The 230,686-nt window shown below is 74.2% G+C and carries 200 protein-coding genes, 3 tRNA genes, 3 pseudogenes and 1 riboswitch (2 of these 207 only partly in view); of the genes and pseudogenes, 115 read left to right on the plus strand and 91 right to left on the minus strand.

Annotated elements, in window-relative coordinates:
- The 4 genes from KKR89_RS03405 to KKR89_RS03420 all read left to right on the plus strand — a co-directional run.
- Positions 1-186 carry the 3' portion of a hypothetical protein gene (locus tag KKR89_RS03405; RefSeq protein WP_208197865.1) on the plus strand. Its footprint begins 369 nt before the window's first position, so only the last 186 of its 555 coding nucleotides appear in the window; its start codon lies beyond the left edge, outside the window; its stop codon occupies positions 184-186.
- 84 nt (positions 187-270) lie between these two features.
- Entirely contained in the window at positions 271-933 is a 663-nt protein-coding gene (locus KKR89_RS03410) for a signal peptidase I (RefSeq protein WP_208197866.1), read from the plus strand.
- Positions 888-1,514, plus strand: coding sequence for a hypothetical protein (locus KKR89_RS03415; RefSeq protein ID WP_208197867.1), 627 nt, complete (start codon positions 888-890; stop codon positions 1,512-1,514). The genes KKR89_RS03410 and KKR89_RS03415 overlap by 46 nt, the downstream gene beginning before the upstream one ends.
- Positions 1,511-2,017: a SipW-dependent-type signal peptide-containing protein gene (locus tag KKR89_RS03420; protein ID WP_208197868.1), complete on the plus strand. Its 507-nt coding sequence runs from the start codon at positions 1,511-1,513 to the stop codon at positions 2,015-2,017. Before KKR89_RS03415 ends, KKR89_RS03420 begins: the two co-directional genes overlap by 4 nt.
- Before the next feature lie 3 nt (positions 2,018-2,020).
- Here the strand turns inward: KKR89_RS03420 and KKR89_RS03425 are convergent, their stop codons facing one another.
- On the minus strand, positions 2,021-2,866 hold the full coding sequence (locus KKR89_RS03425) for an SGNH/GDSL hydrolase family protein (RefSeq protein WP_208197869.1): 846 nt from the start codon (positions 2,864-2,866) through the stop codon (positions 2,021-2,023).
- A gap of 66 nt (positions 2,867-2,932) precedes the next feature.
- Positions 2,933-3,607, minus strand: coding sequence for a uracil-DNA glycosylase (locus KKR89_RS03430; protein ID WP_208197870.1), 675 nt, complete (start codon positions 3,605-3,607; stop codon positions 2,933-2,935).
- Positions 3,608-3,766: 159 nt separating this feature from the next.
- Here KKR89_RS03430 and KKR89_RS03435 point away from each other — a divergent pair, with 159 nt between their 5' ends.
- The 3 genes from KKR89_RS03435 (at position 3,767) to KKR89_RS03445 (ending at position 5,145) form a co-directional block, all read left to right on the plus strand.
- Complete coding sequence (locus tag KKR89_RS03435; RefSeq protein ID WP_208197871.1) at positions 3,767-4,087, plus strand: DUF3263 domain-containing protein; 321 nt, start codon at positions 3,767-3,769, stop codon at positions 4,085-4,087.
- Between the two features lie 99 nt (positions 4,088-4,186).
- Positions 4,187-4,801: a LytR C-terminal domain-containing protein gene (locus KKR89_RS03440; RefSeq protein ID WP_208197872.1), complete on the plus strand. Its 615-nt coding sequence runs from the start codon at positions 4,187-4,189 to the stop codon at positions 4,799-4,801.
- A 140-nt stretch (positions 4,802-4,941) separates the two neighbouring features.
- Positions 4,942-5,145, plus strand: a complete 204-nt coding sequence (locus KKR89_RS03445; RefSeq protein WP_208197873.1) for a cold-shock protein — start codon at positions 4,942-4,944, stop codon at positions 5,143-5,145.
- 65 nt (positions 5,146-5,210) lie between these two features.
- Here KKR89_RS03445 and KKR89_RS03450 read toward each other — a convergent pair whose 3' ends face one another.
- Positions 5,211-6,677, minus strand: a complete 1,467-nt coding sequence (locus KKR89_RS03450; RefSeq protein ID WP_251140999.1) for a glycoside hydrolase family 15 — start codon at positions 6,675-6,677, stop codon at positions 5,211-5,213.
- 228 nt (positions 6,678-6,905) lie between these two features.
- Here KKR89_RS03450 and groL point away from each other — a divergent pair, with 228 nt between their 5' ends.
- Complete coding sequence (groL, locus tag KKR89_RS03455; RefSeq protein WP_208197875.1) at positions 6,906-8,531, plus strand: chaperonin GroEL; 1,626 nt, start codon at positions 6,906-6,908, stop codon at positions 8,529-8,531.
- A gap of 104 nt (positions 8,532-8,635) precedes the next feature.
- Here the strand turns inward: groL and KKR89_RS03460 are convergent, their stop codons facing one another.
- The 9 genes from KKR89_RS03460 to KKR89_RS03500 all read right to left on the minus strand — a co-directional run bounded on the left by KKR89_RS03460 (position 8,636) and on the right by KKR89_RS03500 (position 16,323).
- Positions 8,636-9,202: a hypothetical protein gene (locus KKR89_RS03460; RefSeq protein WP_208197876.1), complete on the minus strand. Its 567-nt coding sequence runs from the start codon at positions 9,200-9,202 to the stop codon at positions 8,636-8,638.
- 103 nt (positions 9,203-9,305) lie between these two features.
- Complete coding sequence (locus tag KKR89_RS03465; RefSeq protein WP_208197877.1) at positions 9,306-10,538, minus strand: pyridoxal phosphate-dependent aminotransferase; 1,233 nt, start codon at positions 10,536-10,538, stop codon at positions 9,306-9,308.
- Between the two features lie 95 nt (positions 10,539-10,633).
- Entirely contained in the window at positions 10,634-11,374 is a 741-nt protein-coding gene (locus KKR89_RS03470) for an urease accessory protein UreD (RefSeq protein WP_208197878.1), read from the minus strand.
- A gap of 55 nt (positions 11,375-11,429) precedes the next feature.
- Entirely contained in the window at positions 11,430-12,224 is a 795-nt protein-coding gene (locus tag KKR89_RS03475; protein ID WP_208197879.1) for an urease accessory protein UreD, read from the minus strand.
- Positions 12,221-13,045 (minus strand): urease accessory protein UreG, encoded by an 825-nt coding sequence (ureG, locus tag KKR89_RS03480; protein WP_208197880.1) that lies wholly within the window; start codon positions 13,043-13,045, stop codon positions 12,221-12,223. Before ureG ends, KKR89_RS03475 begins: the two co-directional genes overlap by 4 nt.
- Positions 13,038-13,823 carry an urease accessory protein UreF gene (locus KKR89_RS03485; RefSeq protein ID WP_251141000.1) on the minus strand — a complete coding sequence of 262 codons (786 nt, stop codon included), beginning with the start codon at positions 13,821-13,823 and terminating at the stop codon, positions 13,038-13,040. The genes ureG and KKR89_RS03485 overlap by 8 nt, the downstream gene beginning before the upstream one ends.
- A gap of 78 nt (positions 13,824-13,901) precedes the next feature.
- The gene (locus KKR89_RS03490) at positions 13,902-15,605 is read right to left on the minus strand and encodes an urease subunit alpha (RefSeq protein WP_208197881.1); all 1,704 of its coding nucleotides are present in this window, start codon (positions 15,603-15,605) and stop codon (positions 13,902-13,904) included.
- On the minus strand, positions 15,605-15,943 hold the full coding sequence (gene ureB, locus KKR89_RS03495; protein WP_208197882.1) for an urease subunit beta: 339 nt from the start codon (positions 15,941-15,943) through the stop codon (positions 15,605-15,607). The genes KKR89_RS03490 and ureB overlap by 1 nt, the downstream gene beginning before the upstream one ends.
- Before the next feature lie 77 nt (positions 15,944-16,020).
- Positions 16,021-16,323: an urease subunit gamma gene (locus KKR89_RS03500; RefSeq protein WP_013115945.1), complete on the minus strand. Its 303-nt coding sequence runs from the start codon at positions 16,321-16,323 to the stop codon at positions 16,021-16,023.
- Between the two features lie 221 nt (positions 16,324-16,544).
- Here KKR89_RS03500 and urtA point away from each other — a divergent pair, with 221 nt between their 5' ends.
- The 6 genes from urtA (at position 16,545) to KKR89_RS03530 (ending at position 22,397) form a co-directional block, all read left to right on the plus strand.
- Positions 16,545-17,831, plus strand: a complete 1,287-nt coding sequence (gene urtA / locus KKR89_RS03505; RefSeq protein ID WP_243883433.1) for an urea ABC transporter substrate-binding protein — start codon at positions 16,545-16,547, stop codon at positions 17,829-17,831.
- A 114-nt stretch (positions 17,832-17,945) separates the two neighbouring features.
- Positions 17,946-18,830 carry an urea ABC transporter permease subunit UrtB gene (gene urtB, locus KKR89_RS03510; protein ID WP_208197883.1) on the plus strand — a complete coding sequence of 295 codons (885 nt, stop codon included), beginning with the start codon at positions 17,946-17,948 and terminating at the stop codon, positions 18,828-18,830.
- Entirely contained in the window at positions 18,827-20,038 is a 1,212-nt protein-coding gene (gene urtC, locus KKR89_RS03515) for an urea ABC transporter permease subunit UrtC (RefSeq protein WP_208197884.1), read from the plus strand. Before urtB ends, urtC begins: the two co-directional genes overlap by 4 nt.
- Positions 20,035-20,958 carry an urea ABC transporter ATP-binding protein UrtD gene (gene urtD, locus KKR89_RS03520; RefSeq protein ID WP_208197885.1) on the plus strand — a complete coding sequence of 308 codons (924 nt, stop codon included), beginning with the start codon at positions 20,035-20,037 and terminating at the stop codon, positions 20,956-20,958. The genes urtC and urtD overlap by 4 nt, the downstream gene beginning before the upstream one ends.
- Positions 20,958-21,650 (plus strand): urea ABC transporter ATP-binding subunit UrtE, encoded by a 693-nt coding sequence (urtE, locus tag KKR89_RS03525; protein WP_208197886.1) that lies wholly within the window; start codon positions 20,958-20,960, stop codon positions 21,648-21,650. Before urtD ends, urtE begins: the two co-directional genes overlap by 1 nt.
- Before the next feature lie 66 nt (positions 21,651-21,716).
- Positions 21,717-22,397: a GntR family transcriptional regulator gene (locus tag KKR89_RS03530; RefSeq protein ID WP_208197887.1), complete on the plus strand. Its 681-nt coding sequence runs from the start codon at positions 21,717-21,719 to the stop codon at positions 22,395-22,397.
- Between the two features lie 7 nt (positions 22,398-22,404).
- Here KKR89_RS03530 and KKR89_RS03535 read toward each other — a convergent pair whose 3' ends face one another.
- The 3 genes from KKR89_RS03535 to KKR89_RS03545 all read right to left on the minus strand — a co-directional run bounded on the left by KKR89_RS03535 (position 22,405) and on the right by KKR89_RS03545 (position 24,745).
- On the minus strand, positions 22,405-22,866 hold the full coding sequence (locus tag KKR89_RS03535) for a hypothetical protein (protein WP_208197888.1): 462 nt from the start codon (positions 22,864-22,866) through the stop codon (positions 22,405-22,407).
- Positions 22,867-23,000: 134 nt separating this feature from the next.
- Positions 23,001-23,135 carry a methionine/alanine import family NSS transporter small subunit gene (locus KKR89_RS03540; protein ID WP_208197889.1) on the minus strand — a complete coding sequence of 45 codons (135 nt, stop codon included), beginning with the start codon at positions 23,133-23,135 and terminating at the stop codon, positions 23,001-23,003.
- On the minus strand, positions 23,132-24,745 hold the full coding sequence (locus KKR89_RS03545; RefSeq protein WP_208197890.1) for a sodium-dependent transporter: 1,614 nt from the start codon (positions 24,743-24,745) through the stop codon (positions 23,132-23,134). Before KKR89_RS03545 ends, KKR89_RS03540 begins: the two co-directional genes overlap by 4 nt.
- A 243-nt stretch (positions 24,746-24,988) precedes the next feature.
- Between KKR89_RS03545 and uca the strand changes: the two genes are divergently transcribed.
- A complete protein-coding gene (gene uca, locus KKR89_RS03550; RefSeq protein WP_208197891.1) occupies positions 24,989-28,624 on the plus strand; it encodes an urea carboxylase in 3,636 nt (1,211 codons plus the stop codon).
- A gap of 8 nt (positions 28,625-28,632) precedes the next feature.
- Here uca and KKR89_RS03555 read toward each other — a convergent pair whose 3' ends face one another.
- A complete protein-coding gene (locus KKR89_RS03555; protein WP_208197892.1) occupies positions 28,633-28,920 on the minus strand; it encodes a DUF4031 domain-containing protein in 288 nt (95 codons plus the stop codon).
- Positions 28,921-29,121: 201 nt separating this feature from the next.
- Between KKR89_RS03555 and KKR89_RS03560 the strand changes: the two genes are divergently transcribed.
- Positions 29,122-29,412 (plus strand): WXG100 family type VII secretion target, encoded by a 291-nt coding sequence (locus tag KKR89_RS03560; protein ID WP_208197893.1) that lies wholly within the window; start codon positions 29,122-29,124, stop codon positions 29,410-29,412.
- A 39-nt stretch (positions 29,413-29,451) separates the two neighbouring features.
- Here KKR89_RS03560 and KKR89_RS03565 read toward each other — a convergent pair whose 3' ends face one another.
- The 3 genes from KKR89_RS03565 to KKR89_RS03575 are packed head-to-tail and all read right to left on the minus strand — an operon-like array spanning position 29,452 to position 32,540.
- A complete protein-coding gene (locus KKR89_RS03565) occupies positions 29,452-30,264 on the minus strand; it encodes an HD domain-containing protein (protein ID WP_243883434.1) in 813 nt (270 codons plus the stop codon).
- A gap of 9 nt (positions 30,265-30,273) precedes the next feature.
- A complete protein-coding gene (locus tag KKR89_RS03570; RefSeq protein WP_307802243.1) occupies positions 30,274-31,824 on the minus strand; it encodes a sensor histidine kinase in 1,551 nt (516 codons plus the stop codon).
- Positions 31,821-32,540 (minus strand): response regulator transcription factor, encoded by a 720-nt coding sequence (locus tag KKR89_RS03575; protein WP_208197894.1) that lies wholly within the window; start codon positions 32,538-32,540, stop codon positions 31,821-31,823. The genes KKR89_RS03570 and KKR89_RS03575 overlap by 4 nt, the downstream gene beginning before the upstream one ends.
- A 185-nt stretch (positions 32,541-32,725) precedes the next feature.
- On the opposite strand from KKR89_RS03575, the gene KKR89_RS03580 reads away from it, so the two are divergent.
- Complete coding sequence (locus KKR89_RS03580) at positions 32,726-33,508, plus strand: type 1 glutamine amidotransferase (RefSeq protein WP_208197895.1); 783 nt, start codon at positions 32,726-32,728, stop codon at positions 33,506-33,508.
- Positions 33,509-33,569: 61 nt separating this feature from the next.
- Here the strand turns inward: KKR89_RS03580 and KKR89_RS03585 are convergent, their stop codons facing one another.
- The 6 genes from KKR89_RS03585 to KKR89_RS03610 all read right to left on the minus strand — a co-directional run bounded on the left by KKR89_RS03585 (position 33,570) and on the right by KKR89_RS03610 (position 42,739).
- A complete protein-coding gene (locus tag KKR89_RS03585; protein WP_208197896.1) occupies positions 33,570-34,349 on the minus strand; it encodes a PspA/IM30 family protein in 780 nt (259 codons plus the stop codon).
- 88 nt (positions 34,350-34,437) lie between these two features.
- Positions 34,438-36,498 carry a TPM domain-containing protein gene (locus tag KKR89_RS03590; RefSeq protein WP_251141001.1) on the minus strand — a complete coding sequence of 687 codons (2,061 nt, stop codon included), beginning with the start codon at positions 36,496-36,498 and terminating at the stop codon, positions 34,438-34,440.
- A gap of 159 nt (positions 36,499-36,657) precedes the next feature.
- Positions 36,658-37,698, minus strand: a complete 1,041-nt coding sequence (locus KKR89_RS03595; RefSeq protein ID WP_208197897.1) for a GNAT family N-acetyltransferase — start codon at positions 37,696-37,698, stop codon at positions 36,658-36,660.
- A 170-nt stretch (positions 37,699-37,868) separates the two neighbouring features.
- On the minus strand, positions 37,869-39,515 hold the full coding sequence (locus KKR89_RS03600; RefSeq protein ID WP_208197898.1) for a DNA repair helicase XPB: 1,647 nt from the start codon (positions 39,513-39,515) through the stop codon (positions 37,869-37,871).
- Positions 39,516-39,587: 72 nt separating this feature from the next.
- Positions 39,588-41,981 carry a helicase-associated domain-containing protein gene (locus tag KKR89_RS03605; protein ID WP_208197899.1) on the minus strand — a complete coding sequence of 798 codons (2,394 nt, stop codon included), beginning with the start codon at positions 41,979-41,981 and terminating at the stop codon, positions 39,588-39,590.
- A gap of 74 nt (positions 41,982-42,055) precedes the next feature.
- A complete protein-coding gene (locus KKR89_RS03610; protein ID WP_208198207.1) occupies positions 42,056-42,739 on the minus strand; it encodes a hypothetical protein in 684 nt (227 codons plus the stop codon).
- A 377-nt stretch (positions 42,740-43,116) separates the two neighbouring features.
- Between KKR89_RS03610 and KKR89_RS03615 the strand changes: the two genes are divergently transcribed.
- A complete protein-coding gene (locus tag KKR89_RS03615) occupies positions 43,117-44,376 on the plus strand; it encodes a M20 metallopeptidase family protein (protein ID WP_208197900.1) in 1,260 nt (419 codons plus the stop codon).
- A gap of 7 nt (positions 44,377-44,383) precedes the next feature.
- Here KKR89_RS03615 and KKR89_RS03620 read toward each other — a convergent pair whose 3' ends face one another.
- The 17 genes from KKR89_RS03620 to KKR89_RS03700 form a co-directional block, all read right to left on the minus strand.
- Positions 44,384-45,973 carry a sugar transferase gene (locus KKR89_RS03620; RefSeq protein WP_208197901.1) on the minus strand — a complete coding sequence of 530 codons (1,590 nt, stop codon included), beginning with the start codon at positions 45,971-45,973 and terminating at the stop codon, positions 44,384-44,386.
- A 50-nt stretch (positions 45,974-46,023) separates the two neighbouring features.
- Positions 46,024-47,055, minus strand: a complete 1,032-nt coding sequence (locus KKR89_RS03625) for a glycosyltransferase family 4 protein (RefSeq protein ID WP_208197902.1) — start codon at positions 47,053-47,055, stop codon at positions 46,024-46,026.
- Positions 47,048-48,214: a hypothetical protein gene (locus tag KKR89_RS03630; protein ID WP_208197903.1), complete on the minus strand. Its 1,167-nt coding sequence runs from the start codon at positions 48,212-48,214 to the stop codon at positions 47,048-47,050. Before KKR89_RS03630 ends, KKR89_RS03625 begins: the two co-directional genes overlap by 8 nt.
- Positions 48,211-49,209 carry a glycosyltransferase gene (locus KKR89_RS03635; protein WP_208197904.1) on the minus strand — a complete coding sequence of 333 codons (999 nt, stop codon included), beginning with the start codon at positions 49,207-49,209 and terminating at the stop codon, positions 48,211-48,213. The genes KKR89_RS03630 and KKR89_RS03635 overlap by 4 nt, the downstream gene beginning before the upstream one ends.
- A gap of 172 nt (positions 49,210-49,381) precedes the next feature.
- Positions 49,382-50,686 (minus strand): Wzz/FepE/Etk N-terminal domain-containing protein, encoded by a 1,305-nt coding sequence (locus tag KKR89_RS03640; RefSeq protein ID WP_208197905.1) that lies wholly within the window; start codon positions 50,684-50,686, stop codon positions 49,382-49,384.
- A 33-nt stretch (positions 50,687-50,719) separates the two neighbouring features.
- Positions 50,720-52,441 (minus strand): glycoside hydrolase family protein, encoded by a 1,722-nt coding sequence (locus KKR89_RS03645; RefSeq protein ID WP_208197906.1) that lies wholly within the window; start codon positions 52,439-52,441, stop codon positions 50,720-50,722.
- Positions 52,438-53,904, minus strand: a complete 1,467-nt coding sequence (locus KKR89_RS03650; protein ID WP_208197907.1) for a hypothetical protein — start codon at positions 53,902-53,904, stop codon at positions 52,438-52,440. Before KKR89_RS03650 ends, KKR89_RS03645 begins: the two co-directional genes overlap by 4 nt.
- Positions 53,901-55,115 (minus strand): glycoside hydrolase family 5 protein, encoded by a 1,215-nt coding sequence (locus tag KKR89_RS03655; RefSeq protein ID WP_208197908.1) that lies wholly within the window; start codon positions 55,113-55,115, stop codon positions 53,901-53,903. The genes KKR89_RS03650 and KKR89_RS03655 overlap by 4 nt, the downstream gene beginning before the upstream one ends.
- Before the next feature lie 14 nt (positions 55,116-55,129).
- Entirely contained in the window at positions 55,130-56,236 is a 1,107-nt protein-coding gene (locus tag KKR89_RS03660; protein WP_208197909.1) for a polysaccharide pyruvyl transferase family protein, read from the minus strand.
- A gap of 26 nt (positions 56,237-56,262) precedes the next feature.
- Positions 56,263-57,222 (minus strand): glycosyltransferase family 2 protein, encoded by a 960-nt coding sequence (locus KKR89_RS03665; protein ID WP_208197910.1) that lies wholly within the window; start codon positions 57,220-57,222, stop codon positions 56,263-56,265.
- Positions 57,219-58,136 carry an alpha/beta hydrolase gene (locus KKR89_RS03670; protein WP_208197911.1) on the minus strand — a complete coding sequence of 306 codons (918 nt, stop codon included), beginning with the start codon at positions 58,134-58,136 and terminating at the stop codon, positions 57,219-57,221. The genes KKR89_RS03665 and KKR89_RS03670 overlap by 4 nt, the downstream gene beginning before the upstream one ends.
- Positions 58,133-59,371 carry an acyltransferase family protein gene (locus KKR89_RS03675; protein WP_208197912.1) on the minus strand — a complete coding sequence of 413 codons (1,239 nt, stop codon included), beginning with the start codon at positions 59,369-59,371 and terminating at the stop codon, positions 58,133-58,135. The genes KKR89_RS03670 and KKR89_RS03675 overlap by 4 nt, the downstream gene beginning before the upstream one ends.
- Entirely contained in the window at positions 59,364-60,275 is a 912-nt protein-coding gene (locus KKR89_RS03680) for an alpha/beta hydrolase family protein (RefSeq protein WP_208197913.1), read from the minus strand. Before KKR89_RS03680 ends, KKR89_RS03675 begins: the two co-directional genes overlap by 8 nt.
- Positions 60,272-61,864: a lipopolysaccharide biosynthesis protein gene (locus tag KKR89_RS03685; protein ID WP_208197914.1), complete on the minus strand. Its 1,593-nt coding sequence runs from the start codon at positions 61,862-61,864 to the stop codon at positions 60,272-60,274. Before KKR89_RS03685 ends, KKR89_RS03680 begins: the two co-directional genes overlap by 4 nt.
- Positions 61,861-62,988 (minus strand): glycosyltransferase, encoded by a 1,128-nt coding sequence (locus KKR89_RS03690; protein WP_208197915.1) that lies wholly within the window; start codon positions 62,986-62,988, stop codon positions 61,861-61,863. Before KKR89_RS03690 ends, KKR89_RS03685 begins: the two co-directional genes overlap by 4 nt.
- Before the next feature lie 241 nt (positions 62,989-63,229).
- Positions 63,230-63,568, minus strand: coding sequence for a TraR/DksA family transcriptional regulator (locus KKR89_RS03695; protein WP_208197916.1), 339 nt, complete (start codon positions 63,566-63,568; stop codon positions 63,230-63,232).
- Positions 63,569-63,597: 29 nt separating this feature from the next.
- A complete protein-coding gene (locus tag KKR89_RS03700; RefSeq protein WP_208197917.1) occupies positions 63,598-65,325 on the minus strand; it encodes a coiled-coil domain-containing protein in 1,728 nt (575 codons plus the stop codon).
- Between the two features lie 190 nt (positions 65,326-65,515).
- Between KKR89_RS03700 and KKR89_RS03705 the strand changes: the two genes are divergently transcribed.
- Genes KKR89_RS03705 through KKR89_RS03720 form a run of 4 tightly spaced genes read left to right on the plus strand, consistent with a single transcriptional unit; the run spans position 65,516 to position 70,783 of the window.
- Positions 65,516-65,899 carry a cold-shock protein gene (locus KKR89_RS03705; RefSeq protein ID WP_208197918.1) on the plus strand — a complete coding sequence of 128 codons (384 nt, stop codon included), beginning with the start codon at positions 65,516-65,518 and terminating at the stop codon, positions 65,897-65,899.
- Positions 65,900-65,901: 2 nt separating this feature from the next.
- On the plus strand, positions 65,902-66,885 hold the full coding sequence (locus KKR89_RS03710; protein WP_208198174.1) for a DUF3027 domain-containing protein: 984 nt from the start codon (positions 65,902-65,904) through the stop codon (positions 66,883-66,885).
- Complete coding sequence (locus tag KKR89_RS03715) at positions 66,882-69,977, plus strand: sacsin N-terminal ATP-binding-like domain-containing protein (protein ID WP_208197919.1); 3,096 nt, start codon at positions 66,882-66,884, stop codon at positions 69,975-69,977. The genes KKR89_RS03710 and KKR89_RS03715 overlap by 4 nt, the downstream gene beginning before the upstream one ends.
- Positions 69,978-70,003: 26 nt before the next feature.
- Entirely contained in the window at positions 70,004-70,783 is a 780-nt protein-coding gene (locus tag KKR89_RS03720; RefSeq protein WP_208197920.1) for a CAP domain-containing protein, read from the plus strand.
- Between the two features lie 40 nt (positions 70,784-70,823).
- Here the strand turns inward: KKR89_RS03720 and KKR89_RS03725 are convergent, their stop codons facing one another.
- The 3 genes from KKR89_RS03725 to KKR89_RS03735 form a co-directional block, all read right to left on the minus strand.
- A complete protein-coding gene (locus KKR89_RS03725; protein ID WP_208197921.1) occupies positions 70,824-71,114 on the minus strand; it encodes a DUF2530 domain-containing protein in 291 nt (96 codons plus the stop codon).
- An 83-nt stretch (positions 71,115-71,197) separates the two neighbouring features.
- Entirely contained in the window at positions 71,198-71,767 is a 570-nt protein-coding gene (locus KKR89_RS03730; RefSeq protein ID WP_208197922.1) for an arsenate reductase/protein-tyrosine-phosphatase family protein, read from the minus strand.
- Between the two features lie 21 nt (positions 71,768-71,788).
- On the minus strand, positions 71,789-72,079 hold the full coding sequence (locus tag KKR89_RS03735) for a hypothetical protein (RefSeq protein WP_208197923.1): 291 nt from the start codon (positions 72,077-72,079) through the stop codon (positions 71,789-71,791).
- 416 nt (positions 72,080-72,495) lie between these two features.
- Between KKR89_RS03735 and KKR89_RS03740 the strand changes: the two genes are divergently transcribed.
- The 9 genes from KKR89_RS03740 (at position 72,496) to KKR89_RS03780 (ending at position 84,755) form a co-directional block, all read left to right on the plus strand.
- The gene (locus KKR89_RS03740) at positions 72,496-74,268 is read left to right on the plus strand and encodes a DUF4012 domain-containing protein (protein WP_214765672.1); all 1,773 of its coding nucleotides are present in this window, start codon (positions 72,496-72,498) and stop codon (positions 74,266-74,268) included.
- A gap of 71 nt (positions 74,269-74,339) precedes the next feature.
- The gene (locus KKR89_RS03745) at positions 74,340-74,876 is read left to right on the plus strand and encodes a peptidase (protein ID WP_208197925.1); all 537 of its coding nucleotides are present in this window, start codon (positions 74,340-74,342) and stop codon (positions 74,874-74,876) included.
- A 156-nt stretch (positions 74,877-75,032) separates the two neighbouring features.
- Positions 75,033-76,610 (plus strand): polysaccharide biosynthesis tyrosine autokinase, encoded by a 1,578-nt coding sequence (locus tag KKR89_RS03750; protein ID WP_208197926.1) that lies wholly within the window; start codon positions 75,033-75,035, stop codon positions 76,608-76,610.
- 55 nt (positions 76,611-76,665) lie between these two features.
- Positions 76,666-77,823, plus strand: coding sequence for a glycosyltransferase (locus KKR89_RS03755; RefSeq protein ID WP_208197927.1), 1,158 nt, complete (start codon positions 76,666-76,668; stop codon positions 77,821-77,823).
- A gap of 32 nt (positions 77,824-77,855) precedes the next feature.
- The gene (locus KKR89_RS03760; protein WP_208197928.1) at positions 77,856-78,797 is read left to right on the plus strand and encodes a glycosyltransferase family 2 protein; all 942 of its coding nucleotides are present in this window, start codon (positions 77,856-77,858) and stop codon (positions 78,795-78,797) included.
- On the plus strand, positions 78,791-80,098 hold the full coding sequence (locus KKR89_RS03765) for a hypothetical protein (protein ID WP_208197929.1): 1,308 nt from the start codon (positions 78,791-78,793) through the stop codon (positions 80,096-80,098). The genes KKR89_RS03760 and KKR89_RS03765 overlap by 7 nt, the downstream gene beginning before the upstream one ends.
- A complete protein-coding gene (locus tag KKR89_RS03770; protein WP_208197930.1) occupies positions 80,095-81,171 on the plus strand; it encodes a glycosyltransferase family 4 protein in 1,077 nt (358 codons plus the stop codon). The genes KKR89_RS03765 and KKR89_RS03770 overlap by 4 nt, the downstream gene beginning before the upstream one ends.
- Positions 81,172-82,435: 1,264 nt before the next feature.
- Complete coding sequence (locus tag KKR89_RS03775) at positions 82,436-83,509, plus strand: glycosyltransferase family protein (protein WP_208197931.1); 1,074 nt, start codon at positions 82,436-82,438, stop codon at positions 83,507-83,509.
- 121 nt (positions 83,510-83,630) lie between these two features.
- Positions 83,631-84,755, plus strand: a complete 1,125-nt coding sequence (locus KKR89_RS03780; RefSeq protein WP_208197932.1) for a glycosyltransferase — start codon at positions 83,631-83,633, stop codon at positions 84,753-84,755.
- Between the two features lie 130 nt (positions 84,756-84,885).
- Here KKR89_RS03780 and KKR89_RS03785 read toward each other — a convergent pair whose 3' ends face one another.
- Together KKR89_RS03785 and KKR89_RS03790 are read right to left on the minus strand one after the other, a co-directional pair.
- The gene (locus tag KKR89_RS03785) at positions 84,886-85,965 is read right to left on the minus strand and encodes an acyltransferase family protein (RefSeq protein ID WP_208197933.1); all 1,080 of its coding nucleotides are present in this window, start codon (positions 85,963-85,965) and stop codon (positions 84,886-84,888) included.
- A gap of 183 nt (positions 85,966-86,148) precedes the next feature.
- The gene (locus tag KKR89_RS03790) at positions 86,149-87,684 is read right to left on the minus strand and encodes a sugar transferase (protein WP_251141003.1); all 1,536 of its coding nucleotides are present in this window, start codon (positions 87,682-87,684) and stop codon (positions 86,149-86,151) included.
- A 370-nt stretch (positions 87,685-88,054) separates the two neighbouring features.
- Here KKR89_RS03790 and KKR89_RS03795 point away from each other — a divergent pair, with 370 nt between their 5' ends.
- Complete coding sequence (locus KKR89_RS03795) at positions 88,055-89,539, plus strand: NCS2 family permease (RefSeq protein WP_208197934.1); 1,485 nt, start codon at positions 88,055-88,057, stop codon at positions 89,537-89,539.
- Between the two features lie 193 nt (positions 89,540-89,732).
- On the opposite strand, the gene KKR89_RS03800 is transcribed toward KKR89_RS03795, so the two are convergent.
- Positions 89,733-90,881, minus strand: coding sequence for an acyltransferase family protein (locus KKR89_RS03800; RefSeq protein WP_208197935.1), 1,149 nt, complete (start codon positions 90,879-90,881; stop codon positions 89,733-89,735).
- Positions 90,882-91,315: 434 nt separating this feature from the next.
- Here KKR89_RS03800 and KKR89_RS18155 point away from each other — a divergent pair.
- Together KKR89_RS18155 and KKR89_RS03805 are read left to right on the plus strand one after the other, a co-directional pair.
- Positions 91,316-91,504: pseudogene (locus tag KKR89_RS18155) on the plus strand (GDP-mannose 4,6-dehydratase); the annotation flags it as partial.
- Between the two features lie 148 nt (positions 91,505-91,652).
- A complete protein-coding gene (locus KKR89_RS03805) occupies positions 91,653-92,222 on the plus strand; it encodes an NAD-dependent epimerase/dehydratase family protein (RefSeq protein ID WP_251141088.1) in 570 nt (189 codons plus the stop codon).
- Between the two features lie 8 nt (positions 92,223-92,230).
- On the opposite strand, the gene KKR89_RS03810 is transcribed toward KKR89_RS03805, so the two are convergent.
- Positions 92,231-92,665: a VanZ family protein gene (locus KKR89_RS03810; protein ID WP_251141004.1), complete on the minus strand. Its 435-nt coding sequence runs from the start codon at positions 92,663-92,665 to the stop codon at positions 92,231-92,233.
- Positions 92,666-92,767: 102 nt separating this feature from the next.
- On the opposite strand from KKR89_RS03810, the gene KKR89_RS03815 reads away from it, so the two are divergent.
- On the plus strand, positions 92,768-94,093 hold the full coding sequence (locus tag KKR89_RS03815) for a UDP-glucose dehydrogenase family protein (protein WP_208197937.1): 1,326 nt from the start codon (positions 92,768-92,770) through the stop codon (positions 94,091-94,093).
- A gap of 9 nt (positions 94,094-94,102) precedes the next feature.
- Here the strand turns inward: KKR89_RS03815 and KKR89_RS03820 are convergent, their stop codons facing one another.
- Together KKR89_RS03820 and KKR89_RS03825 are read right to left on the minus strand one after the other, a co-directional pair.
- Positions 94,103-94,660, minus strand: a complete 558-nt coding sequence (locus tag KKR89_RS03820; RefSeq protein WP_208197938.1) for a CAP domain-containing protein — start codon at positions 94,658-94,660, stop codon at positions 94,103-94,105.
- The gene (locus tag KKR89_RS03825) at positions 94,657-95,952 is read right to left on the minus strand and encodes an EAL domain-containing protein (RefSeq protein WP_208197939.1); all 1,296 of its coding nucleotides are present in this window, start codon (positions 95,950-95,952) and stop codon (positions 94,657-94,659) included. Before KKR89_RS03825 ends, KKR89_RS03820 begins: the two co-directional genes overlap by 4 nt.
- A 135-nt stretch (positions 95,953-96,087) precedes the next feature.
- Here KKR89_RS03825 and KKR89_RS03830 point away from each other — a divergent pair, with 135 nt between their 5' ends.
- The 4 genes from KKR89_RS03830 to KKR89_RS03845 all read left to right on the plus strand — a co-directional run bounded on the left by KKR89_RS03830 (position 96,088) and on the right by KKR89_RS03845 (position 100,681).
- The gene (locus KKR89_RS03830) at positions 96,088-96,555 is read left to right on the plus strand and encodes a MarR family winged helix-turn-helix transcriptional regulator (protein WP_208197940.1); all 468 of its coding nucleotides are present in this window, start codon (positions 96,088-96,090) and stop codon (positions 96,553-96,555) included.
- A complete protein-coding gene (locus tag KKR89_RS03835; protein ID WP_208197941.1) occupies positions 96,552-97,934 on the plus strand; it encodes an MFS transporter in 1,383 nt (460 codons plus the stop codon). The genes KKR89_RS03830 and KKR89_RS03835 overlap by 4 nt, the downstream gene beginning before the upstream one ends.
- Before the next feature lie 95 nt (positions 97,935-98,029).
- Positions 98,030-99,871: a DUF4012 domain-containing protein gene (locus tag KKR89_RS03840; protein WP_208197942.1), complete on the plus strand. Its 1,842-nt coding sequence runs from the start codon at positions 98,030-98,032 to the stop codon at positions 99,869-99,871.
- A gap of 93 nt (positions 99,872-99,964) precedes the next feature.
- Positions 99,965-100,681 carry an LPXTG cell wall anchor domain-containing protein gene (locus tag KKR89_RS03845; protein ID WP_251141005.1) on the plus strand — a complete coding sequence of 239 codons (717 nt, stop codon included), beginning with the start codon at positions 99,965-99,967 and terminating at the stop codon, positions 100,679-100,681.
- Between the two features lie 3 nt (positions 100,682-100,684).
- Here the strand turns inward: KKR89_RS03845 and serC are convergent, their stop codons facing one another.
- Positions 100,685-101,827 (minus strand): phosphoserine transaminase, encoded by a 1,143-nt coding sequence (serC, locus tag KKR89_RS03850; protein ID WP_251141006.1) that lies wholly within the window; start codon positions 101,825-101,827, stop codon positions 100,685-100,687.
- 126 nt (positions 101,828-101,953) lie between these two features.
- Between serC and KKR89_RS03855 the strand changes: the two genes are divergently transcribed.
- The 5 genes from KKR89_RS03855 (at position 101,954) to KKR89_RS03875 (ending at position 107,290) form a co-directional block, all read left to right on the plus strand.
- A complete protein-coding gene (locus KKR89_RS03855) occupies positions 101,954-102,643 on the plus strand; it encodes a metal-dependent transcriptional regulator (RefSeq protein ID WP_208197944.1) in 690 nt (229 codons plus the stop codon).
- 201 nt (positions 102,644-102,844) lie between these two features.
- A riboswitch (cyclic di-AMP (ydaO/yuaA leader) is annotated at positions 102,845-103,072 on the plus strand.
- Positions 103,073-103,075: 3 nt separating this feature from the next.
- Positions 103,076-103,870 (plus strand): C40 family peptidase, encoded by a 795-nt coding sequence (locus KKR89_RS03860; RefSeq protein WP_208197945.1) that lies wholly within the window; start codon positions 103,076-103,078, stop codon positions 103,868-103,870.
- A gap of 199 nt (positions 103,871-104,069) precedes the next feature.
- Positions 104,070-104,615 carry an HNH endonuclease gene (locus KKR89_RS03865; protein ID WP_243883484.1) on the plus strand — a complete coding sequence of 182 codons (546 nt, stop codon included), beginning with the start codon at positions 104,070-104,072 and terminating at the stop codon, positions 104,613-104,615.
- Between the two features lie 161 nt (positions 104,616-104,776).
- Complete coding sequence (locus KKR89_RS03870; RefSeq protein ID WP_208197947.1) at positions 104,777-105,709, plus strand: universal stress protein; 933 nt, start codon at positions 104,777-104,779, stop codon at positions 105,707-105,709.
- Between the two features lie 402 nt (positions 105,710-106,111).
- A complete protein-coding gene (locus KKR89_RS03875; RefSeq protein WP_208197948.1) occupies positions 106,112-107,290 on the plus strand; it encodes a spore germination YkwD domain-containing protein in 1,179 nt (392 codons plus the stop codon).
- Here the strand turns inward: KKR89_RS03875 and rocD are convergent.
- From rocD to KKR89_RS03890, 3 genes are all read right to left on the minus strand, one after another.
- Complete coding sequence (gene rocD / locus KKR89_RS03880; protein WP_208198177.1) at positions 107,277-108,500, minus strand: ornithine--oxo-acid transaminase; 1,224 nt, start codon at positions 108,498-108,500, stop codon at positions 107,277-107,279. The genes KKR89_RS03875 and rocD overlap by 14 nt on opposite strands.
- 2 nt (positions 108,501-108,502) lie before the next feature.
- Complete coding sequence (gene ddaH, locus KKR89_RS03885; protein ID WP_208197949.1) at positions 108,503-109,330, minus strand: dimethylargininase; 828 nt, start codon at positions 109,328-109,330, stop codon at positions 108,503-108,505.
- 69 nt (positions 109,331-109,399) lie between these two features.
- On the minus strand, positions 109,400-109,900 hold the full coding sequence (locus KKR89_RS03890; protein ID WP_208197950.1) for an SRPBCC family protein: 501 nt from the start codon (positions 109,898-109,900) through the stop codon (positions 109,400-109,402).
- A gap of 33 nt (positions 109,901-109,933) precedes the next feature.
- On the opposite strand from KKR89_RS03890, the gene KKR89_RS03895 reads away from it, so the two are divergent.
- Positions 109,934-110,926 (plus strand): aldo/keto reductase, encoded by a 993-nt coding sequence (locus tag KKR89_RS03895; RefSeq protein ID WP_208197951.1) that lies wholly within the window; start codon positions 109,934-109,936, stop codon positions 110,924-110,926.
- 102 nt (positions 110,927-111,028) lie between these two features.
- Here the strand turns inward: KKR89_RS03895 and KKR89_RS03900 are convergent, their stop codons facing one another.
- Genes KKR89_RS03900 through KKR89_RS03915 form a run of 4 tightly spaced genes read right to left on the minus strand, consistent with a single transcriptional unit; the run spans position 111,029 to position 114,273 of the window.
- Positions 111,029-111,778 carry a hypothetical protein gene (locus KKR89_RS03900; RefSeq protein ID WP_243883438.1) on the minus strand — a complete coding sequence of 250 codons (750 nt, stop codon included), beginning with the start codon at positions 111,776-111,778 and terminating at the stop codon, positions 111,029-111,031.
- A 1-nt stretch (position 111,779) separates the two neighbouring features.
- The gene (locus KKR89_RS03905) at positions 111,780-112,262 is read right to left on the minus strand and encodes an OsmC family protein (RefSeq protein WP_208197952.1); all 483 of its coding nucleotides are present in this window, start codon (positions 112,260-112,262) and stop codon (positions 111,780-111,782) included.
- Between the two features lie 49 nt (positions 112,263-112,311).
- Positions 112,312-113,694 (minus strand): GntP family permease, encoded by a 1,383-nt coding sequence (locus tag KKR89_RS03910; RefSeq protein WP_208197953.1) that lies wholly within the window; start codon positions 113,692-113,694, stop codon positions 112,312-112,314.
- A gap of 45 nt (positions 113,695-113,739) precedes the next feature.
- The gene (locus tag KKR89_RS03915) at positions 113,740-114,273 is read right to left on the minus strand and encodes a gluconokinase (protein WP_251141007.1); all 534 of its coding nucleotides are present in this window, start codon (positions 114,271-114,273) and stop codon (positions 113,740-113,742) included.
- A gap of 135 nt (positions 114,274-114,408) precedes the next feature.
- Between KKR89_RS03915 and KKR89_RS03920 the strand changes: the two genes are divergently transcribed.
- Both KKR89_RS03920 and KKR89_RS03925 read left to right on the plus strand, forming a co-directional pair.
- The gene (locus KKR89_RS03920) at positions 114,409-114,819 is read left to right on the plus strand and encodes a transferase (RefSeq protein WP_208197954.1); all 411 of its coding nucleotides are present in this window, start codon (positions 114,409-114,411) and stop codon (positions 114,817-114,819) included.
- Between the two features lie 87 nt (positions 114,820-114,906).
- Entirely contained in the window at positions 114,907-115,578 is a 672-nt protein-coding gene (locus KKR89_RS03925) for an AIM24 family protein (RefSeq protein ID WP_208197955.1), read from the plus strand.
- A gap of 76 nt (positions 115,579-115,654) precedes the next feature.
- On the opposite strand, the gene KKR89_RS18160 is transcribed toward KKR89_RS03925, so the two are convergent.
- Positions 115,655-116,047, minus strand: a complete 393-nt coding sequence (locus tag KKR89_RS18160; protein ID WP_372438595.1) for a DivIVA domain-containing protein — start codon at positions 116,045-116,047, stop codon at positions 115,655-115,657.
- A gap of 127 nt (positions 116,048-116,174) precedes the next feature.
- Here KKR89_RS18160 and KKR89_RS03935 point away from each other — a divergent pair, with 127 nt between their 5' ends.
- A complete protein-coding gene (locus KKR89_RS03935; protein ID WP_208197956.1) occupies positions 116,175-116,408 on the plus strand; it encodes a hypothetical protein in 234 nt (77 codons plus the stop codon).
- A gap of 120 nt (positions 116,409-116,528) precedes the next feature.
- Here KKR89_RS03935 and KKR89_RS03940 read toward each other — a convergent pair whose 3' ends face one another.
- Positions 116,529-119,270, minus strand: a complete 2,742-nt coding sequence (locus KKR89_RS03940) for an AAA family ATPase (protein ID WP_208197957.1) — start codon at positions 119,268-119,270, stop codon at positions 116,529-116,531.
- Positions 119,271-119,547: 277 nt separating this feature from the next.
- Between KKR89_RS03940 and KKR89_RS03945 the strand changes: the two genes are divergently transcribed.
- The 6 genes from KKR89_RS03945 to KKR89_RS03970 all read left to right on the plus strand — a co-directional run bounded on the left by KKR89_RS03945 (position 119,548) and on the right by KKR89_RS03970 (position 123,613).
- Positions 119,548-120,114 (plus strand): RidA family protein, encoded by a 567-nt coding sequence (locus KKR89_RS03945; RefSeq protein WP_208197958.1) that lies wholly within the window; start codon positions 119,548-119,550, stop codon positions 120,112-120,114.
- The gene (locus KKR89_RS03950; RefSeq protein ID WP_208197959.1) at positions 120,111-120,836 is read left to right on the plus strand and encodes an alpha/beta fold hydrolase; all 726 of its coding nucleotides are present in this window, start codon (positions 120,111-120,113) and stop codon (positions 120,834-120,836) included. The genes KKR89_RS03945 and KKR89_RS03950 overlap by 4 nt, the downstream gene beginning before the upstream one ends.
- 160 nt (positions 120,837-120,996) lie before the next feature.
- The gene (locus tag KKR89_RS03955; protein WP_208197960.1) at positions 120,997-121,581 is read left to right on the plus strand and encodes a type IV toxin-antitoxin system AbiEi family antitoxin domain-containing protein; all 585 of its coding nucleotides are present in this window, start codon (positions 120,997-120,999) and stop codon (positions 121,579-121,581) included.
- A gap of 172 nt (positions 121,582-121,753) precedes the next feature.
- Positions 121,754-121,826: transfer RNA gene (locus KKR89_RS03960), tRNA-Arg, on the plus strand.
- Positions 121,827-122,109: 283 nt separating this feature from the next.
- A complete protein-coding gene (locus tag KKR89_RS03965) occupies positions 122,110-122,601 on the plus strand; it encodes a hypothetical protein (RefSeq protein WP_208197961.1) in 492 nt (163 codons plus the stop codon).
- Between the two features lie 562 nt (positions 122,602-123,163).
- Positions 123,164-123,613 carry a hypothetical protein gene (locus KKR89_RS03970; protein WP_208197962.1) on the plus strand — a complete coding sequence of 150 codons (450 nt, stop codon included), beginning with the start codon at positions 123,164-123,166 and terminating at the stop codon, positions 123,611-123,613.
- Positions 123,614-123,803: 190 nt separating this feature from the next.
- Here the strand turns inward: KKR89_RS03970 and KKR89_RS18165 are convergent, their stop codons facing one another.
- A complete protein-coding gene (locus KKR89_RS18165; protein ID WP_243883439.1) occupies positions 123,804-124,424 on the minus strand; it encodes a tyrosine-type recombinase/integrase in 621 nt (206 codons plus the stop codon).
- 130 nt (positions 124,425-124,554) lie between these two features.
- Positions 124,555-124,779, minus strand: a pseudogene (locus KKR89_RS18605) (tyrosine-type recombinase/integrase); the annotation flags it as partial.
- A 128-nt stretch (positions 124,780-124,907) separates the two neighbouring features.
- On the opposite strand from KKR89_RS18605, the gene KKR89_RS03980 reads away from it, so the two are divergent.
- The gene (locus KKR89_RS03980) at positions 124,908-126,131 is read left to right on the plus strand and encodes a Fic family protein (protein WP_208197963.1); all 1,224 of its coding nucleotides are present in this window, start codon (positions 124,908-124,910) and stop codon (positions 126,129-126,131) included.
- A 100-nt stretch (positions 126,132-126,231) separates the two neighbouring features.
- On the opposite strand, the gene KKR89_RS03985 is transcribed toward KKR89_RS03980, so the two are convergent.
- Together KKR89_RS03985 and KKR89_RS03990 are read right to left on the minus strand one after the other, a co-directional pair.
- Positions 126,232-126,651 carry a hypothetical protein gene (locus KKR89_RS03985; protein ID WP_208197964.1) on the minus strand — a complete coding sequence of 140 codons (420 nt, stop codon included), beginning with the start codon at positions 126,649-126,651 and terminating at the stop codon, positions 126,232-126,234.
- A 1-nt stretch (position 126,652) separates the two neighbouring features.
- On the minus strand, positions 126,653-127,252 hold the full coding sequence (locus KKR89_RS03990) for a hypothetical protein (RefSeq protein WP_208197965.1): 600 nt from the start codon (positions 127,250-127,252) through the stop codon (positions 126,653-126,655).
- A gap of 384 nt (positions 127,253-127,636) precedes the next feature.
- Between KKR89_RS03990 and KKR89_RS03995 the strand changes: the two genes are divergently transcribed.
- The 6 genes from KKR89_RS03995 (at position 127,637) to KKR89_RS04020 (ending at position 137,326) form a co-directional block, all read left to right on the plus strand.
- Positions 127,637-129,454 (plus strand): endo-1,4-beta-xylanase, encoded by a 1,818-nt coding sequence (locus KKR89_RS03995; RefSeq protein ID WP_208197966.1) that lies wholly within the window; start codon positions 127,637-127,639, stop codon positions 129,452-129,454.
- 123 nt (positions 129,455-129,577) lie between these two features.
- Positions 129,578-130,633: a 3-oxoacyl-ACP synthase III gene (locus KKR89_RS04000; protein WP_208197967.1), complete on the plus strand. Its 1,056-nt coding sequence runs from the start codon at positions 129,578-129,580 to the stop codon at positions 130,631-130,633.
- Positions 130,630-133,440: an alpha/beta fold hydrolase gene (locus tag KKR89_RS04005; protein ID WP_251141008.1), complete on the plus strand. Its 2,811-nt coding sequence runs from the start codon at positions 130,630-130,632 to the stop codon at positions 133,438-133,440. The genes KKR89_RS04000 and KKR89_RS04005 overlap by 4 nt, the downstream gene beginning before the upstream one ends.
- Positions 133,437-134,438 (plus strand): NAD-dependent epimerase/dehydratase family protein, encoded by a 1,002-nt coding sequence (locus KKR89_RS04010; protein ID WP_208197968.1) that lies wholly within the window; start codon positions 133,437-133,439, stop codon positions 134,436-134,438. The genes KKR89_RS04005 and KKR89_RS04010 overlap by 4 nt, the downstream gene beginning before the upstream one ends.
- Positions 134,439-134,474: 36 nt before the next feature.
- Positions 134,475-134,876 (plus strand): OsmC family protein, encoded by a 402-nt coding sequence (locus tag KKR89_RS04015; protein WP_208197969.1) that lies wholly within the window; start codon positions 134,475-134,477, stop codon positions 134,874-134,876.
- Between the two features lie 302 nt (positions 134,877-135,178).
- Positions 135,179-137,326, plus strand: a complete 2,148-nt coding sequence (locus KKR89_RS04020) for a DEAD/DEAH box helicase (protein WP_208197970.1) — start codon at positions 135,179-135,181, stop codon at positions 137,324-137,326.
- A gap of 16 nt (positions 137,327-137,342) precedes the next feature.
- On the opposite strand, the gene KKR89_RS04025 is transcribed toward KKR89_RS04020, so the two are convergent.
- The 5 genes from KKR89_RS04025 to KKR89_RS18505 form a co-directional block, all read right to left on the minus strand.
- On the minus strand, positions 137,343-137,954 hold the full coding sequence (locus KKR89_RS04025) for a hypothetical protein (protein WP_208197971.1): 612 nt from the start codon (positions 137,952-137,954) through the stop codon (positions 137,343-137,345).
- Positions 137,955-137,982: 28 nt separating this feature from the next.
- A complete protein-coding gene (locus KKR89_RS04030) occupies positions 137,983-139,785 on the minus strand; it encodes a thiamine pyrophosphate-requiring protein (protein WP_208197972.1) in 1,803 nt (600 codons plus the stop codon).
- A 27-nt stretch (positions 139,786-139,812) separates the two neighbouring features.
- Entirely contained in the window at positions 139,813-141,291 is a 1,479-nt protein-coding gene (locus KKR89_RS04035; RefSeq protein ID WP_208197973.1) for an FAD-dependent monooxygenase, read from the minus strand.
- A gap of 232 nt (positions 141,292-141,523) precedes the next feature.
- On the minus strand, positions 141,524-141,970 hold the full coding sequence (locus KKR89_RS04040) for a cupin domain-containing protein (protein ID WP_208197974.1): 447 nt from the start codon (positions 141,968-141,970) through the stop codon (positions 141,524-141,526).
- A gap of 66 nt (positions 141,971-142,036) precedes the next feature.
- Positions 142,037-144,610: a helix-turn-helix transcriptional regulator gene (locus tag KKR89_RS18505; protein ID WP_208197975.1), complete on the minus strand. Its 2,574-nt coding sequence runs from the start codon at positions 144,608-144,610 to the stop codon at positions 142,037-142,039.
- Between the two features lie 101 nt (positions 144,611-144,711).
- Here KKR89_RS18505 and KKR89_RS04050 point away from each other — a divergent pair, with 101 nt between their 5' ends.
- A complete protein-coding gene (locus KKR89_RS04050) occupies positions 144,712-145,605 on the plus strand; it encodes an SDR family oxidoreductase (RefSeq protein WP_208197976.1) in 894 nt (297 codons plus the stop codon).
- A gap of 43 nt (positions 145,606-145,648) precedes the next feature.
- Entirely contained in the window at positions 145,649-146,524 is an 876-nt protein-coding gene (locus KKR89_RS04055) for a L,D-transpeptidase (protein WP_251141009.1), read from the plus strand.
- Positions 146,525-146,546: 22 nt separating this feature from the next.
- Here KKR89_RS04055 and KKR89_RS04060 read toward each other — a convergent pair whose 3' ends face one another.
- Entirely contained in the window at positions 146,547-148,430 is a 1,884-nt protein-coding gene (locus tag KKR89_RS04060) for a glycoside hydrolase family 15 protein (RefSeq protein ID WP_208197977.1), read from the minus strand.
- A gap of 117 nt (positions 148,431-148,547) precedes the next feature.
- Positions 148,548-148,721, minus strand: coding sequence for a hypothetical protein (locus tag KKR89_RS04065; protein ID WP_208197978.1), 174 nt, complete (start codon positions 148,719-148,721; stop codon positions 148,548-148,550).
- Between the two features lie 205 nt (positions 148,722-148,926).
- On the opposite strand from KKR89_RS04065, the gene KKR89_RS04070 reads away from it, so the two are divergent.
- From KKR89_RS04070 to ligD, 4 genes are all read left to right on the plus strand, one after another.
- Positions 148,927-155,685 carry a DUF7927 domain-containing protein gene (locus tag KKR89_RS04070; protein ID WP_208197979.1) on the plus strand — a complete coding sequence of 2,253 codons (6,759 nt, stop codon included), beginning with the start codon at positions 148,927-148,929 and terminating at the stop codon, positions 155,683-155,685.
- Between the two features lie 142 nt (positions 155,686-155,827).
- Complete coding sequence (locus KKR89_RS04075; RefSeq protein ID WP_208197980.1) at positions 155,828-156,748, plus strand: SDR family oxidoreductase; 921 nt, start codon at positions 155,828-155,830, stop codon at positions 156,746-156,748.
- Between the two features lie 92 nt (positions 156,749-156,840).
- Positions 156,841-156,978 (plus strand): hypothetical protein, encoded by a 138-nt coding sequence (locus tag KKR89_RS04080; protein ID WP_208197981.1) that lies wholly within the window; start codon positions 156,841-156,843, stop codon positions 156,976-156,978.
- Entirely contained in the window at positions 156,959-158,602 is a 1,644-nt protein-coding gene (gene ligD / locus KKR89_RS04085; RefSeq protein ID WP_255540125.1) for a non-homologous end-joining DNA ligase LigD, read from the plus strand. Before KKR89_RS04080 ends, ligD begins: the two co-directional genes overlap by 20 nt.
- A 30-nt stretch (positions 158,603-158,632) precedes the next feature.
- Here ligD and KKR89_RS04090 read toward each other — a convergent pair whose 3' ends face one another.
- On the minus strand, positions 158,633-159,727 hold the full coding sequence (locus KKR89_RS04090) for a YihY/virulence factor BrkB family protein (protein ID WP_208197983.1): 1,095 nt from the start codon (positions 159,725-159,727) through the stop codon (positions 158,633-158,635).
- Positions 159,728-159,941: 214 nt separating this feature from the next.
- On the opposite strand from KKR89_RS04090, the gene KKR89_RS04095 reads away from it, so the two are divergent.
- Positions 159,942-161,594 carry a GH39 family glycosyl hydrolase gene (locus KKR89_RS04095; protein WP_208197984.1) on the plus strand — a complete coding sequence of 551 codons (1,653 nt, stop codon included), beginning with the start codon at positions 159,942-159,944 and terminating at the stop codon, positions 161,592-161,594.
- A gap of 102 nt (positions 161,595-161,696) precedes the next feature.
- On the opposite strand, the gene KKR89_RS04100 is transcribed toward KKR89_RS04095, so the two are convergent.
- From KKR89_RS04100 to KKR89_RS04110, 3 genes are all read right to left on the minus strand, one after another.
- Positions 161,697-162,395, minus strand: coding sequence for a response regulator (locus KKR89_RS04100; RefSeq protein ID WP_208197985.1), 699 nt, complete (start codon positions 162,393-162,395; stop codon positions 161,697-161,699).
- Positions 162,392-163,645 carry a sensor histidine kinase gene (locus tag KKR89_RS04105; protein ID WP_208197986.1) on the minus strand — a complete coding sequence of 418 codons (1,254 nt, stop codon included), beginning with the start codon at positions 163,643-163,645 and terminating at the stop codon, positions 162,392-162,394. Before KKR89_RS04105 ends, KKR89_RS04100 begins: the two co-directional genes overlap by 4 nt.
- An 86-nt stretch (positions 163,646-163,731) precedes the next feature.
- Complete coding sequence (locus KKR89_RS04110) at positions 163,732-164,121, minus strand: hypothetical protein (RefSeq protein WP_208197987.1); 390 nt, start codon at positions 164,119-164,121, stop codon at positions 163,732-163,734.
- 100 nt (positions 164,122-164,221) lie between these two features.
- Here KKR89_RS04110 and KKR89_RS04115 point away from each other — a divergent pair, with 100 nt between their 5' ends.
- Entirely contained in the window at positions 164,222-165,268 is a 1,047-nt protein-coding gene (locus KKR89_RS04115) for a CPBP family intramembrane glutamic endopeptidase (RefSeq protein WP_208197988.1), read from the plus strand.
- 56 nt (positions 165,269-165,324) lie between these two features.
- A complete protein-coding gene (locus tag KKR89_RS04120; RefSeq protein WP_251141010.1) occupies positions 165,325-166,620 on the plus strand; it encodes a helix-turn-helix domain-containing protein in 1,296 nt (431 codons plus the stop codon).
- Positions 166,621-166,999: 379 nt separating this feature from the next.
- Here KKR89_RS04120 and KKR89_RS04125 read toward each other — a convergent pair whose 3' ends face one another.
- The 3 genes from KKR89_RS04125 to KKR89_RS04135 all read right to left on the minus strand — a co-directional run bounded on the left by KKR89_RS04125 (position 167,000) and on the right by KKR89_RS04135 (position 169,727).
- Complete coding sequence (locus KKR89_RS04125) at positions 167,000-167,230, minus strand: hypothetical protein (RefSeq protein ID WP_191780029.1); 231 nt, start codon at positions 167,228-167,230, stop codon at positions 167,000-167,002.
- 65 nt (positions 167,231-167,295) lie between these two features.
- Positions 167,296-168,438: an SLC13 family permease gene (locus tag KKR89_RS04130; RefSeq protein WP_208197990.1), complete on the minus strand. Its 1,143-nt coding sequence runs from the start codon at positions 168,436-168,438 to the stop codon at positions 167,296-167,298.
- Positions 168,435-169,727, minus strand: a complete 1,293-nt coding sequence (locus tag KKR89_RS04135; RefSeq protein ID WP_208197991.1) for an MFS transporter — start codon at positions 169,725-169,727, stop codon at positions 168,435-168,437. The genes KKR89_RS04130 and KKR89_RS04135 overlap by 4 nt, the downstream gene beginning before the upstream one ends.
- A 426-nt stretch (positions 169,728-170,153) precedes the next feature.
- Between KKR89_RS04135 and KKR89_RS04140 the strand changes: the two genes are divergently transcribed.
- Positions 170,154-174,569, plus strand: coding sequence for a hypothetical protein (locus KKR89_RS04140; RefSeq protein ID WP_208197992.1), 4,416 nt, complete (start codon positions 170,154-170,156; stop codon positions 174,567-174,569).
- Between the two features lie 35 nt (positions 174,570-174,604).
- Positions 174,605-174,961 carry a hypothetical protein gene (locus tag KKR89_RS04145; protein ID WP_208197993.1) on the plus strand — a complete coding sequence of 119 codons (357 nt, stop codon included), beginning with the start codon at positions 174,605-174,607 and terminating at the stop codon, positions 174,959-174,961.
- A gap of 24 nt (positions 174,962-174,985) precedes the next feature.
- Here KKR89_RS04145 and mscL read toward each other — a convergent pair whose 3' ends face one another.
- Positions 174,986-175,570, minus strand: a complete 585-nt coding sequence (gene mscL, locus KKR89_RS04150; RefSeq protein ID WP_243883440.1) for a large conductance mechanosensitive channel protein MscL — start codon at positions 175,568-175,570, stop codon at positions 174,986-174,988.
- Between the two features lie 90 nt (positions 175,571-175,660).
- Positions 175,661-176,350, minus strand: coding sequence for an SAF domain-containing protein (locus tag KKR89_RS04155; RefSeq protein WP_208197995.1), 690 nt, complete (start codon positions 176,348-176,350; stop codon positions 175,661-175,663).
- A gap of 151 nt (positions 176,351-176,501) precedes the next feature.
- On the opposite strand from KKR89_RS04155, the gene KKR89_RS18550 reads away from it, so the two are divergent.
- On the plus strand, positions 176,502-176,705 hold the full coding sequence (locus KKR89_RS18550) for a hypothetical protein (protein ID WP_307802247.1): 204 nt from the start codon (positions 176,502-176,504) through the stop codon (positions 176,703-176,705).
- Between the two features lie 14 nt (positions 176,706-176,719).
- On the opposite strand, the pseudogene KKR89_RS18555 reads toward KKR89_RS18550, so the two are convergent.
- A pseudogene (locus tag KKR89_RS18555) lies at positions 176,720-177,031 on the minus strand (FmdB family zinc ribbon protein); the annotation flags it as partial.
- An 84-nt stretch (positions 177,032-177,115) separates the two neighbouring features.
- Here KKR89_RS18555 and KKR89_RS04165 point away from each other — a divergent pair.
- A complete protein-coding gene (locus KKR89_RS04165) occupies positions 177,116-179,686 on the plus strand; it encodes a penicillin acylase family protein (RefSeq protein WP_208197997.1) in 2,571 nt (856 codons plus the stop codon).
- Between the two features lie 5 nt (positions 179,687-179,691).
- On the opposite strand, the gene KKR89_RS04170 is transcribed toward KKR89_RS04165, so the two are convergent.
- Complete coding sequence (locus KKR89_RS04170) at positions 179,692-180,372, minus strand: 5-formyltetrahydrofolate cyclo-ligase (RefSeq protein ID WP_208197998.1); 681 nt, start codon at positions 180,370-180,372, stop codon at positions 179,692-179,694.
- Positions 180,373-180,494: 122 nt separating this feature from the next.
- Here KKR89_RS04170 and KKR89_RS04175 point away from each other — a divergent pair, with 122 nt between their 5' ends.
- The 5 genes from KKR89_RS04175 (at position 180,495) to KKR89_RS04195 (ending at position 185,300) form a co-directional block, all read left to right on the plus strand.
- Complete coding sequence (locus tag KKR89_RS04175) at positions 180,495-181,739, plus strand: molybdopterin molybdotransferase MoeA (protein WP_208197999.1); 1,245 nt, start codon at positions 180,495-180,497, stop codon at positions 181,737-181,739.
- A gap of 2 nt (positions 181,740-181,741) precedes the next feature.
- Entirely contained in the window at positions 181,742-182,344 is a 603-nt protein-coding gene (locus KKR89_RS04180; protein WP_208198181.1) for a GNAT family N-acetyltransferase, read from the plus strand.
- A gap of 93 nt (positions 182,345-182,437) precedes the next feature.
- A complete protein-coding gene (locus tag KKR89_RS04185) occupies positions 182,438-183,580 on the plus strand; it encodes a hypothetical protein (protein WP_208198000.1) in 1,143 nt (380 codons plus the stop codon).
- 111 nt (positions 183,581-183,691) lie between these two features.
- Positions 183,692-183,764, plus strand: a tRNA-Ala gene (locus KKR89_RS04190).
- Between the two features lie 156 nt (positions 183,765-183,920).
- On the plus strand, positions 183,921-185,300 hold the full coding sequence (locus KKR89_RS04195; RefSeq protein WP_208198001.1) for a UTP--glucose-1-phosphate uridylyltransferase: 1,380 nt from the start codon (positions 183,921-183,923) through the stop codon (positions 185,298-185,300).
- Between the two features lie 62 nt (positions 185,301-185,362).
- Here the strand turns inward: KKR89_RS04195 and KKR89_RS04200 are convergent, their stop codons facing one another.
- Positions 185,363-185,632 carry a GlsB/YeaQ/YmgE family stress response membrane protein gene (locus KKR89_RS04200; protein WP_208198002.1) on the minus strand — a complete coding sequence of 90 codons (270 nt, stop codon included), beginning with the start codon at positions 185,630-185,632 and terminating at the stop codon, positions 185,363-185,365.
- Positions 185,633-185,820: 188 nt separating this feature from the next.
- On the opposite strand from KKR89_RS04200, the gene KKR89_RS04205 reads away from it, so the two are divergent.
- On the plus strand, positions 185,821-187,290 hold the full coding sequence (locus KKR89_RS04205; protein WP_208198003.1) for a family 20 glycosylhydrolase: 1,470 nt from the start codon (positions 185,821-185,823) through the stop codon (positions 187,288-187,290).
- A gap of 24 nt (positions 187,291-187,314) precedes the next feature.
- Here KKR89_RS04205 and KKR89_RS04210 read toward each other — a convergent pair whose 3' ends face one another.
- The gene (locus KKR89_RS04210; RefSeq protein ID WP_243883501.1) at positions 187,315-189,129 is read right to left on the minus strand and encodes a dolichyl-phosphate-mannose--protein mannosyltransferase; all 1,815 of its coding nucleotides are present in this window, start codon (positions 189,127-189,129) and stop codon (positions 187,315-187,317) included.
- A gap of 375 nt (positions 189,130-189,504) precedes the next feature.
- On the opposite strand from KKR89_RS04210, the gene rsmI reads away from it, so the two are divergent.
- The 18 genes from rsmI to KKR89_RS04300 all read left to right on the plus strand — a co-directional run bounded on the left by rsmI (position 189,505) and on the right by KKR89_RS04300 (position 208,963).
- Entirely contained in the window at positions 189,505-190,353 is an 849-nt protein-coding gene (gene rsmI, locus KKR89_RS04215) for a 16S rRNA (cytidine(1402)-2'-O)-methyltransferase (protein WP_243883502.1), read from the plus strand.
- 158 nt (positions 190,354-190,511) lie between these two features.
- Entirely contained in the window at positions 190,512-191,768 is a 1,257-nt protein-coding gene (locus KKR89_RS04220; RefSeq protein ID WP_208198005.1) for a PQQ-dependent sugar dehydrogenase, read from the plus strand.
- A gap of 166 nt (positions 191,769-191,934) precedes the next feature.
- The gene (locus tag KKR89_RS04225) at positions 191,935-192,102 is read left to right on the plus strand and encodes a hypothetical protein (RefSeq protein ID WP_208198006.1); all 168 of its coding nucleotides are present in this window, start codon (positions 191,935-191,937) and stop codon (positions 192,100-192,102) included.
- Between the two features lie 52 nt (positions 192,103-192,154).
- Positions 192,155-193,303: a PH domain-containing protein gene (locus KKR89_RS04230; protein WP_208198007.1), complete on the plus strand. Its 1,149-nt coding sequence runs from the start codon at positions 192,155-192,157 to the stop codon at positions 193,301-193,303.
- Between the two features lie 9 nt (positions 193,304-193,312).
- Positions 193,313-195,100: a methionine--tRNA ligase gene (gene metG / locus KKR89_RS04235; protein ID WP_208198008.1), complete on the plus strand. Its 1,788-nt coding sequence runs from the start codon at positions 193,313-193,315 to the stop codon at positions 195,098-195,100.
- Between the two features lie 3 nt (positions 195,101-195,103).
- On the plus strand, positions 195,104-196,045 hold the full coding sequence (locus tag KKR89_RS04240; protein ID WP_208198009.1) for a TatD family hydrolase: 942 nt from the start codon (positions 195,104-195,106) through the stop codon (positions 196,043-196,045).
- A 150-nt stretch (positions 196,046-196,195) separates the two neighbouring features.
- Entirely contained in the window at positions 196,196-197,392 is a 1,197-nt protein-coding gene (locus KKR89_RS04245) for an aggregation-promoting factor C-terminal-like domain-containing protein (protein WP_208198010.1), read from the plus strand.
- Positions 197,393-197,650: 258 nt separating this feature from the next.
- Positions 197,651-198,934, plus strand: a complete 1,284-nt coding sequence (locus KKR89_RS04250) for a resuscitation-promoting factor (RefSeq protein WP_251141012.1) — start codon at positions 197,651-197,653, stop codon at positions 198,932-198,934.
- Positions 198,935-199,105: 171 nt separating this feature from the next.
- Positions 199,106-200,092, plus strand: a complete 987-nt coding sequence (locus tag KKR89_RS04255; protein ID WP_208198011.1) for a ribosomal RNA small subunit methyltransferase A — start codon at positions 199,106-199,108, stop codon at positions 200,090-200,092.
- Positions 200,089-201,027, plus strand: a complete 939-nt coding sequence (locus KKR89_RS04260; RefSeq protein WP_208198012.1) for a 4-(cytidine 5'-diphospho)-2-C-methyl-D-erythritol kinase — start codon at positions 200,089-200,091, stop codon at positions 201,025-201,027. The genes KKR89_RS04255 and KKR89_RS04260 overlap by 4 nt, the downstream gene beginning before the upstream one ends.
- A gap of 2 nt (positions 201,028-201,029) precedes the next feature.
- The gene (locus KKR89_RS04265) at positions 201,030-202,478 is read left to right on the plus strand and encodes a sensor histidine kinase (RefSeq protein ID WP_251141013.1); all 1,449 of its coding nucleotides are present in this window, start codon (positions 201,030-201,032) and stop codon (positions 202,476-202,478) included.
- Positions 202,475-203,134, plus strand: a complete 660-nt coding sequence (locus KKR89_RS04270) for a response regulator (protein WP_208198014.1) — start codon at positions 202,475-202,477, stop codon at positions 203,132-203,134. The genes KKR89_RS04265 and KKR89_RS04270 overlap by 4 nt, the downstream gene beginning before the upstream one ends.
- Before the next feature lie 131 nt (positions 203,135-203,265).
- Positions 203,266-204,174 carry an ABC transporter ATP-binding protein gene (locus KKR89_RS04275; protein WP_208198015.1) on the plus strand — a complete coding sequence of 303 codons (909 nt, stop codon included), beginning with the start codon at positions 203,266-203,268 and terminating at the stop codon, positions 204,172-204,174.
- On the plus strand, positions 204,174-205,289 hold the full coding sequence (locus KKR89_RS04280) for an ABC transporter permease (protein ID WP_208198016.1): 1,116 nt from the start codon (positions 204,174-204,176) through the stop codon (positions 205,287-205,289). Before KKR89_RS04275 ends, KKR89_RS04280 begins: the two co-directional genes overlap by 1 nt.
- 130 nt (positions 205,290-205,419) lie before the next feature.
- The gene (locus tag KKR89_RS04285; RefSeq protein ID WP_208198017.1) at positions 205,420-206,214 is read left to right on the plus strand and encodes a TrmH family RNA methyltransferase; all 795 of its coding nucleotides are present in this window, start codon (positions 205,420-205,422) and stop codon (positions 206,212-206,214) included.
- Between the two features lie 93 nt (positions 206,215-206,307).
- Complete coding sequence (locus KKR89_RS04290) at positions 206,308-206,778, plus strand: SRPBCC family protein (protein WP_208198018.1); 471 nt, start codon at positions 206,308-206,310, stop codon at positions 206,776-206,778.
- A gap of 7 nt (positions 206,779-206,785) precedes the next feature.
- Positions 206,786-208,621, plus strand: coding sequence for an ABC-F family ATP-binding cassette domain-containing protein (locus tag KKR89_RS04295; protein ID WP_208198019.1), 1,836 nt, complete (start codon positions 206,786-206,788; stop codon positions 208,619-208,621).
- A 3-nt stretch (positions 208,622-208,624) separates the two neighbouring features.
- Complete coding sequence (locus tag KKR89_RS04300) at positions 208,625-208,963, plus strand: ArsR/SmtB family transcription factor (RefSeq protein WP_251141014.1); 339 nt, start codon at positions 208,625-208,627, stop codon at positions 208,961-208,963.
- Positions 208,964-208,996: 33 nt separating this feature from the next.
- Here KKR89_RS04300 and KKR89_RS04305 read toward each other — a convergent pair whose 3' ends face one another.
- Positions 208,997-209,515 carry a MarR family winged helix-turn-helix transcriptional regulator gene (locus KKR89_RS04305; protein ID WP_208198020.1) on the minus strand — a complete coding sequence of 173 codons (519 nt, stop codon included), beginning with the start codon at positions 209,513-209,515 and terminating at the stop codon, positions 208,997-208,999.
- 74 nt (positions 209,516-209,589) lie between these two features.
- Positions 209,590-210,228 carry a TetR/AcrR family transcriptional regulator gene (locus KKR89_RS04310; RefSeq protein ID WP_372438596.1) on the minus strand — a complete coding sequence of 213 codons (639 nt, stop codon included), beginning with the start codon at positions 210,226-210,228 and terminating at the stop codon, positions 209,590-209,592.
- 93 nt (positions 210,229-210,321) lie between these two features.
- Between KKR89_RS04310 and KKR89_RS04315 the strand changes: the two genes are divergently transcribed.
- Positions 210,322-210,393 (plus strand) — tRNA-Gln (locus KKR89_RS04315).
- A 21-nt stretch (positions 210,394-210,414) separates the two neighbouring features.
- Here the strand turns inward: KKR89_RS04315 and KKR89_RS04320 are convergent.
- Positions 210,415-211,698: an MFS transporter gene (locus KKR89_RS04320; RefSeq protein ID WP_251141015.1), complete on the minus strand. Its 1,284-nt coding sequence runs from the start codon at positions 211,696-211,698 to the stop codon at positions 210,415-210,417.
- Positions 211,699-211,759: 61 nt separating this feature from the next.
- Positions 211,760-212,362 carry a TIGR00645 family protein gene (locus KKR89_RS04325; RefSeq protein ID WP_251141016.1) on the minus strand — a complete coding sequence of 201 codons (603 nt, stop codon included), beginning with the start codon at positions 212,360-212,362 and terminating at the stop codon, positions 211,760-211,762.
- Positions 212,363-212,641: 279 nt separating this feature from the next.
- On the opposite strand from KKR89_RS04325, the gene glmU reads away from it, so the two are divergent.
- The 12 genes from glmU to KKR89_RS04385 all read left to right on the plus strand — a co-directional run bounded on the left by glmU (position 212,642) and on the right by KKR89_RS04385 (position 224,757).
- Positions 212,642-214,309, plus strand: coding sequence for a bifunctional UDP-N-acetylglucosamine diphosphorylase/glucosamine-1-phosphate N-acetyltransferase GlmU (gene glmU / locus KKR89_RS04330; RefSeq protein ID WP_208198188.1), 1,668 nt, complete (start codon positions 212,642-212,644; stop codon positions 214,307-214,309).
- Positions 214,306-215,289 (plus strand): ribose-phosphate diphosphokinase, encoded by a 984-nt coding sequence (locus KKR89_RS04335; RefSeq protein ID WP_208198021.1) that lies wholly within the window; start codon positions 214,306-214,308, stop codon positions 215,287-215,289. Before glmU ends, KKR89_RS04335 begins: the two co-directional genes overlap by 4 nt.
- 1 nt (position 215,290) lies before the next feature.
- Entirely contained in the window at positions 215,291-215,968 is a 678-nt protein-coding gene (locus tag KKR89_RS04340) for an SIMPL domain-containing protein (RefSeq protein ID WP_208198022.1), read from the plus strand.
- A gap of 237 nt (positions 215,969-216,205) precedes the next feature.
- The gene (locus KKR89_RS04345; RefSeq protein WP_208198023.1) at positions 216,206-216,832 is read left to right on the plus strand and encodes a 50S ribosomal protein L25/general stress protein Ctc; all 627 of its coding nucleotides are present in this window, start codon (positions 216,206-216,208) and stop codon (positions 216,830-216,832) included.
- 106 nt (positions 216,833-216,938) lie between these two features.
- A complete protein-coding gene (gene pth, locus KKR89_RS04350) occupies positions 216,939-217,559 on the plus strand; it encodes an aminoacyl-tRNA hydrolase (RefSeq protein ID WP_208198024.1) in 621 nt (206 codons plus the stop codon).
- Positions 217,560-217,720: 161 nt separating this feature from the next.
- Complete coding sequence (locus KKR89_RS04355; protein ID WP_208198025.1) at positions 217,721-219,250, plus strand: sugar transferase; 1,530 nt, start codon at positions 217,721-217,723, stop codon at positions 219,248-219,250.
- 80 nt (positions 219,251-219,330) lie between these two features.
- Positions 219,331-219,774, plus strand: a complete 444-nt coding sequence (locus KKR89_RS04360; protein WP_208198026.1) for an adenylyltransferase/cytidyltransferase family protein — start codon at positions 219,331-219,333, stop codon at positions 219,772-219,774.
- A 38-nt stretch (positions 219,775-219,812) separates the two neighbouring features.
- On the plus strand, positions 219,813-220,970 hold the full coding sequence (locus tag KKR89_RS04365; protein WP_208198189.1) for a DUF1972 domain-containing protein: 1,158 nt from the start codon (positions 219,813-219,815) through the stop codon (positions 220,968-220,970).
- Complete coding sequence (locus KKR89_RS04370; RefSeq protein WP_208198027.1) at positions 220,967-221,740, plus strand: CDP-alcohol phosphatidyltransferase family protein; 774 nt, start codon at positions 220,967-220,969, stop codon at positions 221,738-221,740. Before KKR89_RS04365 ends, KKR89_RS04370 begins: the two co-directional genes overlap by 4 nt.
- A complete protein-coding gene (locus tag KKR89_RS04375) occupies positions 221,737-222,714 on the plus strand; it encodes a DUF6492 family protein (protein WP_208198028.1) in 978 nt (325 codons plus the stop codon). The genes KKR89_RS04370 and KKR89_RS04375 overlap by 4 nt, the downstream gene beginning before the upstream one ends.
- The gene (locus KKR89_RS04380; protein WP_243883514.1) at positions 222,714-223,802 is read left to right on the plus strand and encodes a glycosyltransferase family 4 protein; all 1,089 of its coding nucleotides are present in this window, start codon (positions 222,714-222,716) and stop codon (positions 223,800-223,802) included. Before KKR89_RS04375 ends, KKR89_RS04380 begins: the two co-directional genes overlap by 1 nt.
- Entirely contained in the window at positions 223,792-224,757 is a 966-nt protein-coding gene (locus KKR89_RS04385) for a glycosyltransferase (protein WP_208198030.1), read from the plus strand. Before KKR89_RS04380 ends, KKR89_RS04385 begins: the two co-directional genes overlap by 11 nt.
- Here KKR89_RS04385 and KKR89_RS04390 read toward each other — a convergent pair.
- Positions 224,731-225,765: a glycosyltransferase family protein gene (locus KKR89_RS04390; RefSeq protein ID WP_243883442.1), complete on the minus strand. Its 1,035-nt coding sequence runs from the start codon at positions 225,763-225,765 to the stop codon at positions 224,731-224,733. The genes KKR89_RS04385 and KKR89_RS04390 overlap by 27 nt on opposite strands.
- A 120-nt stretch (positions 225,766-225,885) precedes the next feature.
- Here KKR89_RS04390 and KKR89_RS04395 point away from each other — a divergent pair, with 120 nt between their 5' ends.
- Positions 225,886-226,869 carry a glycosyltransferase family 2 protein gene (locus tag KKR89_RS04395; RefSeq protein ID WP_208198031.1) on the plus strand — a complete coding sequence of 328 codons (984 nt, stop codon included), beginning with the start codon at positions 225,886-225,888 and terminating at the stop codon, positions 226,867-226,869.
- The gene (locus tag KKR89_RS04400; RefSeq protein WP_251141017.1) at positions 226,866-228,206 is read left to right on the plus strand and encodes an oligosaccharide flippase family protein; all 1,341 of its coding nucleotides are present in this window, start codon (positions 226,866-226,868) and stop codon (positions 228,204-228,206) included. Before KKR89_RS04395 ends, KKR89_RS04400 begins: the two co-directional genes overlap by 4 nt.
- On the opposite strand, the gene KKR89_RS04405 is transcribed toward KKR89_RS04400, so the two are convergent.
- Complete coding sequence (locus tag KKR89_RS04405) at positions 228,108-229,358, minus strand: glycosyltransferase family 4 protein (protein ID WP_208198032.1); 1,251 nt, start codon at positions 229,356-229,358, stop codon at positions 228,108-228,110. The genes KKR89_RS04400 and KKR89_RS04405 overlap by 99 nt on opposite strands.
- A gap of 234 nt (positions 229,359-229,592) precedes the next feature.
- Here KKR89_RS04405 and KKR89_RS04410 point away from each other — a divergent pair, with 234 nt between their 5' ends.
- Positions 229,593-230,285 carry a hypothetical protein gene (locus tag KKR89_RS04410; RefSeq protein ID WP_208198033.1) on the plus strand — a complete coding sequence of 231 codons (693 nt, stop codon included), beginning with the start codon at positions 229,593-229,595 and terminating at the stop codon, positions 230,283-230,285.
- A 201-nt stretch (positions 230,286-230,486) separates the two neighbouring features.
- Positions 230,487-230,686 carry the 5' end (the start) of a PKD domain-containing protein gene (locus KKR89_RS18560; protein WP_208198034.1) on the plus strand. It continues 5,668 nt past the right edge of the window, so the window shows 200 of its 5,868 coding nt (coding positions 1-200); the start codon lies at positions 230,487-230,489; the stop codon falls past the right edge of the window.

Here is a 230,686-nt window from a genome sequence, read left to right on the forward strand (position 1 = left end):
CACAGGTCGACCAGCATCTTCGCCGGCACCACGCCGGCCACCGCCACGGTCGCCGGTCCCGTCCCGACGCTCGCGGCCGGGGCGACCACCACGGCGACGCTGCGCGTCGTCACGCCGCGCGACTGGCCCGCCACGTACCAGGGCAGGACCGGCACCCTCGCCGTGACGTTCACCGGCCAGTCCTGACCGACCAGTCCTGACCGGCCAACCCGACCAGGTGTGAGCACGCGCGTCCGCGCGGCCACGCCGACGACCCGGAGGTGATGGAACGTGCGAGCACTGCAGATCGCAGCCGACGTCCTCGTCTGGGCGCTCGCCGTCCTCGGCGTCGTCAGCGCGGGTCTGTGGGTCGCCGGTGCCGTCGGCCTCGTCAAGCCGCTGGTCGTGATCTCCGGGTCGATGGAGCCGGAGATCATGACCGGCGACCTGCTGCTCGCCACACCGGTGCCCGTCGACGAGGTCGAGGTCGGTGACGTCCTGTCGCTGCCGAACCCGGTCACCGGGGCGCTGGTCACGCACCGCGTCGTCGACGTGGCGCAGCAGGCCGACGGGGCGTGGCACGTGTGGATGCAGGGCGACGCGAACGACGCCGCCGACGGCGGGGCGTACGTCGTCACGGACGACACCGTCCTGCGCCCGCGCTGGCAGGTCGGGGGGGCCGGTACCGCGCTCGTGCGGCTCACCACGCCCGGCACGGCCGTCCCGCTCGTCGTGGCGCTGGTGGCGCTGCTCGGGCTGAGCCAGCTGCCGCGCTCGTCGTCCGGCCCCGCCCGGGGGCGGCACGCCGCCGCGTCGACCACGGCGGCCCGGAGCACCTCGGTCGCGAGCGTCCCGGAGCCGCACGCCGTCGCCGACCCGACCGATCCCACGAGCGCCCAGGAGGACGCATGCGACCCGCTCGTCGACTCGTCGCGGCCACGCTCGGTGCGCTGACGGTCGTGGGCGCGAGCCTGCCGACGGCGGCCGTCGCGGCCGTCGACGTCATCCCTGTGACGTTCGGGCTCCTCGACCTGGTGCCGGGCGAGCACCGCTCCCGCGACCTGACCCTGGACGTGCGGGAGGACGCGACGGTCACCGCCGTCGACCTGCGCAGCGACGGTGCTCCGACGTTCGCGTGGGACGCGCGGCTGTGCGACGCGCACAGCGCCTGCCGACCCGTCGACGGCGCGCTCGTCGGCCTGGAGATGGCACCCGGCACGTGGACCCTCACCGTGACAGCCGCGGCCTCCGACGACCTCGCGCCCGGCGACCGGTCCGACATCGTCGGGCGTCTCGTGCTGCAGGGCGGTGACGTGTCGACGGCCGTCGGGACCGGACGGCCGGGGCCGCAGGACGCGGCGCGGGAGGCATCCGACACGCTCCCGGCCGGCCGGACGGGACCGCTGGCCCTCACGGGGGCCGCCGCACCGGCGTGGCTCGCACTGGCGCTCGCCGCCACGGCGACCGGTGCCTGGCTCGTCGTGCTGGCCCGGCGACGACGCGACGACGCGACGCCGGAAGGAGCAGTGCCGTGACCCGCCCCGCTGCGCGCACGCGGCTGGTCGTCGCGGCCGTCGTCATCGCCGTGCTGCTCGCCCTCGGCGCGGTGACCTCCCGGACCACGGCAGCATGGACGGACACCGCCGTCTTCACCGCACCGGCGAGCTCGGGCACCTGGGGCCCGCAGGAGTCCTGCGAGATCCTGTCGGCCACCTCTGCGGTGCTCGGTACGTGCCAGATCGTGTCGGTGACGAAGACGAACGAGTGGTCGCAAGCGGCTCCGGGAACGGTGCCGCGCGACGGCGGCGTCCAGATGGCGATCGCGCTCCAGGGGTCGCGGCTCTCGTCGGGCAGGGTCCGTCTGACGGTCGACCTCTCCCGGCTGCAGGGCTCCGCCCACAGATGGAGCTGGTCGTCGGGAGACGTCACCTCGTGGGACGCGGTCGTCGAGCGCTGGGAGCCACCGATGCTCACGCTCCGCACCTACGACGTGGGCAGGACGCCGGTGGCCGCGCAGTTCAGCGTCCGGCAGGGCTGACCCTCACTCCACCGACGTCGGCACCGGACGCTTCGCGGTCAGCAGGTCGCCCGACGAGCGCCGCTGCAGCCGCCGCGTCGCCCACGGGTACGCGTGGTCCCGCAGCCACCGGGCGTCGGCGCGGGCCCGCTCGAGGCGCGGCACGGGCGGCAGCGGCGCGAGCGGGTCGTCCCAGTCGGCGCGGTCGGGCGCCTGGCCCAGCGCCACCAGCGCACCCTGCGCGACGCGCGTGTGCCCCTCGGTCGTCAGGTGGATGCGGTCCTCGGACCACATGCGCCAGTCGAGCAGGCTGCGCATGCCCCACGGGTCCAGCACGTACGCGCCGTGGCGGCGCGCGATCGACCAGATGTGCGCGTTGTAGATGCCGACACGCGCCCGCGTCGTGCGCACCAGCGGGTTCCCCCGCACGTCGAACCCGGTACCGAGCAGCACGTCGACGCCGCGCGACCGCACGCCCGCGACGACGCGCTCGAGGTCCGCGGCGACGCGGTCGACGTCGACCGACGGGCGCAGGATGTCGTTGCCGCCGCCGATCACGCTCACCAGGTCCGGCTCGAGCGCGAGCGCGGCGGGCACCTGCTCGTGGAGGATCGGGCGCATCAGGCGGCCGCGGACCGCGAGGTTCGCGTACTCCAGCGGGTCCAGGCCCGCCGCCGTGCGGCGTCGCGACAGGTGCGAGGCCAGCTGGTCGGCCCAGCCGCGCAGCGGCGCGTCCCGACCGTCCGGAGCGTCCCACAGCCCCTCCGAGAAGGAGTCGCCGCAGGCCACGTAGCGGGTCCAGCGCGGGGGGTCGACGGGCAGGGCCTCGGTGCCGGCGGTGGTGGGGCGTGCCCCGTCGTGCGACGTCATCACCACATCATGCGACGGATCGCCGCGCCACGGACCCGATCGGGTGACGATCCGCGGCAGGGCCCGTCACGGCAGGCGCCAGTCGACCGGGTCGCCGCCCTGCTCGCGCAGCAGCGCATCGACCCGGGAGAAGGGCCGCGAGCCGAAGAACCCGCGCGAGGCCGACAGCGGGCTCGGGTGCGGGCTCGCGACGACGGGCACGTCGCCGAGCGCGGGGCGCAGCGACTGCGCGTCCCGCCCCCACAGGACCGCGACCAGGGGTCCGCCGCGCTCGACGAGTGCCGCGATGGCCCGGTCGGTGACCTGCTCCCAGCCCTTGCCGCGGTGCGACGCGGGTGCGCCCGGGCGCACGGTGAGCACGCGGTTGAGCAGCATGACTCCCTGCTCCGCCCACGGCGTCAGGTCGCCGCACGTGGGGCGCGGCACGCCGACGTCCGCGACGAGCTCGCGGAAGATGTTGTCCAGCGACCGCGGCACCGGGCGCACGTCCGGCTGGACGGAGAACGACAGCCCCATGGCGTGCCCGGGCGTGGGGTAGGGGTCCTGGCCGACCACGAGCACGCGGACGTCGGCGAGCGGCCGGTGGAACGCGCGCAGGATCGCGTCCGATGCGGGCAGGTACTGCCGACCGGCGGCGACCTCGTCGCGCAGGTACTGCCCGGCGGCGCGCAGCGCAGGCTCGACGGGGGCGAGCGCGCGGGCCCAGTCCGGCGCGACCAGGTCCTGCAGGGCGGCGTTCACGTCGCGGAGGCTACCCGCGCGACGGACGGGCCGCACCGGCCGGGCGGGCGCCGGACAGGTGGTCCGGCCGTGTGCGCGTCATCCGCACGCGCGAATGACACCCGTGTGGTTCGCCGCGTACGATGCCGGGCGGAGCACCCGCGCGCGAGGAGGAGAGCCATGGACGGCACAGCCGGCACGGCGACCCAGGTGGGCGTCGAGGACCTGCGCGCGGACGAGCGCGGCGCCGACGGTCTCAGCGAGCGCGACCGGCAGGTCCTGGCGTTCGAGCGGCAGTGGTGGAAGTACGCGGGGGCCAAGGAGCAGGCCGTCCGCGAGCTGTTCGACATGTCCGCCACTCGGTACTACCAGCTCCTCAACGCCCTCATCGACGACCCGGCGGCGCTCGCGCACGACCCGATGCTCGTCAAGCGGCTGCGGCGCATGCGCTCGTCCCGTCAGCGCGCCCGCACGGCACGCCGCCTCGGCGCCGACGCCTGAGCGTCGCGTGCCCGGTTCGCACCGCTCGCTCCCGGATCGCCGCAGGTCGGACGGCGGGGCAGGCCCTGGGCGTCGCGTCGAGCAGCTAGCCTTGCGGCCGTGAGCAAGGCCGACTACCCCTACCCCGAGGACGAGTTCGACGCGATCTCGCCCGACGCGCCGACCGGTGTCCACCGTGCACCCCGGTCCGCGTGGAGCCGGTGGTGGCCGTTCGTCGTCGTCCTCGTCGTCGTGCCCGTGCTGGCCTACGGCGCCGTGGCCTACCTGTCCCGCACCGGCGACCTGCCGGTCGTGGGCAGCCCGACGCAGGGCCAGGACGCGCCGGTCGCGCCCGACGACGGAGCGGTCGACGAGGGCGCCGGTGAGGAGGACCCCGCGTTGGCCGAGGGCGAGCCGACCCCCGAGGCCGAGCCGACGGCACCGGCCGCGGAACCCGTGCTCACCACCCCGGTGGCCGTCCTCAACGGCGCGCGCGTGGGCGGTCTCGCCGGGCGCGTGGCGGACGAGCTGGAGGCCGCGGGCTTCACCGCCGTCTCACCCGACAACGCGACGGGCACCCCCCCGGCGACGTCCGTCGTCTACATGGCGGGCGAGGACCTGCGCGCGACGGCCGAGCTGGTGGCCACGACGGTCGGTGTCACCACCGTCGAGGTGAATCCCGCGCAGGCCGGCCCCGGCATCACGGTGCTCCTCGTCACCGACCCGGACGCCTGAGGCCGAGCCCCACCCGGGGGGCCGCGGAGGGCCTGCGGAGGGTCCGGCCGACCCTGGTCGCGGGAGCGCGTCGCCACTAGGCTCCACGCACCGGGGCGACGGTGGAGCGGCCCGGTCCACCGCACCTCGAGGAGCACCGGATGGCCCAGGGCACGGTCAAGTGGTTCAACGCGGAGAAGGGCTTCGGCTTCATCACCCCCGTGGGTGGCAGCCAGGACCTCTTCGTGCACTTCAGCGCGATCCAGGCGGACGGCTACCGCACCCTCGAGGAGGGTCAGGCCGTCGAGTTCGAGGTCGGGCAGGGCACCAAGGGGCCCCAGGCCGAGCAGGTCCGACCCGTCTGACGTCCACCGGCGCGCCCGTCGCGTCCGCGACGCGACGGGCGCGTGGCGCAGGCGCGTGACGCGGCTCAGGTGTCGCGGGTGCCCAGCGCGTCGATCGCGAGGAGCACGCACGCCGCGCTCCAGCCCAGCGGTGCCACCGCGGCGGGCGTGCCGTCCGCCAGGAGCTTCTCCGGGATCGCCCCCGACGACGTGCGGTGCCGGTCGACCACGCCCAGCCAGTGCTCCGCACGGTCCACCTGCCCCTGCTCCGCGGCCACCCACGCGTACAGCGTCGTCTGCGGCGTCCACGACACGCCGTCACGCCGCCAGCCGCCCCCGGGGGCCAGGCCGTCCGCGGGCCGCAGCATCGACGGCACGGACGCCCGCCACGCGGCGTGCGCGCCGGGGGCCGGCTCGGTCCAGAACGGGGGCAGCACGAAGGCGCTCGCGGCGTCGGGCACCGTGCGGGTGGCGTACCGGCCGTACCCCTGGGGGGCGAACGCGTCGACGACGGACCGGCGCGCCGCCACCGCGCCCGCTGCCGCCGCGGCCGCCGGACCGGGCCGCCCGGCGGTGTCCAGCACGACCACCGCCTGCTCCAGCCCCGCGACGAGCGGCGCGGCGGTCCCCAGCGTGACCTCGCGCTCGGGCACCTCCCAGTAGTCCGGCGACGCCGGCGGCAGGCCCCCGGCGACCAGGGACAGGGCGCGGACCGCCGACCGCTCCACGAGCGGGGCGAGCCGCCGCGCGACGGCAGCGCGGTCCGCGTCGTCGACCTCGGCCAGGACGAGGCCCGCCGCCCACATCGCCCAGCCCGTGCCGTCGGTCTGCACGCCGCGGGCGTCCGGCGGGCCGGACCCGTCCGTGAGGTAGCGCGCCTGGAACGACCCGTCGGGGGACTGGACGCGCGCGAGGAAGTCGAGCACCGCGAGGGCGTCGTCGACGTGACCGGTGCGGGCCAGCGCGACGGCCACGAACGCGGAGTCCCGGGGCCACACGTAGCGCCACATCGACGACCAGCCCGCGACGACGACCCCGTCCGCGACGGTCAGCGAGTGCAGGTCGAGCAGTGCGGCGCGCGCGAGCGCCTCGTGGGGCCCGCCCGCGCCCGGGACCTGCCCGGCGGCGAGCCACTCCTGCTGCTCGGCGGCAGCGGCAGCAGCGGCGCGGGGCCCCACGACGACGGTCGTGGTGGGCGTCGCGCCGACCGCGGACGCCAGCACGGCAGCCGCCGGGTCCGCGACGCGCGTGCCCGGCAGGTAGACCGCGAGGGCGTCGGAGGGGACACCGGCACGGGCGCCGTCCGGCAGCACGGACACGGCCTGCTGGTACAGGGGGATGTGCGCGTGGGTCCCGGTGTCCACGCTGCCCACGCCTCTGCCCACGCCCCCGACCGCCCCGGCGCCGACCGCGAGGGCCGCCCCGGGCTTCCCGGCCGCCTCGCCGCGGGGTGCCGTGGTCCCCGCGACGGCGAGCAGCAGGGCGGCTCCCAGCACGAGGACCGCGCGGGCGCGGGTGCGCCGAGCGCGGCTCACGACGACGGCGTCGGACACACCGAGCACCTTAGGGCTTCGCGCAGGGCGGACGTCCAGGACGCGTCCGCTGCTTGCACTCGAGGGGGTCGAGTGCTAACCATTGACTTAGCACTCTCCGGTGGAGAGTGACAGAACACCCGGCCGTCAGGTGAGGGTCGTCGCGAGCGGGACGTGAGCGCGCGCGGCGGTCCGTCCGTCGCGGGCACCGACCGGCCACCCACGAACTGGAAGAAGGATCACAGCCCCATGGCCAAGATCATCGCCTTCGACGAGGAGGCCCGACGGAGCATGGAGCGTGGGCTCAACGTCCTCGCCGACACCGTCAAGGTCACACTCGGCCCGAAGGGCCGCAACGTCGTGCTCGACAAGAAGTGGGGCGCGCCGACGATCACCAACGACGGCGTCTCCATCGCCAAGGAGATCGACCTCGAGGAGCCCTTCGAGCGCATCGGCGCCGAGCTCGTCAAGGAGGTCGCCAAGAAGACGGACGACGTCGCCGGTGACGGCACGACGACCGCCACCGTCCTGGCCCAGGCGCTCGTGCGCGAGGGTCTGCGCAACGTCGCCGCCGGCGCCAACCCGATCGCCCTGAAGAAGGGCATCGAGAAGGCCGTCGAGGCTGTCACGACGCAGCTCCTGGCCCAGGCCAAGGAGATCGAGACCAAGGAGGAGATCGCCGCCACGGCCGCCATCTCCGCCGGTGACCCCGCGATCGGCGAGCTCATCGCCGAGGCCCTCGACAAGGTGGGCAAGGAGGGCGTCATCACCGTCGAGGAGTCGAGCGCCCTGGGCCTCGAGCTCGAGCTCACCGAGGGCATGCGCTTCGACAAGGGCTTCCTGTCGGCGTACTTCGTGACGGACCCCGAGCGTCAGGAGGCCGTCCTGGAGGACGCGTACGTCCTGCTCGTCGAGTCCAAGGTCTCGAACGTCAAGGACCTGCTGCCGCTGCTGGAGAAGGTCATCCAGGCCGGCAAGCCGCTGCTCATCGTGGCCGAGGACGTCGAGTCCGAGGCGCTGGCGACGCTCGTCGTCAACCGCATCCGCGGCATCTTCAAGTCCATCGCCGTCAAGGCGCCGGGCTTCGGCGACCGCCGCAAGGCGATGCTGCAGGACATGGCCGTCCTCACCGGTGGCCAGGTCGTCTCCGAGACCGTCGGTCTGAAGCTGGACCAGGTCGGCCTCGAGGTCCTCGGCACGGCGCGCAAGGTCGTCGTCACCAAGGACGAGACCACCATCGTCGAGGGTGGCGGCGAGGCCGGGCAGATCGCCGGTCGCGTCAACCAGATCCGTGCCGAGATCGAGAACTCGGACTCGGACTACGACCGCGAGAAGCTCCAGGAGCGCCTCGCGAAGCTCGCCGGTGGCGTCGCCGTCATCAAGGCGGGCGCGGCCACCGAGGTCGAGCTCAAGGAGCGCAAGCACCGCATCGAGGACGCCGTGCGCAACGCCAAGGCGGCCGTCGAGGAGGGCATCGTCGCCGGTGGCGGCGTGGCGCTCATCCAGGCCGGCAAGGTCGCGTTCGAGAAGCTCGAGCTCGAGGGTGACGAGGCGACCGGTGCCAACATCGTGAAGTACGCGATCGAGGCCCCGCTCAAGCAGATCGCCATCAACGCCGGCCTCGAGGGCGGCGTCGTGGCGGAGAGGGTCCGCAACCTCCCGGCCGGGCACGGCCTCAACGCCGCGACCGGCGTGTACGAGGACCTGCTGGCCGCGGGTGTCAACGACCCGGTCAAGGTCACGCGCTCGGCGCTGCAGAACGCCGCGTCCATCGCGGCGCTGTTCCTCACCACGGAGGCCGTCGTGGCCGACAAGCCGGAGAAGTCGGCCCCGGCCGGCGGCGGCGGTGGCGAGGACTTCGGCGGCGGTTTCTGACCCAGCTGAGCACCACCTGAACGGTCCGACGGCCGGTCGCCCCCAGGGGCGGCCGGCCGTCGGCGTCGTCGGCCCGTGCGCGGTGCCGCACGTGCCGGGACGAGTCAGCGCGGGGCGTCCGGCGCGGGGGGCGCAGCGGGCGGCGCCCACGGCGAGGACGCGCTGCCGGGCGGCGTGCCGGGAGCGTCGGGTGCCGCGCCGAGGCCGGGATCGCCGTGGCCCGGGTCGCCGTACGCGGGGGCGCCAGGGGACGGGACGCCGTACGCAGGCGCGCCGTACGCGGGCGCGCCGTACGCGGGCGCGCCGTACACAGGCGCACCGTAGGCGGGTGCGCCGTAGCCGGTACCGCCGTACGCCCCGGTGGGGTAGCCGGCGGGGCCGTCCACGTACGGTCCGGCGCCCAGCGCGGCGAGCCGCGCCTCGGCCTCGCGCAGCCGTCGCTCGATCGGCCACTCGGTGAACGCGAACATGATGAGGAACACGACGTTGGCGAGCGGCACGAGCATGAGGAGCCCGTGCCACAGGGTCCACCCGGCCTTGCGTGCCACGCGCATGTAGAGGTAGACGCCGAAGGCGATGACGGCGACGTACAGGACGGCCATCAGGGCGACGGCGATGATGCCGCCGACACCCGGTCCGGCGTCGTAGCCGGACGTGGAGCTGCTGATCACGGAGCATGTCCTCGGTTCGCTGGGGCGGCTGGCGCGCCAGGCTACCGCTGGGCGGTCGTCCCCGTGCTCGCGGGACGACGCACGGGCGACGCGCGCCCGGCCGTCAGCGGGGCGTCTGCCGGTACGACGCGAGGAAGTTGCCCATGCGCTCGACGGCCTCGCCGAGGACGCGGGCCTCCGGGAGCGTGACGATCCGCAGGTGGTCCGGTGTCGGCCAGTTGAAGCCGGTGCCCTGCACCAGCAGGATCTGCTCGCTGACGAGCAGGTCGTACACGAGCTGCGCGTCGTCGAGGATGCCGAAGTGCTCGGGGTCGAGCCGCGGGAACAGGTACAGCGCACCGTCGGGCTTGACGCACGAGACGCCGGGGATGGAGTTCAGGCCCTCCCACGCGACCTGCCGCTGCTCGTGCAGGCGACCGCCCGGGGCGACGAGCCCGTTGATCGACTGCACGCCGCCGAGCGCGGCCTGGATCGCGTGCTGCGCGGGGACGTTCGGGCACAGCCGGGTCGACGCGAGCAGCGTCATGCCCTCGAGGAAGCCCTTCGCGTGCGCCTGCGGGCCGGTCACCACGACCCACCCGGACCGGTAGCCGGCGACCCGGTACGTCTTCGACAGGCCGTTGAACGTCAGGCACAGCAGGTCCGGCGCGACGCTCGCGAGCGGGATGTGCTGCGCACCGTCGTACAGGATGCGGTCGTAGATCTCGTCGGCCAGGAGCAGCAGGCTGTGCTCGCGCGCGATGTCGGCGATCTGCTCGAGCACCTCGCGCCGGTACACGGCGCCCGTCGGGTTGTTGGGGTTGATGACGACGATCGCCTTGGTCCGCGGCGTGATCTGCTCGCGGATGTGCTCGACGTCCGGCTCCCAGCCGCTCGCCTCGTCGCACCGGTAGTGCACGGGCTTGCCGTCGGACAGGCTCGTCATGGCCGTCCACAGCGGGTAGTCGGGCGACGGGATGAGCACCTCGTCGCCCTCGTCGAGCAGCGCCTGCAGGGTCATCGTGATGAGCTCGGACACGCCGTTGCCGAGGTAGATGTCGTCGACGTCGAACGTCGGGAAGCCCTCGACGGTCTCGTACCGCGTGACGATCGCGCGGCGCGCCGACAGGATGCCGCGCGACTCGGTGTACCCGTGCGCGTGCGGGACCGCGGCGATGACGTCCGCCACGATCTGGTGCGGCGCGTCGAACCCGAACGCCGCCGGGTTGCCGGTGTTGAGCTTGAGGACGCGCCGGCCCTCGGCCTCCATGCGTGCGGCCTCGTCCAGCGCCTTGCCCCGGATCTCGTACAGGACGTTCTTGAGCTTGGCGGACTGGTCGAGGGGGCGCAGCAACATGTCCTGCAGGGTATCCCCGTGCCCCGGGCGGGCGCTGCGGCCACCTGGCTGCAGGTGGCCTGGTCCCTCGTCCGGCCCCCTCCCGGGCGGGCTCGCTAGGACGCGGGACGGACCAGGGCGCCTGTGGCCCGGCCGGCCGCCGGGACGAGCGCGGCGAGGTCACCGTCGTGGACGCGGGCCGCCGGGCCGCGCAGCATCGTGCCCTCGCGCTCGAGCTGCATGGCCTCGGGGTGGTCGAGGCGTGCGCCCAGGACGAGCAGGGTCTCCAGGCGTCGTTCGGCCGGTGCCCCGACCAGGAGCGGCGCCGGTTCGGCGACGAACGTCTCGGCGAGCAGCGGCCGGTCGTCCAGGCGTGCGCGGATCGTCGAGCGGATGCGACCCCCCGCCGCGCCCGCGCCACCCAGCACCAGCGTCTCGCGCAGCACGACGCGTGCGCCCGTCGCGAGGTCGACGTGCGTCAGCCGCAGGACGTCGGCACCGTCGGCGACGACGATCGGCAGGCTCGGCCACACCAGCACCGCGTCGCGTCCGAGCCGCACGTCGAGCAGCCACTGCGTGCGCGTGCGTCGCACGTCGTGGGTCCCGGTGCCGGTGACCTCGACGATCTCCAGCCCGCGACCGGGTGCGACCTCGACCTCGATCCGCCCGTTGCGCTCTGCGCAACCCGCGGAGACCAGAGCGACGCGCACCCGGCCGCGCTCGTCGGGCAGGCGGCAGGCCTCGAGTGCCTCGCCCGCCACCTCCAGGTCGCCGTCGGCGGTGAGGGCGACGCGCGTGCACGTCGTCCCCGTCGTGCCCGGCGCGTGCTCCTCGGTCATGACCTGCAGGACGTCCACCCCCGTGTGCTCGTGCCGCCGACCTCCGCGTGGGCGGGCAGGCACGGGGCCATCCTCACCGAACCGCGGGGACGGCGCCAACGGGCCGGGCCGCTGCGGCCACGGCCGGGCGGGCGGCGGTGGCGGCCGCCCGGCGCGCGTGCGTGACCGCCGCGGCGAGGTCGCCCGTGTGGGCGTCCGAGCCGAACGTGCGGACCAGCGTGCCGGGCCCGTCGAGCTGCAGCACGTCACCACCGGCCGGCGCGTCGGCGTCGTACCGGGCGCCCAGGACCGTGACCGTGTCCAGGCACCGGGCGCCGCCCAGCAGGGCCGGGTCGGCGCGCGCGGCCGGGTCGACGGTCAGGGTCTCGACGAGGAGCGGTCGCCCGGCCAGGTCCGCACGGGTCGTCGTGGTCAGGTGCCCGCCGGACTCGCCCGTGCGGCCGAGCACGAACGTCTCGCGGAGCACCGCACGCGCCCCCTCGCCCAGTGCGAGGCGGCTCGTGCGCTGCACGTCGGCGCCGGTGGCCACGACGAACGGCAGCGCGTCCCAGACCAGCAGCGCCCCGGCGCCGAGGTGCACGTCGACCGCCCAGGTCGCCGCACCGCCCTGCATGTCGTACGCCACGGTGCCGCCGACCTCGACGACCTCGAGCGCCAGGCCCTCGTCGACCTCCACCGTGATCCGCACGTCGTCGCCCGCGAGCAGCAGGGCCTGCGTCGCGACGAGCGCGACCCGGACCGTCCCCTCCTCGTCCGGCAGCCGCCGGCACGTCAGCAGACCGCCGACGAGGTCCACGCGCGGCCGGCCGCCGCGTGCCCGCGTGACCGACGCACGGGTCCTGCCGGCCGTCCCCCCGGACGTGCTCACACCGCCGGGCGCTCGTGCGCGAGCGCGTGCGGGTGGCGCTCGTGCGGGTGCGCGTGCGTGTGGGACATCCGCTCGTGCGGGTGGTCCGCGTCGTCGTGACCCGCCGTGCCGTGGCTGTGGACGGTGACGTGGCCGTCCTCGTCGGCGTGGCTGTGGGGCGCCATCGGGCCGGGGTCGACGGGGGTGTGGCCCCCGCCGCGAACGAGGGCCGTCATGCGTCGCACCCAGTCGGTGAGCGCGTCGACGGACGCCGGGTCGTGCCGCGACAGCCCGATCACGGGCCCGCCGTCGCGCGCCGCGGACGCGTCGGACAGCATGCGCTCGACGTCGACGTCCACGTAGGGCGCGAGGTCGGTCTTGTTGACGACCAGCAGGTCGGCGCGCGCGATGCCCGGGCCGCCCTTGCGCGCGACGTCGCCGCCGCCGGCGACGTCGAGGACGAAGATCTGCGCGTCGACGAGCGCGGGGGAGAACGTGGCGGTGAGGTTGTCCCCGCCGGACTCGACGAGCACGAGGTCGAGCGGGCCGTGGTCGCGCTCGAGGTCCTCGACCGCGATGAGGTTGGGGGTGACGTCGTCGCGGATCGCGGTGTGCGGGCACGCGCCGGTCTCGACGGCTCGGATGCGGTCGATCTCCAGGACGCCCGCCGCCCGCAGGATCTGCGCGTCCTCGTCGGTGTAGATGTCGTTGGTGACGACGCCCATCTCGATCTCGTCGGCGAGCTCGCGGCACAGCAGCGCGATGAGCGACGTCTTGCCCGTGCCGACGGGGCCCGCGACACCGAGCCTGAAGGCTCGTGCGGGGACGGTGGTCTCAGCCATGGAACAGCCTCCGGGTGGTGCGGGCGTGGGTCTGCGCCCACGCGTCGGTCATCGGTGCCCCGGCCGACGGGATGTCGTCCGGGTCGGTCAGGTGGGCGACGTCGGCCGCCATGGCCGCCACGGCCGGGTGCAGGTCGAGCACCCAGCGCGTCGTCGTCGCGGGGTCCAGCGGCGTGAGCTTGAGCGCGGCGGACGCGATGGTCTGCACGTCGTCGTAGCCGACGAGCAGCGCGACCTGGAGCGCGTCGAGGCCCGTGACCGCGCCGATCGCACCGGCGACGAGCGGCCGCGGGGGCGCCGAGCCGGCCGGGAACGCGCCGTCGAGGTCGTCGGGCCACAGCGCGAGCGCGAGCCGCAGGTAGCCGCGGCCCAGGCGCCGGGCCGCGTCGCGCACCGCGGGGCTGGGCGTCCGCGCCGCCCACGCCTGCTCGACGGGCGCGAGGTCGCGCCGGTCCAGCCACAGGTGGCGCGCGACGACGGCCGCACCGGCCTCGGTCGCGGTCACCGTCCGCAGCCGCGTCGCCGCGAGCGTCGGGATCCTCCCGACGTCCTCACCACCCCTGGGTGGTGACAGAGCGATCCGGTCGCCGGCGCGGTGGGTGGATCGCTCTCTCGCGGGCGGGGTGGCGTGGGCGGTGAGGAGGCCGGCCTGGACCGCGGGTTCCAGGCCGGCCGAGTGGGCGTGCGCGCCCGTGGGCAGGCGCGCGTCGGCGAGCATCGCGAGCACGAGCAGCGCGCTCGCCTCACCGCCCCCACGCCCGCCGACGACGTCCGTCACGTCCACCTCCGACACTCGGTCAGCCGTGAGAGCGAGGGATCCGGGGCTCGGACGCCCCGGAAGCCCGCTCTCACGGGGCTAGAACAGGGAGTACAGCTGCGCGAGCGGCAGGACGTCGGCCGGTGCGGGCTCGACCACGTCGCCGTCGATGCGGATGGTGAACGTCTCCGGGTCCACCTCGATGCGCGGCAGGACGTCGTTGTTGACCATCTGCGCCTTCCCGACGTCCCGTGTGGGCCGCACGGCCTCCAGGCGGCGTCGCAGGCCGAGGCGGTCGGCCAGGCCGTCCTCGAGCGCGGCCGGCGCGACGAACGACACGGACACGTCCGCCCCTGTCGCGTCGGCGAACGAGGGACGCATCAGCACCGGCTGCGGCGTCGGGATCGACGCGTTCGGGTCGCCCAGCGCGGCCCACGCGATCGCCCCGCCCTTGACGACGACGTCCGGGCGGACGCCGAAGAACCGCGGGTCCCACAGCACGAGGTCCGCGAGCTTGCCGACCTCGACCGACCCGACGACGTGGTCGATGCCGTGCGCGACGGCCGGGTTGATCGTGTACTTCGCGACGTACCGGCGGGCGCGCTCGTTGTCGGCGGGCTGCGCCGACGACAGCGGCCCGCGGCGGTGCTTCATGACGTGCGCGACCTGCCACGTGCGCGTGATGACCTCGCCGATGCGGCCCATCGCCTGCGCGTCCGACGACGTGATGGACAGCGCCCCCATGTCGTGCAGGACGTCCTCGGCCGCGATCGTCGTGGCGCGGATGCGGGACTCGGCGAACGCGAGGTCCTCCGGGACCGCCGGGTTGAGGTGGTGGCAGACCATGAGCATGTCGAGGTGCTCGGCCACGGTGTTGACGGTGTGGGGGAGCGTCGGGTTCGTGGAGCCCGGGATGACGTGCGGCAGCGACGCGACCGTGAGGATGTCCGGCGCGTGCCCGCCCCCGGCGCCCTCGGCGTGGAACGCGTGGATCGAGCGGCCCGCGATGGCCCCGACCGTCGACTCGACGAACCCGGCCTCGTTGAGCGAGTCGGAGTGCAGCGCGACCTGCAGGCCCCAGTCGTCGGCGGCGCGCAGCGCGGCGTCGATCGCGGCGGGCGTGGAGCCCCAGTCCTCGTGCACCTTGTAGCCGCCGGCCCCGGCGAGTGCCTGCTCGGCCAGCCCCTCCGCGCTGACGGTGTTGCCCTTGCCCAGCAGCAGCAGGTTGACCGGAGCCGTGTCGAGCGCGCGGTGCAGCGCGCGCAGGTGCCACGCGCCGGGCGTCACGGTGGTCGCCTTGGACCCCTCGGACGGTCCCGTCCCGCCGCCCGCGAGCGTCGTCAGGCCCGTCGCGAGGGCCTCGTGCACCTGCGACGGGGACAGGAAGTGCACGTGCACGTCGATGCCGCCCGCGGTGAGGATGCGCCCCTCGCCGCTGATGACGTCGGTCGACGGCCCGATGCGCAGGTCCGGGTGCACGCCGTCCGCCACGTCGGGGTTGCCGGCGCGGCCCAGGGCCACGATGCGCCCGTCGCGGATGCCGACGTCGGCCTTGACGACGCCCCACCAGTCGAGCACGAGCGCGTTGGTGACGACGGTGTCCGGGGCGCCCTGCGCCCGGGTCGTCGTCCCTTGCGCCATGGACTCGCGGATCGACTTGCCGCCGCCGAACACGGCCTCCTCGCCCCCGACGGTCAGGTCGCGCTCGACCTCGATCCACAGGTCGGTGTCACCGAGGCGTACCTGGTCGCCCGTCGTCGGGCCGTAGAGCGCGGCGTACCGCGCGCGGGAGATCTCGACCACTAGAGCGCACCCCCGTCGGACTTGCCGCGCTGGATGCCCGGCACGCGGCGGGCGCCCCGGATCGCGACCGCGTCGACCGAGCGCGAGGCGCCGGGCTCGAAGCGCTGCGACGTGCCGGACGGCACGTCGAGCCGGAACCCGTGCGCGGCGGCGCGGTCGAACGCGAGCGCCGCGTTGGCGTCGGGCAGGTGCAGGTGCGACCCGATCTGCACGGGGCGGTCCCCGGTGTTCTCGACGACGAGCGTGAGGCGCTCGCCGGCGGTGCGGTCGCCGTTGAGCACGACGGTGCCCGGGCGGGTGCGCACCGCGCCGGGGCCGTCGGCGGACGTGCCTGCCATGGGTCTTCCTCCGGGGGGTCGGTCTGGTGAGGTAGCGGGATCCGGGCCACCGAGGCCCCGATCCCGCTACCTCGCGGTCAGGCGATCGGGTCGTGCAGCGTCACGAGCTTGCGGCCGTCGGGGAACGTCGCCTCGACCTGCACGTCGTGCAGCATCTCGGCGACGCCCTCCATGACCTGGTCGCGGCGCAGCACCGAGCGGCCGTCGGTCATGAGCTGCTCGACGCCGAGCCCGTCGCGGGCGCGCTCGAGCACCCAGGTGCTCAGCAGCGCGACCGCCTCCGGGTGGTTGAGCCGCACGCCACGGGCCAGCCGGTCGCGGGCGACCATGCCGGCGACGGCCAGCAGCAGCTTCTCGGTGTCGGCAGGTGTGAGCCTCATGGACGGCACCCTAGGCCCGTCGACACGTGCGTATCCGCGCCTGTATACGGCCGAAACGCGATGTTTACAGAGGGTGTGCGATCCGCGAAACACGTCCTCCCTAGCGTCCTCGGCCATGGGCACCGGCCTGTATACGCCGCGGGACACAGCGCGGTGGCACGCGGTGGGTCGGGGCCCGGACCAGCACCCTCGCCAGCACGTCTGAAGCGAAAGGCACACCGTTGACCACACACACCTTCCCCCTGCGGACGACCCGGAAGCGCGCGCTCGCCCTGTCGGCCGCCGCGCTCGCGGCCGCCCTGTCGCTCTCGGCGTGCGGCGGTGCGCGCACGGCCGACGCCGCGGACGGCACCGCCTCCGCGTCCGGCGGAGCCTCCTGCGTGGACACGTCCGGGGACACCGTGAAGATCGGGTTCCTCAACTCGCTGTCCGGCACGATGGCCATCTCCGAGCAGACGGTCCGTGACTCCCTCGACCTCGCGGCCGAGGAGATCAACGCCGCCGGCGGCGTGCTCGGCAAGCAGCTGGAGATCGTGGCCGAGGACGGCGCGTCCGAGCCCACCGTGTTCGCCGAGAAGGCCGACAAGCTGATCTCGTCCGACTGCGTCGCCGCGGTCTTCGGCGGGTGGACGTCCTCGTCGCGCAAGGCGATGCTGCCCGTCTTCGAGTCCAAGAACTCGCTGCTGTTCTACCCCGTGCAGTACGAGGGCCTCGAGGCGTCGAAGAACATCTTCTACACCGGCGCGACGACGAACCAGCAGATCATCCCCGGCATGGACTACCTCAAGGAGCAGGGGAAGAAGAAGGTCTTCCTCGTCGGGTCGGACTACGTCTTCCCGCGCACGGCGAACAAGATCATCAACGCCTACGCCGAGGCGAACGGCATCGAGATCGTGGGCGAGGAGTACGCGCCGCTCGGGCACACCGACTTCGCCACCATCGTCAACAAGCTCAAGTCGTCCGGCGCGGACGCGGTGTTCAACACCCTCAACGGTGACTCCAACGTCGCGTTCTTCAAGGAGTACAAGAACGTCGGCCTGACGGTGGACGCGACCCCCGTGGTCTCGGTGTCGATCGCCGAGGAGGAGGTCGGGGGCATCGGCGTCGACAACATCGTCGGCCAGCTCACCGCGTGGAACTACTACCAGACGGTCGAGTCGCCCGAGAACACGACGTTCGTCGCGGCGTTCAAGGACAAGTACGGCGACGACCGTCCGACGTCCGACCCGATGGAGGCGGCGTACACGTCCCTGTACCTGTGGAAGGGCATGGTCGAGAAGGCCGAGTCCTTCGCGGTCGCGGACATCCAGGAGGCTGCGGACGGCGTGTCGTTCGACGCCCCCGAGGGCACCGTCACGGTGAACGGCGACAACCACCACATCGCCAAGACGGCGTACATCGGGGAGATCGGGCCCGACGGCCTCATCTACTCCGTCTGGGAGTCGGACGGCCCGATCGAGCCGGACCCGTTCCTCGAGGGCTACGACTGGGCCGAGGGCCTGTCCTGACCCGCGTCCTGCACGCCAGCACGCACCCCTGAGCGCGGTGGCCCGGTCCGACCTCCACCGGACCGGGCCACCGCCCCGGCGGGTGCGTCGACCACACACGGAAGGCGGCGCCGCATGGACGCCCTGTTCTCCCAGCTCTTCGCGGGCCTGAGCCTCGGCTCGGTGCTGCTGCTCGCGGCGCTCGGCCTGGCCCTGACGTTCGGTCAGATGGGCGTCATCAACATGGCGCACGGCGAGTTCATGATGGCCGGCGCGTACACGGCCTTCGTCCTGCAGGCGTTCATCCCCGACGCGGGGGTCTCGCTGCTCGTCGCGCTGCCCGTCGGGTTCGTCGTGGGTGGGCTGCTGGGTCTGCTCCTGGAGGTCACGCTGATCTCCCGGATGTACCGAAGGCCGTTGGACACGCTGCTCGTGACCTTCGGCGTCGCGCTGGTGCTGCAGCAGCTGGCGCGGGACGTGTTCGGCGCCCCCAACGTCGACGTGCGCGCCCCGGCGTGGCTGTCGGGGGCCGTGCCGTTCCTCGGCATGAACCTGCCGAAGACGCGGCTGTTCATCCTGGGTCTCGCGATCGCGTGCGTGGTCGTGCTGGCCCTCGTCCTGAAGATGACGTCGCTGGGCCGCCGCATCCGCGCGACCGTGCAGAACCGCGACCTCGCGGAGACCTCCGGCGTCTCGACGCGCGCCACCGACCGCCTCACGTTCTTCGTCGGCTCGGGCGTGGCCGGGGTCGCCGGCGTCGCGCTGACGCTGCTCGGGTCGATCGGCCCGACGCTCGGCACCAACTACATCGTCGACGCGTTCCTCGTGGTCGTCGTCGGCGGCATCGGCCAGCTCAAGGGCGCCGTCATCGCGGCGTTCTCGCTCGGGATCCTGCAGGCCACGTTCGAGTACTCGACGACCGCGAGCCTGGCCAAGGTCCTGCTGTTCGTCGTCATCGTCGCGTTCCTGCAGGTCCGGCCGCAGGGCCTGGTCTCGGTCCGCACGCGGAGCCTGGCATGAGCGCGGCGACCGGCACCGGCACGGGCACGGACACGCCCGCCCCGTGGTGGCGGCGTCCCGCGCTGCGCGTGTGGGCGGGCGTCGCGGTCGCCGCGGTCGTGCTCTTCGGCCTGGCGCCCGCGCTCCTGTCGGACTTCCGGCTCAACCTGCTCGCGAAGTTCCTGTGCCTCGCGATGGTCGCCGTCGGGATCGGCCTGGCCTGGGGGCGCGGCGGCATGCTCGTGCTCGGGCAGGGCGTGTTCTTCGGCATCGGCGGCTACCTCATGGCGATGCACATGAAGCTGTCCGACGCGGGCCCCGGTGGCGTCCCCGACTTCCTGCTGCTGTACGGCGACGGCGTCGTGCCGGGCTGGTGGGAGCCGCTGCGCAGCCCGGTCGTCACGATCCTCGCGATCCTCGTGCTGCCCGCCGGCATCGCCGCGCTGCTGGGGCTCGCGGTGTTCCGCCGCCGCGTGCGGGGTGCGTACTTCGCGATCCTGTCGCAGGCGCTCGCGGCCGCGTTCGCGATCCTGCTGGTCGGCCAGCAGAAGGTCACGGGCGGCACCAACGGCCTCAACGGGTTCCGGTCGTTCTTCGGGTACGACCTGGCCGACCCGGTCAACAAGCGGATGCTCTACTTCATCGCCGCGGGCGTGCTCATCGCGATGGTCGTCACCGTGCGGCTGCTCATGGGCTCGCGCTACGGCGAGCTCCTGGTCGCGGTGCGTGACCAGGAGAACCGCGTGCGGTTCCTCGGGTACGACCCGGCGAACGTCAAGGTCGTCGCGTACGCGATCGCCGCGTGCTTCGCGGGCATCGGCGGGGCCCTGTTCGCACCGGTCGTCGGCATCATCTCGCCGGCCGACGTGGGCGTCATCCCGTCCATCGGGTTCCTCGTGGGCGTCGCCATCGGCGGGCGCGCCACGCTGCTCGGCCCCGTCCTGGGCGCCGTCGCGGTGTCCTGGGCCGAGACCGGGCTCTCCGAGCAGTTCCCCTCGTTCTGGACCTACTTCCAGGGCGCGCTGTTCATCCTCGTCGTCGCGTTCCTGCCGCAGGGCTTCGCGTCCCTCGGCGGCCTGTGGCGGCGGCGTCGGGGGACGTCGCAGGACGCCCCGTCCGACCCGCCCGCGGGCGCCGGCACGTCGGCCGTGGCCGATGCACCGCCCGACGACGACGACGACGCGCAGCACGCCGCCGACGCGGCCCGCACCGCAGGGAGGCACGCATGAGCGAGCACACCGACACCGGGCCCGTCGTCCCGCCGGACGCCACGGGCAGCCTGGACCCCGAGGCCCTCGAGGCGGTGCTCGCCGCCCCCGGTGAGCGCTTCCGCCACGACTACCTGGAGATCCGCGACCTGCGTGTCGTGTTCGACGGCTTCGTCGCGGTCGACGGCGTGGACCTGACCGTGACGCAGGGGGACCTGCGGTTCCTCATCGGTCCCAACGGCGCGGGCAAGACGACCATCGTCGACGCGATCACGGGCCTGGCGCCCGCGACCGGGTCGGTGCAGTTCGGCGGCGTCGAGCTGCTCGGGCGGGCGTCCCACAAGGTCGTGCGCGCGGGCGTCGGGCGGACGTTCCAGACCGCGAGCGTCTTCGACGAGCTCACGGTCCTGCAGAACCTCGACATCGCCGCCGGTGCGGGCCGCCGGCCGTGGACGATGCTGCGGCGCCGGCAGGTCGTGCCGCCCGAGGTCGAGGCGGCGCTCGAGACCGTCGGCCTGACGCACGTGCGCGACCTGCCCGCGGGCGTCCTCGCGCACGGGCAGAAGCAGTGGCTCGAGATCGGCATGCTCCTGGTCCAGGACGCGCGCCTGCTCCTGCTCGACGAGCCCGTCGCCGGCATGAGCCAGGCCGAGCGCGAGGAGACGGGCCTGCTGCTGCAGCGCATCGGCGAGCAGCGCACGGTCGTCGTCGTCGAGCACGACATGGAGTTCCTGCGCTCGTTCGCGTCGTCCGTCACGGTGCTCCACCAGGGGCGCGTGCTCTCGGAGGGCACGGTCGCGCAGGTGCAGGCCGACCCGCGGGTCGTCGAGGTGTACCTGGGGTCGGGGGCGCACGGGCGCGGGCGAGGCGCGGCGGCGCAGACGGATGGCACGACGTCCCACCCGGGCGCCGCACCCGCCGCGAGCACGGAGGTGGAGTGATGCTGGAGCTGCGCGGGGTCCACGTCGGGTACGGCCGCACGTCGGTCGTCCACGGGGTCGACGTCGAGGTGCCGGACGGCGCGGTCGTCGCCGTCATGGGCCACAACGGTGCGGGCAAGACGACGCTGCTGCGGGCCGCGGTCGGGCTGCTGCCCGTGCGGTCGGGCACGGTGCTGCTCGGCGGCCAGGACGTCACGCGGTGGCGCCCGCACCAGCGGGTGCGCGCCGGGCTCGCGTACGTCCCGCAGGGGCAGCAGTCGTTCGGCCAGCTCACCGCACGGGAGAACCTGCAGCTCGTGGCCGACGTCGCCGGGTCGGCGGGGGCTCGGCGGCTCGACGAGGCGCTCGACCTGTTCCCCGCGCTGCGCGAGCTGCTGGGGCGGCGGGCGGGGCTGCTGTCCGGCGGGCAGCGCCAGCAGCTCGCGATCGCGCGCGCGCTCATCACCGGGCCGCGCGTGATCGTCCTCGACGAGCCGACCGAGGGCATCCAGCCGTCGGTCGTCGCCGAGATCGAGGACGCGATCGTGCAGCTCGCGGGGGACGGGCTGTCGGTGCTGCTGGTCGAGCAGCACGTGGGCTTCGCGCTCGCGGCGTGCTCGCGCTACTACGTCCTGGAGTCCGGGCGGGTGACGGCCGACGGTGTGGGAGGCGTGGCCCAGGAGGGTGACGTGCGTGCCGCGATGGCCCTCTGAGCGGCATCGTGCGGGTGGCCCCCGGGGTGTGGACCCCGGGGGCCGAGGGGGCGGAGGGCTGACGTCATGAGCATGACCAGCGGGTCGTTGCGCGAGCAGGTGTACCAGCAGCTGCGCGACGAGATCCTCAACGGCCGGGTGTCCCCGCGCGAGCGGCTCACCGAGCCGAAGCTGTCCCGGACGTTCGAGGTGTCCCGCACCCCGGTGCGCGAGGCGCTGTCCCGGCTGCTATCCGACGGGCTCGTCGAGCGCACCGACTTCGGCTACGCGGTCGTCGTGCCGTCGCTCGCGGCGCTGAAGGACCTGTACGAGCTGCGCATCACCCTCGAGCTGCGCGGCATCGCCCGCGCCATCGAGAACGCGCAGATCCGGCACGACCGGGACCTGCTGGGCGCCGAGCTGGCGCGCTGGCAGGAGCTGCGCGACGCCGTCCCCGACCCGGACCCGAGCTTCGTGGTCCTGGACGAGGGCTTCCACCGTGCGCTGTCGCAGGCGTCGGGCAACGCGCAGCTCACCGACGCCCTGGTCACCGTGAACCAGAAGATCCGCGCCGTCCGCATGCACGACTTCATCGAGGACGAGCGCATCACCGCGACCATCGCGGAGCACATCGAGATCCTCGACCTCGTGCTCGACGACCGCCTGGGCGACGCGCTCACGGCGCTGCACAAGCACGTGGGGGAGTCGCTCGAGGTCGTCATGGAGCGCGCGTCGCACGCGATGGCGCGCATGGCGGTCGCGGGCTGAGGCGCGGTCAGTCGAGGATGGCCGAGCAGTCCTCCTCGACGAACGTGACCGTGGTGCCGTCGAGGAACCCGACCCCGGGGAACGCGCTGGGCCACAGCTCGGTGAGGTCGACGCGACGGCCCTCGCCCGACCGGAAGAAGCCGTAGTCCACGTAGTCGTAGCCCGCCAGGTGCTCGCAGATTGCCCGAGCACCCGCGGCCACGTGGTCCGCGTCCAGCACCTGCTCGTCGGGCCACGTGACGGTCATCTTCATCCGGTAGGCGAACCCGTCCAGCCCGGAGCGCGGGGTCACGTCGACGGCGTCCGGCAGCGCCTCGCCCAGGGCGTCGATGACCAGTCGGCTGATGGGGACGCCGTTCTCGTCGACCGGAGGACCGGAGAACTGGTCTCGGGCGGCGTTGCACCCGCCGAGCAGGACGGTGAGCGCGACCGTGACGACGAGGGCGGTGACGAGGCGGGGGCGGGGCATGGAGAGGGGGTCCTCCGGGTCGGACGGCTGGAGCCGCCAACCTAGACGCCCGTCGGGCCACCTCGCGCCGTCCGCGTCGCGCCGCAGGGGTGAAACAGCGCGCTGCCCCGTGACCGGCGCGGGAGGCGCAAGGCTCAGAGGTCGCGACGCACGCCCTCGTCGCGGTCCTCGACCGCGCCGTGCCGCACCAGGCTGACGATCGCCAGGGCCAGGCCGCCCCAGATCACGACCATCGCCACCAGCATCATCACGATCGCGCTCGCGCTCATCGGTGGTCTCCCTCGTCGTGCGTGACGCCGGGTCCGGGGGCCGGGTCCGTGGCGGGTGCCGCGGGGTCGGAGCCCGGTGGTGGCCCGTCCAGGTGGGTCCCGGCCCGCCACGGCATCCGGGCGAGCAGGAAGCCGACGACCGGCAGCAGGACGACCATGAGCCAGCCGAACACCATGAGCAACCAGCCGGGGTAGTCCTCGTACGGAGCGCCGAGGTCGTCGCGGAGCGCGAAGACGAGCACGACGGTCAGGCCCACCGGGGCGACGACGCTCGTCAGGACGCGCCACGTGCGACCCACGCGCGGGCGACCGTGGACGTTGAGGTGCGCGCCGAGGGCGGGCAGGGCCCGCAGCGCCCACGCGACGACCAGCATGCTGACCAGCGCCACCACGAGGATGCCGTACTGGTTGACGAAGTGGTCGACGACGTCGAGGACGTAGATGCCGCTGGTCGTGCTGAACAGGGCCAGGCTCAGCAGGGCGCACGGCACGACGACCACGAGGGTCGCGGTGAGGCGTCGGGTGTCGAACTTGTCGCGGACGGCGGAGATGACCACCTCGATGACGCTGACGAGCGACGTGATCCCGGCGATGACGAGGGACGCGAAGAACAGGACGCCGATGAGGGCGCCGGCCGGGGCCTCGCTGATGATCGTCGGGAACGCGATGAACGCCAGGCCGATGCCGCTGCTGGCGACGTCGGCGACCGCGACCCCGTTGGCCTGGGCCATGAAGCCGAGGGCGGCGAACACGCCGATGCCGGCGAGCAGCTCGAAGCTGGAGTTCGCGAAGCCCACGACGAACCCCGAGCCCACCATGTCCTCGCGGCGGCCCACGTACGACGCGTAGGTGATCATGATGCCGAAGCCGATCGACAGCGAGAAGAAGATCTGGCCGAACGCGGCGGCCCACACGGATGCCGAGGTGAGCGCCGACCAGTCCGGTGTGAAGAGGGCGTCGAGGCCGGCCGCCGCGCCCGGGAGGAGCAGCGCCTGCACGACGAGGGCGGCGAACGCGAGGATCAGCACCGGGATGAAGACCACGGAGCTCGCGCCGATCCCGCGCTGGACGCCGAGGGCCATGATCACCAGGACGCCGAGCCAGACGACCGCGAGCGGCACGAGCACCCCGGGCACCACGTCGGTGGTGACGCGGACGTCGCCGGCCTGCAGGAACTCCCCGAAGAAGAAGCCCTCGGGGTCGGAGCCCCAGGCCTTGTCGAGGGAGAAGAAGGTGTAGCGCAGCGCCCACGCGACCACGGCCGCGTAGTAGACGGCGATGACGAAGCAGATGCCCACCTGCCACCAGCCGAGACCCTCCGTGCTGCGGCGCAGGCGCGCGAAGGACAGGGGCGCGGACCCGCGGTGACGGTGCCCGATCGCGTAGTCCAGCAGCAGGAACGGCAGGCCGGCGGTGAGCAGCGCGACGAGGTAGGGCACGACGAACGCGCCGCCACCGTTCTCGTAGGCGACGTACGGGAACCGCCAGATGTTGCCGAGCCCGACCGCGGAGCCGATCGCCGCGAGGATGAAGACGCGCCGGGAGCCGAACGATCCCCGCCGACGCTCCGTCGCGGCCTGCGCGGCGGCACCCCCCGCTGTTGTGCTCATGCTGCCCCCCGCCGTCGTCGCGCGCCCCGCCCGCGTGGTCCTCCGCGTATCGGACAATACGCCCGGGGGGACGTCCGCGCCGACGTGCCCACGGCGTGGCGCGCGCCCGGCGGATCACCCGGTGCCGCCGCGGACGCAGGTACGTTACGTACCGTTCACGCCTCCGCGCGTCCCCGGCAACAGCGGCTTCCTACGGTCCGGGTGCCGAAGTGCAGACACGCCGGTCCCGACCCGGAGGACGCCGTGCTCGACACCCTGCTCGTGGCCGACCGCGGCGAGATCGCCGTGCGCGTGCTGCGCACGGCGGCCGAGCTGGGCCTGCGCACGGTCGCGGTCCACTCCGACGTCGACGCGGCCGCCCCGCACGTGCGGCTCGCGGACGTCGCGGTGCCGCTCGGGTCGCCCGACGCCTACCGGCACGTCGGCCGGGTCCTCGACGCCGCGCTCGCCACCGGGGCCGGGGCGATCCACCCCGGGTACGGGCCGCTGTCGGAGGACGCCGCCTTCGCGACCGCCGTCGAGGCGGCCGGCCTGACGTTCGTCGGCCCGACGCCCGGGCAGCTCGCCCTCCTCGGCGACAAGCACCGTGCCCGCCGCGCCGCGCACGACCTGGGGATCCCGCTGCTGGACGGCAGCGGTCTGCTCGCGGACGTCGCGGACGCGCTGGCCGCCGCCGAGCGCATCGGGTACCCCGTGATGCTCAAGGCCGTCGGCGGGGGTGGGGGTGCGGGCCTGCGCGCGTGCCGGACGCCCGCCGACGTGCGCGCCGCGTACGCGCACCTCGCACGCCTCGCGGCCGCCCGCGACGGCCTGTTCGTCGAGCGCCTCGTGCGCCGTGCCCGGCACGTCGAGGTGCAGGTGTTCGGCGACGGTGCCGGACGCGTCGTGAGTCTGGGGGACCGCGACTGCTCGCTGCAGCGCCGCCACCAGAAGGTGGTCGAGGAGGCGCCCGCGCCCGCGCTGCCGGCCGACCTGCGCGAGCGGCTCGCGTCGTGGGCCCGCGCGCTGACGGCGTCGGTCGGGTACCGGTCGGTCGGCACGGTGGAGTACGTCCTCGACGTCGAGCGCGGTGACGCCGCCTTCCTCGAGGTCAACCCGCGGCTGCAGGTCGAGCACACCGTGACCGAGGAGGTCACGGGGGTCGACCTGGTCGCGTGGATGCTGCGCCTCGCGCGCGGCGACGACGACCTGCGCACCGAGCTCGCCGCGCTCGCGGACACCGGGCCGCCGCTGCGCGGGCACGCCGTCGAGGCGCGTGTGCTCGCGCAGGACCCGCGCCGCGACCACCGCCCCGGTGCCGGGCTGCTCACCGCCGTCACGTTCCCGCCCGGGGTCCGCGTCGACACGTGGGCGGAGGCGGGCCAGGAGGTGACGACGCACTACGACCCGCTGCTGGCCAAGGTCGTCGTGCACGCCGCCGACCGTGCGGGCGCGCTGTCCGCCGCCGCGGCCGCCCTGGCCGGCACGGCGGTGCACGGCATCGCGACGAACCTCCCGCTGCTGCGCGCCGCGGTCGCTGCCGAGGACGTCCGCGCCGCCCGCCACACGACGACGACGCTGGCGGGCGTGAGGGACGACGAGCCGTGGGTCGAGGTGCTGCGCCCGGGCGTCCTGACGACCGTGCAGGACTGGCCCGGGCGCCTCGGGCACTGGGACGTGGGCATCTGCCCGTCGGGGCCCATGGACGACCTGTCCTTCCGGCTCGGCAACACCGCGCTCGGCAACCCCGAGGGCGCGCCCGGGCTCGAGTGCACGCTCGCCGGCCCGCGGCTGCGGTTCAGCCACGCGAGGGTCGTGTGCGTCACGGGTGCGCCGGCGCCCGTGACGCTCGACGGTGCGCACGTCCCGCTGTGGGAGCCCGTCGACGTGCCGGCCGGCGGCGTCCTCGACGTCGGCACCCCCGACGGGCCCGGCCTGCGGACGTACGTGCTCGTGCGCGGGGGCCTCGACGTCCCGCGCTACCTGGGCTCCTCGGCGACGTTCGCGCCCGGCGGGTTCGGCGGGTACACCGGCAGCGCGCTCGCGACGGGCGACGTGCTGGTCCCCGCGCCTGTCCCGGGCGACGCGCGGCCCGCGGCGCCCGTGCCTCTCGACGTGCGTCCCGGGTTCACGCACGCCTGGGAGGTCGCGGTGCAGGAGGGGCCGCAGCCCGCACCGACGTACCTGACCCGCGAGGACATGACGACCCTGTACGGCGCGACGTGGCGCGTCCAGGCGCACACCGACCGCAGCGGCATCCGGCTGTCCGGGCCCCGGCTGCGCTGGGCGCGGTCCGACGGCGGCGAGGCCGGTCTGCACCCGTCGAACCTGCACGACAACCCGTACAGCGTCGGTGCGCTCAACCTCTCGGGCGACACCCCGATCCTGCTCGGCCCGGACGGCCCGTCCCTCGGCGGGTTCGTGTGCCCGGTGACCGTCGTCGCCGGGCACCGCTGGCGCCTGGGTCAGATCAGGCCCGGCGACACCGTGCGCCTGGTCCCGGTCGACACCGCCGCGGCCGAGGTGCTGCGGACGTCGGTGGTCCGGCGCGCCGCCGCGACGCTGCCCGAGGCCCTGCGCAGCGGACCCGACCGCGACGACGGCGTGCTGGCCCACGTCCACGCCGACGGCGACGACCCGCTGGGGTGCCCCGAGGTGGTCTACCGGCGTGGTGCCGACGACAACGTGCTCGTCGAGTACGGCCCACCGGTGCTGGACCTGGGGTTTCGGCTGCGCGTGCACGCGCTCGGCGAGGCGCTGCGCGCCCGGGGGGTGCCCGGCGTCGTCGACGTCACGCCCGGCGTCCGCAGCCTGCACGTGCACGTCGACCCGGCGCAGCTGCCCGTGGGCGAGCTCGTCGAGGTCCTCGGTGCCCTCGAGGCGGACCTGCCGCCGACCGACGCGCTCGTCGTGCCGTCGCGGCGCCTGCACCTGCCGATCGCGTTCGACGACCCTGCCGTGACCGAGGCCGTCGAGCGGTACACGGTCGGCGTGCGCGCCCGCGCGCCGTGGCTGCCCTCGAACGTCGAGCTGGTGCGCCGCATGAACGGGCTGGCGTCGGCGGACGACGTGCTGGCGACCGTGGCCGCGGCGGAGTACCTGGTGGTCGGCCTGGGCGACGTCTACCTCGGGGCGCCGCTCGCGGTGCCGCTCGACCCGCGGCACCGGCTCCTGACGACCAAGTACAACCCCGCCCGCACGTGGACGGCGGCGGGCACGGTGGGGCTGGGCGGGCAGTACCTCTGCGTCTACGGCATGGACTCCCCGGGCGGGTACCAGCTGGTCGGGCGGACGCTGCCCGTCTGGTCGGCCTACCGCCGGCACGGGCCGTTCGCGGCGGGCGTGCCGTGGCTGCTGCGGTTCTTCGACCGCATCGTGTGGCACCCCGTCAGCGCGTCCGAGCTGACGGAGCAGCGGGCCCTGTTCGCCGCCGGGCGGCTCGACGTGCGCATCGAGCAGGGGGCGTTCTCCGCTCGCGAGCACCGCGCGCTGCTCGCCGCGCACGCGCACGAGATCGCCGCGACCCGCAGCCGGCGCGCGCAGGCCTTCGCGGCCGAGCGCGCCGCGTGGGCGGCGGCGGGCGAGCTCGACGTCCGCGCCGGCGCCGACGTGCCGACCGAGCGCCGCCCCGGGCCCGCGCGGGACGGCGACGTCGCGCCCGCCGACCTGCGACCCGGTCACGTCCTCGTCGAGTCGCCCGTGGTCGGGACCGTCTGGCGGGTGGCGGCCGCGGTCGGCGCCGACGTCCGGGCGGGTGACCTGCTCGTCGCCCTGGAGGCCATGAAGCTCGAGCTGCCGGTCGCGGCGCCCGCGGACGGCCGGGTCGTCCGCGTGCTCGTCGAGCCGGGGCACGCCGTGGCACCGGGCACGCCGCTCGCGGTCCTGCAGGTCCCGGCGTGACGGCGGGCTCAGCCGCCCAGGGGTGAGGGGGCGCGGCGCGCGCGGGCGGTGACGCGCAGGCCCGACGCGCGCAGGCGGCGGACGAGGTCGCGCGTGCCGACGGGCTCGGCGCCCAGCGCGACCACCTCGTCCCACCGCTCGACCGGCACGTCGTAGTGGTCGTGGTCGAACGCGCGCCGCGGGATGCCGGCGCGGGCCGCGAAGGCGTGCAGCTCGTCGTACGAGGTGTCGCTCACGAGGTGCCCCCACACCGTGCCGTGCCGGGGCCACAGCGGGGGGTCGACGAGGACGGTCACCACCCGAGGCTACGAGATGCGGGGGGCGGACCCGTCCGGGGCGACCGCACGCCGGTCCCGTCCCTCGAGCCGACCCCAGGTCCCACCCCGGGCCGGTCCGTCCACCGGCGCGGGAGGGGGCCGCCCGTCGACGCGCCCTGTTCCCTAGCGTCGGGGTGGTCGGTGCCGCGCACGGCGGCACCCCGCACCAGGAGGACGTCCATGAGCAGGTACGAGGTCGACGCCGCACAGCTCGACGGGTCCGCGGCGGCGGTGCTGGCGCGCTCCGCGAGCATCCAGGCCGAGGTCGCCGCGATGCAGCGCCAGCTCGTCGAGCTGCAGGCGACGTGGCGTGGCGGTGCCGCCGGGGCGTTCGGGGCGGTCGTCGCCGAGTGGAACGTGACCCAGGCCCGCGTCGAGCAGTCCCTCGCGCAGATCGCCGCGGCGATGCAGGCGGCGGCGCGCACGTACGCCGACGCGGAGGCGCACGCGGCGCGGCTGTTCGCGCACTGACGTCGGCGCGCGTGGCGGTGTGCCCGCGCGGTGCGCTCCTCAGTCCCGGCGGGTGGACGGCGTCGTGGTCGCGTTCGTCGCGTCCGCCGTGCCGGCCTGCTGCGTGTCAGCGTCCTGGCCGGCCTCGGCCTTCGCTGCCTCGGCGTTCTCGGCCTCGGCCTTCTCGAGGCGGGCGATCTCCTTCTCGAGGCGCTGCAGCTCCGCCGAGACGTTCTGCCGCGCGGGCTCCTCCCAGGGCTGGGCGAGCGGGCTGACGAACAGCGACGGCCGTGCCAGGAGCTTGCGCAGGATGCGCAGGCGCGCGCGCACGTAGTCCGCGACCGGCAGGTGGGCGTACTCGGCACGGACGTCCTGGAGATAGGCCTTGTACCGCTGCGGCTCGGTCGCCAGCATCGCGAGGTCCGCGTCGCACAGGACCGCGCAGTCGGTGTCCTTCACGTCGGGGGAGTGCCGGACCAGCGCGGAGACGAGGTCCGCGACGCGCTGCGCCTGCTTCTCCGGCACGCCCAGCCCGGTGAGCTGCTCGCGGGCCAGGACGGCGCTCGCGGCCTCGTCCTCGCCGCCGCGGTTGGCGTACGCCTTGCGCTCGGCGGAGTCGAACACCGCGCCGTGGTACCAGGCGGCGAGCCGGACGAGCTCGGGGTGGTGCGCCTCCTCGTCGAGCTCGTCGACGCGCGCGAGCACGTCGACCAGGTGCCGGAGGTTGTGGAAGTGGCGCTCGGGCCGGGTCCACCTCTCCAGGAGGTCCTCGGCGGTGCGCCGGACCTGCTCGACCGGTGCGGTGCCTCCGGCCTCGGCGACGTTGCGGGTGAAAGCCGGGACCAGCCAGGCGGGTGCGTCATGGACGCCCATGGATCAGCCTCACGACGTTGACGACGGACCCGTCATCGTAGCCACCTCCGCGGCAGGCGGCGCACCCGAGGGTCGGGATGCGTGAGGGGGACCGGCCACGGGCAGCTCGACACGCACGGTCGCGCCACCGCCGGGGGTCGGGTGCACCGCGACGGTCCCGCCGTGGGACGCGACGATCGCGGCCACGATCGCCATGCCGAGGCCCGACCCTCCCGAGTCGCGCGTGCGCGACGCGTCGATGCGGTAGAACCGCTCGAAGACGCGTTCGGCGTGCTCGGGGGGGATGCCGGGGCCGTGGTCGCGCACCTCGATGACGGCCGTCTCGTCGCCCGCGGCGCCCACGGCGATCTCGACGGGCGTCGCGGCGGGCGTGTGGCGGGCCGCGTTGCCGACGAGGTTGGCCAGCACCTGCCGGAGCCGCTCCTCGTCGCCGACGACGACCCGCGGGGCCGTCAGCCCGTCGAGCGCCACGAGGCGCACCGGACGCTGCGGGTCCAGCGCGCGCAGGTCGCTGACCGCGTCGGCGGCCAGCACCGTCAGGTCGACCGGGCCGATGCTGCCGCGCCGCCCCTCGTCGAGCCGGGCCAGCGCGAGCAGGTCCTCGACGAGCGAGCCCATGCGTGCCGCGGAGCTCTCGATGCGCCGCATGGTGTCCGCGATCTGCTCGGGCGTCGTCGTCGCGCCCATGCGGTACAGCTCGGCGTACCCGCGGATCGCGGCCAGGGGCGTGCGCAGCTCGTGGGACGCGTCGGCCACGAACCGCCGCATCCTCGCCTCGGACGCGGTGCGCGCGTCAAACGCCTCCTCGATCTGCGCGAGCATGCCGTTGAGCGCCGCGCCGAGACGGCCGACCTCGGTGCTCGCCGGCGCGACGGGCACGCGCTGCGACAGGTCGCCCGCGGCGATCTCGGCGGCGGTCCGCTCGATCTCCGCGAGGGGCCGCAGCGACCGCCGGACCGCCCAGCCGCCCGCGACGACCCCCGCCACGACGATGAGCAGACCCGACGCGGCCAGGCTCCAGGCCATCGCGACGACCGTCCCGTGCAGGTCCCGCAGCGGCAGGCCGACGACGACCGACCCGGCCGTGCCGTCCGACGCCTGGAACGGGTAGGCGACGACGCGCCAGGGGGAGCCGGTGCGCGTCGAGGGCACGGTGAACGGCTCGCCGCTGATCGCCGACGCGTCGACCGCCGTCAGGTCGGCGACCCGCGGGATGCCGTACATCTGCTCGGTGGCGGGGCTGACGACCGCGGCCTCCTGAGCGCGGGTCTGCACCCGCACGTAGTAGTCCGTCGGGCCGATGTGACCGCGCTGGCTGGTGAGGTACCCGAGCGCCTCCCCGGCGACGGACTGCGCCTCGGTGGCCAGCTTCTCGTCGACCGGTGCGAGCAGGTTCCGCTCGAGCAGCGTCGTGGCGGTGACCCCGGCGACGACCAGACCGGTCCCGAGCAGGACGGCGGTGATCGTCACCAGCCGCCAGTGCAACGACATGCCGCGCCACACCCTGCGCGCCGCCGCGACGGGCCGAGCGCCGCGCAGCGTGCCCGCGCGTCCGGTCACGCGGACTCGCGCAGCAGGTACCCGACGCCTCGCCGGGTGTGGATGAGCGGGGGCAGCCGGTTGCCCTCGGCGTCGGTGAGGTGGTCGATCTTGCGGCGCAGGTAGGAGATGTAGGACTCGACGATGTTGGCGTCGCCGCCCCACTCGTACTGCCACACGTGGTCGAGGATCTGCGTCTTGGACAGCACGCGCTGCGGGTTGAGCATGAGGTACCGCAGCAGCTTGAACTCGGTGGGGGACAGGTCGACCGCCTGCCCCGCGCGGCGCACCTCGTGGGTGTCGTCGTCGAGCTCGAGGTCGGCGTAGCGCAGCACCGACGAGCCGATGCCGTCGTCCGGGGCCGTGCGCCGCAGGATCGCCCGGATCCGCGCGACGACCTCCTCGAGGCTGAAGGGCTTGGTCACGTAGTCGTCCCCGCCGACGGTCAGGCCCTGCACCTTGTCGGCCGTGTCGTCGCGCGCGGTGAGGAACAGCACGGGGACGTGCTCGCCCTTCTCGCGCAGCCGGCGGGTGACGGTGAACCCGTCCATGTCGGGCAGCATGACGTCGAGCACCACCAGGTCCGGCTCGATGTCGCGCGCGAGTCGCAGCGCGGACATCCCGTCAGCGGCCGCGTGCACCTCGAACCCCGCGAAGCGCAGCGACGTCGCGAGCAGCTCACGGATGTTCGGCTCGTCGTCCACGACGAGCAGGCGGGCCTCGGGCGTGCTGGTCATGCTCCCATTCTCGCGCCGGATCCTGGGAGCCGCCTGGGTGCGGGGCAGGTGGTCGCGGTGCCACCTGGGGGCCTTCTGGACGCGTCGCGCGGGCGGCAGGCGGGCGGATCCGGCAGGACGCAGATCGTTGTGGACACGTGACCTGGACATGCGGCGCAGCGGCCTGACGCCGCTACCGTTGAATCGTGACCGTTCCCTTCAGCGACCACGCGCTCGACGCTGCGGACGCCGGGGCGAGGCCCCGCGTCACCGTCGTGCAGAGCTCCCCCGACTGCGGCCTGGACCGCTTCGCCGAGTGGTGGACGGGGATCGACGTGCACCTCGTGCGCGCCGACCTCGGTGACGCCCTGCCCGGCCCGACCGAGGTGGGTGACGGGCTCGTCGTCCTGGGCGGCCCGATGTCCGCGCACGACGACGCCGCCGCACCGTGGCTCCGGCCGCTGCGCGACCTGCTGGCCGTCGTGAGCGCGACCGACGTCCCGGCCCTCGCCATCTGCCTGGGTGCCCAGCTCCTCGCGGTCGCGCGCGGCGGACGCGTCGAGCTCGCGGCGCCCCCGGGGTGCGAGGCGGGCGTCGTCGACGTGCGCTGGCGCCCCGAGGCCGCGGCCGACCCGCTCGTCGGCCCGCTCGTCCGGCACGCCGGGGCGGCGCGGACCAGCCCCCAGCCGAGCATGCACGGCGACGCCGTCGTCGACCTCCCGCGCGGCGCGGTCTGGCTCGCCTCGACCGCGATGTACCCCTTCCAGGCGTTCCGCATCGGCAGCGCCTGGGGCGTGCAGTTCCACCCCGAGGCCGGGGCCGCGACGATCCGCACCTGGGCGGAGGGGAACGACGCCGTGGACACCGAGGCGGTCGTCGCGCAGATGACCGCGCGCGCCGACGAGCTCGCGACGTCCGGACGCGCCGTCGCCGACGCGTTCGCCGGCCTGGTGCACGAGCGCGCCGCGGCCCACCGCGTGAGCGTCTGAGAACCACGCCGACGACGGCCCCGGTCCCGCGACGTGCGGGGACCGGGGCCGTCGTCGTCCGTCAGGCGTCCGAGGTGCCGGTGCCGATCTCGGGCGTGACCGTCGTCGCCTCGATCTCGCGCGGGTTGGCGCCCTGCTTGAGCGCGGCGAGGCGGGCCTCGATCTCGATCTCGGTGCCGGCCGACTCGAGCTCGGCGAACTGCGCGTCGAGCGACGACGCCGCCAGCTCGGCCTGGCCCGCCGCGTAGGCCTCCTCGCGGCGGACCTTCTCCTCGAAGCGCGCGATCTCGCTCGTCGGGTCGAGCACGTTGATCGAGCCGATCGCCTCCTGCACCTGCCGCTGCGCCTGCGCGGACTTCTGGCGGGCGACGAGGGTGTCGCGGCGCGACTTGAGCTGCGCGAGGCGGTCCTTCATGACCGCGAGGCCGGACTTGAGCTTGTCGACCGTGTCGCGCTGCGAGGCGATGACGGGCTCCGCGTCGCGGACCTCCTGCTCGGCGGCGAGCTGCTTGCCGATCGCGATCTTGGCGAGGTTGTCGAACTTGTCGGCGTTGGCCGCGTCCCCGGCGGCGCGGAACTGGTCGGCGCGCGACGACGCCGCCACGGCCTTCTGGCCCCAGTCGCGGGCCGCGGCGACGTCCTCGTTGTAGTCCTGCTCCGCGAGGCGCAGGTTGCCGATGGACTGCGCGATGGCCTTCTCGGCGTCCGCGATGGAGCCCGTGAAGTCCCGCACGAGCTGGTCGAGCATCTTCTGGGGGTCCTCGGCCTGGTCGATGAGCGCGTTGATGTTCGCGCGCGTCAGCTGCGCGATCCGTCCGAAGATCGACTGCTTCTCGGTCATCGTGTCGTGCCCTCCTGTGGTGCCGACCCGGACCGTCCGCCCGGTGTCACGTGCCGCGCCCGCCGTCGTCGGCGGGCGTGTGTGGTCGTCAGAACCCGCCGCCGCGCCCGCCGCCGCCGAACCCGCCGCCGCCGCCGAACCCGCCCCCGAAGCCGCCGCCGCGCCCGCCGCCGCCGAACCCGCCGCCTCCCCAGCTGCCGCCACCACCGCCCCACCCGCCGCCGCCGCGGCCGCCGCCGCGCAGGATCGAGTCGATGAGGATGCCGCCGAGGATCATGCCGCCCACGTCGGTGCCGCCGCCCTGGCCGCGGTGGTGGTCGTCGTCGTCGTACCGCTGGGCGTGCTCGACGTCGGTGCGGGCGAGCCGCTGCGCCTCGGCGACGAGCTGCTCACCGCGCTGCGCGGTGGCCAGGGCCGCCTCGGGGTCGGTGGTGCGCTGGTCGAGCGCGCGCAGCCGCAGCCGGTCGGCCTCCGCGAGCCGGGTGCGGGCCTGCGGCCCGACGGCGCCGCGGCGGGTGCTGATGTAGTCGGTGGTCGCGCGCACGGCGGAGTCGAGCCGTCCGAGGGTGTCGTCGAGCAGCGCCAGCGCGCGCCGACCGCGCTCCTCGGCGTCGCGTCGGGGTGCGAGCGCGGCGTCGAGCGCGGCCTCGGCGGTCGTGAGCCGGCGCAGCGCGGCGAGCGGGTCGCCCGTGCCGCTGCGTGCGGCCTGCGCGGTCTCGACGGCCGCGCGGGCCTCCTGCGCGTGCGGGGCGACCTGCGGGTCACCCGGCGCCAGACGGGCCGCGTCGGCCAGGTCCGCGGTGATCGACGCGATGCCGGCCTCGAGGCGGGCGCCCGCGGCCGCGAGCTCGCTGTCCGCGGACGCGACCGCGTCGAGCATCGTCGTGGCCTGCGCCAGCGCCTCCTCCGCGGCGCGGGCGAACCCGACGGCACCGCCCTTGTCGCCCTGGGCGGACCGGGCGCGGGCCTGGGTGAGCGCGGCGTCGACGTCGTCGAGCAGCCGGGCGGCCTGGTCCGGGTTGCCGGCGACGGAGCCCAGCGTGTCGGGGGAGTACCTCGCCGCGAGCGCGGTGACGGCGGCCCGGGCGGGCTCGACGCGCGTGCGCAGCCGCTGCGCCTCGCGCTGGTGGGCCTCGATGGCGTCGTCGACGCGGGCCTCGATGGCGCGCAGCCGGTCGAACGCGTCCTTCTGCTGGTCGAGGGCGTCCTCGACCTGCCCGCACAGCCGCAGGATCTGCGCGGACGTGGCGCGCACCTGCTCCTCGGTGTCGGGGACGTCGTCGTCGAGCGTCTGGCGCAGCCGGAAGGCCTCGGTGAGCGTCTGCTTGCCCTGCGCGAGGACCGTCTCGAACTCGCGCGTGGGCTCGGTGCCGAACTGCGCCTGCGCGAACCCCAGCTCCTCCTCGGACGAGCGCAGCGCGTCGTCGAGCGCGACGAGCGCAGACGCCGAGCGGTGGTCCAGCTCTGCGGTCGGCAGGGCCGCGAACTCGTCCGCCGCGCCCGCGACGCGCGTCGCCCCCGCGGTGTCGCGCAGCACGCCCGCGGGCCGCTGGGTGCGGCGGCGCAGGAACGTGAACAGCAGCACCGCGCCGATGACGGCGGCACCGACGAGCAGCAGCGCGGTCAGCGCGCCGCCGGAGATCCCGCCGCCTGACGTGGCGCCGGAGGCGCGCCCGCCCGCCGCCTCGACGATCCCGTCGGCGGCCGCGACCGCGGCGCCGTCCCAGTCGCCGTCCGACAGCTCGGTCCGGACGTCGTCCGCGACCCGGTCGAGCTGCGCGGGCGTGATCGAGCCGAGCGAGGTGGGGGCCAGCGTGTACTGCGCGTCCTCGACGGCGACGGCGAGCACGGCGTCCGACTGCCCGAGCCCCGACTCCTCGGCGGTGCGCTGCACCCACGTCTCCGCGCCGAGGCCGTCGAACGTGTCGACGTAGACCACGGTCAGCCGGTACGGGGTCTCCTGCCCGACGCGGTCCACGGCCTGCTGCACGGCCGCCGGGTCCTGGAGCACACCGGCGCGGTCGACGACGGTCTCGCCCCCGAGGTCGAACGGCGCCTGCGCGGCGGCGCCTCCTGCTCCGGCGACGACGATCACCGCGCCGGCGGCGAGGGCGCAGAGCGGGCGGAGGGCGCGACGGGCCAGGGGCACGTGTCGATCCTTTCTCAGGGTGTCACCCAGGGCAACGCGACACCGGTGCGGGAGGTTCCGGCGGGGTCCCGCGTGTCGCAGCCCGCAGGCCCGGTCAGCGCACCCGGAAGCCGGCGCGGTACAGGTCGCGCAGGAGGCCGACCTCGCCGGCCGTGCGACTCAGCGGACGTCGACGTACCGGTGCCAGGACTGCGTGACGTACGACGTCGTGTAGCCGGAGGACAGGTACAGGTCCGCCGCACCCGTGGGGGAGTCCGCGTCGACCTCGAGCCCGACGTACGCCCGGCCGCGCTCGGCGGCGTCCGTGACGACCGCGTCGAGGAGCGAGCGCGCGACGCCGCGACCGCGGGCCTCCCGCCGGACGCCGAGGTACTCGACGTAGCTGCCCACCGCGCGGCCACCGGCGTCGGTCGACGCGCTCGCGATGAGCACCCCGACCGCCTGCGGCTCGTCACCGTCGACGAGCTCGGCGAGCCACCAGTGGTCCCACCGGTGACCCGGGTCCGACCGCAGCCGGGCGAGGAACTCGTCGAACGTCTCCTCGTGGTAGTTGAAGTGGTCGCCGAACGCCTGCTCGAGGACGTCGTGCGCCGCTGCCAGGTCGCGCGTCCCGGGCATCGCGCCCTCCTCGCGGTCCAGCCGGCGGACCACCACGCCCGGGCCGGTGGGGCGCAGGCCGTGGTCGGAGTCGACCACCGGGCGGCGCATCTGCCACCACGTCCGGACGTGCTCGTAGCCCGCGGCGGCGAGCCGGCGCTGGTGGCGCGCGTCGGGCTCGAAGGCGCCGCTGTCGAGCTGCGTGCGGGTCAGCCCCCGGGCGCGCGCCTGCGCCACACCGGCGCCCTCGGCCCACGCGAAGAGCACCGCCGCGACCTCGTCACCCGTCGCGTCGTCGAGCTCGGGGTCGACGACGACGGCCACGAGCACGCGACCCGCGGCACGGTCCTGCGCGGTCGCCCACCCGCGCGCGGCACCGGAGGCGTCCCGCACCACCATGTGCGCGCGGCTGGCGGCTGCGTCCCCCGTGAGCTCGGCGCGGGTCGCGTCGAGCCCCGCCGACTCCGCACCCCGCGCGGCGACCTCGTGCCGTGCGCGCAACGCGTGCAGTTCGGCCACGTCGTCCGGTCCTGGCAGGGCGGCGTGCCACCCGGCGGGCAGAGCTGTCGACAGGAGGTCAGGGTCCAGCAGCAGAGAGGTCATCGATCCCTAGTTTCTCGCAGGTCCGCGCCCGCGTGCGCCGACCCCGGGTGCGGTACGGCGCCCGCACCGGCGAAGTGGGCACATCTGCGTCGTGCCGAGCATGGAGTGGTCACACGTGCGACCACGTCCGCGGTGGGTTCAGCGGGGCGTGAGCTCAGCGGGCGTGGGGTTCAGCGGGCGACGCCCAGGTCCTCGGCGTCGACGATCGTGTAGGCGTAGCCCTGCTCCGCCAGGAAGCGCTGGCGGTGGGCGGCGAAGTCCTGGTCGACGGTGTCGCGCGCGACGACGGTGTAGAAGTGCGCCGTCTTGCCGTCGGCCTTGGGGCGCATGATCCGGCCGAGGCGCTGGGCCTCCTCCTGGCGCGAGCCGAACGACCCGGAGACCTGGATGGCGACCGACGCCTCGGGCAGGTCGATCGAGAAGTTCGCGACCTTGGACACCACCAGCGTCGTGATCTCGCCCGTGCGGAAGGCCTCGAACAGGCGCTGGCGCTCGCGGACGGTCGTCTCCCCGGTGATGAGGTCGGCTCCCAGGTGCTCGGCCAGGTCGTGCAGCTGGTCGAGGTACTGGCCGATGACGAGCGTCTGCTCACCGGCGTGCTTCGACACCAGCGAGTCGACGACCCGGTTCTTGCCCGCGGCGGTCGCCGCGAGCCGGTACCGGTCCTCGGGCTCGGCGGTCGCGTACGTCATGCGCTCGTGGTCCGGCAGCGTCAGGCGCACCTCGACGCACTCGGCGGGGGCGATGTACCCCTGGGACTCGATGTCCTTCCACGGCGCGTCGAACCGCTTGGGGCCGATGAGGGAGAACACCTCGTCCTCGCGGCCGTCCTCGCGCACGAGCGTCGCCGTCAGCCCCAGGCGGCGGCGCGCCTGCAGGTTCGCGGTCATGCGGAAGATCGGCGCCGGCAGCAGGTGGACCTCGTCGTAGACGATGAGGCCCCAGTCGCGGGCGTCCAGCAGCTCGAGGTGCGTGTAGACGCCCTTCCGCTTGGTCGTCAGCACCTGGTACGTCGCGATCGTGACGGGCCGGACCTCCTTGCGGGTGCCGGAGTACTCGCCGATCTCGTCCTCGGTCAGCGTCGTGCGCTTGACGAGCTCGTCGCGCCACTGCCGCGCGGAGACGGTGTTGGTCACCAGGATCAGAGTGGTGGTCGACGAGCGCGCCATCGCACCCGCGCCGACGAGCGTCTTGCCGGCCCCGCAGGGCAGCACCACGACACCCGACCCGCCGTGGAAGAACCCGTCGACGGCCTGCTTCTGGTACGGCCGCAGCGACCAGCCGTCCTCCAGCAGCCCGATCTCGTGGGCCTCGCCGTTGACGTACCCGGCGAGGTCCTCCGCCGGCCAGCCGAGCTTGACCAGCACCTGCTTGATGTTGCCCCGTTCGGACGGGTGCACGATCACGTCGGTGCTGTCGATCCGCTCGCCCAGCAGCCCCGCGGTGCGCCGCGACTTCATGACCTCGGCGAGGACGGCCGCGTCGAGCGCGTGCAGCACGAGCCCGTGCACCGGGTCCTGGACCAGCTGCAGCCGCCCGTAGCGGGACATCGTCTCCGCGACGTCGACGAGCAGCGCGTGCGGCACGGGGTAGCGGCTGAACTCCAGGAGGGTGTCGACGACCTGCTCGGCGTCGTGCCCGGCGGCGCGCGCGTTCCACAGCCCCAGCGGCGTCAGCCGGTAGGTGTGGACGTGCTCCGGCGCGCGCTCCAGCTCGGCGAAGGGGGCGATGGCGCGGCGGCACGCGTCGGCCTGGTCGTGGTCGACCTCCAGCAGGAGGGTCTTGTCGGACTGGACGATCAGCGGGCCGTCGGGCACTCGGTTCTCCCTGGTTGCGTCGTACTCGCGGGACCGACGGTCCGGACGCGCGCGCGCCCGGCGGTCCCGGTCTCATGAGGCAGGTGTGTCGGCAGGCTCGACGCCCGCGATGCGGTGGACGGCGACGGTGAGCTCGGCCTCGCGCTGCGGGTCCAGCGCGCGCAGCCGGCCGCCCTCCACCCTCAGCGGCCGCACGAGGCGACGCTGCGACCGGCCGTCGGGGCCGACCATCTCGACCCACACGGACGTGCGCGCCTGCGCCGCCTCCCGCAGGACCACCAACAGGTCGGCGGGCTCGGATGTTCCGCCGGCCGCGCGCGCCCGGCCGGGTCCCGCCGCCTCGGCGGTGCGCGGCGCGCGTGCCCGGCGGCTCGCGGCCGTGGCGTGCGCGACGTCGACCGAGCGCGTCAGGTACGAGCCGGGGGCGTCGGTGGCGTGCCGCGCGTCGGGGGTGCGCGACGCGGGCTCGCCGACGTCGCCCCGGCGCAGCGTCGCGACGACGGACGCGGCGCGCTCGGGCAGCGGACGCTCGCGCACCGGGGACGTGCGGGCGGCACGTGCACGGACGCGCCGCTCGGGTGCGACGGCGTGCACGACCGAGCCCTGCGCGTCCTCCGCGACGGGCGCCAGGCCGCGCGCGCGCAGCGCGGCGAGCAGCTCGCTCGGCGAGGCGTCGGCGACGAGCACGGTCGGGGCCAGGAGCCGCAGCCGCAGCGACGCGAGGTGGGGGTCGTCGGCGAGCCCGGCCAGCAGCGCGGGGTCGTCGGCGCGGACGTACGACGACGCCGCACCGGCCCGCAGCCGGCCGTGCCGCCGCGCGACGTCCCGCACCAGGTACTCCAGCGGCTGCGGGACGCGTCCCCGTGCGGCGGCGGACAGCCGCGAGAGCAGGTCGTCCGCCGTGGTGCCCGCGTCCAGCGCGCGCAGCACGGAGTCGGCGGTGAACCGCACCGTCACCGCGCCACCGCGGGACTCGACGACCGCGGCCAGGTCCAGCAGGTCCTCGAGGTCCGCCCCCGGGCGTCCGGGCACGACGCCGGTGAGGTCGCCCTGCAGCAGGATCTCCTCGACGGGCGCGGGCAGGTCCGCGGCGAGCGCCTCGACCGCGTCGTCGCCCGCGAGCAGCGCGCGGCCCGCGGCCGCCAGCGCACCGGCGCCGAGCACGCCCAGGCGCGTCGCGTCGGTGAGCACCGCCTCGACCGCGGACAGCGGCGGCACCGACCGCGGTGAGCGCCACTGCAGCGCCGCGTGGACGTCCGCGGCGGACAGGCCGGCGCCGACGGGTGCGGCCGCCAGCACGTCGAGGACCGCGCGCCGCAGCCGCGGCACCCAAGGCCGGCTCAGCTCGGGGTCCAGCGCGGCACGCAGCGCACCGCGCTCGTCGCGCGCCCCGACGAGCCACGGCGTGCGGGCTGACGCGAGCCACGCGCGCGCGAGCGCACCCCACCGCGGCGCGACGTCCTGCGCGGACCACGCGTCGGCCTCGAGGGTCGGCACGAACGACGGGGTCTCCTCGCCGTCGTCGGCCAGCAGCCCGGCCGCCGCGGCGGTCTCGACGAGCCACGCGGCGTGCGCGTCGTCCACGTCGAGCCCCTGCGCGGTGCGGCGCAGGTCCCGCGCCCCCAGGCCGCCGCCCCGCAGGACGTGCGGCGGCGACTGCTCCCAGCGGGTCAGCAGCTGACGGACCAGGCGCACGGTGTGCTCGGCCGCGCGGGCCGACTCCGCGGCGACGGTCTGCGGGTCCCGCACGGGCGCGTCGGCCGACGTCGGCGCGAGGGCCGGCGCGCGGTGGGTGCGCCCGCCCCGCAGCGCGAGCGCCACGTCCCGCGGCAGCAGCACGTGCCGGCCGTCGCCGCGGACCAGCAGGCCGTGCGCGAGCAGCCACGTCACGGCGTCGGCGGCGGTGGTGCCGGGAGGCGGCACGAGCCCCACGGGCGGGCCCCACGTGAGGGCGTCGAGCACCGGGCCCGCCGCCGGGGGTGCGTCGGCGAGCACCGCGAGCGGCCCGTCGTCACCCGTGGCCGGTCCCGTAGGCCCGCCCGGGCCGTCGACGTCCTCGGTCCCCGGGGCGAGGCCTGCGACGGACCCGCCCAGCGCGTCGACCAGCCCCGGCGCCGGGTGCAGCGCCCCGTCGTCGTCGGGCCACAGCAGCAGGAGCGCGACGGCGTCGTCGAGGGCGCGCGTCACGGCGGACGCGTCGTCCGGGCCCGCCCCGACGGCGGTGAGCACGTCCTGCCGGGAGGGGGCGCCCGTGCGCGGGGTGAGCACGACGACCGCCTCGAGCACCTGCAGCACGAGCGCGTCCACCCAGGTCAGCGCGCGGTCGAGGCTCGAGCGGCTGGTGGCGCGCGCGGCGAGGGACGCCATCGTCGCGGGGTGCGGCGTGGCCAGGTCGGGGCGGCGCACGAGCAGCGCGACGAGCTCGTCGTCGCTGCGTGCGCGCAGGTACCCGGTGAACGTGGCCATCCGCTCCACGATACGTGGGCGTCGCACCTGTGGTCCCGCGCGCCGGGACATGCACCCCGCGAGGGGCACGGACGTCAGGGGGTCGCGGGCGGGCCGGCGTCGCCCGACGGTGCGGTCGGATCGGCCGGCGGCAGGGGCTCCGGCGCGGGGGACGGTGACGCCGGTGCGGGGGACGGCGACGCCGGTGCGGGGTCGGCCGTCGAGGGTGCGGGGGACGGTGCGGCGGGCGTCGGGTCGGCGACCGGCGCGGACGTGGTGCGTGGTGGGGCGCCGGCCGGGCGTGCCGGTGCCCGCGTCGCCGTGGCCCGCGGCGCGGGCGTCCCGGGTGCCGCACCGGGCGGCGTCGCGTCGGGCGTGCTGCCGGACGTCGGCGTGGCCCCGACCTGTCCCACCCGGGCGAGCAGCGTCGCGAGCACCTCACGGTGGGCCGAGGCCTCGCGGTGCAGGCGGCCCGCGTCCTGCGCCGTCGACGGTGCGACGTAGCCGTCGAGCCACGCCTGGGCGGCGTCGACGGCCGCCTCGAGGTCCTCGCGGGCGGACGCGTCGCCCTGCGCCGCACCGGACCAGGTCGCGCGCGCCACCGCGAGGTCGACCCGCAGGCGGCCGATCTCGCGGTCCAGGGACGCCGTGCCCGGTGCGCTCGCGGTCGCGCTCGCGGTCGCCGACGACGTCGCGTCGGCGCCCGTGGCACCGTCGGCCCGGTCGCCGCCCACGAGCGACACCGCGGCCACAGCGGCGGACACGACGAGCGCAGCCACTGCGGCGGCCACCGTCACCGGCCGCGTCCGCACGCCCCGACGGGGGCGGCGACCGCGCGGCCGGCCGGGGTCGCCGGGCGCCGGTGGGGGTGGTGGTGCCGCGGCCGGCGCGGCGCCACGGGGAGGCGTCGACGCCCAGGCGCTGTCCCAGCCCGGGGCGATCGTGACGGGCGCGGGCGCGGGCACGGGCGCGGGCACGGGAACGGGCGCGGGTCCGCGGCCATCGGCGTCGGGACTCGGGGGCACCGGCCCAGGGTAGGGACCGGTCGGGTGGCGACGTGGGACCTCGTGGTCGGCGGACGAGGGACTGCCGATCGTTGACGTCACCCGTGTGGAGCACGTGCTCGACCACCCGTGCGCTGTGGCAGGGTGGCCGCATGCTGCACGACGAGGGCACGACCCGGGACCGGGCCAGCGGGCTGGCCGACGACGTGCTGGCGTCCCTGCGCGACGACGCGCTCGCGGACCTGCCGCGCACGGCGGCGCTGCGCCACGCGCTGCACCGGGTCCCGGAGCGCGGCCTGGACCTGCCGAGGACGCAGCAGCTCGTGCTCGACGCGCTCGCGGACCTCGGCCTCGAGGTGTCGACGGGGCGCGCGCTGTCGTCCGTCACGGCGGTGCTGCGCGGTGCCCGGCCCGGGCCGGCGGTGCTGCTGCGCGGCGACATGGACGCCCTGCCGGTGACCGAGCGGACCGACGAGCCCTTCACGTCCGAGCACGAGGGCGTCATGCACGCGTGCGGGCACGACCTGCACGTCGCGGGCCTCGTGGGGGCCGCGCGGCTGCTCGCGACGCGCCGGGAGCAGATCGCCGGGCCCGTCGTCCTGATGTTCCAGCCGGGCGAGGAGGGGTACCACGGCGCGCGGCTCATGATCGAGGAGGGCGTGCTGGAGGCGGCCGGCACGCCGGTCGTCGCCGCGTACGGCGTGCACGTCATGTCCTCGACGCTGCCGGCGGGCGTCGTCGCGTCCCGCGCGGGGACCTTCATGGCGGCGTCGGACACCGTGCGCGTCACGGTCGAGGGGCGCGGCGGGCACGGGTCCAAGCCGTACCTCGCGGCGGACCCCGTGCCGGTGGCGGCCGAGATGGTGCTCGCGCTGCAGGCGATGGTCACGCGGCAGTTCGACGTGTTCGACCCGGTGGTCGTCACGGTCGGCCGCGTCGAGGCCGGGACCAAGGACAACATCATCCCGGACACGGCCTACCTCGAGGCGACGATCCGCACGTTCAGCCCGGCCACGCACGCGGCGGTGCCCGAGCGGATCGCGCGCCTGTGCGAGCACGTCGCCGCGGCGCACGGGCTGTCCGCGACCGTCGAGTACACGCGCGGCTACCCGGTCACGGAGAACGACGCGGGCGAGGTCGCGCGCGCCCGCCGCCTGACGCAGGGCCTGTACGGCGACGCGGGGTGGGTCGAGGCGGACGTGCCCGTGCCCGGTGCCGAGGACTTCTCCTACGTGCTGCAGCAGGTGCCCGGTGCGTTCGTGTTCGTCGGCGCGACGGCCACGGGGCTGGACCCGGCGGACGCGCCGTACAACCACTCGCCGCGGGCCCGCTTCGCCGACGCGGCACTCGCCCCGAGCGCCGCGGTCCTCGCGGCCCTCGCGCTGGACCGGCTCGCGCAGGACGCGGGCTGACGCCCCCTCAGTACGCGCCGGCGCGTGCCAGCACGCACCGGAAGGTCCGCAGGATGATCATGAGGTCGCCGGACAGCGACCAGTTCTCGACGTAGGACAGGTCGAGCTGCACGCTCTCCTCCCACGACAGGTCCGACCGGCCGCTCACCTGCCACAGCCCCGTGATGCCCGGCTTGGAGAGCAGGCGCCGGTGCACGTCGCCGTCGTAGAGCGCGACCTCGCGCGGCAGCGGCGGTCGCGGTCCTACGACGGACATCGTCCCCACCAGCGCGTTGAGGAACTGGGGCAGCTCGTCGAGGGACCAGGCCCGCAGGACCCGTCCCACGCGCGTGACGCGCGGGTCGTCCGTCATCTTGAACAGCACGCCCGCGCCCTGGTTGCGCTCCTGCAGCGCGGCCAGCCGCGCCTCGGCGTCGACCACCATCGTGCGGAACTTGTACATCGTGAAGAGCTGCTCGTGGTTGCCGACGCGCTGCTGGCGGAACAGCACGGGCCCGCCGTCGTCGAGCTTGATGGCGACCGCCACGGCCAGCAGCACGGGGCCCAGCACGACGAGCGCGGTCGACGCCACCACGACGTCCATGACCCGCTTGGCGACGTACGCGACGCCCGTGTACGTGGGCAGCGACAGGTGCACGAGCGGCATGCCCTCGACCGGACGCAGGTGGATGCGCGGGCCGGCGACGTACGTGAGGCGGCTCGGCAGGATGAGCTCGGTCGCGGCCCCCTCGAGGGACCAGCCGAGCCGGCGGATGGCCGCACGCCCGCCCGGCAGGTCGCCCGCGAGCACGACGGTGGTGACGCGCGGGTGGTGCGCGCGGTCGACCAGCTCCTCGAGGCCGAACGTCTCGACGTCGTCGATGCGGGCGTCGGGCGCGGGGTCGGCGTCGGTGAGCGCGATGCCGACGACCCGGAAGCCCGCGCGGTGGTTGCGGCGTAGGTCGGGCAGGAGGCGCTCGACGTCGCGCCGCGGCCCGACGAGCAGGGCGTTGCGCTTGCAGCGCCCGGCGGAGCGCCACGCGATGAGGCGGTGCCGCCACGCCAGGCGCGTCACCATGAGCCCCAGCAGGCCGAAGCCGAACGCGCCGGCGAGCGTGTCACGGGCGATGTCGGCCTCGCCGAGGAACGCCGTGCTCATCACCGCGCTGAGCGCGAAGACCGACGCGTTGAGCACGCGCTGCAGCTCGGTCACGCCGACGGCGAGGATGAGCTCGGACCGTGACCGCACCGCCGCCAGGGCCACGAGCCACACCGCGACGACCGCGGCGAGCCACGAGACCATGGGCACCTGCGCGCCGAAGAACCTGACGGCCGGGTCGTGGCGCCCCCACGTCCACGCGGCTGCGGCGGTCGCGACGACGAGCACCGCGACGTCGCTGACGAGCAGCAGCGCGTGGAACCGCACGACCCACGCCGGGCGCCGGGGACCGCGGGTGTGCGTCCGCGACGGGTCCCAGCGCAGCGCGTGCGGCTGGGGCGGTGCGGGTGCCGGGGCCGGCGGCGGTGGCGCGGCGGGGTGCACGGCCCGCCCGGACCGCTCGGACCGTCGTCGCGCGGCAGCCCGTGCCTGCGCGGCCGTCTCGTGCTCCACGACCATCGTGTCCCCGTCCGGTCGGGCCGGCGTCGTGCCGGCACGGTGTGCTGGTCTCAGGCGGTCGCGCCCTCACGGGTCGACAGCCAGAGGTCCTCGACGCGCGGGTACACCGCGGGTGCGGCGTACGTCGCGGTGAAGCGTCGGCGTGCGCGCGCGACGATCGACTCGCGCACGTCGTCGTCGGTGGTCACGTGGCGCAGCGCGGCCGCGAGGGCGTCGACGTCGGCGGGCGGCACGACGACGCCGCAGCCGTCGTCGAGCACGGCAGCCATGCCGCCGACGTCGGTGGCGACGACGCACGCGTCGCGGGCCATCGCCTCGAGCACGAACATCGGTAGCGCCTCGTCGCGCGACGGCAGGACGGCGACGGCGGCCGCGTCGAGCAGCGCCATGAGGTCCGCGTGGTCGAGCGCACCGACGAACCGGGCCTGCGGGGTCGTGGGGTCGACCACCGACGGGTCGGGCACGGGACCGGCGACGAGCAGCTGCCAGCCGGCGGGCGGCCCGGCGCGCCGCCACGCCGCCTGCAGGACGTCGACGCCCTTGCGGTGCCCGACGACGCCGCCGAAGACGACGGTGCGCCGCTTGGGCACGGGGGTGCCGGGCGGGACGGCGTTGGGCACGAGGGACACGCGGGAGGCGTCGACGAACCGTCGGACGACCTGCGCGGTCTCGTGCGAGAGCGCGATGACGTGGTCGGCCGCGCCCAGGACGTCCCCGACCAGGCGCGGGTGCGCGGCGGCGAACGCGACGAAGTCGGCGCCGTGCAGGTGCGCCACGACGGGCAGCCCGAGGCGGTGCGCGTACCGCAGGACGACGCCCTCGCGCAGGAAGCTGCCGCGCTCCGACAGGTGGACGACGAGGACCCGCGGGCCGGGCGCCGTCGTCAGGCGCCGCACGGCCCGCAGCGCGCGGACGAGGCCGCGGGCGGCGGCGACGTGGTCGCCCGGGTCGCCGCGGGACTCGATGACCTCGACGTCGCACCGCTCGAACGGCCAGGCCAGGTACGCGTTGACCACCTGCGTCATGCCGCCGGGGACGTCCCCGCTGCGCCCGACGTGGTGGACGACGGCGCGCCTAGCCAACCCGCACCTGCGCCGGGCGGCTCGTGGCGTCGCCGACGTGCGCCGGGCTCGCGGGTGCGTCCGGGCCCGCGAGCAGCCGCACGACGTCGCCGCGGACGTCCTCGAGCCGTTCGCGCGCCACGAGCAGCGCGTCGAGCGCCTCGGCCCGTCGCCCTGCTGCCGTGCGGACGCGCTCGAGCACCGTGTCGGCGTCGAGGCCCCTCGCGTCGACCGTCACGTCGTGCACGCCGACGGTCGACAGGTGCCGCGCGGCCTTGTCCGAGCCGTCGAGCTGCAGGGACACCGGCGCGGCACCCTCGGTGAACGCGGCGATGACGACGTGCAGACGGTCGCTGAGCACGACCCGGGCGCGCCGGTACAGCGCGCGCAGCCGCGCCTCGTGCACGTCGTGCCCGGTGGCCTCGGGCCACCCGAGCACGTGCGCGTCGAGGTCCGCGGCGAGGCGGTGCGAGCGCTCGTCGTCGACGGACACCTGCGTGACGACCCAGGTCTCGAGCCCCTCCTGCGCGGCGTACCGGCGCAGGGCCTCGACGACCGCGGGCGTCGGGTACGGGCGTGGGGCGACCTCGGCGTCGGCACGCAGCGACACGACGAGCACGTCGCGCTCGTCGGCACCGTCGCGCGCCGCCCGCAGCACGGCGGTGCCGGCGCCCTCGGCGTACCCCAGGTCGGGCATCGCGGGCCCGCCGCCGAGGTAGGCGGCGGTCGCCTCGTCGCGCCAGCGCGTGAACGTGGTCAGCAGGATCGAGGGGCGCACGAGCGCGCGCGGCAGGGGCGCGAAGCCGCGGGCCCCGGCCCCCACGCGCAGCACCGCACCGCCGCGCGCCCGTACCAGCGCGACCGCGGGCAGCATGACGAGGTGCTCCTTGGTGCCCACGAGGGTCAGCTGGATCTCGCCGGGCTTGAACAGCGACGACGCGCGTCCGGCCCACGCGGAGCGGACAAGCGCGGCGTACCAGCGCGCGAACGACCGGTACACGACGTCGTCCGGCTCCAGCGCGAGGCCCTCGTCGTACCCGTCGGGGGAGCGGCCGACGTACACGTGCAGCCGGCTGCCGCTCTCGCGCGCCCAGCGCAGCAGCGGACGGCGCAGCAGCACGTCGCCGACGTTCTCGTACTGGCCACGGGCGACCGCGAACACGTCGCGGCGGGGCGTCATGCGAACCTCCGGTGCTGCTGCGGGAGCGGGGGCGTGCGGAGCGGCTCGACGCGGCGGGTCGCGGCGTGCTCGAGGACCTCGCGCGTGACCTGCGGGCCCTCGACGGGGACACCGAGGTCGCGGTCGCGCACGAGGTCGGCGATCTGCGCCTGGTGGTCGTCGACGTGCTCGCCGCGGGCGGCGCACCGGACGGCCTGCACGGGGTAGACGCCGAGCGCCAGGAGGTCGAGCAGGGTGCCTACGCCGCCGTGCGCGACGACGACGTCCGCCTCGACGGCGCACCGGGCGAACTCCTCGGGCGGGAGCTGGTGGACGACCCTGCCGGGCAGGTCGTCGCGGGAGGTGTCCCCGAGCTGCCAGACGGTGCGCTCGTCGGCGAGCCCGGACGCCAGGACGGCGTCGACGGCGGAGTCGAAGCGGTAGCCCTGGATGGTCCCGAGGGTGACGAAGAGCCCGCCGCCGGTGCGCGGTCGGTCGCGTTCGACGGAGCGGTACTCGTCGAGGACGCTGGGGTGGGTCCGCCAGCGTTCGTCGGCCCAGCTCTCGTGCTGCGTGCGCAGCGCGACCCGCGGCACGCAGGCCAGGATGCGTCCGGTGACGGAGGGGCCGACGACCCGGCAGACGGACTCGATGTACGTGCTGGGCACCCCGGCGGCGACGGCGACGGGCAGCGCGCCGACGGCGATCGCGGCACCGGTGCTGACGGCGAGGTCGAAGTGCTCGCGTCGCAGCAGGTCCCGCACCTGCGGCACCGCCCGGAGCGTGCCGCGCAGGTCGCGCGGGCCGATGTACGGCAGGTAGTGCACGCGGCGGCCCTCGAGGAGGGTCTCGCTCTGCGGGGTGCGGAACGTGACCCACAGCGACTCGGGGTCGGGCTCGAACGTCGGGACGAGCCGGAGCAGCTCGTTCAGGTGCCCGCCCGTCGAGGCGATGAGCAGGGCCTTGCCCCCGGTGGGCTCGGTGTGGGTGGACGGTAGAACGGCGCTGGCAGCCATGCGTGCTCCCCCTCGGCGTGCGTCTGTGAGAACCGACGCCGCGGTGGTCCCCACGGTGTCGGCAAGGCCCCGACGCACCATCGAGCGGTTGCCCCCTGTGGGACGATGCTCACATATCCGGGCATTCGAGGCCACCAGTCAGTACCAATGTCGACCAGAGTTCATGGTTTTGTTACGTGGTGTACGCACGGCCCCCTCCCGACACCCAGACCACGCCGCCGACCGACGTCCCCGCGGTCTGCAGCGCGTGGGCGGCCGCACGCACGTCGTCGCGTCGCGTCCGGCCGGGAGCGACCAGCAGCACGACCTCGTCGCACGCAGCCGCCAGCACCGCTGCGGCGACGTCGACCGGCCCGGTGGCGAGGACGACGACCTCGGCGCTCGCGCGCACGTCGTCCCAGGCCTTCTCGGACTGCCGGGACGCGACCAGGTCCGTCCGGTCGCCCTCGGCGTCGCCCGCCACGAGCACCCGCAGGCCCGGCACGCGTGTCGCGTGCGCCGCCTGGACCACGGACACCGCCCCGGCCAGGACGTCCGCCAGCCCCGGACCCTGCAGCCCCAGCCCTGCGGCCAGCCGCGGTGCGGCCAGGTCGCCCTCGACGAGCACGGTGTCGCGGCCCGTGCCCGCGTACGCGCGGGCCAGCGCCGCCGCGACCTCGAGCGACGCCGCCGTCCCGCAGGCCACGAGGGCGACCGACGCGTGGGGGCGCTCGCCCGCCCGCGCCAGCAGCGCCGTGCGCAGGCCGGCGACGTCTCCCGGCGGCTGCGTGAGCGCGTCCGCGAGCGTGCGGCGCGCGGGCACCCGCACGTGCGCGAGCACAGGTGCCGGCGTCGCCGCCGCCAGGTCGTGCTCGTCGTCGACCACCTGGTCGGTGCGGGCCCGCCACGTCAGGAGCAGGGCGGCCAGGAAGAGGCCGACGAGCAGCGCACCCGCCATCGTCAGCAGCGGGTCGGGCGAGCTCGGGCGCTCGGGCTCCGCGGCCGGCGCCACCACCGCGAGGTCGAGCGTCACGACGGGGGCGTCGGGGGCGGTGGGCGTGGGGGCGAGCTGGTCGTCCGCCGCCCGCAGCGCCAGCTGCGCGACCACCGACTCGGCCACGCGCGCGGCCACCGCGGGGTCGCCCAGCCCGACCTCCACGTCGAGGAACGTGCCGGTCGCGGTGGCCTGCACGGCCGTGGCGAGCTCCTCGGCCGTGACGTCCTGCAGGCCCAGGCCGTCGATCACCGGCTGGAGCACCGCGGGCGAGGCCACGAGCTCGGCGTCCTGCGCGGCCCGCGCCGCGGCCAGCGCACCCGCCGGCACCCCCTGGTCGACGCCCGTCAGGCCGGTGACCGCGTAGAGCACGCGCGTCTCGGCGGTCCAGGTGGGCGGCACGAACCGCAGCACGGCCCACCCCGTGGCGAGCGCCAGCAGGACGATCAGGGCGGCCCACACGCCGTGCCGGCGCAGCGTCCGCATCGCGACGTCCAGGTGCATGGTGTCTCCTCTCGGACCCCGAGGGGTCGCAGGTCAGCCGGTGGGCGGCGTGGTCGGGTCGACGGGGCCGACGCCGTCGGACCAGCCGACGCCCTCGACGTGCTCGCCCGCGTCGAGCAGGCGGACCTGGCGCACGGCGCACGGCAGGTCGGTGTGGCGGCCGGGCCGGTCGCCCTCGCCGCGCCACAGGAGCAGCGCGGCGGGAGCGGCGGGCAGGGTGACGGTGAGGCGCACGGCGCCCGTCGCGGTGGTCCGCACGGTGGTGCGCGCGGCGGGTGACACGCGCCCGTCGGCGTCGCGCACGGCGGCCCAGTAGGTGTGCTCGCGGCGGGCGCGCAAGCTGCCGCGACCGTCGCGGCCGTCGGCCGGTGCGGGCTTGGCCAGGGTGGGCGCCGGGGGTGCGCCGGGCGCCGCCACGGCCGTGGCCGACGTCGCCTCGGCGCCCCAGGTGCCGGTGCGCCGGCTCACGGTGAAGCCGCGCGCGACGAGGGCGACGCCCTGGACCGCCTCGCCCACGGGCCCGGCACCGGTCAGCCGGGGTCCCGCGGTGCCGACCCACGTGCCGGGGTCGGCGGTGTCGACGCTCACGGCGCGGACGTCCTCGGCGCGCACCTCGGTGAGGTCGTGGGCCGACGCGACGTGCAGCAGCGGGCCGTGGGCGGCGTCGGCGTCGCGCGCGTCGTGCAGGTGCACCTCGATGCACGCGTCCAGCCGGACCTGGGAGGCGTCGGGCTCGGCGGGGTCGTCGTCGACGAGGATCGCGGGCGTGCTGCCGTCGCGTGCGCAGTAGAAGGCGGTCTGGCGGAACGTCACCTGCGAGCGCCGCACGACGACGGCGGTGTGGTCGCCGATGCTGCACTCCTGGTGCCCGCCCTGGACGAGGACGCCGCTGCAGCGGTCGAGCTCGAGGCGGCCGGTGACGTTGGCGTCGACGACGGCACCGCGGCAGCGGCGCAGGCGAGCGGTGAACAGGCCCGCGTCCGCCTTGCAGCCGCTGATGACCAGCCCGTCGCCGGGCGCCACCTGCTCGAGGAGCGCGCCGTCGCGCCGCTCGCCCTCGCCGTGCCGGGCGTGGCAGCCGGTCAGCCGCGTGCCGTCGCTGTAGTCGTGCCACGTGACCAGGGCGCGCGCGCCGACCATCGTGATGTTGGTGAGCTCGGTCCCGGTGCGGTGCGCGAGGACCAGCCCGGCGGCCGTCCCGCGGCCGTCGAACGTGCCGTCGCGCACCGCGAGGGTCTGCAGCGCGCCGACCGCGTCACCCGTCGCGCGCGTGCCGACGGCGACGTCGACGGTGCCGGCACCCGCGTCCCACGCGCTGCGCAGCGTGTTGGGCCACAGCAGCCAGCGCGTCGTGGGGTCGGGGCGGAACACCTCGCTCGTGGGCAGGTGGTCCCCCGCGACGAGGGTGCCGCCCGCGAGGTCCAGCACGACGCGGGCGTGCGGGTCGCCACCGTCGAGGAAGACCGGCGTGTCGACGAGGTAGTCGCCCGGACCGGGCAGCACGACGTGCCCGCCCGCGTCGAGGTGCCGCTGGAGCGCGGGTCCGTTGTCGGTGGTGCCGTCGCCGACGAGGTCCGCGGCGAGGCGGGCGGGTGCCTCGCCGGGGGTCGGCGTGGGCGTCGGGACGGCCGACGTGGGCTCGGGTGCGCCGGCGCGCGTGCACGCGGTGAGCAGCGCAGCCGCGGCGGCGCCGAGGCCGCCGAGGACGGCGCGGCGCGGCACGCCGGTGCGGTCGCTCGCCCGGGGTGCGCTCATGCGCCGACCTCCGCGGGGGTGCGCGGACCGGCGTCCGCGCGGACGTCGGCACCCGCACCGGCGCGCACGTCGGCGCGCATGCTCGCGACGATGCCGGGGGCCAGGTGGATGAGGACGTACGACGGCGGCGAGGAGAACGCGGCGGCCCCCACCGAGTCGAGCAGCACGAGCACGAGGCAGCACACGCCGCTGATCCGCAGCCAGCGGGTCAGCGCGCTCTCCTCGGGGCGCACACGGCGCAGCAGCACCGCGAGCGCGCACAGGGTCCCCGCCGCGTAGCACGCGGCCCCGAGCCACCCCGTCTCGCCCAGCAGCGCGGGCCACTGGGTGTCCAGCAGGAACGCGCCCCAGCCCTCGGCCCGGCCCAGGCCCCAGACGTGCTCGAACCCCAGGCTGACGTACTCCGGGCTGTAGTGCTCGGCCGCCGTGGCGCTGCCGTAGCGGCCCAGGCCCGCCCCGAGCGGGAAGTCGCGGGCCGCGAGGGCGAGCCCGCCGGCGGTCAGCAGGGCGCGCGCCGAGTAGCCGCCGCCGTAGTAGAGCTGCACGTCGTCGACGACGTACCGCCACGCGGTGGGCCCGGCGACGAGCAGCACGGCGGGCAGCGCGACCAGCACGAGCCGCACGACCCAGGGCCGTCCCGCCCGCAGCACGACGCCCGCGGTGGCCAGGACCAGCCCGACGAACGACTTGACGCGGAACGTCAGCAGCGAGAGCCCGCCCAGCGCGAGGACGAGGGCGTACCCGCGGGCCGACGCGCGCACGACGAGCTGGTAGGTGAGGGTCGCCGCGGCGAGGATGACGGCGATGCGCCCGTACGCGGCGGGCAGGCGGAACGGCCCGACGACCGCCGCGAGGGGTCCGTGCATCTCCGGGGTGGACTGCGCGACCAGCGCCGTCCACGGTCCGGGGAACGCGACGTTGAGCACACCGGTGACGACGAGGACGACGGCGACGACGGTCCCGGCGCGCACGATGCGCGCGAGCTCGAGGTCGCCCCAGTGCAGCTGCGCCGCGGTGTGGCCGACGAGCACGGCCTTGAGCAGCAGCAGCCCGCCCTGCAGCCACAGGGTCGTCGGCACGTCGTGCAGCAGCGACGACGCGACGCCCGCGAGGCCGAACGCGGTGAACCAGAGCAGCCCGGGGAACCGCACGACGTGGCCCTCGCGCACCAGGCGGCGCACCGTGACCACGGCGGCGCCGACGACGATCATGCCCTCGTCGAGCGCGCCGCCCGCGGCGCCGAGCTGCGTCACCAGCAGCGCGGACGCGACCGTCGCGAGCAGGCCCGCGCGCGGGCGCCACCAGAACAGCGCGACGAGGCCCGTCAGCGCGACGGCACCGGCCACGGCGAGGGGCGCGAGCAGCGCCGCCGCGGTGACGACCACCACGACGAGCGCGCCCGCGGGCACCGCGACGTACGCCGGCAGCGTGCGGCGCGGCAGCGGCGGTGCGACCGGGGTCACGGCGCCCGCCGGGACGGGTGGCGCTCGATGACCTCCGCCTGGGACAGGGCCGTGTCGAGGCCGCTGGGCGACGGGTAGCCGGGGCGGCTCGCGACGTAGGCGAGCAGCGTGCCGGTGGTCTGCGACGACGACGCGGCGAAGTACGTGACGTCGAGCCCGTACTGGTCGGCGAGCCGGTAGAACTGCTCGAAGACCAGGTTCCAGCCGCGGGCCGACGCGGCCGACTGCACGCCGCCGGGGCCGCCCGACGGCCAGCCGACCTCGCCCGCGACGCACCGCACCTTCCACTTGCGGCACCACGTGCCGAACCGGTCGACGTCCATGAGGACGGCGTGGTTGCCGGCGAGCGGGTCGAACGTGGAGCCGATCGGCGAGGGGTAGAAGTGCTGGGAGTACATGACCTTGCCGAGCGGGTCGCTCACCCACGGGCCGTCGGGTGCCATGATGTCGAGCCGTCCGCGCTCGCCGAGCATGCGCTGCACCCACAGCGTCTGCTCGGCACCCGCGCCGCGCACGGCGTCCGCGGCGGCCTGCGTGAAGAGCTTGTAGCGCGCGACGGGCACGCCGTCCAGGCGGGTCTCGTTGAGCAGGTCGAACGCGATGACGCGCTCGTCGGCGGCGAACCGCGTGGCCACGGCTCCCCAGACCTTCGCGACGTCGGCGCGCGTGACACCCGCGCCGCACGTCAGGGAGCCTTTGGCGGTGATGTTCGGGTAGCTGCACGCGTTGTGCAGCCCGACGACGGTGCGGATGCCCGCGCGGGCGGCCCGCCGCACCTGCTCCTCGACGACGTCGAGGTACGCCTGGGAGACCGGGGCGTCGAGCCCGGCCCGCAGGTCGCCCGACGCGGGCACCGGTTGCAGCCGCACCCACGACACCGGCAGCCGCGCGACCTTGACGCCCCGGCTCGCCAGGTAGTCCCAGCCGGCCTGGCTCTCGCCGACCTGGCCGGCGGGCCGGTCGCCGCCGAACACGAGGCTGTACACGTTGACGCCGCGCAGGTAGCTGAACCCGTTGAGGTAGGTCCCGGTGCCCCAGCGCTCGCCGCCGGACGCGGGCCGGTGCCGGGCGGGCGTGTTGCCCCCGGACGGGTCGTCGGCGGCAGCCGCGGGCACGGCGGGGACGAGCAGCGCGCCGACGAGCGCGACGAGAGCGGTCAGGGTCGCGGCGACCCGCCGGGTCGCGGTGGCACGGACGTGTGGTTGCTGCACGTGGTTCCCCCCAGTCACGGTGCGGCCCCTGCCGGCACCGGCGGCACGCGCACGTGCCCGGCGGCGGCGTGGATCCGGTCCCCGAGCGCGTCGAGCCGCGCGCGGGAGTCGAGGACGGCGCCGACGACGGTGTCGCGGCTCGCGGCCGCGAGCATGCCGACCGCGCCGTCGACGTCGGTGAGGTCGCCCGGCAGGCACGTGCCGGTGATGCCGGCGGCGACGAGCGTGCGCTCGACCTTGTCGGGTGCGTCCCCGGGGGCGCCTGCGGTGGTGAGGCCGACGGGCACGGCGCCCTCGGTGGCCGCGACCACGGCGACGTGCAGCCGGTCGCTGAGGACGTGGCTGCAGCTCCGGTACACCTCGCGCAGCCGGTCCTCCTGCGCGGCGTGGTCGTCGCCGTCCCACCCGACGTGCTCGGCGCCCAGGTCGCGGGCGATCCGGTCGCCCAGCGGTGCGTCGCGCCCCACCTGCGTGACGACGACGGGCGTCAGCCCCAGGCCGTCCGCGAGAGCACGCACGCGGCCGGCCCACGCCGCGTCCGGGGGGTCGCGGCGCACGGTGCCGGTGCCCTGCCGCACCGAGACGGCGAGCAGGGGCCGGTCCGTGCCCGCGAGCAGCGTGCCTGCGTCCGGCCCGAGCGCGAAGGCCCAGTCCGGTGCGACGCCGCCGACGCCCATGAGGTCCCGGCTGTACGCGTCGCGCCAGGAGACGACGTCGCACAGCCGCAGCACCGCCGCGATGGGGACGCGCCACCGGTGCGACGCGCGCACGCCCGTGCCGACCTGCACGGCCGCGCCGCCGCGCGCGTGGTTGACGGCGAGGAGGGGTGCGAGCCGCGCGTACCGGCGCGCGTACGGGCGGCGCACCTCGGTCTCGCCGCTGTCGAAGCCGTAGAAGGACCCGGCGAGCAGGCCGTCGCGGACGCACCGGCGCCAGGACGCGGGTGCGCGGTGGACGACGTCGCCGGGCTGCAGCCGCAGGCCGGCGACGTAGCCGTCCGGCTTGTCGCCGACGAACACGTGGAGGCGTCCCAGGGGTCGCACGACGTCCAGGTACGCACGGCGCAGCACGGTGTCACCGATGTTGTCGTGCTGGCCGACGGCCGAGACGAAGACCTCCATGGGCGCGGTCCTTCCGGTCGGGGCGGTCATCGGGCGGCCAGCGCGAGCAGCACCCGGTGGGCGGGCAGGGAGCAGCGCGCGGTGAGGGCGAGCGCGAGCCGGCGCGTGTCACCCCGCGCGGCGAGCGCACGCAGCTGTGGCAGACCGATCTCGGCGCGCAGCGTCGCCAGCCGCGCGACGTCGGGCTCGTCGGTCGCGGTGACCAGGTCCTTGACGGCCGACAGCGTGATGAACCGGCAGCGGAAGTAGTCGTAGTCGGGGTCGCCTGGCCCGATGCCGTGCGCGGCGGCGGTCCGGGCCACGGCGTCGCCGACGACGCGCAGCGACTCGCTGCGGCTGCGCCGCGTCGTGATGATCGACCCCGCGCGCAGGCGGTAGTCGTACACGTGCGCGTCGATGCTCACGGCGCTGCGTGCGCGGCCCAGCGCCGCGGCGGCGAGCGCGAGGTCCGAGTGCGTGCGTGCGGTGACGAAGTCCTCGGGGTGCAGCAGGTCGCGGCGCAGCAGCTTGTTCCACAGGTGCCCGGACGCCTCGCCGCGCAGCAGCGCCCGCAGCACGTCGGGCCCGCTGCGGGTGCCGGGCGCGGGCGACGGCACGGGGCGCGCTGTCGCGTCCGGGTAGACGAAGCGCGCGCGTGCCAGGACCACGTCGGCGTCGTCGGCGCGGGCGGCGGCGAGCAGGCGTGCGGCGGCACCGGGCACCACGTGGTCGTCGGAGTCGACGAACCACACGTGCTCGCCACGGGCCTGCGCGACCGCGACCTGCCGCGCGTGCGAGACGCCGGCGTTGTGCTCGAGCGCCACGACCCGCACGCGCGGGTCCTGTGCGGCGACGTCCCGGCAGACGTCCACGGTCGCGTCGCGGGAGCCGTCGTCGACGACGACGACCTCGAGGTCGTCGACGTCCTGGGCCAGGACGGCCCGCAGCGTGCCCGCGACCCACCCGGCGGCCTCGTACGTCGGCATCACGACGGACAGGGCGGTCATCCGGCCGCTCCCGGTGCGGCGAGGCGGGTGTCGAGGAACCCCAGGACCCGCGGCCAGACCGTCTCGTCCAGGAGGTGGGCGCCGTGCGCGTCGCCCTCGACGGTCACCAGCTCGTGGGTCACGCCCGCGGCGGCCAGCGACTGGCTCATGCGCTCGGCGTGCGGCAGCGGGATCGACTCGACGGTCCCGTTGACCAGCAGCGCCGGGCTCGACGCGGGCGTGACGGTCAGCGCGGGCGAGGCCGGCTCACCGACGGGGCACGCGTCGACCTCGGGGCAGCCGAGGTAGGCGAGCGCGGCGCGGACCTCCTCGGGGGCGGTCGTGCCCAGGCTCAGGCCGTCGGCCGTGAGCAGCGTCGCGGCGGACAGCGCGACGACGGCCTTGACCCCGGTCTCGGCGGCGGGCCGGGTGCCGAGGGTGAGGGCGAGGGTCGCGCCGGCCGACGTGCCGAGGACGCCGACGCGCTCGGGGTCCACGCCGTAGGCGGTCTGCTGCGCGGGGTCGCGCAGCCACGCGACGGCTGCGGCGACGTCGTCCACGGGCGCGGGGTACGTGTGCTCGGGGGCGAGGCGGTAGGAGACGGCGAACGCGGCGATGCCGTGGTCCTGCAGGCGCCGCGCGACACCCACCATGCCCGCGCTGTCCTTGGACCCGCCGACGAACGCACCGCCGTGCACGAGCACGACCGCGGGCACGGTCCCCTCGCCGCGGCGCGGCAGGTAGGCGTCCAGGGCGAGCGGCACGTCGTCGGGCGCCGCGTAGGTCACGTCGCGCTCGATCGACGCGGGGTGCTCGTACGCGCCGACGGCCAGGACCGGGTCCGGCGGCCCGGCGCACGCGGCGAGGCCGGCGGCGACGGCCAGCGCCCCGGCGACGGCTCGCCACGCGACGCGGACGGTCGGTGCGGGTGTCATCGGTCCTCCGTCTGCAGCTCGGGTACGGGCGCTCCCGCGGTGGCCGGCGCACGCGGGGCGTCGACGGGCACGTCGGCGGGCACGTCGACGTGCACGGCCGGGACGGCGGCGGGCGCGGCGGGGACGTCGGCCTGCACGTCGGCAGGCACGTCGGCCTGCACGTCGGCAGGCGCGGCGGGAACGTCGGCGGGCACGTGGGGGCGTGCGGCGGGGCGGGAGCGCAGCAGGGACGCGGGCAGCTGCAGCAGGCGCCAGCGGGTCGGCAGGACCTGCGCGACCAGCAGGGAGGCGAGCAGGGACAGCACGGTGACCAGCGCCACCAGCGGCATCCCGCGCGCGGGCGTGCCGTGCAGCGCGGGCACCTGCCGGGCCGCGATGGTCAGCAGCGCGACGGGGTACAGGTGCACGAGGTACACGGGCAGGCTGCGCCGTCCCAGGTCCCGCAGCGGACGCGTCCACCGCCGCTCGCCGAGGAGGTGCGCGGCACCGAGGGCGGCGGCGAGCACGGCGGCCTGGCCGAGCAGGGCCGCGCCGGGCACGCGCCGCGTGAGCGGCACGGCGACGAGGGCGGCGAGGACGAGCAGCACGACGCCGCCGGCGAGCGCCACGCGGCGCCACGTCATCGCGGCGACCGCCCGCACCACCCACGGCCCCGCGTGCACGCCGACGACGTACGGCGCGAGGAACGCGAGCGCGCGGTCCCACGCGAACACCCCGGTGACGACCAGCCCCGACGTCACGGCGCCGCTGACGAGGACCGCCCCGACGACCGACGCGACCGGGTGGCGGCGCAGCAGCCACGTCAGGACGGTCACGGCCGCGAGCGCCCAGAGGAACCAGTAGATGCTGTCGGGCGCGACGAGCACGAGCAGCAGGCGCGAGGCGTCGCGGCCCGAGCGCGGCGGCCCGTCGGACCGCACCATCGGCAGCGCCGTGAAGAACGCGAACCGCACGAGCGACCACACGACGAGCAGGTACACCAGCGGCAGCACGCGCCGCTGCCACACCTGCGCCCAGCGCGTCGTGACGAGCCGGCGCTGCATGACCCCGGCGAGCAGGAAGAACGCGGGCATGGGGTAGAGCTCGAGCGCGAGGCGCGCTCGGCCGAGCGGTGCGACACCCACGTCCGCCGTCTCGAGGAACAGCAGCGCGTGGTACGCCACGACCATGATGATCGCGACGCCCTTGGCGAGGTCCACCCAGCCGTGACGGCCGGCGGTGGCGCCCTCAGCCACGTGACCGGTCCGCCTGCCAGGCGCGGAACCAGCGCGTGAAGTAGATGGGCACCTCGTTGCCGACGAACGGTGGCGTGGTGTGCCCGAGGTCGTGGGTGCGGATCGTCACGTCGGCCCCCCGCTGGCGTGCGCGCTCGTAGAACGGGATGGCGTGGACCTGCGGGGGTGTCACGAGGTCGAGGCCGGTGGTGTGGACGATGCGGATGCGGTCGCCGGCCCACGCGGACGCGGGGTGCCGGGCGGGGTTGGTGCGGTCGACGGTCGCCGTGGAGTACCCGTAGGCGGGGCCGATCTCGGCGCGGCCACCCAGGTCGTACGACCGCCGCACGTCCCAGATGGCGTTGACGAAGTACAGGCCCACGACGTCCGGGACCAGGCCCGCCCCGAGCACCTCGGCGGCGAGCGCGCCACCACCGGACGTCGCGCGCAGGAAGTTCGCCCCGACGTCCGCCAGGGACGACACGTACCGCCACCCGGCGGCCTGCGCGGACATCGCGTAGGGCCCGGCGTACCCGTTGCCGCCGGCGTCCTGGCAGATGCACACCAGGCCGCGGTCCATGAGCTGGCGGGACTCGTACCCGAAGCCGTCGAGCAGCGCCCCGTGGTCGGACCCGGCGCCGTGGTAGAACCACGCGAGGCCGACGGGCTCGTCGAGCCGCAGGCCCTGCGGGACCATCAGCCACGCGCGGTCGCCGGAGATGTCGACCTGGACGGCGTCGTAGCGCGTGCCCGCGGCGGTGCGCTGGTCGGCGCGGCGGCTGATCTCGCCGGGCAGGCGCGGCAGGCTCGCGGCGCGCGCCGCGGGGGCGCCGAGCAGTCCCGCGGCCCCGAGCCCGGCCACGGCGGCACCGGCGAGGAAGGCCCGCCGGCCGGGGTGCGGCGCACGGTGGGTCGTGTCGGTCATCGCGGCTCCTCGTCGGGCGTGCGCACCGGGTGGTGCGGCGGGCGGGCGGCGGGTGCGGTGCTGGTGGCGGGTGTGCGGACGGGGGCGGGCCGGGCGGCGTGGCCGGCGCCCGGTGCCGCGGGCGGGCCGCCGCGTCCCCGGAGCTGGTGGCGCAGGCCGGCGACGGTCCGCAGGTCGCGCCGGTAGGCGGGCACGACCAGCGCGGCGAGCGCGAGCGCCGCGAGGAGCGCGAGCGCACCGGTCGCCAGCGCGGGCCACGTCGACCCGGGCGGGAGCCAGCGGGTGGCCGCCGCGCTCGCGACCAGCGCCCAGCCGTAGACGAGGACCGTGCGGGCGCCGTTGCGCCAGATCTGGCCCACCGGGGCGTCGGAGACGCGGTGCAGCCACCACAGGTTCGCGGGCCACTGCAGCGCGACGGCCGCGGCGTACGCCCACGCGACGCCGTACAGCCCCCAGTGGGCGCCGGCGACGATCATCGCGATCTGCAGGGGCCGCGTCACGAGCGACAGGTGCAGGTGCTCGCGCATCAGGCCCTGCGACAGGTAGACCCAGTAGCAGGCGTAGCCGGCCATGGTGAAGAACCCGGCGATCGACAGGACCTGGAAGAGCCCGGCCGTCTCGAGCCAGCGCGGGCCCAGCGCGACGAGCACGACCGCCGGGGCCTGCGCGGCGGCGAACGCGAGCATCGCGCTGACGAGGTTGAGCATCGCCGTCTGGGCGGTCAGCAGGTAGTGGCGGTAGCGCGGCGGGTCGTCGACGAGGCGCGCGAGCACGGGCAGCGCGACGCGCGTCACGGGCGCGTTGATCTGGTAGAGCGGCAGCACGAGCAGCTGGAACGCGCGGTTGTACAGACCGAGGGGTCCGGCCCCGAGCGTCGAGCCGATGACGACGGAGTCGACGTTGTTGCTCGCGTGGGCCAGGAACTGGCTGCCGACGAGGTTCGCCCCGAACGACACGAACGGCCGGACCGGCTCGTCGCGGGCCCAGCGCCCGGGCAGCCACCGGCACACGACGAGCAGCACGACGAGCTGCGCGGCCAGCTGGACGACCTGCTGCGCGACCAGCGCCCAGTACCCGCCGCCGCCGGCGGCGATCGCGACGGCCGCGGCGAGCCCCACCGCCTGCCCACCGAGCTCGAGCCCGGTGAGCGCCCCGAAGCGCAGGCGGCGCTGCAGGTCGGCCTTGTACTGCGTCATGACCCCGTTGAGCACGAAGGTCACCGAGAGCAGCGCGGTGACCCCTCGCAGTCGCGGCTCGTCGTAGAACGCCGCGAGCAGGGGCGAGACCGCCAGCACGAGCAGGGCGAGGACGATCCCGGTGCCGGTGCTCAGCCAGAACAGGTTGCTGCGCTGGCCGCGGCTCAGGGTGCGGGCCTGCACGGCGGCGCTCCCGAGGCCGAAGTCGCGCATGATGTCGGCGAGGCCGGTGACGGCCATGACCATCGCGAGCAGGCCGTAGTCGTGCGGCGAGAGCAGCCGCGCGAGGACGACGACGCCGGTGAGCAGCAGCACGATCCGTGCGCCCTGCCCGACGAGCGTGACGGCGGCGCCGCGGGAGGCGGACGTGCCCAGGCCCGCCGCGGCCGTCATGCACCACCCCCGTCCCCTGCGGCGCGACCACCGCGGACGAGCGCGAGGGCGGTGCGGTAGGCCTGCACGTGCGCGGCGCCGACGGTGTCCCAGTCGCGCGCGCTCAGGTCGGGGCGGTCGGCCCGCGGCGTGGTGCGCGCACGGTGCAGCCCGTCGGCGAGGACGGCCGCGTCGACGTCGCCGTCGTACTGCAGGACCCAGCCGTCGCCGACCTCGGCCGCGACGGCGGCGTTGGCGGGGGAGGCGGGCACCAGGCACGGCCGGTCGAGGGACAGCGCCGCGAGGAGCACGCCCGAGTTGGTCATCTGCCGGTAGGGCAGCACGACGAGCTCGGCGGAGGTGACGTGCTCGACGAACGTCGCATCGGGGACGAAGCGCAGGTCCGTGCCGATGCGCGGGTCGCGTGCCGCCGCTGCCTCGATCGTGGGGGCCAGGTCCGGCGTCGGCTTGCCCGCGACCGTCAGGCGCAGGTCCGGGTCCGGCAGCGCCGCGAACGCGTCGAGCAGCTCCTCGACACCCTTGTAGGGGCGCAGCAGCCCGATGGTCACGAGGTGGCCGGACGTCGCGGTGGCCTGCGGCAGGGGCGCGAAGACGTCGCGGTAGTGGCCCAGCGGGATCCGCACGCTCGGGGCGCCGCCCGGTGCCGGCGTCGCGGGGGTCAGCAGGACGAAGAGGGTCGTCGCGGCGTCGACGGCCGCGAGCGCGCGGGCCTCGGCGCGGCTGACGGACTCGTGGGGGACCGTGTTGTGCAGCGTCCGGACCACGGGGACGCGACGTGCCCGTGCGAGGGTCAGCAGCAGGCGCAGCGCGACCCGGCGGCCGAGGCGCCGCACGGGACGCGGGTGGCGGACCAGCAGCTCGGGCCAGTGCACGTGCAGCACGTCGTACCCGCCGCGCAGGGCCGTGCGCCACGAGAACACCCGGGCGTCGACGTCGCCGCCCGCTCCGCCGAGCATCTGGTCGACGTAGCGCGTGGTGCCGTCGGGCGGCTGCAGCGAGTGCAGGACGCGGAGCCGGCGCGCGCCCGTGGGGGGCGTGGCACCGTCGGTCGTCGCACCGTCGGTCGTCGCGTCCGGGGTCGCCGCAGCACGTGCGTCGGCCGTGGTCGTGCGTCCCTGCTCCATTCCGTGCCCCCCGCCGGTGGAGTGACCGCACCACGTCCGCAGCGGGCCGCGGCGGACGTACCGCACGGTCGGCGAGGGGGACGGGCGCCATCGTCGATCCGGACGATCATAGGGGCGTGTAACGGGAGAAATAACCCCGTTCTGTGTGAATTGTTCGTTGCGCGGACGAGTCGGGCGAGTCGGGCGCGACGTCGCCGGGGGCGCGCGGCGACCCGGCCGCAGGTCCTCCCGCGGCGTCGTCTCAGGAGTGCTCGACGCAGGTGGTCGCGGTGGGCCGCGCCTCGAGCCGGGCGTCGTCGATCGGCTCGCCGCCCACCGCGCAGGTCCCGTACGTCCCCGCGGCCACGCGCGCGAGGGCCGCGTCGACCTCGACCAGGCGCCTGCTCGCCGCGGCACCGAGCGCGTCGAGCTGGGCGCGCTCGAACGCGATGGTGGCGCCCTCGGGGTCGTGCTCGTCGTCGACGTTGGCGTCGCGCGCGGCGTCGACGACGTCCTGGCGCGCGTCGCCGACCCCGGTCAGCCGCCCCAGGGCGTCGGCGCGCAGCGCCTCCAGCAGCTCACGCGCGCGCTCGTCGTCCACGGCCCCGGTCTACCACCGCGTGCGGCCGCTCACGCGTCGACGGGCGCGTCCGTGGTGGCGGCGTCGGGCCTGCCCGCGGACGCGGTGGCGTCCGGTGCGGCGAGGGACGGGCCCGTCGCCGGCCGGCCCAGCGCCGCGACGACGTGGGCGTGCTGCTCACGGGCCTCCTGCCGCGAGGACTCCACCACCCGGGTGACCTCGGTGATCCGGTCCTGCAGGCGCTTCGCCTCGCGTCCGACGAGCTCCGCACCCCGCGTCGCGCGCGTCGCGTCCTCCCGCGTGCGCCGCACGCGCCGGGCGACGAGCACGCCCGCGGTGATGGTCAGCGCCACGGCCACCGTGCCGTGGAGCCAGCGCAGGTCCGACCCGTCGATCGCGGCCGCGAGCCAGAGCACGGCGGCGCCGACCGCGACGCCGACCGTGGTCCACGTCCCGCGCGGCGTGCGCGGGTGCTGCGGCGTGCGGGCCCTGACCAGCGCCGCGTCCACACCGTCGACGGGGCCGGTCGGGCGGGCCTGCAGCGTGACCCCCATGACGGGGCCCTCGAGGTGGGCGGGCGGCGGCACGTTCGACTCCGTGAGGAACGTGTCCGCGACCGTGACCAGCCAGGACGCGCACGCGTCGCGCGCGGCGGCGCCCGTGGCGTCGCGCCGGGTCAGGGCGTCCTGGCGCAGGAGCGTGAGCAGGTCGCCCGCGGGGGCGTCCCACCCGGGCCCCGGCGCGTCGCGCCCGGTGACGACGGCCTCGAGCTCGGCGGTGCGCGTCATCAGCGCGCGCTCCTCCTCGGCGCCCTCGTCGACGAGGGCGCGCAGCACGGCCACGAGCTCGTCGAGCGTCACGTCACCGGGCACGACCTCGTCCTGCTCGGTGCCGGCGTCACCGGGGGACCCGGCGGGCGTCCCGTACACGGGGACGGCGGCGGGGGCGACGGGCGCGTCGACGAGGGCGCGCAGCGCGGTCAGCGCGGCGGCGGCCTGCCGGACCTGCGGTACCGGCGGGGTGCTCGCCTCGGTGGTTCTGGAGGTCGTGCCGGCGCCGCCGGTGGACAGGCGCACCTCGGCGGTCCACGTGCTGACCGCCTCCTCGACGGTCGTGGCCGGCAGTGCGCCGACGGCGGCGCGCAGCCGCGCGAGGAGCACCGCCCGGGCGTCGTCCCCGAGCCGCCCCTGGGCCGCGGCCACCCAGACGGCACGCTGCGCGCGCGTCACCGGGTGGGCGGGATCCAGGGTGCCCAGGGCGTCGGACGCCCACCGTGCGACGAGGTCGGCACGCCCGCACGCGGCACCAGCCACGGCGAGGAACGTGGCGGTGCGGCGGCGGTCGACCGCGGCGGCACGCTCCGCCGCGCCCTCGTCGTCGGGGCCCAGGGCGCCCAGGGCGTCGGCCAGCCAGTAGCCGGGCGCCAGCGGCGTGCCGCTGACGTCGAGCAGCGGGCCGCCGTCGCGGGGTGCCGTGCCCAGCGCCGCGAGGCGCGCCCGGGTGGCCTGGCGCACGAGCGCGGGTCCCGCGACGAGCGACAGCTGGTCGCGCAGCGAGCTGAGCTCGACGAACGCGTCGAACGCCTCGGTCAGCCGCACGAGCCGCGTCTCGATGGATCCGCGCAGCGACGCCAGGTCGCTGCGGAGCGCGGAGGCGGCGCGGCTGTGCTGACCCAGGGACGACCTCATGTAGTCCAGGTCGTCGGTGAGCTCGCGGATCCGGCGCGACTGCGCGCCGTCCGACTCCTGGATCCAGCCGCCGAACAGGTCGCTCGCCATGTCCACGCTCCTCGGGTTCGGGCGCGAGAGTAGCGGCTCCGTGCACCGCCGGGCCGCCCTCGTCACCCGTGGGTGGTCACCCGTCGGACCGGGCCGCGGTGCTCCGGAGGGAATCGGCGTGCGCAGCCCGGTAGCCTGGTCACCGTCTGCGGGAGTGCTCGTGGACGTGCCCGGCGCTGAAGGAGCAGGAGTGCCCACCGGCAAGGTCAAGTGGTTCGACACCGAGCGTGGATTCGGCTTCATCGCCAGCGACGACGGCGGTGAGGTGTTCCTGCACGCCTCCGCGCTGCCCGTGGGGGTCAGCGACCCCAAGCCCGGCACCAAGGTCGAGTTCGGCGTGGCGGACGGGCGGCGTGGACCGCAGGCCCTGTCCGTCACCGTCCTGGACCCGGTGCCGTCGGTCGTCAAGGCCCGACGTCCTCCGGCGGAGGAGATGGCGGTCGTCGTCGAGGACCTGATCAAGGTGCTCGACAAGATCGGCAACGACCTGCGCCGCGGCCGCTACCCCGAGGGTCAGCGCTCCGCCCAGTACGCGGCGCTGCTGCGCGGCGTGGCCGACAAGCTGGAGGCGTGAGCGTGGCCGCCGTCAAGGACGCCGTCCTCGAGCGAGCCGTCGACCTCGCGCGCGAGGTCGCGCTCGAGATCGCGGAGGAGCCCGAGTACGTCGGCGAGTACCTGGGCGCGGTGCGCGAGGCGGAGCGGCTCGTGTCGCACCGGTTCGCGTGCACGGCGCGCGGCTACCGCGGCTGGGCCTGGACCGTCACCGTGGCGCGCGTGCCGCGCGGGCGCACCGCGACGGTGTGCGAGGCCGAGCTGCTGCCGGGCGAGGACGCGATCCTCGCCCGCACGTGGGTGCCCTGGTCCGAGCGGCTGCGCCCGGGCGACATCGGCCCCGGTGACGTCCTGCCGTTCCGTCCCGACGACCCGCGCCTCGAGCCGGGCTACACCCCGACCGGCGACCCCGAGGTCGACGAGGTCGCGATCGACGAGCTCGCGCTCGCGCGCGTCCGCGTGCTGTCCCCGCAGGGCCGCGACGAGGCCGCCGAGCGCTGGTACCGCGGGTCGCGCGGCCCGGCGACGCCCGGTGCGGTCGCGTCGGCCGCCGCGTGCTGGTCGTGCGGGTTCCTCGTGCCGCTGCAGGGTTCGCTGGGCCAGCTCTTCGCGGTGTGCGCCAACGCGTGGTCGCCCGACGACGGCAAGGTCGTGAGCCTCGACCACGGCTGCGGCGCGCACTCCGAGACGGACGTCGAGCCGGTGCCCAGCGAGTGGCCCGCCTCCGACCCGCTGTTCGACGAGACGGCCATCGACGTCGTCGAGCGCGCCCCGTCGACCGCGCCGGCGACGGGCGGTCCGGCGGCGGCCGAGCCGGCAGCGACCGACCCGGCACCGACCGACCCCGCACCGACCGACCCCGAGCCCGCCGAGCCCGCGCCCGTGCCCACGGACCCCGCGCCGACGGACCCCGTCCCCGGCGAGCCGGCACCTTCCCCGACCGAGCCCGCCGACGAGCTCACCACCGAGGTCACGGACGCCGACGCGCGTCCGTCCGACGGGGCGTGACCACCGACGTCTTCGGCACCGCCGCGCTGCGCGCGGCCGTGCTGGAGGCGTGGCGGGCGTCGCCCGCGCGGCTGCGCGAGGACGCCAACACCGAGGAGGACCACGCCCGCGGGTACTACCGCGACCGCGTGCTGGTCGAGCTCGCGCAGAACGCCGCCGACGCGGCGACGCGCGCGGGCGTCGGTGGCCGCCTGCTGCTGCGCCTGGGCACGGCGGACGACGGCACCGCCGTGCTGGTCGCCGCCAACACGGGCGCACCCCTGGACGAGGCGGGCGTCGCGTCGCTCGCCTCCCTGCGGGCGTCGGCCAAGCGCGACGCCGGGACGGGGACCGTCGGCCGGTTCGGCGTGGGCTTCGCGGCCGTGCGGGCCGTGTCCGACGAGGTCACGGTCGCCTCGACGACGGGTGCGGTGCGGTTCTCCCTGGCCGACACGCTCCAGGTCCTCGAGGAGACCGCCGCGCACGAGGCCGCGCAGGGTCGCGGGACGCTCGCGGACGAGGTGCGCCGGCGGGACGGCTCGCTGCCGGCGCTGCGGCTGCCGTGGCCGGCGGAGGGGCGCCCGCCGTCGGGGTACGACACGGCCGTGGTCCTGGTGCTGCGCGACGAGGTCGTGCGTGACGAGGTCCGCTCGCTGCTGGAGGCCGTCGACGACGTGCTGCTGCTGGCGCTGCCCGGCCTGGTGGAGGTGCTGGTCGACGTCGAGGGGGACGCGCCGCGACGCATCGCGGACGTCCACGTCCGGTGGGACGTCCTGACGGCCGAGGGTGAGGTGCCGCTGGCGCTCGTGGCGGACCGCCCGGTGGAGCAGCGCGCCGCGCGGTCGTGGCGGGTGACGTGGGCGCTGCCGCGCGGCGGCGACGCGCAGGCGGCGTGGCGCGGCGGGTCGCTGCCGGTGCCGCACGTCGTGCACGCCCCCACGCCCACGGACGAGCCGTGCTCGCTGCCCGCGCTGCTGGTCGCGACGCTGCCGCTGGACCCGTCCCGCCGGCACGTGGCGCCGGGGCCGCTGACCGACGAGGTGCTGGCCCACGCGGCGCGCGCGTACGCCGAGCTCGTGGGGCGCGTGGCGGCGTCGGGGCAGGACGCGACGGCGCTGGTCCCGACGGGCCTCGCGGCGGGGGAGGTGGACGCCGTGCTGCGCGAGCAGGTCCTCGAGGCGCTCGTCCGCACGCCGATGCTGGTCCCGGCGTCCCCGCAGGACGGTCTGGTACCGCCGCTGCGCGCGACGACGGTGCGCGACCTGACGGACGGCCCGGCGGCCGCGGCGCTGGGTGCGGTGGTCTCGGGCCTGGTGCGGGTGCCGCCGTCGGGTGCGGCGGCGGTGCGCGCGCTGGGCGTCGAGGAGCGCACGCTCGCGGAGGTCGTCGACGAGCTCCCGACGGGTGGCGACGTCGACTGGCCGGCCCTGTACGACGCGCTGGACGTCGCGGCGCAGGACGCGACCGCGCGCGAGGGCCTGGCGTCCCTGCCGGTGCCGCTCGTGGACGGCCGGGTGGTGCGCGGGCCGCGCGGCGTCGTGCTGCTGGACGACGACGTGACGGCCCTGGCGCCGCGGACGCTCGAGGCGCTGCGCGAGTGGGGCCTGCGGGTCGTGGACCCGGCGGCGGTGCGTCCGCTGCTGACGCGGCTCGGCGCGCAGCGGGTGGACGCCGCGGGCCTGCTGGCGCACCCGGGCCTGCGGGCCGCGGTGCTGGGCCAGGCGGACGACGACGACCTCGAGCACGCCGACGACGTGACCGCGGCGGTGCTGGACGTGGTGCGCGCGGCGGGCACGGTGCCACCGGACGCGGCGGGCTTGCTCGGCCTGCTGACGCTCGACGCGGCGGACGGCGAGCCGGCCCCCGCGCACGGGCTGGTGCTGCCCGGCGGCCCGGCGGCGCGCCTGCTGGACGACCGGGTCCTCGCACCCGTCGCCGTGGACGTCGTCGAGCGCTGGGGGCGCGACGTCCTGGCGGCCGTGGGGGTGCGGGACGACCTGGTGGTGACGACCGTGCCGGACGTCGTGGCGGGCGTGGTCCCGGACGACGACGGCGACGACGGCGCGTCGCTCGCGGCCGCGTCGCTGGACGGCTGGGCGCAGTACGTGGACGACCTCGCGGACGTCCTGGACGTGGGCGCGTACTGCGGCGACGTCCCCGCGGTCGCGGACCTGGACGCGGTCGACGACGGGCGCTGGCCCGAGCTGCTGGTGCACCTGGCGGGCACCCCGGCGCTGCGGGCGGCGCTCGTGACGCGGGTGCGCGGCGAGGGCGCGACGGCCACCGGCCCGTCGTACACGGCGTGGTGGCTGCGCACGCGCGCGGGCCTGCCACTGCCCGACGTGTTCGCGCTGCCCGGGGCGGCGGGCCTGCCGGCGGCGCTCGTGCCGCCGTTGCCGGACGTGCTGGTGGGCCTGGACGCCGAGGTGCTGCGGGCGCTCGGCGGGGTCGGGTCGCTCGCGGACCTGCCGGCGACGCGGTGGCCGGCCGTGCTGGAGCGCCTGGGGCCGGTCGGGACGTCGGTGCCGCTCGACGTGGCCGGGCAGGTGTGGCGCGCGTGGGCGGCCGGTGCCGGGCCGGACGAGCCGCCCGCGGTGGTGGTGGCGCTGACGGCCCCGGGCGTGGCGCACGTCGTCGAGGACGCGGTCGTGGCCGACGACCCGCGGTGGTGGCAGCGCGCGGGTGCGGACGACGTGCCGGTCGTGCCCGTCCCCGCGGCGTCCGACGGCGACGCCCCGGGCCGGGTCGCCGACCTCCTGGACCTGCCGCTCGCGTCGTCGCAGGCGGACGAGGACGTCGCGGGCGACGGCGAGCCGGAGGACGTGCCCGACGCGCTGGTGGCGCTGCTGCCGGACGCCCCGACGGTGTGGTGGCGGCACGACGAGCTGCGCGTGGGCGGTGCGCCGGTCGGCTGGTGGGTGCTCGGTGCGGGCGCCGACGCGCAGGTCCACGCCGTGCACGTCGCCGGGCTGGCCGCGGGGCTCGCGTGGGCGACGGGCCGGTGGGGTGCGCGCGGCGCGGTCGAGGCGCTGCTGACGGACCCGGACGACGGCGACGCGGCGCTCGACCTCGTAATGGGAGGAATCGCCCAGCCGGGTACGAACTACCGATAAAGGTCACGTTCGGGTAACGTCCGCGTGTGCCCGTCGCCCGTCGCCGCGAGATCCGCCGCTGGCGGCAGCGTCGAGCCCACCGACGTCTCCGGGTGCGGCTGATCGGGTCAGCGGGAGTCCTCGTCGTCGCGCTGGCGCTGATCCTGGTCGCTGCACCCGGCGCGTACGCCCCGGCCGAGCAGGTCACGGCCGCGTCGGCGGGGTCCGGCGACCTCGGCGACCGCCGGCAGGACGCGGCCTCGCGCGGGGCGGAGCGCAGCCCGGAGCCGGAGCCGACGACGCCGCTGCCGGCCACGAGCTCGGCGGTGCCCGAGACGACGCCCGAGCCGGTCCCGCCCACCACGCCCGCCGGCACCGCGGACGCCGCCCCGGACCCCGCGCCCGCCGCCCCGGCGCCGCAGCCGCAGGCGGCACCGGCCCAGCAGGCCGCGGCACCGTCGGACAAGGGTGCCGCCATGTCCGCCGAGATCGTCGCGCTCACCAACGCCGAGCGCGCGGCCGCCGGGCTCCCCACGTTCGCGGACTCGGCGTGCGCGACGCAGCAGGCCGCGGCGAGGGCGGCGCTGCTGGTGGCCGAGGGTCGCTTCGAGCACGACCCGCTGGGCCCGGTCCTCGAGGCGTGCTCGGCGCGCACCGTGGGGGAGAACCTGTCGCTCGGCTACGCGTCGGCGCAGGCCGCGGTCACGGGGTGGATGAAGTCGCCGGGGCACCGCGAGAACATCCTGCGGACGTCGTTCTCGCAGATCGGCGTCGCGTGCGCGCAGGGCAGCCGCGGGTGGCTGTGCGCGCAGGTGTTCCTGGGCTGACGCGTCTTCCTGGGCAGCCGCGGCCTGGGCTGCCGCGGCGTCAGCCGCTGACGTCCTGGCGGCCCGGGCGGATCATCGCGCCCGTGCCGTCGGCGGACAGGTGCCCGTTCCTGCGCGCCCACAGCACGCCGATGAGCCCGAGCACCGCACCTGCGGCGCACATGCACGGCCACCTGCCGGGGATCGCGCCCGTCAGCCACAGCACGCCCGTGACCAGCAGCGCGGCCGTCCACACTGCCGTACCGACGCCCATGACGCGCGCGAGGTCCACGTCGATCGGCGGGGGCGGCGTGCGCTGCGGGTGCATCAGGGTGGACAGGACGGTGGGCACGGTCCCGATGGTAGTGGCGGCGGCCGACGCCCTCGGCGCCGCGACGTCCTCGGTGCGGCAGCGGCGTCGGTGCAGCCGCGGCCTCAGTGCAGCAGCGCGGCCGCCAGCGTGTCGACGGCGGGCGCGAGCTCGTCGTACGACGCCCGGTAGACGGCGTCGGAGCCGCCGATGGGGTCGGCGACGTCGGTCGGGCCGGATCCGGCGACGTGCCGCACCCCCGCGGCCAGTGCCGGCAGCGCGCGGACCCGGGCGCCGGGCGTGCCACCCGCGTCGTGAAGGGCCTGCGGGTCGACGTGCGCGACGAGCCGCGCGAGCTCGAGCAGCGTGAACGTGCGCCGCACCGCACCCGGCACCAGCTCGACGATCTCGGAGCGGTGCGTGCGCGTCAGCGCGATGACGAGGTCCGCCTCGCGGATCAGGTCCGCGGTGAGCTGCCGGGCGGCGAACCCGTCGGTCTCGGCCCCCGCTGCGGCGACCAGCGGGATCATCGGCGCCGACACCGCGTGCCCCACGACCGCCCGCGTCCCGGCGGAGGACACCTGCACGTCAGTCCCCGCGAGGCGGGCTGCGAGCAGCCGCTCGACGGCGGGGGAGCGGCAGATGTTGCCGGTGCAGACGGCCAGGATCTGGGCAGGTGCGGGGGGCTCGGACACGGTCGTCATCCTGCCCGACCGTCACGCGGTGGCAGCGCGGCCGCGCCCGCACGTCACCCGACTGACCTGCCGACCACGTGCGCCGCGCCCTGTTTGTCGCCGATGCGTAGACGCGCGGCGCCGGCGCGGGACGGACCCGTCGGCCAGCGTGCCGGCGGTGGAGTTGGCGACGGCGCTCGCGATGCGGGGGTCGGGGCTGGTGGCCCAGATGTTGATGAGCGAGCGCTGCTGCCGGGACTCCGCCGTCAGCGACCACGCGAGCTCGTCGGGCGTGGTCGGCAGGTCGAGGTGCGCGATGACGGGTTCGAGCACGCGGGCTGTGCGCAGTCATGCTCACACCCGATCTGTGGTCGCGCGAAGGGGTTCGTCGGGGATGTTCGGAGTGCCGCGGGCGAGGCACATCGGGGCGGGGTCGGGGGTGCGCGCGTCAGGGTGGTGTTCGTGCGTCATGCGGGGGGCGTCGTACCGGGCGGCTCGCCGATGGATAGGATCGCCGCCGGATGCGCCGGGCCCTATCGCCTGGTGACCGTGCCTCGAAGGGGGCTGCGAGCGTGGCTCATCCCGGTTGGGGACCGGAGTGGACGACGCAGCAGATCCCGGTGGTGCCCGAATCGTCCGTAAAGCCACGTTCCTCGGGCGGGCGCCCCGCGAAGCGGCGGCGCGGGCGGCCCGCCCGCACGCCGTCACGACGACGACGGGGGCGTAGGCAGTTGTCGACGGTCGAGATGATGCGCGAGGCGCACCCGCGCCGCCGGGCGGTGTGGCTGACGGTGATCGGGCTGGCGTTCGTGCTCGGTGGGTCCGTGGCGTGGCTCGGGTGGTCCGCGATGGAGGCCCGCGACGCGCTGCTGGCGGCGCGCACCGAGGTCGGACAGCTGCAGGCCCAGGCCCGTGCCGGTGAGATCGACGACGCTCGGGCGACCCTGACGGACGTGCAGCGGCACGCGTCGCTGGCGCGGGAGCGGACGTCGGGTCCGCTGTGGGCCGTCGCGGGGGCGCTGCCGTGGGCAGGGCCCCACGTGGACGCCGTCCGCGCGGTGGCCGAGGCCGTCGACGAGCTCGCGACGCATGCGCTCCCGCCGCTGGTCGAGGCGACGGCTCTCGTCGACCCGGCGGCGCTGCGGCCGGTGAACGGTCGCGTGGACGTCCAGCCGCTCGCCGAGGTGGCGCCGCAGATCTCCGGCGCCGACACCGCCGTCCGCGCGTCGCTGCAGCGCATCGAGGACGTCGACACCGCTGGCCTGATCGACGCGGTGGCCGGGCCGGTCGCAGACCTGCGCGGGCAGCTCGCCGAGGTCGCCGCTGACACGGCGACGGCCTCACGGGCCGCCGCGCTCCTGCCGGCGATGCTCGGGATCGACGGTCCGCGGACCTACCTGGTGCTCGTGCAGAACAACGCAGAGCCTCGTGCGACCGGCGGGATCGCAGGGGCCGTGCTGCTGCTGCGGGCCGTGGACGGGCGGCTCGAGGTGCTGGAGCAGCGTCGCGGCGGCGACCTGTCGGGTCTGGCGGAGCCCGTGGTCACCCTGAGCGACGCCGAGAAGGACCTCTTCGGCCCCTTGCTGGGCACGGACATGCGCGACGTGAACTTCACGCCGGACTTCCCGCGCTCGGCGCGGATCGCCCAGGCGGTCTGGGAGGCGCAGGTCGGTGGCTCCGTCGACGGGGTTCTCTCGGTCGACCCCGGGGCGTTGGCGCTGGTGCTGGGCGCGACCGGCCCGATCATGCTGCCGGACGGCACCGAGCTCAACGCTGACAACGTGGTCCCGAGACTCCTCAACGAGGTGTATCTGGAGCTCGCGGACCCCGTCCTGCAGGACGAGTTCTTCGCTGCGACGGCAGCGGCGGTGTTCGGTGCCGTCTCGGGCGGGCAGGGCGACCCGGTCAGGGTCGTCGATGCCCTTGCTGAGGCGGCGCGGCGCGGGCGCCTCATGGTGTGGTCCGCCGACGAGGACGAGCAGGGGCGGCTGAGCGGGACGGTGCTGTCGGGCGAACTCCGGGGGCGCAGCGGGGACGACGCCGTGATCGGTCTGTACCTGAACGACGGGACCCAGGCAAAGCTCGGCTATTACCTTAACGTGGATGCTGAAGTCAAGGTTCTGGAGTGCCTGGCGGGTGGTGCACAACGTGTGCGGGTCAGCTCGACCTTCATGTACGCCCCGCCGGATGACGTCGTAGATCTTCCGCGCTACCTGCTGGGCCTGGACGGCATCGTTCCCCTGGGCGACTTTCGAACAAACGTGCTGCTGTACGTCCCGGCCAAGGGCTCCTTGGAAGCGGTGCGGGTGAATAACGAGCCGGCGTCTCTGCACGCCCAGATCCATGAGGGACTTGCCGTCGGCGCTCTGACCTGGACATTTACCCCTGGACAGGTGTATAAGATGGAAGCGGACATTACGACCGGCCCCGGGCAAAACGGCACAGTACAACTGCGTACATCGCCCTTGGCTACAGGTTTCGATCATGTTTCCGCGGTTTCAAAATGTGTCGAGGCGCGCTAGCCTCGCATTGCCGGCAGGAGACCACGCGTCACACTGCCGCACACCATGCAGACTTTTGGGGAGCTCAACGTATGAAGATCAGTCGCACGGTCGCCACGGCCGTCATCGCAGGAGCGCTCGCGCTCGCGCCGACCGCCGCTTTCGCCTACGGCGCCGCGGACTACACGAACACCGGAACGGTGTCGGACACGACTCCGGCTGTGGGTGAGAGCTTCTCGATCACGGTCGTGGGACCGGGCAACACGCCGGTTGCCCTGACCATCACGAGCAATCCGGCTTCAATCCCGGACTCTGCGATCCAGATCGCTGGCACGCGCTCGCTGACCAAGACCACCAACGCGGCTGGAACGGCGGTCTTCACCGTGACGCTCGCACAGGCTGCCACCTACACGGCTGTCGTGACCGACAGCGTCTCGGGTGAGGTTCTGAGCACTCAGACGTTCAGTGCGTCCGCTACTGCCGGGGGGGCCGCGGCTGCTTCCGGGGGGCAGTTGAGCGCCACGGGCTCGAACGCGTTGCCGCTCGCGATGGGTGCCGGTGCGCTGCTGCTCGCGGGTGTAGGTGGCGTGGTCTACGCGAACAGGCGCCGCCAAGGCGCTGGCGTCTGACGAGTCAGAGGGTGCGCAGACGCTCGCCCGTGACGGAGGGCCCTCGCGCAACTGCGGGGGCCCTCTTCCGTGGAACAGCCGCAACGGCTTCTAATGCTCCCTCACCTGGTGACTCTACGTGGTGCAGTTCCGCTTGGCTGATCGATTGGAAGACTTGTGGATCTTAGGGACTATCTGGAAGTGGTCCGAAAGCACTGGCTCTCCACCGTCGCTATAGCAGCGTTTGGAGCGTCAGCGGCACTTGTGGGGAGCATTCTGACTACGCCCGTCTACGTATCGACGACACAACTCTACGTGTCCGTTCAGAGCGGTAGCACGACAAGTGACATGTTGCAGGGTGCCAATTTCACCCGCCAGCAGGTCTCGTCCTATGCCCGCCTCGTCACAAGCCCGTTGGTGCTCGCCCCCGTCATCGACGAACTGGCTCTTGATACGCGCGTAGACACGCTGGCGGCGCGGGTGACAGCCGAGTCCCCTCTTAACTCGTCCCTGATCAATATCGGCGTCAAGTCAGAATCCAGCGCGATGTCGGCGGCGACCGCAAACGCAATCGCGGACCAATTTCGCGCGGTGGTCAGCGAACTCGAGCGCCCGAATGACGGAGGGCCTTCCACTGTCAAGTTGACGGTAGTGCGGACTGCAGTCGCGCCTGAAGCTCCGACAGAGCCGAAGACAACAATTAATGTCCTCCTGGGCGGTCTGGTGGGTGCCGCCCTCGGGGCGTTGATTGCCCTACTTCGCAATCTGCTCGACACCCGAGTTCACGATAGTTCCGTTGCCTCTCAAATCGTCGACGCATCGGTCGTGGGAGTGATCGGCTTCGACAGTGACGCGGCGGATAGTCCGCTCATTGTACAGTCAGACCCGCACAGCCCCAGAGCCGAAGCATTTCGAAGACTTCGCACAAATGTGCAGTTCCTGGGGGCTGGAGGGCGGCGAAAGTCGATCGTTGTTGCCTCGTCCTTGCCGGGCGAGGGTAAATCGACAACCTCAATCAATCTGGCCATCGCCCTGGCGGACGCCGGCGTCAGGGTCGCGTTAGTAGACGCCGACCTGAGGCGCCCCTCAGTCGCACGCTACCTAGGTATCGAAGGTTCTGCCGGCCTGACAACGGTACTGATAGGACGCGCAAAAGTGGGGGACGTCATCCAGCCATGGGGCAATGGCCTACTGGACGTGCTCCCCTCGGGCCAGATCCCTCCGAACCCGAGCGAGCTGCTCGGCTCGAAGCAGATGGCCCAAGTTGTGGCATGCCTCGAGGAGACGCACGACCTCGTCTTGATCGACACCCCGCCTCTGCTTCCCGTGACTGACGCAGCCGTGCTTGCCAAACTCGCAGGTGGAGCCCTCGTCGTTGTCGGCGCCGGCCGGGTGCGTCGCCAGCAGCTCAGTGAAGCCATAGCCGCATTGAACAGCGTCGACGCGCACGTGCTGGGCCTGGTCGTCAATCACGAACCGCGTCGTACTGGATCGGGCTATGACTACTATCGCTATGCTGAAATGTCCGGTCCGCAGAAGTCCGATGCGAGGCGGCATACGGGAAAGCGCAACCAGCGGGGCTGGGGCCGCCGAAACAGCGCGCCGGACACGAACCGTGTAGCTGGCATTGTCCCGCCGGGTGACGTAGGAACAGGTCACGCAGGGACAGCTTGGCCTCCGACGCAGCCGCTGGGCGGTGTCGACGCCGCCGGATCGAGTCCATCGCCAGCGCAGCACGCGCAAACCACTCACTGACGCGGATGGATGCGTTCAGGAGATGTGGAGCTCACTCTCACCAGGCGGCGCTGATATGAGCAGCGCGGCGGGCCCAAAGACCGTCCTCGTACACGAGTGGCTTTCCGAGTTTGGCGGTTCAGAGCGGGTCTTCGATGCTCTCGTTGCGGCAATAGGTGATGCTGACGTCCTTGCGTTGTGGGACGACGCGTCAGGCGGGCGCTATCCGGGCAGACGCCTGCGCGAGACATGGCTGGCGAGCACACCGCTGCGACGCAATAAGGCCCTGGCGATGCCGCTGATGCCACTGACCTGGCGGCTGCGGCGAGGCGACTACGACCGCGCCGTCATCAGTTCGCATGCGTTTGCCCACCATGTGCGCTTCATGGGCGCCAGGCGCCACCTACGAAAATTCGCCTACGTCCACACGCCCGCCCGCTATGTGTGGACTCCTGATCTGGACCGGCGGCACAGCGTTCCGTTTCAATCACTACTCGCCCGGCCGTTTCGCGCGCTCGACAAGAGCCGGGCGCAGGAAATCTACTCGATCGCTGCCAACAGCGAGTACATTCGTAGCCGCATACAGCAGTGCTGGGGTCGCGCATCCCATGTCATCTATCCTCCGGTCGACACGGAACTCATCGGATCGCAGACAGACTGGGCATCACTGCTTGCGCCTCAGGAAGCGGAGATTCTGAACGGCCTACCGGACCAATTCCTTCTAGGTGCGTCGCGTCTGGTGCCATACAAGCGGCTGGATATGGTCATCCAGACGGGCGAACAATTGAGTATGCCGACCGTTATCGCGGGGGGCGGCCCTGAAGCAACCAAACTCGCACTTGCGGGGGAGTCAGCGCGGCAGGAAGTGTTCATGGTGCCGGATCCCTCTGACGCGCTGCTGTACTCGCTGTACCAGAGGGCCTCTGTCCTGATGTTCCCGCCGATCGAGGACTTCGGGATTATGCCCGTCGAGGCGCTCGCTGCAGGCACGCCCATCGTGGTGAATCCGCGCGGGGGGGCCGCGGAGATTCCCGAGCACGGCGTCTCCGGCGTCGTGAGCGCCGGCGATGATGTCGGGAGCTTCGCAGTCGCAGTAAAGCTGGCGCTGACGCTCGACCGACAGGCCTGCAGGGATCGGGCGTCGCGCTTCTCCACGTCACGGTTCATCTCAGAGATAGACCAGTGGCTGGATATGCCGGCTCCGGACAATGAGTACCGGGCTCGTCGGGCATGAGTGATTCAAGGAGCATCAGCGGGTGTTCCGTCGTGCTCGTCGTGAACTACCGATCATCTCACGAGATAGCCCACCTCGTAGATTCAATTGTTGAATGTACGCCACTCGGTCAGCTGGAGAAGCTGTCGCTCTCTGTAGCAGATAACAGTGAGGACCCCACGGAGTTTCGCCAGCTGGAGAAGATAGCCCTGAGGGCCAAGCTCGGTGGCCTGGCGATGCACCTCACGGATAGCCGGGGCAACCTCGGATACGGAGCAGGCAACAATCTGGCTTGGAGTGTGATCAAACATCTCACACCCGATGTTGTCATTGTGGTCAACCCCGACGTGCGTGTGCTGAGGTGGGACCTTAGCCGCGTTCACGACACGCTGCAGCGCGCGCCGGGAAGAATGCTGGGGGCTCCGACGCTGCAGGGCGACCGCTACAGCGGACTGTCAATGCTTGAAATCCGAACCGCGAAGTCGGTCCCAGTCAAATGCGACCACCTGGCAGGTGTGGCAAATGCGAGCGGGCTGCTGTACCCGGGCGGACACTTCCTGGCGATGAGTTCACGGCTCTGGGACGCGATGGGCGGTTTCGATGAGAAGTACTTTCTGTACTGTGAGGAAATTGATCTAGTAATGCGAGCGAGCCGCCACAAATTGTTCTCTCGGGTTGCCTCGAGCGAGGACGTGGCCGTAGCTCACAACGGCGGCGTCACGACCGGCGAGGTTGTGCACGGTAAGCGCGTCCCATCACGGCTCGCAGCGATGGAGGCATTCCGGAGCCGAGTTCTGCTCTATCGGGCGCATCGGCCGTTGCGTCCATGGTTGCCAGCGCTGGTTCTCACCCGGTCCGCCTACATACTGCTCGACCTTCCCAATACGGGCGCGGACGTTGCGTGGGCGAGGGTTCGCGGGTTGGTCGCGGGACTCTTGGGGCGGTCACGCCGGAGCCCAGGGATCGTACGGGAACTTCCGGAGCCATCGTGGTGACGACCGCGCTGGCACTCACGGCCGTGGCGATCATGCTCGTATGCGTCGCAGCCTTCGGCCGCCTGAACTTATTCTCATTAGTTCTGGTCGGGTCGCTTCCCGCTGCGGTGGGCGTTTATCAGATGTCTTCTGAGCGTGGCACCGGAGTGGCTGGGGCGAGTGCCTACATTGGCTGCCTAGTCGCATTCGCAGCGGGCTGGGCGGTCATGCGGACAATAGCGTGGCGTGCATCTCCGCGGGTTACGGAGCAGCCTGCGTCGGATCGCCCGGGGCTCAACGACAACGCAGTTCTAATTACCGTGCTCGTGACAGCCGCGCTTGCTCTGTACCATCTAGCACGGGCCGGTATTCCGCTGTTCGCATCAGACATCGAGGTCTCGCGCTTCGACTTTACGTCATCTGGCTTGTTCGGCATACCCGGGCGCATGTTCCTTTTTGGCACCTCCGTAGCGTGGGCGTTTGCCACCGCCAGCGCACAGCATCGCGGCGCCGTATGGATCCGAGACAGGACGTGGTGGGTGGCGACGCTGTCCCTCGCCCTGACGTCGCTCCTGGGGGGGTACAAGAGCGGCGCAGTTGCGTTCGTGACTACCTTGATAGTGATGGGCAGCATCGTCGCTGGTCGGGAAATCCGCATATCGACAGCAATACGGAAGTTCTGGTGGATGGCGGGCGCAACCCTCCTCTACGCGTTCGCTGTCGCACAGAGGTACGTCACCTACCAGGTGCAGGCCGGCGGCTTCCTATCTCAGCTAGCGAGCCGACTTTCTGTTGTCGGTGCAGAGCCCAAGTGGTACGCCGTAGAGCGTCAGTTCGAAGTTCCAGCGAACGGCTTCTGGAATGATCTGACCTACTATCTGATTCGGTACACCGGAGGCGACACGTCCGGCAGGTACTCGATCGAGAGAGCGGTGTCGGCCGCGATGATTGGTGCCGACCCGGCGAGCGACGCTTGGACGACCCCGGTGACCGTCGGCGCCTTCCCCGAGTTGATTCTGGTGCTCGGCGTTCCCCTGGCGGTGGTAAGCGCGGCATTGGTTGGCGTCGGCGCGGCAAGTCTCTATGTGCGTGCCCCGCAGGGTCCGGCCCGGAATGTTGTGATGGCGGTCGTCGGCCTCGGTCTATCGACGTGGGTCTCCCGCGGCGGCCTGGTCTACTATATTGCTAATTACGCTGCTGTAACGGTCATACTCTTTGGAGTTTATATTGCGGCTGCGGCGTTGGGCAGCCGAATAGATGTGCGATCCCCAGAACGGCCAGGTCGGGCGTTCCGGACGGAACCAATGACGGGGTTGAAATGACGCAGATCACGGCGCTCTCGAGCGCCGAGGACCCTTGGGGTGCGGAGCAGAGTCTGGCGCTGATTCTCGGTGAGTTGGCGGCCGGAGGCATGCACTGCACCATTATCGTCTCCAGTGATGCCGCCGAAGAATTCTTCGGCCGAACCGCGGGTGTGTCAGTTGTGAGGGTGAGCTACCGCGACAATGCGCGGGTCGCGCGTTGGGTGGCTTTCCTCCGAGCAATGCGTCGCACGGGCCGCGCAGATGCGATCATCGTTGCAAGCGTCGACCTCTACATCCTTGGCTGGGTGTGCCGGCTTACCAGCGGTGGCTCCGCCAACGTGATCGCGGACCTGCACGACACGTTTGATCGTGGCATCGACCGTTGGAAGGTCCGCGCCCTACTCTTGGGGTTCAGTAGGGTTATCGCGATCAGCCGGTATGTGGCTACGGAGTTACGGCTGTTGGATCACTGCAGGATTGTCGGAAGACCGACAGACAAAACAGCATGGTCAGGCAGTGAGCCCGGAGTTGGTGGACAAGCGCTGCGCGTGGGCGTTGTGGGGCGGCTTGTGCCTGAGAAGCGCCTTGAGGTGGTCATCGAGGCATTTGATCGCCTGCCACAGGCCGAGTTGCACGTCTACGGTGCGGCGTTTGGGCGTGACGAGGGATACGCGGCGCGTATCGTGCAAGAGATACAGGGCGCCGGGAAGGGTCATTTCTACCATGGCCGGCAGGAGGCAGCCGTCATCTACTCGTCGATCGACGTCCTCGTTGTAGCGAACGAAACGGAGGCAAGCGGCCGGACGGTGGTCGAGGCGATGTCGCGAGGCGTGCCAGTAGTTGTCCCAGATGTGGGCGGTGCTTCCGAGTACATCGTGGCGTGCCCGGGCGGCGGTATTACATGGAGTACTCGGCGAGGTCCTGCTGCGTTACGCGAGTGTATAGAGATCTTGGCCGGCGACCCCGACCGCCTCCGCAGCATGGGCGTGGCGGCTCGGGCTTGGGCCAATGCGGAGCGTTCACCCACTGTGGTGGCGCGGATGTACGCGGCCGCGATCGGTGTGGGCGGAGACTTGGGAGAGGCCGGTTGATGCAGGGGAGAGCGCCTCACGGGCAAGGGGTTGCGCGGGTGTTACGAGTCGGCTGGCTCACCAGCGGGTACGGTGCCTCGGCCCTCGTCACTGCAGTAGGGAGCCTCGCGGTCGTTCCGCTTCTTACGCAAGCAATCGGCCCTGCTTCGTGGGCGGAGCTGGTCGTCGGGCAGGCTGTCGGCGCGATGTGCGCCGTGGTCAGCACCTGGGGATGGGGAATGGTTGGACCCGCTGCCGTAGCTGGCGCACCGCATGGTGAGAGGCGCGCAGTCTTCCGGACGTCTATGCTCGCGCGGGCGTTCCTTCTGCCCGCGGCGGTGGGCGTGGGCGTTCTTGCCGTGGCGTTGATGCCCTTCAGTGACCCTGTCGCCGTGGGCATTGTTTGCCTGGCAGTTGCGCTCCAAGGCCTCACGTCTCCCTGGTATTTTGTCGGAGCGGTCGCACCAGGTCGCCTGCTGGTGCTTGACACGATCCCTCGCACAGGCTTTGCGTTCGCGGGCGCGGTCGTCTCAGCGCTGACAGGCAACGCGGTTCCCTACGCGCTTTCTGTGCTGGCCGGGGTCGGTTTGACAATCGTCCTCACATGTCTATATGTGTGGCGTACGACGCAACGCCTTCCTATGCGATCGCTGAGCGATGAAGCGTCAGCCGCCCTCAGTTCCATCGTGGGTCAGCGGCATGCCGTAGCAACGGCGGCTGTCGCCGCGTTGTACCTCATAATGCCGCTGGCACTGATGCCGTGGATCGCACCTGCGGTGGTTACTCAGTTTGCATTGGGTGATCGACTGTTGAAGTGGTCGATTACTGCAGCGGCACCGTTCACGCAGTTCCTCCTGGGGTGGGTGCCGCGTAGGTCCGCAGCTCCGTCGCGACGCGGGATCGTGGGCATTGCAGGTGCGGGCGCCCTGGGCTTCACTGGGGCGATAGGTTTGGTTCTGCTCGGCCCATCGATCGCACGCACCTTGACCCATGGGACCGTTGATCTGTCGCGAGAAGCATGCTTCGCTGTGGGTGTCTGCGTCCTGATGACGTCCATCACGCGGGTGAGCGGCCCGGCGGTTCTGATTCCTGGAGGACGCGTCAAGTTGGTCTTCACAAGCGCAGTCTTGGGGGCCGTCACCTGCGCAGTAGCCATTGTGCCCCTGACGCTCGCCCACGGATATACCGGTGGCCTCTGGGCAATAGCTCTCGCCGAGACGGCGGTCTGCGTTCTCCAACTGGGCGGCCTCTCGCATGGCAGGCGCGGCGGGATCGCGGGAGCATGATGACCCAGAAGCGCCCATTCGTCGCCGCCGTGGTGACGTACGGCGCGCGTACGGAGATGGCACTTCGCCTCCTGGAGCGGTTGTGTGCTGAAGATGTCGGCGGCCTGATTCTCGTCCTGAACGGGAGTGCACTTGCGGCGGACGACGCGCGACGCGTCGTGGATCAGCGACTAGCAGTGCACACCGAAGTGGTCGATCTTGGGGCCAACGGAGGATCTGCGCGCGGCTTCGCAGGAGCAATCGCGACAGCGCGGGCGAAGTTTGCCGGAGTAGACCTGCTGCTGCTCGACGACGATGCTGTGATCGAGAACGGGATGATGGGCGAGTACCGTCGGCACGCACACGACTTGGGCGTCATGACCGGCGGCCTCTTCGCGTTTGCTCCCTTTAATCCCTCAAACGAGCCCCAGGCGAAGGTCGTCTCCGATGGAGTACCCGCGCCGAGAGCGTTCGCGGTGGTACGTCCGGGCTGGTTCGAGGGATTTGACATTCGCGACCGCATCAAATGGGCACAGCGGGAATCGTCAAGGACCAACATGGCCGCCGGTCTCGACGGGAGGGGGCTCGAAGCGCGTTGGCTTTCGATACCCGTGGCGCCTTACGGCGGTCTCTATCTCTCTGCGCACGCCGTGGCAACCGGAGTCTCGCCAAACCCCGACCTCGTCCTATACTTCGATGACTATGACTTCACCTTACGTCTTCGCGAGGCCGGCGTCGGCCTCTACCTGCAGGCAGCTCTGAGGATGACGACCCTCGAGGACGGGCGGAAGGCGGCAGGGCCCTCGTCTTTCACTGGTCGCGCGGTCTCGACACCCCGGCGTGAAGAGTGGCGGGTATTGTATAGGGTTAGGAACACGGCCTATGTCCAGCGACGGATAGCAGGTTCGGCGGGTGTCCGTGCTCGATTCGCAGTGAACCTCCTGATTCGCTCGGCCGCCTACCTGGCATATGGTTTTGCTTTGGGCCGGCCCGCTGCCGGGATCCGCGCTGTGGCCGCTATCTCGGCGGGCCTGCGCGGCCGTTTGGGGCCCTCGTACTCGCTCCCGGGCCTGGCGTACGACTTGGAGGATTGAGTCGATGTCGAGCGAGCGGGAATCTTCGAAGCGGATGCGAGTAGTGTCCGTCACCCAATTTGCCGGGTACGCGGGCGTGCCACACGCTGGCGGTGAGTTCGTATATCGGCACTATCGTGTTATGCAGGAGTTCGCAGACATCCGTGCGTTTGCATCGGCGGGAGAGGTTGCACTGGCGTCGGCTGGCACGGGCGAGATGAGCAGGGTTTATCAATCGCTCTGGCGGCGGCCCCAGCGACGATTCGGTCGGGTACTGGACTCGACATGGAAGGCCCTGAGAGGCGTCAGCCTCGGCCTGTTTGCGGAACTCGCGGCGAACCGTTCACGCGTTTTTGCTCTCGCATGCTCAGACGCGGACATTGTAGAACTCCAATGGACAGAGGCCGGTGCCCTCTGCAGGTCTCGCCGCTGGCGTGGCACGGGGAAGCCGACAGTTATCTTTGTGCACGACGTCCTGTTCCAAAGGTGGTCCCGTAGGGCGAGCGCGGCCGGTTCCCTTCTTGGCATGGCCTACTATAGGGTGCGGGAATTACAGGCGCGGCGGGCCGAGCGGGACATCTATGCCGATGCGCGCGCCATTATAGTATTCTCTGCAAAAGACCAGGCGCTGATCGAGGGGATTGCGCCGTCGGCGACTGTGCATGTTCTTCCTCCGCCCCTGGGTGCCGTCGGGGGGCGACATTCCCACACTCTCAGAGTCAACGCCTCGGGGCGCAAGACGGTGCTCTTCACAGGTGCTATGAGTCGTCCCGAGAACGACCAAGGAGTGCGCTGGTTCTTGGCGAACGTTTGGCCCGGTGTCAAGCAGCGTGTCCCCCTTGTCGAGTTTTGCATTGTTGGCGCAAATCCATCCGAGAAGCTTCTTGCGTCCGCAGCGGGGGATCCGTCGATCCGAGTCGTCGGGTTTGTCGAGTCGCTCGAGGAATCCTACGCCAGCGCGGACGTATTCGTGGTTCCCCTTCTGTCCGGCGCGGGTGTCAAGTTCAAGACAGTCGATGCGATGTTGCGCGGCATCCCGCTTGTGGCCACAACGATTGGCGCCGAAGGAGTCGGTGACAATGATTTGTACGTGGGCGTCACGGACTCTGCTGAGAGTTTTGAGGATGCTGTTGTAGAGGCGCTTTTGTCGTCGGCGTCTCGTGATGTCGCGGCACGGGCGAAGGAGTGGGCCCGGCGTGAGTACGATCCATCGAGGTACGCACAGCGGCTGCGCGAGATCTACACCACTCTCCTGTCTTCTCGATAACTGTGCCGCGCGTGCAGCCCAGGCGATTCAGCGTGTTCCTGACGGAGGTAATAACGGTTGGCATCGTTATGGCGGAGCTGATGCGCGACCGGCGCGTCACCCGCTGCTCGAGTTTTACCCTAGGCCGGCACTACCGGCGTGCGTTGACACGACGGGAGCCGCGTAGCCGGCGTTCCATCGGCCGCTCCACCACCAGGTGTAGGACGGCCGCGACGCCGATACTCACTAGAGCGGCGCCAAAGATGGGCGCGACGAGCGAGAGACCTGACCACGTCTCTCGGTCGCGGCTCAGCCGTTCAACGACGCTCACGACGACGCCGATCACCGTCAAGTGGGTCAGGTAGAAGGCGTAGGACCACTCGCCGAGCGTCACGAGCCGCGGGTGCGCGAGTGCGCTGGCGGTGCCGCACATGTCGCGTTGAGCCGCGGCACACACGATGATGAGGAAGGGAACAAAAGTGACGGCGGCGGACATGAATGCGACAGGAGCAAACGCTGCCGCAACTATGCTGAGTGCACCGAGAAACACGGCGGGGCCGAGCGGGATTCGCGGCAGGCGGTCGTGCTGAACGATGCGCGCGAGCGCCATGCCCGCGATGAATTCGACCAGTCGGGTCAGCGGCAGGACTGAAGAAGCCCAGTTTCCCGTCGAGCCGCGCTCAACAGGGTGCGCGAGCGCGGCGACGGTCGCCACAGCTATTGCCGTCCCGGCAAGGCATATCCACAGCGATGATCTTGGCATCCGCCGGATCACGCGGATCAACAGTGGAAAGAGTGCATAGAAGAATGCTTCTACGCTGAGGGTCCAGAAGACTGCACTTGTGGCAAAATATGCCGATTCGTCGGGCACCCACGACTGAAGTAGTGTCAGTGCGAAGAGGTCGCGAACAGATGCGCCGTCGCCACTGATGAGGTTAATGGTCATGACGCCCACCCATGCCGCGGCGTATGCGGGGTAGACGCGCGCGAAGCGGCGTCGCCAGAACAGGGGAGCAGTGTCGTCGTCGCGAGCTGTCCACGTGAGGATAAAGCCGCTGAGGATGAAAAAGAACGACACGCCAGCTGCGCCGGGCCGTAGGAAATTGAGCGACTCGTTGGTCATGACGCCAAGCGCCGAGACATGGTGGCCGAAAACAAGCAGTGCGGCGATAAATCTAAGCCCGGTCAGGGAGTCGAGGCGGGGTGCTGCGGTGAGCGGCGTCGGATGCACATGACAAGTGTGCCTCATCAGGCGGTCACGATTCCGCGTCGTTGCTCCCGGTCGGCGGGTGCCGCACGTTGTGCGATTGGTGCGAGGCGGCACGCATTCTCAGCCTCGCGGTGCCGGCCTCTGATGCGTCTCATGCTCGCTGAGGCGAGGGCCAGGTTGTGTCGCGGGCGTGGTGCACCGCCATTACCTTGCGCCTTCGGCTGCCATCATGGCCCGCGCAGTGCGTATGATGATGAGAATATCACCGAACAGGGTCCAATTCTCCACGTAGGCCACGTCAAGTCGCATGGCCGTGCGTGGGTCGAGGTTGGAGCGCCCCGATACTTGCCAAAGTCCGGTGAGGCCAGGTTTGACGAGGAGCCTGCGGTGGGCGGCGCGATCGTATGTTGCGACCTCCGCAGCGATCTGGGGCCGGGGGCCAACCAAGCTCATGTCACCGCTCAGAACGTTGAAGAGCTGCGGCAGTTCGTCGAGGGAGTAGCGCCGCAGTACGCGGCCGATCCTGGTGACTCGCGGGTCATTCCTGGGCTTGTAGAACGCGCCGACGCTCCCGACGCCCTCAGCCGCAAGCACTTCAGCCAGGCGGTCGTGGGCACCCACCTGCATGGAGCGGAACTTGAGCATTCGGAACGTCTTGCCGTCCTTGCCGATCCGCTCCTGCGCGTACAGGACGGGCCCGCGGCTCGTCGTGCTGACGAGGATGGCAAGCATTAGGAGGAGCGGAGCGACGAGCACGGTGATGACGGCGGCTCCGGTCCAGTCGAAGAGGGACTTCACTACGTACTTGGACCCTCGGAACTGCGGAGCGTCGACGTACATGAGCGGAAGGCCGTTGACGGGCTGCATGAGGACGCGGGGGCCTGCGACGTCGGTCAGCGAGAGAGTGAGCGCCAGGTCGATGCCTGTGCCCTCGAGGTCCCAGCCGAGACGTCGGACCACATCGCCCGTCATGGCATCGGAGCCGGCCACCGCCACGGCCGTGACGCCGTGGCGCTTCGCGAGGTCCGCGGCCTCGGCGTGCGTCCCGAGCACGGGCACGCCGCCGATCTCCTTCACGGCCGGCTGCGCGCCCTCCGGCAGGCAGACGCCCACGACCATGTAGCCGGCTCGCGGGTTGCGGTGGAACTCGCCGATGAGCGACGCGGCCTTATGCCACGGGCCGATGACCAGCACGGGATGCCGGTCCATACCCGCGTCGCGGCGGCGGTGCAGCCGCTTCCGCCAGGCCGCGCGGCTCAGCAGCAGGAGCACGAGCCCGAGGGGTGCCGCGATGCCGAGGTACCCGCGACCGATCTCCATCCGGAAGAGGAATGCCACGACGGCAACACCTGCGAACAAGTGCCACGTCACCTCGAAGACTCGTGAGAACTCCGCCGGGCCGGCACCCATGAGGCGCCGGTCCCGGGTGCGGCCGACCGTGAGAACCGTGAACCACGCGAGGAGCAGGGTGACGGAGACGGCGAGGTAGCTGGGGGAGAACTCCCCGGACACCAGGACGGGGCCTTCGTCGAGCGGGAACCGCACGGCATACGCCACTCCGACGGCAACCGCGACGGCCGCCACGTCGGTGATCGCCACCCGGTTCGCGTGTGCCGCGACCCATGAGGTGTCGCGCGGAATGTCGCGCAGCGCGCCGGGCGGCTGTTGGTGACCGGTCGTGACCGCGCCGTCGCGCGTCGTCGACGTCATTTGATAGGCCCCCTCGGGGTTTATCGCCACCAGCTCTGCCGGCGAGGGGACGCTAGCATTCTGCGCCTTCTCTACGCGACGATGGATTCACCATTCGGAACCGGTGCAAATGGTCCGAAAACGGCGTTGTCGCAGGTCAGGCGGCCCGGGCGGGGGACGATTCGCAGCAGATTTAACCTCCCGGACACGCGTCCAGCGGTTCCTGGAGAACGGCACCCGGTGGCTCGCGTGCGCGTGCACCGGGATGGCGAACCGCCAAAAACCGGGCAAATACGATTCCATCCCGGGTGGAGGTGGTCAGGAGTCTCCGGGCGCTCCTCCACGCGTCCCGCACGCCGCCGTGTCATCGCCCCCGCGAGGAAGTCCCGCACGAGCTCCGCGCTCTGCAAGACTTCCTCCCATGTCGACAACTCCGCCCCCCCAGGAGACGCGCGACGACGCACCCGCGGCCCCCCGCAGCGCCGTCGACCGGTTCTTCAAGATCACGGAGCGTGGCTCCACCGTCGGGTCCGAGATCCGCGGTGGTCTCGTCACCTTCTTCACGATGAGCTACATCATCGTGCTCAACCCGCTCATCATCGGCACCCTCCCGGACAGCACCGGGGAGTTTCTCGGCGGCGGCGACGCCCCGAACCTCGCGATGATCGCCGCGGCGACCGCGCTGGTCGCGGGCGTCCTGTCGATCCTCATGGGCGTGGTCGCGAACTTCCCGATGGCGCTGGCCGCAGGCCTGGGCCTCAACGCCGTGGTCGCCTACACGGTCGCGCAGCTGCCGGGCATGACGTGGGCGGATGCGATGGGCATCGTGGTGCTCGAGGGTCTGGTCATCCTCGTGCTGGTGCTCACGGGCTTCCGTGGCGCGGTCTTCCGCGCCGTCCCGCGTGAGCTGAAGATCGCGATCGGCGTCGGCATCGGCCTGTTCATCGCGCTCATCGGGTTCGTCAACGCCGGCTTCGTCCGTCAGGGCCAGGGCACGCCGCTCGAGCTCGGGTCCGGCGGTTCGCTCGCGGGCTGGCCCGTCGCCGTGTTCGTCATCGGCCTCATCGCCGCGATCGTCCTCATGGTGCGCAAGGTGCGCGGCGGCCTGCTGATCGCCGTGATCGGCACCACGGTGCTCGCACTGATCGTCGAGGCGATCGCCAAGGTCGGCGCGGCGGGCGAGGACAACGTCGGCGGCTGGCACCAGAACGTCCCGGCGGTCCCGGACTCCCTGGTCGACCTGCCCGACCTGTCGCTCATCGGCCAGTTCTCGCTGTTCGGCGCGGTCGGCAAGATCGGCGTCCTCGCGGTCGTCGTCCTGGTGTTCTCGATCCTGCTCGCGGACTTCTTCGACACGATGGGCACGATGGTCGCCGTCGGCCAGGAGGCCAAGCTCCTGGACGAGGACGGCAACCCGCCGCGCAGCCAGCAGATCCTGGTCGTCGACTCGCTCGGCGCCGTCGCCGGCGGCATGGGCTCCGTCTCGTCGAACACCGCGTACGTGGAGTCCACGTCCGGTGTCGCGGACGGCGCCCGCACGGGTCTCGCGTCCGTCGTCACCGGCATCGCGTTCCTGCTCGCGACGTTCCTGTCGCCCCTGGTCGCGATGGTCCCGTCCGAGGCGGCCGCGCCGGTCCTCGTCGTCGTCGGGTTCCTCATGGTGGCGCAGGTCGCCGACCTGGACTGGAAGTCGCCCGAGGTTGCCATCCCGGCGTTCCTCACCCTCGCGCTCATGCCGTTCACGTACTCGATCAGCGTCGGCATCGGCGCGGGCTTCATCGCGTTCGTCGTCGTGAAGCTCGCGCTCGGCAAGGTCCGCGCGATCCACCCGCTCATGTGGGTCGCCGCCCTCGCGTTCATCGTGTACTTCGCGCTCGGGCCGATCAGGGACCTGCTCGGGGTGTGACGGCGGAATGGGCCGGGACCCGCGCACTGCGCGGGCCCCGCCCCATTCCGTTCCGAGTTGCACTTCGATGCCTGTCGGCGACGCTTCCCGTTGCCGCGAGGCGCCGCTCGTGGGGCATCCCTTTGGTGTTCCCCCAGGGCCATCGATCGGACGCTCGGGCGGGCGCCGTCTTCGACGAGGGGCGGGCAGAGAATCACCGAGGGCCCAGGCGACGGCCCACCCTGTTGGCCAACTGGTGGCTGGGTCGCTCCACAAATCTCGCAAAGAGCCAAGCGATTGCGATCGAAGCCGGCACGGAAATCGCCACTCCCACCCAGGGCGTGAGTGGGAATGTCGCGTGTCTGGCGGCCAGGACAAGTGGCTCGTGCACGAGGTAGAGCGAGAAAGAGATCGAGCCGAGCCAGGCCGCAGGACGTGTCTCCAGCAGTCGACGTGTGGGTGCGTGACAACCAGCGGCCAGAACAAATAGTGTTACGCCCACGACTGGCATCCAAGATGTGAATCGATTCGCTTCGCTCCATTCAATGTCTGCGGCCGCCGCTACGATCCAGGCCGAACAAGAAAGCACCAGGGAAGCCAGGAGCAGGCTCGGCCACGCCCACGGTTTGCCGTTGAGACGTCGAGCACCGAGTTGGATCGCATCCCAACCGACCGCCAATAGCGACCCGATCGCGAACATCGACATGTAGAAGATGTACGGTGATTGAATCGCTGACCCTGTTGCGACGAGGGCGACTGCGGCGAGGACCCCCCCGAGCCAGCGCTTCCTGAGTTTCAGGGCGCCGACAACGAACAGTGGCAGTAGTACTGAGAACAGAACCTCCCACCGAAGAGACCAAAGTGTGCTGATGACGCCTGATGGCCCGGTCACAAGCACCAGATCCTTAACCAGTCCATGCAGCGTGTACGAGTCTGCCCTGTTGTTGACCCAAGCGCCCAATCCTTGAGATCCTGAGCGAGGAAAGAGTGCGACCAGGGCCGCGCCCAAGGCTACCGCTGCGAAAACTGGAAGGTACAGTCGCACAAATCGTTTTGAGTAGTAGGAGCCCCAGGAATATTCTAATCCCGACCGCACGGCAGGAAGTGTCAGGACGAGTCCGCTCAGAACAAAAAAGAGGTAAACGGCTTCTGTGCCGGCCCAGACGATGTGTAGTGGCGTGTATGTCATGGCCCACGCAAGCATGCCGGTCGCTTTTGATCCGTAGTAGGGCGCGGCGAGTGATGGGAACGTCAGCAGGCAATGATGGATGAGGACGATTACGGCCGCCGCGCCGCGCAGGCCATCGAGTGACCGCAGGCGCTCCTGGGTAGGGCGGATCGTATCGGTCGTGGGTGAGGTCAAAGCGGGTCTCCTGCGCTGATTGCCCATCGAAGGCGGGCGCTTCGAGGCTCGGCGGTGCTCTGGGGTGGTGGATCGGCGATTAACAGGCTAAGGGCACATCGAGGCGATTCTGGCCCGCTTGGTCCCAGCGAGTCCCGGGCCCGGGTCGCACCTGTGATATCGGGAGGGAGCGCCGGCGACTTGACGCTGCCCGTCGTAATTGCTGGCTCGCGCTGTCTCGGCAACGGCACGGGCCCCGTAGGTGCCGGGACAGCCTTTGTCCGTGCCGACCGGAGACGCGTGCGGGGCGTGCCACTTCGCGCAATCGCGGCGGCGATTGACACCGTGGTCCTCAAGGGGCTGGTCAAGCTCGTCCTAGTGCTCGCCGGGCAGCCGGTGCTCTGTTCGCCCGTCTCACTGGGAGGCACTCGCTGCTGCTGGTGAAGGGCTACGAGGTGCACGGCCTGATCCGACGGGCCTCGACGTTCAACACGTCACGCATCGACCACCTCTACGTCGACGCGCACGACCCTGACGCCCGGCTGTTCCTGCACTACGGCGACCTGAGCGGCGGCTCGCGGCTCGTCACGCTCATCTCGGACATCCGCCCCGACGAGGTCTACCACCTGGCGGCGCAGTCCCACGTGCGGGTGTCGTTCGACGAGCCCGAGCACACGGCGGACACGGCCGGAACCGGGACACATCCGGCTGCTGGGGGCGGTCCGGCCCTCAGGTATCACCACCCGCTACTAACAGGCGTCGACCTCGGAGCTGTGCGGCGCGACGCCCCCGCTGCAGAACGAGGCGACCCCGTTCTACCCGCGCTCGCCCTACGGTGCCGCCAAGCTCTACAGCATGCAGATCCAGGCGGTCCGGCGGCAGTACGGGCTGCCGTGGATCTCCGCGATGCCCACGAACCTCTACGGCCCCGGCGACAACTTCTCGCCGACCGGGTCGCACTTGCTGCCGGCGCTGATCCGCCGGTACGACGAGGCGCGGATCGCCGGGACGCCGAGCGTCACGAACTGGGGGACGGGCACGCCCCGACGCGAGCTGCTCCACGTCGATGACATGGCAGCCGCGTGCCTCCACCTGCTCGAGCACTACGACGGCCCGTCGCAGGTGAATGTCGGCACCGGCACGGACGTGACGATCCGCGAGCTCGCCGAGACAGTCGCGCGCGTCGTCGGCTACGAGGGCGAGACGCAGTGGGACACGTCGAAGCCCGACGGCACCCCGCAGAAGCTCCTCGACGTCAGCAGGCTCGCGGACGCGGGCTGGCGCGCGTCGATCGGTCTCGAGGAGGGCCTGCGCTCGACCGTCGAGTGGTACCGAGCCCACGGAGACGACATTCGGCGGTAGCCGCCGCCTCAGCCGGCGGGCCGGGAGCGCCGAAGCCGAGTGGCTCCCTCGGCTTCGGCGGCAGCTCGCCCGGCACGGAGGCGGACGGCGAGCGTCAGCACCAGCACCCCCACCGCCGCCCCCAGCGTGTTCATCACGACGTCCTGCAGCGTCGGGAAGCGCGTCGGCAGCCACCGCTGCACCGTCTCGATGAGACCCGACGTCGCCGCGCCCAGCAGCACCACCACCCACGACGGCCGGCGCAGCAGCAGCCCCACGAGCACGCCGAACGGCACGAACATCACGACGTTCGCGGCCGCCTCGATCCCCGGGAACGACACCGGCAGCCCGGTCGCCTCCAGCCACGCGATCACCTGGCGTGCCAGGCCCAGGGTCGCGTCGTCCGGGGGCGCCGGGCGCAGCGTCACGACGCCCACCGCCGCCAGGTAGACCACGAGCGCCACCCGCAGCCACCGCCGCGCACGTCCTGTGACCGGGGTCACTCTGCCGGGCGGGGGCCCGCCGGTACGCTTCCCCGAAAGTGGTCCTGCAGCGGGGGAGTCGACGTGCGCATCTCGGTCATCGGTTGCGGGTACCTCGGGGCGGTGCATGCAGCCAGCATGGCGTCCCTCGGGCACGACGTGGTGGGGATCGACGTCGACGCCGACAAGGTCGCCCGTCTCGCGGCGAGCACGGCGCCCTTCTACGAGCCCGGCCTTCCCGAGCTGCTGGCCGAGGTGTCCGGCACCGGCCGCCTCACGTTCACCACCGACATGGCGCAGGCCGCCGGTGCGCAGGTGCACTTCCTGTGCGTCGGGACGCCGCAGAAGCACGGCGAGTTCCGCGCCGACCTCAGCTACGTCGAGTCGGCGTTCGAGGCGCTGCGCCCGCACCTCGCGCCGGGCGACGTCGTCGCCGGCAAGTCCACCGTGCCCGTCGGGACCGCCGAGGACCTGGCCGCGCGGCTCGTCGGCTCCGGTGCCGTGCTCGTCTGGAACCCCGAGTTCCTGCGCGAGGGCTTCGCGGTGCAGGACACGCTGCACCCCGACCGCCTGGTCTACGGCCTGCCGACGGACGACGAGGGCGTCCCGACGCCCGACGGTGAGGCGGCCCGCGCGCTCCTCGACGAGGTCTACGCGACGCCGCTGGGGGAGGGCACGCCGCTCGTCGTCACCGACTACGCGACGTCCCAGCTGGTCAAGGTCGCCGCCAACTCGTTCCTCGCCACCAAGATCTCCTTCATCAACGCCATGGCCGAGCTGTGCGAGGCCACGGGCGCCGACGTCACGAGGCTCGCCGACGCGATCGGCTACGACGCGCGCATCGGCCGCAGGTTCCTCAACGCGGGCCTCGGCTTCGGCGGCGGGTGCCTGCCCAAGGACATCCGCGCGTTCATGGCCCGCGCGGGGGAGCTGGGCGTCGACCAGGCGCTGTCGTTCCTGCGGGAGGTCGACGCGATCAACATGCGTCGCCGCGTCCGGATGGTCGACCTCGCGCGCGAGGTCAGCGCCGGCTCGATCGTCGGCAAGCGCGTCGCCGTCCTCGGTGCGGCCTTCAAGCCGAACAGCGACGACATCCGGGACTCCCCGGCGCTGTCGGTGGCCGCGCAGATGCAGCTGCAGGGCGCGCACGTCACCGTGACCGACCCGCAGGCCGTCGAGAACGCGCGGGTCAAGTGGCCGGACCTCAAGTACGCGGCCAGCGCGCTCGAGGCAGCGCAGGACGCCGATGTCGTCGTGCTCGCCACGGAGTGGGACGAGTACCGCAACCTCGGCCCCGACGAGCTCGGGGAGGTCGTCGCCCACCGCGCGATCGTCGACGGTCGCAACGTCCTGGACCCGAAGGCGTGGCGCGGGGCCGGGTGGACGTACCGGGCGCTCGGGCGTCCCTGACCTCCGCGGCTACGGGCCGACGAGCAGCAGCGAGCACAGCGCCTGGTCGCCGTCCCACGTGCACGCGGCGGCGGCCTGCGTGAACGTGGGGTCCTCGAGGTTCGCCCGGTGCCCCGGCGACCCCATCCAGGCCTCGACCACGTCGGCAGCGGGTGCGGCCGCGCGCGAGAGGTTCTCGCCGGCGGTCGACAGGGGTGCGCAGGCGGCCAGCACCGGGTCGAGGGCCGCGTGCTCGAGGTCGGCGTCGACGAGCCCCAGCGCGCGCTCGGCGGCCCACGGCTGCGCGCAGTCGGCGGCCTCCCACGCAGGGAGCCCCGCGGCGACGTGCGCGGCGTTCGACTCGGCGAGCAGGTCGGCCGCGTAGCTCTCGAGCTCGACCTCGTCCGCCACCCACGTGCTCGTCGCCGTCGCGTCCGTCGGCCCGCTGGTCCGCACGCCCACGACCACGGCTGCGACCGCGAGCGCCGCACCGGCCAGGAGCAGGGCGGTCGCGGCGTTGTTGCGCCGTCGCCCCGGGCGCCCGGCGGGCGCGTCCGGCGTCTGCTCGTCCACGTCGTGCTGGGTCACCGGGACGTCAGCGCCCAGTGCGTCGCGACGTCGTACCGGTCCCACCGTGCCGCCGTCGGGCCCTGCCCCTGGACCGCGTTGACGAGGACCGCGGTCTGCCGCAGCGTGAGGCCGACCATGCGCGCCCGCTCGAGCAGCTGGCCACCCGGTGCGGCGGTGCGCGGGAGCACGGGGGCCGGGCTGCGGTGCAGGTCGGCTGTGGTGCTCGACGTGGACAGGACGGCGACGTCGTTCCGGGCGGCGTGCTCGACGGTCGCCAGGAGGACGGCGCTGTCCTCGGCGGTGATCCGCGCACCGGCCTCGAGGTGCGGGTCGAGCAGGATGGCGTCGATCGGCAGCTCGTCGAACGCGGCGAGCGGCTCGCGGCCCGAGCCGTAGCGGGTGATCACGATCCGGTGCCCGCGGGTGCGCAGGACGCGCAGCGCCTGCTGCACCTCGTCGAGCGCGGCGAGCCACGCCGCGACGCCGATCCACACCCCCGGAGGGCTGCGGTCGGCCAGGATCTCCGCGAGCACCTCCCGTGCGGGCCCGGTCCCAGACAGCACGGCGGAGACGTCCCACAGGAGCGGGGAGTCGTCGGGGTGGGCGGCGAGGATCTGCGGCAGGGCCTCGTGGGCCGCGACAACCGCGTCCACGCACCGCGGCGAGCGCGTGACGGCCAGGAGGGCCTCGGCCCGCTCCGCCTCGGCGTCGTCGAGGCTCTCGGCCTGCAGCCGTACCTGCGTGCCGAACCGCCGGCCGGTCGTGGCGTCCCACAGCGGGCGCATCCGGGCGGTCCCGGCCGCCCAGTGGTCCTGGTGCGGCAGCACGCCCCCGGGCATGACGAGGCGCTCGACGGCGCGGGTCATCACGTCGGACGAGTTGCGCGAGGGGCCCTGGGCGGCGGACGCGCACGGCACGGCGCCGGCGCCGCGGGCCACCTGCGCGCGCAGCTCGGGCAGGTGGCCGCGGATGGCCTGCGCGTCCTCCGCCGTGCTCATGACGAGGTAGGCGACGGCGGCCTCGCCGATCGCGACGACGGCGCCCGGCGGGTCGGCCCACCGCTCGAGGTCGCGGCAGAGCGCCCGCTCGGCGACGTCGAGCCCGCGTGCGCGCCCGCGGAGGGCGTGGGTCGTGGCGGTGTCGTACGCGAGCGTGACGACCGTCAGGACGGCGTCCTCCGCGCGCATCCGCGCGCACTCCGCGTGCAGGGAGACGGCGGTCGCACGGCTCGTCACGGGATCGGTGGTCGATGCCAAGAGGCCCTCGACCACGAGGGCGTCGTTGGCGATGCCCCAGCTCGGTCCGTGCATGTGCGCTCCCCCCCGGGGCCATGACTCTGACGTATGACACTGTCACGCGCAAGGCGCGACGGGCGATATTCACCTGCGTGGTCCGGATCACAGGTCATGACTCCGGGTAATGACGTAGAGTAAGTACTTGTGTCCATGATCTCGCAGCCTGCCGCCGACGCCCCCGTGATCGGGGGCCCCGGGTCGCCCGACCTGACCCTTGCGGCCGAGTTGCGCGTGACGCTGGGCCGGGCCACGCGTCGCATCAAGGCCGAGCGCGGCGAGGCCGGGTTGTCGGACCCCCAGTTCAACGTCCTGGCGATCCTGCTGCGCGAGGGGCCGACGAGCCCCGGCCGGCTCGCGGAGCACGAGCGCATCGCCGCCCCGGCGATGACCCGCACGGTCGGCTGCCTCGCGGACCGCGGGCTCGTCCGCAAGACCGAGCACCCCACGGACGGGCGCCAGGTCGTCGTCAGCCTCACCGAGGAGGGTCACGCCGAGGTCGTCGAGACCCGTCGGCGCCGCGACGCCTGGCTGTCGGCCCGCCTCGCGGGCCTCGGCGCCGCCGACCGTGCCGTCCTCGTCCAGGCCGCCGAGATCCTCCGGAGGATCACCTCGTCGTGAGTGCCACCTTCTCCTCCCTCTCCTTCCGCAACTACCGGTTGTGGTTCGTCGGCGCGCTCGTCGCCAACGTCGGCACGTGGATGCAGCGCGTCGCGCAGGACTGGCTCGTCCTCACCGAGCTCTCGGACGAGTCCGGCGTGGCCGTCGGCATCACCACGGCCCTGCAGTTCGCGCCCACCCTGTTCCTCTCCGCGTGGGCGGGGCTGCTCGCCGACCGCTTCGACCGCCGCAAGCTGCTCATCGCGACGCAGGTGGGGCAGGGTGTGCTCGCCGCGGGCCTCGGTCTGCTGGTCCTGTCGGGTCACGCCCAGCTCTGGCACGTGTACGGGTTCGCCGGCCTGCTCGGCGTCGTGACCGCCATCGACGGGCCGGTCCGCCAGACCTTCGTCGCCGAGCTCGTCCCCGCCGCACGGCTGTCCAACGCCGTCGGGCTCAACAGCGCCTCGTTCAACGCCGCACGGCTCATCGGCCCCGGCGTGGCCGGACTGCTCATCGCCGCCGTCGGCAGCGGCTGGGTGTTCCTCATCAACGCCGCGACGTTCGCCGCGACCATCGTGTCGCTCGTCGTCATGCGCCGCAGCGACCTCTACCCGATGCCGCACGCGTCGCGCGCCAAGGGTCAGATCCGCGAGGGCATCGCCTACGTGCGCAACCGCTCCGACATCGTCGTCATCATGGTCGTCGTCGGCGTGGTGTCGACGTTCGGCCTGAACTTCCAGCTCACGAGCGCGCTCATGGCCCGCACCGAGTTCGGTCGTGGCGCGCAGGAGTACGGCATCCTCGGCTCGATCCTGGCCATCGGCTCGCTCGCGGGTGCCCTGCTCGCGGCCCGCCGGGAGCGGCCGCGCGTGCGCCTCGTCATCGGGTCCGCCTTCGCCTTCGGCATCACGACGGGCGTCATGGCGCTCATGCCGACGTACGCGACGTTCGCCGTCGCCTGCATCCCCGTCGGGTTCGCGTCGCTGACGATGATGACCGCCGCCAACACCAGCATCCAGATGACCACCGACCCGAAGATGCGCGGACGGGTCATGTCCCTCTACATGATGGTGTTCCTCGGCGCGACGCCCGTGGGCTCGCCCATCGTGGGGTGGATCGGCGAGACGTTCGGCGCCCGCTGGTCCATCGGCGTGGGCTCGATCAGCGCGCTGCTCGTCTCGGTCGGTGCCGCCTGGTGGGTGCGCCGGCACTGGGACGTGCGCGTCCGCTACAGCGTCACGTCGCGCCCCCACGTCGAGGTCACGTACCCCGGGGACCGGACGCCGCCGCCGGACGGGGACCCCGCGCCCGCGCCCACGGCGGCGGGGGAGCGGCGCGCGACCGACGCCCCGGCGCGCGTCCGGGCGCAGGACGCCGCGGACGCGCAGCACGCCGCCTGACCGCTTGTCACCCCCGGGGCCGCCGGGCCCGGCACACGGGTGAAAGGCGGGCGTGACTAGATGTCCGGTACGTCCGGTGTGTCACGATCGGCCGCGTGGGCGTGACAGGGACGACGAGCGGCGGGGACGGCGGGGCGCAGGCGGCACCCGCCGCCGCCGACCCTGGCCCGCCGGCACCCGACCCGTCGGCACCCGGCGGTCGCCGGCTGGTCGCCCGGGCCGCCGTGCTCGTGCTCGTCCTCGTCCTGCTCGCGGCCGGCTGGGTGGCCTTCCGCGCCTGGCAGGCGGCCGCCGCGCTGCAGGACGCACGCGCGCTGCTGGGGGAGGTCACGTTCGACGCGTCCTCCGTCGGCTCCGTCACCGAGGGCCTTCCCCGGCTGAGGGCCGCCACCGGGCGTGCCGCAGCGGCGTCGTCCGACCCCGTGTGGCACGCGGCCGAGGCGCTGCCGTGGGCGGGCGACCAGCTCGAGGCCGTCCGCGTCGTGTCGACGTCGCTCCACGACGTCGTCACCGACGCGATGCCCGCCGCCACCGACCTGCGTGCCCTCGTCGACGGCGGCCTGCGCCTGCCAGACGGCCGGTTCGACGTCGACGCGCTGCGCGACGCCGCCGCGCAAGTCGAGGCCGCCGCCACCACCGCGTCGCGGGCGAGCACCGACGTGGCCGCGCTCGACCCGGACGTGCTCGTCCGCCCCCTGGCCGGCCCCGTGCGCCAGGTGCAGGACGCGCTCGCGCGCATCGACGCCAGCCTCGGCCCCGCCGGGGACGTGGCCGGCGTCCTGCCCGGCATGCTCGGCGCCGACGGTCCGCGCACCTACCTCGTGCTCGCGCTCAACACCGCCGAGCTGCGCGCCGCCGGCGGGATCGTCGGCACCGTCGTGGTCGTGCGCGCCGACGACGGCGCCGTGTCCGTCGTCGACCGCCGCTCCACCATGGACCTGCGCGGGCTGCGCGAGCCCCTGCCGCTCACGTCCGAGGAGCTCGCCACCTGGGACGTGCGCATGGGCAGGTGGATCCAGAACTCCACGCTCACGCCCGAGTTCCCGCGCACGGCCGAGCTGGTCGCGGCGCGGTGGTCGCAGTCCGTCGGCGGCACGGTCGACGGGGTGGTCGCGACCGACCCCGTCGCGGTGGCCGGCCTCGTCGGCGCGACGGGCGCGGTGGCCGACCCGGCGGGTGGTGTCCTCGACGCCGACGGGCTCGTCGACGCGCTCCTGCGCGACTCCTACCAGCGGTACACCGACCCCGCGGTCGCCGACGCGTACTTCGGCGAGGTCGCCGAGCGCCTCGTCGCCGCGGTCGGCGCCGGGGCGGGGGACTCGCAGGAGCTGCTGCTCGCGGGGCGGCGTGCCGTCGACGAGCGCCGCGTCCGCGTGTGGTCGGCGCACCCCGAGGAGCAGCAGCGGCTCGGCGCGACCGTCGTCGGCGGCGCCTTCACCTCGACCGACCTCTACGCCGACCAGCCGGGCCTGTTCCTCGACGACACCACCGAGGCCAAGCTCGGCGCCTACCTCGCGACGTCCGTCACCTTCCGGGACGCGACCTGCACCGGCCCCGCGCCGAGCGTCGACGTGGTGCTGGGCCTCGACTTCCGCCCGCCCCTCGACGTCGAGACGTTCGGGGCCTACGTCACCGGCGACCCGAGGCCGGACGTGCCGCTCGGCACGCTGCTCACCACCGTCTCCATGTGGTCCGCCCGCGGCGCGCCGCCGCTGGTCGCGACGCGCGACGGGAAGCCGGCCACGGGCCTGGTGACGAGCGTGTCAGGACGTACGGTCCAGCAGATCGGCTCCCGCCTCGCCCCGGGGCAGACGCAGGAGCTCGTGGTCACGGTGCCCCTGCACGACGGCGCTGTGACGCTGTGGAGCACCCCCACGCTCACGTCCCCCGGCGCGGCCACCTTCACCTGCGACGGAGTGCTCCACCCGCCAGGGTGAAAGTGTCCGAAGTGTCCGGATTCACCCGATCGCCGGTAGGATCCGGGGGGCTGCCGGGGCGAAGATGATGAGGACGAAATGTCCGATTCGACCGTGGGAGCCACCATGCGCGCGTTCACCAAGGTCTGCGCCGCCGCAGGCCTCGCCCTGGCGGCCACGGGCCTCGCCCCGGTCGCCACCGCGGCGACCGTACAGGCCCCGTCTCCCGCGGCCGACGGCTGCGTGCCGGGCTCCGACGGGTACGGCGGCGAGCTCCCCTGCGAGGTCGACGTCACCGTCGTGACGCCCGTGTGCGACAACGACGTCCCGCGGCTGCGGTACGCGGTCACCCCGGTCGGCACCGACCGGACCACCGTCACGATCGCGTTCGTCAACCCCGGCGGCGCCGACGTCGTGTACGCCGACCAGCCGCTGTCCGGCACCGTGCTGTGGCCCGGGGCCGTCGTCGACGCCGCCGGCACGGGCGTCGACTGGCCCGGTTGGCGGCTCGAGGACGGCACGTGGGTGGCCGGCGACGAGTTCGACTGGGTCCGCCCGTCGGTCGAGGTGTCCTTCCAGGTCAACCCGTCCGCGTCGGCCGTCGTCGCCTACCCGCCGTCGAGCCCCGTGTGCCTCACCGCGCCGCCGCGCTCCGACGTGCTCGCCGCCGGGCCCGACGCGCCCGCCGCCGCACCTGCGGCCGTCGCCGGCGAGCGGGCCGAGGTGCTCTCGGCGACCGGCTCGTCGGCCGGTCCCCTCGCGCTCGTCGCGAGCGGGCTGGTGCTCGCCGGGGCGGGCGGGGTCCTGGCCGCGCGCCGGCGCCGGGCCTGACGCTCAGCCGAGGCGCTGCACGACGTGGTCGATGCAGGCCGTCAGCGCCAGGACGTCCTCAGGGTCCACCGCCGGGTACATGCCCACGCGCACCTGGTTGCGGCCGAGCTTGCGGTACGGCTCGATGTCCACGATGCCGTGGCGCCGCAGCACGCCGGTCACGGTGGTCGCCTCGATCTCCGGGGCCAGGTCGATCGTGCCGACGACGGGGGAGCGCAGCGCGGGGTCGGCGACGAACGGCGTCGCCCAGTCCCGGCTCTCCGCCCAGGAGTACAGGTGGCCCGACGACGTCGCGGTGCGCTGCGCCGCCCACGTCAGGCCGCCCTGCTCGAGCATCCAGTCGACCTGCTCGGCGAGCAGCACGAGCGTCGCGAGCGCCGGGGTGTTGAGGGTCTGGTCGGCCCGGGAGTTCGTCACGGCCGTCGTGAACGACAGGGACTCGGGGACCCACCGGCCCGCGCCCTCGATGCGCGCGGCGCGCTCGATCGCCGCCGGGGACGCCAGCGCGAGCCACAGCCCGCCGTCCGACGCGAACGACTTCTGCGGCGCGAAGTAGTAGACGTCCGTCTCGCCGACGTCGACCGTCGTGCCGCCCGCGGCCGACGTGCCGTCGATGAGCACCAGGGCACCCGCCTCGCGGGACCCGGGGACCCGGCGGACCGGTGCGATCACACCCGTCGACGTCTCGTTGTGCGGCCACGCGTACACGTCGACGCCCTCGGTGGGCGGGGGCACCGCCACCTGCCCGGCCGGTGCGGTGGTGACGTGCGGGACGGCGAGGAACGGCGCGCGCGTCGTCGCCGCCGCGAACTTCGCACCGAACTCCCCGAACCGCGCGTGCGCCGCACGGTCCTGGACGAGGCACAGCGTCGCGACGTCCCAGAAGACGGTCGACCCGCCGTTGCCGAGCACGACCTCGTAGCCGTCGGGCGCGCCGAGCAGCGTCGCCAGGCCCGCCTTCACGCGTCCGACGAGCCGGCGGACCGGCGCCTGCCGGTGGGACGTCCCCAGCAGCGTCGTGCCCACGGCCGTCAGCGCCTCGAGCTGCGCGGGGCGCACCTTGGACGGGCCGGACCCGAAGCGCCCGTCGCGGGGCAGCAGGTCGGCAGGGATCGTCAGGCGGGCGATGGCGTCGGCGTCGGGCACGAGGCGAGGATAACGACGCGGGCCCGCCGCCCGGGCGCCCATCCGTCGAGCCGTGGCCGACTACCCTGGGCGCAGCACGCGGCGCGGGTGTACCCGGCCGTTCGACGCGACGTGGGAGGCCGAGCGGTGAGCGACCTGATCGACACGACCGAGATGTATCTCAAGACGATCTACGAGCTCACCGAGGAAGGCATCACCCCCCTGCGCGCCCGCATCGCGGAGCGCCTCGGCCACTCCGGCCCGACCGTCTCGCAGACGGTCGCGCGCATGGAGCGCGACGGCCTCGTCGTCGTCACGGGGGACCGCCACCTCGAGCTGACGGCGGACGGGCTCGGCAAGGCCGTGCGCGTGATGCGCAAGCACCGGCTCGCGGAGCGCCTGCTCACCGACGTCATCGGCCTGGACTGGCCGCACGTCCACGAGGAGGCGTGCCGCTGGGAGCACGTCATGAGCGAGCGCGTCGAGAAGCGCCTGGCCGCGCTCCTCGACCACCCGCACTTCGACCCCTACGGCAACCCGATCCCCGGGCTGGACGAGATCGGGGAGGAGCGCACGCCCGTGCGGTTCCTCGACGGCGTCGTCCCGCTCACGTCGCCCGGCGCCGCGGCCGACGGCACGGCCGTGATCGCGCGGATCGGCGAGCCCCTGCAGGTCGACGTCGAGCTGCTCACGAGGCTCGCGGAGGTGGGCGTGACGCCCGGTGCGCACGTGACCGTCGAGCGGACCGTGGGCGTCGTGACGGTGGGCGTCGCGGGCGCCGGCACGGTGCTGGACCTGCCCTACGACGTGGCGCGGCACATCTTCATCGGGGCGTGAGACCCGCCGCCGCGGCGGGGGTCGTTTCGCCGTGTGTGCACCCTCTGGTGCGGGTTCGCCTCGGCGTGTCGTCGGCGTGTCGGTTCTCGCGTCGGACGACTGTCCAAGATCCGTCCGAGATCTTCGTGACCATCGCGTGACAATCGCGCAGAGGGTCATGTACGTTCGTCCTGCTTCTCGGAACCCTCCTCCAGGAAGCCCTCGAGCGGAACGCCGAACCCTGCCGCCGCTCGCAGGTCCGTACGACTCGCCGGCAGGGGCGGGGGAACCACATTGTGGGCACCGGAAGATCGGTGTCCTTGGGGTGAAGCCGGGAACACGGCGCGACAGCAGTGCACGCAGGTGCGCAGCAGGTCGCGACGGACGACCGGCCGGGTGTTCTCCCACCCGAACCCGACAGCTCACCTCGTAGGCGACAGGAGAGGCAACTCCTTGTCCGAAAGCACCAACCGGGCGCGCCACCGCGCCGCGCGACGTCCTTCGACGCCGTTGACCGAGCTCGCGTCCGCAGCCTCCGAGCAGATGGGTACCGTCGGTCGACGGTCCGCCGTCGTCGCGGCCTCGTCCGGCCTCATGGTCTCCATGATCGCCGTCCCGTCCTACGCGGCCGACCGTGACAGCGCCCCGGCGCTCGCCGCCGTCGACACCTCCGCCCTCGCAGCCTCGGCTCGCGCGGTCCTCAACACCTCTCCCGTCGTGGCCTCGCCCGCCGAGGCCGTGTTCACGGTCGACGCGCCGGTGATCACCGCCGAGAAGCCGACGCCTCCGCCGGAGCCCGTGCGCACCACGCGTGCCGCGGCCCGCACGGCCGAGCGGGCAGCGACGACCTCGTCGTCGTCGTCCTCGTCGTCCTCCTCCGCTGCCGTCGCCAGCAACCCGGTCCCGCAGTCGGTCGCCGGCAACGCGGTGCTCGAGGTCGCGGCCCGCTACGTGGGCGTCCCGTACGTCTCCGGCGGCGCCAGCCCCGCGGGCATGGACTGCTCCGGCTTCACGTCGTACGTCTACGCGCAGCTCGGCATCACGCTGCCGCGCACGTCGTCCGCGCAGCGCAACGCCGGCACGGTCGTCTCCCGCGCCGACGCGCAGCCCGGTGACCTCATCTGGAGCCCTGGCCACGTCGGCATCTACGCCGGTGGCAACCAGATGATCGACGCCCCCCGCCCGGGCAAGACGATCCAGTTCCGGGCCATCTGGCAGAGCAACCCGACCTTCATCCGGATCGGCTGACCCCGACCCGTGCCACGAGGCCCCGACGACGTCCGCGTCGTCGGGGCCTCGTCGTCTCCCCAGGCCCCTCGATCGGACCACCGCGTACGCCTCGGCTGACAAAGCACGTGCGCGTACCCTGGTCCCGCATCCACGCTGTTCCTTCTCGTGCGGACCGGCAGCCAGCCGGTCCGACCCCCGAGGTCAGGAGTGCACCGTGCTGACGACCGCCGCCGACCAGGCCCCCCATCACGACGTCGAGCGTGCCCCGGTGCCGTCACGCACGCTCCTGCTCAACGCGAGCGGCGACCCCTTGTGCATCGTGACGCTGCACCGCGCCGTCGTGCTCGTCATGACCGGCAAGGCCACCGTGCTGGAGTCCGACGGCCGCGTGCTGCACTCCTCGCACCTGCAGATGCCCCTGCCCGTGGTGCTCGTCCTCACGCGCTACGTCCACGTCCCGCACCGCCGGCCGGTGCCGCCGACGCGGCGGACGGTGCTGCAGCGCGACGACCACCGGTGCGCGTACTGCGGGGGCGGCGCCGACACGGTCGACCACGTGCAGCCGCGCTCGCGCGGCGGCCGGCACGAGTGGACCAACGTCGTCGCCGCGTGCGTGCGGTGCAACCACCGCAAGGCCGACCGCACCCTGCACGAGCTCGGGTGGGAGCTGCCCTTTCGTCCACGCGCGCCACGGTGGTCCGTGACGGTCGGCGGCGCTGCCGGGCGCGCCGAGCCCGCGTGGTCGCCGTACCTCGTCGCCTGATCGCGCGGTCGTCCCGCGGCTCCCGGGGCCCGCACGTCACCCGTCCCGGGGTGACCGCGGCGCGGGTCCGGGCACGCTGACGTGCTCCGTTGTGCCACGATGGCCGGGAACCGGACACCGGCACGGCGCACCGAGGCGCCGGTCGCGACATGGAGGTCGGCATGACGCGCGAGAGCGAGATCCTCGTGGGGGTCGACGGGTCGACCGCCGGGCTGCACGCCCTGGACTGGGCGCTCACGGAGGCCCGTACCCGGGGCGTCGGCCTGCGGCTGGTCGTGGCCTACTCGCTGCCGTCCTTCACGGCCGCGTCGCTCGACGGCGGGTACGCCGCGCTCGACGACGAGACGATCCGTGCCGGTGCGCAGGCGGTGCTGGACGAGGCGCTCGCGCACCTGCGGGACCCCGGGGTGCCGGTGCACGGGCGTGTGGTCACGGGCGACGCGGCAGGCGTGCTCGTCGAGGAGTCCCGGCACGTCGAGCTGGCGGTCGTCGGCACGCGTGGTCGCGGCGGTTTCGCGGACCGGCTGCTCGGCACCGTCTCGTCGGCGCTGCCCGCGCACGGGTGGTGCCCCACGGTCGTCGTGCCGCTGCGCGGCGCGGACGGTCAGCCGCTCGCCGCCGGCGAGACGGCGCACGTGCGGCCGGTGCGCCGCATCGTCGTCGGCGTCGACGGGTCGCCACCGGCCGAGCGCGCGCTGCGTGCCGCGATCCGCGAGTCGCAGGCGTGGGGGGCCGAGCTGTTCGCCGTGACGGGCGTGCCCATCGCGTCGATGACGGGCGCGCTCGCGTGGCTGCCGTCGGCGGTGGACCACGAGCAGGTGCTCACCGACATGGCCGAGGGGCTGGACGTCGTCGTGGACCGTGCGCTGGCCGACTACCCGGGCGCCGTGGTGCAGCGCCGCGTGCTCGACGGCACGGGCGCCGAGCTGCTCACGGAGTTCTCCGCTGCGACCGACCTCGTCGTCGTCGGGTCGCGGGGGCGCGGTGGGTTCGCCGGGCTCCTGCTGGGCTCGACCAGCCAGGCCGTGCTGCACCACGCGCGGTGCCCGGTGATGGTCGTGACGACGCGCGGCGACGACGTGACGGCGGACTGACGGCAGAGCGCCGGCCGGGGTGCCGGCGCAGCTCCGCGCCCGTCGAGCGGGTGGCGGTGGGTGCATGTCCCGTCCACCCGATCTGCACGAATGTGCAAGACATGTGACCATATGTGCCCCGGATTGCGGCACAGACCCTCAGGTCGGACGCTGCGAGTGCCGATGACGTCGTGAGAAGCGACGACGCAGGGGGGACCGATGAGCGGACGGCAGGACACAGGCGCGCGCCGTACGGGCGGGCGGACCGCGGGTTCCGCACCCGCGAGCGCACCATCCGCCCCCGACACGCCGCCGGATGGCTCCGCGGCGTCCGGCACCGCCGCGCCCGGCACCGCCGCACCCCGCCCGGGCCCGGCAGCGCGTGTCGCCGCACCCCTCATCCCGACGCAGGCCGGTCACGCCGTGTCGGCGCCCGTGCCCGTCGTGACCGCACCGGCAGCAGCGGCGCCGCCCACCGCGCCCGTGGTGCCCGCCCCGTTCCGGACCGGCGCCTCGGCCCCCGCGGCCGGTCCCGGACCCGCGACGCAGACCGACCTCGAGACGTCCCCGCAGCCGACACCCCTGCCCGCCCCCGCCCGCCCGCGGTCACGGCAGGTCGTCGCGCTGCTCACCGCCGGTGCGGTGCTCGTGGCCGCAGGCGGCGTGTGGAGCGTCCAGCAGGAGCGCGCCGAGCGTGCCGACGCCCGCCGGGCCGCGCAGACGCGTGTCGACGGTGCCTACCTGGCGGCGGTACCCGAGCTCGCCGCGGGCCGCGTGGACGGGCTCGTCGTCGGCACCGCCGTCGTGTCGGCCCTGCGCGCGGACGTGACCGCCGCCGGCCGTGCCGCGGTGGACCACGCCGGTGCGACGCTCGCCGCGTCCGCGCAGGCCGGCGACGGCCCGCGCGGGGCGCTGCAGAGCGCGATCGACGGCGCCCGGGGCAGCCTCGACGCCCCGGCCGTCTCCCTGACGTCGTTGCGCACGACGACGGCCGCGCTCGCCGCTCCCGAGAAGGGTGTCGTGGACGCGCAGGCGGCCTGGCAGGCGGCCGAGGACGCACGCATCGCAGCCGAGGCCGCTGCCGCCGCGCAGGCGGCCGCCGCCGCGCAGGCGGCCCCCCGCACCGCACCGCGCAGCTCCTCAAAGGGCACCACCACGCGTCGTTCGACGAGCACGGGCACCGGCACCGGCACCGGCACGGGGGGGTCGTCGGGCTCGGCCCCCGCACCGGACTCGGCACCCGCCGGGCTCGCCACCGCAGGCTCCGAGGCGTCGTCCGGCGACGTGGGCGCGGCCCTGAACGCCCACCGCGCGGCCAACGGGCTCGGCGCGCTGTCGATCGTCCGGTCCGGCGCACGCGTCGAGCACGCGATGCAGATGGCCGCGTCGAACAGCATCTGGCACTCCGGGACGCGTGCCGGGTCACCCAAGGCGCGTCCGGAGATCGTCGGCCGCGTGAGCCCCGGCAGCGCGACCCGCATGATCGCCGCGTACGCGGGCTCCAGCGGGCACAACCAGCAGATGCTGGGCAGCTACTCGACCGCCTACATCGGCGCCGTCTCCTACGACGGCTGGCTCTACACCTCCATCACCTTCGGGTGAGGGCGGAGGTGAGGTGGGTGAGGGCCTCGTCGAGGTCGGCCGGGTCGATCGTCAGGGGCGGGGCCAGGCGGATCGTGCCGCCGTGGGTGTCCTTGGCCAGGACGCCCCGGGCGAGCAGGCGCTCGCACAGCTCGCGCCCTGACGCGGGACCACCCGGCACGGACGGCGCCACGTCGAGCCCGGCCCACAGGCCGATCGTGCGCATGCCGGACAGCAGCTGCTGGTCCATGAGGCCGGCGAGGTGGTCGGCGACGACCTCACCGAGCGTGCGGGCGCGTGCCTGCAGCGTGCCCGGCGTGAGCAGGTCGACCACGGCGAGGCCGACGGCGCACGCGAGCGGGTTGCCACCGAACGTCGAGCCGTGCGTCCCGGCCGTGAGGACCTCCAGCACGTCGGCGCGGCCCACGACCGCGGACACGGGCAGCAGACCGCCGCCGAGCGCCTTGCCGAGCGTCACGAGGTCGGGCCGCACGTCGAACCGCTCGCACGCGAGCGTCGAGCCGGTACGCCCGAGGCCCGACTGGATCTCGTCGGCGATGAGCAGCACGCCCGCGGCGTCGCACGCCGCGCGCACGGCCGGCAGGTACTCCGTCGACGGCACGACGACACCCTGCTCGCCCTGCACCGGCTCCAGCAGCACCGCGACGGTCGTCTCGTCGATCGCCGCGGCCAGCGCGGCCGCGTCGTCGTAGGGGACGGTGACGAAGCCGGGCGTGAACGGACCGAAGCCCCGGCGCGCGTCGGGGTCGGACGAGAACGACACGATCGTCGTCGTCCGGCCGTGGAAGTTGCCGTCGGCGACGACGATCGTCGCGCGGTCCGCGGGCACGCCACGCACCTCGTAGCCCCACTTGCGCGCGGCCTTGATCGCCGTCTCGACGGCCTCGGCGCCGGTGTTCATCGGCAGGACGAGGTGCGACGTGCCCGCGAGCAGCGGCCCGACGAGGCCGACGAGCGCCTGCGCGAACGGCTCGAGGAGCTCGTGGTCGAACGCGCGGGACGTGAGCGTCAGGCGGTCGAGCTGCGCGTGCGCGGCCGCGACCAGCGCCGGGTGGCGGTGCCCGAAGTTCAGGGCCGAGTACCCGGCGAGGAGGTCGAGGTACCGCCGGCCGTCGGTGTCGGTCACCCACGAGCCCTCACCGGTCGCGAGCGTGACCGGCAGCGGGTGGTAGTTCGGTGCGAGCGCGGACGTCGCGACGGCGGGACGCATGGTCACTCCCGGATCTCGAGGGTGCAGCACTTGGCCCCGCCGCCGCCCTTGAGCAGCTCCGAGGTGTCGACGGGGATCGGCTCGTAGCCGCGCTCGCGCAGCGCGTCGGCCAGGTGCGTGGCGCGCGGCGCGACGACGACGTGCCGCCCGTCGGAGACCGCGTTCAGGCCGAGCGCCGCGGCGTCGTCGTCCGTCGCGAGGAGCGCGTCGGGGAAGAGCTGGGCCAGCACCGCGCGCGACCCGGGCGAGAACGCCGGCGGGTAGTACGCGATCTGCGGGTCGCGCGGGTCGGACGAGAGCACCGCCAGCGCCGTGTCGAGGTGGTAGTAGCGCGGGTCGACGAGCTCGAGGGAGACGACCGGCCGGCCGAACAGCTCCTGCGCCTCGGCGTGCGCGCTGCGTTCGGTGCGGAACCCGGTGCCGGCCAGCAGGAGCCTGCCGACGACGAGCATGTCGCCCTCGCCCTCGTTGGTCGCGGCCGCCGTGTGCGTGACGTACCCGCGGTCCGCGAACCACTTCTGGTACGCCGGCCCCTCGGCCTGCCGCTCGGGGTACCGGAAGCGCGCGGAGTACACGACGCCGTCCACGACGGTCGCGCCGTTGGCCGCGTAGACCATGTCGGGCAGGCCCGGGACGGGGTCGATGGTCTCGACCGTGTGACCCAGGCTCAGGTAGGTGTCGCGCAGCGTGCGCCACTGCTGCACCGCGAGGGCGGTGTCGGTGGCGCGGGTGGGGTCCATCCACGGGTTGATCTCGTAGGAGACCGTGTAGTGGGTGGGCTCGCACATGAGGTAGTGACGGGTGGTGGCGCCGGGGGCGTGCGCGGTCATGGGGCTCCTCGGGGACGGGCCGCGGGGGTGGTGCGGCTCGTCCCCGAGCGTACGGTCCTGGCGAGCGTGTCAGCGGGCGGTGAGGTCGCCGGCCGCCCGTCGCAGGACGACCCGCAGCATCGCCCCCAGCACCGGTGCGGTCAGCCGCGCGGTGAGCGCGCCCGGCAGTGGCCCGGCCAGCGGCACGTGCTCCGACCACGTCACGCGGCACGTCGTCGGGGACGTCGCCAGCACGGTCACCGTCGAGGACCCCAGCAGCAGGGGCCCCCGCTTGGTGAACACCGCGACCCCGGGCGCGTCCCCGGGCGGCACGTACCGGGTGACGACCATCCGGTCCACGAGGCCGGGCCACCCGCGGCGCGCACCCGGTCCCGACACGGCGACCACGCGCGTGCCGAGCCGTGGGGGCCCGTCCGTGCGGACCCGGGTCATCGGCACCCAGGCCGTGTGCCGTCGCGCGTCTGTCAGGGCGCGCCAGGCGACGTCCGCGGGGACCGGCAGCGCGCGCGTCACCGAGGCGGTGCCGGGGCCGGTGACGGGATCCGCGCCGGCGGGGCGAGCAGGGGTCATCGCACGATCCTCCCGCGGGGTAGCGTCGGGCGCATGCAGACGCGAGTGCTGGGACGGACGGGTCGTGAGGTCGGGGTCGTGGGGCTGGGCTGCTGGCAGCTCGGCGGGGACTGGGGTGTCGTCGCGGACGACACCGCGCTGACGGTGCTGGGTGCGGCCGTGGACTCGGGCGTGACGTTCCTCGACACGGCCGACGTGTACGGGGACGGCCGCTCCGAGCGGACCATCGGTGCGTTCCTCGCGTCGCGTCCGGACGTCGCCGAGCGCGTGACGGTCGCGACGAAGATGGGCCGCCGTGCCGACCCGCACGAGCCCGCCGCGTACACGTACGACGCGTTCTGCCGGTGGACGGACCGCAGCCGCGAGAACCTGCGCACCGACACGCTCGACCTCGTCCAGCTGCACTGCCCGCCGACGCCGGTGCTCAGCAGCGACGAGGTCTTCGACGCCCTCGACCGGCTCGTCGAGGACGGCCGCACGGCCGCGTACGGCGTCTCGGTGGAGACGGTCGACGAGGCGCTCGCGGCCATCGCCCGCCCGAATGTCGCGAGCGTGCAGATCATCCTCAACGTGTTCCGCCGCAAGCCGCTGGAGCGCGTGCTCCCCGCGGCGCTCGAGGCGGGCGTCGGCATCATCGCGCGCGTGCCGCTGGCCTCGGGCCTGCTGTCCGGCAAGTACGGCGCGAGCACGCAGTTCGCGCCCGACGACCACCGCGCCTACAACCGCAACGGTGAGGCGTTCGACGTGGGCGAGACGTTCTCGGGCGTCCCGTACGACGTTGGCGTGGCGGCGGCGCAGGAGGTCGCGGCGCTGACCCCGTCGGGCATGACGACGGCGCAGCTCGCGCTCAAGTGGGTCGTGCAGCAGCCGGGCGTCTCGGTCGTCATCCCCGGTGCGCGCACGCCCGAGCAGGCGCAGGCCAACGCGGCGACCGACCGCTTCCCCGACCTGGACGACGCGACGCTGGCATCGTTGGAGCGCGTCTACGACGACAGCATCCGGGAGCACGTCCACACCCGCTGGTGACCACGCGCCCGCGCCGAGCGCGGGGGAGACGCGCCGAGCGCGGGGGACACGACCCCCGCGCTCGAGCGCTTTGTCCCGCGCTCGGCGGGGACACGCGTCAGGTCAGCGGCGGCGGCCCAGGAGTCGGCGGTGGCGCCCGGCCTCGCCGGTGGGCGGGGTCGCGTTCACCTGGCCTGCCGGGACCACGTTGCCCGCGTCGACCTCGACGAGCCGGGGGAACGTCGCCGGCGGCGGCCCGAACGCGAGGCGCGCCCCCTTGATCACCGACTGGCCCAGCGCGCGGCCACCGGCCACGCCGATCGCGGCGCCGATGCCGTAGGGCGCCAGCCGGCCCAGGGCCAGGCCGCCGATCTTCGCGGCCTGCTTGCGCACGAGCCGGCGCGTCAGCTGGTTGTTGACCTTCTTCACCGTCCCCATGGGCATGCGCGTCAGCAGCAGCCTGCCCACGCGGACGGTCGCGAGGTCCGTCGTGTCGCCGATGACCTTGGTGCTGGACTCGCCGAGCAGGCTCGTCAGCAGCAGGGCCTTGCGGCGCTCGGTGTCGGCGACCTCGATGCCGTGCACCGACGCCACCGCCAGCGAGAACGCCGCGGAGGCGCCGAAGAACGTCGCGACGTCGCTCACGGTCAGCAGCGTTGCCAGTCCGGTGCCGACGATCGGGGCGGCCGCCGCGGCACCCACCGCGCCACCCGCACCCGCGACGACGAGAAGGAACTCCTTCTCCAGCAGGTGGACGATCTGCTCGGGCGTCGCACCGGGGTTCCTGCGCTTGACGCTCTCCACGTGCGCGTGGATGGTCGCCGAGGGGATCGTCACCGCCTTGTCGAGGGCGGCCTGCACGAGGCGCGGCATCTCAGCGCTCCCCGGTGACGGTCAGCGTCGTGGTCGCACCGTGCTCGAGCGTGCGCCCTACTGTGCAGTGCTCCGCGACGGCGCGGTGCACGACCGTCAGGAGGCGGTCGCGGGCGGCGTCGTCGAGCGCGGACAGGTCGACCTCGAGGACCTCGGCGAGGGCCGGGTAGCGGTCCTCGGTGGGGTGGCTCAGCCCGCCGACGCGGATCGTCACCGGCACGTCGTCGCCGAGGCGCCGTGCGAGCGCCGCGTCGGACGACAGGCCCGTGCACCCGCCGAGCGCGATCTTCAGCAGCTCGCCGGGCGTGAACGAGTCCGGGTCGCCCAGCGACCCGATGCGCACCTCGCCGCCGCGCGAGCTGCGTCCCACGTACTGCCGCTTGCCCGTGCGCTCGAGCCACAGCTGCGTGTCGTCCGCGTTGGCCAGCGGGTCCTGCTCGTCGCTCACCGCGGCGACGTCGCGTGCGTCCTGGTCGGTCGTCATGCGCCCGATCCTCGCACGCACGCACGGGCCCCGCCCGGGCGGACAGGCCTCAGGCGACGGTGAAGATGAGGAACGCGATCGCGAAGCCCATGGTGCCGATGATCGTCTCCATCACGGTCCACGTGCGCAGCGTCGTGCGCACGTCCATGCCGAAGAACCGCCCGACCAGCCAGAAGCCCGAGTCGTTGACGTGCGACGCCATGACCGACCCCGCGGCGACCGCGAGCACGATGGCGGCGAGCTGCACCGGGCTGAAGTCGCCGCTCGCCACGGCCGGCTGGATGAGGCCCGCCGTCGTGATGAGCGCGACCGTCGCGGAGCCCTGCGCGACGCGCAGCACCGTCGAGATGAGGAACCCCGCGACGATGACCGGCAGACCGAGGTCGCCCAGCGCGTCCTCGAGCGCCCCGCCGATGCCCGACGCCCGCAGCACCGCGCCGAACATGCCACCGGCGCCGGTGATGAGGATGACCGAGCAGACCGGGCCGAGCGCCGACTCCAGCAGCCGCTCGACCGTCGTCTTGTCCCGTCCGCGACGCGTGCCCATGACCCACGCGGCCACGAGGACCGCGATGAGCAGCGCCACGGGCGTCGACCCGACGGCCCGCACCACCTGCACCCACACGGCGTCGCCGTCGACGACGCCCGCGCTGCGCAGCGTGTCGAGGCCGGTGTTGAGGAAGATGAGGACGAGCGGCAGCAGCAGCACGCCCAGGACGGTGCCGAGCGACGGCGGGTTGTCGGGCGCCTCCTCGTCGGCCGTGCCCAGCAGCTCCGGCACCGGCAGCACCCAGCGACGTCCCGCCCACTGCCCGTACAGGTAGGAGCTGACGTACCAGGTCGGCAGCGCCACGACGAGGCCCAGCAGGATCACCAGACCGGGGTCGGCGCCCAGCAGCTCCGAGGCCGCGACCGGCCCCGGGTGCGGGGGCACGAAGACGTGCATCACCGAGAACGCGCCCGCGGCCGCCAGCCCGAACGTCAGCACCGAGCCGCCCAGGCGCCGCGCGACCGCGAACACGATCGGCAGCATGACGACCAGGCCCGCGTCGAAGAAGATCGGGAACCCGAAGATGAGGGACGCCACACCCAGCGCGAACGGCGCCCGTTGCTCGCCGAACCGTCGCACGAGCGTCTCGGCCATGACCGCGGCGCCGCCCGACGTCTCGACCATCCGGCCCAGCATCGCGCCCAGCCCGACCAGCAGCGCGACCGACCCCAGCGTCGTGCCGAAGCCCGACGTGATGACGTCGACGACCGAACCCGCCGGGACGCCGGTCGCGAACGCGGTGAGGAGCGAGACGAGGATGAGCGCGAGGAACGCGTGCAGGCGCAGCCGGATGATGAGGAAGAGCAGCAGGGCGATCGCGGCGGCGGCGATGCCGAGCAGGGGTCCGGCTCCGAGCGTCTGCTCCCAGTCCTCCGGTGGCACGGCGTCCCCCTTGCGTCGGCCCGCGGACGCGGGTGGTGGGTCGGGTCAGGTCTGCAGCGCCGCCAGGGTGCGGTCGGCGACGGCCTGCGGCGGGACGTCGACGACGACGGTCACGCCGTCCTCGTCCGCGCCGAGCGGCTCCAGGGTGCTCAGCTGCGACGGCAGCAGCGTCGTGGGCATGAAGTGGCCCTCGCGGTGCGCCATGCGCTCCTCGAGCAGGTCGGTGGGCGCGCTCAGGTGGACGAAGCGCACGCGCCCCTCGGCAGAGCGCAGCACGTCCCGGTAGGAGCGCTTGAGCGCCGAGCACGTGACGACCGACGGGCGGCCCGCGCGGGTCTGCTCCGTGAGCCAGTCGCGGATCGCCTCGAGCCACGGCCACCGGTCGTCGTCGTCCAGGGGCGTGCCGGCCGACATCTTGGCGATGTTGGCGGGTGGGTGGAAGTCGTCGGCCTCGGCGTACGGGCGTCCCAGGCGTTCCTCGAGGATGCCGGCCAGGGTCGTCTTGCCGGACCCGGCCACCCCCATGAGCACGAGGTGCTCCACCGCTGCGGCCTCGTCGTGCGTCGTCGCGTCGCCCACGGGGCCACTGTGGCGGACACGTGCCGGCTCGGCCACCCGGGGCTGCGCGAACACCGCGCGGGGTTCCTGTGAAGGTGGCGTGAGAAGGGTTCCGCCGGGAACACCGCGACCCGTCGGATCGTTCCGGTGGACAGGATGAAGAGACGATACGAAGAACTCGAGACCGAGGACGGCAAGGTCGTCCGTTACCAGCGACACGCGAACGGCGGCGGCCTCGTCGCCAAGAGTGCTCAGGTCCACGAGACGGCGTACGTGGCCGACTCCGCATGGGTCGACCCCGGCGCCGTCGTCGAGGCCGGCGCGTCCGTGGGCAAGTTCTGCTGGGTCGAGCCGGGGGCCGTCGTGCACACCCGCGTGCGGCTCGGCTCGCACGTGCACGTGGGCCGCGACGCGGTCATCGGCCGGGGCTCGCGCCTGGGCTCGCGTGCCGACGTGGGTGCGGGCGCGCGGCTCGACCCGGGCATCGTCGTGGAGCCCGAGGCGAAGATCGCCGAGGGTGCGCACGTCGAGCGCCACGGCTTCCCGCCGCACGTGCTCGCAGCCTGAGACCCGCCCGGCGCGTCGGCGCCGGTCACCTGCCACGTCACCCGGGAAGCCGCCACGCGGCACCGGGCGACGCGGCAGGATGTGCCCATGCGCAGCGACATCTTCGACCAGAAGAACCTCGAGGTGGAGACCGGTCAGCGGTTCGTCCTCCAGAACCCCAAGATGCTGAAGGTGACGCTCGGGGAGCCGGTCGTCGTCGCCAAGGGCGCGATGGTCGCCTACCAGGGCAGCGTGCAGTTCCACCACAAGGGCGCCGACTCGCTGACGACATTCGTCAAGCGCGCCGTCTCGTCGGACGACCAGGCGCTCATGACGGTCTCCGGCCAGGGCGACGTGTTCTTCGCGCGCATGGCCGAGAACGTCTTCCTCATGCAGCTCGAGGGTGACGCGATCAGCGTCGGCGGGTCCTCGCTCCTCGCGTTCGACGCGACCCTGCAGTGGGACCTGCACCGCACGCGGGGCGCCGGGATGGGGACCGGAGGGCTGTTCAACACCCTCATCCAGGGGCACGGGTCCGTCGCGCTGACGTCCGACGGCCAGCCCGTCATCCTCGACTGCTCGCAGCAGCCGACGTTCGTCGACCCCAACGCCGCCGTGTGCTGGTCCGCGAACCTCGTGCCCGACGTCGTGTCGAGCATGAACATGACCTCGCTGCTGCGGGGCGGGACGGGCGAGGCGTTCCAGTACAAGTTCCACGGGCCGGGGTTCGTCGTGGTGCAGCCGTCGGAGGGGTTCTCGGGCGCCGTGCAGACGAGCTGACACCGCACCCGCCCGCCGCGGGTGCGCGCGTGACGCCCGCGTGGCTGGACGACGCGCGAGCGGGTGACCGCCGAGGTCAGCGGCCCAGCAGGCGCTGGAGCCAGCCCCGCGGGGGCTCGATGAGCCCGGGTGTCGTGGCCGGGGCCGGCGGCGGGGGTGCGTCGAAGGTCGCCGGTGTGGCGGGCGGGGCGTCGGAGACGGCGGACCCGTGCCGCAGCGACTCGCGGACCCGATCGAGGAGCGCGTCGACCTGCTCCTGGTCGTACCCCTCACGGAACCGCGTGGAGGAGAAGCGCACCGCCTCCACGTCCGCCGCGGTCACCGGGGCCGCGGCGGGGACACCGGTCTGCGCCGCCCGCAGCGTCGCGACCACCCGGTCGAGGAAGTCGTCGACGGCGTCCTGGTCGTAGCCGTCGCGGAACTTGGTCGGCGCGAACTGCACGTTCAGGACGTCCTCGGGTGTCAGCATGCGGCGATCGTCCCATTGCGAAGGGCGGACACGGCGCTGCGCGCAGGATCACCCGTGCTACCGGGGTGCAATCCGCGCCGCGTCGTCCATGCTGGGTCCCCATCCCCCAAGGACGTGGAAGGACGACATGAGCGACGACGTCGGCCGCGAGGAGCTCCCTCTGCCGGACTACCACCAGCTGCCCCTGGGCCGCCTCGGTCAGCGCATCCGCACGCTGGACGCCGACGACGTCACCATGCTGCGCCGCTACGAGGAGGCGCAGGGCCACCGGCTGCCCGTGCTGCACGTCCTGGACAACTGGCTGCACGAGCTCGCCGACGGCGCCGAGCCGTCCGGCACCGCCCCGGACGCACCCGCCTGACGGTCGCCGCCCGGGACGTGGTCACGTGCGTGACCACTCACCGGGTGCAGCCGCCGGAGTGACCGCGTCCCGACTGCGGTCGGGTGCAGCCCCCGGAGGCCGGGTGGGGGTGCGCCCGTGTCAGTGGTCGTCGAGGGCGGCTGCCAGCTTGCGGCGTGAGTCGACGCCCAGCTTCCGGTAGACCTTGCGGAGGTGGTAGTCGACGGTGCTTGCGCTCAGGAACAGGCCGGCGGCGATCTCCCGGTTGGTGGCCGGGCCGGCGGCGAGGCGGGCGATCGCCTGCTCCTGAGGCGTGAGCGGCTCGCTGACCGCCCCCGACGTGCGCCGCCGGACCGTCGCGCCGGTCGCGGTCAGCTCGCGCGCCGCGCGGGCGGCGAAGTGGCGCGCGCCCATCTCGGTGAAGGCGTCGTGGGCCGTGGCGAGCTGCACCCGGGCGTCCTTGCGTCGGCCCTGCCGCCGCAACCACTCGCCGTAGAGCAGGTGGGTCCGGGCGACGTCGGTCCGCACGGGCAGCGGCGCGAGCACGGACAGCGCGTGCTGGAAGTGCTGCTCGGCGTCGTCGCCCGCCACGACTCCTCGGCTGCGGGCGTGCAGACCGGCCGCCCAGGCCGTGCCGCAGGCCTGCGACCGTGCGCCGAGCCGTGCCAGGGCCGCTGCGGCGAGGTCGTCGCTGCCGCTGCGGTGGGCCGCCTCGACGATCTCGACGAGGATCCGCCCACCCGGGATCAGGTCGCGCTCGAACACCGGCCGGACGGCGGCGAGCGCCGCCGCGTAGTTGCCCAGGCTGTTCTCGAGGATCGCCAGAGCGTGCCGCGAGCTGTCGTCCCAGTAGCCGGCGCGCACCTCGGAGAGCGCGAGGGAGTGGACGGTCTCGAAGTTGGCGCGGGAGGTCGCCTCGTCGTCGCGCCAGACCCGGAACTCGTGGTTGAGGACCAGGCTCCACACGATGCTGCTGTCCCCGATCGAGCGCGAGATCTCGCCCGCCTCGGCGAACAGGGCGGCGGCCGCGTCGAACCGGCCGTCCCAGAACTCGTACTGGGCCTGGCCCGTCAGGGTGAAGCGCAGGGGCTCGGGTGCGCCCCGGGCCCGTTGCTCGGCGACGAGCCGGCTCGTGAACCGGCGGTACGTCTCGAGATCGAGCAGCTCGACCGCCAGCATGCCGCCGACGCCGATCCACAGCGTGAACGCGCTCGGCAGGTTCGGCTGCATCAGCGACGCCAGGGCGGTGCGCATGGCGGGGACCGCGCGGGCGAAGCCGCCGAGCAGGCGCTCGGCCAGCGCGCGGATCACGTCGGCGAAGATCGAGGACTCACCGGGGTCCAGTGACGCGAGCGCCGCGGTGGCGAGACGCTCGACGAGCCCCGGCGGGGCGAGGTGCGAGGCGGTCGTCGCCATGAAGAGCGCCTCCGCGTACGTCATGCGCGAGAGCTCGGGATCCAGGGCCTCCAGGGACTGCGCCGTCTCCACGAGGGTCGCCAACGCGTCCGCGGGGCGGGTGATGTACGTGAGTGCGGCGTGCAGCCGCTGCGCGTGCGCCCGGACCAGCGGCTCCGCGTCCTCGACCCGCACCTGCTCGAGGAGCGCCGCCGCCTCGCCGGGCGCGCCGGCGACGAGGAAGGCGTCGGCCGCTGCCTGCGTGCGCCGCGCATGGTCACGCGGGTCGGACGTGAGCTCGGCTGCGCGCGACATCAACGCGGCGCGGGCGGCGTAGCGACCCCGTCGCTCGGCCTCCAGGCCCCTGGCCTCCAGGGCCGAGGCCACCTCGGCGTCGGTGCCGGTGACCGCGCGGGCGCGGTGCCACACCCACGCGTCGGGCTCGGCGTCCGGGTCGGTGACCTGCGCCAGGAGCGCGTGGGCGCGCCGACGTCCCGCGGGCGCTGCGCCCCGGTACACGGCCGAGCGCACGAGGGGGTGGCGGAACGTGACGGTGGCGGTGACGTCGACCAGCCCGTCGTCCTGAGCGCGGTCCAACGCGTCCCCGCCGAGCCCGGTGAGCGCCCCCGCGGCCACCACGGTGGCCAGGTGCGCCGCCCCGGTCGCGGCGGCGGCGATGAGGAGCATCTGCTGCGTGGGCGCGGGGAGCGCCCGGACCCGTTCGAGGTACAGCTCCTCGAGCCGCCCGCCGATCGGCAGCGGGTCCGGCAGGGGGATCACGCCGGCGAGCTGGCCGGGTGACAGGTCCCGCGCGAGCTCCACGACGGCGAGCGGGCACCCCTGCGTGCCGGCCGCGACGCGGCACCCGACCTCGGGGTCGACCACCGCACCGGTGGTGACCGCGAGGAGCTCGGTCGTCGCCGCCACCGAGAACGGGCCGAGGTCGACGGACGCGATCCCGTCGAACGAGGACGCGGCGGCGCCCTCGGGACGTGCGGCGAAGACGATCGCCAGCGACTCCGCCTGGATGCGCCGGGCGACGAAGACGAGGGTGTCGAGGGACTCGCGGTCCAGCCAGTGGGCGTCGTCGATGACGATCAGCTTGGGCCGGTCGGGTTCCGTCTCGGCCAGCAGCGTGAGCGTGGCCAGGCCGATGAGGAACCGGTCCGGCGTCCCGGCGTTCGTGAGGCCGATCGCCGCACCGAGCGCCTGGCGCTGCGGCCCCGGCAGCTCGCCGTAGCCGTCCATGAACGGGATGAGCAGCCGCTGCAGCGCGGCGAACCCGAAGTCGGCCTCGCCGGCGACCCCCCGCAGCTCGCGGGTGCGGACCCCCTCGGCGCGGGCGTGCGCGGTCACCTCGGCGAGGAGCACCGTCTTGCCCATCCCGGCGTCGCTGCGCACCAGCAGGGCCCCGCTCCGACCGGAGCAGACGACCTCGAGGAGGTCCGTCATCCGGGCGAGCTCGGCCTCGCGGCTGCACAGCCTCACGGCGCGCTACTTCACGGCGTCCGGGGCGGGGGGTGCGGCACTCGTCACGGATCGGGAGTGTACGCAGGCCGTGTTTCCGGTGGCTACGCCCGTGAGGTCGCGTAGTCGTGCGACCGAGTGCGGCGGTCGCACGACTACGCAGGTGCGGGACTCGGGGCGGACCTCCCGCGGCAGACGATCGGTGCACATCCACGGGAGGGGGCGATGACGATGACGACGACCGCGATCGTCACGGCGACCACGTCGCCCTGGGCCTCGGGACGTCCGAGGAGAGCCCATGACCGACCGCCCGCTCGGCCCGGACGGCGCCGACCTTCGTCCCCTCGCCCGGTTGGCCGCGCTGGGCCTGCGCCTGCCGCACACGCCCGCCCCGGTGACCCCCGACGTCCCCGCGCTGCGGGTCGGCACGCGGGTCGTCACGTCGGGCCACCTGCCGTTGATCGACGGCAGCCTGCCGGCGACGGGCCGGGTGGGGGACGGCATCACGGTGCCCGAGGCCGCGACCCTGGCCCGGGTGGCGGCGGTCAACGCGCTCGCGGCCGTGCACGGCCAGGTCCCGCTCGACGACGTCGTCCGGGTCGTCCGGGTGGTCGGCTACGTCGCCTCCGCCGACGGGTTCACGCAGCAGCCCGCGGTCGTCGACGGCGCGTCCCACCTGCTGCTCCACGTCTTCGGTGAGCGCGGGCGGCACGTCCGCTCCGCCGTCGGCGTCGCCTGGCTGCCTCTCGGCTCGCCCGTCGCGGTCGAGCTCGAGGTCGAGGTCGGCCCTGACACCCCTGCTCTTGCCCACCCACCAGCTGGGGGCGCATCCGGCGCCTCCTCGACCGAAGGAGAAGCACCATGAGTCACACGTCGAAGCAGACCATCGTCCTCGTCCACGGCGCCTACGCGGACTCGTCGAGCTGGAACGGCTCCATCAAGGCGCTGGTGGAGGCCGGCCACCACGTCATCGCCGTCGCGAACCCGCTGCGGAGCATCGAGGGCGACGCCGCGTACCTGCGCAGCATCCTCGACAGCATCGCGGGTCCCATCGTCATCGCGGGCCACTCCTACGGCGGCGTGGTGATGAGCCACGCGGCCGACGGCCACCCGGACGTCACCGCGCTCGTCTACGTCGCGAGCTTCCTCGCCGAGCCGGGGGAGACCCTGGTCGACCTCGTCACCAAGTTCCCGGGCGCACGGCTCGGCGACGCCGCGCTGCCGGTCCTGTACCCGACCCCGGACGGCGGCACGGCCCCCGAGCTGTACATCGACCAGGCCCGGTTCCACGAGCTGTTCGCGGGCGACGTCGACGCCGAGGTGGCGCGACAGATGGCGGTCACCCAGCGCCCGCTCGCGCTGGCCGCGTTCGAGGCGCCGTCGACGCGCGCCGCCTGGAAGTCCATCGAGTCCTGGGTGGTCGCCGCGCAGCAGGACCTCGCCGTGCCGGCCGAGCTGTCGCGCTTCATGGCCGACCGTGCGGACGCCCACCTGGTCGAGGTCGACGCGTCCCACGCCGTGACGGTCTCGCAGCCGGGCGTCGTCACGGACGTCATCCTGCAGGCGGCGGAGAAGAGCGCGCGCTGAGGGGCGTGGGGGTCGCAGGGGGACGGGCGGTCGGGACCGGGGTGCACCGGTCCCGACCGTGCAGCCGGACTCCGGGCGGCCGTGCGGTCCGGCCTCGCGTCGCATAACGTTTACAGGTAATGTTACAGGTAGACGCTTGACGACACGTCAGGAGGTGGGGATGAGCCGCACCGCGGCGCTTCCCCCCCACGCCTTCACCCTCGAGGAGGCGGCTGCAGCGGGGGTCAACGCACGCGCGGTCCAACGTCTCGCGGCCGACGGACGGCTCGAACGACTTGGCCGCGGGCTGTACCAGCGCCCAGAGACCGCCGGTCACGATACCGACCTCTACGCTGCCGCGACCCGCGCGCCTGACGCCACCCTGTGCCTGATGTCCGCACTCGCGCACCACGCGCTCGTTGACGCCATCCCCGGCCGCATCGACCTGGCGCTCCCGCGCGGAACTCGGCGCCCCGCCGTCGTCGGCACCGTCCGATGGCACATGTTCGACGCCGCCACCTTCACGCTCGGCCGCACCACGACCCCGGTCGCGGGCACGGCCGCGACCGTCGGTCTGTACAGCGCAGAGCGGTCCATCGTCGACGCGTTCCGGCTGCGTGGCGAGATCGGGTACGAGACGGGGATCGAAGCGCTCCGGACGTGGCTCCGCCGACGCGGCAGCTCATCGGCCGCGCTGCTGAGCATTGCCCGCACCCTGCCAAGAGCCCAGGGGCCGCTCCGTGAGGCGTTGAGCTACCTCACATGAGACCCGCGATGGGCTCCTGGCGCTACCTCCGTGCCCGTCCCGCTACCCTGGGACCCGCGTCGGTGCGGGTCCTCGCGGTCCCACGGACGCCGCATGGGACCGGAAGTGCCGTGGTCAAAGTCCTGGACGACGTGACGTCCGAGCCTTCGACCGCAGCTCGGCTCGGGCCCACGCGCCTGTAGCTCAGGGGATAGAGCACCGCTCTCCTAAAGCGGGTGTCGGCAGTTCGAATCTGCCCAGGCGCACAGAGTGTTTGTGCAGGTCAGGGGTGAGAGGGACGCGGCGGCAGCGGCACGTTTGGTGTCCGCTCGCGGGTGGTGGTCAGCGCGTGGTCAGCGGCTCGTCTCAGGACCCGGACGGAGGTGAGCGGACCCCCACGGCTCCGCTGACCTGGGGATATTTCCGTCGTGGAGATTGACTGGAGCGACCTCATTGCCGTTGTCACCGGTGGCCTGATCGCTGCTGGCGCAGGGTCGGTACAAGCCCGCGCATCACGGCGAGCGCAGCGAGAGCAAGCGATAATCGACCGTGCAGATCGCGTGGCGCAGTTCGAGGCCGAACAGAAAAGCACGCCGGGATGAGGAAGTCCGGGTCCGTGCAGACGTAAAGGCGGACGAGGTCATCGCCGCACTCGACGAAGTGCGACGCATCCTCACTCGAACGATTCAGTTTGATGGCACTTTGATGCCTAGGGACCCTGAGCGGCACAAGGCCGTTAGGTGGATGGTTGCTGAGGTTCGGGCGCGAGCACCTATCTACAGCAGCCGCTTCGTGGCCATCTTGAGGCCGTCCTCCGCCTTTTGCCTGAACCGGATGAGTTGTGGCAGAGAGGCTTCTCCTCGCGTACGCCGCGATTCCACTGCTCGTTGCCTTCGTGGCGAGCCCGCCGCGAATGTGCCCGACGACATTGCTCAGGCTGAACGCGATCTTGAAGCGCTCAACGATCACATAGAGGCTCAGATTGAGCGCCAGATTGCGGAAGACGCGGCCAAGCACGACCAGAGCACGGTCGACCTTTGACGTGGGAGGTGCCTGAGTCGGTGGTCGGATTGGTCATTCGTCAGTGCTGCGCGGTCGCGTCGTGGTTCTCTTCGAGGAACCCACGCGACGACGTGTAGGTTCCTGCCGAGCTGGCGGTGTGCCCGATTCAGTCGCGTCTTGCGCGTCGAGCACGGCGGGCGCGGATCGCGGCCTCCGAGGTGGCCGTTGGGGGCGCCAAGGCGGATGCGACGGCTACAGAGGGGCCCAAAGTGCTCGCCGCACGACCCCGTGCGTCGATATGATCCGACACGCCGCATCTGCCACGCGGTCGGAGGATTGGGGTGAGATGGACACCGAACACCGCTGGCGATCCCATCTTGGAACGAAGATCGCGGCCTTGGTGGTTAGCACATTGGTGCTGAATTGGCTGTCCGATACGTTCAGGCCAACCGCCCCCATTCTGCTCGTCGCTGGGGCTCTGGCGCTTGGACTTCTCGTGGTAACGGAGTCCAGGCCTGCCAATGGGACTGGCGACGCGACAGGGCGAGTTCAGTTCCCTGTGGCACGATTCGCGTTGGCTGCAGTGCTTCTAGGAGCAGCAGTGGCGTTCGTCTGGTTGCTGCCAGTTGGGCGGTCTCACAGTTTCGATCCGCCTTCGATCATCCGTCAGATTTCGTACAGCTTTGGCACCGGCTCGGGTGTTTTCTACAACTACGAGCTCGGGGCAGGGGCGACAATTGCGGCCCTTGGTTCAATAGCGATGCTCCGAAAAGCCAGGTTCTCGCAGGTGATCTGGTTCGTGGTCAGTTGTTCGCTCGGTGTGGCTCTGATGATCGTATCCCTCCGCCCGGAAAACTCCCTTCTGACCACATTTGCCGCATGGTCGATAGCCTCTCTATTGGCTGTTGTGGTCGTTGGTGCTCTACCCGGCTCGGTCTCCGTGCTCTGGCGTTTCTTCTCGGCTGGCCCGCCGGCTGAAGGCGACACCGAGAGTCTGGGCTCAGGTGGGACCGGCGAACTGGGCGCGGGCGAGTCTGGGGGCGCGGACTGACCGCTTGTTCGTCTGCGCAGCGCGAAGGGCGCGCGGTCACATCGACGTTCCTCAGGCGTGGAAACACCGGCGTTGCGGCCGGCGAGCACTCAGGTGACGAGGCGTACCAGAAGGTGGCGTGAAGTCGAGTACCCGACGCGTTGCACCGACGGAGGCACTGAAGCGAGGTTGCTCGCCCAGGCGTCTCGGCTCAGGACGTCTCAGTGCCAGCATCAAGTCGACGCGTGGCTCGAGGCCGGCCGATCGCCGGCGGCACCTGCACCAGCGGTATCGCCGGCAGTCGCTCTATCGCCTGCCTCGTGGCCCCGCTGAACAGGTGCCCGTACAGGTCCATCGTCATCGCCGCGGTCGAGTGCCCCAGGATCACCTGCACCGCCTTTACGTCGGCCCCGGCGGCGATGAGCAGCGACGCCGCGGTGTGTCGCAGGTCGTGGATCGTCGTGCCCTCCAAACCCGGACGCCGCGTCGCGTCCATCCACCCCGACCGCGCGCGGAAATTCGTGTTGGTCCAGACGCCGCCGGTCGGGCTCGGGAACAGGTACCCGCCCGGCGCCGTCCCCGCGACCCGCGTCCACACGTACTCGTCCAGCACCGAGGGCACCGGCACGGTCCGGGTCTGGTGCGTCTTCGTCGGCCCGAACATCGCCCCGCTGGACCGCTTCGACTGCGTCGCTGCCCGGTGCACCCGCATGCCGAGGCCGTGCGGGGTCTGCACGACGTCGTCGACCCGCAGCGCTGCCATCTCCGAGAACCGGCACCCTGTCATCCCGAGAAACAGCACGACCGGCTGGCGCAGCGGCGGCGCCGCCATGACCAGCCGACCGAGCTGCTCGGGCCGCAGCCAGCGCGGCTCGCGCTTGGTACCGCCACGCGGCAGCCGACACCATCCGCGCGACGTTTACGCTCAGCCGCCGGTCACGGATCGCGTAGTCGAACACCAGCCGGATCATCGACAGCGCCCGCCGCCGCGTCGCCGTCACCAGCCCACGCGCCGTCAGCGCAGACATCACCCGCTCGACGTCGGCCGCCGAGATCCTGGAGATCGGGTACGACCCGATCTCCAGGATCACGTACTTGTCCGGCAGGAACCGCGCGGTCTCCTGGCTGCGCACCGCCAGGTGACCGCGCGAGGCCTGCCACTCCTCGGCCAGCGCCGCGAACGTCATCCGCCCGCGCGCCTCGTGTGGCCGTACCGCCAGGCGTTTCGGGGGGGACTCGCAGCCTTCACTACAGATGTCGCTCACTGAAGGCTCAGCGGCTATGCTTCAATAGTGACCGCGGTTGTTGAGGCCTGATGAGCGACCGGCAGACGGGTGTCGAACCCAGCGCGGGTGACGACGCAGCGTGGCCTGCGCTCACGACCGAGCCCCGCGACTGGACATCGAACCTCGATGACGGGCGACTCAGTGTCTGGGAACGCCAGCGGATCTCGCGCCCCTACAAGGCGTCAGTCCTGCCACCGATCGCGCGCCGTACGCCGCGCATCAGCAGCAACGTGCACGTCCTCGTCGTCGACGCGACCTCCGATGTCGCGCGGTTCGACAGCGAGGTCGCAACGATGCCTGTCCCCATGCCCGCGGTCCTGCTCCGCACCGAGTCGGCGTCCAGCTCCCAGATCGAGCATCTCACCACCAACGCCCGCAACCTCGCCATGGCAAGTCTCGGAGTGGGATCCAAGCAGAACGCCGAGCTCGTGGCCGCGAACGTGCGCGCCATGAATGAAGCCCTCACCATTGGTGACGACATCACCCCCGACACGATCCTTGCCGTTCACCACGCCTTGCTCGCCGTGTCCGCCCCGGACGTCGCCGGCCGATGGCGCGCCGAACAGGTGTGGGTGGGCGCCTCCGCGATCAGCCCGCACGGCGCCGACTTCATCCCCCCGCACCATGAACGCGTGCAGGCCGCGATCGATGACATGGTCAAGTTCGCTGAGCGCGACGACATCCCCGCACTCACGCACGCAGCGCTCGTCCATGCCCAGTTCGAGACCATCCACCCGTTCGTCGACGGCAACGGGCGCACCGGGCGTGTGCTGCTGCAACAGGTTTTGCGCCGCCGGGGCCTGACCCGGCACACGACCGTGCCCGTGTCCGCCGGCCTCTTGCGCGATCCCGACCGCTACTTCCGCGCGCTCACCAGCTACAGGGAAGGGGACCCCGACCCCATCGTCGAACAGGTCGCCTATGCGGCACTGGCCGCCACCATCAACGGCCGCCACCTCGCCGACGACGTCATGGCCCTTCGCGCTGCATGGCAGGACCAGATCAGGGCCAGATCCGACTCGGCAGCGTGGCGCCTCGTCGACGCGCTCTTCGCCCAGCCCGTCGTGAACGCGGGCTACGTCGCAGCGACGCTCGCCATCTCCGACCGTGGTGCTCGCAACGCGATCGAGGTCCTCGAGAAGGCCGGTGTCCTTCAACCGTCGACCTCGGCGCTACGGCACAAGGTCTGGCAGGCGCCGCAGATCCTGACCGCGATGGACGCGTTCGCCGCCCGTGCTGGGCGCCGCGCCTGACGCGACACGATGGCCCGCCGACCGCCGCGGAGGTGGCGATCTCGATGCGGTGACGCGTGCCGGCAGTGACGAGGCGGGGGAGACGGTCGAGCTCTTGGCGCTACGCCAGGTCCTCGAACGTCTCCTCGCCCGGACGCCAGCACATCCACCGCCCGTCCGCGAAGCCGCTCAGGTAGGCGATCTCGGGTCCGGTGTAGTCGTCGAACCGCGGGTGCAGGGCGACGGTCCCTGACGTGAGCCCGATCCGCAGGTCGCCACCGGTCGTCTCGGTGGTCGCGACGACGTCACCCGGGACCAGTGCGACGAGGGCGTCTGCGTACCCGGGCTCGCCCGCGCGGACGAGGCCGGCCGGCGTCTCGACGGCGGGCATGACGTCGCAGCTGAGACACGGCATGTCCTGCGTCGGGCCGTCGAAGCGCAGCTGGACGTGGTCCATGACGAACTGGACCGAGTACAGGCGGAAGCCGACGAGGCGGGAGAGCAGCTCGTTCGGCACGTACCTGGAGGGCTCGGTCGTCATGTCACGTCCACGCACCCCGCCGTCGACGCACGGCGATGCGGGTGCCGACGGCGATGTTGACCGCCCCCACGACGAGCGGGAGCATCCCGTCGGCGCCCCCGGGAGTCGCGGCGAGCGCGGCGCCGCCGGCGAAGGCGACGGCCCCGCACACGAGGTACGTCCACATGCGCCTGCGCGACGGCGGGAACGCCATCGCCTCGCGCAGGTCGACGTGCGTCGGCACGGGCGGCTCACCCCGCGGGCCGGGCGGTGCGCTCGGCCACGGCGAGGCGAGGACGTCGGCGGGGTCGGTCTCGAACCCGGGGTCGACCGGCGTGCTCGGCAGGCGGTCGAACCAGTAGCGGTCGACGAGGTCACCGATCTGCTCGGCGGTCACGCCGCGGCTCGTCACGACGAGCACCTCGCGGTGCTCCTGGACCACGTCGTCGACGCCCGGGACCTGCTGGAGCATCGCGACGGTCCCCGCGACGAGGCGCTCGTAGGGGTGCGCGGCGACGTCCGAGAACCCGAGCCTGGTCCGCAGCCGCCCGTCACCCAGGGTCGTGACGTGCTCGATCCAGTACACGGGCTCGCCGGCGAGCAGGCCGGGCAGTCTGTCCACGCACGGGCATCGGCACACCGCACCGGGTGCCTGAGTCTCGCCCCTCGGGCTGCGGCACGCGGTGAGTGCGCGGTTCCTTGACGTCTCCCGTCACCCTCCTTACGGTGTCACCCACTCGGCCTAGTGAACGTTCCCCGTCGACGATGACGTCGCCACCCGCCGGAGGACCGCAGGACCTTCCCCCCGGCGGCTGCTGATCGATCGTTCGCGACAGGTGGACCCCTCGGGCGGGTGGTGGACATGCCGGGCGGCGGGCGGCTCGCCTCCTGCCGCGCCGGCTCCGGTGCAGGGCTCGAAGGGGGATCGATGATGATCAGTCGGCGCACCACACAACGAACCGACGGGACACGAGGGGCGCAGGCCGCGCGGCGGTGGGCGGCACGCGTGACCGGAGCAGGTCTGGCGGTCGCGCTCGCGGCCGTGGGCCTCGGCGTCCCGGCGCAGGCCGCGGCGGCCGAGACGTTCGACGTCGAGATCAGCGTGACGGGCAAGGGCACGGTGACCGGAGCCGGCAGCTACGAGGCCGGCGAGACGGTCGAGCTGACGGCGGCACCGGCGAAGGACCAGGTGTGGGGCGGCTGGACGTCGCCCGAGCTCGGCTGGATCGGCGCGCGCGTCGGCTCGTTCACGATGCCGGCGCAGGACGTCGAGCTGACGACCGAGTTCCGCAAGCAGATCGCGTCGCTGAAGAACGTCTACAAGGACTACTTCGACGTGGGCAACATCTACTCGCACCCGGGCACGTACGAGGCGGGGTCGCCCAACTCGGCGACGATCGACCGGCACTACAGCGTCATGACGGCCGAGAACAACATGAAGCCGGACCAGCTGCTGCCGAACGACAACATCGACCCCGAGACCGGTGAGTTCACGTTCAGCTTCGAGCAGGCCGACGCGTTCGTCGACCAGACGCTGGCGCGCGGCATGAAGGTGCACGGGCACGTGCTGGTGTGGCACGGGCAGTCGCCGCCGCGCATCAACAGCGGCACCACGGGCGGCACGCGTGCGCAGGCCAAGGCCAACATGGAGCGGTACATCCAGGAGGTGCTGACGCACTTCCAGGGCCGCACCGTCTCGTGGGACGTCGTCAACGAGGCGTTCGTCGACGGGCTCGCGGAATTCGACCCCGCGACGCAGGACTGGCGCGACTTCCTGCGCGGCGGCCCCAACGGCGGCTTCTCCAACTGGTACAGCGCGTACGCCAACGGTGCCGACGCCGCCGCAGGCGAGAGCCCGGCGGACTTCCTGTACGACGCGTTCGTCTTCGCGCGCACGTACGGGCCCGAGACGCGGCTGGAGTACAACGACTTCAACGTCTTCCAGTCCGAGGGCAAGGCGCAGGCGATCATCGCGATGGCCACGGACCTCAACGAGCGGTACCTGGCCGAGCACCCGGAGGACCCCCGGCAGCTCGTCGAGGCGATCGGGATGCAGTCGCACAACTACATCAACCAGACGCCGGCGTTCGCCTGCTCGGACCGCACGCGGCTGCGCCAGCTGGTGAAGGACTCGGCGGAGGAGTGGCAGCCGGGGGCGTGCAGCAACGAGGCGTCGGTCGAGCGGTCGATCCAGCTGATCGTCGAGGCGGGCTTCTCGGTGAGCATCAGCGAGCTCGACCTGCAGGTCTGGGAGGCGTGGAACGGTCAGCCCGAGGGCGACGACCGCACCGCGTACCGCGACCTGAACGACCCATCCGTCAGCGACCGGATCTCCCGGGAGGGCTTCACGTACTGGGAGGGCAAGATCACCAACCGGGCCGAGCTGGAGAGGATCCAGGCCCAGCGGTTCGCGGAGTACTTCGCGGTCTACAAGAAGTACTCGACGGACATCAACCGCGTGACGTTCTGGGGCCTGACGGACCAGCTCAGCTGGCGGTCCACGCACAACCCGCTGATCTTCAACAGCGACTTCTCGGAGAAGCTGGGCGCGGTCGCGGTGGCGGACCCCGAGCGGTGGCTCGGCCTGCGCAAGCCGATCGTCGACACCTCGAAGCTCGAGGAGGCGCTCGCGCAGGCCAAGGCGCTGGACCTTCGGGGCCGGGACTACAGCGGCGTCAGCATCGCCAAGGTGAAGGCGGCCCTCGCCCGCGTCGTGGCGGTCCTGTCCTCGGGCGGGCCGCAGGCGAAGGTGAACGCGGCGACCGCCGCGCTCCTCGACGCCGTCGCCGCGCTGGAGAAGAAGCCGAGCCCGCCCCGGTCGTGACGACCGGTCGGCACGACGAGGCCTCGCGGGTCCGAGGGCGTCCGCCCTGGACCCGCGAGGCCTCACCCGTGCTGCGCGGCGTCGCGGAGCCATCGGGTGCAGGCACCGGCTCCTCGGGGGAGTATGGGCACTTCCGTGACCTGGAGGGGCGTGCGAGTGGGCGGCAACGCGACATCGATGTACCGCAACGCGGCTCTGCTGTCCCTCGCGACAGTCACACCCGACCGCGTGACGACGTCCGCGGAGCTCGACGGGCGGCTGCGACCCGTCCTGGAACGGCTGCGCCTGCCGACGGGGCTGCTCCAGCGCATCGCGGGCGTCCACGAGCGCCGCAACTGGGCGCAGGGGCAGAGCTTCGACGCCGCGACCATCGAGGCGGGGGAGAAGGCGCTCGCCGAGGCGGGCGTCGACCGCGGGCGCATCGGCCTGATCATCAACACGTCGGTCACGCGCCCGCACCTCGAGCCGTCCGTCGCGGTGCGCATGCACCACGGGCTCGGGCTGCCGTCGTCGGCCGTGAACTTCGACATCGCGAACGCGTGCCTCGGCTTCGTCAACGGCATGAGCCTGGCGGCCCAGCTCATCGACGCCGGGCAGATCGAGTACGCGCTGGTCGTCGACGGTGAGGACGCCGACGAGATCCAGCACCGCACCGTCGAGCGGCTGTGCCGGCCGGAGACGACCCGCGCCGACTTCATGCGCGAGTTCCCGAGCCTGACCCTCGGCTCCGGCGCGGTCGCCGCCCTCCTGGGACGTGCCGACGCGCACCCCTCGGGGCACCGGCTGGTCATGGGCGTCACGCGCGCCGCGACGCAGTTCAACGACCTGTGCGTCGGCGGCGTCAACGGCATGTACACGGACGCGAAGGCGCTGCTGCGGGGCGGCATGCAGCTCGTCATGGCCGCGTGGCAGGAGGCGCGTCAGCACGTCGACTGGTCCGACATGGACCGGTACGTCATGCACCAGGTCTCCGACGTGCACACCGCCGCCATCATCAAGGCCGCCAAGCTCGACCGTGACCGCGTGCCGCTGACCTACCCGCGCTTCGGCAACGTCGGCCCGGCGTCCATCCCCATCACGCTCGCGCACGAGGCGCCGAGCCTGTCCCCGGGGGACCGCGTCCTGCTCATGGGCGTGGGCTCCGGCATCAACACGGCCATGATGGAGCTCGCCTGGTGACAGGAGCCACGACGGGGCACGCCGACCGGCTGCCCCCGCCCACGACCGCGCCCGCCGTGCTCCCCCCGGTCGGCCTGCCCGGCCTGGACGTCGGCTGGTCGCGCCTCGTCACGGTCGCCGAGACGCCGCTGCTCGGCGCGCACGGGCGGGCCGACGAGCCGCACGGCACCGAGCGCACGTGGCACGTCCTCGACACGGGACCGTCCCTCGCCGCACGCGGCGTCACCCCTGTCGGGACCCTGCTGTGCGTGCACGGCAACCCGACGTGGTCGTACCTGTGGCGGGACCTGCTCGCCGCGACGCTCGCCGCCGCGGACGCCCACCCCGCGGGGGCCTGGCGCGTCGTGGCCGTCGACCAGCTCGACATGGGCTTCTCCGAGCGCACCGGCACGCACCGGACCCTGCGCCGCCGCGTGCGGGACCTCGCCGACCTCACCGACGCCCTCGGGCTCGACGGGCCGGTCGTCACGGTCGGGCACGACTGGGGCGGCGTCGTCTCGCTCGGCTGGGCCGTCGACCACCCCGACGCGCTCGCGGGCGTCGTGCTGCTCAACACCGCGGTGCACCAGCCCGCCGACCGGCCGATCCCGCTGCCGCTGCGCCTCGCGCTGGGCGCGCTCGGCCCCTCGACCGTCGTGACGCCCGCGTTCCTCGGCACGACGCTCGCGCTCGCACACCCCTCGCTGCCCGACGACGTCAAGGACGCCTACCGAGCGCCGTACCGCACCGCGGAGCGCCGCTCGGGCATCGGGGCGTTTGTCGCCGACATCCCCGCCGGGCCCGACCACCGGAGCGCGGGCGAGCTCGACCGCATCGCCGACGGCGTCCGCGGCCTCGCCGTCCCCGCGCTCGTGCTCTGGGGCCCGCGGGACCCGGTCTTCGGCGACCCGCACCTCGCGGACCTGCTGGCGCGCCTCCCGCAGGCGCAGGTGCACCGCTTCGAGGGTGCCGGGCACCTGGTCGCCGAGGACGTCGACACCGCGGGCGCCGTCCTGACGTGGCTCGCCGACCGCCGGCCCGCCGACGCGCGGAGCATGCGGGGCGCGGAAACGGGCACGGATACGGGCACGGGCACGTGCGCCGGTGCGGTGTCGGCGTCGCGTCGTCCGCCGCTGTGGCGTCGCCTCGACGAGCTCGCCGACGACGGCTCGAGGGCCCTCGTCGAGATGGCACCCTCGACGGGCGGCGGCGTGCGGACCGTCACGTGGCGGCTCCTCGCGCGGCGCGTGCGCGAGCTCGCCGCCGGGCTGCACGCGGCCGGCGTCCGGCGCGGTGACCGGGTCTCGCTGCTCGTCCCGCCCGGCGCCGACCTCACGGCGACGCTCTACGCGTGCCTGTGCATCGGTGCGGTCGTGGTCGTCGCGGACGCCGGGCTCGGGGCACGCGGGCTCACGCGTGCGGTGCGGGGCGCGCAGCCCGCGGTGGTCGTGGGGGAGCGTCGCGGGCTCGTCGCGGCGCGCGCGCTCGGCTGGCCCGGGCGGCGCGTGTCGACGACGACGCTGCCGCGCGCGACCGCCGCGGCGCTCGGCGTCGAGCTGAGCCTGCCCGACCTCGTCGACCTCGGCGCGGGTGCCGACCTGCCGCCCGAGCCCGCGGCGGACGACGTCGCGGCGATCCTGTTCACGTCCGGGTCCACGGGCCCCGCCAAGGGCGTCGCGTACACGCACGACCAGCTCGCGGCGATGCGCGACGCGCTCGCCGACCAGTACGGCCTGGGCGTCGGGACGGGCCTGGTCGCGGGCTTCGCCCCGTTCGCGCTGCTGGGACCCGCGCTCGGGTGCCGCTCGGTCACGCCCGACATGGACGTCACCGCGCCCCGCACCCTGACCGCGCGGGCCGTGGCCGCCGCCGTCGCCGCCGCGACGGCCGACCTCGACGGCCCGACTGCGGTGTTCCTGTCGCCCGCGGCCGTCGCCAACGTCGTCGCGACGTCGGGCGACCTGACGGACGACGACGAGCGGGCGCTCGCGCGCGTCGGCCTCCTGCTCTCGGCCGGCGCACCCGTGGGCGAGGGGTTGCTCGCGGCGATCGGGGACCTGCTGCCCGCGGCCGTGCCGCACACGCCGTACGGCATGACCGAGGGGCTGCTGCTCACGGACGTGACGCTCGAGGAGATCCGTGCGGCCGGGGACGGCGGTGCGGCGGGCGGGGTGTGCGTCGGGCGGCCCGCCCCCGCGGTGACGGTCCGGATCAGCGCGCTCGACGCCGACGGCCGCGCGACCGGGCTCCTCTCGGCGACACCCGGCGTGACCGGGGAGATCGTCGTCGCGGCGCCGCACGTCAAGGACCACTACGACCGGCTGTGGCTGACGGACCGCGAGAGCCGGCGGGGGACACCGGACGGTGACGGCTCCGCACGGTCCGACGTCGACGGCGACGTCGCATCGGGCGCCCGCTGGCACCGGACCGGCGACGTCGGGCGGCTCGACGACGCGGGCAGGCTGTGGGTCGAGGGTCGTCTCGCGCACGTCGTCGTCACCGCCGACGGGCCCGTCACACCCGTCGGTCCCGAGCAGCGTGCGCAGTCCGTGCCCGGCGTCGCGCGTGCGGGCGTCGTCGGCGTCGGACCGCGCGGCACGCAGCAGGTCGTCGTCGTGGTCGAGACGGACCGGGGTGCGCGTCGGCCGTCGCTCGCGACGCCCGAGCTCACGGCGGCCGTGCGCGCGGCGGTCGGGCGGGACGTCGCGGCCGTGCTCGTCGTGCCCGACCTGCCGACGGACGTCCGCCACAACTCCAAGATCGACCGCGCGCGGCTCGCGCGCTGGGCCGAGGGCGTCCTCGCGGGCGGCCGGATGGGACCGCCATGAGGGTCCTCGTCACGGGCGCGTCCGGGCTCCTGGGACGGACCACCGCCGCGCACGTCCGCGACGCCGGGCACGACGTGCGCACGTTCCAGCGCCGCCCCAGCGGCGTCGACGGCGTGCACGACGTCCTCGGCTCGGTCACCGACCCCGACGACGTGGACCGTGCCGTGCGGGGCGTCGACGCGCTCGTGCACCTCGCGGCGAAGGTGTCGCTCACCGGCGACGCGGCCGACTTCCGCCGGGTCAACGTCGACGGCACGCGCACGCTCCTCGACGCCGCCGCGCGGCACGGCGTCACCGACGTGGTCCACGTGTCCTCGCCGTCCGTCGCGCACACCGGCACCGCGATCGTCGGTCAGGACGCCTCCCCGGCGGACCCGCGGCACGCGCACGGCGCGTACGCGCGCACCAAGGCCGAGGCCGAGCGGCTGGCCCTCGGCGCCGACGGGCGGCTGCGGGTCGTGGCCGTCCGCCCGCACCTCGTCTGGGGGCCGGGTGACGAGCAGCTCGTCGCGCGCATCGTCGAGCGGGCCCGCGCCGGGCGGCTGCCGCTGCTGGGCCACGGCGCCGCGCTCATCGACACGACCTACCTCGACAACGCCGCGTCCGCGCTGGTCGCGGCGCTGCACCGGCTCGCCGACGACGACGGCGTAGTGCGTGGGCAGGCCTACGTCGTGACGAACGGCGAGCCGCGCACGGTCGCGGAGATGCTCGCCGGCATCTGCGCCGCTGCGGGCGTCCCGGCGCCCACGCGCCGCGTGCCGGGCGCGGTGGCGAGGGCGGCGGGCGGCGCGGTCGAGGCCGCCTGGGCGCGGCTGCCGCTGCGCAGCGCCGACGGTGAGCCGCCCATGACGCGGTTCCTCGCCGAGCAGCTGTCGACCGCCCACTGGTTCGACCAGCGCCGCACGCGCGCCGACCTGCGGTGGCGTCCCGAGGTGTCGGTGGACGAGGGGCTGCTCCGCCTCGCGCAGGCTGCGGGGGTGGCGCGCCCGGAGCACTGAGGTGGACCATGGCCTCGTCCGGAGGAGGGAGCGCGCATGTCGGAGACGTACCCCGTGGTCGTGGGGGCGGGGAGCCTGCGCTCGTCGGAGCCGGGCGCGACGACGGTCCCGCACCGGTGGACCTCGCAGGGCGTGACGGTCGAGGCGCCGTTCACCGGCGCGCACCTGCTGCACACGGCCGTCGCCGGCTGCGTCCTCAACGATCTCTACCGTGAGGCGGACCGCCTGGGCGTCGTGCTGCAGGGCGTGCGCGTCGCCGCGCGGGGCGGCTTCGACGGCGCCTGGGAGTCCACCGGCATCACGTACGCGGTCGACCTCGACACCACGTCCGCCGCGACGGACGTGGAACGTCTGCTCGCCGTGGTGGACGACGTCGCCGAGATCCCCCGCGCGGTCAGGGCCGGGGCGGCCGTGACGCGCGTGACCACGTCCTCGTGAGCGTGGCGGGCCCCGCGCCGGCTACTCAGCGGTAAGATTCCGTCCAGTCGGTGATGGAGCTAGGCCAGGACCGTGCCCCGTGAGCGTTCACGGAGGCGTCCGGCCGCGTGGCACCACCGACGTCAGCACGGACCCGTAGGTGGCGCGCACGGGGGGAAGCTGCGCGGCTGCACGGCGCGCTCGCCCCGAGGAGCTCTTGTCCCGGCGGCACGGGGCGCTGCCCTGGCGCGACCGGTCCTGGTTGGCGGTGGCACGGCGGGCTGCACCGCGGTCGCGGTGCGCACAGGCGCGAAGGAGGAGATGTGGCACGAGCAGGCCAGCGCGGCTCCGGTCGTGCACGCGGCGACGCGGGCACGCAGCGTCGCCGTCCTGCACGCCCCGCGGAGCAGGGCATCGTCCCGGTGCTCGCGGGTCTCGCACGTGAGGTCGACGCCGAGGTGAAGCGGCCGCCGACGCGTGCGACGGTACGGACGAAGTTCCAGGTCGTCGCGCTGCTGGTGCGCGAGGAGCGCGCGCGCGTCATGGCCGACACCACGCTGACCCAGGCGCGACGGACCGAGCAGCTCAAGCGGCTCGACGGGGTCGCGACGCAGCTGGCCAAGACCGCGGCCCGGGACACCTCGCTGCTCGAGCTGCTCGCCGACGACGCCCGGGTCTCCGATGCCGCCCGCGCCTACCGCGCGACCGTCATGCGCGCCGGCGGTCTGGAGCCGCCCGAGGAGCCCGAGCCCGCTGCCCCGCCCGCACCGGTGCCCGGCGCCGAGAAGCGCGTCGTGCCGCGGTCGGTCATCTCCCACCAGCTCGCCAACCCGTTCCTCGCGCCCGACTTCGAGGCCGCCGCCCAGCGGATCGTCGCGCGCCCCCGGCGGCTCGCCGGCTGGGAGCTGCTCGAGCCGCTCTTCCGGTCCTTCGAGGACGCGACGCCCGGCGCGCCGGCGTGCATGAAGCTGCCCGAGCCCCGCTTCGTGCCGACGCCCCCCGGCCGCGAGCTCATGCCGCACCAGGCGCAGGTCGTCGCCGCGGCCGTGCGCGGCCACCGCACGTTCCTGCTCGCCGACGAGCCCGGCCTCGGCAAGACCGCGCAGGCGCTGCTCGCCGCGCAGGCCGCCGACGCGTTCCCGCTCCTGGTCGTCGTCCCCAACGTCGTCAAGACCAACTGGGCGCACGAGGTCGGCCTGTGGACGCCGCTGCGTCGCGCCACCGTCGTCCACGGCGACGGTGACGACGTCGACGCGTTCGCGGACGTCGTGATCGTCAACTACGACATCCTGGACCGGCACGTCGGCTGGCTCGGCGACCACGGCTTCCGCGGCATGGTCGTCGACGAGGCGCACTTCATCAAGAACACCGGCTCGCAGCGATCGAAGCACGTCCTCGCGCTGTCCGAGCGGATCCGCGAGCGCATGGCCCGGCCGCTGCTGATGGCCCTCACGGGGACCCCGCTCATCAACGACATCGAGGACTTCCGCGCGATCTGGCAGTTCCTCGGCTGGATCGACGAGACCAAGCCGCTCGGCGCGCTGATGACCGCGCTCGAGGACACCGGGCTGACGCCGGCCGACCGCGGGTTCTCCGCCGCGGCGCGCGCCGCCGTCATCGACATGGGCATCGTGCGTCGCCGCAAGGCCGACGTGGTCGCCGACATCCCCGCCCGCCGGGTGGCGGACCTGCCCGTCGAGCTCGACGGCGCCGTCGGCCGCTCGATCCGCGCCGCCGAGGCCGTCCTCACCCAGCGGCTGGTCAGCCGGTACCGCGCCGCACTGGAGGCGCGTGGGGGAGACCTCGCCGTCGACGGGGTCGACGTCGACCTGGCGCGCCGGGTCGCCGCGTCCGAGCTCAAGGACGCGAGCTCCAAGACGGGCGGCGAGAACGTCTTCACCATGGTCCGCCGGATCGGCCAGGCCAAGGCCGGGCTCGCCGCGGACTACGCGGCGCAGCTCGCGCGCAACGTCGGCAAGGTCGTGTTCTTCGCCAAGCACATCGACGTCATGGACGTCGCGGAGCAGACCTTCGCCGACCGCGGCATCCGCTACGCCTCGATCCGCGGCGACCAGACGCCGCGGGCGCGGGCCAAGAACGTCGCCGCGTTCGTCGACGACCCCGAGGTGTCGATCGTCGTGTGCTCGCTGACGGCCGCGGGCGTGGGCCTCAACCTGCAGGTCGCGTCCAACCTGGTCCTCGCCGAGCTGTCCTGGACGTTCGCCGAGCAGACCCAGGCCATCGACCGCATCCACCGGATCGGCCAGGACGAGCCCGTCACGGCGTGGCGCATCGTCGCCGCCCAGACCATCGACTCGCGGATCGCCGAGCTCATCGACAGCAAGTCGGGCCTGGCGGCCCGGGCGCTGGACGGCGCCGGCGAGGACGAGGACGGGTCGTCGAGCGACGTGCAGGTCGAGGCCCTGGTCGGGATGCTGAAGGACGCGCTGGCCGCGGACGACGTGATCTGAGGACGGTCGGGCCGCACTACCGCTCGGTGGCCTCCTGCGAGCGTCCCTCCAGCACGGCGTGCAGCCCACCCGTCACCACCATCGCCACGGTGGGCAGCCACGCGGCCGCGTCGGGGAACGCCAGCAGCGTCCCGACCGCGGCGAGGTACACGTTGGTCAACCCGGAGGTGGTGCGGATGCCGCGCAGCGCGACGTCCGCGGCCCGCGCGGCGCGGCCGCGTCCGTCCGTGGCGAGGGTCGCGCCGTCGCGGATGGCCCCGGCGTGGCCGAGCATGCCGAACCCGAGCACCGCGAGCATCGCGACGAGCCCCGCCGCGCGCGGCACCGAGCCGTCAAGCGCGGCCAGGGCGGCCGGCACCGCCAGCAGCACGCCCAGCGTCATCGCGACGAGGTCGCCCGCCGGGACGCGCCAGAGGTCGAATCCGCCGGCGGCCGACCGGACGCCCCCGCGGTTCGCGAGGGCCCACAGGCCCAGCGGGAGCAGCACCATCCACAGCAGCGCGTAGTCCCGGACCATCGTCGCCGCGACGAGGCCGAGGCCGGCGCCCACGACGAGCGCGACCGTCTGCCGGGCGAGGCGGCGGGCGTGGTGGCGGACGGGGGAGGAGGTCAGGGGTGGTGCAGGCACCCGGTGAGGCTAGGCGACCGCGCCGGTCTCAGGCCTCGTGCTCGGCCGAGAGCCCCGTCGGGTCGTCGGCGAGCTCACCGGCGCGCTGCGCGTCGAGCTGCCCGAGGGCGTTGTCAGGCACGGGCTCCTGGGCCAGACCGCGTCGCATCCGCGCCACCTGCGCCGCGGGCGCACGCGGCGGCAGCAGGGGCGTGTCCCGGTCGACGACGGCCTGCACGACGCACGGCCGGTCCGCGGACAGTGCCGTGCGCCACGCGTCGGCGACGTCCTGCGGGCGCGACACCCGGACGGACGCCAGGCCGAGCAGCTGCGCGTACCCCGCGTACGGGAACGCCGGGACGTCCTGCGACACGTCGAACCGCGGGTCCCCCTCCATCTCGCGCTGCTCCCACGTGACCTCCGCGAGGTCACCGTTGTCGAGCACGAGGAGCACGAACCGGGGGTCCGCCCAGTCGCGCCAGCGGTCCGCGACGGTGACGAGCTCGTTGATGCCGTTCATGAGCGTGGCACCGTCGCCCGCGAGCGCCACGACGGGCCGGTCGGGGTGCAGCAGCTTGGCCGCGATGCCGTAGGGCATCGCGGAGCCCATCGACGCCAGCGTGCTCGACAGGTGGGCGGGCACGCCCGGCGGCAGGCGCAGGTGCCGCGCGTACCAGTAGGTCACGGAGCCGACGTCGACCGCCACCTGGGCGTCGGCGGGCAGCTGTGCGGACAGCTCGTGCAGCACGAGCTGGGGGTTGAGCGGCTCGGCGGGTGCGGCGACGCGCTCGGCCGCGATGCGCCGCCACGCGTCGACGGCCGCGGTCACCTCGCCGCGCCACGGTCCGGAGCGCTGCGGCAGCCGCGTCAGCAGCGCGTCGAGCGTCGCCGCCGCGTCACCGGCGAGCGGCGCCTCGACCGGGTACTTGGCGCCGAGGTTGCGCGCGGCGACGTCGACCTGCACGGTCCGCGCCTGCCCGAGCGGCGGGTAGAACTCGGTCCAGGGGTCGTTGCTGCCGACGATCAGGAGGGTGTCGCAGCGGCCGAGCAGGTCGGCCGACGCGGTGGTGCCGAGGTGCCCGAGGACACCGCCGTGCACGGGCAGGCCCTCGTCGAACAGCGACTTGCCGAGCAGCGACGTGACGAGCCCGGCACCGAGCCGCTCGACCACGTCCAGCACCTGCCGGGTGGCGCCGCCCGCGCCGCGCCCGGCGAGCACGACGACCCGCTCACCGGCGGCGAGCAGCCGGGCGGCCCGGTCGAGGTCGTCGTCGGGCGGCACGGTGACGCCCCGGGACACCGCGGGCGACGTCACCACGACACCGTGCGCCTGCTCCGGCTCGGCGGCGGTGGCCTGCTGGACGTCGTGCGGCACGATCACGCACGTCGGGCTGGACGTGGCGATCGCGGTGCGCAGCGCGTTGTCCAGCACGGCCGGCAGCTGCTCGGGCGTCGTGACGGTCTGCAGGTACTGCGCGCAGACGTCCTTGAGGAGCACCGGCAGGTCGACCTCCTGCAGGTAGCCGGTGCCCAGGGCGGTGCTCGCCACCTGCCCGACGATCGCCACGACGGGCGTGCGGTCGAGCTTCGCGTCGTAGAGCCCGTTGAGCAGGTGGATCGCGCCGGGGCCCTGCGTGGTGAGGCACACGCCGACGCGGCCGGAGTACTTGGCGTGGCCGGTGGCCATGAACGCGGCCATCTCCTCGTGCCGCGCCGTGACGAGCTCGACGGCTCCGCCGGAGCGGGCCACCGCCGCCAGCAGCGGGTCGATGCCGTCGCCCGCGTAGCCGAAGATCCGTTCGACGCCCCAGTCGTCGAGCCGCTGCACGATCGCGTCCGCCACCGTCGTCATCACGGCCTCCTCCGGCTCGGTCCCTTCTCACCGATGCTGGGGGTCCGGCTCGTGTGACGCATCCCGGACGCCGTGGTCCGCCCGCTGCGCGGCGCCGAACCACCGTGCCAGGTGCGGCACGAGGTCGTCCTGGTCGGCGCCGACCCACGCGACGTGCCCGTCGGGGCGCAGCAGCAGGCCGGGCGCGTCGACCTCGTCGCTGCCCTCGACGACGTGGTCGACGCGGTCGGACCAGCCGGCGACGGACAGCGCGCCGGTCCGGTCGAGCAGCAGGCCGCGCCCCGCGTGCAGCAGCGGGTACAGCCGCCCGCGGCCCAGCCGGACGTCGCGCTGCCGCCGGCCGACCGGCTCCGGTCCGCCGAGGTCGTACCGGATCGCGAGCCCGGCGACGCGCTCGGCGAGCACCCGTCGCACGTCCGGCAGCGCCATGAGGTCGGTGAGGACCCGGCGCACGGCCTGCGGCCCCGGCTCGGGCAGGAGCAGCTCGCTCTGCGCACGGGTGAGCGTCAGGACGTCCTCGGCGACGGGCCGGCGCTCGGCGCCGTACGTGTCGAGCAGTCCGTCGGGCGCCCAGCCGCGGACCTGCGCCGCGAGCCGCCAGCCCAGCGCGAACGCGTCCTGGATGCCGAGGTTCAGCCCCTGCCCGCCCAGCGGTGGGTGCACGTGCGCGGCGTCACCGGCCAGCAGCACGCGGCCCAGCCGGTAGCGCTCGGCGAGCCGCGTCGCATCGGTGAAGCGCGTGAGCGACCGCGGCGCGTGGACGCCGAAGTCCGTGCCCGCGTACGCGCGCAGCTGCGTGCGCAGCTCGTCCAGGGTGGGCGGGACCGAGCGGTCCTCCGTGACGCCCGCCGCGGGGACGACGGCGCGGTGCAGCCCGTCGCCCGCGGGCCCGATGCCGAACCCCCTGTGCCGGCCGCGCACGTCGGCGGAGACGCGCGCGAGCTCGTCGGGCGGCGTCGTGACCTGCACCTCGCCGAGGATCCACTCGGTGCGTGCCGGCTCACCGGGGAACCCGATGCCGACCGAGCGGCGCACGAGGCTGCGTCCGCCGTCGCACCCGACGAGCCACGCGGCGCGCAGACGCTCGCCGCCGGTGAGCGTGACGTCCACGCCGTCGTCGTCCTGCGCGACGTCGGCGACCTCGCACCCACGCCGGACCCGCGCACCGAGCCCGACGGCGTGCTCGAGCAGCAGCCGGTCGGTGACGGGCTGCGGGATGCCGAGCACGTAGCCGTGGGCCGTGTCGAGGTCGGGTGGTGCGGGGGCGTCGATCGCGGCGAGGTGCCCGACGCCGCCGGGGTACTGCTGCCCGTGGGCGAGGAACCGGTCCAGCAGCCCTCGCTGGTCCAGCACCTCGATGCTGCGCGGGTGCAGGCCCAGCGAGCGCACGGCGGGGTTCGCCTCGGCGTCCCGGTCCAGGACCAGCACGTCGACACCGTGCAACCGCAGCTCGGCCGCGAGCATCGCGCCCGTCGGACCGGCACCGCTGATGATCACGTCGGGCATGCGCACCCCTGTCGTCGGCGGCCGGGTGGCCGCGACGGACCATCCTGGGTGCCGACCGGGGGCTTGCGGCAAGCCCCTTCCCCGGCCGTAACCTGGAGGTGGCGGCACTCGCCCGGGCCCGAGCACACCCGTGCCGGCGGGCGCCCGCGCTCACCCGACGGTCCTCACCGTCTCCTGACGCTCACCACCACCGACCGGGTTCCCGGCGCGCCGTCGCCAGGCGCCCCGTGCGTCAGACGGGACGGACCGTGACGCCGTGCCGCGCGGTGACGGCGGCGAGCGACGTCAGGATCGCGTCGACGGGTCCGTCGGCGGGCACCGTCGCGGCGACGTCGGCGAAGAACCGCCCCGCCCGGTCGCCCGACGTGATCGCCAGGAAGCGCGCCGTGCCGTCCTCGACCGAGAACGTGGACGGCACCCCGGCCGGCATCGTCAGCACCCCGCCGCGCGGCACCCGGTAGGTGGTGCCGTCGACGGAGGCCGTGAGGGTGCCGTCGAGGACGTAGAGGACGCCGGTCCAGGGCGACACGTGCAGCGGTGCGGCCTGGCCGGCCGCGGACCGGACCTCGAAGACCTCGAAGTCGCCGTCGGGGCCGCGGACGGACGCCTTGGCGACGTGGTCCCCGTCGAGCATCGTGTGGTGGACGCCCCCGTCCGGCGGGACGTAGGTGGTGGTCATGACCGCTCCGATCGTCGTGGGTACCCCAGCCTCCGGCGGTCGCGGACGTGCGGCGCGAGTAGCCGGCTACTCGGACCCGGGCGTGCGGACGAGCCGCGCCAGCGCGGCACGGTCGGAGACCCCGAGCTTGCGGCCCGCCCGGTAGAGATGGCCCTCGACCGTCCGGACGGACAATGTGAGGCGCTCGGCGATCGCCCTGTTGCTCAGCCCCTGCGCCGCCAGCACGGCGCTCTCCCGCTCGCGGACGGTCAGCGGGAGAGGTCGCACCGCCGCCAGCAGCGCGGGCGTGCGCGCGCCGGAGCGGTCGGCCAGCCCTTGCGCACGGGCGGCCGCCGACAGCGCGGAGCCACGTCGCCCCCGACGTCGGTGCAGCTCGGAGGCGTGCGCCGCCGCGTCGCCGGCGGCGACCGGGTCGCCCAGCCGCTCCCACGCGTCGGCCGCGTCCAGCAACGCCGCGGGGTCCTGCGCGCATGACGCGCGCGCGTGCTGCAGCGCAGCCCCCGCACGCGGACCCCCGACCCGTCGGGTGAGCGCCTCGAGCCGGGAGGCGGCGGGTGCGGATGCCCCGAGCTGGGTGGCGGTCTGCCAGGCGAGGACCTCGTAGGCCGGCGAGTCCTGACGACGTGCCAGGTCCGCTGCGTCCTCGGCCAGCCGCACGGCGGGCGTCACCGCGCCCTCGGCGGCCACGCACCAGGCACGCGCGAGGAGGTCGTCGGGTGCGTGGAGGGTGTAGGCGGGGTGCGTGTCCACCAGACCGTCGAGCAGGGGGCGTGCGGCGTCCGCACGGCCCGTCAGCCCGTAGGCCGTCGCGAGCAGGGTGCGGCACCGGAAGCGGAACTCGTGCTCGGACCCGTCCAGCCCCGCCCACGCGTCACGCAGCGGTGCCAGCGCGTCGGCGGGGCGACCGGCGGCGAGCGCCGCGTGGCCCGACAGCACGAGACCCATGACACGCGCCGGTCCCGGCAGGTCGGCCGCGGACGACGCGAGCCGGGCCGCGACGTCCTGCGCCTGGACGGGCAGGCCCGCCAGGCGCAGGCCCGTCACGAGCCAGTCCGTGAGCCCGAAGGCGGGGATGCCCTGGAGCGCAGCGGCGTCCCCGGCCCCGCCCGCGGTACGCACGGCGTCGAGTCGGCCCGTCACGGCGCCTACGGCGGCGAGTGCCGACGTCGCCAGCAGACGCGTGAGCTGGTCAGCCGGGTCGTCGTCGAGCAGCGCGAGAGCGCGCGCCACCGTGGCGCCCGTCCGGCCCCGGGCCACGTCGAGCGCCACGCCCATCGCCTCGAGAGTGGGGCGCTGCGCACCCGCGTCAGGGTCGGCGAGCGCCTCCGCCAGCACCTCGTCGGCTGCGTCGAGCCGGCGGAGCGTGAACAGCAGGTTGCCGGCGCGGTAGGCCCTGGCCCGGGCCCGCCACGGACCGCTCGGCGCGTCACCGGCGAGGTCGCACAGGGCGGCCTCGGCCGCCTCGCCCCGCGTGAGCCACGACAGCGTCGCGGCGTGCGCGAGGCGGGCCCGCCACCCGCCACCCGCCGCCGCCGCGTGGGCGAGCCGCTCGGCCAGGGGCAGGTCGTGGAAGGCCGTGGCGGCCTCGGCCGCCCGCAGGAGCAGGTCGTGGTCCGGGGGGAGGTCCGAGTCGAGCAGGAGGACGGCCCGGGCGATGGGGTCGGCCGTGCCCTCCAGGTGCGATGCGAGCACGCCGCGCAGGTGCCGTGCACGCATCATCCCCATCGCGGACCGACGCACCTCCCCGTAGACCGGGTGCGCCAGGCGGGCGACGGGTGCCGGGGCGGTCGTGTCCGTGCCCACCAGCCCGCGGGTCTCGGCCTCCTCCACGGCCCTTCGGGAGGTGAGCGCGGTGAGCGCGTCCAACCCGAGCGGCTCGCCGAGCGCCAGCAGGTCGACGACGTCGAGCACGGGAGGTTCCAGCCCGCCGATCTCGCGGTCCACGAGCGTCGCGAGCTCGGCCGAGACCCGCGGGTCGCCGGACCAGAGCCACAGCCCGGACCGCCGGCTCAGCCGTTGCGTCCGCACCTCCTCGGCCAGGAGGTGACGCAGGAAGAGCGGGCTGCCGCGGGTGAGGGCCCACAGCCGCTGCGCGGACCCCGACTCGACAGGGCCGTCGAGGACCCGCGCCACCAGCGACGACGTGGTCGGCGGGTCGAGCGGTGCGACGTCGAGACGCGGCAGCAGGTCGTCCTTCCACAGCGCCACGACGACGTCCGGCGCCGGCGCCGGAGCCGGGTCGCGGACCGTCACGACCACCGGGGCGATGCCGCGGACGACCACGCGATGCAGCACGACGGCCGAGAGCTCGTCGAGCAGGTGCGCGTCGTCCACGGCGAGCACGAAGGGCCGCAGACGCAGCAGGTGCCGCAGCATGCCCGCGACGGCGGCGGCACCCTCGACCGGCAGGTCCAGCAGCCCGGCGAAGGCGCCGAACGGCGTCAGCCGCGTGGCGTTCGCGCCGAGCGCCCACACGACCCGCCGTCGTCCTGCGGCCCGTGCCACGGCCTCGCGCACGAGTCGCGTCTTGCCGACACCCGCGGGGCCGGCCACGAGGATCCCGGCGGCGCCGGGGCGGACTGCGGCGACGACGTCCCGCAGCTCGGCGTCCCTGCCGGTGAACGGCCACAGCCGGTCCATGGCCCGATGGTAGGCGGGCGGATCCGGGTAGCGCACTACTCGTGCCCGCGGCGACGGGCGGGGGCATCGTGGCGCTGCCGCCGCGAGAGAGGGTCACCGCCATGAGTGCCACGCCTGCCGTCCTTGTCACCGGTGCGGGCCGAGGGATCGGCCGTGCGACCGCCGTCCGGCTGGCCCGTCACGGCTGGCACGTCCACGCGGGCGTCCGCTCGGACGCCGCCGCGGCGTCCCTGCGGGCCGAGTCGGACGCGATCACGCCCGTCGAGCTCGACGTCACGGTCCCCGAGCACGTGGAGGCGCTCGTCGATGCGATCCCCGAGCGGCTCGACGCCCTCGTCAACAACGTCGGGATCGCGGTCCCCGGGCCGGTCGAGACCCTGGACCGGGCGGCCATGCACCGCCAGCTCGACGTGAACCTCGTCGGACCGCTGGCCGTCACGCGCGCGGTCCTGCCCCACCTGCGACGTGCGCAGGGACGGATCGTGTTCCTGTCCTCGGTGAACGGGCTGGTCTCCTTCCCCTTCACCGGGCTGTACAACGCCTCGAAGTTCGCGGTCGAGGCGGTCGCGGACTGCCTGCGGGTCGAGCTGGGACCGTTCGGGGTGCAGGTCGCGCTCATCGAGCCGGGCGTGGTGGACACCGACCCGTGGCACGAGATGGACGCGGTGGTCGACGCGGTGGAGGCCGCCCTGCCGGCGGAGCTGCGTGATCTGTACGCGGGCCACCTGGCGGGGGAGCGGCAGCTCGTCGAGCGGATCCGGCGGGGCGCGATCCCACCGGAGACCGTGGCGCGCGCCGTGGAGCGGGCCCTGACCCGCCGCCGCGCCCGCGCCCGGAGCGTGGTGGGGCGTGACGCACGGCTCATGCTCGTGATGCGGGCCGTGCTGCCGGCCCGGCGCATGGATGCCCTGTGGACCAGAGAGCTGGGTCTGGGCCCCGGGCGCGCGCCGCGGGCCGCCGCGGCACCGCAGGAGCGAACCGAGGTGGTCACGTGAAGGCGGGTGGTCCGGGCCGCTCGACGTCCTGCACCATGGTGGGGTGAGAGCGACGAGACGTCCACGGGTCGGGGCCGCCGCGATGCTGGGCCTGGTCGTGGTGACCGGCTGCTCCGCGCCCGCACCGGCCACGGAGCCGGTGGTCGTGCGCGCGCCGGTCGAGGCCGAGAAGTCGGCCGTCCCGGCACCTGCGTCCGTGGCTGCCGCCGACCTGACGTCGCTCCCCGTCGTCGAGCCGCGCAACGTCGTCCCCGGCCTGCCCGGCACCGACGGCCTCGAGCAGCGCCGCAACGACGACCCCGCCCTCGGCGCCTGGCAGACCGCGACGGTCGTGCGCGACACCGCCGGGTACGACGCGGTGCACGGGCAGCCCGTCGCGACGGTGCCCGCGGTCACGCTCGACGTGCCGACGGTGCTGCCGGTCATCGACCAGCGCGGTGGCTGGCTGCGCGTCCTCGTCGCGACGCGCAGCGCGCTGCCCAGCCAGGACGTGTCCCAGGTCAACGGGCGCAGCGTGTGGATCCGCGCGCAGGACACGACGCCGTCGGGCACGGACTGGCGCCTGCACCTGGACCTGGCGGCGCTGAGCCTGACCGTCGACGACGGCACGACGACCAGCACGGTGCCCGTGAAGGCCGTGGGGGCACCGGGGTCGCCGACGCCCGCGGTGCCGCAGTTCGTCGTCGGGTCCCAGTGGGAGCAGCCGGGCACGTACACGCCGCGGGTGCTGCTGCTGTCCAGCCAGAGCGAGACGATCGACGTCTACGACACGGCGACGGGGACGTCGGCGACGGCGATCCACACCAGCCCGATCGCGCGCACGGGTGCCATCTCCAACGGGTGCGTGCGCGTCAGCGAGGAGGTGCTGGACCTGCTGTGGGGCAAGGTCCCGGCGGGGACGGTGCTGACGGTCGCCTGAGCGGGCGGCCCGGGTCGTGCCCTCACGGCGGCGGCGCGGCCGCCCGCGTGGCCGCCGCGACCGCGTCCGCCGCGCGGATCAGCCCGATGTGGCTGAACGCCTGCGGGAAGTTGCCGATGAGCCGGCCCGCGCCCGCGTCGTACTCCTCGCTCAGCAGGCCGACGTCGTTGGCGTACCCGAGGAGCTGGTCCATGAGGGCCCGCGCGTCGGCCAGCCGGCCGCTGTGCGCGTAGTGCTCGACGAGCCAGAAGTTGCAGATGAGGAACGGGTGCTCGTCCCCGGCGATGCCGTCCATGCCGTTGTCGGTGCGGTAGCGGTGGACCAGGCCGTGCGCGTCGACGAGCTCGGACTCGATGCGCGCGACCGTGCCGAGCATGCGCGGGTCGTCGTGCGTGATGAAGCCGGTGTGCGGCAGCTGCAGCAGCGCCGCGTCCACCCGGGTGCCGTCGTACACCTGCGTGAAGCTGTTGAGCTCGGGGTGGTACCCGCGCTGCTCGATCTCGGCGCGCAGCCGGTCGCGCAGCGCGCGCCACCGCTCCACGGGGCCGTCGAGCCCGTGCGCGTGCTCGACCGCGGTGATACCCCGGTCGAAGGCGGCCCACATCATGACGCGCCCGTGCGTGAAGTGGTGCAGCTCGCCGCGCATCTCCCAGATGCCGTTGTCCTTGCGGTCCAGGTTCCGCTCGCAGAACCGCAGCAGGCTCTTCTGCAGGCCCCAGGAGTACTCGTCCTCCTCGACCCCCGCGTCCCGCAGCAGCGCGAGCGCGATCATCACCTCGCCCACCACGTCGGCCTGGTACTGGTCGGCGGCGCCGTTGCCGATGCGCACCGGGCGCGACCCCTCGTACCCGGCGAGGTGGCCGAGCACCTTCTCGGGGAGCTCCCGCTCGCCGCCCAGCCCGTACATGATCTGGATGTGCTCCGCGTCGCCCGCCACGGCGCGCAGCAGCCAGTCGCGCCACAGCACCGCTGCGTGCGCGCGGCCGTGCGCGACGGCGACCTCGATCGTGAGTGCCGCGTCACGCAGCCACACGAACCGGTAGTCCCAGTTGCGGCTGCCGCCCAGGCTCTCGGGCAGGGACGTGGTCGGTGCCGCGACGACACCGCCCGTCCTCGCGTGCGTGAGGGCCCGCAGCACGAGCATCGAACGCACCACCTGCCGGTCGTAGTCGGTGTCCACGACCAGGGCCGCCGACCAGTCCGTCCAGTACTTGATGGTCACGGGCAGGGCGTGGTCGACCGACACGGCCGGGGGAGGCTCGTCGTACGACGGGAACGCGGACAGGTCCCAGTCGAGGGTCTCCCGCGCCTGCAGGCGGAACCGGCCGGTGAGCCGCGGCACCCGCGCGCCGGCCTCACCGTCGGCCGGCCGGTCGGACGCGTCGGTCGAGCCCGCGGGGTCGTCGCCGCGCCCCTCGCCGTCCGCGTCCGCCCACGTCAGCAGGGGGCCGAGGAGCAGGAGCCCCTCCGGTCCGGCGAGCGACAGCAGGGCCGGCGCGCCGGCATGGTCCACGACGCGCACCCACGGCGTCGCCCGCGCGTAGTCGAACCGCAGCCGCAGGTCGTGCTCGACCTCGACCGTCCCCTCGAGGCACTGGACGCGCCGCACGAGGTCCGCGCGTTCCTCGAAGATCGGCAGGAAGTCGGTGACGCGCACGCGCCCGTCCGGGGTCCGCCACGTGGTCTCCAGGACGAACGTGTGCGGGATGTACCGGCGCTCGACGACCTCGCCGTCCACGACCGACAGCTTCCAGCGTCCGTCGTCGGGGCCGCCGAGCAGCGCCGAGAACACCGCCGGTGAGTCGTAGCGCGGCAGGCACAACCAGTCGATGCTCCCGTCCCGTGACACCAGTGGACCGGTGCACAGGTCGGAGAGCAGCGCGTAGTCCTCCAGCGGGGTGCTCATCCCTGCCTGTCTACCGCGTCCGGAGGGACTCTGCGACGGGACGCCCGGTGCGGACCGGCGCCGGCCTGCGGACCGGCCACCTGCGCGACGGGCCGCTCGCGGCCACGTCGGCCCGCGTCAGCCGCCCTCGGAGCGCCCCTCCTCCTCGGGGTCCTCGGCAGCCGCGCCGACCGGCTCGGGGTTGACGTCCGCCTCGTTCGGTCCCGGCCCGGTGCCGACGGGCGGTCGCTGCTGGTCGTGGTCGTGGTCGTGGTGCGTCCCGGGGGACGCGGGACCGGGGTTCTCGCTCATCGCTGCTCCTTCGCACCGGACGACGACGGCGTCGTCGCCTCCTGTCGAGCATCGCCAGAGTGCCCGCGTCGCGCACGTCGAGGTGCGGGGACCGCCCTGTCGGAAACATCGCCGATTGCCTCCACGAGGACGAAAACTCCGATCCGTGTGTACTGTCGGAATCGCGCCGCCGACGGCGTTGTGCCAGTGCGACCGGGGGGACGCCATGGAGAACAGCTCGCGACGCCTGCGTCGATTCGGTGCGGTGCTCGGTTCGGTGGTCCTGCTGCTGAGTCTCACCGGTGTGACGACGGCACAGGGGAGCGGTCCCGGGACCGCGCCGATGGCCGTCCCGACGCCCACCGGGAACGACGCGGTCATCACCGTCCGTGTCGGCGGGGACCGTGTCGGCACCACCGGTGTGACCGGGCTCGCGGGCGTGACGCTCCAGCTCTACGACGGCACCACCTCGCCCACCACGCCCGTCGCGGCGGACTGGGCCACGTGCGTGTCCGACGCGGACGGGGACTGCAGCTTCGTCGTCCCCGACACACAGACCGGTCTGCGCGCGTGCAACTTCTTCGCCGGGGCCAACTGCGACCGCCGGTTCTGGGTGGTGCAGACCGGCGTGCCCGAGGGGTTCACCCAGAACTCGGTGCTGCGCACGGGCAGCGGCAGCGGCACCGGCTCGGAGCTCACGCCGTACCAGTTCCGCACCGGGGAGTACCTGCGCGCAGGCAACACCTACACGTCCCAGTCCGACTTCATGGTCGGGACCGGCGGCACCAACCGCAGCGCGTCGGGCGGCACGTGGCAGCAGTCGCGCGTCAACCCCGCGCCGCTGCAGCAGTGCGGGCTCAACGTCGCGCTCGTCCTGGACCTCTCGGGGTCCGTGACCGCCTCCCAGCTGGTCGACCTCAAGGCCGCGGCCGACACCTTCGTCGACTCGCTCGTCGGCACCCCGTCGCAGATGGCGCTGTTCTCCTTCTCCTCGGCGACCCCTGCCCAAGGCGCCAGCCAGAACTACCCGGGCCTGACCCAGGTGTCGACGCAGGCGGGTGCGGACGTGTTCAAGTCCCGGTACGCGTCGTGGACGTCCGGTGGCGGCACCAACTGGGACCGCGGCCTCGCGGCAGCGGCGGAGGCGGCCGGGACGTACGACCTCACGGTCGTCATCACCGACGGCGACCCCACGTACTACTCGCAGCCCGCGCAGGGACCGGGGAACTACACGCGCCTGCGCGAGATGGAGAACGGGATCTTCTCCGCCAACGAGCTGAAGGCCGAGGGCAGTCGCGTCCTGGCGGTGGGTGTGGGCGCCGGTGTGGCCGACGCCGCCACGGCGCGCAACCTCGCGGCGATCTCCGGCCCCACCGCGTACGACGGGACCAACTCGTCGGCCGCCGACTACTACCAGGTCGCGGACTACACGATCGTCGGGCAGGCCCTGCGTCAGCTCGCGCTCGGCGAGTGCGCGGGTTCGTTGTCCGTGGTCAAGCAGATCGTCGGGCCGGAGGGCGACATCGCGAGCGCGACGCCCGGCGGTGCCGGGTGGACGTTCAACGCGTCGACCGCCACGGAGGGTGTGTCGCTGGAGACGACGACCGCCACGACGGACGCGACGAGCGCCGTGAGCTTCCCGCTGACGTACGAGGGCGGTGTGACGTCCGGGGCCATCGAGGTCCAGGAGGAGCCGCGCACGGGGTCGACGCTCTTCCCGGTGGGCGGGGCGAACGCGGTCTGCAGCAACCTCGACACCGGCGAGACCGTCACGGTCACCAACGCGGGTGACGTCGGGTTCACGGTCGACGTGCCCAGCACCGCGGCCGTGAGCTGCACCGTCTACAACCAGGAGGTGGCGCCCGCCTCGATCACGGTGGACAAGGAGTGGGTCGTCAACGGCGCCGCGCCCGTCGCGGAGGGCAACCAGCCCTCCGGCCTCACGTCCCAGCTCACGCTCACGGGTCCGCAGGGTGCCGGTGCGACGCCTCAGAACTGGCACGTGACGCGTACCGGGTACGCCTCGGGCGACTCCGTCACGTTGAACGAGGAGATCATCCTCGTGGCCCCCGACGTGGACCCGGACCTGTGCGAGGTCGCCGCGGCCCAGGTCGTCGCGGTCGACGGGCAGCCGGTCACGCCGGTCGACCTGCCCGAGACGGGCTACCAGGCGACGCTGCACGACGGCGACAACACCTACACGGTCCGCAACGTCATCCAGTGCGAGTCCCGCCTCACGCTCGCGAAGTCGGTCGAGGGCAGCGCCGACCCGGGCCTGTGGACCCTGTCCGCGCTCCCTGGCCCGGACCAGCCCGCGGGGCAGCTGCCCGGCCCGAGCGGCCAGGCCGGCACCGCCGTCGTGACCGACCAGGTCGTCACCGCCGGCGTGCCGTACCAGCTCGCGGAGTCCGCCGGGCCGCCGACGTACGTCCAGGACGACCAGCGGTCGGACCTCGAGTCCTTCCCGTCGTCGACAGGGTCGTGGAGCTGCATCCGCGTCGCGGCCGACGGCACCCAGGTGCCCGGTTTCACCGACGGCCTCAACGGCGGCGTCGTGGTGCCGCTGGCCACACGCGTGACCTGCACCGCGACCAACCGCACGGCCCAGCTCGTGCTCGCCAAGGAGGTCGTCAACGACGACGGCGGGACGGCCGTGGCGTCCGACTTCACGCTGAGCGCGGTGCCGAGCGGCACGCCGCCCGTCGAGGGGCTCGCCGAGATCGACGTCACCGGTGCGTCCGCCGCGGATGCGCAGGTCAACGAGGTGCGCCCGGGACACACGTACACGTTGGGCGAGACGGGCCCCGACGGGTACACGCTCACCGAGATCAGCTGCACCGTCGACGGGGTGACCCAGGTCGTCACCGAGGTCACGGTGGGAGCCGGGCAGTCGGAGCTGTGCGTGTTCACGAACGACGACGACCCGGCGCGGCTGACGCTGCGCAAGGTGGTCGACGCCGGGAGCACCGGGGCGACGCAGACGCCCACCGACTGGACGCTCACGGCCACGCCGCAGCAGATCGCCGGCCAGGACCCCGTGTCCGGCAACGGCGCCGACGGCGTCACGGGCGTCGAGGTGCTGCCGGGCGGGTACGCGCTCTCGGAGAGCGCGGTGGCGGGGTTCGCGCCGGGTGACTGGTCGTGCGCGACGGCCGACGGCACGGCGGTCCCGGTGTCCGACGACGTGGTGACGCTCGCGAACGGCGCCGACGTCACCTGCAGCATCACCAACACCGCGCAGCAGCCCACGCTGACCCTGGTCAAGCAGGTCGTCAACGACGCGGGCGGCACGGCGACCGTCGCCGACTGGACGCTGACGGCCGACGGTCCGACCACGGGCGTGACGGGCGTGACGGGCGACGCCGCCGTCACCGACGCACCGGTCGCGGTCGGCAGCTACGCGCTGTCCGAGGCGGGGCCCGCCGGGTACGCGGCCGGGGACTGGGCGTGCGCGACGGACGAGACCGCCGTGCCGGTCACCGACGGCGCGGTCGCGGTCGGCGTGGGTCAGGACGTGACGTGCACGATCGTCAACGAGGACTCCCCGGCGCTGCTGACGCTGCGCAAGGTGGTCGACGCGGGCACGACCGGTGCCACGCAGACCCCGGCGGACTGGACGCTGACGGCGACCCCGCAGGGCATCACGGGTCAGGACCCGGTGTCGGGCGACGGCGAGGACGGCGTCACCCAGGAGGAGGTCTTCGCGGGCGGGTACGCGCTGTCGGAGTCGGCGGTCGCCGGGTTCGCGGCGGGCGACTGGTCCTGCGCGACGGCGGACGGCACGGCGGTGACCGTCACGGACGACGTCGTGACCCTGGCCAACGGTGCCGACGTCACCTGCACCATCACCAACACGGCCCAGCAGTCGACGCTGACGCTCGTCAAGGAGGTCGTCAACGACGACGGCGGAACCGCCGCCGTGGCCGACTGGACGCTGACCGCCACCGGTCCGACCACCGGCGTGACCGGCGTGACGGGCGACGCCGCGGTCACCGGTGCGCCGGTCGCCGTGGGCAGCTACGCGCTGACCGAGGCCGGACCGGCCGGCTACACGGCCGGGGCCTGGGAGTGCGCGGCCGACGACGCGGAGGTACCCGTCACCGACGGTGCGGTCACCGTCGCGCTCGGTCAGGACGTGACCTGCACCGTCGTCAACGACGACCAGCCGGCGCTGCTCACGCTGCGCAAGGTGGTCGACGCCGGCGCGACCGGGACGACGCGGACGCCCGCGGACTGGACGCTGACGGCGACCCCGCAGGGCATCACGGGTCAGGACCCGGTGTCCGGCGACGGTGCCGACGGCGTGACCGCCGTCGAGGTGTTCGCCGGCGGGTACGCGCTCACGGAGTCGACGGTCCCCGGGTTCACGGCGGGCACGTGGACCTGCGCGACGGCCGACGGCACGCCCGTCACCGTCACGGCCGGGGTCGTGGACCTGGCCAACGGTGCGGACGTGACCTGCACGATCACCAACACCGCGCAGCCCTCGACGCTGACGATGGTCAAGCAGGTCGTGAACGACGACGGTGGGACCGCCGCCGTGACCGACTGGACGCACACGGCCGACGGGCCGACGGCCGGGGTGACCGGCGTGACCGGTGACGCGGCCGTCACCGACGCGCCCGTCGCGGTCGGCGACTACGCGCTGAGCGAGGCCGGACCCGGCGGGTACACCGCCGGGGACTGGGCGTGCGCGACGGACGAGACCACCCTGCCGGTCAGCGACGACGTCGTCACGATCGATGTGGGGCAGACCGTCACGTGCACGATCGTCAACGACGACCAGCCCGGGACGCTCACGCTCGTCAAGGAGGTCGTCAACGACCAGGGCGGCACGGCCGAGGCCACGGACTGGACGCTGACGGCCGACGGCCCGACGCCCCTGTCCGGCACGAGCGGCAGCACGCAGGTGACCGGGGTCGACGTGGACGCGGGCGAATACGTCCTGTCGGAGGCCGACGGACCGGCGGGCTACGCGGCCGGCGCCTGGAGCTGCGAGGGCGGCTCGGTGACGGGCAGCACGGTCACCGTGCCCAACGGCGAGGCCGTCACCTGCACCATCGTCAACGACGACCAGGCCGGGCTGCTGACGCTGCGCAAGGTGGTCGACGCGGGCACGACCGGGGCGACGCAGACCCCGGCGGACTGGACGCTGACGGCGACCCCGCAGGGGATCGAGGGTCAGGACCCGGTGTCCGGCGACGGCGAGGACGGCGTCACCGGCGTCGAGGTCTTCGCGGGTGAGTACGCGTTGTCGGAGTCGGCGGTCGCGGGGTTCGCGGCCGGTGACTGGTCGTGCGCGACGGCCGACGGCACCGCCGTCACGGTCGCGGACGACGTGGTGACGCTGGCCAACGGCGCCGACGTGACCTGCACGATCACCAACACGGCCCAGCCCTCGACGCTGACGCTGGTGAAGCAGGTCGTCAACGACGACGGCGGCACCGCGGTGGCGACCGACTGGACGCTGACCGCCACGGGCCCGACCGCGGGCGTCACGGGGACGACCGGTGACCCGGCGGTCACGAGTGCGACCGTCGCCGTCGGGGACTACACGCTGAGCGAGTCCGGCCTGGGCGGCTACGAGGGCGGGCCGTGGGCGTGCGAGGCGGACGGGTCGAGCGTCCCGGTGGCCGGCGGCGTGGTGACGGTGGGCCTCGACCAGGACGTCACGTGCACGGTCGTCAACGACGACCAGCCCGCGACGCTCACGCTGGTCAAGCGCGTCGTCAACGACCACGGCGGCACCGCCGAACCCGCCGAGTGGACGCTGACCGCGGACGGTCCCACGACCCTCACCGGCACCAGCGGCAGCGAGGCCGTCACCGGCGCCCAGGTCCCCGCCGGCGACTACGCGCTGTCGGAGGACGACGGCCCGGCCGGGTACACCACCGACGGGTGGACCTGCGAGGGCGGGACGGTCACCGGGTCGACGGTCGCGGTCGGCAACGGCGACGACGTCACGTGCACCGTGGTCAACACGTTCGACGCCCCGCACCTGACGCTCGTCAAGGTCGTCGTCAACGAGGAGGGCGGCACGGCGGTCCCCGAGGACTGGACGCTGCGGGCCGACGGGCCCGAGTCGGTCAACGGTGCGACGCGCAGCGAGGTCGTCACCGACGTCCCGGTGGCCCCGGGCCGGTACACCCTGTCCGAGGTCGACGGTCCCCAGGGGTACACCTCCGAGGGCTGGGTCTGCGAGAACGCCGAGGGGCCGGTCGTGCTCGAGGGTGACGTCGTCGAGCTCGCCGTGGGCGACGACACGACGTGCACCGTCACCAACACCGACCGCAGCACCCCGGCGACGTTCACGGTCGTCAAGGACAGCGACCCGTCCCGGGACGAGCAGGTGCGGCCCGGGCAGACCATCACCTACACCGTCGTGGCCACGGTCCTCACCGGTGACTCCGTCGACATCGAGCCGATCGTCGACGACCTGTCCGGCGTGCTCGGCTCCGCCGTCCTCGACGAGAGCAGCATCGAGGCCAGCACGGGCACCGCCACGCCGTCCGGGACCAGCCTGACCTGGGACGTCGGCACGCTCGTGGGCGTGCAGACGCTGACGTACCGGGTGCGCGTCAACGACGACGTGAACGGTGAGGTGCTGACGAACGTCGTCACCGCACCGGGCGCGGAACCGTGCGTCGAGCCGCCCGCGGACGCCACGCCGGCGGACGCCACGCCCGCGGACGCCACGCCCGCAGTGCTCGCCGACGCCACGGCCGGCGACGTCGTCCTCGTGACCGCGCCGATCACGACGCTCGCGGTCGCCGACGAGGAGGCGTGCCGGACCACGAGCCACCCGACACCGACGCAGCCGGCACCGCCGGTGTCGTCGGGCGGCGGGTGGCTCGCCACCACCGGTGGGACGAACCTGGGGCTCGGTGGGGCGGCGCTCGCGCTGCTCGCGATCGGGGGCGCCCTGGCCGCGGGTGCACGGCAGCGCACGGGCGCCGGCAGGAAGAGCCGCGACCTGCGGGGGTGACCCCGGGCGGTGCCGACGGCGGTGCCGACCCTCGGTGCACGCGCCCCCGCGCGTCCGATCCGGATGCGCGGGGGCGCGGCGCTGCACAGACTGGAGCGACGGCGCCCCGTGACGGGGCGCGCGACGACCAGGGAGGACTGCCGTGGCATCGCAGGACACCGACACCACCCGCACCGACCAGCTCACGTTCCAGGACCCCGTCGAGCGCTACCCGTCGATCTCCCCGCCGGAGGACCAGCAGCCCGAACCCGGCTCGCAGCAGGATCTGACGCCCGCGGCGGACCTCGGCGAGTTCTCCTACCGCGGGACGGGCCGGCTGACGGGCCGCAAGGCGCTGGTGACCGGCGGCGACTCGGGCATCGGCGCGGCGGTCGCGATCGCGTTCGCGCGCGAGGGCGCTGACGTCGCGATCACGTACCTGCCGGCCGAGGAGGAGGACGCGCGCGAGGTCGAGCGGATCATCACCGAGACCGGCCGGAAGGCAGCACTGCTGCCGGGGGACCTGACGGACGCGGAGTTCTGCGCCGAGGTCGTCGACCGCGCGGTGAGCGCGCTGGGCGGCCTGGACATCCTGGTGAACAACGCGGGCAAGCAGATCGCGACCGAGAGCATCGAGGAGATCACCGACGAGCAGCTCGAGTCGACGTACCAGGCGAACATCCTGGCGATGTTCCGGCTGGTGAAGGCGTCGCTCAAGCACCTGCAGCCCGGCTCGGCGATCATCAACACCACCTCCGTGCAGGCGTACCAGCCGTCGCCGACGCTGCTGGACTACGCGTCGACGAAGGCCGCGATCAACAACTTCACGAAGGGCCTCGCGCAGCAGCTCGCGCCCCAGGGCATCCGCGTCAACGCGGTCGCCCCCGGACCCATCTGGACCCCGCTGCAGCCGTCGGGCGGTCAGATGCCCGAGCAGCTGCCGGAGTTCGGCCAGTCGGTCCCGCTGGGCCGCGCCGGGCAGCCGACCGAGCTCGCACCCGCGTACGTGTTCCTCGCGTCGCCGGAGTCGAGCTACGTCCTGGGCGAGACCCTCAACGTCAACGGCGGCTCGCCGACCCCCTGACCCTGCGGCGCTGGCGTGCGGCGGGCGCAGCGGTTGCGGTGCGTCCGCGCCCGCCGCACGCTGGCCGGACCACGAACCGCAGGAGGCACCCCGTGAGCGAGACCGACGACGGCCGCACCGGCAGCAGCACCGACGCCGAGGACCTGTCCGACGACGGCGTCGGCGGCACGACGACCGACGAGCCGAGCTCCTTCGAGCCGGAGGAGGACCCTGACGCCGCGGACGCGTGACACCGTCACGCCCGACACTCCCGACGAGGCCGACGCGCTCGACACCTACCGCTCGATGCGCGACTTCACGCGCACGGCCGAGCCCGCCGGTGCGGCCCCGGAGCCGTCCGACGGACCCGAGCGGCGGTTCGTGGTGCAACGGCACCGGGCCCGCCGGTTGCACTACGACGTGCGGTTCGAGATCGACGGCGTCCTGGTCAGCTGGGCCGTGCCGAAGGGCCCGACGCTGGACCCCGCCGCGCGCCGCATGGCCGTGCACGTCGAGGACCACCCGCTGGAGTACGAGGCGTTCGAGGGCGTGATCCCGCACGGGCAGTACGGCGGCGGTGACGTGATCGTGTGGGACCGCGGGACGTGGCGTCCGTACAAGACCGACGACCCGGCGGCCGAGGTCCGCGACGGGCAGCTGCACGCCGAGCTCTCCGGCGAGCGGCTGCGCGGGAAGTTCCTGCTCGTGCGCCGCGACGACGCACGCTCCGGCAAGGAGCAGTGGCTCATGTTCCACAAGCGCGACGAGCACGCCGTCGACGGCTGGGACGCCGAGGACCACCCGACGTCCGTGGTGTCCGGGCGCACCAACGACGAGGTCGCGGCAGCGCCCGACCGGCTGTGGCGCTCGGGCGTGCCGGCCGACCGCGCGGAGGTCGAGACGCACCCGGCCGTGCCGGACGTCGCGGGCCCGTCGGACGACGAGCTCGCCGCGCTCGACGACCTGGGCGCGTCGGGCACGTGGGAGGTCTTCGGGCGTCGGCTGCGCGTCACCAACCTCGACAAGGAGCTGTTCCCGGGTCGCGACGACGAGCCGCCAGTCACCAAGCGCGAGCTGCTGCGCTACGCGGCGCGCATCGCCCCCGTCGCGCTGCCGTACCTCGCGGGCCGCCCGCTCAACATGCACCGCTTCCCGCAGGGCGCCGCGACGCGCGGGTTCTGGCACAAGCAGCTCCCCGACCACGCGCCCGACTGGGTGCCCCGCTGGGACCGGCCCGACGCGGACCCCGGCGAGTCGACCACGTACCTCGTCGTCGACGAGCCCGCGGCACTCGTGTGGGCCGCGAACTTCGGTGCGCTCGAGTGGCACGCGTGGACGTCGCGGACCAGCGCACCCGACCTGCCGACGTATGCCCTGATCGACCTCGACCCCGGCACCTCGACGGCGTGGGAGGACGTCCTGCTGCTCGCCCGGCTGCACCGCGACGCGTTCGCGCACGTCGGCGTGCAGGCGTTCCCCAAGCTCACGGGCCGCCGCGGCATCCAGGTGTGGGTGCCGGTCACCGTCGGGCCGTCGTTCGACGAGACGCGCGCGTGGGTCGAGCGGCTCTCGCGCACCGTCGGCAAGGTCGTGCCCGACCTGGTGAGCTGGCGCTGGGAGGTGCGCGAGCGCGGCGGCCAGGCGCGCCTGGACTACACGCAGAACGCGATCAACAAGACGCTCGTCGCGCCGTACAGCCCGCGGGCCGCCGCGGGCGCGCCGGTCTCCGCGCCGATCACGTGGGACGAGCTCGACGAGCCGTGGCTGCGTCCCGACGCGTTCACGGTCCGCACCGTCCTGGAGCGCGTCGCCGAGCGCGGCGACCCGTTCCGCGGCGCGCTCACGGGCGACCAGGTGCTCCCGCCCCTGCGCTGACCCCGGACCGGGCCCGGGACCAGGTCGGGGTCAGGACTCGCTGCGGTGGCGCCGCGACGCCTCCTCCCGCAGCAGGCGCCCCCGCTCGACGTCCTTCTCGAGCTTCTCGCGGCGCTTGTCGCTGGCGCTCGTGTCCCGCGGCGGGAGCTGGATGCTGCGCTCGGCCTCGATGCCGGCCTGCAGCTCACGCCCGCGCTCGAGCTCGGCGTCGAGCTCGGCACCGAACAGCAGGGCCAGGTTCGTCAGCCAGAGCCACAGCAGCAGCACGATGACGCCGGCGAGCGAGCCGTACGTCTCGTCGTAGCTGGCGAAGTTGGCGGCGTAGAGCCCGAGCCCGGCCGTCGCCAGCGCCCACACGACGAGCGCGAGCAGCGCGCCGACGCTCACCCACCGGAACTTCGGCTGCCGCACGTTCGGCGTCCCGTGGTACAGCAGCGCGATGGCCGCGATGACGAGCACCACCACGACCGGCCACTTCACGACCTGCCACACCGTCAGGACGGTCGAGCTGAGCCCGACGGCCTCGCCGACGGCCTCGGCGACCGGCCCGGACAGCACCAGCAGCGCCACGACCAGCACGGCGATGACGACGAGCACGGCCGTCAGCAGCAGCAGCAGCGGACGCAGCTTCCAGATCGGGCGGCCCTCGTCGACCTCGTAGATGCGGTTCATGCCGCGGCTGAACGCGGCGACGTACCCGGACGCGGACCACAGCGCGACGACGAGCCCGACGACGAGCGCCAGGCCCCCCGCGGGCGCGTCGCTGAGGTTCTCGAGCACGGGCCGGAAGCTCTCGACCTGCTCGCCCGCGCCGGCACTCTCGCCCAGCTCGACGATGCCGTCGATCACCTCGTCCGGCCGGTCGACGAGCGAGAGCAGCGAGACGATCGCCAGCAGCGCGGGCGCGAGCGCCAGCACCGCGTAGTAGGTCAGCGCGGCCGCGAGGTCGGTGCACTGGTCACCGAGGAACTCGCGCACCGTCGTGCGCAGCACGTACACCCAGGACCGGCGGTGCAGGTCGGTGGGGGAGTCCGGCTTGCGCGGGTCGTCGGGGGCGGGGGCGTCGCTCTTGTGCGCGGCGGCGCCGGGGGCGTCGTCGGCGGGAGCGGGGGTCGTGGCGCTCATGAGCCCTCCGGGTCGGGATCGATCGTCTGCTCGCTGCCAGCATGCGGCGAATCGCCCTCACCCGCACGGCGCGGGGGCGGGCAGGGCACCAGCGCGGCTCGCTTGACCCGCTGCTTTAACGTTCATATGGTGCGTTGGCCGACGGTGCCGCGACACCGTCCGGCTCGACACTGCCCGGCTCTCGACGAGGAGACGTCATGCCCAGAGGTGCGCTGTGACACATGCGGGTACGTCCGCGCCCACGGTGGACGGCGCACCCGCGACGGGGCGTCCGCTGCACCACGTGTGGAACCAGTGCGTCGGCGCGGGGCGCGCCAACGAGGCGCTGCGGGCCGACTGGCAGGCGCACTTCCGGGAGGCCGTCGACGTCCTGGGCGCCCGCTACGTGCGCTTCCACGGGCTGTTCCACGACGACATGTTCGTGTACCGCGGCAACGACGGCGGGGGCGGCGGCTTCGGCCCGCCCACGCCGCTGGCCGAGCCGGTCCACACGTTCAGCTACGTCGACAAGGTGTTCGACTTCATCCTGTCGACCGGTGCGCGGCCCTTCGTCGAGCTCGGCTTCATGCCGCGCGACCTGGCCACGCAGACCGAGACGCTGTTCTGGTGGAAGGCGCACTGCAGCCCGCCCAACGACATGGGCCGTTGGGCCGACCTCGTCGCGGCGAGCGTGCGGCACTGGATCGAGCGGTACGGCATCGACGAGGTGCTGCAGTGGCGGTTCGAGGTGTGGAACGAGCCGAACCTCGTCCCGCTGTTCTGGACCGGCACGCGCACGCAGTACTTCGAGCTCTACGAGGCGAGCGTCCGCGCGATCAAGGCCATCGACGAGCGCCTGCTCGTCGGCGGGCCGTCCACCAGCGTGTTCGTCCCCGACGACCGCTACGCGGGCGAGTACGAGGACAGCAGCAAGTCGATCGCCACCGGCCAGGCCGAGGACCCCGACGCGCTCGACTGGCGTCCCGTGTGGGTCGAGGAGTTCATCGCCTGGTGCCACGAGCGCGACCTGCCCGTCGACTTCTTCACCGCGCACCTGTACCCGACGGACTACGCGGCCACGCCCAGCGGCGGCGCCAAGGAGATCAGCCGGTACGTCGACGCGACCTACGACGACCTGACGCTGCTGCAGCGCATCGTCGCGGACAGCCCCTACGCGGGCGCCGAGATCCACATCACCGAGTGGTCGACGTCGCCGTCGAGCCGCGACCGCAGCCACGACACGCTGTTCGCCGCCACGTACATCACGCGCGCCTACCTGCGGTGCGCGTCGCTCGCGGACTCCATCTCGTACTGGACGTTCACCGACGTCTTCGAGGAGGGTGGTGCGGGCCTCGGGCCGTTCCACGGCGGCTTCGGGCTCGTCAACGAGCAGGGCCTGCACAAGCCGACGTTCCACGCGTTCTCGATGCTCGCGCAGCTCGGCGACGAGGTCCTGGCCGAGCTGCCGCACGGCGTCGTGACGCGTGACAGCGCGACCGGCCGCGTCGCCGGCGTCCTGTTCAACTACCCCGACGAGATGGGCGGGCGGTCCGTCCGCGCGCAGAACACGTACGCGGCCGCACGCGGCCTGGCCGACGTGGGCACGCCCCGCCGGGTCACGCACACCGTCGCCGGGCTGCCCGCCGGGGCCACGTTCGACCTCGTCCAGCTCGACTGGGAGCACGGCAACGTGGCCGAGGCGTGGCACGCGATGGGGGAGCCGATCAACCTCACGCTCCCGCAGACGGCCGCGCTGCGCGACGCGGCCGACGACCTGCTGCGTCGCACGCTCACCGCGTCGGACGACGGCGTCCTGGAGATCGACCTCGACCTGCCGCCGTGGGCGGTCGTGGGGATCGTCCAGACGGACCCGCGTCCGGCGGCCTGAACCGCGGCCGCGCCCGTCCTCCTCGTCGTCCTCGACGGGCGCGGCCGCTGCACCACCCGCCGGGCGCCGGCACCCCGGGCACCGACCCGCCGGCGCCGGCGCTCAGACGTCCCCGGCCTCGTGCACGCAGATCGCGATGTGGGTGCGGTTCTCGGCCGGCATCTTCTCCAGGATGCGGCTGATGTGCGTCTTGACGGTCGCGACCGTGATGAACAGCTCCGACGCGATCTCGGCGTTCGACAGCCCGCGGCCGATGGCACGTGCGACGTCCCGCTCGCGGTCCGTGAGCTGGTCGAGGCACTGGCGCGCGGCGGTGCGCCGCTCGTCGCGCGGGCGCTGCGTCACCGAGGCGATGAGGCGGTCGGTGACGGACGGCGACAGGGTCGTGCGCCCCGCGCCCGCGTCGAGCACGTGCCGGACGATCTCGGCCGGCGGGGTGTCCTTGAGCAGGAAGCCCGCGGCGCCCAGGCGCAGCGCGCCCAGCACCATCTCGTCGGTGTCGAAGGTCGTGAGGATGACGACGCGCGCGTCGGGCTGCGTCGCGAGCAGCTGCTCGGTCGCCGCGAGCCCGTCCAGGCGCGGCATGCGGATGTCCATCAGCACGACGTCGGGGGACGTCCGCCGCACGACGTCGAGCGCGTCCACCCCGTCGGCGGCCTCCCCGACGACCTCGATGGCCGGCTCGGCCCCGAGGATGAGCCGCAGGCCGACGCGCACGAGCGTCTCGTCGTCGACCAGCACCACCCGCACCGTCGGCCGCACGGGCTGTCCCACCGTGTGCTCCGGCGTCGTCGTCGTCACGTCTGTCCCTCCGTCGCGGCCGCCCAGGGCAGCCAGGCCTGCACCATGAAGGTCCCGTCGGCCCGGCGGCGCGCGTCGAGCTCGCCACCCGTCAGCCGCACCCGCTCCGACAGCCCCGTGAGCCCCCACCCGGACGTCGGCAGCCGCGTGGCCGGCTCGTGCTCCGGCACGGGGTTGGTGACCTCGAGGGCGATGCGCTCGCCCGGGGCGCCGTGCAGCCGCACGTGCACGGGTGCGCCCGGCGCGTGCTTGCGGGCGTTGGTCAGCGTCTCCTGCACCACGCGGTACAGGTGCCGGCTCGTCGAGACCGGCAGGCGCGCGAGGTCGTCCTCGCCGACGCGGTCGAGGACGAAGGTGACGGGCGAGCCCGCCGCGCGCGTCCCCTCGACGAGCTCGCCCACCTGCGCGAACGTCGGCTGGGGGCGCGAGCTCTCCTCCGCGGCGCTCGGGTCGCGCAGCAGGCCCAGGACCTCGCGCAGCTCGCCGAGCGCCTCGTGGGCGTTCTCCCGTACGACGGCGGCGGTCTCGCGGACCTGCTCGGGGTCGAGGCCGGCGCGGTACTCCAGGGCGCCCGAGTGCAGTGCGACGAGCGACAGACGGTGGGCCAGCACGTCGTGCATCTCGCGGGCGATGCGGTTGCGCTCGGCGGCGCGGGCGCTGTCGCCACGGGCGTCGGACTCGCGGCGCGCGATGGCGGCCTGCTCGCGCAACGACGCGACGAGCGCGCGCCGGCCACCGATGAACATGCCGGTGACCACGACGAGCGCGCTGAACACCAGCTGCGCGGCGATCGCCCACAGGTTCTGGGCGGGCAGGGCCTCGGTCGGCACCACCCACTGGCTGAACGCCCGCTCGCTGACGAGCGCCGCCCCGCACCACAGCGCGTAGACGGCGCCGATCTCCAGCCACTGGCGCCGCGTCGCGAGCGACAGCACCGCGAGTATCACGAGACCCACGGAGAACAGCGAGAACGACCCGAGCACCACGAGGACGCCCGTGATCACCAGCGGGGCGCGACGGCGCAGCACGTACAGCGGCGCGCACACCAGCACGCACAGGAGGTCGACCACGAACCAGGTGGCCGCGGTCGGCGGGACGTCGAGCTCGGCCATCCCCGACAGGCCGACGCCGTAGATGGCGAGCCCCGACGAGCCGCCGACGACCAGAGCGAGCAGCAGCCGCCAGGCGTGCGCCCACGTGCGCCGCGCCCGGCTGGGCGAGGGCGGCGCGGTGGGGTCCGTCGAGGTCACGTCGTGATGCTAGGTCGCGACGCGCGGGCGCCGGATCGGTCGCGCGGACGACTCGCCGGACCGTGCCGAGGGTCACCCCGTGCTGGTCAGCGGCCCCAGCCGGGGTCGAACGTGAACGCGTCGCCCGCGAACGGCGCGAGCGCGGGCGGCGCCGGGAACGGCAGCGTCCACGTCGGGGCCGCCTCCTCGCTGACCGCGTTCAGGTCGTCCTGCTTCACGACGACCCGCGTCGGGCTCACCTCGACGAGCCGGACACGGACGACCGTGCCGTCGTCGTGCGTGAGCTGCCACAGCTCCGCCAGCCAGTGCAGCCCGTGGGCCTCGAGCGCGTCCTCGGCGTCGGTCCAGTCGAGCGGCCCCGTGAGGTCGCGTCCCAGCCGGTCGACGGCGACGAACCCCTCACCCGACGGGCGCACCCACCCCAGCAGCTCGCGGTCACCGCTGCGGCGGTGCTCGACCCAGGTCTCGTGCGGCATCCGGCGATCGTAGGCGCGCGGCGGGGGCCGTGGGGAGGAGATGTCCGGGCGCTCGGCCGCGACCGATGTGCCCGGGCGTCGGCCGGGTCAGGATGGTGCGGTGAGCAGCGCGCACGTCGTCGTCGACCCGTACGAGGTGCCGGGCACCTACGCCTACCACCGGCTGGCGCGTACCCGGCCGGGGTGGCGCTGGTGGCGGCCGCTGCTGGTCGGGGTCGTGGCGTGCGCGCTCTACGTCGTCCTGCTCGCCGTGGGCGGCGTCCTCGTCGCGGTCGCGGCGCTGGCGTCGGGGCCGGGCGGGCTCGACGCACTGGCGGGGCTCGACGTGCTCGACCTGGGCGACCCCCTCGCCTTCGCGGTCGGCATGCTGACGATCATCGCGATGCTGCCCGCGGTCGTCGTGGCGACGTGGCTGCTGGGCGCGCGGCCCACCGGCCTGCTCGCCTCCGTCACCGGGCGCGTCCGCTGGGGCTGGGCCCTGCGCTGCCTCGTGCTGGCCGCGGTGCTCGCGCTCGTCGTGCAGGGGGTCGACCTCGCGCTCGCGGCGGCGCAGGGCTCCCCGTGGCAGCCGCGCGTCCACGACACGACGTGGGTGCTCCTCGGGCTCGTCCTGCTGCTCGTGCCCGCGCAGTGCGTCGCCGAGGAGGTCGTCTTCCGCGGGTACCTCGTCCAGACGCTGGGTGCCTGGGTGCGGCACCCCGCCGTCGCGATCGTGCTCCCCGTGCCGCTGTTCGTGGCCGGGCACACCTACGTCGGCCTCGCGATGGTCGACACGGCCGTCTGGGCGCTCGCGATGGGCTGGCTCGTGTGGCGGACGGGTGGTCTCGAGGCGGCGGCCGCGGCGCACGTGGTGAACAACCTCGTGGTGTTCGCCCTGGGCGCGGTCGACCTCGCCGACCTCGACCTGGTCGACATCGGACCGGACGCGCTCGCGGTGTCCACGGCGTCGACGCTGGCCTACGTCGGAGTGGTCGAGGTGCTGGTCAGACGCGGGGCCGTGGCATCCGCGCGGGTGGTCACGGCGCCCGCGCCGCCCTCGGCAGCGGCCCCGCACGGGGCGCCGGGCGGGCCCGCGTGCCACGTCCCGGACGCCGTCGGGCGCGGCGTTCGTCCCGATGTCGCACGGTCCGCGTCACCGCCGCCGTGACAGGAGTACAGGTGACCCCTCTTCCGTGCGGGGGGGTCGGTCCCTATCGTGAGTCCGTGCACCCCGTCAGTGAACGTATCCGCGAGTCCCGTGAGCGCTCCGGCCTGTCCCAGGCCGACCTCGCCCGCGCGGCGATGATGCACCCCAGCTACGTGTCGCACCTCGAGCGCGGGGTCCGGGGCCCGGGCGACGGCGCCCTCGAACGGCTCGCGCGCGCCCTGGGCGTGACGACCACGTACCTCGAGGAGGGCGCGCGCTCGCCCGCGTACCTCGCGTCCGAGGCGTCCGTCGTCCGCGCGCGCCAGCTCGTGCGTGCGGGCCGGGCCCGGGAGGCGGTGGGCGAGCTCGCGACCGTCCAGCTCGACTCCCTCGACGCCGACCAGAGCGCGCGGGTCCTCCTCGCGCGCGCGGAGGCGCTCGACCTGGCCGGCGACCTGGAGGCCTCGGCCCAGGTCCTGGCCGACACCACGCGGCGCCTGATCGACGGGCACCGGCCTACGCAGGCGGCGTACGCCGCGACGCGTCTGGTCATGGCGCTGACCGAGGCTGGGGACCTGCACGGCGCCGTGCGCGCGGGTGAGGCCCACCTGGCGACGCTGCGCACGAGCGCCGCCGAGACGGACGAGCTGTTCCGCCTCGAGTCGACGGTCGTCTGGGCCTACGTGGCGCGCGGCGACGTCACCTACGCGCGCGTGCGCGGCACCGACCTGCTCGGCCGCGCGCTGCGGCACGGGTCCGCGCGGGCCGTGTGGTCGGTGCACTGGAACCTCGCGTTCGTCGACGAGGCGCTCGGGGACGCGGACGACGCGCTCGACCACCTGCGCGCGGCCCTGGCCATCGCGGGCGGCCGCGAGGCGGAGCGCGACGTGCCACGTCTGCGCCTGGACCTGGCCCACTTCCTGCTGGCCGTCACGCCGGCCCGGCCGCGGGAGGCGCTGGCCGAGCTCGACGCGGCGGGCACCGCCCTCGAGGTCGGGGAGTCACAGGTCGAGGTGGCGCGTGCCGCGACGATCCGTTCACGTGCGCTGCTGCTGCTCGGCCAGAACCGTGCGGCCCTCGTCCACGCGGCCCGCGCGACGGAGATGCTCGCATCGGGCGACCGCCGGGATGCCGCGCCCGCGCACGAGGCCCTGGGTGACGCGCTGCTCGCCTCCGGCGAGCGTTCGGCCGCCGTCAAGGCGTACCGGCAGGTCCAGGACCGGTTGGACCTCGTCCCGGCCGGCCGGCCGGCCGCGATCGCGTGGCGCCGCCTCGGCGACCGGCTGCGGGCCGCGGGTGACGACCGCGCGAGCGTGGCCGAGGCGTACCGACGCGCGCTCGACGCGGCCGGTGTGGGACCCTCGCGGCTCTGATCCGGTGGTCCCGGGGCCTGGGGCAGGCCCCCGGCGCGACACGCCCGGGCGACCGTAGACCTGGGAGGGTCTACACGGTTTACGGCTAAGTCATTGCGGTCACGACACACCCCTGTGGAACATGCGGGGTGCCGGACAGTCCGGCACGTCTGTCCCGAAGGGGTTCCATCATGAAGAAGCTCACCGTCGCCGCCGTCACCGTCCTCGTCGCTCTCTCCGGCATGGTCGGTGCCTCCGCCACCGTCGCCGAGTCCGTCAGCGTCTACTCCCCCTGCTGCAAGTTCGTCTGAGGGGGAGCGTCGTCACCGTGCGCACGCGGCTCGCGTCGCCGGTCCGGGACCCCTCGGGGGTACCGGACCGGCGCCGCGGCGGCCGCCGCTCAGCCGGAGCGGCCGGGCTCGCCGCGCAGCAGCAGGACCGACTCGACGGTGTCGATGCGGATGCACGGGGCGGCCCCGGACGGTCCGACGAACACCACGTTGCCGGAGAGCAGGCACGACAGCGGGCCGACGTACTCACCGCCGGACGTCGTGCGGACGGCGACCTCGCACCCGTCGAGGTGGCTGAGGTAGGCGCGCACGCCGGCGAGCGCGGGATCCACCGGGTCCATCGACCGAACCTATCCCGCGGGTCGCGTGCGCCGCGTCGCCCGTACCGGTGGCCGGTCGCGTCCGCTCACGTCGTCAGCGCCAGCGCCCCGACGCCTGCTGCGACGGTGAGCGGCGCGACCACGAGGCCCAGGACCACGTAGCGGCCCCACGGCACGTCGACCCCGGAGCGCACCAGCGCGCGGTGCCACAGCAGGGTGGCGAGCGACGCCCACGGGGTGATCAGCGGGCCGGCGTTCACGCCCACGAGGAGCGCGACGAGCAGGCGGGGGTCGTGCGCCGCGCCCGGTTCGAGCAGGAGGTACGCGGGCAGGTTGTTCAGCGCGTTCGCCGCGAGCAGGCCGGTGGCGGCGACCGCCCAGGGGCCGCCCCCGGCGAGGCCCTGCTCGAGCACCGCGCGCAGGCCCGCCTCCTGCACCGCCTCGGCCGCGAGGAAGAGGCCGGACGCGAGCACGAGGAGCGGCCACGGCACCAGGGCGGGGGTCAGCGTGCCGGACCGCCGCTGCGCGGTGACGACCAGCAGGACGAGCGCCGCGACGACCGCGGGCACCCAGACGGGTGCTCCGCTGACGAGGGCGACCAGCAGCGCCCCGACGACCCAGGCGCACCGGCGCAGCAGCACGGGGTCCTCGGCGGGCTCGGGCGGGTCCACCTCGTACGTGCCGCGCAGCCGCCGGCGGTGGACGAGCGCGACGACCACCACGGGCACGGCGACGCACGCCAGCGCGGGCGCCCACGTGAGCGCGACGAACTCGCGGACGCCGCCGACGTGGTGGGCGGCGAGCAGGTTGGTGAGGTTCGAGACGGGCAGCAGCATCGAGCCGGTGTTCGCGACCCACACGGTGACGAGGGCGAACGGTCGTGGGTCGAGCCGGGCGTGCACCGCGACGGCCAGCACCACGGGGGTGAGCAGCACGGCCGTCGTGTCGAGCGACAGGAACACCGTGCAGAGCACCGCGAGCACGACGACCCCGCCCCACAGCTGCGCGGTGCGCCCGTGCGCCCGGCGGGCGACGGCCGCACCGACGGCGCGGAACAGGCCTGCCGCGGCCGCCAGCTCGGTGACCACCGTCATCGCGACGACGAACGTGAGCACGGGCCAGACGCGTGCCGCGAGCGCGAGGGCCGCGGGCACGGGCAGGACGCCCGCGAGCAGCGCCAGCAGACCGGCGGCCAGCAGGACGGACCCGACGGCGAGGGTGCGCGTCACCCGGCCCGTCGGCGGCGCAGGACCTCCCGTAGCGGAGGCACGGGCGTCCCGGCGTCGCGGAGGTCGGCGCGCGCGCGGCGTCGGCTGCGCAGCAGCCCCACGACGCCGACGACCCACGGCACCAGCAGGACCGCGAACGCGATCCGGTACGCGTCCAGGGAGTAGGTCGTCGCGCCCGGCGGTGAGACGACCTGGAGCACGACGCCGACGGCGAGGACACCGAGGATCGTCGACGTGAAGCCGCCGGTGTTGACGAACCCGGTGGCGGTGCCGAGGCGCTCGAGCGGGGAGAACGTGCGCGCGAGGTCGATGCCGATGAGCGAGACGGGCCCGCCGGCACCGATCACGACGCAGAACACGACGAGCTGCGCGAACGGGCGGGGCGTGTCGGGGACGAGCAGCCAGACCCACGCCACGAAGGTCGCGACCGCCGACGCGAGCACGACCGACGAGCGCCGCAGCGGGTGGCGCGAGGTCCACCTGCCGACGAGCGGGCCGCTGAGCATGGCGGACAGCGTCATCACGGACAGCAGCGCGCTCACCTCGCCGAGCGTGCGCTCCTGCGCGGTGAGGAGGAACGGCGTGCCCCAGAGCATGGCCACCACGTTGAACGAGAACGGGGACACGAAGTGCGCCCAGAACCCCAACCGCGTCCCGGCGGGCAGGGCGGCCGCGCGCACGGCCTGCCCGAACCGCTCGCGTGCCGCGCGCTCGGCCGGCGGCGCGGGTCGCGGGCCCAGGCCGACCGCCGCGGCCACGGTCACCGCGGCGCCGGCCACCGCGAGGACGCCGAAGGTCGCGCCCCAGCCCCGTGCCGCCAGGAGCCACAGCACGACGGTGGCCGACACGATCTGCCCGGACTGGCCGACGAGCCCGGTGACCTGCACCATGACCGGGACCCGCCGCGCGGGGAAGTGCTGCGCGATGAGCCGGCACGCGCTGATGAAGATCGCGGCGTCGCCGCCGCCGATGAGCGCACGGGCGACGAGCGCCGTCGGGACGTCGTCCGCGAGCGCGAGCAGGCCCTGGCCGAGCGCCATGACACCGGCGCCCGTCGTGATGAGCGCCCGGACCCCGAACCTGTCGAGCAGCTGCCCCGCGGGGATCTGCAGGGCCGCGTAGACCGTGAGCTGGAGCACCGAGAACATCGCCAGACCGGTCGCGCCGAGGGCGAACCGGTCGATCGCCGCGTCGCCGGCGACCCCGAGCGCCGTGCGGTGCACGACGGCGACGAGGTACGTGAGGGCCGCGACGGCCCACACCGCCATCGCGCTGCGGCGCCCTCGCATCCGCCCCTCCGTCCGTCGTCCCGCACCAGCGTAGGTCGCGTGTCGGGATCCTCCTGGTCGGTGCGGGGGTCGGTCACGGGTCGTCCGGCGATCCCCGGAAGTTCTGTGAACTTTCACCTTCCCGGGGTGGCCTGGACAGTTGACCAACACTCGGGGATGGCGCATAGTTGAACCCGACGGTGCGTATCGCCTGCCCCCTGCGCGGTGCGCACCGTCTCAGCTTCCGATCCGACGGGACGGGCCCCAGCGGCCCGTCCCGTCGGTCGTTTCCCGGGGGTGGACGAGGGTCGGGCGAGAGTCGGACGACAGCCCTGGGGACCCGTTCGCGGCCCGCGGTGCAACCCGTCACCACTCGTCCGGACGCAACCCGCGCGGGCACGGCGTGGCCGCCCGGCGATCGGCCTGCCGCGCGGTTACCGTGCCAAGATGACCGCTCCTGTGCGCACCCCCTCGGGGACCTCCCCGGCCGGCTCGACGCCGCCCGCCGAGGGTGACGTCGCCACGGCCGAGCGGACCGACGCGGCGGACGGCCCCCCGGTGACGCTCGTCGAGCCCCCGCCGCCCGCCGAGGTGCTCGAGAGCGCCGTCGTGACGTGGCGCGCCGCGCTCGTCGAGGCCGCGGGTGCCTCGACGCTCGCCGACGTGGACCAGCTCGGCGACGCCGCCCTCGACCTGTCGGCGGCGCACCCGTCGGGGATGGCCCAGCTCTTCGCCGGCCGCCCCACGCGCCTGTCGAACCTCGTGCGCGAGCCCGGGGCGCTGTCGAGCGCGCGTCGCCGCGCACGCGCCGTCAGCGCGCGCGCCGCCGGGTACACCCAGCGGTACGGGATCGCGTCGACGTCGCTGGCGATCGGCGTCGCGACCTGGACGGACCGGTCGAGCGCCGACCTGGCGTCCGACGACGTCGGCGCGCTCGCGCACGTCACACGCCACCCCCGCACGGCTGCCGGCCGCACGGCGGGCCTCGACGGGCAGGACGCCGCGGTGCGGACCGTGCGTGCGCCCGTGCTCCTGCGGCCCGTGGGCCTGCGCGCCCGGGGGACCGGCGAGGGCGACTACGAGCTCGAGCTCGAGCCGTCCATCGAGGTCAACCCCGTGCTGGCGCGCGCGCTGCGCGGGCACGGCGCGCTGCTCGACCCCGCGGCGGTCGCGCGCGGCACCTTCACCGGCGCGGGCTTCGACCCGCGCGGCGCGCTGCAGCGGCTCGCGTCCCTCGGCGAGGCCGTGCTCGAGGACTTCTCGCTCGTCGAGCGCGTCGTGGTCGGCACGTTCGTCCACCCCGGTCAGGTCATCGTCGACGACCTCGACCAGCTCGCCGGCACGCTCGAGCGCCACGACGTGGTCCGGGCGCTCGCCGGGCTCGACGACGCCCGCACGGCGCTGCAGGTGCCCCTGCCCACGCCGGTCGCCGGCGACCGTGACCCCGCGCTCGAGCGGGGCGTCGGTGACCTGGACCCGGCGCAGCAGCACGTCCTGGACGTCGTCGCCACGGGTGCCGACGTGTTCGTCGACGCGCCCACGGGCTCCGACGTCACGGGGACGCTGGCCGCGATCGTCGCCGACGCCGCAGCCGAGGGTCGCACCGTGCTCTACGTCCCCGGGCACCGCCGGGCCGCGGTGTCCCTCGCCGAGCGCCTGCAGCGCCTGGGGCTGGGGGAGGTCGTGCTCGACGTCGAGCCGCACGCGGGGTGGCGCGCCACCGCCGCACGCCGCCTCCTCGGCGCGATGACGCTCGAGCCTCCCGTGGTCGACACGGATGCCGTGCAGGCCGTGCGGGTGCCGCTCGTCGAGCACCGCGAGCGTCTGCGGGCCTACGTCGACGCGCTGCACGAGCGCCGTGAGCCGTGGGGCGCGTCCGCGTACGACGCGCTCCAGGAGCTCGCGCGGCTCACCGCCACCCGCCCCACCCCGGCCACCACGGTCCGCCTGCGCCCCGACGTCGCGCACGCGCTCGACCCGGAGCGGCGCACGCGCCTCGCGCGCGACCTGGTCCATGCCGGTGAGCTCGGCGCGTTCTCGCTGCGGCCGCAGGACACCCCCTGGTACGGGGCGGACCTGCGCACGGCCGCCGACGCGCAGGTCGTGCGCCGCCGTCTCGACCGGCTCCTCGACGTGAGCCTGCCGCTGCTCGTCGAGCGCGTCGCGCAGGTCGCGGGGGAGACGGGCCTGACGCACGCGACGACCCTCGACCAGTGGGCCGAGCAGCTGCGCATGCTCGACGGCGTCCGCGCGTCCCTCGACGTCTTCCAGCCGATGGTCTTCGAGCGCACCGCCGCCGACCTGGTCGCCGCGACCGCCACCAAGCAGTGGCGCGAGGAGCGCGGGATCGCGATGGGGTACTGGGTGCGCCGCCGCCTGCGCAAGCAGGCCAAGGACATGCTGCGCCCTGGCCGTCCCGTGGCCGACCTGCACGGTGCGCTCATCGAGGTGCAGGAGCGTCGCGGGGTGTGGCAGGCGCACTGCCCCGCCGGCGGCTGGCCGCGCCTGCCCGAGAGCCTCGAGGTCATCGAGGACGAGCACGCGGCGGTGCGGCAGGACGTCGAGGGCGTCGCCCAGGTCCTCGCGACCACACCGCTGGGCGGGCGCCTGGCGACCACGCCGTTCGACGAGCTGCGCGAGCGGCTCACGCGGCTGCGCACCGGAGCGGCGGCGCTCGACACCCTCCCCGAGCGCACGCAGCTGCTGCACGGTCTGCGTGCCGCCGGGCTGGGCGAGCTCGTCGACGACCTCGCGGCGCGACGCACCGACCCCCAGCAGGCACCCGCCGAGCTCGACCTCGCCTGGTGGAGCACCGTCTTCGAGCACGTCGTGGCCGCCGACCCCGCGCTCGTCGGGTACGACGGCTCGGCGCTCGGGGAGCTGTCCGCGCGGTACGCCGCGCTCGACCGCCGGCACGTCGTCTCCCGCACCGCGCCCGTGCTCGCGGCGGCGATCGGTCGCATCGCGTCCGCCGTGCGCGCGCACCGCGACCAGGCCGAGGGACTGTTCGCCGAGCTCGTCGAGGAGCGGATGACCTCGCTGCGCGACACCGTCGCGCGCTATCCCGACGTCGCACGCCGGCTGCGTCCCGTGCTCGTCGCCGGCCCCATGCTCGTCTCGCAGGTGCTGCCGGCGACGCGCACGGTCGACCTCGTGGTGATCGACGCGGCCGCGCACCTGCCCATCGAGGCCGCGGTGCCCGCGATCGCGCGCGGCCGTCAGGTCGTCGTCGTCGGGGACGCGCGCTGCGCGTCGGGCAGCGCGGTGCGTGACCTCGCCGCGGTCCTGCCGTCCGTCGCGCTGCACGCCGACGCGTCACGCCGCGACCCGTACCTCACGCGCTTCCTCGCCGAGCACGGCTACGAGGGCGTGCTGGTCCCGACGCCCCTGCCGGGCTCGCGGCCCCTCGTCACCATCGAGACGGTCGACGGCACCGGGATGCCGGACCCCGCGTCCAGCATGGTCGACTCGACGTCCGCCGAGGTCGAGCGGGTCCTCGAGCTCGTCGTCGAGCACGTGCTGCAGCACCCCGGCGAGTCGCTGGCGGTCGTCACGCTCACGCCGCGGCACGCGGACGCGGTGCGCGAGACCGTCATGGCGGAGGTGCGCGACAACCCGGCGCTGGCGGTGTTCTTCGACGCCGGCCGCGCCGACCCGTTCGTCGTCGTCGACGTCACGAACGTCGGGGGGCTGCGGCGCGACGCCGTCATCCTGTCCGTCGGCCTGGGCCGCACGCCGCACCGGCGGGTGCTGCACACGTTCGGTCCCGTCAGCCGCCGCGGCGGTGAGGCGCTGCTGCTCGACGCGCTCGGCTCGACGCGGCACCGGCTGACCGTCGTCACGTGCTTCGGCGGGGACGACCTCGACCCCGACCGGCTGCGCGGCCCCGGCCCGCGGCTGCTGGCCGACGTCCTGCGCTTCGCCGCCGAGCGGGGCGCGCAGGGCGCCGGGCATGGCGCGAAGGAGCGACCCACCGGCGGCGTCGACCCCGACCGGCTCGTGCTCGACCTGGCCGAGCGGCTGTGGCGGCACGGCCTGCTCGTCGACGTCGACCACGGAGTCCCCGGCGGTGCCCGCATCCCGCTCGTCGTGGGGCACCCCGACCTGCCGGACGAGATGCTCGTGGCGGTGCTCACCGACGACGACACGTACGTCGGCGAGCCGAGCGTGCGCGTGCGCGACCGCCTGGTCGGTGACCGGCTCGCGCGTCTCGGCTGGTCGGTCGTGCGCGTGTGGTCCGCGGCCGCGTTCCTCGACCCGCAGGCCGAGGTCGACCGCATCCGGCGGGCCGTGCACTCGGCGCTCGTGGAGCGGCTGCCCGATGCGGCGGAGCCCCTGCCGGTCGCGGTGCCACCGGTGCCCGAGGCGCTCGACGACGAGCAGAGCCGGCCCGTGCGCCCGTACGTCACGCACCCGACGACCGGTGCGCTGCCCGTCGTGCAGCCCGCGACGGGTGCGGCACCGGTGGTGCGGCCGGAGACGGGTGCGACGCCGGTGGTGCGGCCGGAGACGGGTGCGACGCCGGTGGTGCGGACGCCGACCGGTGTCATGCCGGTCGTGGCGTCGGGCGGGCTGCCCCCGGCTGCGGCGCAGACCGAGGCGTTCATGGACACGCCGGCGTCGGGCGAGCAGCTCGCGCTCGCCGTGCCGACGCTGCCGCGTCCCGACGTGCGGGCGGGCCTGCCGATCAACGCGTACAGCGACGACCAGCTCGACGACCTCGTGCGCTGGCTGCGGTCGGACGGTGCTGCGCGCACCCGTGACCAGCTGGCGGACGCGCTGCGCGCCGAGCTGGGGGTCACGCGGCGCAGCCACCGCGTCGACTCGGCCGTGCGCGCGGCCGTCACCCGCGCGTTCAGCTGAGCCGCCGCCGCGGGTGCGGGTGCGAGGATCGGGACATGAGCAGCGCACCTCGCCGCCCGCGCCGGGCTGTGCGGCCGTCCAGCTCCGTCGGCACGGACGAGTCGGTGCTGCACGCGCGGCTGCCGGCGCTCCCGTCCGCGACGAGCCCGCCTCGCGCGGCAGCGGCACGCCACGCGTCGGCGGACGCGCCTGACGCGGGCGCCCCGGACGTCGCCGGCGCCGGAGGTGTCGCCGAGGCGAGCGGTGGGCCGGGACCGACGGCGGCCGGCGTCACCGTCGACGACCTGTGGCGCGCGACGCGGTCCGCCGACGACTCCGACCGCGGCTGGGGGCGCGAGGAGCCGTCGTCGAACGACGAGCGGCTGCGGCGCGAGAAGCCGCCGCACTGGTGAGACGCGGGACGCGGGAGCCGACGGTCAGGTGCCGGGCGGGATGCTCGGCGGGCCGGCAGGCGGCACGGCCGGCCCGGACGGTGCCGGCGGCGCGGGCGGGAGCGTGCCCGGGTCGCCGGGGGAGCCCGTCGTGTCGTTGGCGATCGCCGGGCTGACCTGCTGCGACAGCAGGTCGCGGATCTCCTGCAGCAGCAGGATGTCCTCGGACGGCGACGTCGGTTCGTCCTCCTGGCCCTTCTTGCGCCGGGCCGCGAGCGCATTGAGCGGCAGGACGATGAGGAAGTAGATCGCCGCAGCGGTGATGAGGAACTGGACGAGCGCGTTGAGGATGACGCCGACCATGATCGGCTCGGCCGTGTCCGCGATGTCGCCGTTCCACGTGTAGGGCCCGATGTTCCACAGGTCGTCGAGGTTGGGCTTGCCGAAGATCCACCCGACCAAGGGGCTGATCAGGGCGTTCTGGAGGGCGTCGATGACCTGCGTGAACGCGGCCCCGACGACGACACCGACGGCCAGCTCGACCGCATTGCCGCGGGAGATGAAGTCCTTGAATCCCTGGAGCACCTTCGCCAGGCCCTTGACCTGGGGGCTGTCGCCGACGGATCGCAACCGATGACCCGCCCCGCGCTGTCCGTCGCGCCTGTTCTCGGACATTCGACCCCCTCGTGGAACTGCGTCGATTCCGGCATTCTTCTCCGATCATGGCACGACGACCGCGACGAGGCGGGCTCCCACGGAGGCCTGCGCGATGCGGACCGCCTCCTCGGGGGTGACGGCGACGAGCACCGGGGATCCGTCGTCCGTCGGCGCTGCGCCGAGCAGGCCGCCCTGCGGGGCGCGGGCGCCCGGGGCGGGGCGGACCAGCGCACGGCGCGCCACCGTCTCCCCGGGCCCGCCCTCCAGGCGTGCGGCCACGAGGTCCAGATGCAGCCCCGGCTCCAGCAGGTCGGCCACGGCGGGGTCGTCGAGCCGGACGGCGACGACGACCGTGCCCGCGGGCCCGGCCAGCGCGGTGTCGGCGAGCAGGGTGGGGGCGAGCGGGAGGCGAGCGGGCAGGTCGACGGCCGCGACGTGCCCCTGGGCGTCGTCCGGCGAGCGGAACGCACCGCCCGGCGCCGCGTCCGCGGGCACGTCGGCGACGACGAGGTCGCCCGCGGCCAGGACGGCGCCCGCACCGACGTCGTGCGCGAGCACCACCACCGGGACCGTCGCCGCACCCGGCGGGCGCAGCGCCTGGACCGTGGCCGCCGCGGCCGCGCCGAGGCACACCGCCGCGAGCAGGAACCGGAACCGCCAGAGTGCCGACCGCGCCCGGACCCGCGCGGGACCGCGCACGTGCGGCAGCGGCGGCGGGGACCCCGGGGCGCTCGGGGGTGTCAGGAGAGCCATGCCGCGACGTTAGGTGCGCGCGGACCGGGTCCGGGCGGGTCTCCTCCCGGGTGGGGAGGGGACGCCGGGTGCGGGGCCTGTGGTCGGCTCGCGGCGGCCCGCGGCGGGGCGGACGAGCCCCGGCCGCAGGTGCGGTCAGGCGGAGGCGGCGGTGCTCGACGTCGTGGTGGGGGCCGGCGAGCTCGTGGAGCCGGCGGACGACGGAGCCGGCGTGCTGCTCGACGTGGACGTCGACGTGTCCGACGACGTCGACGACGACGTGTCCGTGGAGGCGCCCGACGTGCCCGAGCCGCCCGACCCACCCGACGTGCCCGACCTGCCGGAAGCGCTGCCCGTGCGCGCGTCGTTGCGGTAGAAGCCGGAGCCCTTGAACACGACCCCGACGCTCGAGAACACCTTGCGCAGGCGTCCCTCGCACGCGGGGCAGACGGTCAAGGCGTCGTCGGTGAACGACTGCTGGGCCTCGAAGGCGTGGTCGCAGGCCGTGCAGCGGTAGGCATAGGTGGGCAAGGTGACTCCCGATCGTCGTCGCCGGGCGTCCCCGGCCGTGCTCGAAGGCTTCCCCGAGGGTGTCGCCGGACCGGCGGCGGCGGGTGTCCCACGCGTCCCGGCCGGCGGCGTCCTCGACGCCGCTCGACCTGCCGTCCGGGTCACCGGGCTCGTCCGTCCGGTCGCGCCCACGTCGTGGGCGCTGCTGGCACTCTCAGGATCCGAGTGCCAACTCTAGCGCCACCGTCAAGCGTCGTCGCGGGTAGCCTTTCGACCGTGCCCCGTCGCCATCGCCTGCGAGCCGCGCTCGTCGTTCTCGCCGTCGTCGTCGTCCTCGCGCTCGTGGTCACGTCCCTCGTCAGCGCCCTCGTCGTCCGTCGGCCCCTGCCGGACGTGCAGGGCACGCAGGCGCTCGCGGGCCTCGAGGCCGAGGTCGAGGTCACGCGTGACGCCCGGGGCGTCCCGACGATCGTCGCAGAGACGCCGTACGACCTGTTCCTGGCGCAGGGCTACGTGTCCGCCCAGGAGCGGTTCTTCCAGATGGACTACCGCCGCCACGTCAGCGCCGGCCGGCTCGCGGAGCTCGTCGGGCCGGACGAGAGCGCGATCGAGGCGGACCGTGTGATCCGCACGCTCGGCTGGCGCCGCGTCGCCGAGCAGGAGTGGGACCTGCTGTCCCCGGACACCCGCGACCACCTGCAGGCCTACGCCGACGGCGTCAACGCCTACCTCGAGGACCGGGACCCGGGCTCCATCGGGATGGAGTACACCGTGCTGGGCCTGCGGGTCCCGCAGCAGGCGCCCGAGGCGTGGGACCCGATCGACTCGCTCGCCTGGCTCAAGGCCATGGCGTGGGACCTGCGCGCCAACTACGACCGGGAGCTCTCGCGCGCCCAGACGTACCGGTTCGTGCAGGACGTCGCACGCGTCGAGGAGCTGTTCCCGCCGTACCCGCAGGACCGCAACCTGCCGATCGTCACCTCGGCCGACGTCGCCTCCGAGGCGTTCCCGGCCGCGTCGACGACGGAGCTCGACCTGACCGACGCGGGCCTGCAGGGCGCGCTGGAGTCCGCGGAGCGCGCGCTGTCGGCCGTCCCGCACCTCGTCGGCGACGGCGACGGCATCGGCTCGAACTCGTGGGCCGTCGCCGGGGAGCACACGGCGTCCGGCAAGCCGATCCTCGCCAACGACCCGCACATGGGGATCTCGGCGCCGGGGGTCTGGTCCCAGGTCGGCCTACGCTGCGCCGAGGTGACCGACGCGTGCCCGTTCGACGCCACGGGGTTCTCGCTCGCGGGGCTGCCCGGCGTCGTCATCGGCCACAACGGCTCCCTCGCGTGGGGTCTGACCAACATGGGTGCCGACGTCACCGACTTCTTCCTCGAGCGTGTCGAGGACGGCGAGGTCCTCGTCGACGGGCAGCGTGCGCCGCTCGACGTGCGGACCGAGACGATCGAGGTCGCGGGCGGTGACGACGTCGAGATCGAGGTCCGCACCACGCGGCACGGACCGCTCGTCTCCGACGTCCTCGACCTGCCCGACGTGCAGCGTGCGCCCGTCCCCGACGACGCCCCGGGCCTGCGGTTCGAGGTCGCGCTGTCATGGACGGCCCTGACGCCGGGCCGCACGGGCGACGCGATCTTCGCGCTCATGACCGCGCAGGACGCCGCCGACGTCGCGGCGGCCGCCGTGCTGCTGGAGGTGCCCGCGCAGAACATCGTGTTCGCCACGACCGACGGGCACATCGGCTACCAGGCACCCGGCCGGGTCCCGCTGCGCGGCGCCGTCGCCGGGCCCGTCCCGTCGGACGGCACCTGGCCGCGCCCCGGGTGGGACTCGCGCTACGACTGGCAGGGCTGGGTCGACCCGGCCGACATGCCGCGTCTCCTGGACCCCGTCGAGGGCTTCGTCGTGGCGGCGAACCAGGCGGTGACCCCCCTCGGCGTCGGTCCCTTCCTCGCGGAGGACACCGACTACGGGTACCGCAGCCAGCGCGTCCGCGACCTGCTCACGGCACGCATCGCGGCGGGCGAGGCCCTGGACGTCGCGAGCACGGCCGAGCTGCAGACGGACGCGCACAGCCCGTACGCGCAGGTGCTGGTCCCGGCCCTGCTGCAGGTCCGCGTCGAGGACCCGTTCGACCGTGCCGGCCAGCAGCTGCTGCGCGACTGGGACCAGAGCATGGACGTCGACTCGGCGGCCGCCATGTACTTCGCCGCCGTGTGGGCGGACGTGCTCCAGCTGACCTTCGCGGACGACCTGCCCGAGGGCCACGCGCCGACCGGCGACGCGCGCTGGCTCGAGGTCGTCCGCGGGATGCTGGACGACCCGACGTCCCCCTGGTGGGACGACCGGTCGACCCCCGGCGTCGTCGAGGGCCGCGACGACGTGCTCGCCCGGGCGCTGGTGTCCGCGCGGCGCCAGCTCACCGCCCAGATCAGCAGTCGCACCGAGGACTGGGAGTGGGGTCAGCTGCACACCGCGGCGCCCACGCACCCGGTGCTCGGGGGCGACGGCGTGCCCGGGATGCTGCACCGGCTGGTGAACCCCGTCCCGCAGCGGGTCGGCGGCGGCTCGTCGCTCGTCGCCGCGACCAGCTGGGACGCGGCCACGGGCTCGTACGGCGTGACGTCGGCGCCGTCGATGCGCATGGTCGTCGACCTGGGGGACCTCGACTCCTCGACCTGGGTCAACCTCACCGGCACCTCCGGGCACCCGGCGAGCGCGCACTACGCCGACCAGCTCGAGGCGTGGGCCCAGGGCCGGCAGTTCCCGTGGCCGTACTCCGCGGCGGCCGTGAGCGCCGACGCGGTGGACCGCCAGACGCTGGTGCCGCCGCAGGACTGACCCGGTCACGCTCCGGGTCGGACCTCCGGGGCGTCGGGGGGCTCGACGTGGCGCCACCCGTCGGGCGTCGCCACCGCGGTGACGGGGACGTCGTGCGCCTCGCGCGGGACCGACGCGAGGATCTCGTCCTCGTGCACGAGCGCGATGACGGGCGCGCCGGGGCGGACGTGCGCGAGCACCCGGTCGTACCAGCCGCCGCCCTGCCCCAGCCGGCCGCCCCGCGCGTCGACCGCGAGTGCCGGGACGAGCACGACGTCCGCCTCCAGGAGCGCGGCCGAGCCCAGCGGTGCACCGCCCGGCTCGGGCGGACGCCCCGGTGCGCGTTCGCGCATGTCCGCGGCCCCGGTGTACTCGGCCCAGTCGCGCTGCAGGCCGGTGCCCAGCACCGGCACCAGCAGCCGGACGCCCCGCGCGGCGAGCGCCTCGATGAGCGGCTCCGTGCCGGGCTCGCCGGGACGCGAGGCGTAGACGCTCACGCAGCGGGCCGCCGTCACCTCGGGAATCGTGAGCACCACCTCGGCGAGCCGGGCCGCAGCCTCGGCGCGTCGCCGCATCGACCGGTGCGCACGGCGTGCCCGCACCTGGCGCCGCAACCGGTCCTTCTCCTCCGCCGTGTCCCGGGGCCGCGACCGCTGGGCCGTCGCCTCCTCGTGGGCGTGCCAAGGGGGCTGGGCGACGGTGCTCATGGCACCAGTGTGGCAAACCCGGGCGCCGCGAGGGGACGGTTGGCGGGACGTCGTCATCGCGGCCGGGTCGCAGGCGCGCGGCGCGGGCGGGTCCACGGTGCCGCAGCGGGCACAATGCGGCCATGAGATCGGTCCAGGAGCACCTCGCCGCCGTGCTCGCCGCCGCGGGTCCGGTGCCCCCGCTCGACGTGGTCCTGCACGACGCGGCGGGCTGCATCCTGGCCGCCGACGTCGTCGCGCCGGTCGACGTGCCGGCGGTGGCGGTCGCGTCGCGCGACGGGTACGCGGTCGCGGCGCACGACACGACCGCCGGGGGCGCGAACGGCCCGAGCCTGCCGGTGGCCCACGACCTGCACGCCGGCAGCCCCGCCGGCCTGCGCCACGTGCCGGGCACGGCGGTCCGGGTCGCGTCGGGTGCGCCGCTGCCGCTGGGCGCCGACGCGGTCGTGCCCGTCGAGGAGACCGACCGCGGGCAGGCACGCGTCGCGTTCCAGCGCTCCGCGAGCCCCGGGCAGCACGTGCGGCGCGCGGGCGACGACGTGCGCGCGGGCGGCGTCGTCCTGACGGCCGGGACCCGCCTCGGTGCCCGGCAGATCGCGCTCGCCGCCGCCATGGGGCGCGGACGCCTGACCGTGCACCCGACCCCCCGGGTCGTGCTGCTGTCGGTGGGTGACGAGCTGGTCGAGCCGACGACGTCGGCCCGGCCCGGGACGGTCTTCGAGGTCGACGGGCACGCGCTCGAGGCGGCCGTGCACGACGCGGGCGCCACCGCGGTCCGCGTCGGGGTGGTCCCCGACGACCACGCCGGGCTGCGCGAGGCGCTCGAGGACCAGCTCGTGCGTGCGGACCTCGTCGTGCTCACGGGCGGGCTGTCGGAGCTCGCACGCGACACCGTCAAGGACGTCCTGGCGCCCCTGGGCACCGTGCGGCTGGACCAGGTCGCCATGACCCCCGGCCTGCGGCAGGGCTTCGGGATCGTCGGCGCCCTCGGGCTCGACCTGGTGGACGAGGGCGGGCGCACCGTCCCGCTGTTCGCGCTGCAGGGGCACCCGGTCGCCGCGCAGGTGTCGTTCGAGGTGTTCGTGCGTCCGGCGCTGCGTGCGATGGCGGGGTACACCGAGCTGTTCCGCCCGTCGGTCGCGGCGGCCGCCACGCACGGCTGGGCGTCCCCGGCGGGCCTGCGCCAGTTCGTCCCCGCCACGGTGCTGGGCTCCCCGGACGAGGGGTACCGCGCGACCCCGCTCGGTGACCCGTCGGCCCCGTCGACCACGGCCCTCGCGCACGCCAACGCGCTCGCGGTGGTCGGCGAGGGGGACCTCGCGGTGCGTCCGGGCGACGTCGTGCACTGCCTGGTGCTGGAGGGATGAGGGTGGCGGTCGGGTGGCCCGTCGTGCTCGTCGACGGCGACGTGCGGCTGCGGCCGCTGCGTCGTCGCGACGCGGACGCGTGGATGACGCTGCGCGGACGCAACCTCGGCTGGCTGGAACCGTGGGACGCGACGAGCCCCGAGCCGGTGCGCGGGCCGCGACCGACATTCGGGCAGTTCGTGCGGGCCCTGTCGGCGCAGGCGCGCGAGGGGACGGCGCTGCCGTTCGCGGTCCAGCGCGGGAGCGAGCTCGTGGGCCAGCTCACGGTCTCGTCGATCCAGTACGGCTCGCTGCGGTCGGCGGCGATCGGGTACTGGGTGTCGCAGCACGTCGCGGGGCAGGGGATCACGCCGACGGCGGTGGCGCTGGCGACCGACCACTGCTTCGGGGTGATGGGCCTGCACCGCGTCGAGGTGAACATCCGCCCGGAGAACACCCCGTCGCTGCGCGTCGTCGAGAAGCTGGGGTTCCGCGACGAGGGCCTGCGGGAGCGGTACCTGCACATCCAGGGGCGGTGGTGCGACCACCGGACGTTCGCGCTGACGGTCGAGGACGTGCCCGAGGGGCTCGTCGAGCGGTGGCACCGCCGCCGCGGCACCGCCTGACCCGCGGCGGGCCGGGGCGTCCGACGGGGGATGTCCACGCGACACGCCGCGCCGTTGCGGCGTCGTGGCCGTCGCGCCCCCTACCGTCGTGACGTGAATGGACTCGCAGGCCTCGTGGCGCTCGCGCTCGTGGGTCTGTGGGCGGCGTATCTGGTGCCGCACCACCTGCGGCACCGTCAACGGTTGCTGGAGGCTCGGACCGACGACCGGTTCTCCGCGGGTCTGCGCGTCGTCGCGGTGGCGAGCAGCACGCGCCGCCGGCTGGGACGCCGGGCCGCGGCGGCCGGGATGTGGGGACCGAGCACGACGGCACTGCTGACCCCGGGGACGGGGGTGCCGGCCGCGTACGCCGGCACGCTGACAGGAGGCACCACCGTGGACCGACCGCACGCCACACCCGAGCGCATCTCCGCCGAGGCCGCGCGCCGCCTGGCGCAGGCCCGCGCCGCCCGGGCAGCCTCCGCTGCCCGGCGGGGCGCCGCCGCGCGTCGTCGGGGACTCCTCGCCGCCGTCCTGGTCGTGGCCTCGGTGGCCGGCTGGGTCGTCGCGGGCGTCGCACCCGCGGCGACGTGGCTGCTCGGCGCCGTGCCGACCGCGCTGCTCGCCTCCGTCGTCGTCCTCGGACGCCGTGCGGTGATCGCCGGGCACGTGGCCGACGCCGAGTGGGTCGCGACCATCCACCGCGAGGAGCGTCTCGCGTCGAGCCCGCGGACCGGCGCCACACCGGCGGTGCGGCCGCGCACGGGGGCCACCCCGGCGGTGCGGGCGGACGCCGAGCCCGGTGTGCCGGTGCCGCTCGTCACCGGGCACGCCGTGCGGCCGTCGGACGCCCACACCGAGGTCTTCGAGCGGATCGTCGAGGACCGTGGCGAGTCCACCGGCCCGGCGCGCCACGCGACCGGGCAGGTGCCGGTCGTGCGCGGCTCGTCCGCCCCTGCCGCGCAGCACGCCCCGGCGGATGCCCCGGACGACCAGCGCGACGGCGAGTGGTCGCCCGTGCGCGTCCCGCGTCCCACCTACGCGATGAAGGCGCCGGCGCCGCGCCGCACGCCGGCGCCGCTGGCGGAGCCGGACGCCGAGGCGTCGACCGTGCGCCGCCCCGCCGACGCACCGAGCGACGAGGTGGCCCCGGCCGCCCGTGAGGCGCAGCCGTCGGTGGTCGAGCCGTCCGTCGAGACCACCGGGAGCATCGACCTCAACGCGGTGCTCGCGCGGCGCCGCGCGGCCGGGCAGTAGCCGTCCGGCGCGCGTCCGCCCGTCGCGTGGCGTGCACCGCGACGCCTCGCAGTGGCAGGTCGTGCGTTTCGTCGCAGGGCGTCGGTGATGCTAGTGTGATCCCCGCTTCAAGGGGCTGTGGCGCAGTTGGTAGCGCGTCTCGTTCGCAATGAGAAGGTCAGGGGTTCGAATCCCCTCAGCTCCACCCGCACGACAGGCCGGACCCCCACGGGTCCGGCCTGTTGCGTTGTCCGGACTCGCGCCGCGCGCGAGCGACCGGTGCGTGAACACGGGTCGACGACCTGCCCGATGTGACCGGACTCACCAGCCCGGGTGACGTCATCGCTCCTACAGTCGACGCATGAACGGACTCGCGCTCGCCCAGCAGAAGATGCGTGACGGTGGGGTCGCCGCCACCGCCGTCGACGTGTTCACCAGGTTCTACGGGCTCCTCGAGTCCGGCAGCACCGGACTCGTCCCGGAGGCCGACGTCGCCCCGCTGACCGACGTCCCGCACCTCGAGGACCTCGAGATCGACGAGGCTGCCGCGGCCGAGGCCCTCGCGCTCACGGCGGTCATCAAGCTCAACGGCGGGCTCGGCACGTCGATGGGCATGGACCGCGCCAAGTCGCTGCTGCCCGTGCGCGGCGGGCGCACCTTCCTCGACGTCATCGCCGACCAGGTGCTCGCGGCCCGTGCCGCGACGGGCGCCCGGCTGCCGCTCGTCCTCATGAACTCGTTCCGCACGCGCGACGACTCCCTCGCCGCGCTCGCCGCCCACCCGCAGCTCGCCGTCGACGGCGTGCCGCTGGACTTCCTGCAGAACCGTGAGCCCAAGCTCCTGGTCGACGGTCTGACGCCCGTGACGTGGGACGCCGACCCGACGCTCGAGTGGTGCCCGCCGGGGCACGGCGACCTGTACACGGCGCTGTACGCGTCGGGCGTCCTCGACGCGCTGCTCGCGGCGGGCTTCCGGTACGCGTCGGTCTCCAACTCCGACAACCTCGGCGCCACGCCCGACGCGCGCGTCGCCGGCTGGTTCGCGGCCACCGGTGCACCGTTCGCGGCCGAGGTGGCGCTGCGCACGCCCGCCGACCGCAAGGGCGGCCACCTCGTCGTGCGCCGCGAGGACCGCCGGATCGTGCTGCGCGAGACGGCGCAGACCGCCCCGGAGGACGCCGCCGCGGCGGCGGACATCGAGACCCACCGCTACTTCAACACCAACAACCTCTGGCTGGACCTCGAGGCCGTCGCCGCCGAGCTGGCCCGCACCGGCGGCGTGCTCGACCTGCCGCTGATCCGCAACGAGAAGAACGTCGACCCGACCGACAAGACGTCGCCGAAGGTCGTGCAGATCGAGTCCGCGATGGGGGCCGCGATCGAGGTGTTCGACGGCGCCGCGGTCCTGGGCGTGGGGCGCGAGCGCTTCCTGCCCGTCAAGACGACCAACGACCTGCTGGTGCTGCGCTCCGACGTGTACGAGGAGGACGCGGCGCACCGCCTCGTCGCCGTCGCCGAGGCGCCGTTCGTCGACCTGGACCCCGCGCACTACGCGCTGGTCGGCGAGTTCGACGCCCGCGTGCCGCACGTCCCGTCGTTGCGGGACGCCACCTCGCTGAAGGTCCGGGGCGACTGGACGTTCGGGCAGGGTGTGCGGGTCGGCGGCGACGCCGAGCTCGTCGGGGACGGCGGGACGGTGCCGGACGGCGCGTCCCTCGACGCGCAGGGTACGCACGCCTGACGGACATGCCGAGGGCCGGCACCCGGCGTCGTGCGCCGCGGTGCCGGCCCTGCGACCGTGGGTCAGCGGCGGCGCTTGCCGGCGTAGCCCGCGTACAGCCCCACGAACAGCGCCGCGAGGACGACCTGGATGACGACTTCGAGCACGTCCGGGCCCTCGGTGGTGTCCCACCCGGCGAGCGAGGCGATCCACGTGCCGATGAGCGCTGCCACGATCCCGATGAGGATCGTCGCGATGATCGAGATGTTCTGGCGACCGCGCACGACCAGCCGGCCGAGCGCGCCGATGATGGCGCCGACGACGATGGCGCTGATGATTCCGCCGATTCCCATGTCCACTCCTCAGAGGTCAGGACCGATGCCCGGTCTGAGAGGAAACTAGGGCAGGTCCGGCATCCGCGCCTGTCGAGCGGCCTCACGGACCGCCGGTAGCAACGGATCCACGCATTTCGACCCCCTCGTCGCGCCCGCGGCGGGTAGGTTCGGTTGCGGGGGGGCCGTCCGCCGTCGTGAGGAGTCCCGTGTCCGACGTCCCAGGGGTCGTGCCCGCGCCGCTCCTCGTCCAGCCCTCCTCGCAGGCGCCCTTCGTCATCACGCGCTCGACCGTCGTGGTGGTCGACGCCGACGAGGACCTGCTGCCGCTGGCGGTCCTGACGGCCGACCTGCTGGGCCGTGTGAGCGGGCGTGCCGTCGAGATCCGGCACGCCGAGCTGGGCACCCCCGGCGTGGTCCGGATGAGGCTCGTCGAGGACCTGCCGCCGGGCACGGAGCCGTACCGGGTGGTCGTGGGCGACGGCCGCGTGCTGCTCGAGGCGCGGACCACCGACGGGCTCGTGCACGCGGTGGTCACGCTGCGTCAGCTGCTGCGCGAGCGACCCGACGGCGGCGTGCAGGTCGAGGCCGTGCGCATCGAGGACGCCCCCCGCTACCCGTGGCGAGGCCTGTCGCTCGACGTGGCGCGGCACTTCGTCGGTGTGCCGGACCTCAAGGTCGTCATCGGGCTGATGGGCCACTACAAGCTCAACGTGCTCCACCTGCACCTGACGGACGACCAGGCGTGGCGGATCGACCTGCCGTCGCGGCCGGAGCTGGTGCGCCGCTCCAGCGGGCACTCCGTGGGCGGTGATCCGGGCGGGTACTACTCGGCGGCCGACTGGGACGAGATCCTGGCGTACGCCCGCGCGCGGGCGATCCGCGTCGTCCCGGAGATCGACGTCCCCGGGCACGTCAACGCGGCGCTGCACACGTACGGCGAGCTCAGCCCGGACGGGCGGCCCGCGGACGAGTACCTCGGCATCGAGGTCGGGTTCTCGCGGCTGCACGACGACCTGCCGGCGACGCACGCGTTCCTGGTCGACGTCTTCGGCGACCTGGCCGACATGACCCCCGGCGAGTACCTGCACATCGGTGGCGACGAGGTCCTGACGATGGCGGACGACGAGTACGTGCGCCTCGTGCGCGCGGCGTCCGCCGCCGTGACCGCGCACGGCAGGCGCGTGGTCGGGTGGCAGGAGATCGCCTCGGTGCCGGACCTGCCCGCCGGGACCGTCGTGCAGTACTGGGACACGCGTGTCGACCCCGCGCCCTTCGTCGCCGCCGCCGAGGCGGGCGCGCGGATCCTGGTGTCGCCCGCGTCGAAGGTGTACCTCGACATGAAGTACGAGCCGGGGTTCCCGCTCGGCCAGGAGTGGGCCGGGACGATCGACCTGCGCCAGGCCTACGACTGGGAGCCGGACACCCTCGTCGCGGGGCTGCCGGCCGAGGCCGTCATCGGCGTCGAGGCCGGTCTCTGGACGGAGACGCTGCGCACGGTCGACGACCTGACGACGATGCTGCTGCCGCGGCTCGCGGCCGTCGCGGAGGTCGCGTGGAGCGCCCCGGCGCGCCGGGACTTCGACGACTTCACGCAGCGGCTGCGCCACCACGGCCGGCACTGGGACCGGATCGGTCTCGCGTGGCACCGCACGCCGGACGGCCGCTGGGACGTCTGAGACCGCAGCCGAGCACGGTCGACGTCAGATCCAGGTCGGGAGCCACATGCGCATGTGCCACTGCTGCCAGGGGACGACGAACGCCGCCCACACCGGGTAGAAGAACAGCCCGACGCCGACGACCAGGGCCACGAAGACGCCGACCGCGACCACGGTCCACCGTCGCGCCCGCCGGTCGCGGGCCGTGGCGTCGTCCCCGACGGCCGGCCCCACGAGCAGCCCGAGGACGTACACGAGCGTCAGCACGACCCACGGCACGAAGGCGATCGTGTAGAACGTGAAGATCGTGCGGTGCGCGTAGGCGAACCAGGGGACCCAACCCGCGACGATGCCGGACAGGACCGCGCCGGCGCGCCAGTCGCGGTAGCGCACCAGCCAGAACAGCGCCACGAGGATCGCCGCGGCGCCGGCCCACCAGATGAGCGGGTTGCCGACCGCGATGATCGCCTGCGAGCAGGAGTCCGCGCCGCACGCCTGCTGCGCGGCGTCACCCGTGAGGCCCGAGACCTCCGTCGGGTAGTAGTACGAGGTGGGCCGCCACTGCACGATCCAGCCGAGCGGGCCCGCCGCGTAGCTGTGCGGCGTGTCCAGGTCGCTGTGGAAGCGCCACATCCCCTGGTGGTAGGACCACAGGGAGCGCAGCGCGGGCGGCAGCCACTGCACGCCCTGGCCGGGGTTGTCCTCCGCCCAGTGCCGGTCCCACCCGTTGTCCGTCGCGAACCAGCCCGCCCACGACGCGAGGTACGTCAGGGCGGCCGTGGGGACCATGACGAGGAACGCGACCACCGCGTCCTTGACGAGCGTGGCCCGCACCCACGGGCGCACGCCGGCAGTGCGCCGGGCGGTCGCGTCCCACAGCACGGTGAGCAGACCGAAGACGGCGAGGAAGTAGAGCCCCGACCACTTGGTGCCGATGGCCAGGCCCAGCAGGACGCCCGTGGCCAGCCGCCACCAGCGGAACCCCAGGCCCGGGCCCCAGCCGAGCGGCCCTCCCGAGTCGAGGACGGCGGCGGCCCGCACGGCCAGGCGGCGCCGGGCCTGCTCGCGGTCGAGGAGGAGGCACCCGAAGGCGGCGAGCGCGAAGAACATGAGGAACGGGTCGAGCAGGCTGACGCGCGAGTGCACGATCGCCTGGCCGTCGACCGCGAGGAACAGGCCCGCGGTGGTGCCGAGCGCCGTCGACGCGAACAGCCGCCGGCCGATGCGCGCGATCATCAGGACGGCGAGCGTCCCGCACACGGCCGCCGCGAGGCGCCACGCGGCCGAGCTCTCGACGCCGCCGCCCAGGCGGATCCCCAGGGCGATCATCCACTTGCCGACGGGCGGGTGGACGACGTACGCGGGGTCGGTGCCGAGCATGCTCACGTCGCCCGACTCGAAGCGCGCGTTGGGGTCGTCGCCCCAGGTCGCCTCGTAGCCGTGCATCAGCAGCGAGTACGCGTCCTTGACGTAGTACGTCTCGTCGAAGACCAGGCGGTGCGGCCGGCCCAGGTCCCACAGCCGCAGGAACGCGGCGAGCGCCGTGACGCCCAGCGCCCACAGCCACCCGTGCAGGCGTGCGCGCGGCGTCGCGTCGAGCGTCAGCGTGCCCGCGCCGAGCAGGCGGCGCAGCAGCCGCTGCTCGTGCGGCTCGGTCTCCTGCGCGGGACCGGTGGCGTCCGCGCCCGGTTCCGCGCCCGGGTCCACGGGGCCGGTGTCGTCGGTTCCTGGGCCGTCGGGACCGGTGCCCGGTGCGGTTGCGGGGCTCACGGGCGGCGCGTCGGGGGCGGCGGGGGCGCCGGCCGCCCGCCCGTCGGGCCGTGCGGCCACGGGTGGGAGCGTGTCCGCACCCGTGTGCATAGGAGTTCCCGGCCCGGAGGGCTGGCGCTCGGTGTCGTCTCCGTCGGTCGGCACCGGCCCATCGTAGAGGTACCCGGACCGGGGCGTTCCGGGCGCCACCCGGACGGTCGCACGACGTGTGCAGGGGTGTCGTCCGGTTTCGTCCGGGGCCGTGCGGGGCCGTGCGGGGCCGTGCGGGGCCGTGCGGTGCCGTGCTGCGCCGGGTGCGCCGGGTGGTGGCGACGGGGGTGGCAGGCTGGTGCTGTGACCTCGCCGACCCCGACCGAGCCCGCCCTCGACCCGGTGCCCGACCCGCAGCCCGCCGGTGAGCCGGGTACGCCGTCCGACGGCGTCGGCGCGACGCCCGCGCCGGGCACGGTCCCGCCGGGACGCTCGCTGCGCCTGGGTCAGGGGGCGCTCGTCCTGGCGGCGACTCCCATCGGTGACGCCGAGGACGCGTCGGGCCGCCTGCGCCGGCTGCTGGCGGAGGCGGACGTCGTCGCCGCCGAGGACACGCGACGCACGCGCGCGCTGGCCGCGCGGCTGGGCGTCACCATCACGGGGCGCGTCGTCAGCCACCACGAGCACAACGAGTCCGGGCGGTCGGACGAGCTCCTCGACGTCGTCGCGCACGGCGGCACGGTGCTCGTCGTGACGGACGCCGGCATGCCGACCGTGTCGGACCCCGGGTTCCGCGTCGTGCAGGCGGCGGTGGCCGCGGGGCTGCCGGTCACGGTGGCGCCCGGTCCCAGCGCGGTCCTGGCGGCGCTCGCGCTGTCGGGCCTGCCGACCGACCGCTTCTGCTTCGAGGGCTTCCTGCCGCGCCGCGCGGGCGACCGTGCGCGGACGCTGGCCGCGCTCGCGTCCGAGCGTCGCACGATGGTGCTGTTCGAGGCCCCGCACCGCGTGGCCGAGGCCCTCGACGCGCTGGTCGTGGCGTTCGGCGCGCAGCGCCCGGCGGCGGTGTGCCGCGAGCTGACCAAGACGTACGAGGAGGTCCGTCGCGGACCGCTCGCGGAGCTCGCCGCGTGGGCGCACGCGGGGGAGGTGCGCGGCGAGGTCGTGCTCGTCGTCGGCGGCGCCCCGTCGGAGGGGCGGCGCGACGTCGCCGACCTGGTGCCCGAGGTCCTGGCGCGCGTCGACGCGGGGGAGCGGCTCAAGACCGTCGTCGCGGAGGTCGCCGAGGTGACGGGGGTCGTCAAGCGCGACCTGTACGCGGCGGCACTGGCGGCGCGGCGGCCGTGACGCCGCCACGGCCGGCGCCGTCCGCACCGTGGGACGCGGCTCCGCCGGGACCGGCCTGGGTCGTCCTGCGGACGCCGGACGACGACCGAGGCCGGTCTCGACGAGGGCGCCGGGCCGGGACGGCTGCGGCCGGTGCCGGGGACGGGCACAGTGGTGCCGTGGGAGACGGCCGGAGGACCTGCGGGGCGTGGCGACGCGCGGCGCTCGGGCGTGCGGCCCCCGTCCTCGTCCTGGCCCTGCTCGTGGTCGGCTGCTCGCCCGACGCCCCCGACCCGCCGACGACCTCCGCGGCAGCGCCGGCGCCGCCGTCCGCCACGACGCCGGTACCCCCGCCCGACGCGGCGACCGCGCCTGCGGTGCGGGACGTCCCGACCGTCACGGTGGCGTCCGTGCAGGACGTCGTGACGGGGCTGGACGCACCGTGGGGGCTGGCGTTCCTGCCGGACGGGCGCGCGCTGGTGACGCTGCGGGACGCGGCTCGGCTCGTCGTCGTCGGGGCCGACGGGTCGCTGACGGACGTGACCGGCCCGGGTGCCGACGAGATCGCGACGGCCACGGTGCCGCGCGGCGAGGGCGGCCTGCTCGGCGTGGCCGTGGTCCCGGGTGCCGGTTCGGCGGGCCCCGTCGACGTCACCGTGTACCTGACGTCCCGCCAGGACAACCGCGTCCTGCGCGCGACGCTCGACGGCACGACGCTCGGGCCCGCGCGCGTCCTGCTCGAGGGCATCCCGAACGGCACGAACCACAACGGCGGGCGCCTGGCCTTCGGCCCGGACGGCTTCCTGTACGTCACGACGGGCGACACCTACACGACGCGGCTGGCGCCGGACCCGGGCAGCCTCGGTGGCAAGGTGCTGCGCGTGACGGCCGACGGCGCGCCCGCGCCCGGCAACCCCGACCCGTCCTCGCCCGTGTGGACGCGCGGGCACCGCAACGTGCAGGGCATCGGCTGGGCGCCCGACGGGCGGGCCTTCGCCGCGGAGTTCGGCCAGGACACCTGGGACGAGCTCAACGTGCTGCACGCGGGCGCCGACCACGGCTGGCCCGCGGTCGAGGGGCAGGGCGGCGCGGCGCAGGGGTACGCCGACCCGGTGGCCGTGTGGGCCACGTCGGAGGCGTCGCCGTCGGGCCTCGCGGTGACCGACGAGGGCGTGTACCTCGCCGGCCTGCGGGGCCGCACGCTGTGGCGCGTCCCGCTGCGGCCGGTCACCGCCGCCGCGCTCGACGACCCCGCCGCCGACGCGGCCGGGATCGGCACGCCGCAGCCCCTGCTGGCGGGCGAGCACGGCCGGCTGCGGGCCGTCGAGGTCGCCCCCGACGGCTCGCTGTGGGTGCTGACGAACAACACCGACGGCCGCGGTGATCCGGAGCCCGGGGACGACCGCGTCCTGCGCGTCACCGTGAGAGCGGACTGAGAGTCGCGGCTCTCCCGGCGTGTGCGGTTCGGGAGAATCGTCCGGGTCGGTACTGTGTGCGCCGTCCGACGGTCGTCCCGCGGCTCGTCGGTGACCGGCCGGACGACGATGGCGGCGGTGATCACCAGCACGACACGCGACGACGAGCACACGACAGGGAGCCGACATGCCGGCGAGGGCCAAGAGCATCCTCATGTGGATCGTCGTGATCTTCCTCATCTACGCCGTGGCGACGAACCCCGACCGTGCGGCGTCGGTGGTCGAGGGCATCGGGGACTTCGTCTACAGCGTGTTCTCGGGCTTCGCGCGCTTCTTCAGCAACCTGGCGGACTGACGGACCGCGCCGCGGCGACGTCGCGGCGCGACGACGGGCGGGAGGTGACGACGTGACGACGGACCACGCGACCCGCATCGTCATGTCCCACCGGCTGCTGCGCCGGTACGTGCTGCCGAGCGAGCGCGTCGTCCTGGCGACGCGGCGGCACTGGGCCAAGCTCCTCGAGCCGGCGCTGGTCGCCGCCGGGGTGTTCGCGGTCTGCGGCTGGCTGACGTACGTGCTGCAGCCGACCGTGGGGGACGGCGCCCTCGTGGTGTGGTGGCTGTGGCTCGCGGCGCTCGCGAGGTTCGGGTGGTACCTGCTGCTGTGGCGCGTGGAGTGGTTCGTCGCCACCGACAAGCGGATGCTCCTGCTGACCGGGCTCGTCACCCACCAGGTCGGCATGATGCCGCTCATGAAGGTGACGGACATGCGGTACTCGCGGTCCGTCCTGGGGCAGATGCTCGGCTACGGCCAGTTCCTCCTCGAGTCCGCGGGGCAGGACCAGGCGCTGCGGCAGATCGGGTGGGTGGCGCGCCCGGACGCGACGTACCGCGACCTGTGCGCCCTGATCTTCACGCCCGTCACGACGCCGCCGTCCGACGGCGAGGACGACGCCGGCCCGCGCCCGTCGCACCGCGGGCGCCTGCGCCGTCCCGACGGCCCGCCCCCGTCGGTGCCCCCGGCACGCGTGCCGTCGCGCGAGGCCGGTGCCGTCGCGGTCGCGGAGGCGCCCACGACGACGCCCGCGGGCGGGACCCGCGAGGTCGGGGACCCGCGCCGCGTGGCCGCGGGCGGCCGTGCCGGTGACGGGCCGCCGGACCGGTGGGCGGAGCCCGTCGTCGTGTGGCCGACGCGCGAGCGCCCGTTCGAGCCGGACGACACCCAGCCGCTGCGTCTGCGCACGCCCGACGAGACCGACGACGTGGACGTCCCGCCCGACGAGGACGTCGCCACCCGGCGCCGGCTGCCGCCCACGCTGGCGGAGGCGGAGGAGGACGGCACGTCGGTCGAGGCCGAGGCGATCGCCGGTGAGGAGGCCCTGCGCCTCGACGAGGAGGAGGCCCACGAGCGGTCGTGGGACGTCTCGGAGGGGACCGCGCGGTTCGTCGACCTGGGCCGGCGCGGGTGGCGCGAGGACGTCGAGGCACCCGAGGAGCCGGCCGAGCCGCGTCCGGAGCGCGGAAACCCGGACGGCGACGAGGGACGTCGCACCTAGGATCGACCCATGTCCCGCATCCTGTCGGCCGTGGCCTGGCCCTACGCCAACGGCCCCCGCCACATCGGTCACGTCGCCGGCTTCGGCATCCCCTCCGACGTCTTCAGCCGGTACATGCGCATGGCGGGCCACGACGTGCTCATGGTCTCGGGCACCGACGAGCACGGCACGCCCATCCTCGTGCAGGCCGACAAGGAGGGCGTGAGCCCCCAGGAGCTCGCGGACCGCTACAACCGCGTGATCGCCGAGGACCTGACGGCACTCGGGCTGTCGTACGACCTGTTCACGCGCACCACCACGCGCAACCACTACGCCGTGGTGCAGGAGATGTTCCGCACGGTGCACAAGAACGGCTACATGATCGAGCGGACCACGAAGGGCGCGGTGAGCCCGTCGACGGGCCGCACGCTGCCGGACCGCTACATCGAGGGCACGTGCCCGATCTGCGGCTACGACGGCGCGCGCGGCGACCAGTGCGACAACTGCGGCAACCAGCTCGACGCGATCGAGCTCATCAACCCGAAGAGCAAGATCAACGGCGAGACGCCGAAGTTCGTGGAGTCCGAGCACTTCTTCCTCGACCTGCCGGCGTTCGTCGACGCGCTCGGGGACTGGCTGCGCACGCGCACCGAGTGGCGCCCGAACGTCCTGAAGTTCTCCCTGAACCTGCTCGACGACGTGCGTCCGCGCGCCATGACGCGTGACATCGACTGGGGCATCCCCGTGCCGCTCGACGGGTGGGAGCAGAACCCGACCAAGCGTCTGTACGTGTGGTTCGACGCGGTCATCGGGTACCTGTCGGCGTCGATCGAGTGGGCGCGGCGCAGCGGCGACCCGGACGCGTGGCGCCAGTGGTGGAACGACCCCGAGGCCCTGTCGTACTACTTCATGGGCAAGGACAACATCACGTTCCACTCGCAGATCTGGCCGGCCGAGCTGCTGGGCTACGACGGCAAGGGCTCGCGCGGCGGGGAGCCCGGCGCGTACGGGTCGCTCAACCTGCCGACCGAGGTCGTCTCAAGCGAGTTCCTCAACGTCGAGGGCAAGCAGTTCTCGACGTCGCGCGGCGTGGTCATCCTCGTCCGCGACATGCTCGCGCGCTACCAGCCCGACGCCCTGCGGTACTACATCTCGGTCGCCGGTCCGGAGATGCAGGACGTCGACTTCACGTGGGCGGAGTTCAAGCGCCGCACCAACGACGAGCTGGTCGCGGGCTGGGGCAACCTGGTCAACCGCACGGCGAGCATGGTGCACAAGAACTTCGGCGAGATCCCCGCACCGGGGCACCGGCTGCCCGTCGACGAGGCGCTGAGCGCCGAGATCACGACCGCCTTCGGCCGCGTCGGTGAGCTCGTCGGCGTCCACCGGCAGCGGCAGGCGCTCCAGGAGGCCATGCGCGTCGTGACGGAGGCGAACCGGTACGTCTCGGAGACCGAGCCGTGGAAGCTCAAGACCGACCCCGAGCGTCTGGCGACGGTGCTGCACACCACGACGCAGGCCGTGAGCGACCTCAACACGCTGCTCGCGCCGTTCCTGCCGCACTCCGCGCAGCAGGTCCACGAGGCGCTGGGCGGCACGGGGACGTTCTCGCCGCAGCCCCGCATCGAGGAGGTCACCGACCTCGACGACGACAGCCGGCACTACCCCGTCATCACGGGCGACTACACGTCGGTCCGCGGGACGTGGCAGCCGAAGGCGGTCGTGCCGGGCACGAAGGTCGACAAGCCCACGCCGATCTTCACCAAGCTCGACGACTCCATCGTCGAGGAGGAGCTCGAGCGGCTCCGGCAGCCCTGACCCGTGGCCCGCAAGCGTCGTGAGACGGGCTGGCCGCCGTCGCCCGAGCCCCTGCCGTCGCCCGTCGTCGACAACCACACGCACCTCGAGTCGGTGGTCGGCTGGCGGGCGGGCGGCTGGGACGGCGACGTGGACGACGCCGCGGCGACGCCCCCGGACGTCGCCGCGCACGTGGCGCGCGCGGCGGCCGTCGGCGTGACCCGCATGGTGCAGGTCGGCTGCGACCTCGACGCCGTCTCCTGGACCGACGCGGCCGTGCGGGCCCACCCGGCGCTGCTGGGGGCCGTCGCGATCCACCCCAACGAGGCGGTGCTGCACGCGGGCGTCCGCGAGGTCGCACCGGACGGGCTCGAGCCCGACCCGCAGCCCCGGCACGACGTGCCGCTCGACGAGGCGCTCGCCGCGGTCGCGGCCGTCGCACGCGCGAACCCGCGCGTGCGGGCGATCGGGGAGACCGGCCTGGACCACTACCGCGCCGGGCCCCGGGGCCGCGAGGTCCAGCGCGAGGCCTTCCGGGCGCACGTCGCGCTCGCCAAGGAGCTCGGCCTGGCGCTGCAGATCCACGACCGGGACGCGCACGACGAGGTCGTCGACGTGCTGCGTCGCGACGGCGCGCCCGAGCGCACGGTGTTCCACTGCTTCTCGGGCGGGACCGGCCTGGCGCGCGTGTGCGCCGACGAGGGCTGGTACTGCTCCTTCGCGGGACCCGTGTCCTTCCCCGCCAACGAGGAGCTGCGGGCGGCGCTGCGGCTGCTGCCTGCCTCGCTCGTGCTCGTCGAGACCGACGCGCCCTACCTGACGGTCCACCCGCACCGGGGTCGGCCCAACGCGCCGTACCTCTTGCCGGGGACGGTGCGCACGGTCGCCGAGGCCACCGGCAGGTCGCTCGCCGAGGTGTGTGCGCAGGTCAGTGCCGTCTCGGTGGGGGTGTACGGCGACTGGTGAGCCGTCGCGGCGTGCGCCCCCCGCTGGTCGCGAGGGTCACGAGTCGGTTACGGTCTGTCCCGGCAGCCGTGCTGCGCCCGTCAAGGGCGGGGCTCCGGGTGCCGAAGAGAACTTCAGGGCAGCGTCCCTCCCGCCGACCCGAAGGACACCGTGACCGGTCACGACCAGGTCTCCGGCCGCCGCGCGGCACGCGCGCGCGACCGGGCCGCCCGCACCGCCGCGCAGGCGGTCGTGCTCGCGCTCGTCGCGGGCGGGACCACCGCGTTCGCCGCGATGCACAAGGACGTCACCGTCGACGTCGACGGGCGTGAGGTGCAGGTGCAGGCCTTCGGTCGCACGGTGGCCGACGTGCTCGACGCGGGCGGCATCGAGGTGTCCCAGGGTGACCTCGTCGCACCGGGGCTCGACCAGCCGGTGGCGCGCACGGGTCAGGTGGTCGTCCGGCACGGCCGCGAGATCGCGGTCGAGGTCGACGGGCAGGAGCGCACGGTCTGGACGACGGCGCTGACGGTGGGCGAGGCGGTCGAGGAGCTCGGGCTGCGGGACGGGGTGCGCCTGTCGGCGTCGCGCTCGGCGAGCGTCGGGCGTGACGTGCTGCGGGTCTCGACGCAGAAGACCGTGCACCTCGTGGTCGACGGGCAGGTCATCGACGGCGTGACGAGCGGCTCGACCGTGCGGGACGCGCTGCGCGAGATCGGGCTCGTGCTCGAGGAGGCCGACCAGGTCTCCGTGCCGCTCGACGCGGCGGCCGTCGACGGCCTCGTCGTGCTGGTCACGCGCGCGGCCACGTCCGGTGAGACCGTGACCGAGGCGGTGCCGTTCGCGGTCCAGGAGATCGAGGACCCGACGCTCGTCAAGGGCAACCGGGTCGTGCAGTCGACCGGGCGCGCCGGGCAGCGCACGACGACCTACGCGCTCGACGTGGTCGGTGGCGTGGTGGTGGGCCGCACCGTGCTCGCGTCGGTCGTCACCGTGCCGCCCGTCGACCAGGTGACGCGCGTCGGGACGGCGGAGCTGCCGGACCCGGCGACGGTCGCCGTGGAACCGGGGACGGCGCAGGCGATGGGCAAGGAGATGGCCGCGGCCCGCGGCTGGGGCGACGACCAGTTCGCCTGCCTGCTCTCGCTGTGGAACAAGGAGAGCGGCTGGCGCTGGAACGCCGAGAACAAGTCCTCGGGCGCCTACGGCATCCCCCAGTCGCTGCCGGGCTCGAAGATGGCGTCGGTGGCCGACGACTGGCGGACGAACCCGGCTACCCAGATCACCTGGGGGCTGAACTACATCGCCGGTCGGTACGGGACTCCCTGCGGCGCGTGGGCGCACTCGCAGGCCAAGAACTGGTACTGACCTCCACGTTCGTTCCACGACGGCGCGTCGCCTGCGGCGCGCCGTCCGTGCTGTGACCTTCGTCTCCGCTCGCAGGGGTTGGAACTGTCGCCGTAAATCCGTTACGGTCGCGTGTCGCTATTGCACGAAAGGGTGAGAGCCCGGCCGTTCAGGTGACGCACGGTCGGCCGTCCCACGGCCACCGCGACCGCCGGATCGGGGATCCCTCCGTGGCGGACGTCCGGGTGCTCGTCACCGCGGAGCGTCCCGCCTCTCCCTGTGCCCGGTCTCGACGACGGCTGGAGCCTCGTGCAGTTCTTTACCCGCCACACCGGTCCGACGTCGTCGGCGGCATCGTCCGCCACGGCACCGCAGCCCGACGCCGGACCGGAGCAGGGTCCCGCGGCCCGCGCGTCGCGCCGCCGCTGGCCGCTCGTCGCCGCTGGCACCGCCGTGCTGGTCGTCGCCGCCGGGGGCACCGCCTACGCGCAGGCCCACAAGACCGTCGCGCTCGACGTCGACGGCGAGGTCACGCGTGTCAGCACGTTCGCCGGCTCGGTCGACGGGCTGCTCGCCGACCAGGACGTCGAGGTCGGTGACCGCGACAGCGTGTCCCACCAGGGCGCTCTGGCCGACGGTGCCGAGATCGTCGTGCGGCACGCGACCGCGCTCGTCGTGATGATCGACGGCAACCGTCAGGTCGTCTGGACCACCGCGCTCAGCGCCGACGAGGCGCTCGACACGCTCGCCGACCGCGCCGGTTCGGTCGCCCTCGTCGCGTCGCGCTCCGCCGACCGCGCCGAGCTGCCGCTCGACCTGGCCCTGGACGGCCGCGCCGAGGTGCTGGTCGACGGGACCGTGCTCGACGTCCCCGAGGCCGACGCCACGGTCGGCGAGGTCCTCGACGGGCTCGCGGTCGTGCTGCAGCCGCTGGACCGCGTCCAGGTGCAGCGCTCCGGCAACGGGGTCGTCCAGGTGGTCGTGCAGCGCGTCGTGGTGCAGGACGTCGCGACGATGTCGGAGGTGCCGTTCACGTCGCGCACCGAGGACGACGCGAGCCGCTTCACCGGCCAGAAGGTCGTCGCGCAGGCCGGCGTGCCGGGCGTGCGCACGGTCGTCGAGCGCGTGACCACGGTCGACGGCGTCGAGGAGACGCGCGAGCCCGTCAGCGACGGCATCACGCAGGGTCCGGTCGAGGAGATCGTCAAGGTCGGCACCAAGGCGCGCCCCGTCGCCCCGGCCCCGGCGCCCGCCGCGTCGTCGGCCCGTTCGTCGTCCGGCTCGTCCGCCGCGGCCGGTCCCATCGCCGCCGGCGGCAGCGCGGACTCGCTCAACTGGGCCGCGCTGGCCAGGTGCGAGTCCGGCGGCCGCCCGGACGCCGTGTCGTCCACCGGCAAGTACCACGGGCTCTACCAGTTCTCGGTCGCCACGTGGCAGGCCGTCGGCGGCGCGGGTCTCCCGTCGCAGGCCTCCGCCGACGAGCAGACCGCCCGCGCGAAGATGCTCTACAACCGCTCGGGCGCCGGCCAGTGGCCGCACTGCGGCAAGAACCTCTTCGGCTGACGCACCACCGAGGGCTGGATCGACCTCTCCGAGGCCGATCCAGCCCTCCCCCCTTCCTGTGAGAGAGCGATCCAGTTCGCCACGGTGAGCCGTGCCTCAGCTGGATTGCTCTCTCGCGCCCGGGGTGGGGTGGGAAGGGGGTGGGTCGGGGGGGACGTAGGCTCGGTGGCCATGTCGGCGATCACCCTGCTCGGGCCCGCGGAGATCCGTGCGCTCGCGCAGCGCGCCGGGATCCGGCCCACCAAGACCCTCGGTCAGAACTTCGTGCTCGACGGCGGGACGGTCCGCAAGATCGTGCGCCAGGCGGGCGTGACCGCGGGTGAGCGGGTCGTCGAGGTCGGGCCCGGGCTCGGGTCGCTCACGCTCGGCCTGCTCGAGGCCGGTGCCGACGTGGTCGCGGTCGAGATCGACCCCGTGCTCGCGCGCCTCCTGCCCGGGACCGTCGCCGCCCACGTCCCCGGCCTCACGCTCGACACCGACACCGACACCGACGTCGGCACCGACGCGGCCGGTGCCCCCGACGCGCCGGCCCCGGTCGTCGTGCTGCGGGACGGCGACGGCCGCGCGCGCCTGACCATCGTGACGCAGGACGCCCTGACGGTGACCGAGCTGCCGGGGCCGGCGCCCACGGCGCTCGTCGCCAACCTGCCGTACAACGTCTCCGTCCCCGTGCTCCTGACGTTCCTCGAGCGGTTCGACTCGCTCGAGCGCGGGCTCGTCATGGTGCAGGCCGAGGTCGCCGACCGGCTCGTGGCGCCCCCGGGCAGCCGCACGTACGGCGTGCCGTCGGCCAAGGTCGCCTGGTACGCGGCGGCCCGCCGCACCGCGACCGTCGGACGTGCGGTGTTCTGGCCCGCACCGCACGTCGACTCCGCGCTCGTGCGTCTCGACCGCCGCGAGCCCCCGGCCGCCACCGTGTCGCGGCAGGAGGTGTTCGCGGTCGTCGACGCCGCGTTCGCGCAGCGCCGCAAGATGCTGCGCTCCGCCCTCGCCGGCGTCGCGGGGTCGTCCGCGGCGGCCGAGGTCGCCGTGCGGGCGGCGGGCCTGGACCCGCAGGTGCGCGGGGAGCAGGTCGACGTCGTCGGGTTCGCGCGGATCGCCGAGGCGTTGCACGCTGCACGGCCCGTGCCGTCCGGACCTGGCACAGTGGCCCCGTGACGCTGACCCCCCTGGACGACCTCCCCGAGCGCGCCGTGCGCGTGCGCGCCCCCGGCAAGGTCAACCTCTCGCTGCGCGTCGGCCCGCGGGCCACCGACGGCTACCACCCGGTGTCGACCGTCTTCCAGGCCGTGTCGGTCTACGAGGAGGTCGTCGCGACGCCTGCCGAGGAGTTCGGCGTCAGCGTGAGCGGCCCGCAGTCCGAGGCCGTGCCGACGGACGAGACCAACCTGGCGCTGCGCGCCGCGCGGGCGGTGGCCCGGCGTACCGGTGTCGACGACGCCGTGCACCTACACCTCGTCAAGGGCGTGCCCGTGGCCGGCGGGATGGCCGGCGGGTCGGCCGACGCGGCGGCCGCGCTCGTCGCGTGCGACGCCCTGTGGCGCACCGGGCTGACGCGGGACGAGCTGCTGGAGCTCGCGGCCGAGCTGGGGTCCGACGTCCCGTTCTCGCTGGTCGGGCACACCGCCGTGGGGCAGGGGCGCGGGCACCTGCTGACGCCGGCGCTCAGCCGAGGCGAGTTCCACTGGGCGTTCGCCGTGCAGGACCGCGGGCTGTCGACGGCCGCCGTCTACGGCGCGTACGACGAGCTGCGCCACCCGGACGTGGCACCGCTGGACGACGAGCAGGACGTCCCGCTCATGCAGGCGCTGCTCGCGGGCGACCCGGCCGCGCTCGGTGCCGCGCTGCACAACGACCTCGAGACCGCCGCCCTGGAGCTCGACCCCGGCCTGGCGGAGCCGCTCGCCGTCGCGACGGACGCCGGCGCCCTCGGCGTGGTGGTCTCGGGCTCCGGCCCGACGGTCGCGGCGCTCACGCGCAGCAGGAAGCACGCGCTCGCGGTCGCCGCGGCCTTCACCGCCTCCGGCGTGGCCGACCGCGTGCTGACGGCGACCGGACCCGTCGCCGGCGCGCGGGTCGTCACCGCGGAGTGAGCGTGGACGTGTCGACGACGGACGCGGGCGCCGGTGCGGTGGGCGTCGTCCGCCCGGCGGGTGCCGGGCAGGTCGTGCCGGTCGTGCCGTCGGACCCCGACGCCCCGGGCTGGGTGCGCCCCGCGCCGGACCGTGACGCCCTGCGCTGGGACGCGCTGCTGGCCGGTGCGCTCTACCTGGGTGCGCTGCTGTCGATGGTCCTCGCGCGGGTCGCGGGCATGTACGAGGAGCCGGCACCGGGATGGCTCGGCGCGCTCCTGCTCGCGGCCGTCACCCTCCCGCTCGCCGTGCGCCGCCGGTGGCCGAGCGTCGTGCTGTGCGTCGTGGCCGCCGCGTTCATCGGCGCGCAGGTCCTGTACGTCCCCGAGACGCTGGTCTCCAACATCGCGCTGTTCTGCGCGATGTACACGGTCGGCGCCTGGGAGACGGACCGCCGCCGCGCCACCACGGTCCGCGCGGTCGTGGTCGTCGCGATGATCGTGTGGCTCTTCGTGGCCCTGTTCTGGGTGGCGACCGACCCGGAGACGGCCGAGCACCTGCCGGACCAGGCGGGGGTGTTCTCGCCGTTCGTGTCGTTCACGCTGCTGCAGCTGCTGACCAACGTCCTGTACTTCGCCGGCTCGTGGTTCTTCGGCGAGCACGCGTGGCGCTCGTCGCGCGAGCGGGCACGCACGGCGTGGCGCACGCACCTGCTGGTCGTCGAGCGGCGGCGCGCGGAGGAGCAGGCCGTCGCGCTCGAGCGCCTGCGCCTCGCGCGCGAGCTGCACGACGCGGTCGCGCACCACGTCTCGCTCATGGGCGTGCAGGCCGCGGCCGCGCGCACCGTCCTGGCGTCGGACCCGGTGCGTGCCGCGGACGCGCTGGGCCACGTCGAGGAGGCCGCGCGGGAGGCCGTGCGCGAGCTGCACGGGATCCTGGGCATGCTGCGCGACGCCCCCGGCGCGACCGGCGGCGGGGCGGCCGGGGCGTCGTCCGACGACGCGCTCGCGTCCCTCGACGTCGGGGGCCTGCCGGGGCTCGTCGAGCGGGCGCGGGCCGGCGGGCTGCAGGTCGTGTACCAGGAGGTCGGCGAGCCGCACCGGCTGCGGCCGTTGGCGTCGCTCAACCTGTACCGGATCGCGCAGGAGGCGTTGACGAACACGCGCAAGCACGCCGGGCAGGGTGCGCGCGCCGACGTGCGGCTGCGCTGGCTGGCCGACGACGTCGAGCTCGAGGTGTCCGACGACGGCGGCACGGGGCGCCGCACGGGTGCGGTCCCGTCGTCCGGGCTGGGGATCGTCGGGATGCGCGAGCGGGTGGCCGCCGACGGCGGGACGTTCGAGGCGACGCGGCGCCGGTCCGGCGGGTTCGTGGTGCGGGTGCGGCTGCCGCTGGCGGTGTCGGACCCCCGCGCGTCCGGCCGCCGGGGACAGGTGCCGGACGGCCACCTCGGGACGCAGGAGCAGGGATGACGGCGACCGTGCGGGTCGTGCTCGTGGACGACCAGGCGCTGCTGCGGGCGGGCATCGGCACGATCCTGTCGGCGCACCCGGGCATCGAGGTGGTCGGCGAGGCCGGCACCGGGACGCAGGCCCTCGAGGTCGTGCGCGCGACGCGTCCCGACGTCGTGTGCATGGACGTGCAGATGCCGGACATGGACGGGCTGGAGGCGACGCGCCGCATCGTGGCCGACCCCGACCTGCTCGCGGCGGTCGTCGTCCTGACGACCTTCAACCGCGAGGACTACCTCGTCGAGGCCCTGCACGCCGGGGCGGTCGGCTACCTGCTCAAGACGTCGCGGCCGGAGCAGCTCACGGAGGCCGTCCTGAGCGCCGCGGCCGGTGAGGGGCTGCTGTCGCCGGAGGTGACGCGGGCCGTCATCGCGCGCGCGGTGGCCGACCGTCGACCCGCTCGACCCGCACCTCGACCCGTCGTGCCGCTGACCGAGCGCGAGCAGGAGGTGCTGACGCTGATCGCCCGCGGGCTCAACAACGACGAGATCGCCGCCGAGCTCTTCGTCAGCCGCGCGACCGTCAAGACCCATGTGTCGAACGTGCTGGCGAAGCTGGCGCTGCGGGACCGCGTGCAGGCCGTCGTGTACGCGCACGAGCACGGGCTGACCGGCTGAGGCCTCGCGTCTCCGTCCCGGGACGGAGACGCAGGATCGGCCGGGCGCCTGAGCCCTCGGGCCCGCCCACCGCCTAGCGTCGTTGCCAGGACGTCCGGGGCACCCGGACGGTGACGCGCAGGGGAGGGACGATGCTCGAGCTGCACGGGATCAGCCGGTCGTTCGGCGACCGGCTCGTGCTCGACGACGTGAGCTTCACGGTCGGTCGAGGCAGGCTCACGGGGTTCGTCGGCGGCAACGGCGCCGGGAAGACGACGACGATGCGCATCATCCTCGGTGTGCTGGCGGCGCACGGGGGGACCGTCACGGTCGACGGCGCGCCGGTCGCCGGTGCGCAGCGCGCGCGCTTCGGGTACATGCCGGAGGAGCGCGGGCTCTACCCGAAGATGCAGCTGGTCGAGCACCTGACGTACCTGGCGCGGCTGCACGGCTTCGACAAGCAGGGCGCGGCCGACCGCGCCGAGGCCCTCGTCGAGCGCCTGGGCCTGGCGCCACGCGCGAAGGACCCGGTGGAGAGCCTGTCGCTGGGCAACCAGCAGCGCGCGCAGGTCGCGGCGGCGCTCGTGCACGACCCGGAGATCCTCATCCTCGACGAGCCGTTCTCCGGGCTGGACCCGATGGCCGTCGAGGTCGTGCAGGGCGTGCTCGCCGAGCGTGCCGCGCAGGGCGCGCCCGTCCTGTTCTCGTCGCACCAGCTCGACGTCGTGGAGCGGCTGTGCGACGACCTCGTCATCATCGCGGGCGGCAAGGTCGCGGCTGCCGGGACGCGCGAGGAGCTGCGCACCCGGTTCGGCCAGGAGCGCCACGAGATCGTCGCCGCCGGCGACATGGGCTGGCTGCGGGACGTGCCCGGCGTGCGGGTCGACGAGCTCGCCGCCGGGTCCGCGGTGTTCGAGGCGTCGCAGGAGGTCGCGCAGCACGTGCTGACGTCCGCGCTCACGCGGGGCCCGGTGCACGCCTTCACACCCCTGCGGCCGTCCCTCGCGGAGATCTTCCGCGACGTCGTCGCCGACGAGCCCGACCTGGAAGAGGTGGCCTGATGAACGCCCGAACCCCGGCCCCCACGCCGCTGTCGCTGGGGCGCGCCGCGCTCCTCGTCGCCGAGCGCGAGATCACGTCGCAGGTCCGCACGAAGTCGTTCCTCGTCTCCACCGCGGTGCTCCTGGTGGGTGTCCTCGCGGCGATCGTCCTGAGCTCGTTCCTCGCTGGTCGCGAGAGCGGCGACGTGCCCGTCGCGGTGGTCGAGTCCGTCGCGGGGGAGCTCCCCACGACCGACGGACTGGCGCTGAGCGACGTGCCCGACCGGGCCGCGGCCGAGCAGGCCGTGCGGGACGGCGACGTGGACGCCGCCGTCGTGCCCGGCGACGGACCGCTCGGCGTCGAGGTGCTGGCGATGGACGGTGCGCCGGGCGCGCTCCTGGGCGCGCTCACCCAGGCGCCGGAGGTCGTGCTGCTCGACCCCGCGGCCGCCGACGGCGGCGTCCGCTACGTCGTGACGTTCGCGTTCGGCCTGGTGTTCATGATGTCGGCCATCGGCTTCGGCGCCACGATCGCGCAGAACACCGTGACGGAGAAGCAGACCAGGATCGTCGAGATCCTGCTCTCCGCGGTCCCCGCGCGGGCGCTGCTCGCGGGCAAGATCCTCGGCAACTCGGCGCTGGCGCTGGGGCAGACGGCGGCGATCGCCGCGGTCTCGGTGCTGGCGCTGGTCGTCACCGGGCAGGACGACCTGCTGACGATGATCGGCATGCCCGTCGTGTGGTTCGTCGTGTTCTTCGCGCTCGGCTTCGTCCTGCTCGCCTCGGTGTTCGCCGCCAGCGCGTCCCTGGTCTCGCGCATCGAGGACACCGGTGTCGTGCTGCAGCCCGCGATGTGGCTGACGATGCTGCCGTACTTCCTCATCGTCTTCTTCAACGACAACACGGTCGTCCTGACCGTCATGTCGTACGTGCCGTTCTCGGCGCCGGTCGGGATGCCCGTGCGGCTGTTCCTCGGTGAGGCGGCGTGGTGGGAGCCGCTGCTGTCGCTGGCGGTGCTCGCGGCGGCGTGCGCCCTCGTGATCGCGGTGGCGGCGCGGATCTACGAGCGGTCCCTGCTGCGCATGGGCGCCCGGGTCAAGGTCGGCGAGGTGCTGCGCGCCGGCACCGCGGGCTGAGGACGGGCGCCCCGCGCCGCGGACGTCACAGTGTCACGTGGCGACCCGCGGCGGGGCGCCCGGCCCAGGTGTGGCAGGGTCGGGAGGGTGCAGGCCCCCGCCTGCACATCGAACACCAGGAGATGCACCGATGACCGACGTGATCTCGTCCCGCTCGGACCCGCAGGTCCAGCGGATCGACGACCTCGTGCGCCGCCCGCGGGCGGCCACCCGCACCCTGCTCGTGGAGGACCCGGAGCCGCTCGCGCACGCGCTGACCGCGGGCGTGGAGATCCTCGGGATCTACGCGGTCGAGGGTGCCGACGTGGGCCCGGAGCTGGGCGCGGCCGCCCGTACCCGTGGCGTGACGGTGCAGGAGATCGCCACCCCGCTGTGGAACGAGCTGTTCCGCGGCGACCGCAAGCCCGACGTCGTGGGCGTCGCCAAGACGCCGCGGCCCGCGCAGCTCGCGGACCTCGCGGAGCGCCCGGGCGACGTCGTCGTGCTCGACGGCGTGCGCATCGTGGGCAACATCGGCGCGGCGGTGCGCACGGCGTACGCGCTGGGCGCGGCGGGCGTCGTGCTCGTCGACAGCGACCTGGCGCACCCGCTGGACCGGCGCGTCGTGCGTGCGAGCCGCGGCTACGTGTTCTCGCTGCCGGTGGTGCTGGCGTCCCGCGAGGAGGCCGTTGTCGGCCTGCGGGAGCTGGACCTGCCGAGCGTCGCGTTCGACGCGGGCGGCGAGCTCGTGACGGCGGACCTGGCGGGGCTCGCACAGCGGCTGCTGCTCGTGTTCGGCAGCGAGAAGCGGGGCGCGTCGGCGGAGCTGACGGAGGGTGCGCGGACCGTGTCGATCCCGATGCGCTCGTCGGCGGAGTCGCTCAACGTGTCGGTGGCGGTCGGCATCGCGCTGGGCGCACGCGCGGCGCGCAACCTCGCGTCCTGAGGCGGTGAACCCCGGCCCGGCCCGGCTCTTGACGGGCTGGTCACCGGGCGCAACACTTAGGTAATCACCTAAGTGTTGCGCCCGGAGGTCACCATGAGCACCACCACGTCCCGCTCGACCGTCCACTCGACCTTCGTCGTCGAGCGCTCCTTCGACGTCCCCGTCGCCCGCGTCTGGGAGGCCTTCGCCGACCCCGTCCAGAAGCACGAGTGGTTCGGCACGAGCGACGACTGGACGACCGTCGAGGACACCGACGACTTCCGCGTCGGCGGGACCGCCGTGAGCGAGGGCGAGTTCCACGGGGGCCCGGTCAGCCGGTACGTCGCGACCTACACCGACCTCGTCGAGGCGCAGCGGATCGTCCTGACCTACGACATGTGGCTCGACGGCGCCCACATCTCCACGTCGCTGGCGACCTACGAGCTCGCGGCCGACGGTGAGAACCGCACGTCGCTGCGGTACACCGAGCAGGGCGCCCACCTCGACGGCCTCGACGACCCGGCGGGCCGCGAGGAGGGCATGCGCGGCATCTTCGACACCCTGGCGGCGTACCTGGCAGGCTGAGCCACCTATGTCCCACCTGCTCGGCGCCGACAGCGTCCACCTCACCCTCGGTACCCGCACCCTCCTCGACGGGGTCAGCCTCGGCGTCGACGACGGCCAACGCATCGGCGTCGTCGGCCCCAACGGCGCCGGCAAGTCCACCCTGCTGCGCGTCCTGTCCGGACGGCAGGCCCCCGACTCCGGTCGCGTCACGCGCGTCGGCGGCACGCGGATCGCCCTGCTCGACCAGCGCGACGAGCTCATGGCCGGCACCGTGCTCGAGGCCGTCCACGGTGACGCCGACGCGCACGAGTGGGCCTCCGACTACCGGATCCGCTCCGTGCACGCCGGGCTGCTCGCCGACGTCGCGCTCGACGTGCCGCTCGCGGAGCTGTCCGGCGGGCAGCGCCGCCGCGTCGCGCTCGCCGCCCTGCTCGTGCGCGACGACGAGGTCCTCGTGCTCGACGAGCCGACCAACCACCTCGACGTCGAGGGCGTCGCGTGGCTCGCGTCGTACCTGGTCGACCGGTACGCGCGCGGCGGCGGCGCGCTCGTCGTCGTCACGCACGACCGGTGGTTCCTCGACGCCGTGTGCACCCGCACGTGGGAGGTCCACGACGGCGTGGTCGACCAGTACGAGGGCGGGTACGCCGCGTACGTCCTGGCCCGTGCGGAGCGCGACCAGCAGGCGGCGACCGTCGAGACCAAGCGCCAGAACCTGATGCGCAAGGAGCTCGCGTGGCTGCGGCGCGGCGCGCCGGCACGGACGTCCAAGCCGAAGTTCCGCATCGACGCCGCGTCGGCGCTCATCGCCGACGAGCCGCCGCCGCGCGACTCGCTCGCGCTCGCCCGGACCGCCACCGCGCGCCTCGGCAAGGACGTCCTCGACCTCGAGGACGTGACGTTCACGCTGCCCGACGGCCGCGTCCTGCTCGACGACGTGACGTGGCGCCTCGGCCCCGGGGACCGGTACGGCGTCGTCGGCGTCAACGGCGCCGGCAAGACGACGCTGCTGCGCCTGCTCTCCGGGCGCGCGACCCCCACGTCGGGACGCGTGAAGCGCGGCAAGACCGTGCGCGTCGCCGAGCTGCGCCAGGACGTCGAGGACCTCGACGAGCTCGCCGGCCTCAACGTCGTCGAGGCCGTCGAGCGCGAGAAGCGCACCGTGGTGGTCGGCGGCAAGGAGCTCACCGCGGCGCAGCTCGTCGAGCGGCTCGGGTTCACGCGCGAACGCGCCCGCACCCTCGTGCGGGAGCTGTCCGGCGGCGAGCGCCGCCGGCTGCAGCTGCTGCGCCTGCTCGTCGCCGAGCCCAACGTGCTGCTGCTCGACGAGCCCACCAACGACCTCGACACCGACACGCTCGCGGCGGTCGAGGACCTGCTCGACGGCTGGCCCGGCACGCTCATCGTCGTCTCGCACGACCGGTACCTGCTCGAGCGCGTGTGCGACCGGCAGGTGGCGCTCCTCGGGGACGGCCTGCTGCGCGACCTGCCCGGCGGGGTCGAGGAGTACCTGGAGCTGCGGCGGGCCGCGCTCACGGCGAGCGGCGCGGGCAGCACGTCCGCGGTGGGGACGGCCGCCGCCGCGTCGGCCGCGTCGGCCGCTCCCGCAGGGGGCACCGCGGCGCCGACCGCGCCGGGGCCGTCCGCGGCCGACGTGCGCACCGCCCGCAAGGAGGTGCAGCGCATCGAGCGCCGCCTGCAGCGGATCAGCGCGCTGGAGGCCGACCTGCACGCCCGCATGGCCGCCCAGGCGACCGACCACCAGGCCGTCACCGCGCTGGACGCCGAGCTGCGCGCGCTCGCGGCCGAGCGCGAGGAGCTCGAGCTCGCCTGGCTCGAGGCCGCCGAGACCGCGGGCTGAGCCGTGACCGCGCAGGTGGCGCCCGGCGCGGGCGAGGACCTGGACCGGGTGTTCCAGGCGCTGGCCGACGCCACGCGGCGGGCCGTCGTCGAGCGGCTCGCCCGCGGTCCCGCGTCGGTGAGCACGCTCGCGGAGCCGTTCGCGATGTCGCTGCCGACCGTGGTGCAGCACCTGGGCGTCCTCGAGCGCGCGGGCGTCGTCGTCTCGGAGAAGACGGGCCGCGTGCGGACGTTCCGCCTCACGCCTGACGGCACCGCGACGGCCCGGGCCTGGCTGGACCGCCACCGCCTCCCGGCGGAGCGTCGGCTGGACCGCCTCGGCGAGCACGTCGGCCGCGGCTGACGTCGCCGCGGTGCCTCAGGACGCGGCGAGGCCTCAGGACGCGTCGAACAGGGTGAGCACGTCGCGCAGCAGCTCCGCCAGGCGCTCGCGGTCGGCTTCCGGCAGGTCGCCGATGAGGCCGCGCTCGACGTCCAGGAGGTCGGCGAACGCGTCGTCGACCCGCTGCAGCCCTGCCGGAGTGAGCTGGACGAGGACACCCCGCCGGTCGTCCGGAGACGGCCGCCGCTCGACGAGCCCCTGCTCGGCGAGGCGGTCGATGCGGTTGGTCATGGTGCCGCTCGTCACGAGCGTCTGGGTGAGCAGCGCGCCGGGGGACATCCGGTAGGGCTCCCCGGCCCGCCGCAGCGCCGCGAGCACGTCGAACTCCCAGGTCTCGAGCCCGTGCCGGGCGAACGCGCCGCGGCGCGCGAGGTCGAGGTGGCGCGCCAGCCTGCTGACGCGCGAGAGCACGGTCAGGGGCCGCACGTCCAGGTCCGGTCGCTCGCGCGCCCAGGCGAGGACGATGCGGTCGACCTCGTCGCGGGGCGGGCGGCCGGGGTCGGTCTCGGCCATGGTCGCAACGTTAGTCGACGTCGAGAGACCTGGGCCGCGGGGCCGGTCCCGCCGCGCCCTGACGGACCGCGCCGCTACGGCGTCGTCGGCTTGGTCAGCTCCGGGCGACGCTCGAGCCCCTCGAGACCGTTCCACGCGAGGTTCACCAGGTGGGCCGCGACGTCCGTCTTGCGCGGGCTGCGCGCGTCGAGCCACCACTGGCCCGTCAGCGCGACCATCCCGACGAGCATCTGGGCGTACATGGGCGCCGCGCGCGGGTCGAGCCCCTGCTTCTTGAACTGCGCGCCCAGCAGGTGCTCGACCTGCGAGGCGACGTCGCCGATGAGGGACGAGAACGTGCCGGTGGCCTGCGCGACCGGCGAGTCGCGCACGAGGATGCGGAACCCGTCCTCGGACGTCTCGATGTAGGACAGCAGCGCCAGCGCCGTCCGCTCGACCATGACCTTGGGGTGCCCGCCCCCCTCGAGGGCGCCCGTCAGCGCGGTCGTCAGCGCCTGGATCTCGCGGTCGACGACGACCGCGTAGACGCCCTCCTTGCCGCCGAAGTGCTCGTACACGACGGGCTTGGAGACCTCCGCGCGGGCCGCGATCTCCTCGACCGACGTGTTGTCGAACCCCTTCTCCGCGAAGAGCCTGCGGGAGACGTCCAGCAGCTGCGCGCGTCGCTGGGTGCCGGTCATGCGCGCGCGGGACCGCTTGGAGTCGGAGACCATGAGCGCCATTGTGCCGTGCGGGGCGTCGCGTCGTGCACACCCCCTCGGGCGCCGGTGGGCCGCCGCCCGGGACCTGGCAGACTGAGGCGCCGATCCGCCCTGGTGTAACGGCAGCACGCCGGCCTTTGGAGCCGTGCAGTCCAGGTTCGAATCCTGGGGGCGGAGCCCGTGCCGCGTGGCGTCCGGTCAGGCGCTCGCGGTCCGGTCGCGACGTCCCGACGCCAGCACCGTCACCGCGAACACGACCGGCACGGCCGCGCTCAGCAGCAGGCCCGCCCGCAGGCCCGTCCCCGAGTCCGGCGGGAGCGCCGACGCCAGCCCCGCCAGCGGCCCGCCGGACAGGTCCGCGAGCAGGCCCGTCCCCAGGGGCCCGAACGTGCCGCCCGCGTCGCCTGCGAGCGCGAGCACCGCGAACATGGCGGCTCCGCCGAGCGGGAACCGGGCGGACGTGAGCGAGAACGTCCCGGGCCACATCAGCGCGGTCGCGAGCCCGCAGAGCGCGCACGCGGCCAGGCTCACGACGGGCACGGACGCGGTCGCAGCGACGGCGTAGCAGGCGGCGGCGGCGATACCGGAGGCCGCGAGCAGCGGCCGCAGCGGCACGTCGTGCCCCCACAGCCCGTACGCGGCGCGGCCCAGCCCCATGAGCAGGGCGAACAGCCCCGGCCCCAGCAGGTCCCCGACCTCCTTGGGCACGCCCGTGCCCTGCTCGGCGAAGAACGACGACCACTGCGCCATCGTCAGCTCGGCCGCGCCGCCGGTGGTCATGAGGACGAGCGCGCCGAGGAACAGCGGGGTGCCGAACAGCGACCGCAGGGGCGTGCGGTGCTCGTCGGGCACGGTCGCCGGCATCGGGACACGGAGCAGCACGGCCACGTTGACCAGGGGGACCACGGCCCACAGCACCGGCAGCAGCGGCCACAGGTCGGTGCCGAGCAGCGCGAGCAGGCCGGTGGTCAGCACGACGACCGCGAGCTGGCCCCAGCTGTAGAAGGAGTGCGCCAGCGCCATGCCGGTGGCCTTGGCCTCCGACGGGCTGGGCAGGTGCTCGACGAGCGGAGAGACCAGCACCTCCAGCAGCCCGCCGCCGATGCCGTACACGACGACGGCGAGGCAGAGGCCCACGAAGGGCGAGGCGAGCACGAGCGGCAGGACGGCCAGCAGCACGAGCCCGAGCGCGGCGAGCACGTGCGCCAGGACCATGGGGCGCCGGTACCCGGCGCGGTCGATGGCGCGCACCGCCACGAGGTCGGTCACCAGCTGGACACCGAAGTTCAGGGCGGCCAGCGCACCGAGGTGCGTGACCGGCACGTCGAGCGACGTGTGGAACACGACGAACAGCAGCGGGGCCAGGTTGTTGACGACGGCCTGGACCACGTAGCCCGCGTGGGCGGAGCGGCGGGTGGCGGCGTACGTGAGCGACACGGCGTCCTCGGGTGGTGCGGGGGCGGGGACCGGCCACTGTCGCACGCGGCCACCGACGCCTGACGCACGCGTCTCGCAGGGCGCACCCGCGGGCAGCGGGGTGCGGTCAGTGCGTGGGCCGTGCCGTCCCCTGGGACATCCGGTCGATCCACGCGAGCGCGAGCGCCGAGACGACGAAGGCCAGGTGGATGAGCGTCTGCCACATCATCGTCTCGCCCGTCACGTGCCCGACGGACGACTCGATGAAGGTCCGCAGCAGGTGGATCGAGGAGATGCCGATGATCGACATCGCCAGCTTCGTCTTGAGCACGTTGGCGTTGACGTGGCTGAGCCACTCCGGCTGGTCGGGGTGCCCGTCCAGCCGCATGCGGGACACGAACGTCTCGTAGCCGCCGATGATCACCATGATCAGCAGGTTCGAGATCATCACGACGTCGACCAGGCCCAGGACGATGAGCATGGTGGTGGCCTCGGTGCCGAAGTCGGCCATCGCGGCGACCTCGTGCCCGAAGATCGCGAAGTCGATGAGGTGCCACAGCTCCTTGAGGAACTGCCACACGTAGACGATCTGCGCGACGATCAGCCCGAGGTACAGCGGCAGCTGCAACCAGCGGGAGAAGAAGATCAGCGACGACACGGACTGCCGGTAGGGGCGGTCGACGGGGGCGTTCTCGACGGTCGGGGTGGTCACGCTGGGGGACGACGTCACGGGTGTTCCTCGCTGGCTGGGTGGGGGCCGGGCTCACGGGCCGTGCCGGTGGGGTCGTGGCCCGTCGACGACGGCGAGAACAGAACGCCTGACCGGGGCCGCCGGTTCCCCGGCGCCCGGTGTGAGCCGGCGCACGTCCCCGCGACGGGGGAGCGGTCCGTGCCGTGCGCCACGCCGTCGGTGCCGGGCGGGCCGCGCCGTCCGCCCGTGCGGCAGCGGTAGAGTCCCATCACGGCAGAACCACCGCCCGTAGCCGGGCAGATCCGCGAGGAGCACCCACTGGTGACCGTCCGCCCAGCCGCCGTCGTCGTCCTCGCAGCGGGTGAGGGCACCCGCATGCGCTCCTCCGTCCCGAAGGTCCTGCATCGCCTCGGGGGTCGCAGCATGGTCGGCCACGCGCTGGCCACCGCCCGTGCGCTCGAGCCGCAGCGTGTCGCCGTCGTCGTCCGCCACGAGCGCGACGCCGTGGCCGCGCACGTCCTGGAGACGGACCCGGACGTGCTGCTCGTCGACCAGGACGACATCCCCGGCACCGGCCGCGCCGTGCAGGTCGCGATGTCCGCGCTGGACGCGGCCGCGCAGGCCGCCACCGCCGACGCCGCGACGGGGCCCGACGTGGCCGGCGCCGCCGCCGAGTCGGTGCTCGCGGGCGCCGTCGTCGTCGTGGCCGGTGACGTGCCGCTGCTGGACGCCGGGACGCTGCGGGAGCTGCTGGCGGCCCACGCCGCCGACGGCAACGCCGTGACGGTCCTCACCACCGAGGTCCCCGAGCCCACCGGCTACGGGCGCATCCTGCGCGAGCCGGGCACGGGCGACGTGCTCGGCATCGTCGAGGAGAAGGACGCGAGCCAGGAGCAGCGTGCGATCACCGAGATCAACACCTCGGTGTACGTGTTCGACGGGGCCGTGCTGCGCTCGGCGCTGGCCCGCCTCGGCCGCGACAACGCGCAGGGCGAGGTCTACCTGACCGACGTGCTCGCGATCGCGCGCGGCGACGGGGGCCACGTGCGCGCGCTGCGCACCGACGACCGGCTGAGCGTCGAGGGCGTCAACGACCGCGTCCAGCTCGCGGTGCTGCGCGCCGAGCTCAACCGCCGCCTGCTCGAGGACTGGATGCGCGAGGGCGTGACGGTCGTGGACCCGGCGTCCACGTGGGTCGACGTCGACGTCGAGCTCGCGCGCGACGTGACCCTGCTGCCGGGCACCCAGCTGCACGGCGCGACGGTCGTCGGCGAGGGCGCGACGGTCGGGCCGGACACCACGCTGACCGACGTCGAGGTCGGGGCGCGCGCGACCGTGGTCCGCACGCACGGCTCGCTGTCGGTCGTCGGCGAGGGCGCCACGGTCGGACCGTTCGCGTACCTGCGGCCCGGCACGGACCTGGGCGCGGACGGCAAGATCGGCACCTTCGTCGAGACGAAGAACGCACAGATCGGCACCGGCTCGAAGATCCCGCACCTGTCGTACGTCGGTGACGCGACGATCGGCGAGCACTCGAACATCGGCGCCGCGTCGGTGACGGTGAACTTCGACGGCGTCAACAAGCACCGCACGGTCATCGGCTCCCACGCGCGCACGGGCTCGGACAACATGTTCGTCGCCCCCGTCGTCGTCGGTGACGGCGCGTACACGGGTGCCGGCACGGTCGTGCGCCGCGACGTGCCGCCGGGCGCGCTGGCCGTCAGCGCCGGCTCGCAGCGCAACATCGAGGGCTGGGTGGCCCGCTCGCGGGCCGGCACACCCGCCGCCGAGGCCGCCGCACGGGCGCGCGGCACGCGCGACGTCGCCGGCCTGTCGCCGCAGGCGCGCGCCGAGCTCGAGCGTGCCGCCACGGCGGCCGTCCCCGTGACGCCGCCCCCGAGCCTGCCCGGTCAGCCGGCGCAGCTCGACGACCCGACGGACACCCCCGCGGGCAGCACCACGACCGAGGACGGCAAGCAGCGATGACCGGCATCATCAGCCACGACGGGGAGAAGCGCCTCGTCCTGACGACGGGCCGCGCGCACCCCGAGCTCGCGCAGGACGTCGCCGAGGCGCTCGGCATCGAGCTGCTCCCGACCACCGCGTACGACTTCGCCAACGGCGAGATCTACGTGCGGTTCGGGGAGTCGGTGCGCGGCGCCGACGCGTTCGTCCTGCAGTCGCACTGCTCGCCCATCAACCAGTGGATGATGGAGCAGCTCCTCATGGTCGACGCGCTCAAGCGCGCGTCCGCCAAGACGATCACCGTGATCGCGCCGTTCTACCCCTACGCCCGGCAGGACAAGAAGCACCGCGGGCGCGAGCCGATCTCCGCGCGCCTCATGGCCGACCTGTTCAAGACCGCCGGGGCCGACCGCATCATGAGCGTCGACCTGCACGCGGCGCAGACGCAGGGCTTCTTCGACGGGCCGGTCGACCACCTGTGGGCGCAGCCGATCCTCGTCGAGTACGTGCGCACGCGCGTCGACACGACGAACGTCACGGTCGTGTCGCCCGACGCGGGCCGCATCCGGGTCGCGGAGCAGTGGGCCGCGAAGCTGGGCGGTGGCCCGCTCGCCTTCGTGCACAAGACGCGTGACATCCGCAGCCCCAACAAGGCCGTCGCGAACCGCGTCGTCGGCGACGTCGAGGGCAAGAGCTGCGTGATCGTCGACGACCTCATCGACACCGCGGGGACGATCAGCGGTGCGGTGCGCGTCGTCCTCGAGGCCGGGGCCAAGGACGTCATCGTCGCCGCGACGCACGGCGTGCTGTCCGATCCCGCGGTCGAGCGGCTGCAGGCCTGCGGTGCGCGCGAGGTCATCATCACCGACACGCTGCCGATCGCCGAGGAGAACCGGTTCCCGCAGCTCACGGTGCTGTCGATCGCACCGCTGCTCGCACGGGCCATACGCGAGGTCTTCGACGACGGCTCGGTGACGTCCCTCTTCGACGGCAACGCCTGACATGGGCCGCGCCGGCCACGACGACCGCCCCCGCGGCGGCGTGACCGTGCGCGGCTGCGGGGCGGCCGACGCCGTGCCGGACGTCGTCGTGGCCGACCTGGCGACCGAGGTCCGCGCCGACGACGTCAGCACGGCGCTGCGCGAGGCCACGGCCGCGCTCGCCGCCGTGCGCACGGCCCTGCGCGACGCGGGCGTCGAGGACCGCGCGGTGCGCACGGGCACGACGTCGACGTGGACCGAGCAGACCGGCGCCGACGGTGACGCGCTGCGCGTCGTCGCACGGCTGGGGTTGGCTGTCACCCTGCGCGACGTCGCCGCCGCCGGCGACGTGATCGGCAGCGCCGTGACGGCCGGCGGCTCGCCCGTGCGGCTCGGTGGTCTGCGCCTCGTCGTGAGCGACCCGGCCGCGGCGCAGGTCCGGGCACGGGAGGCCGCGTGGCAGGACGCGGCGGCAAAGGCCGCGCACCTCGCGGAGCTGGCGGGACGCACGCTCGGCGCGGTCCTGCGGGTGGACGAGGACGAGCCGCGCGGCGCCGCGCCGCTCTTCGCCCGGTCCGCGGCGGCCGACGCGTTCACGGTCCCGGTCGAGCCGGGGGAGCAGACGGTCCAGGCGGCCGTCACCGTCCGGTGGGCCTGGGCGCCGACGCCGGGGTTCGAGCCGGACGCCGCCGTCCGGTAGGATCACCAGGTTGCCTCGGCGAGGGACGACGGACGGTCGAACCGGAAGCACCATCTCCGGCGGGGCCCCCGGCTCCGTGATCGACTGGGTGGTCGCCTCCGCGTGCCCGTCCTGCGTCCCGCGTCGAGGCCACCGGGCCACGTGCCCGCACCACCCAGGGGCCACCGCCCACGGGGCAGCACGCCAGACCAGCGCCCGCGCACCACCGCGGAGCCACGCCACGCCTGAGGAGCACCAGTGTCCGAGATCAAGCTCGCCGCCGCCGCCCGCACCGAGTTCGGCAAGGGCGCCGCGCGCCGTCTGCGCCGCGCGAACCAGGTCCCCGCCGTCCTGTACGGGCACGGCACGGACCCCCTGCACGTCGCCCTGCCGGGCCACGAGACGATGCTCGCGCTCAAGCACTCCAACGCGCTGTACTCGATCGAGCTCGACGGCACGTCGACCCTCGCGATCGTCAAGGACGTCCAGCGCGACGTCGTCCGCCAGGTCATCGAGCACGTCGACCTGCTCATCGTGAGGAAGGGCGAGAAGGTCTCCGTCGACGTGCAGGTGCACATCGTCGGCGAGTCCGCGCCCGGCACGATCCACGTCGTCGAGACGCAGAACCTGTTCCTCGAGGCCGAGGCCACGCGCCTGCCGCAGTCCGTCGAGGTCTCGATCGAGGGCCTGGCTGACGGCGCGGTCATCACTGCCGGCGACGTCGTCCTCCCCGACGGCGCGACGCTCATGGGCGACCCCGACGTCACGGTCGTCACCATCAGCGTGCCGCAGGCGTCGGCCGCCGACGTCGCCGCCGAGGAGGCCGCGAGCGACCTCGCCGCGACCCAGTCGGCCGCGTCGGCCGCAGCCGCCGAGAAGGCCTGACCTTCCCGCAGCACGTCCCGACGCCCGGTACCGTCCACGGTGCCGGGCGTCGTCGTGCGTCCGTCCTGCCGCCCGCCGGCGCCCCCGCACCCTGGAGGACCCCCTCGTGAGCGACGCCCCCTGGCTCGTGGTCGGCCTCGGCAACCCCGGTGCGCAGTACGCCGGGAACCGGCACAACGTCGGCCAGATGGTGCTCGACGAGCTCGCACGGCGGGCCGGCGTGACGTTCGCCTCGCGGGGCGGCGGCCTGCTCGGCCGTCGCCCGCAGGCCGCGACCGCCGACGCGCGCCTCGGCACCCTGCCCGGCGGCGTCCCCGGCCCCCGCGTGGTCCTGGCCAAGCCCACCACCTACATGAACGTCTCGGGCGGACCCGTCGCGGCGCTGGCCCGGTACCACGACGTCCCGCCCGAGCGGGTCGTCGTCGTCCACGACGAGCTCGACATCCCGTTCGCCGACGTCCGGCTCAAGCGGGGCGGCGGGGAGGGCGGGCACAACGGCCTGCGTGACACGACGAAGGCCCTGGGCACCAAGGACTACGTGCGCGTCCGCGTGGGTGTCGGGCGGCCGCCGGGGCGGCAGGACCCCGCCGACTTCGTCCTCAAGGACTTCTCCGGTCCCGAGCGCAAGGACCTGCCCTGGCTCGTGGACCGTGCCGCGGACGCCGTGGAGGCGGTCGTGACCGACGGGCTCGAGGCGGCGCAGCTGAGGTTCCACACCAAGGCCTGAGGACCACCCCGGACGTTCACCCGACCGTCGACCCGCCGTCACCCGCACGCCTCCGCGGCGATGCGCGGATGGGGTGAAATCGGGCACAAAGGTGTGAATCTCCCGAAATCGCCGTATAGCCTCCTTTTGGCACCAGGAGCAAGGGCGGCAACGGGGGAGAGATGACACTGACGACGGGCCGGGAGGCGGAGCTCGACGACGGGGTCGCGGAGCGCCGGGGGCGTGCGCTCGAACCGCGGCGCTCCTGGGCGTCCTCGGAGCCGTTCGTCAGACGCCCCACCCGCGAGAACTCGGACCCCGCGATCCGCTCCGTCGCCTGGGCGGCGGTCAGTCGCCGGTACAGCCTGGTCGCCGTGCTGCTCGACATGCTGGTGGCGCTCCTCGTGGGGGTCTCGGTCATGGGCCCCGCGTACGGCCTGCTGACGGCCGCTCGCCTCGCCTGCGGCGGCGCGGCCCTGTTCGTCGCGCTCGTCGGGGTCTCCGGCGGCTACCGCAGGAGCGCGGCGGGCGACGGACCGGGGGAGTTCCAGGCCCTGCTGCGCGCCACCGCTGCCACGGTCCTCATCCTCATGACGATGGGCTACGTGCTGCGCGTGCCCGTGCCGCGCGGCTACGTGCTGATCGGCGTGCCCGTCACGCTCGTGATCTGCTGGGTCGGGCGGCACATGGAGCGCCGCCACCTGCACAGGCTGCGGATGCAGGGCGAGGGCACGATGCGCACGGTCGTGGTCGGTGACGAGGTGTCGGCCGCCGGCGTCGTGCGCAACATCGCCGCCGTCCCGCACCACGGCTACCGGATCGACGGGGTGTGCGTGCCCTCGGTCGGCACGGCGACCACGGTCGCCGGCGTCCCTGTGCTCGGTGCGGTGGCCGACGTCGTGCAGGTGACCGTCGACCGCGGAGCGGACGTCGTGCTGGTCACCGGGACGTGCCTCAGCGGTGACGCGCTGCGCCGCCTGTCGTGGGCGCTGTCCCGGGCCGGCGCCCAGCTCGTGGTCGTCCCGGACATCGTCGAGGTCGGGGCGCCGCGGCTGACCGTGCGCCCGACCGCCGGTCTCTCGCTGCTCGAGGTGCAGGTCGCCTCCCCCCGCCCGCGCCTGGTGATCAAGCAGGTCCTCGACGTCACGCTCGCCGGGCTCGCGCTCCTCGTGCTCGCGCCGATGCTCGGCCTCGCGGCGCTGCTCGTGGCCGTGACGTCCCCGGGCGGAGCGATCTACCGGCAGGTCCGGGTGGGCCAGGACGGCACGCAGTTCGTCATGTACAAGCTCCGCACGATGTACCGCGACGCCGACGAGCGTCGCGCGGCACTCCTCGCGTCGGGGACCCACGACGGCGTCCTGTTCAAGATGTCCGACGACCCGCGGGTCACCCCCGTCGGGCGGGTGCTGCGCCGCTTCTCGATCGACGAGCTGCCGCAGCTGGTCAACATCATCAAGGGCGACATGGCGCTGGTCGGGCCGCGGCCGCCGCTGCTCGAGGAGGTCGAGGCGTACCACGACTCCGTGCACCGGCGGCTGCACGTCAAGCCCGGCCTCACCGGTCTGTGGCAGGTCAGCGGCCGCTCGGACCTGGACTGGGAGGAGTCCGTGCGGCTCGACCTGCGGTACGTCGACAACTGGTCGGTGTCGATGGACCTGCTGATCCTCTGGAAGACGGGTCGTGCGGTCCTCAGCGGTGCCGGGGCCTACTGACCGACCTGGACGTGCACGACCAGCAGTGCGGCGCGACGGCGGGCCGCTCCCCCCGTGAGCGCTAGTGCAAGGAGCAGCTGATGAGCAACCTGACGATCGTCGGGTACGTCCCGGGCGGTTTCGACATGCTGCACATCGGGCACCTGAACATCCTGCGGGCGGCGCGAGAGCGCTGCGACCGGCTCGTCGTCGGCGTGGCCGTCGACGAGTCGCTCGTCGCGATGAAGGGCCGTCCGCCGGTGATCCCGCACGAGGAGCGCATGGAGCTCGTGGCGAGCCTGCGGTTCGTCGACGAGGTCGTGCCCGACCACGCCCAGGACAAGCGCGTCGCCTGGCGCGCGCACCCGTTCGACGTGCTGTTCAAGGGTGACGACTGGGCGGGGAGCGAGAAGGGCGAGCGGCTGGAGCGCGAGATGGCCGAGGTCGGCGCGCGCGTCGTGTACCTGCCGTACACGCCGTCCACGTCGTCGACGATGCTCCGGGAGTTCCTCGTGTCGGGTGCGGCGCGCGAGGGTGCGGCGTGAGCACCGTCGGGACGGCCGCTCGCCGCCTGTCGATCGCGATGGTCGGGACGCGAGGCGTCCCGGCGCGCTACGGCGGCTTCGAGACGGCCGTCGAGGAGGTCGGCCGCCGGCTCGCCGACGCGGGTCACCGGGTGCGGGTCTACTGCCGTTCGGGCAACTCCGACCTGTCGTCGTACGCGGGGATGGAGCTCGTCACGCTGCCGGCGCTGCGCCGGCGGTCCCTCGAGACGCTGAGCCACACGGGCGCGTCCGTGACGCACCTGCTGGGTCGCCGGACGGACGTGGCGTTCGTCTTCAACGCCGCCAACGCGCCGTACCTCCCGCTGCTGCGCCTCGCGCAGATCCCCGTCGCCACGCACGTCGACGGGCTCGAGTGGCAGCGGGCCAAGTGGGGCGGAGCGGGCCGCCGGTACTACCGCGCGGCCGAGACGGCGGCCGTGCGCTGGTCCGACGCGCTGATCGCCGACGCCGTCGGGATCGCCGACTACTACCGCGCGGAGTACGACGTGCCCACGACGCTGCTGACCTACGGGGCGCCCGTCCTGGCCGAGCCCGGGCACGACGCCCTCGCCGACGTCGGCCTCGAGCGGGGCGGCTACCACCTGGTGGTCGCCCGCTTCGAGCCGGAGAACCACGTCGACCTGTGGGTCGAGGGCTACGTCCGCAGCCGGGCGCGCCGGCCGCTCGTGGTGGTGGGGTCCGCGCCGTACGCGGACGCGTACACCGCGCGCGTGCACGCGGCGGCGCAGGGGGACCCGCGCGTGCGGTTCCTCGGCGGGGTGTGGGACCAGCGCCTGCTCGACCAGCTCTACGCCAACAGCCTCACCTACCTGCACGGGCACTCGGTCGGCGGCACCAACCCCTCGCTGCTGCGCGCGATCGGCGCCGGCGCGGCGACGGTGGCCTACGACGTCTCGTTCAACCGCGAGGTCGTGGGGGACGAGGGCGTCTACGTGCGCGAACCCGGTGAGGTCGCGCGGGCGCTGGACGACGCGGAGGCCGACGAGCCGGCGACGCGGGTGCGCGGGGCGCTCCTGCGCGAGCGCGCACGGGCGTACGACTGGGACGAGGTCGCCGCCGGGTACGAACGGCTCGCCGTCGCGCTCGCCGAGGGGCGAGCCCCCGGCCCGCACCGGGGGGCGTCACGACGAGGCGCCGACGCGGTGCCCGTCCGCGAGGCGGAGGTCGTCCCATGACGCAGACGTCCACCCACCCGACCGGCCGCCCGGCGGACGAGACGTTCCGCCAGACGCTGGGCCGTCTCGCGTCCGCGCAGAAGGGTGCCGCGCGCAGCGCGCCGGCGTACTCGCGCTTCGTCAACCGGCGGCTCGGTCGCGTGCTCGCGGCGTGGGCGTACCGACGTGGGCTCTCGCCCAACGCGGTGACCGGGATCAGCGCGCTGTGCACCTTCTCCGCGATCGCGATGCTGGCGCTGGTGCCGCCGAGCGTGCTGCTCGGGCTCGCCGTCAGCGTGCTGCTCGTCCTCGGGTACGCGTTCGACTCGGCGGACGGCCAGGTGGCACGCCTGACGGGGACGGGGAGCGTCGCGGGGGAGTGGCTCGACCACATGGTCGACGCGACGAAGGTCGTCGCGCTGCCGTTGGCGCTGCTGGTCGGCCTGCACCGGTTCGAGGCCGTCGCCGAGCCGTGGCAGCTCGTCCCGCTCGCCAACGCCGTCGTCGGCTCGGTGCTCTTCTTCGGGATGATGCTCACCGAGCAGCTGCGCCGCGCACGCGGCGTCGTCTCGCGCGCCACGACCGCGGGGCGCCTGCCGTGGCTCCGGTCGGTCCTGGTCCTGCCGACCGACTACGGCGTGCTGTGCCTCGCGTTCCTCCTCTACGGGCTGCCCCACGTCTTCGTCCCGGTCCTCGGCGTCCTCACCCTCGGCTCGGCGGGGTTCCTCGCACTCGCGCTGCCGAAGTGGTTCCGAGACGTGCGCGCACTGGCACAGGGGTCCGGCACATGAGCGGGGACACGTTCGTCCCCGTCGTGTTCGAGCTCGAGCTCCCCTTCCTCGAGCTGCAGGCCCGCTCGTTCGCCCGCAACGTCGCCCCGGAGCAGGTCGAGCGCGTGCTCGTCCTCGACAACACCCGGCACGGCATCCCTGCCCGCAGGCGGGACGCGGTCGTCGCGGCCTACGGCGTCCACGCGCCGCGGGTCGAGGTCGTCGCCGCACGCGACGTGGCTCCGCCCGTGACGTCGCTCGGCTGGATGAGCCAGCAGGTGCTCAAGCTCGCCGTGGCGCGTCACGTGCGCACCGAGCGGTACGTCACCCTCGACGCGAAGAACGTCGTCGTCAACCGTCTGGACCCCGGGTACCTGCGCGCGCCCGACGGGCGCCCCCGCGTCGGTGCGCACCCGTACACCCACCACCCCCTGCGGCCCTCGGTGGAGCGCGCGCTCGCGTACTTCGACCTCGCGGCGGCGGACCACCTCGAGAGCTTCCCCGGGACGGTGACGCCCTACGTCATGCAGACCGCGGAGGTGCTCGGCCTGGTGGACGAGGTCGAGCGACGCGAGGGCACGAGCTTCGAAGAGGCCTTCGTCCGGCTCGACGTCACCGAGTTCGGGTTGTACGCGGCGTGGCTCACGCGGCGCCATGGTGACCGCTCCGCCGTCTACGCCGAGGACCAGCCGGGGTGCCCGACGGTGTGGCCCGGCCGGCCCTCGCTCGCGGCGGTGCAGGAGGCGGTGCGACAGGCCGGGACCGGCCTGCCGGTGCTCTCGGTCCACCGCACGGCGCTCGTACGCATGGACGGCGCCGCGACCGACGCCCTGTGCGACTTCTGGTCGGGGACCGGGTTGTTCGCGGACCTGACGGCGGCACGGGCCTTCGTCGACGACTACCGGCGGTTCTACGCCCGGCACGTGTGGGTCAAGCGCGCACGCGAGGCGCCGACGCGCCTCGCCCGTCGCGTGCGTGATCGGGTGGGGGCGTGATGGCGGGCGGTCGGATGCGGGTGCTCCTCGACGGCTACTGGTGGCACGAGGGGCCGCCGTCGAACGCCATGGTGCAGCGCGAGCTCGTGCGCGGGTGGGCTCGCACGTACCCCGAGGACGAGCTGGTCATGGCCGTGCCCGCCGCCCACCTCGAGGCGGTCCGCGACGACGTGCCCGCCGGGGTCGAGCTCGTCGGGGTGCGCCGACGTCCGCACGGGGTGGCGGTCATGACGGAGTACCCGTCGGTGCTGCGTCGCACGCGCGCCGACCTCGCCGTGACGCACAACTTCGTCCCGTGGGGCGTGCCGAGCGTCGTCTTCCTGCACGACGTGCTCTTCCAGGACCAGCCCAGGTGGTTCACCCCGGCAGAACGCCTCTACCTCGCGCCCGTCACCGCCCTGCTGCCACGTGCCGGTGCCGTCGTCACGTCCTCCGCGCACGAGGCGCGCCGCATCGAGCGGCTCAACCCGCGCGTCGGGCGGGTGCGGCCCATCGGGATCGCGCCCGACGCGCGCCTCGCGACGCTGCGCCCGGTGCGCCCGTCGGCGCTCGCGGGCGTCGACGACTTCGTCCTCACCGTCGGGCGGCTCAACGTGCGCAAGAACCTGGGCACCGTGATCGAGGCCGCCGTGCGGACCGGGGAGATCGACCGGGGACGACCGCTGGTCGTCGTCGGCGGCCCCGACGGCCGTGGTCCGGGGTTCGGACCGCAGGCGCGGCGGGCGGTCGAGGACGGTGCCGTCCTCCTCACGGGGCACGTCGCCGACGCCGAGCTGGCATGGCTGTACCGCAACGCAGCGCTGTTCGTCTTCCTCTCGCTCGACGAGGGCTTCGGCCTGCCGCCCGTCGAGGCCCTCTCCTTCGGCACGCCCGTGGTGGCCAGCGACATCGGCGTGTTCCGCGAGACGATCGGCGCCCACGCCCGGCTCGTCGACCCGCTCGACGTCGACGCCGCCGCCGTCGCCATCCGGCACGAGCTCGCGCGCGGCCGCGGTGCACCGGTGCCCCCACCTGCGTGGGACGACGCCGCCGCGGCGCTGCGCGACACGGCCGCGGGCCTCCACCACGGACGCCGCCGTGTCGCCTGACGTCGGCCCCGGCCCCCGCACGGCGCTCGTCGTCGTGAACTACGGGTCGTCGGCGCTGCTCGAGCAGAACCTCGCACGGACGGCCCGCGCGCCGGGAGCGTCCGTCGTCGTCGTCGACAGCCTCTCGACGGCCGGCGAACGAGCGGCCGTCCGCGCTCTCGCCACCGCCCACGGGTGGGACCTCGTCGAGCCGGACCGCAACGTCGGCTTCGGCGCGGGCGCCAACCTGGGCGTCGCGCGCGCCGTGCAGGCGGGCGCGACGCACGTCGTCCTGCTCAACCCGGACCTGGCGCTGGAGCCCGGGGACGTCGCCCGGCTCGTCACCCGGACCGTGGAGGACCCGGACGCGCTCGTGGCCCCGCGCATCCTCGCCCCGTCGGGCCTGCCGTTCGCCGCGTCGACCACCGACCTGCTCCTCGACGACGGGACGATGCGGTCGAGCACCCGCCGCCCGGACCCGGCCGACGGGCGCCCGTACGTGGCGTGGCTCTCCGGTGCGTGCATGGCCTGCGGCGTGGGGCTGTGGCAGCGCATCGGCGGCTTCGCCGAGGAGTACTTCCTCTACTGGGAGGACGTCGACCTGTCCGTCCGTGCCCAGCAGCTCGGTGCCCGGCTCGTCGTCGCCGCCGACGTGACCGCGGTGCACGACGAGGGCGGCACGCAGCAGCGCACCGGCCGGGCCAAGTCCGAGACGTACTACTACTTCAACATCCGCAACAGGCTCCTGCACGCAGCGCGCACGCTCGACCCCGTCGAACGGCGCCGCTGGTGGCGCACGACGCCGCGGGCCGTGCGCTCGGTCGTCCTGCAGGGCGGGCGCCGACAGCTGCTGACGTCGGTCTCGCCGTGGCGGGCGGCGTTCCGCGGCGTGCGCGACGGGCGCCGCGCGCTGCGGGCGGCCGGAGCAGGGCCGGCGCCCCGCCCGACGTCAGAGCGTCGACGTGCCGCGGCGTAGCCGCAGCGCCTCCCGGTAGGCCTCCCGATGCGCCACGCCTGCGTCGTCCCACTCCCGCCGCGACAGGTCGGGCTGCTGCGCCCGCGGTCCGCGGACCGCCTCGAGCGCCCGGCGGACCGTTGCACCGTCGAGCTCACCGTCGAACGTGAGGACCCACCCGGGGCCGACCTCCTGCGCCAGCGCACGGTTCGCCTCGTTGTCCGGCACGAGCACGGGGCGGTCGAGCGAGAGCGCGAGGAGCACGGTCCCGGAGTTGTGCATGTGCAGGTACGGCAGGACGACGAGCTCGCCCGAGGTCACCGCGCGCACGAGGTCCGCGTCGTCGAGGAACCGCAGGTCGAGACGGATCGCGTCGTCGCCGTCCGCCGCCGCGCGCACGTCGCCCTCGATGTCCGGGCCGGACGGGTTGCCCGCGACCAGCAGGCTGAGCGCCGGGTCCTGCGCGTGCGCCTCGCGGAACGCACGGACCAGCCCGACCACGTTCTTGTACCGCCGCACCAGCCCGGCGTACGTCACCTGCCCCGGGACGGCGTCCGACCGCTCGGCGTCGGCGAACCAGTCCCGGTAGTGCCCGTGCAGCACCGTGGCGGACGGGCGCCCCGTCGGTGGTGTCGTCTCGTTGAGCACGACGTGCAGGGTCGTCGCACCCTCGAAGAGCCGCAGCCACGTGTAGTCGAGGCGGCTGAGCCCCGACGGCACCTCGAGGTTGTGGGCCGTGCGGACGACCGGCGTGCGGGTGAGCCGGACGCGCGCCCAGAACGCGTACGCGAGAAGCAGGCGCAGCGCCCGTCGTGCCGGCGTGCGCCCGCCGAGCCGCGTCTCCGGCCAGTGCAGGTGGACGACGTCGTACCGACCGACCAGTGCCCGCGGGTACGAGAACAGCACCGGCTCGACGCCCGGCGTGCGCTCGAGCGACGCGTGCAGCATCGCGATGTACGGGTTGGTCGTCGCACGGATCCTCGCGAACGGCTGAAGCACGCGGATCGGGCGAGCGGCGGTCGCGGGCACGGACCCTCCTCGGGGTGGCGGTCGGCGGTTGCGCCGACGCTACCCTGGCGGTCCGCGCCACGGGGCCCGCCCTGCACATCGGTCCTCGCACCCACATCTCCTGGTCAGGAAGGCGCCCCCGTGCCCGTGCTCACCGTCGCGGTCCTCACGTTCCGTCGTAACGAGCTGCTCGCCACGCTGCTGCCGCAGCTCCTGGAGCAGACGCGTGCCCTGACCGCCGCGGGGACCCCGACGGCGGTCCTCGTCGTGGACAACGACCCCGACGGCGGCGCGGCGCCCGTCGTCGTCGACGCACCGGACGTGCGGTACGTGGCCGAGCCGCAGCCCGGGATCGCCGCGGCGCGCAACAGGGCCCTCGCCGAGGCGGGCAGCTCCGCCGCGCTCGTCTTCGTCGACGACGACGAGATCCCGGGTGAGGGCTGGCTCGCGCATCTCGTCGCGACGTGGCGGGACACGGGTGCCGCCGGCGTCACGGGTCCGGTCGACTCGGTGTTCGACGGCACGCTCGACCCCTGGGTGGCCGCGGGCGGCTTCTTCGCCCGCACGCACACCCGTGGCCTGGTGACCGGCGACCGTGTCCCCGCCGCCGCCACGAACAACCTCCTGCTCGACCTCGCCGCGGTCGCTCGGCACGCCCTCTCCTTCGACGAGTCCATCGGATTCGCGGGTGGCGAGGACACCCGGTTCACGCGGTCGCTGGTGGCGGCGGGCGAGGAGATCGTGTGGTGCGCGCAGGCGCGGGTCGTCGACCGGGTGCCGCGGGACCGGATGACGCGCGCGGCGGTCGTCCGGCGGAGGTTCGCGCAGGCGAACGTCAGTGTGGGCGCGTCCGTCGCGCTGGCGCCCGGGCCCGCTGCCGGCCTCATGACGCGCGTGCGGTACGGCGCACCCGCGCTCGGCAGGATCGCGGTGGGGGCGCTCGCCGCAGCCGCCGGGACGGTGACGCGCCGGCCCGGCGTGCAGGCCCGGGGCGTGGCGACAGGTGCACGCGGCCTCGGTGCCGCGGCGGCCGTCCTGGGCGTGCGCTACCAGGAGTACCGACGGGCGTCGCCGGAGCGTCGGCCCGTCGCCGTCGAGTCGTCGACCGGGGAGCGGGGCGCGTGACGACGCAGGTCAAGGGCGAGCGGTCGGCCGTCCGGCAGGTCGGTGCGACAGCGGCCGTCAAGGTCGGTGTGATGGGGGCCGCGGGGCTCGCCGGCATCGTGACGAGCCGGCTCGTCATCGAGCACTACGGCGTCGACGCGTTCGCCCAGTACGGCCTCCTCACGGGGCTCACGGGTCTCATGCCGTTCGCCGACCTCGGGATCGCTGCGGTCCTGGTCAACGCCGTCGCGTCGGCGGCGCAGCCGCGGACGGACCGCGAGGTGCGGCGCACGATCACCAGCGCCTTCCGCATCCTGCTCGTCTCCGCAACCGTCATCGCCGCCGTCGCGGTCACGATCGGTGCCCTCGGCTGGTGGCCGGCGCTGCTCGGCGACGGGCTCATGGGGGACGCCGGTGCACGCGCGGCGACCGTGTGTCTCGTGGTCTTCGCACTGGCGCTCCCGCTCGGTGTCGGTCAGCGGGTGCTCGTCGCCCTGGGGCGGACGGCCCAGCAGACGGCGCTCGGCGGCATCGCCTCCCCGCTCGTCCTCTGCGGCGTCGCTGCGTCCGTCGCGCTGGCGTGGGCGTTCGGCCCGTACGTCGCCGTCTTCTCCTACGTCGCGAACGCGACGGTGGCGCTCCTGAGCCTGGTCCTCGCAGCGCGCCTGCTCTCGCCGCAGGTGGTGGCGGCGGCCCGCGACGTGCCGCGGCTGCGCAGCGTGCGCGGGGCCAAGGTCGTCGACGTGGCCTGGCCGATGCTCGTCCAGATGATCGCGCTGCCGATCGCCATGCAGACGGACCGTCTCCTGCTCAGTCATCTCGCGGGCACGTCGGAGCTCGCGCAGTACAACCTCGGTGCTCAGACGTTCGGACTCATCAACCAGGTCGTCGCGGCGGCCGGCGTCGCCCTGTGGCCGCTCTACGCGCGGGCACGCGCAGCGGGGAGGATCGAGAGCCCGGCTCGCGCCACCGCCGTCTTCACGGGTCTGGCCGCGACGCTCGGTCTGCTCCTGTGGCTGGCTCTGCCGCTCGTCACGCAGATCATCACGAAGGGGAAGATCGAGCTGACGGCGACGTTCGCGGCGTCGTTCGTCCTCTTCGTCGTCGTGCAGGCGGCGAAGTACCCGCTCGGGATGTACATGACCGACGCCGCGGGGCTCCGGTTCCAGGTGGTGCCGGTCGTCGCCATGGTCCCGATCAACCTCGGGCTGTCGTGGCTGCTCATCGCGCCGCTCGGCGCGGCCGGACCGGTCCTCGGGTCAGCCGTGTCCGTGCTCGTGTGCCAGGTCCTGCCCAACGCCTGGTACGTGCGCCGGGACCTCGGGCGTCGGCGCCGGGCCCTCGCGGCCACCGACTGACCGGGCCGCGCGGGCGTACCACGCGTCCACGAGCTCGACGAGCCGGTCCGCCCGCCACCGGTCGTGCGGGAACCCGGGCTCGTCGAGCGTGGCCCGGACGGCCGCCGCGAGTCCCGCCGGCAGGTCGCCCTCGAGCGGGACCACGCGGGCGTTGTCGGCGGCGAGCAGGGGAGGGCCGCCCAGGGGCAGGCAGACGACGGGAGTACCGAGCGCGCTCGCCTCGGCGGCGACCCAGCCGGCCTGGTCGTGCATGGACGGGAAGAGCAGGGCGTCCGCCGACGCGAACGCACGGAGGACCTCCTCGCGTCGCCGGTGACCCAGGAAGCGCACGCGGTCGGCCACGCCGAGCCGACGAGCCAGGCGTCGCAGCGCCCGTTCCTCGTACCCCGTGCCGTAGACGTCGAGGCGCCAGCCGGCGAGCGCCGGTCGGGCCATCGCCGCGATCGCGAGCCGCCCGCCCTTCCAGGCGAGCAGCCGTGCCGCGAGGACGGCGACCCGCTGGCCGCGCGGCGCGGCTCCGTCGGGGACGGGGAGTCGCGGGAACGCTGCATTGGGTTCCACGACCACGTGCGCGGCGCCGGAGAAGCGCTGCGCGACGTCGTCGTTCTGTGCGACGACGACGGCCGCGCGCCGCGCCGCGTGGTCGCCCCACAAGGCGCGGGGGACACCGGTCGCGACGATCCGCACCGCCTCGACGAGCGTGCCGCGGACCCCGAGCCAGCGCGTGAGACGCCGCAGGGGCAGTGACGAGGCGCCGCCGACGGGTCCCCAGACCAGCGCCGGGCCGTCGAGCCCGGCGGCACCGCACGGCAGCCAGTCGTTCGCGAACGTCACGTGGTGGACGACCTCGAACGGTGCGCGCGCGTGCAGCTCGCGCGCGCGCCGGAGGAAGGCGCGTTGCCAGGCCACGTAGTACCAGTACACGCCGGCGGCCCCGCGCTTGAGCGCGACGACCCGCGGTGACAGCTCGAGGTGCTCGACCGACAGGTGCCGGGCCAGCGCCGGGTCGGCGGCGAGCGCGCGCTCGACCGCGGACCGGAACCGTTCCCGGGTGATGACGTGGACGTCATGGTGCGCCGCCGCCGCGACGGCGAACGCCCAGCCCGCGTTCGCCTCGGGCTCGTCGCCCGGCCCGCAGGCGTACGCGCTCACCAGCACACGCCGTCGGCCCGCCGGACCGCCCCCGCCACCGACGCTCACGCGCTCCTCCGTCCTCGCGGCCGACGCCCGGACCAGGCATCGGTACACGTTAGGCGGAACGGCTGCGCGAAACGGGCGAAACGGCACATGTTCACCCGTCCTGCCGCCGCGTCCGGTGCCCGGTTCGGCATAGTCTGCGCAGGGTCGTGCGGCGCCGCCGCACGGCGCGCGGTCGGAGGGAAGCGCATGAGCGAGGGTGTCTCGGCTGCCGGGCGGGTGCCGTCACGGGCCCGCTGGTGGGCGATCGCGGTGGTGGCGCTCGTCGTCGTGGTCGTCCTGGTCGTCGCGCTCGCGGGCTCTCGCGGGGCCGGGCGGGAGGGTGGCGCCCTCGCCGCCCCCACGCCGAGCGCGACGTCGACCGGGGCCGTGGCGGGCGCGACCGCGCGGGCGGACGACCCGTCCGGCGCGGGCTCCGTCGACGGCACCGCGCCCCCGGCCGACCCGCCGGCCGCGGGGGCTCCTGCGGACGGCGGGCACGTGCCGACGGTGACGGTCCCGATCGACGCCGTGGCCGAGCTCGCGGAGGCGGTCACCGCGAGGCTGAGCGCGGTCGACGCGGTCGACGGTGAAGCCGTGCAGCCGGGGGAGGTCGGCGGCCCCGCGCTGCGCGTGGAGATCGAGCTCGTCAACGGCTCGACCGCGCCGCTCGACCTGCGGGGGGCTGTCGTCAACCTCTACCACGGGCCCCAGCAGACCCCCGCGACCGCGTTGACGGAACCCGGCGGCTCGCCGCTGCCGCACGGTCTCGAGGCCGGCGCGACGGCGACCGGTGCGTTCGTCTTCGCGGTCCCTGCGGACGCGCGCGACGACGTGCGGGTCGAGCTCGACGTGCGTGCGGTGGGGCCTGTGGTCCTCTTCGCCGGCGCCGCGCAGCGCTGACACGGACGCCTGACCAGTTTCACCCGCGCCCGGGTCCAGGTTCACCCGTGCGGCCCGTGTCGTCATGTGCGGTTGATCCCGTAATGTCCGGATCATCTCAGCGACCCGTGGCGCCCCCGCCTCGAGGTTCTCCGCACCGCACCATCGAGGCCTGCCATGCGCATCTTCACGAGCGTCGTCTCCCGACGCGTCGCTACCGCCATGAGCGCGACCCTCCTGCTCGGGGGGGTCGCGACCGCGGCCGCGCCGCCGGCCCTGGCCGACGACCCGCCGCCGCTGCCCCCGTCGGTGAGCGCGGACGCCCTGCCCACGGCCCAGATCGACGGCGTCGTGTGGAAGCAGGTCGCAGTCGGCGGCACCGTCTACGTCGGCGGGAGCTTCTCGGCCGCACGCCCCCCGGG

The sequence above is a fragment of the Cellulomonas dongxiuzhuiae genome (genome assembly GCF_018623035.1).
GTDB classification, from domain to species: domain Bacteria; phylum Actinomycetota; class Actinomycetes; order Actinomycetales; family Cellulomonadaceae; genus Cellulomonas; species Cellulomonas dongxiuzhuiae.

Coding starts and splice junctions, on each gene's coding strand:
- KKR89_RS03415 (WP_208197867.1), top strand. CDS start 888: ATGCGACCCGCTCGTCGACTCGTCGCGGCCACGCTCGGTGCGCTGACG.
- KKR89_RS03425 (WP_208197869.1), bottom strand. CDS start 2,866: ATGACGTCGCACGACGGGGCACGCCCCACCACCGCCGGCACCGAGGCC.
- KKR89_RS03435 (WP_208197871.1), top strand. CDS start 3,767: ATGGACGGCACAGCCGGCACGGCGACCCAGGTGGGCGTCGAGGACCTG.
- KKR89_RS03445 (WP_208197873.1), top strand. CDS start 4,942: ATGGCCCAGGGCACGGTCAAGTGGTTCAACGCGGAGAAGGGCTTCGGC.
- groL (WP_208197875.1), top strand. CDS start 6,906: ATGGCCAAGATCATCGCCTTCGACGAGGAGGCCCGACGGAGCATGGAG.
- KKR89_RS03465 (WP_208197877.1), bottom strand. CDS start 10,538: ATGTTGCTGCGCCCCCTCGACCAGTCCGCCAAGCTCAAGAACGTCCTG.
- ureG (WP_208197880.1), bottom strand. CDS start 13,045: ATGGCTGAGACCACCGTCCCCGCACGAGCCTTCAGGCTCGGTGTCGCG.
- ureB (WP_208197882.1), bottom strand. CDS start 15,943: ATGGCAGGCACGTCCGCCGACGGCCCCGGCGCGGTGCGCACCCGCCCG.
- KKR89_RS03500 (WP_013115945.1), bottom strand. CDS start 16,323: ATGAGGCTCACACCTGCCGACACCGAGAAGCTGCTGCTGGCCGTCGCC.
- urtB (WP_208197883.1), top strand. CDS start 17,946: ATGGACGCCCTGTTCTCCCAGCTCTTCGCGGGCCTGAGCCTCGGCTCG.
- urtC (WP_208197884.1), top strand. CDS start 18,827: ATGAGCGCGGCGACCGGCACCGGCACGGGCACGGACACGCCCGCCCCG.
- urtD (WP_208197885.1), top strand. CDS start 20,035: ATGAGCGAGCACACCGACACCGGGCCCGTCGTCCCGCCGGACGCCACG.
- urtE (WP_208197886.1), top strand. CDS start 20,958: ATGCTGGAGCTGCGCGGGGTCCACGTCGGGTACGGCCGCACGTCGGTC.
- KKR89_RS03530 (WP_208197887.1), top strand. CDS start 21,717: ATGAGCATGACCAGCGGGTCGTTGCGCGAGCAGGTGTACCAGCAGCTG.
- KKR89_RS03535 (WP_208197888.1), bottom strand. CDS start 22,866: ATGCCCCGCCCCCGCCTCGTCACCGCCCTCGTCGTCACGGTCGCGCTC.
- KKR89_RS03540 (WP_208197889.1), bottom strand. CDS start 23,135: ATGAGCGCGAGCGCGATCGTGATGATGCTGGTGGCGATGGTCGTGATC.
- KKR89_RS03545 (WP_208197890.1), bottom strand. CDS start 24,745: ATGAGCACAACAGCGGGGGGTGCCGCCGCGCAGGCCGCGACGGAGCGT.
- KKR89_RS03560 (WP_208197893.1), top strand. CDS start 29,122: ATGAGCAGGTACGAGGTCGACGCCGCACAGCTCGACGGGTCCGCGGCG.
- KKR89_RS03565 (WP_243883434.1), bottom strand. CDS start 30,264: ATGGGCGTCCATGACGCACCCGCCTGGCTGGTCCCGGCTTTCACCCGC.
- KKR89_RS03575 (WP_208197894.1), bottom strand. CDS start 32,540: ATGACCAGCACGCCCGAGGCCCGCCTGCTCGTCGTGGACGACGAGCCG.
- KKR89_RS03585 (WP_208197896.1), bottom strand. CDS start 34,349: ATGACCGAGAAGCAGTCGATCTTCGGACGGATCGCGCAGCTGACGCGC.
- KKR89_RS03595 (WP_208197897.1), bottom strand. CDS start 37,698: ATGACCTCTCTGCTGCTGGACCCTGACCTCCTGTCGACAGCTCTGCCC.
- KKR89_RS03605 (WP_208197899.1), bottom strand. CDS start 41,981: ATGGCCACGTTCACCGGGTACCTGCGCGCACGCAGCGACGACGAGCTC.
- KKR89_RS03615 (WP_208197900.1), top strand. CDS start 43,117: ATGCTGCACGACGAGGGCACGACCCGGGACCGGGCCAGCGGGCTGGCC.
- KKR89_RS03620 (WP_208197901.1), bottom strand. CDS start 45,973: ATGGTCGTGGAGCACGAGACGGCCGCGCAGGCACGGGCTGCCGCGCGA.
- KKR89_RS03630 (WP_208197903.1), bottom strand. CDS start 48,214: ATGACGCCCCGCCGCGACGTGTTCGCGGTCGCCCGTGGCCAGTACGAG.
- KKR89_RS03635 (WP_208197904.1), bottom strand. CDS start 49,209: ATGGCTGCCAGCGCCGTTCTACCGTCCACCCACACCGAGCCCACCGGG.
- KKR89_RS03640 (WP_208197905.1), bottom strand. CDS start 50,686: ATGCACCTGGACGTCGCGATGCGGACGCTGCGCCGGCACGGCGTGTGG.
- KKR89_RS03645 (WP_208197906.1), bottom strand. CDS start 52,441: ATGAGCGCACCCCGGGCGAGCGACCGCACCGGCGTGCCGCGCCGCGCC.
- KKR89_RS03660 (WP_208197909.1), bottom strand. CDS start 56,236: ATGGAGGTCTTCGTCTCGGCCGTCGGCCAGCACGACAACATCGGTGAC.
- KKR89_RS03665 (WP_208197910.1), bottom strand. CDS start 57,222: ATGACCGCCCTGTCCGTCGTGATGCCGACGTACGAGGCCGCCGGGTGG.
- KKR89_RS03670 (WP_208197911.1), bottom strand. CDS start 58,136: ATGACACCCGCACCGACCGTCCGCGTCGCGTGGCGAGCCGTCGCCGGG.
- KKR89_RS03680 (WP_208197913.1), bottom strand. CDS start 60,275: ATGACCGACACGACCCACCGTGCGCCGCACCCCGGCCGGCGGGCCTTC.
- KKR89_RS03685 (WP_208197914.1), bottom strand. CDS start 61,864: ATGACGGCCGCGGCGGGCCTGGGCACGTCCGCCTCCCGCGGCGCCGCC.
- KKR89_RS03690 (WP_208197915.1), bottom strand. CDS start 62,988: ATGGAGCAGGGACGCACGACCACGGCCGACGCACGTGCTGCGGCGACC.
- KKR89_RS03700 (WP_208197917.1), bottom strand. CDS start 65,325: ATGGCGAGCGACCTGTTCGGCGGCTGGATCCAGGAGTCGGACGGCGCG.
- KKR89_RS03740 (WP_214765672.1), top strand. CDS start 72,496: ATGCGCGAGGCGCACCCGCGCCGCCGGGCGGTGTGGCTGACGGTGATC.
- KKR89_RS03745 (WP_208197925.1), top strand. CDS start 74,340: ATGAAGATCAGTCGCACGGTCGCCACGGCCGTCATCGCAGGAGCGCTC.
- KKR89_RS03755 (WP_208197927.1), top strand. CDS start 76,666: ATGAGCAGCGCGGCGGGCCCAAAGACCGTCCTCGTACACGAGTGGCTT.
- KKR89_RS03770 (WP_208197930.1), top strand. CDS start 80,095: ATGACGCAGATCACGGCGCTCTCGAGCGCCGAGGACCCTTGGGGTGCG.
- KKR89_RS03775 (WP_208197931.1), top strand. CDS start 82,436: ATGACCCAGAAGCGCCCATTCGTCGCCGCCGTGGTGACGTACGGCGCG.
- KKR89_RS03780 (WP_208197932.1), top strand. CDS start 83,631: ATGCAGGAGTTCGCAGACATCCGTGCGTTTGCATCGGCGGGAGAGGTT.
- KKR89_RS03795 (WP_208197934.1), top strand. CDS start 88,055: ATGTCGACAACTCCGCCCCCCCAGGAGACGCGCGACGACGCACCCGCG.
- KKR89_RS03825 (WP_208197939.1), bottom strand. CDS start 95,952: ATGCACGGACCGAGCTGGGGCATCGCCAACGACGCCCTCGTGGTCGAG.
- KKR89_RS03830 (WP_208197940.1), top strand. CDS start 96,088: ATGATCTCGCAGCCTGCCGCCGACGCCCCCGTGATCGGGGGCCCCGGG.
- KKR89_RS03870 (WP_208197947.1), top strand. CDS start 104,777: ATGACGCGCGAGAGCGAGATCCTCGTGGGGGTCGACGGGTCGACCGCC.
- rocD (WP_208198177.1), bottom strand. CDS start 108,500: ATGCGTCCCGCCGTCGCGACGTCCGCGCTCGCACCGAACTACCACCCG.
- ddaH (WP_208197949.1), bottom strand. CDS start 109,330: ATGACCGCGCACGCCCCCGGCGCCACCACCCGTCACTACCTCATGTGC.
- KKR89_RS03890 (WP_208197950.1), bottom strand. CDS start 109,900: ATGACCCCTGCTCGCCCCGCCGGCGCGGATCCCGTCACCGGCCCCGGC.
- KKR89_RS03895 (WP_208197951.1), top strand. CDS start 109,934: ATGCAGACGCGAGTGCTGGGACGGACGGGTCGTGAGGTCGGGGTCGTG.
- KKR89_RS03900 (WP_243883438.1), bottom strand. CDS start 111,778: ATGCCGCGCCTCGTGCAGGCCGCCCTCGACAAGGCGGTGACGATCCCC.
- KKR89_RS03905 (WP_208197952.1), bottom strand. CDS start 112,262: ATGACGACCGACCAGGACGCACGCGACGTCGCCGCGGTGAGCGACGAG.
- KKR89_RS03920 (WP_208197954.1), top strand. CDS start 114,409: ATGAAGAGACGATACGAAGAACTCGAGACCGAGGACGGCAAGGTCGTC.
- KKR89_RS03925 (WP_208197955.1), top strand. CDS start 114,907: ATGCGCAGCGACATCTTCGACCAGAAGAACCTCGAGGTGGAGACCGGT.
- KKR89_RS18160 (WP_372438595.1), bottom strand. CDS start 116,047: ATGCTGACACCCGAGGACGTCCTGAACGTGCAGTTCGCGCCGACCAAG.
- KKR89_RS03935 (WP_208197956.1), top strand. CDS start 116,175: ATGAGCGACGACGTCGGCCGCGAGGAGCTCCCTCTGCCGGACTACCAC.
- KKR89_RS03945 (WP_208197958.1), top strand. CDS start 119,548: ATGACCGACCGCCCGCTCGGCCCGGACGGCGCCGACCTTCGTCCCCTC.
- KKR89_RS03950 (WP_208197959.1), top strand. CDS start 120,111: ATGAGTCACACGTCGAAGCAGACCATCGTCCTCGTCCACGGCGCCTAC.
- KKR89_RS03955 (WP_208197960.1), top strand. CDS start 120,997: ATGAGCCGCACCGCGGCGCTTCCCCCCCACGCCTTCACCCTCGAGGAG.
- KKR89_RS18165 (WP_243883439.1), bottom strand. CDS start 124,424: ATGGCGGCGCCGCCGCTGCGCCAGCCGGTCGTGCTGTTTCTCGGGATG.
- KKR89_RS03980 (WP_208197963.1), top strand. CDS start 124,908: ATGAGCGACCGGCAGACGGGTGTCGAACCCAGCGCGGGTGACGACGCA.
- KKR89_RS03985 (WP_208197964.1), bottom strand. CDS start 126,651: ATGACGACCGAGCCCTCCAGGTACGTGCCGAACGAGCTGCTCTCCCGC.
- KKR89_RS04000 (WP_208197967.1), top strand. CDS start 129,578: ATGGGCACTTCCGTGACCTGGAGGGGCGTGCGAGTGGGCGGCAACGCG.
- KKR89_RS04010 (WP_208197968.1), top strand. CDS start 133,437: ATGAGGGTCCTCGTCACGGGCGCGTCCGGGCTCCTGGGACGGACCACC.
- KKR89_RS04015 (WP_208197969.1), top strand. CDS start 134,475: ATGTCGGAGACGTACCCCGTGGTCGTGGGGGCGGGGAGCCTGCGCTCG.
- KKR89_RS04030 (WP_208197972.1), bottom strand. CDS start 139,785: ATGACGACGGTGGCGGACGCGATCGTGCAGCGGCTCGACGACTGGGGC.
- KKR89_RS04035 (WP_208197973.1), bottom strand. CDS start 141,291: ATGCCCGACGTGATCATCAGCGGTGCCGGTCCGACGGGCGCGATGCTC.
- KKR89_RS04040 (WP_208197974.1), bottom strand. CDS start 141,970: ATGACCACCACCTACGTCCCGCCGGACGGGGGCGTCCACCACACGATG.
- KKR89_RS18505 (WP_208197975.1), bottom strand. CDS start 144,610: ATGGACCGGCTGTGGCCGTTCACCGGCAGGGACGCCGAGCTGCGGGAC.
- KKR89_RS04050 (WP_208197976.1), top strand. CDS start 144,712: ATGAGTGCCACGCCTGCCGTCCTTGTCACCGGTGCGGGCCGAGGGATC.
- KKR89_RS04060 (WP_208197977.1), bottom strand. CDS start 148,430: ATGAGCACCCCGCTGGAGGACTACGCGCTGCTCTCCGACCTGTGCACC.
- KKR89_RS04065 (WP_208197978.1), bottom strand. CDS start 148,721: ATGAGCGAGAACCCCGGTCCCGCGTCCCCCGGGACGCACCACGACCAC.
- KKR89_RS04070 (WP_208197979.1), top strand. CDS start 148,927: ATGGAGAACAGCTCGCGACGCCTGCGTCGATTCGGTGCGGTGCTCGGT.
- KKR89_RS04090 (WP_208197983.1), bottom strand. CDS start 159,727: ATGAGCGCCACGACCCCCGCTCCCGCCGACGACGCCCCCGGCGCCGCC.
- KKR89_RS04110 (WP_208197987.1), bottom strand. CDS start 164,121: ATGCCGCACGAGACCTGGGTCGAGCACCGCCGCAGCGGTGACCGCGAG.
- KKR89_RS04125 (WP_191780029.1), bottom strand. CDS start 167,230: ATGGACCCGGTGGATCCCGCGCTCGCCGGCGTGCGCGCCTACCTCAGC.
- KKR89_RS04135 (WP_208197991.1), bottom strand. CDS start 169,727: ATGCGAGGGCGCCGCAGCGCGATGGCGGTGTGGGCCGTCGCGGCCCTC.
- KKR89_RS04140 (WP_208197992.1), top strand. CDS start 170,154: ATGACCGCTCCTGTGCGCACCCCCTCGGGGACCTCCCCGGCCGGCTCG.
- KKR89_RS04145 (WP_208197993.1), top strand. CDS start 174,605: ATGAGCAGCGCACCTCGCCGCCCGCGCCGGGCTGTGCGGCCGTCCAGC.
- KKR89_RS04155 (WP_208197995.1), bottom strand. CDS start 176,350: ATGGCTCTCCTGACACCCCCGAGCGCCCCGGGGTCCCCGCCGCCGCTG.
- KKR89_RS04170 (WP_208197998.1), bottom strand. CDS start 180,372: ATGAGCACCGTCGCCCAGCCCCCTTGGCACGCCCACGAGGAGGCGACG.
- KKR89_RS04175 (WP_208197999.1), top strand. CDS start 180,495: ATGAGATCGGTCCAGGAGCACCTCGCCGCCGTGCTCGCCGCCGCGGGT.
- KKR89_RS04195 (WP_208198001.1), top strand. CDS start 183,921: ATGAACGGACTCGCGCTCGCCCAGCAGAAGATGCGTGACGGTGGGGTC.
- KKR89_RS04200 (WP_208198002.1), bottom strand. CDS start 185,632: ATGGGAATCGGCGGAATCATCAGCGCCATCGTCGTCGGCGCCATCATC.
- KKR89_RS04210 (WP_243883501.1), bottom strand. CDS start 189,129: ATGCACACGGGTGCGGACACGCTCCCACCCGTGGCCGCACGGCCCGAC.
- KKR89_RS04225 (WP_208198006.1), top strand. CDS start 191,935: ATGCCGGCGAGGGCCAAGAGCATCCTCATGTGGATCGTCGTGATCTTC.
- metG (WP_208198008.1), top strand. CDS start 193,313: ATGTCCCGCATCCTGTCGGCCGTGGCCTGGCCCTACGCCAACGGCCCC.
- KKR89_RS04255 (WP_208198011.1), top strand. CDS start 199,106: ATGTCGGCGATCACCCTGCTCGGGCCCGCGGAGATCCGTGCGCTCGCG.
- KKR89_RS04270 (WP_208198014.1), top strand. CDS start 202,475: ATGACGGCGACCGTGCGGGTCGTGCTCGTGGACGACCAGGCGCTGCTG.
- KKR89_RS04275 (WP_208198015.1), top strand. CDS start 203,266: ATGCTCGAGCTGCACGGGATCAGCCGGTCGTTCGGCGACCGGCTCGTG.
- KKR89_RS04280 (WP_208198016.1), top strand. CDS start 204,174: ATGAACGCCCGAACCCCGGCCCCCACGCCGCTGTCGCTGGGGCGCGCC.
- KKR89_RS04285 (WP_208198017.1), top strand. CDS start 205,420: ATGACCGACGTGATCTCGTCCCGCTCGGACCCGCAGGTCCAGCGGATC.
- KKR89_RS04290 (WP_208198018.1), top strand. CDS start 206,308: ATGAGCACCACCACGTCCCGCTCGACCGTCCACTCGACCTTCGTCGTC.
- KKR89_RS04295 (WP_208198019.1), top strand. CDS start 206,786: ATGTCCCACCTGCTCGGCGCCGACAGCGTCCACCTCACCCTCGGTACC.
- KKR89_RS04305 (WP_208198020.1), bottom strand. CDS start 209,515: ATGGCCGAGACCGACCCCGGCCGCCCGCCCCGCGACGAGGTCGACCGC.
- KKR89_RS04310 (WP_372438596.1), bottom strand. CDS start 210,228: ATGGTCTCCGACTCCAAGCGGTCCCGCGCGCGCATGACCGGCACCCAG.
- KKR89_RS04335 (WP_208198021.1), top strand. CDS start 214,306: ATGACCGGCATCATCAGCCACGACGGGGAGAAGCGCCTCGTCCTGACG.
- KKR89_RS04340 (WP_208198022.1), top strand. CDS start 215,291: ATGGGCCGCGCCGGCCACGACGACCGCCCCCGCGGCGGCGTGACCGTG.
- KKR89_RS04355 (WP_208198025.1), top strand. CDS start 217,721: ATGACACTGACGACGGGCCGGGAGGCGGAGCTCGACGACGGGGTCGCG.
- KKR89_RS04360 (WP_208198026.1), top strand. CDS start 219,331: ATGAGCAACCTGACGATCGTCGGGTACGTCCCGGGCGGTTTCGACATG.
- KKR89_RS04365 (WP_208198189.1), top strand. CDS start 219,813: ATGGTCGGGACGCGAGGCGTCCCGGCGCGCTACGGCGGCTTCGAGACG.
- KKR89_RS04370 (WP_208198027.1), top strand. CDS start 220,967: ATGACGCAGACGTCCACCCACCCGACCGGCCGCCCGGCGGACGAGACG.
- KKR89_RS04375 (WP_208198028.1), top strand. CDS start 221,737: ATGAGCGGGGACACGTTCGTCCCCGTCGTGTTCGAGCTCGAGCTCCCC.
- KKR89_RS04380 (WP_243883514.1), top strand. CDS start 222,714: ATGGCGGGCGGTCGGATGCGGGTGCTCCTCGACGGCTACTGGTGGCAC.
- KKR89_RS04410 (WP_208198033.1), top strand. CDS start 229,593: ATGAGCGAGGGTGTCTCGGCTGCCGGGCGGGTGCCGTCACGGGCCCGC.